This is a genomic window from Nocardioides alkalitolerans (genome assembly GCA_038184435.1).
GTDB lineage: Bacteria > Actinomycetota > Actinomycetes > Propionibacteriales > Nocardioidaceae > Nocardioides > Nocardioides alkalitolerans_A.
Map to the genome: position 1 here is coordinate 2,664,042 of CP116227.1, position 230,686 is coordinate 2,894,727.

A 230,686-nucleotide genomic window follows, 5' to 3' on the forward strand; every position below is an offset into this window, starting at 1 on the left:
CGACCAGGTGTTCGCCGCGTTCGACGCGATCCTCGACAAGACCACGCAGACGTTCCGCCGCGAGATCCTCTCCAAGATCCCGACGGGCACGTTCGTGTGGGAGGACTACGCGGAGCAGGACGGCGTCGACGACCCGCGCCTGCACACGCAGCGCATCACGCTGACGAAGGAGGAGACGGGCGGTCCCGACAACGGCCCCCGCCTCATCATCGACTTCACCGGCACGGCGCCGCAGGCCAAGGGTCCGATCAACCACTGCGGCGACTACGCCGACGGCTCGTTCCTCAAGAAGTGGATCGCGCCCATCCTCCGCAACCTCGCGGACACCCCGGAGCGGATGGCGGAGCTCGACGTCAACGAGGGCATCACGCCCCTCATCGAGATGCGCTTCCCGCCGAAGGGCACGCTCCTGACGCCCGAGTTCCCGGCGCCGACGAACGCCCGCACCTTCGTCATCCTGCGCCTGCTCGGCGTGCTCGCCGGCGTGGTCGCGAAGGCCGTCGACGGCAAGATGCCCGCCGACCAGGAGACCATCCGCTACACGGGTGTCTACGGCAACGACCTCGAGGGCAACCCCTACCTCATGCGTGAGGTGCTCGGCGGCGGCTCGGGCGGTCGCTACTACGCCGACGGCGAGGACACGATCCACGTCGTGCCCGACTCGCGGAACCTGCCGACCGAGTTCACGGAGTCGCGCTTCCCGTTCCGCGTCGAGAGCCTCGGCCTCGCGCTCGACTCGGGCGGTGCGGGCCAGTTCCGCGGCGGCCTGGGCTACGAGAAGCAGATCCGCATGCTCGCGGACGCGCACTTCATGTCCATCGCGGACCGCTCGATCCTGTCGTGCTGGGGCGTCAAGGGCGGCAAGGCCGGCCAGCCGTTCCGCGTGACGATCGACCCGGACGGCCCGAACGAGCGGGAGGTCGACGCCCTCGTCGACGCCGTCGAGGTGAAGGCCGGCGAGGTCATCCGCATCCGCACCACGGGTGGCGGCGGCTGGGGTGACCCGCTCGACCGCGACCCGGCCCACGTGGCGCGCGACGTGTGGTGGCGCAAGGTGTCCGTCGCGGCCGCCGAGGCCGACTACGGCGTCGTCTTCGCCGGCGAGGTGGACCCCGACGGCGTGGCGGCCCCCGAGGTCGACGTCGACGCGACCACCGCGCTGCGGGAGAAGCTGCGCTCGGAGCGCGACGCCGACGCGCCGTTCTTCGACCGCGGTCCCGGCTACGCCCGGTTGTCCGGCGGGGCCACGAGCTCGCCGTACGACTACGTCTGAGCCGATGACCGACCCCCGCCCCACCCTGCGCGTGGCGGTCACCGGCGCGTCCGGCAAGACCGGAGCCACCGTCGTGGCCGGCCTCCTCGAGGCCGGCCACGAGCCGGTGGCCCTGGTCCGTCGGCCCGAGGCCGCGGCGTCCCTGCGCGAGCAGGGCGCCGCGGCCCGCGTCGTCGACCTGGAGGCCGGTCCCGACGCGATCGCCGCCGCCCTCGCCGACGTCGACGCGGTGCACCACGTGCCGCCCAACATGCACCCGGCCGAGGACGCCCTCACCGCCGACGTCGTGGCCGCCACCGAGCGCGCCGGCGTCCGCCGCTTCGTCTTCCACTCGGTCCTGCAGCCCCACGTGCCGGCCATGCCGCACCACCTGCGCAAGGCGACCTCCGAGCTCACCGTGCGCTCCAGCTCCCTGGCCTGGACCGTGCTGCAGCCCGCCAGCTACGCCCAGAACGTGCTCCCCTTCTGGGACGCCGCGGTCGCCGGCGGCACCTACCGGGTCCCGTACGACGTCGCCCAGCCCTTCACGCCGGTCGACCTGGCCGACGTGGCGGGCGCCGTGGTGGCGGTCCTCGAGGACCCGGCCACCACGTACGGCACCTTCGAGCTCGCCGGCCCCGAGGTGCTGACCAGCGCCGACCTGGCCGCGGTGATCGCCGAGCTGTCCGGCCGGCCCGTGGTGGCCGAGCGGCAGCCGGTCGCCGACTGGCGCGCCGCCGTCGACCCCGACGGCACCCGCCCGGACGTCGACGACCTCGTCGCGATGTTCGACCACTACGACGCCCACGGGCTCGTCGGCAGCCCGCTCGCGCTCGGCGTCCTGCTGGGGCGCACCCCCACCACGGTCCGCGACGCGCTCCGCCGCGACCTCGGCCTGGCCTGAGGCGGTCGGGCCCGACCCGCTCGGGCCCGACCGCGCTCCGCCCGCCACCCGGACAGCAACGTCTGCCAACGACGGCGGCCCACCTCGGGCATCCCTCGCCGTACCCCCGCGCTCCCGCCGCGCCTAGATTCGACGCAGACGGCGAGAGCCAGATCACACGGATGGAGAACCACGTGCGCGCGCTCATCGCACTCGGCGGCAACGCCATGACAGCACCGGACGGCTCGGCCACGGTGGAGGCCCAGCGGGAGGCCATCAGCACGGCCGCCGCGCGGATCGCCGAGCTCGTCGCCACCGGCACCGACGTCGTGGTCACCCACGGCAACGGCCCCCAGGTCGGCAACCTGCTGGTGAAGAACGAGCTGACCGCCCACGTCGTCCCGATGGTCCCGCTCGACTGGTGCGGCGCCCAGACCCAGGGCACCCTCGGCTACACGCTGACGACCTGCCTGGATGCCGCGCTCGCCGCGGAGGGCATCGACCGCCGCGCCGCGGCCCTCGTCACCCGCACCGTCGTCGACGCCGACGACCCCGACTTCCTGCAGCCCAGCAAGCCGGTCGGCCGCTTCCTGCCCGAGGCCGAGGCGCAGCGCTTCGTCGCCGAGGGCCAGAACTGGCAGGACCGCGGCGAGAAGGGCTGGCGCCGCGTCGTGCCGTCGCCGCAGCCCCGCGAGATCGTCGACGCCCCCGCGGTGCTGGCGCTGGTGGAGTCCGGCTTCGTCGTGGTCGCCGCCGGCGGCGGCGGGATCCCGGTCGTGCGCGGCGAGGGTGGCGCGCTCACCGGCGTCGAGGCCGTCATCGACAAGGACCTCGGGGCAGCGCTGCTGGGCCGGCTCGTCCACGCCGACGTGCTCGTCATCGCCACCGACGTCGACAACGCCGTCATCGGCTGGGGCACCCCCGACGCCCGCCCGCTCGGCCGCGTGACCGTGGACGAGATGCGGACCATCGCCGCCGAGGGTCACTTCGCGTCCGGCAGCATGGGTCCCAAGGTCGAGGCCGCGCTCCGGTTCGCCGAGCAGGGCGGCTGCTCGATCATCACGTCGCTCGACCGCATCCGTGACGCCGTCGCCGCCGTCGCGGAGCACGTCCAGGGGACCGGCGGCACCGGGGACGGCGCCGACCTGGTCGGCACCGTCATCGTGCCGGAGCCGGCTCCCGCCACCGTCTGACCCGCACCGATCCCCGGCCGCGACGCGGCCGGGGCCACCGAAGAGAGAGGTAACCGTCGTGCCCGACGCCATCGAGGTCCGCAAGGTCCCCATCAAGAACGTCTCGGACGCATCCGGACTCGCCGAGCTGATCGACGCCGGCATCATCGAGGCCGACCGCGTCATCGCCGTCATCGGCAAGACCGAGGGCAACGGCGGCGTGAACGACTACACCCGCATCATCGCCGACCGCGCGTTCCGCGAGGTGCTCCTCGCGAAGGGCTCGCGCCCCGAGTCCGAGGTCAAGCAGGTCCCGATCGTGTGGTCCGGCGGCACGGACGGCGTCATCTCGCCCCACGCCACCATCTTCGCGACCGTGCCCGAGGACAAGGTCGAGAAGACCGACGACCTCCGCCTGACGGTCGGCTTCGCCATGAGTGAGGAGCTGCTGCCCGAGGACATCGGCCGCGTCACGATGGTCGACAAGGTCGCCGCCGGCGTGCGCGTCGCCATGGAGCGCGCAGGCATCACTGACCCGGCCGACGTGCACTACGTGCAGACCAAGACGCCGCTGCTCACCATCCACACCATCCGCGACGCCAAGAGCCGCGGCAAGACGGTCTGGACCGAGCACACCCACGAGTCGATGGACCTGTCCAACGGCTGCACCGCGCTCGGCATCGCCGTCGCGCTCGGCGAGATCGAGCAGCCGACCGACGCCGACGTCATGCACAACCGCGACCTGTACTCCTCGGTCGCGTCGTGCTCCTCGGGCGTCGAGCTCGACCAGGCGCAGATCGTCGTCGTGGGCAACGCCCGCGGTGTCGGCGGCCGCTACCGCATCGGCCACTCGGTCATGAACGACGCCCTCGACACCGACGGCATCTGGGCCGCCATCAAGGACGCCGGTCTCGACCTGCCGGAGCGCCCGCACACCTCCGACCTCGGCGGCCGCCTCGTCAACGTGTTCCTCAAGTGCGAGGTTTCGCAGGACGGCGAGGTCCGCGGACGCCGCAACGCCATGCTCGACGACTCCGACGTGCACTGGCACCGCCAGATCAAGAGCGCCGTCGGCGGTGTGACCGCCTCGGTCACCGGCGACCCGGCCGTGTTCGTCTCCGTGTCGGCGGCCCACCAGGGCCCCGACGGCGGCGGTCCCGTCGCGGCGATCGTGGACCTGGGCGAGAACCCCACGGGCTACCCCGCTCCCTGATCCACCGCACCACCGCGCAGCCACCCGTCGGATCCGCCCGGCGGGTGGTTGCGTCGTCTCCGGGAGGACCCACCGGGTGCAGCACGCGGCCTCCCGCCTGGGGCTTACCCGGCGGGAGGCCGCGTGATCTTGCTCGCCGGCCCGTCAGCCGCCTCTCGGCGAACGGCCGCTCGTAGCGGCAAATGGTGAGGCCCGGGGGCATGATCTCGGACCGACGCACCCTGACCAACGAGCGACGTCGCTCGACAATTCCCGTCGTACGACGTTGTTCTGGGTGCTTTCAGATGGCCATCGGGAGGTGGTGCGGTGCCCCCGGCGCGGTCCCCGACGCCCGCCCGCCGGCGGGGACGCGAACTGTGCAGCCGGGACAGGCCCCGCGCGATCCGGGCCACCCCGACCGCACATTTCCGACCCGCCCGGCACCGCGCCCGCTACTCCCCCAGCGCCGCGCTCCGCTCCAGCGCGACCGTCGTCGTCGGCCGGGGGTCCGGTCCGCCCGCGCGCGCGTCGTACGTCGCGGTGAACGTCAGCGTGAGCCCGTCGACCTCCGCGTCGGCAGGGACGGCGAAGACCACGAGGTCCTCGGGCACCGCCCGGGGCATGCGGTCCGGGGGCTGCAGCGCGGTCGTGGGGACGACGAGCGCCGGTTCGCGGTCGCCGAGCCGGTAGTCCACCGAGGTCGGGATGCCGTCGAGGTAGTAGGCGCGACCGTCGAGCTCGGCGTCGAGGTAGGTGCCCTCCGTGTCGACGACCAGGGGCAGCCAGGACGCGCCCTCGGGCGCCGGGCCGAGGGTGCCGAGCACGTCGACGAGGGGGTACGGCGCGACCGCGCACGCGTCGTACTCGTTCTCCTCCGGCGACCAGCCCTCGGGCCAGACCGCCGGTGCGCACGGCTGGGACCGGTTGCCCGGCGTCCCCGTCGGGACCGGGGGCGAGGGCTCGGGCACCTCGGGCGCGAGGTCGACGGTGGTGACCGCGCCACTGCGCTCCGCCTCGAGCACGAGACCGTCGAACGCGTCGTCGCCGGACCGGTCGAGCGCGACGGCCGTCGTCGCGACCAGGGGCGCGCCGGCACTGGTCGGCCGCGCCTCCGGCGTGAGGTCGAACCGGCGGTCGCCGTCCACGAGGGTCAGCGTCGTCGGCGGCGCGAGGACGTCGGGCGCCGCGTCTCCCCTCCGGGGGTCGGAGACGCGCACGACGAGGAACGTGCCGCCCTCGGGGGGCACCACGTCGCGGGCGTCGCCGAGGTCGTCGTTCGTCGTCAGGCGCACACCGACGCCGTGGTCGAGCACCACCTCCCGCAGGGTGTCCCCGTCCCAGGGCGGAGGGGCCGCGAGGGCGAGCGTCTCGCCCGCGGCGACCTCGCGCACCGGGTCGGGGCGCACCAGCAGCCCGACCGCCACGGCGCCGACGACCACCAGCAGGCCGGCCAGCGCGACGACCGTCCACGCGCGGCGGCTCGTGATCGGCTCGGGCGACCCTGCCGCCACCTGCTCAGCCACCCCGCACCTCCAACGTCTCGTCGACGGCCACCACCAGCGGCTCCACCGCGGCGTCGTCGTCGACGGCGGTGATCTCGCCGACCAGGCGCAGCTCCTGCGGGGTCGTGCCGGCCGGCACCGCGAAGACCGACACCTCCGAGGGGCCGCCGGGAGCCCCGACGTAGTCCAACCCGCCGGGCGCCTCCGGCCCCGCGACCGGAGCCTCGCCGTCGAGGGTCAGCACCAGCGACGAGGAGACCCGCTCGAGGAACGCCTCCTCGAACCCGGCGGCGTCGCGCAGCGTCGCGTAGGAGTCCACGAAGGCGGTGGCCCGCACGAGCGCCCACCGGTCGTCGGCGTCCTCGACCCACCCCGTCCCGGCCGTCCACGCGGTGAGCGCGATCGCGTCGACGGCGCACCAGGCGTCGAGGTCCAGACCCTCCGGGGCCGCGGCCAGCAACGTGCACCGCTCGGGCACGAAGCCGGTGCGGCTCGTGTCGTAGAGCCCCGCCGCGCGCCCTGCGTCGAGCTCGCCTGAGAGGAGGTCGACGGTCTGCGCCACCCCGTCGAAGGTGACGTCGAGCGCCAGGTCGTCCACGTCCTCGGCGACGGCCAGCACGACGCCACCGCCCGTCGGCTCGGCGAGACCCGTGACGATCCCGGGCACGGAGGTGTCACCGGTCCCGGCGAGGTCGACGTCCTCGCCGTCGCTCCGGAGGCCGATCTCGAGGGAGGGCACGTCCCCGAGGGCGGCGGCCTGGTCCAGCGGGACGGTCGGGTCGTAGCGGTAGAGGACGTCCCAGGTCACCGTCACGACCCTCGCCCCGCCGCCCGCGCGCCGACCGCCGCCGGAACCGTCGGGCGCCGTCGCCCGCACCGTCACGGTCGCGCCCGGGGTGGCGACGTCGACGGCCACGCCCGGGCCGCTCGCCGACTCGTCGTCCGCCAGCGCGGCGGTCTCCCCCACCTCGAGCTCCGGCAGCTCCGCCGCCGCTTCGCGCGCCCGCTCCTGGTCGTCGGTGAGCGCGGGGCCGGCCGACGCGAGGAGGTACGCCGGCACCGCCAGCGCCAGCACGACGAGGGCGGCCAGCCACCACCAGCGGCGTACGTCGGGGAGTCCCGTTCGCTCGGACATGCCGGGTCTGGTGCCCCGTGGCCGGCGGTCCCAACCCACCCCGGACGCGGTCGTGCCGCCGGATCAGAGCGCCCGGATGATGTCCTCCACGCGGTCCTTCGCGTCACCGAAGAGCATCTGCGTGTTGTCACGGAAGAACAGCGGGTTCTGCACGCCCGCGTAGCCCACGGCCATCGAGCGCTTGAAGACGATGACGTCCTCCGCCTCCCAGACCGTCAGCACCGGCATGCCCGCGATCGGGCTCGACGGGTCGTCGTTCGCGGCCGGGTTCACGGTGTCGTTCGCGCCGATGACGAGCACGACCGACGTCGAGGCGAAGTCGTCGTTGATCTCGTCCATCTCGAGCACGATGTCGTAGGGCACCTTCGCCTCGGCGAGCAGCACGTTCATGTGCCCGGGCAGCCGGCCGGCGACGGGGTGGATGCCGAACCGCACCTCGACGCCCCGCTCGCGCAGCCGCTTGGTGAGGTCGGCGACCGGGTACTGAGCCTGGGCCACCGCCATGCCGTAGCCCGGCGTGATGATCACGCTGGACGCGGTCTTGAGCAGCTCCGCGACGCCCGCGGCGTCGATCTCCCGGTGCTCGCCGTAGTCGGTGTCGCCCGACGACGCCGCCTCGATGCCGAAGCCGCCCGCGATGACGGAGATGAACGAGCGGTTCATCGCCTTGCACATGATGTAGCTGAGGTAGGCACCCGAGGAGCCCACGAGCGCACCGGTGACGATGAGCAGGTCGTTGGAGAGCAGGAAGCCCGCCGCGGCCGCCGCCCAGCCGGAGTAGCTGTTGAGCATCGAGACGACCACCGGCATGTCGCCGCCGCCGATGGAGGCGACGAGGTGCCAGCCGAGCGCCAGCGCGACGAGCGTGACCACGATGAGCAGCCACAGCTGGTTGTCCAGCACGTACCAGACCGTCAGTCCCGCGAAGGCCGCGAGCGCGCCGAGGTTGATGGCGTTCTTGCCGGGCAGCACGAGCGGGGCGGACTTGATCTTCGCGCTGAGCTTCAGGTACGCCACGATCGAGCCCGTGAAGGTGACCGCGCCGATGAAGACGCCGATGAAGACCTCGGCGCGGTGGATGTCCTCGAGCGCACCGACGTACGGCGGGTGCTCCAGGTGGCCGTTCCAGCCGACGAGCACCGCGGCGAGGCCGACGAACGAGTGGAGCAGCGCGATGAGCTCGGGCATGCCCGTCATCTCGACGATGCGTGCCCGCCAGAGGCCGATGCCGGCGCCGATGAGCACCGCCCCGATGAGGAGCACGACACCGAGCGTCTCGGCGCCGTCGACGGCCAGCGCGATGGTGGCGACGAGGGCGATCGCCATGCCGGCGATGCCGTAGCCCACGCCCGCCCGGGCCGTCTCGTGCTTGCTGAGACCGGCGAGGCTGAGGATGAAGAGCAGGGCCGCGACGATGTACGCCGCGACGGAGATGTCCAGGAGGTTGTCGGTCACGTTCCCTCAGTCCTTCGAGAACATCGCAAGCATGCGACGGGTCACGGCGAATCCGCCGAAGATGTTGATGCTCGCCAGGAGGATCGCGACGGCCGAGAGCACCTGGACGGCCGTGTCGTCGGACGTGATCTGCACGAGGGCGCCGACCACGATGATCCCGGAGATCGCGTTGGTCACGGACATGAGCGGCGTGTGCAGCGCGTGCGCGACCTTGCCGATCACGTAGTAGCCGATGACGATCGACAGCACGAGCACGGTGAAGTGCTGCGGGATCGGCTGGGGCGCGGTCGCGTTGACGAGGAACAGCAGCGCGATGCCCAGGCCGATGAGGCCGTACTTCCGGGCCGGCGACGGCGGCGCCTTCTCCTCAACGGGAGCGGCGGGAGCCGCCGGGGCGGCCGGCGCCGGGGCAGCCGACACCTGGACGGGCGGCGGGGGCCACGTCGTCTCGCCGGCGCGCACGACCGCCACGCCGCGCTGGACCACGTCGTCGAAGTCGAGCACCAGGGTGCCGTCCTTCTCCGGGGTCATCAGCTTGAGCAGGTTGACGAGGTTGGTGCCGAACAGCTGGGAGGCCTGCGTGGGCAGGCGGCCCGCGAGGTCGGTGTAGCCGAGGATGACGACGCCGTTGTCGGTGACCACGCGCTCGCCGGCCACCGAGCCCTCGACGTTGCCGCCCTGGGCGGCCGCCATGTCGACGACGACCGAACCGGGCTTCATCGACGCGATGTCAGCCGCCGTCAGGAGGCGGGGGGCGGCCCGGCCCGGGATCAGCGCCGTGGTGATGACGATGTCGACGTCCGCCGCCTGCTCGGAGTAGATCTCCGCGGCACGGGCGTTGTAGGCGTCGCTCGTGGCCTTGGCGTAGCCGTCGGACGAGACCTCCTTGGCCTCCTCGGGCACGACGACCTCGAGGTACTCGCCACCGATCGACTTCACCTGGTCCGCGACCTCGGGCCGCGGGTCGGTCGCGCGCACGATGGCGCCGAGCGACGACGCCGCACCGATCGCCGCGAGACCGGCCACGCCGGCGCCCGCGACGAGCACCTTCGCCGGCGGCACCTTGCCCGCCGCCGTGACCTGGCCGGTGAAGAAGCGGCCGAACTCGTGGGCGGCCTCGATGACGGCGCGGTAGCCCGCGATGTTGGCCATCGACGAGAGCACGTCCATCGACTGGGCGCGGGAGATGCGCGGCACCGCGTCCATGGCGAGCGCGGTGATGTCCTTGCCCAGCGCGTCGCGTCCGAGCTTCTCGACCAGCTCCGGGCGCAGGGCCGGGCTCAGCAGGGAGATCAGCGTGGCGCCGTCGGCGAGCCGGGCGAGCTCCGCGTCCGTGGGGGCGTTGATCTTGAGCACCACGGCGCTGCTCCACGCCTCGTCCCCGGTGACGACCTGCGCGCCGGCCGCGGCGTACGCCTCGTCCGTGAAGGAGGCGGCTTCACCGGCCCCCGACTCGACGACGACCTCGTAGCCGAGGCCGACCAGCTGCTTCACCGTCGCGGGCGTGCCCGCGACCCGTGCCTCACCGGGCGCCGACTCGGCGACGATCCCCAAGCGTGACTGACTCATGCGTGTCCTTCTCCGTCCAGCGGTGACGAGACGTGCCTGTACCTCGCTCCGGACGCGCGACGGCGCGACCTCGGGGAAGGCTAGGGCCACGGAGGTCGCCTGCAAGGTCGTCGTCCACGAAATTTCAAACTATGAGCATGAATTCGGGCCGATTGGACCGTTCACACGGGCTCTTTGAAACCGACATCACAGACCGAGCGATCGGTCGCGGGCCGGGAGCTACGGGGTGCGGTAGGTGAACAGCTCGCCCGGACCCACCGAGTAGCGACGCGTCGTGGACCCGACCTTCACCGCCACCACCTGGGTGCTCGTCGTGTGGTTGACGCCGACGACGCCCGTCGTGCCGTCGGGGTTGCGGAAGGCCGCGACGGCGGTGCCGGACGCCGACGAGGCGACCGGGAGCACCCGGGCACCCGGCTGCGCCGCACGGGTCAGGTGGGCGAGCAGGTAGAACTCCGGACCCGTGGTGACCCGCGTGCCGTCGACCGTGAGGAGCCCGCGGCAGCTGCGACAGCCGTAGCGCGACGCCGCGTCGATCGGTCCGTTCGACGGGTCGAGGGCGAGGTTCCACATGAGCAGGCCCGAGGACCCGTTCGCCACGGGGACGGCGACGAGGTTGCGCAGCTGCCAGGCGAAGCTGCTGGCCCAGCCGTCGGTGGTGCCCGTGCACTCCGTGATGATGCGGAACGGGGTCGGGCCGTTCATCTGGGACGGCGTGCCGCCGTAGCAGTGGTACGCCGACCCGTCGAACGAACCCGGGGCCGCGGCGACGATCTGGTCGTAGGCCCAGCGGTGCTCCCAGTTGTGGTCACCGGCCCACAGGGCGACGTCGCCCGGCAGCTGCGGGCGGACCTGCCGGCCCAGCGCCGCCATCTGGGAGACGTCCATCGTCATCGTCGCGTAGTCCGACGAGTGCCCGGGCTCGTTGCCCAGCGTCATCGCACGCAGCGGCACCCCGCGCCGCTGCAGCTCCTGGGCCTGGGAGACCAGGAACGCGCCGTACGCCGTCGTGCTGTCGGCGCGCAGGCCGCCGCCCCGCAGCGAGCCGCTGGTCTTCATCGACGCCGGAGCGCTCCAGCCGGCCGCCACGACGCGGAGGTCGGGGCGCAGCGGCAGGATGCCCTGGGTGATCGTGGAGATCGCCGCCGACGCCTCGGGCGCCGGGGCCGCGGCAGTGCCGTCCCACGACCAGGCCCACGAGGTGGGCGAGAAGTCGGTCGAGCTCAGCGGCAGGCGCAGGGCGTCCAGGCGGGCTCCGTCGGCGCGTGTCGGGTCGAAGAGCAGGCGCAGCGCGTCGCTGTTGCCGGCCAGCAGCCCGACCGAGGCGTCCGTCAGCGCCGCGCCCGTGCCCCACCACGCCTGCTGCGGACGCGTGGTGTCGACGGTGAAGGTGACGGTGGCTGCCTTCGTGGTCGTCGGCACGGTCGCGAGCCGGCGCGTGCTCGACGTCGGCGACGTGACGACGAACGACGGCGTCGTCACGGTCGCGGCCGTGCCGGCAGCCGCGACGACCGGGGTCGCGCCGGAGGCGTCGACGCCGACGGCGAGCAGGCTGGTGACGAGCAGGCCGGCGACGGCGGCGATCCGCCGGGCGGACGCGCGGCGGGAGGGGACGGAGCTGAGCAGGAGGGACACGTGGGGGACGATCGGCAGGACGTGCTCGGACCTGAAGCGATCCCGCGACCCGCCCCCCACGAGCCTCACGCCCGCGAGTCCGCGTCCGTGGTCTCCTCCACGTAGGGATGGGCGTCGACGAACTGGCGCGTCTCCGCGTACATCCGCTGGATGTAGGCCTCCAGCTGCTCGTCCTCCACCCGCCACTGGCCCCGGCCGCCGATCTTGATGGCCGGCAGGTCACCGCGACGGACCAGCGCGTAGACCTGCGCGCTCGAGGTGTTGAGCACCTCGGCGACGTCGGCGAGCGTGAGGAAGCGGGGCGAGGCCATGGGCCCTACTCTGCCACCGTCGGAGCGTCGCCGCCCTCCCCCACCGCCGACCTGTGGAGGAGGATCAGCCGGTCTGCTCGCCGAGCACGATCTGGACGCTGCGCTCCTCGCCGTCCCGGAGCACCGTCAGCTCGACCTCGTCGCCGGGCGCATAGCTGCGCAGCGCGACGATCAGCTCCGCGCCCCCCGTCACGACCTGGCCGTTGACGGCGGTCACGACGTCGCCCTCGACCAGTCCGGCGTCCTCCGCCGGGCTGCCCTCGTTGACCTCGTCGACGAGCGCGCCCTCGCCGGCGCCCTCGCCGCCGACCTGCACCTGGGCGCCGATGACGGGGTACGTCGCCTCGCCGTCCGCGATGATCTGGCCGGCCGTGCGGAGCACCTGCTCGGAGGGGATCGCGAAGCCGACGCCGATGCTGCCGCCGGAGCCGCTGATGCCGCCGGTCGTGGCGATCGCGGAGTTCACACCGACCACCTGACCGGCGAGGTCGACCAGCGGTCCGCCCGAGTTGCCGGGATTGATGGCCGCGTCGGTCTGGACGGCGTTGATGTAGGAGGCGCCGTCGTCGGCGTTGCCCGTGGTCACGGGACGGTTCTTCGCGCTCACGATGCCGGCGGTCACGGTCGCGGCGAGCCCCAGGGGCGAACCGATCGCGACGACGCCCTCACCGACGACCAGGTCGTCGGCCGACCCGAAGGACACCGGCGCCAGCTCCCGCGCCTCGTCGGCGCGGAGCACGGCGATGTCGTAGACCGGGCTGCGCCCGACCACCTCGACCTCGAACTTGCGGCCGTCGGTGGCCTGCACCTCGACGGTGCCGCCGTCCACCGCGGACTCGATGACGTGGTTGTTGGTGATGATGTGGCCCTCGCCGTCGAAGACGAAGCCCGAGCCGGTCGCGTCGTCGCCGTCCTCGGACAGGGCGAAGACCTGCAGCGTGCTGGGGAGCAGCTGCGAGGCGACGGCCGCCACCGACGTGTTGTCCTCGTCGAGCGGCGGGGTGGTGTCCACGTCCAGACCCTCGGTGCCGCTGACCTGCGAGCCCCGCCCGGAGCCGGCGTCGTCGTCGCGGGACGCCTGGTAGGCCATCCCGCCGAGTGCGCCGCCGCCCGCGCCGACGACCAGCGCCAGGAGGATCACGGTGGGGAGCAGCCAGCCGGGGACAGCGCTGCGGCGTGCCCGCGTCGTACCGGCCGGGGCCGCCGGCAGCAGCCCGAAGCCGCCGCCCGCGGCGTGCTTGGGGCCCCCGCTCCGGTCGGTGCCGAGCGTGGGGAAGTCCTGGGTGTCGTCGTCACGGGGGGCGTCGCCGTGGCGCGGGCTCGCGTCGGCCCCCGGGGCCGGGTACGACGCGATGGGGCGCGTCGACTCCGGCTGGTGCTCGTCGTGGTGCTCGCGCGGCTGCCCCTCGGCGTCGCGTCCCGTCACCGGCGGGCTCCGTCGCCCTCGGCCTCGACGGGCCGGGAGGCGGGGCGGTTCGCCGAGACGGGGGACCGGAACACCTCGGCGATGGCCGTGATGCTCGAGACGGCAGGCCGGTTCGCCGGCGCCGGGGAGGTCGTGCCGAGGGCGACGACACCGAGCATGGCGGCACCGACGGCACCGCCGCCCACGGCGGCGAGGGTCCACCGGTGGCGGCGCTGGTCGGCCGGGGTGGTGGGCAGGACCCAGGAGCCGGCCTCCGCGTAGGACGCGATGAGCTCGTCGTCGCACAACCGGCCCCGGAACGCCTCGGAGAGACCGCACCGCGGCTCGGGGAGCGCGGACAGCGCGTTCTTGACCCACGCCTCGGTCTCGAGGTGCTGCTGGCAGACCTCGCAGTCGTCGACGTGCGCCCAGGCGAGCTCGGCGTCGTGCTCGGGGAGACGGTCGTCGAGCAGGTCGCTGATCTTGGTGCCGCCGAGGTGACCCAGGATCGTCATCGGCTCACCTCGGCCCCGCGGGAGCCATGCGGCGGCCCACCAGGCCCTCGGCGGTGCCGGTCGTGACCCGGCGCGCGGCCTCGGCCGCCCCCTGGGCGGCGGTGCGCACCGCGGGGAGGGGGCCGGTGCGCGGACCGGCGTAGCGCGTGCGGCCCGCGGCCGGCGCACGGTGGGCCAGCGCCTGGCGCAGCTGGGCGCGGCCGCGGTGGATGCGGGAGCGCACCGTGCCGATCTTGACGCCGAGGATGTCGGCGATCTCGTCGTAGGTCATGCCCTCGACGTCGCACAGCACCACGGCGACGCGGAACTCCGGCGAGAGCTGCGCGAGGGCACCCTCGACGTCGTCGTCGAACGTGCGGTCGCCGACGGCGGCAGCGGGCCCGGGGGCGCTGGCCGCCATGGCCTCCGCGCGCTCGGTGGACAGCGCGTCGAAGCGCAGGCGCTGCTTGCGGCGCGCCTGGTCGAGGAACAGGTTCGTGGTGATGCGGTGGAGCCAGCCCTCGAAGGAGCCGGTCTCGGTCTCGGTGAAGCCGTCGAGGCTGCGGAACACCCGGACGAAGACCTCCTGCGTCAGGTCCTCGGCGTCGGGGCGGTTGCCGGTCAGGCGGTAGGCGAGCCGGAAGACCCGGTCGGAGTGCCGCGTGACCACGTCCTCCCAGGACGTGCGCGCGCCTCCCCCGCTGCCCGCGGGACTCTCACCTCGGCCACTCACAGGGCCACCCTCGCTCACCGAACCACTCCGTCTCTCGTCGCACCACTCGTCACCGGGACCGGCGGTCCCGGACCTGCGTCCGGCGGGGCTCTACCCCGCCGGCGCCCATCCCACACCAGCAGCTCGCAGGCCGGTGCGCGATGCGCAGCAATCTAGTGACGCGTACTGAGAACAACCTGTGAGTCCGCCCGATAGTTCCCGCGGAGCGGGACCGGTTGCCCGGCCCCGCCCCGGGTCAGCACCGGGTCACCACCCGGTCAGCACCTCGTCAGCACCGGACGGTCACGCTCATCTGCTGGTTGTCGGTGATCTTGACCCACCGGGGACCCCAGCTGCCGCCGACCCAGCCGTTGCGGGTGTAGGACCCCTGCTGGCACCCGGAGGGCACGTAGTAGCCGTCGGTGTCGTGCAGGACACCGCCTCCGCTGGACTGGCCCGGCCGCAGGGTGACGACCCGTCCGGTCGGGCGCCCCGAGGAGTCGCTCCAGCCCTCCCCGGCCAGGATGTTGCCGTTGCTCGACGCGTTGTTCGTGACGGTCCCGCACACCCCGGTCGTGTCGCACAACCAGCCCGCCTGGGCCGGCGGCGCCACGGCCACGACGGCCCCTCCGGCCATCACCGCACCGGCCACCGCCGCCATCGCCTGCTTCCTCACGTGCACTCCCTCCGAGAACGCGTCCTCGAGGACCCTGATGAACCCCGAGATCCACACGTCGATCCAAGCAGCGCAGACGGGCCCGCGCCCGGGCCGCACCCAGAGTTGGCGCGATGGTCGCGAACGTTCACCGGCCGGTGGCTCCGGCGCGCTCGGCGGAGCGGGGCCGCGCGCAGCAGGGGCCGGAGAGCATAGAGTTCGAGGTCAGGGCGTTCCCCGCCCGCAGCGCACCCAGGAGGCCGTCATCACCACCCCCATCACCGCCGCGAGCTGGACCTACTCCGAGGAGCTCGTCGCCGAGGACGAGGTGCTGCTCGGCGCGCGTGCCCGGGCGGAGGAGGTCGGTGTCGTTCCCGTCAGCCCCGGGGCCGGTGCCGCACTGCGCTTCCTGGCCGCCGTGCTGGACGCCCGCGCCGTCGTCGAGATCGGCACGGGCACGGGCGTCTCCGGCCTGTGGCTGCTGCGCGGCATGCGCCCCGACGGCGTGCTGACCAGCGTCGACGTCGAGGCGGAGCACCAGCGGCTCGCCAAGGAGACGTTCGCGGAGGCGGGCATCCCCTCGCAGCGGGTGCGGGCCATCCCCGGCGCCGCGCTCGACGTGCTGCCCCGGCTGACCGACGGCCACTACGACCTGGTGCTCTGCGACGGCGACAAGCTCGAGTACGCGGCGTACCTGACCGCGGCCCTGCGCCTGCTGCGCCCGGGCGGCGTCGTCGTGTTCGACAACGCCCTGTGGCACGACCGGGTCGCCGACCCGGCCAAGCGCGACGAGACGACGATCGCCATCCGCGACCTCGGCCGCGAGGTGGCCGCCTCGGAGGACCTCGTGCCGGTGCTGCTGCCCGTCGGCGACGGCCTGCTGGCCGCGAAGAAGATCGGCTGAGGACTGCCGCGCGGGCGGCGGGCGTCAGAACCCGCTGACCCGGCCGTCCCGGCCGGCCAGCCAGTCGAGCAGCAGACGCGGGCCGAACCCGGTCGGACCGGCCGTCCACTCGTCGGCGTCCTTCGCCGCGTCCCCGACCGACGCGATGTCGAGGTGCGCCCACGGCACGTCGCCCACGAAGTGGCGCAGGAAGAGCGCCGCGGTGATCGCACCCGGTCCGCCGGGCGCGTTGTCGGCGTCCGCGATCGTCGAGGCCAGCTTCTCCTCGTAGACGTCGGCCAGCGGGAGGCGCCACAGCGGCTCCCCCGCGCGGCCCCCGGAGGAGAGCAGGGCGTCGGCGAGCGGGTCCGAGGTGGCGAACAGACCGCCGGTGCTGAGGCCGAGCGCGACCTTGCCGGCGCCCGTCAGGGTCGCGACGTCGACGAGCACCGCGGGGTCGAGCCGGTCCACCGCGAAGGCCAGCGCGTCGGCCAGCACGAGGCGGCCCTCGGCGTCGGTGTTGGTGACCTCGGTGGTGCGCCCGCCGTACTGCCGCAGCACGTCGCCCGGGCGCAGCGCGTCCCCGCCGACCGCGTTCTCCGCGGCCGCGACGAGACCCGTCACGCGCACGGGGCAACCGACGGCCGCCAGCGCGGCGAGCGTCGCCATCACGACGGCGCCACCGGTCATGTCGCGCTTCATGGTGCGCATGCCCTCGGCGGGCTTGAGGGAGAGGCCCCCGGTGTCGAAGGTGATGCCCTTGCCGACGAGCACCACCCGCGGCGTGCGGCGGAGCGCCGCGCGGGAGAGGCCCGGCGGCGTGTAGTCGAGGCGGATCAGCACCGGCGGGGTCACCGAGGCGCGACCCACCGCGACGATGCCGCCGAAGCCGCGCCGCCGCAGCTCGTCGACCTCGGTCACCTCGACCTCGAGGCCGTGCCGCGCGCCGAGCGCCTCGGCCTGGTCGGCGAGCCAGCGCGGGGACTTCACGTTGGAGGGGACGGTCGCGAGGAGCCGCGACGTCCAGCCGGCGCGGCCCACCGCGACGGCACGCTCGACGACGCCCGCGACCGCGTCGTCGTCGGGCAGGCCCGCGAGCACGAGCACACCGAGCGGCGGCCGCTCGTCGTCACGCTCGGACCAGCGGAAGGAGAAGGCCCCCAGGGTGGCCCCCACGACGTACGCCGCGAGGGCGTCGTCGGTCTCGGCGACGGCCGCGACGGTGCTGGTCGCGGCGGCACGACCCGCGCAGGCGCGAGCGGTCGCCGCCCCGGCCCGACGCAGGTCCTCGACCCCGCCGGCGCCGACGCCGACGAGGAGCAGCAACCGCACCTCGTCGGGCCCGGGACCGAGCAGCGGGATGCGGGTGACCTCGCCCGCCCGGCCGGTCGCCCGGTGGGCGGCCAGCGCGGCGAGGAGGTCGAGACCCCACCGCTCGGCGACCTCGGCCCCACCGGGGCCGATGACGAGATCGGGCCCGTCGGTGCCCTCCCCCGCCTCGTCGGCGTCGCCGCCGGCGTCGTGGCCAGCGGAGGGGGGCGGCAGCACCGCGACGGCGAGCACCGCGCCGCGGTCGGGATCGTCCCCGACAGCGGCGAGGGAGTCGCGTCGCTCGACCTCCGGCGGGACGGGCTGCGGGGGCAGCCCGCTCAGCGGGAGGCCGAGCACGGCGTGGGCGGCGTCGGTCGGGGCGTCAGGCGACACGTGTCAGGAGACGACGGCCTTGAGGGCGTCACCGAGGTTGCCGGCCTCCTCGGCGTTGAGCTCCACGACGAGGCGGCCACCACCCTCGAGGGGAACGCGCATGACGATGCCGCGACCCTCCTTGGTGACCTCGAGCGGACCGTCGCCGGTCCTCGGCTTCATCGCCGCCATCCGTGCACCTCTTCTCTCGTCAAGTTCGAGCGGGGGGATGCCAGCGCACTCCCCGCGACGTGCTGCGCGCCATTATCCCCTATCGCCCCCCGTCGTCGACGCGAGACCTCAGGACGCGCCGCCCGCACGCTGGAAGAGGGCGGCGACACGACGCGGTGCGTACGTGCGCATGTAGGTCGCGTCGGGCCGCGCGCCGTACTCCACGGTCATGGCGATGCCGGGGTAGCGGGCGTTGTACCAGCCCGTCATCGTGCCGGAGCAGACGCCGCCGCAGTTGAAGTTCTTCAGCGGCAGGTTGAGGCCCTGGGCGACGTAGCGCGACCAGCTGGGGTACTTGGTGTCGATGTCCACGCCGTTGAGCGGCTGGTGGAAGCTGAGCAGCAGGTCGGGCTGCGCCTTGTCGAGCACCTTCATGAAGCTGTGCGTCTCGACCTCGGAGGCCGCCTGGTTGCCGGCGTAGTAGTTGCCGGTCAGGGGCCGCCAGTTGTGCGGGAAGTTGCGGTTGAGGTCGACGCCGCGGGAGTTCTGGCGCCGCTTGGCCACCAGCCCGTCCGGGTTGTAGGCCGGCACGATCCACAGGTCGACGGCGGTGAAGCGACCGGCGGCCGCCAGCTCGCGCAGCCCGGTCGCGATGCCGTTCACGCCCTGCTCGTTGCCGTGCATGCCGACCACGACCATCGCGGTGAACTTCGCGTCGTAGTTGCCCACCCGGTAGGCCACGAGGTCGCGGCCCTGCGCGGTGCGGCCGTAGACCCACTTCGCGGACTGCGTGTAGGGCTTCGCCACCGCGGCCGCGGCGTCGGGCGCCGGCGGCACCGCCACCACCCGGGGCTTCGCCTGGGCCACCGGCGACCCGACGAGCATCGCGACGGCGAGGAGACCGACGAGGAGGGAGAGGAACGGGACCCGAGACGAGCGCGGCGGCTTCATACCGCATCGTGGCACAGGACACAGCCCCGCGGGGCCGGTTTCGGCAGGGTCAGACGGCGCCGAAGAGGTAGCCCAACGTGAAGACGACGCCGGCGACCAGCACGCCCACGTGGCCGACGACGGCGAGCAGGAGACCGAGGAACCAGCGTCGGTCACGCGCGTCGGAGTGCCGGCCACGGCTCGGGAGCCAGCGACCGAGCAGGAGCAGGCCGAACCAGCCGGTGACCCACCAGGCGCCCAGGCCCACGGCGCCCAGGAGCGAGTGCCAGGCCTTGCCGTCGGCGGGGACGAGGATGAAGACCGTCCACACCACGGTCGCCAGCAGGCCCGCCCCCGTGTGCGCGCCGAGCAGCAGCGGCGAGACGCCGTGGCCCGTCGAGCGACCGCTCCCGAGGATCCATCGGGTGACCACGACGACCACGACGCAGAACGCGGTCAGCGCGTAGACGGCGAGGGAGCTCGGGACGGGGATCACGGCGGGTCAGTGTGCCTCACGGTCGGCCGCATCGCCATCCGGGCCGTCCCGGCCATCGGCGGGGGCGACAGGCGGGCGGTACAGGTCGATGCCCTCCTGCTGGGCGGCGAGGCGCTCGAGGAGCGCGTCGACGTCGGCCTGGCGGTAGCCGCGGAGCACCACCGGGAAGCACACGCCGCGCAGGTCGTCGGCCGTGATCCGCCCCGTCGACGGCACGCCCGCGTCGGGCCGGTCGCCGTGCTCGGGAGCCATCGGCGTGCCGTGCCCGGCGGCCACGGCCGCCACGCCGGCCATCGCCGCGACGGCGAGCACCGCGAAGATCCAGACCATCAGCCCTCCCCGATCACTCGGGGTAGGAGCCGGAGGGGCGGGCCACCCCGTCCGCCTCGAGCCGGTCGAGGACGTGGCGCACCGCGTCCGCGGGGTCGTCGGTCAGGTGCAGGTGGTCGAGGTCGGACTCGCGGATCTTCCCGTCGGCCAGCAGCACGTCGCGCATCCAGTCGATGAGCCCCTGCCAGTACGCCGTGCCGAGCAGCACCACCGGGAACCGGGTGACCTTCTGGGTCTGGACCAGGGTGAGCGCCTCGAACAGCTCGTCGAGCGTGCCGACGCCGCCGGGGAGCACGACGAAGCCGCTTGAGTACTTCACGAACATCGTCTTGCGCGCGAAGAAGTAGCGGAAGTTGATGCCCTTGTCGACCCAGGCGTTGAGGCCCGTCTCGAAGGGCAGCTCGATGCCGAGCCCGACGCTGACCCCGCCGGCCTCGGACGCGCCCTTGTTGGCGGCCTCCATCGCGCCGGGACCGCCGCCGGTGATGACGGCGAAGCCCGCCTCGGCCAGCAGCCGACCGACCTCCTCGGCCTGGGCGTACTGCGGGTGGTCCACCGCGGTCCGCGCCGAGCCGAAGACGCCGATCGCGGGGCCCAGCTCGGCCAGGGCGCCGAAGCCCTCGACGAACTCGGCCTGGATCCGCATGACGCGCCAGGGGTCCGTGTGCACCCAGTCGGCCTCGCCGGCGGAGTCGAGCAGGCGCTGGTCGGTGGTCGTCAGGTCGACCTGGCCGCGGCGCAGCAGCATGGGGCCGCGTCGCTTGATGCGCTCGCGGAGGGGCACGGACGCCTGCGGCACCCGCTCCGGCCCAGTGGGCATGGGCGACCGCTCCGCCGCCGTCGCGGAGGGGTCCGAGCCCTCCCCCAGGCCGGCCTCGCGCTGCTCGCTCATGACTGCTCCTCGTCGTACGGGGTGGCGGGTGCGCCTAGCCACGACCGCAGCTGCTGCTCGCAGCGCACGATGTCGGCGGCGGGGACGAACTCGTCCTGCTTGTGGGCGTACATGGGGTCGCCCGGCCCGAAGTTCACGGCCGGGATGCCGAGGGCGCTGAAGCGGGCGACGTCCGTCCAGCCGAACTTCGGCGCGACCCGGCCCCCCACGGCCTCGACGAACGCGGCCGCCGCGGGGACGCCGAGCCCGGGCAGGGCGCCGGGGGCGGAGTCGACGAGCTCGACGTCGTACCCCGCGAAGAACTCCCGCACGAAGGCCTCGGCCTCCGCCTCGGTGCGGTCGGGGGCGAAGCGGTGGTTGACGGTGACGACGCACGCGTCGGGCACGACGTTGCCGGCGACGCCGCCGGAGATGAAGACGGCGTTGAGGCCCTCGTGGTACTCGAGGCCGTCGATGACGGGGCGTCGGGCCTCGTACGCCGCGAGCCGGGCCAGCACGTCACCGGCGGCGTGGATCGCGTTGACGCCGCGCCAGCTGCGGGCGGAGTGCGCGCGCTCGCCGCGGGTGCGGACCTCGAGGCGCAGGGTGCCCTGGCAGCCGGCCTCGACGGCCGCGTTGGAGGGCTCCATGAGGATCGCGAAGTCGGCGGCCAGCAGGTCGGGGTCCGACAGGCCGAGCTTGCGCAGGCCGTTGTGCTCGGCCTCGATCTCCTCGGCCTCGTAGAGGATGTAGGTGACGTCGCGGTTGGGCTCGGCGAGCTCCGCGGCGAGCTTGAGGATGACGGCGTCGCCGCCCTTCATGTCGCAGGTGCCGAGGCCGTGGAGCAGCTCGCCGTCGGGCGTCTGCTCGCGGCGGTGGGGCAGGTTGTCGTTGAGCGGCACGGTGTCGAGGTGGCCGGCGATGACGACGCGCTCGGCGCGCCCGAGGTCGGTGCGGGCGACGACGGTGTGGCCCCGCCGGGTGACGGTGAGGTGCGGCAGCGGGCTGAGCGCCGCCTCGACCGCGTCGGCGATGGCCTTCTCGTCGAGGCTCACCGACGCGATGTCGACGAGCTGCGCGGTCAACGTGACGACGTCCGCGTCCAGGTCCAGGCTCGGGTGCGACATGGCTCCATCCAAGCAGGCGGGCGGGTCAGGCGTCCGCCGCCTCGGCCTTCGCGAGGTCCTGCTTCCAGACGCGGAAGCCCTCCTCGGTGCGGCCGCGGCGCCAGTACGCCGACACCGACAGGTCGGCGCGCGTCACGCCCTGCGCCTTCAGGAGCGGACGGACGTGGTGCATCACCGCGTCGCCCTCGCCGTGCACGAACACCTGCACGCGACCCGCGGGCCAGCCGTCGGCGACGAGGGCGCGCACGGCCACGACCATCGGCGCCCGCTCGCCGACCAGGTCGGTCGCAGACGACGACGCACCCCGGTGCAGCCAGCGCAGCTCGACCCCGGCCGGCACCGGGAGGGGCAGCTCGTCGCCCGGGCCCGCCACCTCGACGAGCACGTGGCCGCGCGCGTCGGCCGGCAGGGCCTCGACGGCGGCTGCGATGGCCGGCAGGGCCGACTCGTCGCCGACGAGCAGGTGGGCGTCGGCCGCGGGGTCGGGGGCGTAGGCACCGCCGGGACCGTTGACGAAGAGCACCGCCCCCGGCTCGACCGAGGCCGCCCACGGCCCGGCGACGCCCTCGTCGCCGTGCACGACGAAGTCGATGGCCAGGGTTCCGCGGGCGACGTCGAGCTGGCGCACCGTGTAGGTCCGCACCACCGGCGCCTGCCCCGGCGGCAGGGTCGCCTGGAGCCGGCGGAGGTCGGTGGTCTCGCTCAGCTCGGTGCCCTCCGGCGCGAAGATCAGCTTCACGTACCGGTCGGTGTCCGTGCTGTCGGCGAAGGCGGCCAGGTCGCCCTCGAAGGTGACGCGCACCAGGTGGTCGGTCAGGGCGGCGCGACCGGTCACGGTCAGGCGGGTGGGCATGCAGGCTCCTCGTGGATCGACTTAGGCAAGCCTAACTAACCGCCCGCGCGGTCGTGGTGCGAGGCCCGCGGACTCCGCAGGGCTCGCACCACGACCAGGTGGGGACGGAGCGGGGCTCATGCCTTCGCGAGCGCCACGCTGACCGCCTGCCCGTCGCCGACCGTCACGTCGGCGACGTGGGCGCCGGCGGGCAGCACGCCCGTCCCGACGGTGTACGACGACGCGAGCGTCTCCCCCGCCACCAGCGCCTCGTGGGTGCGGAGCGCGGCGAGCACGTCCTCGTCACCGCCGAGCACCAGCACGATGCGGTCGGAGACGTCGAGCCCGGCGTCCTTGCGGGCCTGCTGCACGGCGCGCACGACGTCGCGCGCGACGCCCTCCGCGGCCAGCTCCGGCGTCACCGTCGTGTCGAGCACGACGAAGCCGCCGCCGGGCAGCACCCCGATGGCCTCGCCCTCGCCGCCGGACGCGACCGTCTCGAGCGTGTACTCGCCCTTGACCAGCGCCAGGCCGCCCGCCGTGACGGTCCCGTCCTCGGCCACCGACCAGTCGCCCGACTTCGAGCCCTTGATCGCCCGCTGGACGTCCTTGCCGAGCCGGGGCCCGGCGGCCCGGGCGTTGACGACGAGGCGCTCGGAGACGCCGTACGCCGCGGCCTCGTCCGCGTCGGCGGCGACGAGCCGCACGCCCTTGAGGTTGAGCTCGTCGGCCACGAGGTCGCCGAAGCCGGGGAGCACGTCGGCGAGCGCGGCCGGGTCGTCGACCACGACGGTCAGCCCGGCGAGCGGGAGCCGGTTGCGCAGCTTCGCGCCCTTGCGCAGCGCCGACCCGGCGGAGCAGACCTCGCGCACGAGGTCCATGGCCGCGACGAGGGCGTCGTCGGCGGGGAGCTCGTCGAGCGTCGGCCAGTCGGTGAGGTGCACCGAACGACCACCGGTCAGCCCGCGCCACACCTCCTCCGTCGTCAGCGGCAGCAGCGGCGCCGTCACCCGGCAGACCGTCTCGAGCACGGTGAAGAGCGTGTCGAACGCAGCCCGGTCGACGTCGTCGCCGGTGGACCAGAAGCGCTCGCGGGACCGGCGGATGTACCAGTTCGTCAGCACGTCGAGGAACCCGCGCGTCGTCTCGCACGCGTCCGCGATGGCCAGCTCGTCGAGCTGGGTGGTCATCGTGGCGACGTACTGGCGCAGCTTCGCCAGCACGTAGCGGTCCAGCGGGTCCGTCGAGGTCGTGCTGGCCTGCGCCTCGTAGGACTCGGCGTTCGCGTAGAGGCTGAAGAAGTACCAGCTGTTCCAGAGCGGGATCATCACCTGGCGCACGCAGTCGCGGATGCCCTGCTCCGTGACCACCAGGTTGCCGCCCCGCAGGATCGGCGACGCCATGAGGAACCAGCGCATCGCGTCGGCGCCGTCGCGGTCGAAGACCTCGGAGACGTCGGGGTAGTTGCGCAGCGACTTGCTCATCTTGTTGCCGTCGCTGCCCAGCACGATGCCGTGGCTGATGCAGGTGGAGAACGCCGGCTTGTCGAACAGCGCCGTGGCCAGGATGTGCAGCGTGTAGAACCAGCCGCGGGTCTGGCCGATGTACTCGACGATGAAGTCCGCCGGGAAGTGGCCCTGCAGCGACGCCGCGCCGTCGAACCACTCCTTGTTCTCGAACGGGTAGTGCACCTGCGCGAAGCTCATCGAGCCCGAGTCGAACCACACGTCGAGCACGTCGGTCACGCGCCGCATGGTGCTGCGCTCGCCCTCGGGACGCGGGTCGTCCGGGTTCGGTCGCACGAGGTCGTCGACGAACGGCCGGTGCAGGTCGGGCTCGCCCGCCGCGTTGCGCGGCAGCCGCCCGAAGTCGCGCTCGATCTCCTCGAAGGAGCCGTAGACGTCGACCCGGGGGTAGGCCGGGTCGTCGCTCTTCCACACCGGCACCGGGGAGCCCCAGAAGCGGTTGCGGGTGATCGACCAGTCGCGGGCGTTCTCCAGCCACTTGCCGAACTGGCCGTCCTGGATGTGGTCGGGCACCCAGCGGATCTGCTGGTTGAGCTCGAGCATCCGGTCCTTGATCCGCGTGACCTCCACGAACCACGACGAGACGCCCTTGTAGATGAGCGGCTGCCGGCAACGCCAGCAGTGGGGGTAGGAGTGGTCGTAGGTCTCGCGCCGCAGCAGCACCGTGCCGAAGGAGACCGACCCCGTGTCCGTGGCGTCGCGGCCGGCGACGTGGTCGAGGGCGTACGTCGCGTTCTTGAGGTGCTCGATGATCGGCTGGTTCGCGTCGAAGACCTGCACCCCGGCGTACTCGGTCACCGGCGCGGTGAACCGGCCGTCCTTGCCGACGGGCATGACGGCCTCGATGCCCTCGCGGTCGGTGACGACCTTGTCGTCCTCGCCGAAGGCACCGGCGGTGTGGACGAGGCCCGTGCCGTCCGTCGTGGTGACGAACTCGGCGGGGACGACACGGAACGCGTTCTCGTGGCCCGCGTAGTAGGAGAACGGCGGCGTGTAGACGCGCCCGAGGAGCTCGGCGCCCGTGTAGCGCGCGACCACCTGGTCCTCGACGCTCTCGCTGGCGTCGTCCTTCAGCTCGCGGGCGTACGACGCGAGCCGCGCCTCCGCGAGGACGTAACGCTCCGGCGTACCGGTGAAGGAGGACTCGACCACGACGTAGTCGATGTCCTCGCCCACCATGACCGCGAGGTTGGAGGGCAGGGTCCACGGGGTCGTCGTCCAGACGAGCGCGAGCGCGCCCGCCAGCGGGTCGTCGCCGCCGTCGGGGCCGTGGCCGTGCAGGCGCACGCCGACGGTGACCGCCGGGTCCTGCCGCATCTGGTAGACGTCGTCGTCCATCCGCAGCTCGTGGTTGGACAGCGGGGTCTCGTCGTTCCAGCAGTACGGCAGCACGCGGAAGCCCTCGTAGACGAGGCCCTTCTCGTGCAGCGACTTGAACGCCCAGATGACCGACTCCATGTAGTCGGGGTTGAGGGTGCGGTAGTCGTTCTCGAAGTCGACCCACCGCGCCTGGCGCGTGACGTAGTCCTGCCACTCGCCCGTGTACTTCAGCACCGAGGCCCGGCAGGCGTCGTTGAACTTCTCGATGCCCAGCTCGAGGATCTCGTCGGTGGTCTTGATGCCGTTCAGGCGCATCGCCTCGAGCTCGGCCGGGAGGCCGTGGGTGTCCCAGCCGAAGCGGCGCTCGACGCGCTTGCCGCGCATCGTCTGGTAGCGCGGCACGATGTCCTTGACGTAGCCCGTCAGCAGGTGGCCGTAGTGGGGCAGGCCGTTGGCGAACGGCGGACCGTCGTAGAACACGAACTCGTTCTCGCCCTGCTCACCGGCGCTGCGCTGCGCGACGCTCGCCGCGAACGTGTCGTCGGACTCCCAGTAGGCCAGCACCTGCTTCTCGATCTCCGGGAAGCGGGGGGACGTCGGGACGCGGTCGGCGCCGCTGGTGGAGACCTGGGGGTAGGCCATCGCGGTGAGCTCCTGGTGGTCGGTTCGGTCGGTCGTCGTGCGTGGCTGCTGCTCGTGCCACGAGGACGACGCCGGGGCGCCGCGGTACCACCTCGCTTGCCGCCGCCCCCGTTGCCGGGACGCGACGACCGCTTCGTTCGTGGGCTGTGACGGGCCCACCCGTCCGGTTCTACTGAGGGAGCAGGCTCCCCGTTCTTCCGGAGGCTCGCCGCTGATGACGGCTCCAGCGCCTCTGCGCGGGATGGTACGCCGCCCGCTCGCCCCCCGCGAATCCGTTCCGTCGCGCTCCCTCGCCGTCGGGGTGGGCCTGTCCTAGGGTGCCCGCGTGCCTCCCGCCGTCTGGCTCGTGCCCCTCATCCCCGTCGCCGTGGGGCTCGTGCTCGTCGTCGTGGGACGCGTGCGGCTCGGGATGACGCGCGACTGGGTGCGCACGACGGGTGTGGTCACCACGCGGGACGGCGCGGTGAGCGGCTTCCCGTCGCAGTACCCGACCTTCATGTGGCAGGACGGCAACGGGACCTGGCACCGGCAGCGCTCCGGGATGCGGGGCGGCATCCTGTCCCCCGGCCGGCCCGTGCCCGTGGCCTACGACCCGGCGTCGCCGAGCCGCGCCATGATCGACACCCCGGTGCAGAACGGCCGGCTCCTCGCCACCATCGGGCTGGCGGTCGCCCTCGGCGGCGGGGCTCTCGCCCTCGGCATCCTCACGATGGTGGCGGTCGTCGCGGTCTGACGGCCCCGCGGCGTACCGGTGCCCTCCTAGAGTGGGCCCGATCCGTGGGTGCGGTCCGTGGCTGCGGTCCGTCGAGAGCACGAGGAGGTGGCCGCCGTGGCTCCGAGGCTTCCCGAACCGGGGGACGTGATCGCCGGGCGCTACGAGCTGGTCCGCGTGCTGGGCCGCGGCGGCATGGCCGTCGTGCTCGAGGGGCGGGACCTGCTGCTGGAGCGCCCCGTCGCCGTCAAGGTGCTGAGCGACACCGCCGACGACGAGAAGGCGCACGAGCGCTTCGTCGCCGAGGCGCGGCTCCTCGCGCGCCTGCACCACCCGCGTCTCGTGACCGTGCTCGACGCGGGCACCGTCGACGGCCGGCCCCACATCGTCATGGAACTCGTGGCCGGCTCCGACCTCGCGGCGGTGCTGCGGGACGGTCCCCTCCCGGCGGACCGGGTCGCCCGACTCGGCGCCGAGGTCGCGGAGGCGCTCGCCCACGCCCACGCGGCGGGGATCGTCCACCGCGACGTGAAGCCCGGCAACGTGCTCGTGGAGGACAGCGGCCACGTGCGGCTCGCCGACTTCGGCATCGCCCGCCTCGCGGAGGCGACCACCCGGCACACCCGCACCGGCACCGTGATCGGGTCCCCCGTCTACCTCGCCCCCGAGCAGGTCGCCGGGGAGACGGTGACGACGGCGACCGACCTCTACTCGCTGGGGCTCCTGCTGCTGGAGGCCCTCACCGGGGAACCGCCGTTCACCGGCACGCAGATCGAGGTGGCCATGGCCCGGCTCACGGCCGGGCCGACGCTGCCCCCGACGCTGCCGCCCGGGTGGGCGGCGCTGCTGCGCGACCTCACCGCGCGGGAGCCGGCGCAGCGTCCCGACGCGGCCGCCGCCGAGGCGCGGCTGCGTGCGTTGGCGACGGGCGACGTCGCCGGGGCCGCGGCCCCCACCGCCACGGCGGTGCTCCCGGTGGCGGACCTCCCGTCCGCTCCGCTGCCTCCCCCGCTGCCTCCCCATCCCGGTGGCCCGGCGCCGTCGAGCACCGCGGTGCTCCCGAGCCGCGACCGCGACGTACGGCGCCGGCGCGGTCCCCTCCTCGCCGCCGTCGGCGTCGTGGTGGTGCTCGGGCTCGTCGGCGGCGCGGCGATCGCCCTCGGCGCGGGCGACGGGGACGGCGGCGGCTCCGCGCCCGACGTGCCGGCGGTGCCCGCGGACGCGCCCGCCGACCTGCAGGACCCGCTGGCCGCCCTGCACGACGCGGTCGAGGAGGCGACGCGATGAGCGCCCGTCCGTCGCGGCTCGGCCGGGTGCTCGCCGGCACGGCCCTCGTGCTGCTGACCGCCTGCGGGGGCGGCTCCCAGGACAGCCGCGCCGAGCTGGTCGACGCGCTGGAGGCGATCGACGACAGCGTGACCGGCTCCGACGACGACCTCGTGCTGCAGCGCATCGACGAGCTGGTCGAGCGCACCGAGGACGCCCGCGACGCCGGGGACATCAGCGACGCCGAGGCCGAGCAGGTGCTGGCCGCGGCCGAGGCGCTGCGCGCGGCGGTGCTCGCCGGGGCGGGCGACGAGCCGACCCCGGGACCCACCACCGCACCCACCACGGAGCCGACGAGCGAGCCGACGACCCCGTCCACGACCGGCCCCGCGCCGCCCACCTCGGCGCCGACCTCGGACGAGACCGACGAGGACGACGAGGACGACCGTCCGGGTCCCGGCGGGGGTCGGGGCGGGCCTGACGACAAGGACGACAAGGACGACCGGGACGACGGCCCGCGGGGGCCGCGGGAGCCCTAGCTGATCCCCGCCCGGTCGAGGGCCTCGGCGGTGAGCCGCTGGCCGAGCTCGACCATCTCGGTCGCGCGGTGGAAGTCCAGCGTGCGGCAGGCGTCGACCGGGACGTCGACGGTGACGTCGGCCGGGAACGCCGCCTGGCGGTAGCGGTGCACGAGCCCCTGCATCGCCTCGAACGCCTGGGCGGTGACGTCGGTGAGGCGCAGGTCCTTCGGCAGCGGGTCGATCCCGCCGACCGGGGGGTCGGCCGAGGCCACGGCCTCGGGTGCGGCCGGCTCGACGGCTCCCGTGGGGTCGCCGCGGTGACCGTCCTGGTCGTCCACGTCGACGGCGTGCTCCTCGCGCCCCGTGATGCTGGAGATCGTGCGGCGCAAGCGACCCCGCCACTCCTCGCGTCGCTGCGGGGCCGCCGACTCCTGCGACGGCGCCTGGCGCCCCGGCCGCTCCCGGCGGCCGAGGAGCGACACCGCCACGGTGAGGTCCGCCGGGACGGCGGTGGTGGGATCGATGGGCACCGGGTTGAGGAGGCCGCCGTCGACGAGGAGGCGGCCGTTGATCATCACCGGGGTGAAGAGGCCCGGGATCGCGATCGAGGCCCGCACAGCCGGCAGGAGGGGTCCGCGCTGGAACCAGACCTCCCGCTGCGAGCCCAGGTCGGTGGCCACGGCGGTGAAGGGCACCGGCAGGTCCTCGATGTCGACGTCGCCGAAGAGCTCCCCGATCTCGTTGAGCAGCCGGTCCGCCGCGACCGCGCCCGGCGCGGAGAGCTTGAAGTCCATCAGCCGGAGCACGTCGCGCTGCCGCAGCCCCATCGCCCAGGCGGCGAAGTCGTCGTCCCGACCGGCGGCGGCGAGGGCGCCGACGACCGCGCCCATCGACGTACCGGCGATGGTGACCACCTCGTGCCCGCGGGCGCGCAGCTCCTGGAGGGCCCCGAGGTGGGCGTATCCCCGGGCGCCGCCGCTGCCGAGGGCGAGGGCGACGCGGGTGCGTCGCGCAGGAACGGGGCCCGTCGCGGAGGTCACAGCAGGGAGAATAGGCGGGAGTCCAGGACGGGCGTAGCGTCCTGCGCCGTGCAGATCCGCGGTCTTCTCGCCGACACCCGTCCCCTCGCCGTACCGGCGTTCCGGCGCCTGTGGATCGCGAACATCGTCACGGTGGTGGGCGCGCAGCTGACGGTCGTGGCGGTGCCGGCGCAGATCTACGCGATGACGGGGTCGTCGGCGTACGTCGGCCTCACCGGCGTCTTCGGCCTCGTCCCCCTCATCGCCTTCGGGCTCTGGGGCGGCGCGCTCGCCGACCACTTCGACCGTCGGATCCTGCTGCTCGTCACCACGACCGGCCTCATCGCGACGAGCGCCCTCTTCTGGGTGCAGGCCGCGGCAGGCTGGAACGACGTGTGGGTGCTGCTCGGGCTGTTCTCGGTGCAGCAGGCGTTCTTCGCGATCAACCAACCGACCCGGACGGCGATCCTGCCGAAGCTGGTCGACTCCTCGCTCCTGCCCGCGGCGGCGTCGCTCAACATGACCGTCATGCAGGCCGGCGCGATCGCGGGGCCGCTGGTCGCGGGCGTGCTCATCCCGTTCACGGGCTTCGCGTGGCTCTACCTCGCCGACACCGTCTGCCTCTTCGCGACGCTCGCGGCCGTGATCAGCCTGCCGTCGCTGCCGGTGGAGGGGACGACCGGTACGCCGGGGCTGAGGTCCGTCGTCGAGGGCCTCACCTACCTGGCGGGGCAGCCGGTGCTCCTCATGAGCTTCGTCGTCGACATCATCGCGATGCTGTTCGGGATGCCGCGCGCGCTGTTCCCGGAGATCGCCCACGTCTCCTTCGGGGGACCGGACGAGGGCGGGCTCGCCTTCGCCCTGCTCTTCGCCGCCATCCCCGCGGGTGCCGTCATCGGCGGCGTCTTCTCGGGGTGGGTGACCCGGATCGAGCGGCAGGGCCTCGCCGTCGTGCTGTCCATCGTGGTGTGGGGGCTCGCCATCACCGGGTTCGGTCTCGCGGCCGGCGCCGCCGACGGCTCTGCCGGGATCTGGCTGGCCATGGCCGTGCTCATGCTCGCCATCGGCGGCGCCGCCGACATGGCCTCGGCCGCCTTCCGGCAGACGATGCTGCTGGCGGCGGCGTCCGACCAGGTGCGGGGCCGGCTCCAGGGCGTGTTCATCGTCGTCGTCGCCGGCGGCCCGCGTCTCGCCGACGTCGCCCACGGTGGCGCCGCCGCCGTCGTCGGCGCCTCGGCCGCCGCGGCCGGTGGCGGCGTGCTGACCGTCATCGGCGTCGTCGTCGCCGCCCTCGCCGTGCCGGCGTTCGTCCGGTACCGCGTCGTCCGGGCGTCGTGAGGGGCTCCGGTCGGTTCCCCGGCTAGCCGGGGAACCGACCACTTTGACCATCAAATTTCATGGTCAAAGCGGCGTGTTCCCCGGCTGACCGGGGAACCGACCGCCCCGTGTCGGCCCCACCTGTGGACGCGAAGCGGGCCGGGGGTCAGCGCAGGACGGGCTCGGGGCCCTTGATGGTGTCGATCCAGAACGTCACCTGGTCCGGCGACGGCCACGACCGCACCGGCGCCAGGCCGTCGACCGCGCCGCCGTCGATCCCGGCGAGACGCACGTAGGCCAGGCGGCCCTCGTCGACCCGCAGCGCGACGACGTACGCCTCCCCGTCGGGCCCCACGAACCTCGCCCGCACGGGGAACTCGGCGTCCGCGGGTACGGCGAGCGGCACGTCCTCGGGGACCTCGAAGGTCGCGAAGTCGATCGGCTGCCGCGGGTCGTGGGGGGCGTCGGCGGTGACGGAGCGCGCGAGCTGGGCGCGGAGCGCGAGGGCGCCGTAGTCCTCCGTCTGCGACAGGATCGCGTCGGTCAGGGCCCGCACGTCCTCGTCGAGGGCGCGGGTCTCCCACGTGGGCTCGCCGGCGTCGAGGTGGAGCTCGCTGCCGGACACCCCGCCCCGGGCGCGCGCGGCCAGGTCGCCGAGGCGGTCGCGGACGGCCTCGGCGGGGACGGCGCGGCGCGCGACCTCCCACCCGGCCCAGGCGAGGCCGCCGAGGACGGAGGCGGCGGCGCCGCGGCGTACCAGTCGCAGTGCCTCGCGCCGGGCTCGCGAATCGGGATCCATGGACCCAGACGGTAGCCGGACTCTCCTCGGAGCTGTCGGCGGCGGTCCGTAGCATGGTGCGACGTGACCACCACCGACGCCGCCGCCCTGCCCGACGACGCCGCACGCCCGGCCCCGACCGCCGCCCCCACCGCCGCCTGGGGCGTCGGCCTCGCCACGGTCGCCGCCGACGGCACCGTGCTCGACGTCTGGTTCCCCGCCCCGGCGCTCGGGCCCGCCCCCCACGCCGACGCCGCCGACGAGCTGGCGGGCGTCGAGCTCGACGCGCTGGCCGGTGTCGACGAGCTGCGCGGGGTGACGCGCGAGGTCCGCCGGGTCGAGATCGACGACCTGCAGGCCGCGCCGACGTCGACGGAGGAGGTCTGGCTGCGCCTCCACCTGCTCTCGGCGCGCCTCGTGACGCCCCACAGCATCTCCCTCGACGGCCAGTTCGGCCTGCTCGCCAACGTGGTGTGGACGTCGGCCGGCCCCTGCGCGGTCGAGGGCTTCGAGCTCACCCGGGCGCGGCTGCGGGCCGCGGGCCAGCACGTCAGCGTGTACGGGGTCGACAAGTTCCCCCGGATGACGGACTACGTGCTGCCCACCGGCGTCCGCATCGCCGACGCCGACCGCGTGCGCCTCGGCGCCCACCTCGCGCCGGGCACGACGGTCATGCACGAGGGCTTCGTCAACTTCAACGCCGGCACCCTCGGCGCCTCGATGGTCGAGGGTCGCATCTCGGCGGGCGTCGTCGTCGGCGACGGCTCCGACATCGGCGGCAGCGCGTCGATCATGGGCACGCTGTCGGGCGGCGGCAAGCAGGTCATCTCCATCGGCCGCCGCTGCCTCCTGGGCGCCAACGCCGGCATCGGCATCTCGCTCGGCGACGACTGCGTCGTCGAGGCCGGCACCTACGTGACGGCCGGCGCCAAGGTGGTCGTCACCGAGCCGGGCGCCGAGCCCCGCACCGTCAAGGCGGCCGAGCTCTCGGGCGCCTCCAACGTGCTGTTCCGGCGCAACTCCGTGTCGGGTGCGCTCGAGGCCGTGCCGTGGAAGAGCGAGGGCGTCACGCTCAACGCCGCGCTCCACGCCAACGACTGACCGACGGCGTGCGCGCGAGGGGGGCCGGGCCATGAGGTCGCGCCTGCTCGTCGGCCTCGTGGTCGCGGCGCTCGTCGGTGGCGTCGTCGTGCTGGCCGGTCGGTGGGTCTACCGCAGCGTCGAGGGCTTCCTGCCGCCGCCCGAGGGCTGCGTGGCCGAGGTGGACGGCGCCCGGGTCGAGCTCAACCGGGAGCAGGCCGAGAACGCGGCGCTGATCGTGGCGACGTCCGTGCGCCGTGGGCTGCCGGCGCGCGCGGCGACGATCGCCCTCGCCACGGCGTACCAGGAGTCCCGGATCGAGAACATCGCCTACGGCGACCGCGACTCCGTCGGGCTCTTTCAGCAGCGCCCCTCGCAGGGGTGGGGCACGCGGGAGCAGATCCTCGATCCCTCGTACTCCATCGGCAAGTTCTACGACGGCCTCGTCGAGGTGCCGGGGTACGCCGAGCTGCCGGTCACCGAGGCCGCGCAGGCCGTGCAGCGCTCGGCCTTCCCCGAGGCCTACGCCGACCACGAGGCCGACGCCCGCGTGCTGGCCTCCGCCCTGACGGGGTGGTCGCAGGCGGCGTTCACCTGCACGTGGGACGCCGACGTGCGCACCGAGGCCTCCGACGAGCTGGACGAGGCGGGCCTGACCCCGCGGGCCGCGACGGTCCTCGCGGAGCTGGAGGCGGCGTACGGCGACCTGCCGGTCGGCGGCTTCGCGCCCGGCGGTGTCGACTCCGGGCACTCGGAGGGGTCGGCCCACTACGAGGGCCGCGCCGTCGACGTGTTCACCCGCCCGGTGACGGAGGAGTCGCAGCGGTTCGGCTGGTCGATGGCGCACTACCTGGTGGCGCACGCCGAGCGGCTCGACGTGGCCACGGTGATCTACGACGGGAAGATCTGGACCGCGCGGCGCTCCGCCCAGGGCTGGCGCGACTACGACATCGACACCGGCGACGTCGACGCGGAGACCGCGGCGATCCTCGAGCACCGCGACCACGTGCACGTCGACGTCTTCTAGCACCGCTGGGGACCAGACCTCCGCAAGACTGGCTCAAGTGCTGGGATCGAGCGCCCTGACCTGCGCAGACTGGTCTCACGCGGGGCCGGCTCGGACGCCCCCACCACACCGGGAGCACACACATGGTGGCCATGGCGCGCGTCGGGGCCGACGGCCTCGTCGCGCCGACCCTGCACGCCGGCATCGTCGAGGCGATGCCGGACGCCGTCGTCGTGGCCGACCCGGAGGGCCGCATCGTGCTCACCAACCCGCGCGCCGCCGAGGTGTTCGGCTGGAGCGAGGACGAGCTCGTGGGCCGCCCCATCGAGATCCTGATGCCGCCGCGCTACCGCGCCCGGCACCCGCGACTGCGCAAGGGGTACGCCGGCCTGCGGATGAACCTGCTCGAGCTGCGGGGCTACCGCAAGGACGGCACCGAGTTCCCCGCCGAGATCTCGCTCGCCACCATCGTCGAGGGCGCGAGCACGTGGGTGTGCGCGACGGTCCGCGACATCACCGAGCGCAAGCGCTCCGAGGAGCGCTTCCGCCAGCTCGTGGACGCCGCGCCCGACCCGCTCGTCATCACGGACGCCGCCGGCACGATCGTGCTGGCGAGCGAGCAGGCCCAGGCCGTGTTCGGCTACACCGGCGACGAGCTCGTCGGCGAGCCCATCGAGGTGCTGGTGCCGACCCGCTACCACGAGACCCACCGCCGGATGCGCCAGCGGTTCGCGGCCAACCCGCGGTTCCGGCCCATGGGCTCCGGCCAGGAGCTCTACGCCCGCCACCGGGACGGCTCGGAGATCCCCGTGTCCATCTCGCTGGCCCCGCTCGTCACCGAGGACGAGGTGCTGCTCTCGGCCTCCATCCGCGACCTCACCGAGCGCAACCGCGTGCAGACGCAGGTCGACCAGGTGCGCGAGGACCTCGTCGCGACGGTGTCGCACGAGATGCGCACGCCCCTGACCTCGATCATCGGCTACCTCGAGCTCGTGCTGGACAGCACCGAGCCGCTGCCCCCGGCCGCGCGGAGCATGCTCGAGGTGGTGCACCAGAACGCCTACCGCGAGCTCGGGCTCGTCAACGACCTGCTGACCGTCGCGTCCGTGGGCTCGGAGGGCCCGTCGGCGAGCACCGTGGACATGGCGGAGGTCGTCGCGGCGGCGGTCGCCCAGGCCCGGGTGCTGGCGCAGGACCGCGGTGTCGACCTGCAGGTCGACGCGGACCCGGGCGCGCGGCCGGTGAGCGGTCGGGCGCACCGCCTGCGCCAGGTCGTCGACAACCTCGTCTCCAACGCCCTGAAGTTCACGCCCGCCGGCGGGAGCGTGCGCGTGACGTGCAGCGACCTCGACGGACGCACCACGGTGACCGTCGAGGACACCGGCACCGGCATCGAGCCCGACGAGCTGCCGATGGTCTTCGAGCGGCTCTACCGCACCCGCGCGGCCGTCGACGCGTGCACCCCCGGCGTCGGCATCGGGCTCTCCCTCGTCCGCAGCATCACCCAGGGGCACGGCGGCACCGTCGAGGTGCGCAGCACGCCGGGCACCGGCACCACGGTGCGGGTGCGGCTCCCGTACGCCGCGGCCTGAGGGCCGGACCCCGGCTCGGGCCCCGGCTCAGGCGGCGGCCGTCGGCGAGCCGACGTGGCTCGCCTCGATGGCGCGCAGCGCCAGGAGCACGACACCGCCAGCGCCACCGACCAGCACGGTCGACCCCTCCCGCACGGGCGCGGCGCCCTGCACGAGCACACCGTCGACAGTCGTGCCGTTGGTGCTGCCCAGGTCGCCGATCCACCAGCCGCCGCGCGCCTTGTAGAGCACCGCGTGCTGGCGCGAGACCCGCGCGTCCGAGAGCCGCACCCGGCACCCCCGCGAGCGCCCCAGGACCGCCCCGGACGGCACGCGGAAGAGCAGGCCCGAGGTCGACACCAGGGCGATCTCGTCACCGGCGAGCACCCCCCGCGCGGATCCGGCCGCCGACGGCGTCGCGACCGGTGCCGCGCGCGGGTCCCGGCGCGGGCCGGGGACCGGCGGGGGTCCGGGACGGGGCGTCGGCCGCGCCGCGCGCAGCGCCGACGGCGCCGGGGCGGGGGTCGCGACCGGAGCGGTCACCGGGCGCACCGGCAGCGGACGCACCGAGGTCGGCATCGGCCGGGTACGACGCGGGCCGGGATCCGCGTCGACGGGGCTGTCCGTGGGGCTGACGGTGGGGCTGACCGTGGCACTGCTCGTCGGCACGACGGCAGCGGCCGACGGTCGCAGCGGGAGCGGCACCGTCGCCTCGTGGTCCGGGCGGGGCCCGGCGACGCCCTCCCGGGCCTCCTGACGACGCAGCAGGGCCACGAGCACCCCCAGCCCCGAGCAGACACCGACGGTCGCTCCCACGACCGTTGCGATCACCACGACCCACATGCTGCGCCCCCTCTGCTCCGTCTCAGGGTTCCCAGTCAGCCACGTCGGCGGCCGGAAGTCACCTGGTTCGGCGAATTCTCAGGACGTGAAGTGGCCGCTGGTCGGACGGCGCGCTACCAAAGGAGGGGTGGCGGCGAGGCCCCATCTCCTAGACTCTGGCGCGCTGGTGACCGAGGACGGGAGCGACGTGGCAGGGATCGAACGCGGCGACGACATGCTGCGCATGCGGGAGGTGCTCGCGCTGACGGCGCCGGGCACCGCGCTGCGCGACGGTCTCGAACGCATCCTCCGCGGGCGCACCGGCGCCCTCATCGTGCTCGGCCGGGACGCGCTCGTGGAGTCCATCTCCACCGGCGGCTTCGAGCTCGACGTCCCGTTCACCGCCACCGGCCTGCGCGAGCTGGCGAAGATGGACGGCGGCATCATCGTCGACAGCGGCCTGACGAAGATCCACCGCGCGGCCGTGCACCTCATGCCCGACCACACCATCCCCTCGTTCGAGACGGGCACGCGGCACCGCACCGCCGACCGGGTGGCCCGCCAGACCGGGTTCCCCGTGATCTCGGTGTCCCAGTCGATGCAGATCATCGCGGCGTACGTCGGCGAGAGCCGGCACGTGCTCGAGGACTCCGGCCAGATCCTCTCCCGCGCCAACCAGGCGATCGCGACGCTGGAGCGCTACAAGCTGCGGCTCGACGAGGTCGCGACCACGCTGTCCGCGCTCGAGATCGAGGACCTGGTGACCGTCCGCGACGTCGCGGTCGTGGCGCAGCGCATGGAGATGGTCACGCGGATCGCGCGGGAGATCGAGGACTACGTGCTCGAGCTCGGCACCGACGGCCGCCTGCTGTCGCTGCAGCTCGAGGAGCTCGTCTCCGGCGTCGACGCCGAGCGCGAGCTCGTCGTGCGCGACTACCTGCCGTCGGGCCGCCGCTCCCCCACCCCGGAGAAGCTCCTCGAGCGGCTCGAGACGCTGTCGGCGACCGAGCTGGTGGACCCGGCGTCGGTCGCCAAGGCGCTGGGCCTGGGCACGAGCGAGCACCTCGACGGCGCCGTCGCGCCCCGGGGCTACCGGCTCCTCGCCAAGGTGCCGCGGCTGCCCGGCGCGGTCGTCGACCGCCTCATCGAGCACTTCGGCACCCTGCAGAAGCTGCTGTCCGCCGGCATCGACGACCTGCAGGCCGTCGAGGGCGTCGGCGAGCTCCGCGCCCGCAACGTGCGCGAGGGCCTCTCCCGCCTCGCGGAGTCGAGCATCCTCGAGCGGTACGTCTGAGCGACGGCCGCCGGCCCGCGTCAGTCCGTCGGGGCCGACGTGGCGGCGGGCGGCGTCGTCCCCGTCGTACCGGTCGGCGGAGCCGTGGGGTCGACCGTCGGCGTGATGGTGCGCTCGATGACCTCGGGCTGGGGCGTCTCGAGCTCGAACTGCACGTCGGTGGGCTCGCCCGCGAGCGCCGCCGACTCGACGTGGTAGGCGCCCGGCAGCGACCACTGCTCCAGCTCGCAGCCCGGACCCGAGCGCCAGGCCGGCCACTCCAGCTCCGCCGCCGCCTCCGCGTCGGTCCGCAGCACGAGCTCCTGCTCGGGCAGGGCGTCCGGGCAGTGCTGGGTCGACCAGATGTCGTCGCTGCCGCTGGTGATCTTGACGACCGTGGTCGTCGGCGAGGCCGTCCAGTAGCAGGCCGGCGTCTCCTTGCTCGAGAAGAGCAGCGTGACCGCGACGGGCTGCCCGGCCACCGCCCGCTCGACCTTGGCGCGCACGGCCACGTCGTCCGCCGCGCAGCGGCCCTCGGGGCTGGCCGGCGGGGGCGGCGCCTCGGTCGTCGTGGTGGGCGACGGCGCCGGTGGGGTCGAGGGCGGCTGCTCCGTGGTGGTGCTCGCGTCGCTCGACGCCGCGCGGGCCTCGTCGTCGTCGCCGTCGGAGCCCGCGCCCAGGAGGCGACCGACGAGCACCACGAGGAGGGCGGCCACCGCCGCCAGCACGATCCGACGCCGCCAGTAGACACGGGGCGACAGAGGCCCACGGGGGCGGGACACGGCAGACACGCATCCCACGCTAGCCACCGCGCCGGGCAGCCCGTCGCAGGCGCACCGTAGTCTCCACCGACGTGCGCGCCACACCGGAGATCCCCGCCGTCGACGACGTGCCCGGGCTGCACGACGCCGTCCTCGGCTGGTACGACGAGCACGCCCGCGACCTGCCCTGGCGCGGCGTCGGGGCGAGCCCGTGGTCGGTCATGGTCTCGGAGTTCATGCTCCAGCAGACACCGGTCGCCCGGGTGCTGCCGGTGCACGCCGCGTGGATGGAGACGTGGCCGACGCCGGCCGACCTGGCCGCGGCCAGCACCGGAGAGGCCGTGCGCGCCTGGGGACGGCTCGGCTACCCGCGACGCGCCCTGCGCCTCCACGCCGCGGCGACGGCGATCGTGGCGGAGCACGGGGGCGAGGTGCCCCGCTCCTACACCGACCTCCTGGCCCTCCCCGGCGTCGGCGACTACACGGCGGCGGCCATCGCGTCGTTCGCCTACGGGCAGCGCCACGTCGTGCTCGACACGAACGTACGGCGCGTGATCGCCCGCGTCGCCGCCGGCCAGGAGCTCCCGCCGCGCTCGGTCACGACGGCCGAGCGCGCGCTGGCCGCCTCCCTGCTGCCCGACGCCCCCGCCGACGCCGCGACCTGGAACGTGGGCCTCATGGAGCTCGGCGCCCTCGTCTGTTCCGCGGCCTCCCCCGCCTGCGAGCGCTGCCCCGTGCTCGACCGGTGCGCGTGGGTGGCGGCGGGCCGCCCCGCCTACGAAGGCCCCGCGCGGGTGGCCCAGACCTACGCCGGCACCGACCGGCAGTGCCGCGGACGCCTCCTGGCCGTCGTGCGCGACGCCGAGGGGCCGGTCGCCTTGTCGACATTGGAGGCCGCGTGGGCGATCCCGGAGCAGCGCGACCGGTGCCTCGCCAGCCTCGTCGAGGACGGCCTGGTCGCGCGGGTCGGCCCCGCGTCGTACGCCCTCCCCTGACCGGCGGTCCCCTCCTCGCGGACGTCATGCGGGGCGGTGCCTCCGGCCACCGGTCCGCATGACGTCCGGCGGGTCCAGCGCTCGACCCCTCGCGGACGTCATGCGGGGCGGTGCCCCCGGCCACCGGTCCGCATGACGTCCGGCGGGTCCAGGGCCCTCGAACGACGGACGGCCCGCACGCGGGTCGCGTGCGGGCCGGCCGGTCGTTCAGGAGCGGGTCACTCCTCGGGGCGCTTCTCGATGTCCACCGGACCCTCGGTCTCCGCCGTGGGGTCGACCTTGCCCATGTCCGCCGTCTCGAACGGGGGCACGTCGGGCAGGGTGCCGACCTTCTGGCCCTGGAAGGTGAAGGTCGCGGTCGGACCCTCGCCCTCGACGTCGATCAGCACGATCTGGCCGGGGCCGACCTCGCCGAACAGCATCTTCTCGGCCAGCACGTCCTCGACCTCGCGCTGGATCGTGCGCCGCAGCGGACGCGCGCCGAGCACCGGGTCGAAGCCCCGCTTGGCGAGCAGGTCCTTCGCGGTCTGCGTGAGCTCGATCGACATGTCCCGGTCCTTCAGGCGCTTGTCGACGTTGGCGATCATGTTGTCGACCATCGCGATGATCTGCTCCTGGTTCAGGGGCGGGAACACGATGATCTCGTCGACACGGTTGAGGAACTCCGGACGGAAGTGCTGCTTGAGCTCCTCCGACACCTTCGACTTCATCCGGTCGTAGGAACCCGCGGCGTCACCGGTCTGGGCGAAACCGAGGTTGACGCCCTTCGCGATGTCCCGCGTGCCGAGGTTGGTCGTCATGATGATGACCGTGTTCTTGAAGTCGACGACCCGACCCTGGGAATCGGTGAGTCGACCCTCCTCGAGGATCTGCAGGAGCGAGTTGAAGATATCCGGGTGCGCCTTCTCGACCTCGTCGAAGAGGACGACGGAGAACGGCTTGCGACGCACCTTCTCGGTGAGCTGGCCGCCCTCTTCGTAACCCACGTATCCCGGCGGGGAACCGAAGAGACGCGACACCGTGTGCTTCTCGCCGAACTCGCTCATGTCGAGCTGGATCAGCGCGTCCTCGTCACCGAACAGGAACTCCGCGAGCGTCTTCGACAGCCACGTCTTACCAACACCGGACGGACCGGCGAAGATGAACGAACCACCGGGACGCTTCGGGTCCTTGAGACCGGCACGCGTGCGACGGATGGCCCGGGAGAGGGCCTTGACGGCCTCCTCCTGGCCGATGACACGCTTGTGGAGCTCGTCCTCCATCTTGAGCAGACGGCTGGACTCCTCCTCGCTGAGCTTCACGATCGGGATGCCCGTCGCGACCGCCAGCACCTCGGCGATCAGCTCCTCGTCGACCTCCGCGACCTCGTCCATGTCGCCCGCGCGCCACTGCTTCTCGCGGTCGGCCTTCTTCAGGATGAGCTGCTTCTCCTCGTCGCGGAGCGCAGCGGCGGCCTCGAAGTCCTGGCCGTCGATCGCGGCCTCCTTGCGGACCCGGACGTCGGCGATCTTCTCGTCGTACTCCTTCAGGTCGGCGGGCGCCGTCATGCGCTTGATGCGCAGGCGCGAGCCGGCCTCGTCGATGAGGTCGATCGCCTTGTCGGGCAGGAAGCGGTCGGAGATGTAGCGGTCGGCCAGCGTCGCCGCCGAGACCAGGGCCTCGTCGGTGATGGTGACGCGGTGGTGCGCCTCGTAGCGGTCGCGCAGGCCCTTGAGCATCTCGATCGTGTGGGCGATCGACGGCTCGGCCACCTGGATCGGCTGGAAGCGGCGCTCGAGCGCGGCGTCCTTCTCCAGGTACTTCCGGTACTCGTCCAGCGTCGTCGCGCCGATCGTCTGCAGCTCGCCACGGGCCAGCATCGGCTTGAGGATGCTCGCGGCGTCGATCGCGCCCTCGGCCGCGCCGGCACCGACGAGCGTGTGGATCTCGTCGATGAACAGCACGATGTCGCCGCGGGTGCGGATCTCCTTGAGCACCTTCTTGAGGCGCTCCTCGAAGTCACCGCGGTAGCGCGATCCGGCCACGAGCGCACCCAGGTCGAGCGTGTAGATGTGCTTGTCCTTGAGCGTCTCCGGCACGTTGCCCTTGACGATGTCCTGCGCCAGGCCCTCGACGACCGTCGTCTTGCCGACGCCGGGCTCACCGATGAGGACCGGGTTGTTCTTCGTGCGCCGCGAGAGGATCTGCATGACCCGCTCGATCTCGGTGCCGCGACCGATCACCGGGTCGAGCTTGCCCTCGCGGGCCGCCTGGGTGAGGTTGCGCCCGAACTGGTCGAGCACGAGGGAGGAGGAGGGGGCCTCGCTGCCGCTGCCGCCGGTGGCGGCCGCCGCGCCGGAGCTCTCCTTGCCCTGGAAGCCGCTGAGCAGCTGGATGACCTGCTGCCGCACGCGGTTGAGGTCGGCGCCGAGCTTCTGCAGGACCTGCGCGGCGACACCCTCGCCCTCGCGGATCAGGCCCAGCAGGATGTGCTCGGTGCCGATGTAGGAATGACCGAGCTGCAGCGCCTCGCGCAGCGACAGCTCGAGCACCTTCTTGGCTCGGGGGGTGAACGGGATGTGCCCGCTGGGCGCCTGCTGGCCCTGGCCGATGATCTCCTCGACCTGGGCCCGGACCGCCTCCAGCGAGATGTCGAGGCTCTCCAGGGCCTTCGCCGCGACACCCTCACCCTCGTGGATCAGGCCGAGCAGGATGTGCTCGGTGCCGATGTAGTTGTGGGAGAGCATGCGGGCCTCTTCCTGGGCCAGCACGACCACCCGACGGGCTCGGTCAGTGAACCGCTCGAACATGTGCGCCTCGATCCTTCTCATTTCGCGGCGCCCGGGGCGCCGCAAGGTGGGCCGGCCAACCGCTCTCCTGGTTCGCCGTACACCGCAGATCAACTGTTGACCCAGCCTACGTGTTCCCCCCGACGACTCCACGGGGGTCTGCTCAGAGCGAACAGACCCCCGTGGGCACCGTCAGGTGCGCGCGCTCAGTGCGCCGCGTCGTACGCCTCGCGGATCTCGGAGGAGACGCGACCGCGGTCGGGCACGTCCCACCCGTTCTCGCGCGCCCACTCGCGGATCTCCTTGGTGCTGGGGCCGTCCGTCGTGGCCGCCGCGGTGGAGCGCGACGACGAGCGCTGGCGGCGCTGGCCGCCGGCGCGGCGCGCGTGGCCGACGTACGGCGCGACCGCGTCCCGCAGCGCAGCGGCGTGCTCGTCGTTGAGGTCGATCTCGTAGGTGACGCCGTCGAGACCGAAGGTGACCGTCTCGGTTGCCTCGGAACCGTCGATGTCGTCGACGAGGACGATGTGGACCTTCTGTGCCATGACGCCTTCACTTTCCGCAGATCACTGCGATCGTCGGATATCGGGGAGGATATCTCCGCGCAGACTATTGCAGATCACGTCGGCGAATTGTGCGGCACCCCGCCGATTCGATTCGACGTCGATAATCGCGAGAAATGCGACCCGCCGAATATCAGCCCGCGTTGCGACGGAATACCAGCTCGAGACCGCGGAGCGTGAGCCACGGGTCGTGGCGGTCGATTCCCGTGCATTCCGCACTGATCATCGGCGCGAGATATCCGGTCGCGACCACGGTGGTGTCGTCGACCGAGCGACCGATCTCGGCCGCCACCCGCGCCACGAGGCCCTCGACCTGGGCGACCACGCCGAAGTAGAGCCCCGACTGAATGGCCTCGACCGTGTTGCGGGCGATCACCGAGCGGGGACGCGCCAGCTCGACGCGCCGCAGCTGGGCCGTGCGCCGGTCGAGCGCCTCGGCCGACACCTCGATGCCGGGCGCGATGAGCCCGCCGACGTACTGGCTCTTCTCGTTCACCACGTCCACCGTCGTGGCGGTGCCGAGGCCGACGACGACGACCGGCCGACCGGGCTCCGCGTGGTGCGTGGCCGCGGCGAGCGCGTTGACGATGCGGTCGGCCCCGACCTCGCGCGGGTTGTCGACGAGGACCGGGATGCCGGTGCGGATCCCGGGGCCGACCACCACGTGGGGGACGTCCGGCAGGTGCCGCTGGAGCATCTCGCGCCACTCGTGGAGCACACCGGGCACCGTGGAGGCGATCGCGACGCCCTCCAGCACCGCGAGGCCGCCGACGGCGCGGGTCCCCACGAGGGAGCCGAGCAGCGCGGCCCACTCGTCGGCGGTGCGGCGCTCGTCGGTCGCGACGCGCCAGTCCGTCACCGGCGTCGCCCCGTCGAAGAGGCCGAGCACCGTGCGGGTGTTGCCGATGTCGACGCAGAGTAGGCGGCTCCGCGGGGCCGGCTCCGGCGACGTGCCCACGGCTCAGCCCCGGAGGTCGAGGCCGAGGTCGAAGACCTTCACCGAGTGCGTCAGCGCGCCGACCGAGATGTAGTCGACCCCCGTCGCCGCGACCTCGCGCGCCCGCTCGATGGTGAGGCCGCCCGACGCCTCCAGCGTCGCCCGCCCCTGCGTCAGCTCCTCGTTGAGGGCGACGGCCGCGGTCATCGTCGCGGCGTCCATGTTGTCGAGCAGCACCCACGTGCAGCCGGCGACCAGCAGGGCGCGCAGCTGCTCGAGGCCGGTCACCTCGACGACGACGTGGAGGTCGGGGTACGTCGCGCGCACGGCCTCGAACGCCGGCACGACGCCGCCGGCCGCGACGACGTGGTTGTCCTTGACCATCGCCACGTCGGAGAGGCTGAACCGGTGGTTGACCCCGCCGCCGCAGCGCACCGCGTACTTCTGCAGCGCCCGCAGGCCCGGCAGCGTCTTGCGGGTGTCGAGCACCCGGGCGTCGGTGCCCTCGAGGGCCGCCACCCACGCGGCCGTCGCCGTGGCGACGCCGGAGAGGTGGCACGCGTAGTTGAGCGCCACCCGCTCCGCCGTCAGCAGGCCGCGGGTCGGGCCCGCGACGCTCATGACGGCGTCGCCGGCCTTCACCTCGGTGCCGTCCGGGACGCGACCGGTCACCTCGACGTCGTCGCCCAGGACCGCCCGGAAGGCCAGCTCGGCCAGCACGAGTCCGGCGACGGTGCCCGCCTCGCGCGCCCCGAAGTCGGCGGTGCCCCGCGCGTCCACCGGGATCGTGGCCAGGCTCGTCACGTCCCCGTCGGGCACGTCCTCGACGAGGGCGGCGGCGACCGCGGCGTACGTGGCCCGCGGGTCGAGGCCCGCCGCCTCCAGCTCCGCGACCAGCGGGGCCGGCAACGCGTCGTACGGGGTGGTGCTCAGGGAGGTGCTCACACGATCTCCGGGGTCGGTTCGGCGTCGGGGGTGGCGGTGGGCGCCAGGGCGGTGGGCGCGTCGCTCGGCGGGGCCGGGCGGAAGAGGACGGCGACGGCACCGTCGCCGTCGAGAGTGACGTCCACGTGGCCCGACCAGTGCGCGTCGTCGCGGGCCGGGTGGTCGTCGCGCCAGTGCGACCCGCGGGTCTCCTGCCGCAGTGTCGCCGCCGCGGTCAGCGCGGCCGCGACCGTCACGAGGTTGGTGGTCTCCCAGGCGGCGAGCTCGGCGGGCACGTCCTCGCGACCGGAGGCCGCCAGCTCGGCGAGGTGCGCCGCCGCCGCCGCGAGACCGTCCGCCGTGCGCAGCACGCCGACCTGCGCGGTCATCGTCTCCTGCAGGTCCCGGCGGCGGTCGGGGTCGGCGAGGCCGGAGGGTACGGCGCGGGCTCCGGCCGGCGCGACCGCCGGGAGCCGCTCGAGGTCGCCCGGCAGCACCTCGGCGATGCGCCGCGAGAAGACGAGGCCCTCGAGCAGCGAGTTGGACGCCAGCCGGTTGGCGCCGTGGACGCCGGAGCAGGCGACCTCGCCCGTGGCGTAGAGGCCCGGCACGCTGCTGCGGCCCCACAGGTCGGTGGCGATGCCGCCCGAGGCGTAGTGGCAGGCGGGCGCCACCGGCACGAGGTCGACGGCGGGGTCGACGCCGTGCCGCTCGCAGGTGGCGAGGATGGTCGGGAAGCGGCGCTCCCAGAACGCGCGCCCGAGGTGGCGGGCGTCGAGCCACACGTGGGGCCGGTCCGTCTCCTGCATCCGGCGGGTGATCGCCTTGGCGACCACGTCGCGGGGCGCGAGGTCGGCCAGCTCGTGCTCGCCGAGCATGAAGCGCTCCCCCGCGTCGTCCACGAGGAAGGCACCCTCGCCCCGCACCGCCTCCGAGATGAGGGGCTGCTGGCCGCGGGAGTCAGGGCCGAGGTACATCACCGTCGGGTGGAACTGCACGAACTCCAGGTCCCGCACGACCGCGCCGGCGCGCAGCGCCAGCGCGACGCCGTCACCCGTGGACACCGCCGGGTTCGTCGTCTGGCTGAAGACCTGGCCGAGCCCGCCCGAGGCCAGCACCACGGCCCGGGCGTGCACCGCTCCGACCCCGTCGCGCTGGCCCTCGCCCATGACGTGGAGGGTCAGGCCCGCGACCGGGCGGCGCCCCTCGGCGTCGGGCTCGCCCAGCAGCAGGTCGACCGCGTGGGCGTGGTGGACGACCTCGATCTCCGGGGCCGCCTCGATCGCCGCGACGAGCGCACGCTGGATCTCGGCCCCGGTCGCGTCGCCGCCGGCGTGGGCGATGCGGTCCCGGTGGTGCCCGCCCTCGCGGGTCAGGGACAGCTCGCCGTCGGTGCCCTGGTCGAAGACGGCGCCCAGGGCGATCAGCTCGCGCACCGCGGCCGGGCCCTCCGTGACGAGCGCGCGCACCGCCTCCGGGTCGCACGCGCCCGCGCCGGCCACGAGGGTGTCGACCTCGTGCTCGTGCGGGGTGTCGCCCGGACCGAGGGCCGCCGCGATGCCGCCCTGCGCCCACTGCGTCGAGCCCGCGCTGAGCACGTCCTTCGTCACGACGAGCACCGAGCCCACGCCGGCGGCGTGGGCGCGCAGCGCCGCGGTCAGGCCGGCGATGCCGGAGCCCACGACCACCACGTCGGCGCGTGCCGTCCACCCCGGGGCGGCCGCGCTGAGGCGGCGCGGCAGGCGCGGCTGCGGGCCGGGCTGCGGGTCGGGCTGCGGGCCGGGCTGCGGGGGGCCGGGGTCGAGCGGGCGGGACGCGGTCACCGGGACAGTGTGCGGTGCGGGCTCAGCGAGCGGCGAGGGTGTCGCCGCGGACGAGACCGGAACCGGCGATCGCCTCCGCCGGGTCGAAGCCCGTCGCGAGCACCTTGTTGTCGGCGTCGACGAAGACGACGTGCGGCTTGAGCTCCTTCGCCTCCGCCGTCGTCAGCTGGGCGTAGGCGATGAGGATGACCAGGTCTCCCGGCTGCACGAGACGGGCGGCGGCACCGTTGATGCCGATGACGCCCGAGCCCCGCTCGCCCGCGATCGTGTAGGTCTCCAGGCGCGCACCGTTGGTGATGTCGACGATGTGGACGAGCTCGCCGGGCAGCAGGTCGGCGGCGTCGAGGAGGTCCTCGTCCACCGTCACGGAGCCCACGTAGTGCAGGTCCGCCTGCGTCACGGTGGCGCGGTGGATCTTGCTCTTCATCATGGTGCGGAGCATCAGCGGCTCTCCTCGCTCAGGGGCGTCGGGTGGATCGTGATGGGCAGGTTGTCGAGGAGCCGGGTCGCGCCCAGGCGGGCCGCCACGAGGACGCGCCCCTCACGGACGTCCTCCCGGGTGCCGTCCACGGCGGCGAGGTCCGCCTCCGTGACGACGAGGTAGTCGAGGTCCACGCCCGGCGTGCCCGCGACGGTCGCGACGGCGGCCTCGCGGGCGGCCTCGGCGCCGTACGTCGCGTGCCCGCGCGCGGCGGCGAGGGCGCGCGACAGGACGACCGCCGCGCGGCGCTGCTCGGCGTCGAGGTAGCGGTTGCGGGAGCTGAGCGCGAGGCCGTCGGGCTCGCGCACCGTCTCCGCGCCGACGACCTCGACCGGCAGGCACAGGTCGGCGACCATGCGGCGCACCAGCGTCAGCTGCTGGTAGTCCTTCTGGCCGAAGACGGCGACGTCGGGCTGCACGAGACCGAACAGCTTGGCGACCACCGTCAGCACGCCGCGGAAGTGGCCGGGACGGCTGGCCCCCTCGAGGAGGGTCGCGAGCGGTCCGGGCTCGACGGTGACCTGGGGGTCGCCGCCGGGGTAGACCTCCTCGACCGCCGGGGCGAACACCACGTCGACGCCCTCGCCGGAGCAGACCGCGAGGTCGGCGTCGAGGGTGCGCGGGTAGCGGTCGAGGTCCTCGCCCTGCCCGAACTGGAGCGGGTTGACGAAGACGGAGGCCACGACGACGCCGTCGGGACCGACGTGGTCGCGGGCCTCGCGCATGAGGGCCGCGTGGCCGACGTGCAGCGCGCCCATCGTGGGGACGAGCGCCACGCGGCCCGCGCCGCCGTGCTCGGACCGCACCGCGGCGATCCGGTCGCGCAGGGCCGACCGCGTCGGCGCGAGCGCCGGGCTGGTGAGGGTGCTCAACGGACGGCCTCCGGGCCCGGACGGGCGGCGTCCCCGGTGACGGGGGCGTCGTGCTCGGCGGCGTCGATCTCCTGGAGCAGGCGGGCCGCGCGGATCGGCAGCAGGCGGCCGTCGGTGGCCGCCCGGCCGACCGTGGCGCGCGCCAGTGTGCGGTAGGACGCCAGGGCCTGCGGGGCCTCCCGGCCGATCTCGTCGAGGTGCGTCGCGACCGTGCCGACGTCGCCGCGCACGACGGGACCGGTCAGGGCCGCGTCGCCCGAGCGCAGCGCGTTGTCGAGGGCCGCCTCGAGCAGCGGGCGCAGCACGTCGGCGGGGTCGGCGACGCCGTCCGCGCTGGCGGCGAGGATCTCGCGCGCCTCGGCGACGAGCGTGACGAGGTGGTTGGCGCCGTGGGCGAGCGCGGCGTGGTAGAGCGCGCGCCGCTCCTCGGGCACCCACACCACGCGGCCACCGAGGTCGGCCACGAGCCGCTCGACGACCGGGCGGTCGTCGGGGACCGCGGTCGCGCCGTACGCGCACGCCGCGACGCGGGGCAGGTCCGTCGCGGTGCCGGTGAAGGTCATCGCCGGGTGGAGCGCGACGACGCGCGCGCCCGCGAGGCGCGCAGGCTCGAGCGCCGCCAGGCCGTGGCGACCGGACGTGTGGAGGACGACCTGGCCGGGCCGGATCGCGCCGCTCGCGGCGAGCACCTCCACCACGTTGCCGAGCATGTCGTCGGGCACGGTGAGGAGCAGCAGGTCCGCGGCACGGGCGACGGCCGAGGGCTTGAGGAGGGGGACGCCGGGGAGCAGCTCCGCAGCGCGGTCCCGGGACGCGTCGGACTCGCCGGAGGCAGCGACGACCTCGTGGCCGGCGGCGGCCAGGGCCGCCGCGACGACGGCGCCGACACGGCCGGCGCCGATGACGCCCACGCGACGTGGGCAGGGCATGCCAGACGACATGGTCCGAACCTTTCGTTCCCGTCCCTCCGACCACCCCTCGCGGGGCCGGTGTGGGTACCGGACGTTGTCTCGAACTCCCGTGGCCGCGGAGGCGGTCACGGTGGTGCAACGGGAACGTTACGCCCGTGATTCCGGGCAGGAGAATCGAATGCCCGCGTGACCTGCCTCACCCGGTGCGTCGAGTTGGGGTCTTCGGCGCGGCGGGGGCGTCGAGTTGGGTCGTACGGCGCGGACCTGCCCCAGCTGCACAGCGCGCGCTGTCGGCGAGGACGGACGCCGCCGGCCTCGGCGGTGCCGGCCAGGATCCGGGTACGCCGCCGGCGAGCCCGCGCCGTACAGCGAACGTCATGCGGTCCGGCGCCCCCGGCCGCCGCCGCGCATGACGCCGGGCCGATGCGGCCGAGACAGGCACCGGAACTGTGCGCTTGGTACGACTCAGGCCGCGGCGGACCTGCCCCAGCCGCACATCTCGCGGGATTGGTGCCGTACGACCCAACTCGACGCGTCTGCCGCGCCGAACAACCCAACTCGACGCGTCTGCCGCGCCGAACAACCCAGCTCGACGCGCTCAGGCCACGTGGACCACGCGGGTCGGTCCGTCGTCGTCGACGAGGACGGACCCGGTGGCGTCGGCGACGGCGTCGAGGGCGACGTCGGCCACGATGTCGCGGGACCCGTCGGGCACGATCACGGCCGCCTCCGTCCCCACCGGGCCCAGCGACCGCAGGCTGCCCCGGTCGGGCCGCGTCGACCGGACGTGGCCGGGCTCGAGGGCGATGGCCCGGCCGCCCGGCCCCAGGTTGCGGACGACGTCGCGCCAGGCGGCGTCCCGCGCCGTACCGACCTCGGCCCTCGCCCCGGTGCCGCGGTCGGCGACCGGCCACCACTCCTGGAGCCAGCGACCCACCTGCTGGGGCACCCCCGTCTCGGCGAGCCGGGCGCCGAGCCGCTCCCGGCCGCTCAAGGGGTCGACGTGGACCATGCGGGGGTAGCCGTCGCCGTCGACCTGCACGACGTGGGTCGGCACGTGGGCGAGCCAGTCGCCCGCCAGCACCGTGCCGGTGTAGCCGGCCCGCAGGTCGAAGCGGATCTCCGCCCGCGGCAGCGCGCGGGCGATCGCGGGTGTCAGTGCGCCGACCGAGCCGAGGAGGACGAGCTCGGCCGGGTCCTCGGTGACCAGCAGGTCGAGCACGTCCTCCGGCACCTGCAGCAGGGTCGGCGGGTGGGAGCGGAGGTAGCCGCGCGCCGAACCGTAGAGCGCCGCGTCCCACGCCTGCTTCCACGTCGGCTCGCTCGGGGGCGGCAGGGCCGGCATGCCGAGGCTGGTGGGGGTCATGGCGGGTGGGGGCGGCACGACCGTCAGGCGCCGGCGCCCGGCGCCTCCACCGGGACGTCCTTGTGCCAGGACTGCGTCATGTACGACGTGGTCCACCCCATCGACGTGTACAGCCCGTCCGCTCCGGTGGGCGAGTCGGCGTCCACCTCGAGCCCGACCCGGTCGCGGCCCCGGGTCGCGGCGTCGGCGATGACCGTGTGGAGGAGGCCCTTCGCGACGCCCCGGCCGCGGGCGTTGGAGAGCACGCCGAGGTAGTCGACGTAGGACCCGTTGGGCCCGTCGTCGGAGATGCTCTCGGTCGCGACCAGGGCGCCGGCCGCGACGGGGGCGCCGGCGTCGACGATCTCGGCCAGCCACCAGTGGTCCCACCGGTGTCCCGGGTCCTGCCGCAGCCGGTGGACGAACTCGGCGAAGGTCTCCTCGCGCGAGTTGAAGTGGTCGGTGAAGGCACCCTCGAGCACCTCGTGGACGGCGCGGAGGTCGGCCTCGTCGGGCATCCCGTCGTCGGCGCTGCCGACGGCCCGGAACAGCACGCCGTTCTTCTCCCAACGCTCCGGGTCGGGCACGAGCCCGGCCTCCGCGGGGGTGACGGGCCGGCTCATCTGCCACCACGACCGCACCCGGTCGAAGCCCGCCCCGGCCAGCCACGCGTGCTGGCGGGGGTCGTCGGCGAACGCGCCGGTGTCGATCTGCTGGACGGCGAGCCCGCGGGCGGCGCCGACCTCGCGCGCCTGGCCCTCGGCCCAGGCGAACAGCACGCGGGAGCAGGCCCCGGCGACCCGGTGGTCGAGGTCGCGGGCGACGACGTGCACGTAGAGCATCCGGCCGGCCGCGCGGTCGTGGACGCTCCCCCACGCCTGGATCACGCCGTCGGTGTCGCGCACGACCACGTTCTCGCGGGTGCGCGTGCCGAGGTCGGAGATCTCGACGAGCACGCCGTCGCGGTCGGCGCCGGCCCAGCCGCGCCCCGCGGTCTCGTGGCCGCGGAGCAGCTCGACGAGGCGGTCGACGTCGGCGTCCACGGCGGGGTCGACCGTGTCGACCAGCCAGCCGTCGGGCAGCGGTGGGTCACCGGGCAGGAGCTCGTCGGGGTCCGACTCGAATCGACTGTCGTCCGGGATCACCCGTGCGATTGTGCCGCACGGCCACCGCGTGTCCGGCGGCCGCCCTCAGGAGCGTCTCAGGCGTGCTTGCGCAGGTCGACGTGGGAGCCCTCCCACGCCAGCAGCTCGGCGCGCACGACGTCGAGCTCCTGCTCCAGCTCCGCGAGGCGCACGATGGCCTCCGCGGCGCGGTCCTCGGCGGCCTGCAGCTTGCGGCGCAGCTCGTCGCGCTCCGCCACCGCGGCGTCGGCGCGCTTCGCCTCCGCGTCGGCCCGACGGGTCAGCTCCACCACCTTGGCCTGGGCGAGCTCGACGGCCTGCTCGAGGTCGCTGATCGCCTTCTCGCGCGCGGAGATCGCGTCGTCACGGTCGGCGATGCGACCCTCGACCGAGGCGATGAACTCGGCGTTCTCCTCGGAGCGCTGGGCGGCGAGCTCGGCGTACTCCTTCGCCTGAGACGCGCGGTCCGTCGCGGCGTCGCGCCGCGACGCCATCAGCTCGGAGTGGGCGATGCGCAGCGCGGCCGCCCCCAGGAGGACGGCGACCGCACCCGCGACGGCGACGGCGACGAAGGAGCCGGTGGGCACGACGGCGGCCAGCAGCACGCCGGAGGCAACGATGAGGGCGACGGCCACGACGAGACGCGTGCTGCGCTGCCGGCGACGAGCGTTGGGGGAAGCCATGCTCGCCACCCTAGGGAGCAGGGGGCTCCGCAGGGACGCGACACGCCCGTTCGAGCAGCAACGACGCGGCCAGCACGGCCCCGGCGGCCACCGCGGCCACGAGGCTGCGGGTGAGGCGCTCCTCCGCGACGTACGACGCGGAGCCGAGCCAGCTGACCGCGTGCCCGACGTACCCGCCCACCAGGAGGGCCCCCACCAGCGCGCACGCGCGCGCCAGCACCAACCGGTTCACGGCTTGGTGGGCGAGCAGGTCGGCGCGGGCGCGCTCGATCGTGCGCCGGGTGAACCAGGCGGTGCCCGCCAGGATCGCGGCGACCAGCACGAGGAGCAGCACCTGCGTCCAGCTCACGGGCGGCACCACGACGCCGAGCGCCCGGCCGAGCCGGTGGAGCAGCCAGCCGCCGACGAGACCGACGACGACGAAGGCCGTCAGCGCCGCCGGCGAGACGGGGCCGAGCCGCGGGCCGTCGGGCTCCCCGTCCCCGACGTCCCCGGGGCCGTCGCGTCCGTCAGGCGGGGTTGGCGAGGACGAGGTCGTCACGCCGCTGGAGCCCCTGGTCGCCGGTCGCGCCGAGCAGGTCCGCGACGCGGCCGTGGTCGGGGATCTCGGCGTCGGGCTCGAGGTCGTACCACGGCTGCAGGACGAACGCCCGCTCCGCGGCACGCGGGTGGGGCAGCTGCAGCCACGGCTCGTTGCTGCGGCGGTCGCCGACGACGATGAGGTCGACGTCGAGCGTGCGGGGCGCGTTGACGATGCCGTCCCGCTCGCGGCCGAAGGCGTCCTCGATGGCCTGCATGCGGTCGATGAGCCGCGCGGCCGACAGCGTCGTGTCGAACAGCACCACGGCGTTGAGGAAGGTGTCGGAGCCCGCGGGCGCGCCGAGGGGCTCCGACTCGTAGACCGCGGAGACGTTCGTGATCCACACCTCGGGGGTGTCCGCCAGCGCGTCCACCGCGCCCTGCAGGTTCGCGAACCGGTCGCCGAGGTTGGACCCCAACGAGACCACCGTGCGGCGGATGGGTCGCATCTCCCCGGTCAGGGTGTCCGCGTCGATGATGTGGGGGTTCGGAGTCTCGGTCACCTTGGGCCTCGTTTCCGTTCGATCGTCAGCGCCACGTCGGTGAACGTCGTGGGGATGGGTGCGTCAGGCTTGTGGAGGGTCACCCGGACCCATTCAACACGACCTTCCAACAGCACCACGTCAGCGATGCGCTGGACGACCGTCTCGACGAGATCGACGGGATCGGACTCCACGGCGGCCTTCACCGCCATGGTGAGACTTCCGTAGTCGACGGTGTCGTGCAAGTCGTCGGACGCCGCCGCGGGGGCCGTGTCGAGGCCCAGCACGAGGTCCACGACGAACCGCTGTCCCTCTCGCCGTTCGTCGGGGAACACGCCGTGGTGCGCCCAGCACTCGATGCCGCGCACGGCCAGCTCGTCGGTCACGCCTGCTCCTCCCCCGTCACGCCCTGCCGGGCCGTCTGCCAGGCCTCCCGCACGGCCAGCACGTCGTGGCTCGCCCGCACGTCGTGCACGCGCACGCACCACACGCCGGCCGCCGCCAGCATGACGGTCAGCGCGGCCGTCGCGTGGTCCCGTCCGTCCACCGGACGCGGTCCCTCGGGCCCGGCCAGCAGCCGGCCGAGGAACGTCTTCCGGCTGGCGCCGACCAGCAGGCGGTGCCCCAGGGCGTCGAGGCGCTCGAGCCCCGCGAGCAGCTCCCAGTTGTGGTGCGCGCCCTTCGCGAAACCCAGGCCGGGGTCGAGCACGAGCCGCTCGGGCGCGATGCCGGCGGCGAGGGCGGCGTCGCGACGTACCGCCAGCTCCTCCGCCACCTCCGTCACCACCCCCCGCGGGTAGTCCGCGAAGTCGGTCATCCGGTCGGCGTGGGCGCGCCAGTGCATGGCCACGTACGTCGCACCCGCCTCCGCGGCCACGGCGAGCACGCGGGGGTCGGCCAGGCCGCCCGAGACGTCGTTGACCACGGTGGCACCGGCGACCAGGGCCGCCTCGGCGACCTCCGCCCGCATGGTGTCCACCGAGACGGTGACACCCGCGGCCGCGAGCTCGCGGATGACGGGCACGACGCGGTCGAGCTCCTCGGCCAGCAGGGGCCGAGTCGCTCCCGGCCGCGTCGACTCACCCCCGATGTCGAGGAGGTCGGCCCCGTCGGCGACGAGGGCGAGCCCGTGCGCGACGGCGCGCTCGGGGTCGGCCCACCGGCCCCCGTCGGAGAAGGAGTCGGGCGTGACGTTGACGACGCCCATGAGGAGCGGACGCACGGACCGGCTCCTCAGCGACGCGGGCTGTGGATCAGCGCCATGGCCTCCGACCGCGTGGTCGGGTCGTGCATCTGGCCCCGGACCGCCGAGGTCAGCGTGCGCGCGCCCGCCTTGCGGACCCCGCGCATCGTCATGCACAGGTGCTCGGCCTCGATCACGACGATGCAGCCGCGCGGCTCGAGGATCCGCATGAGGGCGTCGGCCACCTGGGTCGTGAGCCGCTCCTGGACCTGGGGGCGCTTGGCGTAGACGTCCACCAGGCGGGCCAGCTTGGAGAGGCCGGTGATCTTGCCGCTCGCCGACGGGATGTAGCCGACGTGGGCAACGCCGGTGAACGGCACGAGGTGGTGCTCGCACATGCTCCACAGCTCGATGTCGCGCACGAGGACCATCTCGTCGTGGCCGATGTCGAACGTCGTGGTGAGCACGTCCTCCGGCTGTTGGCGCAGCCCGGCGGTGAGCTCCGCGTAGGCCCGCGCCACGCGGGCGGGCGTCTCCTGCAGGCCCTCCCGGTCGGGGTCCTCGCCGATCGCGAACAGGAGCTCGCGGATCGCCGCCTCGGCCCGGTCGTGGTCGTAGTCCGGACGCGCGGCCGGGTCGGGGTTGGACACCGGGCTGATCACGGCGCACCCGGGGCGGGCGGGCCGGGCGGCGTGCCGGGCGTGCCCGGACCACCGTGGACGTCGCCGTCCGGGCCGGGGGGCGTGATGATCGCGCCGCCCTCGCCCTTCTCCAGTGGCACGGCACCCTCGGCCGCGCGCTGCCGCACGGCCGCGGGGATCTCGACCGGCGGGATCGCGGAGGGGTTGCGCGTCGGGGAGCCCGTCCACGCCGGTCGCACGGGGCGCCGGCGGAGCGGCTCGAAGACGGCCGCGATCTCCGCCTTGTCGAGCGTCTCCCGCTCGAGCAGCGCGAGCACCAGCGCGTCGAGGACGTCGCGGTTCTCCTCGAGGATGTCGAACGCCTCCTGGTGCGCCGCGGCGAGGAACTTCTTGGTCTCCTCGTCGACGATCGCGGCGACGTCCTCCGAGTAGTTGCGCTGGTGGCCCATGTCGCGCCCCAGGAACGGCTCGCCGCCCGAGTCGCCCAGCTTGATGGCGCCGAGACGCTCGGTCATGCCGTACTGCGTCACCATCGCGCGAGCGAGGCTCGTCGCCTTCTCGATGTCGTTGCCGGCACCCGTCGTCGGGTCGTGGAAGATCAGCTCCTCCGCCGCCCGGCCACCGAGCATGTAGGCCAGCTTGTCGAGCATCTCGGAGCGGGTCTGGGAGTACTTGTCCTCGTCGGGCAGCACCATCGTGTAGCCCAGCGCACGACCGCGCGGCAGGATCGTCACCTTGTGCACCGGGTCGGTGCCGGGGAGGGCCGCCGCCACGAGCGCGTGGCCGCCCTCGTGGTAGGCCGTCACCAGCTTCTCGTGCTCGTTCATCAGGCGCGTACGACGCTGGGGGCCGGCGATCACGCGGTCGATGGCCTCGTCGAGGGCGTGGTTGGTGATCAGCTTGTCGTTGGAGCGGGCCGTGAGGAGCGCGGCCTCGTTGAGGACGTTGGCGAGGTCGGCGCCGCTGAAGCCCGGGGTGCGGCGGGCCACCGACATGAGGTCGATGCCCTCGGCCAGCGGCTTGCCGCGCGAGTGGACCTGCAGGATCTTGTGCCGACCCGCCAGGTCGGGGGCGTCCACCTGGATCTGGCGGTCGAAGCGACCCGGGCGCAGCAGCGCCGGGTCGAGCACGTCGGGGCGGTTCGTCGCGGCGATGAGGATGACCCCGCCGCGCACGTCGAAACCGTCCATCTCGACGAGGAGCTGGTTGAGGGTCTGCTCCCGCTCGTCGTGGCCGCCGCCCATGCCGGCGCCGCGGTGCCGACCCACGGCGTCGATCTCGTCGATGAACACGATGGCCGGGGCGTTCTCCTTGGCCTGCTCGAACAGGTCGCGGACACGGCTGGCGCCGACACCGACGAACATCTCGACGAAGTCGGAGCCGGAGATCGAGTAGAACGGCACGCCGGCCTCGCCGGCCACCGCGCGGGCGAGCAGCGTCTTGCCGGTGCCGGGCGGGCCGTAGAGCAGGACGCCCTTGGGGATCTTCGCGCCGACGGCCTGGAACTTCGCGGGCTCGGCGAGGAACTCCTTGATCTCGCCGAGCTCCTCGATCGCCTCGTCGCACCCGGCGACGTCGGCGAACGTCGTCTTCGGCATGTCCTTGGTGATGAGCTTGGCCTTGGACTTGCCGAACTGCATGACGCCGCGGCCGCCACCGCCCTGCACCTGGTTCATCAGGAAGATGAAGAGCGCCAGGATGATGATGAACGGCAGGAGGCTGACGAGCAGCGAGCTCAGCAGGCCGGGCTGCGGGTTCTCCGAGTTCGACTTCTCGATCGTGCCGGCCTGCACCTGCTCGTCGACCGCCGCGAGGATCGTGTCCTGCTGGCCCTGCACGTAGTAGGCGACGACGTCCCGGCCGCCCTCGCGCTTCACGTCGTCGTCGAGGGTGGCCTCGATGCGCTGGTCGCCGTCGATGAACGTGATGTCCTTGACCTGGCCGTCGGCGATGTACTTCTCGAGCCGCGACGTGTCGATCTCATCGGCGCCGTCACCGGACACCAGGAACTGCAGCGACAGGAGCACCGCCACCACGGCGAGGACGATCCAGAGCCAAGGCCCCTTGAACAAACGCTTCACAGGCTTCTTCCACGACGTGATGACGGGCGGCCGTCGCGACCGGCCCAGGACTCAGGGGACGAAACTACCGCGCCCGCGCGGTCTGTCCGCCCTGCCGCCCGATTCTGGCAGCAGTTCCCAAGGACCGGCTGAGCGTGGGATCAGGAGTAGACGTGCGGAGCCAGGGTCCCGATGCACCGGAGGTTGCGGTAGCGCTCCTGGTAGTCGAGCCCGTAGCCGACGACGAACTCGTTGGGGATGTCCCACCCGACGTACTTCGGCGTCACGGGCATCGCCAGCGCCTCCGGCTTGCGGAGCAGGGTCGCGATCTCGACGCTCGCCGGGCTCCGGCTCGACAGGTTGGAGATCAGCCAGCTGAGCGTGAGCCCCGTGTCGATGATCTCGTCGACGACGAGCACGTGCTTGCCGGAGATGTCGGTGTCGAGGTCCTTGAGGATCCGCACGACCCCGCTCGACTTCGTGCCGGAGCCGTAGGACGACACGGCCATCCAGTCGGTCTCCACGTGGCGGTCGAGCGCGCGGGAGAGGTCGGCCATCACCATGATCGCGCCGCGGAGCACGCCGACGACGAGGAGCTCCTTGCCCTCGTAGTCGGCCTCGATGCGGCGGGCCATCTCCTCGAGCTTCGCGAGGATCTCCTCCTCGGTGAAGAGGATGTTGACCAGGTCGTTCTCGACGGAGGAGGCGTCCACGGGAGGTCAGCCTGCCACAGGTCGCCGGGGGGCGGGGCGGCGGCCCGCGCCCGCCTCAGGCGGTCGGCCGGAACCGCACCGTCGGCCCCCGGCGCTCCGCGGTGACGTGTCCGGGGAGCTGCACCGCCGCTCCCCCCGGAGCGTCGGCGAGCTGCGCGAGGGCATCGACGTGCACCGCGAACAGCTCGGCGTCCCGGGCTCCTGCGGCGAGCGCCGCCCGCCGCAGGACGCGGGTCCCGATGGCCCGCGGGAGGCTCGCCAGACCCGCGAGGTCGACCTCCGTGGCGAGGTCGCGCCCGTTCACGACGTCCCCGTACGCCGCGTCCGCGACCTCCTCGAGCGCCGCCAGGTCGTCCTGGAGGAGGTCGGCGGTGCGCGCGAGGTTGTGGCGCACCCGGCGGTTGAGCACGTCCTCGAGCACCGGCAGGACCTCCGCGCGCACGCGGGCGCGCAGGAAACGCGGGTCGCTGTTGTGGGGGTCGGTCCACCAGGCGATGCCCTCGGCGGCGCAGGCCGCCTCGGTCTCGGCCCGCGTCACGTCGAGCAGGGGCCGGCGGAACACGTCGAACCCGCGGCGCATCCCGGCGATGGAGCGCCCGCCGGACCCGCGGGCGAGACCGAGCAGCACCGTCTCCGCCTGGTCGTCGAGCGTGTGCCCGAGCAGGACCACGGGAGCCTCGACCGTGGCGGCGACCTGGCCGAGCACGGCGTACCGCGCCTCCCGTGCCGCCGCCTCCACGCCCCGACCGGCGGAGCCGACGCTCACCGTCGCCGAGAACGTCTCGTCGGCCCCCAGCGCCGCCATCTGCTCGACGACGCGCCGCGTGTGGTCGGCCGAACCCTCCTGGAGACCGTGGTCGACGACCGTGCCGACGACGTGGGTCCCGGTCGCGTCGCGGGCGGCGCGGGCGACGAACACCGTGGCGGCCAACAGCGCCAGGGAGTCGGCGCCCCCGCTGCACGCCACGACCACCGTCGGCGGCCGCTCGGCCTCGAGCACGCGGCGTACGGCGGAGCGCACCGCCGCGACCGCCGGCGGGAGCGTCACCCGTGCACGCGCGCGACCCAGGCGGCGGGGTCGGCGATCTCGGCCTTGGACGGCAGGTGGTCGGGCGTCGCCCAGACGGCGTTGAACTCCTCCATGCCGACGCGGTCGACGACGTGGCGGACGAAGGCGGCGCCGTCGCGGTACTGCGCCATCTTCGCGTCGAGCCCGATCATGCGGCGCACGAGCCGGTCGAGGAAGCCGAGCCCGTCCCGGCGCTGCTCGAAGGCCTTGCGGATGCGTCGGACGGTGGGGATGACGGCGGGGCCGACGCCGTCCATGACGACGTCCGCGTGCCCCTCGAGCAGCGACATGACACCGGTGACGCGGTCGACGATCTCGCGCTGCTCCGGCGAGCCCAGCATGTCGACCAGCGAGCCGCGGGCGCCGTTGCGCACGGCGTCGACGACGCGGGACAGCCCGTCCTCCAGCACCGACGAGGGATCGAGCGTGCCCGCGAGCGCGTCGACCTGCTCGCGCAGGTGCTCGCGCAGCCACGGCACCGCGGTGAACTGCACCCGGTGCGTCTCCTCGTGGAGGCAGACCCACAGGCGGAAGTCGGTGTGGCGCGCGCCGATGTCCTCCGCGACCTGCCAGACGTTGGGCGCGACGAGCAGCAGACGGCCGTCGGGCGCGACGTCCGCGGGCGCGAACGGGTCGAACTGCCCGAGGACCTTGCCCGAGAGGAACCCGAGGAGCACCCCCAGCTCCGCGCCCGTCACCCGGGAACCGACGGCGGTCGTGGCGCGGCGGACGACGGCGGGCGGCTGGATCCCGCCCTCCGCGCTCCGCTCGGCCAGCCGGGCGAGGAACGGCTCCATCATCACGGCGAAGCTCTGCGTGTTGGCCTCGATCCAGCGGGGTCGGTCCACCACGAGCACGGGCGCCGCGTGCGGGGGCGCGACCAGTCCGGTGAAGTCGGCCACGAGGTCCGTCGAGCGCGCCGCGTCGGACCGCAGCGCCGTCACCGTCTCCGCGACCTGGGCCGCGGGGACGTCGGGGGCCGGCGGGGCGAGACGGGAGCCGAGCCGCGCAGCGAGGTCCCAGTCGATGGCCGCGCCCGGGGAGGAGGTCATGCCGGCGACAGTACGTCGCGGCCGGTCGCCGCAGCGGCGCCATCGCTCGCGGTCGGGCCGTCGGTCGCCCCGTCGGTCGCCCCGTCGGTGGGGCCGTCGGTCGGCCCGTCGGTCGGCCCGTCGGTGGGCTCCTCGGGCGCCGCGCCCGTCGTGCAGACGCAGGCCGCGAGCGCCGCCGCGGTGCGGTCGATCGCCTCACGGGCGTCGAGCGCGGCCGCCGGGTCCACCCCGTCGGCCACGACGACGAACAACAGGGGCTGGCCCGTGGCGTCCTGGACGATCCCGGCGAGGCCCTGCACGCCCGTCAGGGTGCCGGTCTTCGCCCGCACCGAGCCGAGCCCTGCGGGGTCGGCCGTCGTGAAGCGGTTGGCGAGCGAGCCGGAGAAGCCCGCGACCGGCAGCCCGCTGAGCACGTGGCGCAGCTCGGGGCGGTCGGGCGACGAGGCGACGGCGAGCACCTCGACGAGCGTGGTCGGCGCCAGCAGGTTCTGCCGCGACAGGCCGCTGCCGTCGGTGAGCACGTCGGCCCCCAGGTCGACGCCGAGGCCGGCGAGCACGCGCCGTACCCCCGCGGCGCCGCCCTCGAAGGACCCTGCCCCCTCGACCTCGAGGCCGACGTGGTGGGCCAGCACCTCGGTGGTCTCGTTGTCGCTCACGGCGAGCAGGTGCTCGACGATCTCGCCGAGCGGTGCGCTGTCCACCGCGGCGAGGCGCGGGCTGTTGCCTGCGAGACCCGTCGACGGCTCGCCGACGACGGTGATGCCCGCCTCGGCCAGGGCGCCTGCGAACCAGGCGGCCGTCGCGGCGGCGGGGTCGGCGAGCGGGTCGCCCTCGTCGTCGTACCCCCGGTCGGAGGTCAGCGCCGCGATCGGCGCGACGACGTCGTCGGGCACGTAGGACGCCGGCCAGACGGGGTTGATGCCGGGGCCCGTGAAGAGGCTGGCGTCGTAGGACAGCTGCACCTGCGTCCGTCCCGCCTCGGTCAGCGCCGCGGCGGTGGCCGTGGCGAGCTGCCGCAACGACGGACCGAAGCCGTAGCGCGAGGGCCGCTCCGTCGGCACCGGCTCGCGGGTGAGCAGCGGGTCGCCGCCACCCACGAGCACGATGCGGTGCACCGCGCCGGCAGCGTCCGCGGCGCCGTCCGTGACGGCGTCCGTGGCGCCGTCGGTCGGCTCGGCGGGGCCGGCGTCGACGACCTCCGTGGTGAAGGTGTGGTCGGGGCCGAGGGTCTCCAGCGCCGCCACGGAGGTGAGGACCTTCGTGGTCGAGGCCGGGACGACCTGCGGCACCCCCGCCGTCCAGGGGTCGGCGCCGCTCAGCGGCGCCACCGCCACCCCCACGCGGGAGCCCAGGTCCTCGTCGGCGAGCTGCGGCGTCAGCGCGGCCTGGAGCGCCGCCGGATCGAGCGCCCCGGCGGTGGCGTCGACCGCGGCGAGGAGCGGGTCGGGCTCCTCGACGGGCGGGAGCTCGAGGCCCTCCGGGGCCGCGACCGCCGCGGGGTCACCCGTCCGGTCGTCGGGGTCGCCGAGCCACCGGTCGGCCAGGCCGAGCCTCCACGCCCCGGCCCCGGCGCCTCCCAGGAGGACCAGGACCAGCACGACGAGGAGGGGGACCTTGACGCCCCGCCTGCGACGCGTGCCCTTCGCCACCTAGGATCACCTCAGTTTCGATCGGTTCGGCGTCATTCTGCGCGAGGGCACCGACAGACCTGACCGTGGCCTCCGGTCGCGGCACCAACACGATCGACCGCGCCGGCGCGGTCGCGATGCGGAAGGCAGCAGCGTGCTCGAGTTCGACGTACTCGTGGAGATCCCCAAGGGCGAGCGGAACAAGTACGAGGTGGACCACCACAGTGGTCGCCTCCGTCTCGACCGCACGCTGTTCACCGCGACGCAGTACCCGACGGACTACGGCTACATCGAGGACACCCTCGGCCAGGACGGCGACCCGCTCGACGCGATGGTCATCCTCCTCCAGCCGACCTTCCCCGGTTGCCTCATCAAGGCCCGCGCGATCGGCATGTTCCGCATGACCGACGAGGCCGGCGGCGACGACAAGGTGCTGTGCGTGCCCGCGGGCGACCCGCGCTACAGCCACTACACGGACCTCGGCGACGTGTCGAACTTCGACCTCCTCGAGATCAAGCACTTCTTCGAGGTCTACAAGGCGCTCGAGCCCAACAAGTCCGTCGAGGGCGCCGACTGGGTCGGCGCCGAAGCCGCGCAGGCCGAGGTGGCCGCGTCGTTCCAGCGGTTCAAGGACAACGGCAGCAAGTACTGAGCTTCTCTGCTCAGCAGCGCCGGCTCCGGCCGGTACGGCGAGGGCGGGACACCCACCGGGTGTCCCGCCCTCGTGCTGTTCCGACTCCTCGGCGTGTAACGCGGTGTCCGGGCGTCCGTGGAGGTGGTCGACCACCGCACACGTAGCACCAGCACCGCACCAGTTGATCCAGCCGGCCGGTCGGGGCCCCGCCGGCCGGACCGTAGGTCGCGATGGCGACCCGGCCGGCGGCGTACGACATCCCCCGTTGTAACGCGGTGTAGGTGCGTCCGAGCGCGCTGCACAACACGTCCATGGACACGCGGACACCGCGTTACAACCGGTGGTGGTGGCGCCCTGCAACCCAGCCCCGCGCCCGGGGACCGTCAGGCAGCGACGCCCGCGCGCACGCCGCGGAAGTACGCCAGCGCGCCGGACGGGCGCACGGAGAAGCCCTCGAGCCCCGCGTCGGCGGCCCAGCGGCGCAGGTCGTCGGACGAGCACATGGGTCCGATGAGCCCGCTGGCACGACCCACCCGGCGCATCGGCTCCCACCGCCGCCCGGTGTCGGTGAGCACGGCCGAGCCGAGCAGCGTCCCGCCGGGGCGGAGCACCCGCGTCATCTCGACGAACGCCGCGTGGGGGTCGGGGAAGCAGTGCAGCCCCGTCAGGCTGAGGACCCGGTCGACGTGCTCGTCGGGGAACGGCAGCGCCGTCACGTCGGCCTCGAGCAGCGTCACCTGGTCGGCCACGCCGAGCCGCTCCGCGGTGCGCCGGGTGCGCGCGAGCATGGCCGGGGCCAGGTCGGCCGCGACGTACTCGATCCCCTGCCCGGGCCGCACCCCCCGGAGCGCGACGCCCGAGCCGCACGGCACGTCGAGCACCCGCGAGCCGGCGGGCAGCGTGCCGGTCTCGTCGGCCGCGGCGAGCAGGAGCCGCAGGTCGGAGCCGACGGCCAGGCGCCAGCCGGGGACGCCGAGGCGCGGGTGGTCGACGGAGTAGCTGTAGACGTGCGCCCACGCGGGGTCGTCGGCCCATCCCCCGGCGAGCCCCCGCAGGCGACCCACCGCGTCGCGCAGGCTCACGCCGGCTCCGCGACCTGCTCCGCGACCCGCTCGGCCGTGTCGCCCTGCGTGTGGTGGCCGGGCTCGTCGCCGGCGGCGGCCGGCTCGCCGGCGACCACGACGGGACCGAGGAGGTCCGGCGCCCCGAGCACCTCCTCGGGCACCCCGAAGGCGTCGACCAGCTGGCGGGCGATGGGGCGCACCCGCCGGCACAGCGCGTCGACCTCGCGTCGGACGGCCTTGGACCGGGCCGCGGACATCCGCCCGCTCTCCATGAACCACGCCCGGTCGGCCTCGATCATGCGCAGCGCGTTGAGGTCGACGAGCAGGCCCAGCGCCCGCTTCTCCGGCCCGTCGGGGAGCCCGGCCACGCGGGCGACGAAGGCCTCCTGCACGACGCGGTCCATGTGGGCCCGCGCGGCGGCGATGACGTGCGGCTGCACCTGCGAGAAGACCGCCCCGGGGTTCATGCCGCTGTCGACGCCCCGCTTGAGGCGACGGGCGGCCGAGGAGATGACCTGCTCCTCGCGGTAGCGCAGCATCGCCAGCTGGTAGTCGGTGTCGAGCAGACCGGCCTCGTCCTCGTCGTCGGTCCCGCTCGGCAGGAGGTCGCGGACGCGGTCGAGGAGCTGGTGGGCGCGGGTGCGCTTGACGATCTCGTCGAGCGCGATGCCCGCGACGAGCTTGACCATCTCGAACTGGTCGGCGTCCTGGAAGTCGCCGGCGTAGTCGGTGAGCAGGCCCTTGGCCACGAGCTGCAGCAGCACGTGGTTGTCGCCCTCGAAGGTCGTGAAGACGTCGGTGTCGGCCTTGAGCGCGGCGAACCGGCTGGCGGACAGGTAGCCCGCCCCGCCGCACGCCTCGCGGCACTCCTGGATCGTGCGGGTGGCGTGCCACGTGCCCACCGCCTTGAGGCCCGCGGCGTGCGACTCGAGCGCCCGGCGGGACCGCTCGTCGGTCTTCTCGCCGGAGAACACCGCGTGCAGCTCGGCTGCCAGGTCCTCCTGCGCCACGTGGAGCGCGTAGGTCGACGCGAGCAGCGGCAGCAGGCGCCGCTGGTGCTGCCCGTAGTCGAGCAGCAGCTCCTCCTGCTCGCCCGTCGCCTCGAACTGGCGTCGCCGCTCGGCGTACCGCACCGCCAGCACCATCGCGACCTTCGCCGCGTTGATGCCGGCGCCGCCGACGCTGACGCGGCCCTGCACAAGGGTGCCGATCGTCGTGAAGAAGCGCCGTCCGGGGCTCTCGATCTCCGAGGAGTAGACGCCCGAGGGCGACACCGTCGCGAACCGGTCGAGCAGGTTCTCCCGCGGGATCCGCACGCCGTCGAACCACAGCCGCCCGTTGTCGACGCCCTGCAGGCCCATCTTGTGGCCGCAGTCCTGGATGCGCACGCCGGGCGCCGGCACGAGCTCCCCCGCCTCGTCGCGCACGCGGATCGGCACGATGAACGCGTGCACGCCCTGGCTCTCCCCACCGATGTGGAGCTGCGCGAACACGACGGCGAGCTCGCCGTGACGGGCGGCGTTGCCGATGTAGTCCTTGCGGGCCGCGTCGTGGGGCGTCTCGATGACGAACTCGTCGGTGCCGACGTCGTACGTCGCCGTGGTCGCCAGCGCCTGCACGTTGGAGCCGTGGCCCGACTCCGTCATCGCGAACGACCCGAGGATCGTGCCGTCGATGATCCCGGGCAGGTACGCCGCGTGGTGCCGCTGGGTGCCGAGCTGCAGCACCGCGCCGCCGAAGAGCCCGAACTGCACGCCCACCTTGACGAGGACCGACAGGTCGCCGAACGCGAGCGTCTCGAAGGCGGCGATGGACGCGCCGATGTCGCCGCCGCCGCCGTGCTCCTCGGGGAACCCGAAGCCGGTCTGACCGGTCGAGGCGACCTGCTGCACGATCTCCAGGACGCGGTCGCGATAGGCCTCGCGGTCGAGGTCGTCGACCTCGCCGAGGAGGTCGGCGTGCTCGACCAGGTTGCGGCGCACGAGGTCGCGGACCTCGGCGTACTTCCCGTCCAGGATCCGCTGCAGCGCGGCCGGGTCGGGGGCGACGGTGTGCTCGGGAGCGGCGTCACGGGCGACGCCCAGGTCGGTGGCCATGCCGCCAAACTACCGGCGGGTCACCAACCCCGGGAGGGACTCAGTCGCCGGTGCGGGCCGCGGGCCGGTCGTCGCGACGGTGGAGCCGGCGCCACAGCCGCGACAGGTTGAGCCGCGAGGCGCTCGGCGAGCGCTCCTCGTCGGTCTCGACGCGCACGTCCGCGTCCCGGCCGTCGGGTCCCAGCGGCACCCGCGACGTGGTCGTCGTCGGATGGCTGGAGAACCCGCGTCTCTCGAACTTCTGCCCGCTCGCGACGCCTCCCACGTAGAACGCGACCACCGCGATCATGGCGCCGGCGACGTCGTCGGCCACGTAGTGCCAGCCGAAGTAGAGCGTCGCGATGATGGTGAGGCCGAAGTTGGCCCAGAAGACCCAGTGCACGATCCGGCTGCGGATCGTGTACTGCACCATCAGCGCCCACAGCAGCGTGATCGCGGTGTGCAGGCTGGCGAAGGCGGCGGTCGACTGCAGCCCGTCGCCGTCCCCCCAGAGCACGTTGGTGCGGCTGTAGAACAACGAGTCGGCGAGCTGGCTTGCCCCGGTGTCGAGGTCCGCGTAGAGCCACGGGAAGGCGAACTTCGGGCCGAGCGCGGGCAGCATGTAGTAGGTCGCCGTGCCCAGCGTCCAGGCGATGACCTGCGAGGTCACGAACCAGTAGCCGAACGAGATGTTGCGCGACCAGATGGTCCACACGGCGACGAGCACCGGCACGAGCGGCAGGTACCAGAGGTAGATCGTCGAGATGAACTGCTCGAACCAGGCGAACCCGAAGACCGTGTGGAGCACGGCGGAGGGGTCGTTGCCGAGGAACAGGATCTTGTCGAGCGCGTGCAGCTCGGTGTCGTACTTCTTCTCGCCCAGCACGAACGGCAGGAACGACTTGAGGTTCCGGTAGCAGGCGTAGGTCACGTAGAAGCAGCCGATGCCGAGCGCCACCAGGGTGAACCGCTCGCGCGTCCAGTGCTCGCGCCAGCGCGCCTTCACCAGGTCGGGCACCTGGGACAACCGCATCCGGGAGTGCCACAGCGCACGCGGCACGAGGTCGGCCAGGAGCGCCAGTCCGACGAGGAGCGGGAAGCGCAGCCAGCCCGGGCCCAGGAAGCCCTCGGGGTCCACGACGCTGCGTCCGAGCGACAGCGCGGTGACGACCGTGAGGATCGCCATCGTCGCTGCAACCCCGATGAGGAGGACGTAGGCGCGGCGATACACGCCGGTCAGTGTAGACGTGCGTCCGCCGCCTCCCCTCCCCGCCGGTGCCCGGCGGTCCCGCCGAGCGGCGCCGTCCCCGCGGGGTCGACGCGCACCTCGACCCGCGCGCCGGGCTCGGGCTCGGGGGCGGCGGGCAGCGGCACGACGTCGACCGGACCGACCCCGTCGAGGTCGACCAGGAGCCGCCGTCCGGCGCTCGTGGCGCGGGCGTGCAGCACCGTGCCCGGCCGCGTCCCCGCCGTCCCGCCCGCCGTCCCGCCCGCCGTCCCGCCCGCCGCCGCGACCGCGAACGCCGTACGGCGCACCGCCCGGTCCCCGACGACGTGGGGGTAGCCCAGGAGGCGGGCCACGGCCGCGTCCCGAGGGGCGGCGTCGACGTCCGCGACGGTGCCCTCCTGCACGATCCGTCCCTCGCGGACGAGCGCGACGCGGTCGGCGACGGCGTACGCCTCGTCGACGTCGTGCGTGACGAGGAGCGCCGTCGTGCCGGCGGCCCGCAGGATGCCGGCCAGGTCCCCCGCCAGCCGCTCGCGCAGGGCGCGGTCGAGCGCGGAGAGCGGCTCGTCGAGGAGCAGCAGGCGGGGCGCGCAGGCGAGCGCACGAGCGAGGGCGACCCGCTGCCGCTCGCCGCCCGACAGCGTCCCGGGGGCGCGGTCCGCGTACCCCTCCAACCCCACCAGCGCCAGCAGCTCCGCGACCCGTGCCTGCCTCGCCGCCCGGGGGGTGCGCCGCAGCCGCAGCGGGTAGGCCACGTTGCGGCCGACGCTGAGGTGGCCGAAGAGCTGGCCGTCCTGGAACATCAGCGCGAAACCGCGGCGGTGCGGGGGGACGCCGGCCAGGTCGGCACCGTCGAACGCGACCGAGCCCGCGACGAGCGGTTCGAGCCCGGCGACCGCCCGGAGCAACGTCGACTTGCCGCTGCCGGAGGGGCCCAGCACGGCCAGCACCTCGCCCGCGGGCAGGTGGAGGCTGGCGTCGGCGAGGGCGGGCACGTCGTCGTACGCCACCGTCACCCCGCGCAGCCGCAGGCCGCCCTCCGGATCCTTCTCGTCCACCATCACACCGCTCCCACGCTCGGCACCCGCAGGCGCTCCACCGTCAGCACCACCACCGTCACCGTCGCCGCCAGCACGACCGCCGCCGCCATCGCCATCCCCGGGTTGGACTGCGCCCCCGTCGTGCCCGGCGACCCCAGGAGCCGGCCGATCACCACCGGCAGCGTCGGGTGGTCGGGGCGGGACAGGAACGACGTCGCGCCGAACTCCCCCAGCGACGTCGCGAAGGCGAACCCGGCGGCGGCCAGCAGCGGACGCCACACCACGGGCAGGTCGACGACGAGCAGGGCGCGGGCCGGCGAGGCGCCGAGGGAGGCCGCCGCCTGCCGCTGCCGGTCGTCGACGCTGGCGAGCACCGGCACGAGGGTGCGCACGACGAGGGGCAGCGCCACGAGCGCCTGCACGAGGGGCACGAGCAGCGGCTCGTCGCGCAGGGCCAGGGGCGGGCGCGCGACCGTGACCAGCAGCCCGAAGCCGAGCACCACGGCCGACACCCCGAGCGGCAGCATGAAGAACCCGTCGAGCAGGCCGCGCACGACCCGCTCGGGCCGGGAGCGGGTCCGGCGCGTCACCACGAGCGCGACGAGCAGCCCGAGCAGCAGCGCCATCCAGGTCGCGTCGACCGCCACCTGGAGGGAGTTCCGCAGCGCGGTGAGCACGGGTACGTCGAGGGCCGTGGTGATCCCGGGCTCGTCGAGCGCCCGGTAGTTCGCCAGCGTCCACGCCCCCCGCACCCGGAGCGAGGCGACGGCGAGACCCACGATCGGGAGGGCGGTCGCGAGCACGACGAGACCGGTCACGACGATCGCCGGCCCGTCGCCGCGGCGGGGCCGCCGGGGTCGCGGCGGCACCCGGTCGACGGGCACGGCCCCGTGGGCCCGGCCCCGCAGCCGGCCCAGGAGCGCGAGCAGCACCACGACGGTCGCCACCTGCACGAGCGAGAGGCAGGCCGCGGCGGGCAGGTCGAAGGCCCGGGTCAACAGGTAGATCTCGGTCTCGACGGTCGCGTAGCGGAGCCCGCCGAGCGTCAGCACGACCCCGAACGCCGTGGAGCAGAAGAGGAACACCACCGCCGCCGCCGAGGCCAGCGCGGAGCGCAGCGCCGGCAGCGTCACCGTCAGGAGCACCGTCACCGGGCGCGCGCCCAGCGCGGCGGCGGCCTCCTCGGCCCGCGGGTCGAGGCCGGCCCAGGCACCGCCCACGACCCGCACGACGACGGACACGTTGAAGAACACGAGCGCGGCGACGATCGCGGCGGGCGTGCCGTCCCAGCCGAGGAAGGCCAGCAGCCCGCCCTCGCCGAGCAGCGCCCGGAAGGCGGCGCCGACGACGACGGTGGGGAGCACGAACGGCACCAGCGTGAGCGCCCGCAGCACCCGGGCGCCGGGCACGGCGAGGCGGAAGAGCACGTAGGCGACCGGCAGGCCCAGCAGGAGCGAGACCAGCGTGCCGAGCCCGGCCGACCACAGCGTGAACCACAGGACCCGCCCCGTGCGGTCACGGCCGAGCACCTCGACGAGCCCGCCGAGGTCGAGCTGCCCGTCGGGCGCGAGCCCGCGCACGAGCATCGCGCCCACGGGGAGCACGAAGAACACCCCCACGACCCCCAGCGGCAGCGCCGCGAGGGCCAGGAGGCGCAGCGCGCGGGTCAGCGCTGCGTCTCCTCGCGCCACTCGCCGATCCAGGTCTCGCGGTTCGCGGCGATCTCGGCGGGCTCCATCGCGTACGGCGCATCCGGCCGCGGGGCGAACTCGGCCCACGCCGTGGGGAGCTCGACGTCGTCGCGCACCGGGTAGACGTACATGTTGTCCGGCAGGGCCGCCTGCACGTCCTCCGACAGGAGCCAGGACACGAGCTCCTCGGCGCCCTCGGGGTTGTCGGCGCCCCGGAGCACGCCGGCGTACTCCACCTGCGTGAAGCACGTGTCGAGCAGCGCGCGGGTCGTCGTCGCCGACCCGTCCTCGGTCGTCGTGAACGCGGGCGAGGAGTCGTAGGACAGCACGATCGGCCGCTGGCCGTCCTCGCCGCCGGCGGTGAACGACGTGTAGTAGGCGTCGCTCCACCCGGCGACCAGCTCGGCGCCGTTGCCGACGAGCTCCCGCCAGTAGTCGCGCCACCCGTCCTCGCCGTACGCCGCGATCGTCGTCAGCAGGAACGCGAGCCCCGGGCTGGAGTCGACGGGGCCGGGGGTGACGAAGAGGTCGGCGTAGGTGGGGTCGACCAGGTCGTCGAGCGACTCCGGCTCGGGAATCCCGCGCTCGGCGAACCACGCCGTGTCGACGTTGACGCAGACGTTGCCCGAGTCGACGGGCACGAGGCGGTCCTCGCCGGCCAGCGCGTAGGCGTCCGCACCGGGCGGCAGCTCGCCCTCGAACGGCTCGAGGGCGCCGACGTCGAGCAGGCGGCTCGCGAACGTGTTGTCGACGCCGAAGACCACGTCGGCACCGGCGTCGTCGGGGTTGAGCGCGATCTCGGTGACGACCGCGCCGGCGTCACCGGGCTGGCGGACCTCGAGGTCGACGTCGTGCTCGGCCTCGAATTCCTCGACGAGCTCGTCGGGGAGGCTGAAGGACTCGTGGGCGACGAGCACCAGCTTCTCGGTGCCGCCGCTCGCGCTCTCCTCCTCCCCGAACGTCGAGCAGGCCGCGAGGGCGGGCAGGACCAGGGCGCCCGTCACGAGGGTGGGCAGGATGCGACGCATGGCGTGACTCCCTTCGCCGGTGCTAACCGGAGCAGGTTCGAGGGTCTGCGGCGGATCCGCACTCTCAGCGCCCCGGCCTCTCGGCACTCGGCGCTCCCCTGTCGTTGTGGGAGCGACCCTACGCTGCGCGCGTCGACGCCCGTGAGACGGTCGGCCCATGGACGTGCGCACCCTTGCCTTCGACGAGCTGCCCCCGCGGCTGGCCTACCGGGTCTGGCAGCTCCGGCAGGAGGTCTTCGTGGTGGAGCAGGAGTGCCCCTACCCCGACCTCGACGGCCGCGACGACGAGCCCGCGACGCGGCACGTGCTGCTGCTCGACGGCGACGACCTGCTCGGCTACCTGCGGGTGCTGGCGGACGGCCCCGACGGGGAGGTGGCACGCGTGGGCCGGGTCGTGCTCGCGCCGGCCGCCCGGGGGCGCGGGCTCGGCACGCCGCTGATGCGCGCGGCCCTCGACGTCGTGGGCGACCGGGTGTCGGTGCTGAGCGCGCAGGCGCCGCTCGCGGGCTGGTACGGCGCGCACGGCTACGTCGTCAGCGGCGAGGGGTACGACGAGGACGGCATCCCGCACCTGCCCATGACGCGGCCCGCGGGGGGCTGAGACAGGCGCCGCCCGGAGCCGGCGCGGGCCCGGCCGAGGCCGAGGCCGAGGCCGAGGCCGAGAAGTGTGCAGCTGGGACACCTCCGGCTCGCTCCGGGCCGCACCAGCGGCACAGTTCCGCGCCCGACCGATCGCCCACCGGCGAGCCGGACCCCGGCCCAGCCCGGACCCGACTCAGGCCCGGCGGTACCGCGCCGGCACGCCGCTCACGGGATCGCTGCCCGGGAGGGCGTCGGCGGCGGCACCGATCGCGTCGGCGAACCCCTGGTCGCGCTCGACGACCGCTTGGCCGCGCGCGACGAGGACCTCCAGGTGGGCCCGCGTCTCCATGACGGCGAGGGCCGCGTTGAACCGGTCGAGCGACGACCAGGCCCGCTCGTGGCGGGTCCAGGTGAGGTGGCTGGCGACGTCCTCGGCCGTGACTCCCGCGCCGCCGTTCTCGAGGGGCGCCAGGCTCTGCTCGAGACGAGCCTCGTGGTGGGCCAGGAGCTCGTCCACGCGGGCGTGGGCCGATCCCGTGACCGGGCCGTGGGCGGGGAGCAGCCGGAGGTCGGGCAGCGCCCGCACCTTCGCCAGCGAGCCCATGAAGTCGGCGAGCGCCCCGAGGCGGGTGTCGGGCTCGAAGCCGATGGAGGGCGTGATGGTGGGCAGCACGTGGTCGCCCGCGAACAGGAGCCCGGCGGCGGCGTCCGCGAAGACGTAGTGCCCGGCCGTGTGGCCCGGGGTGTGCACCGCGTCGAAGCGGCGCTCCCCGACGGTGATCGGGACGTCGCCCTCGATCCACGTGTCGGGCAGCCCCCAGGTCTCCGCCTCGTCGTCCGCCGGAGCGGCCAGCCACGCCTCGGCCGTGCGCACCGAGCCCGCGTCGGCGAGGTGGGCGGCCATCACGCGGCGTACGGCGCTGCCCTCGGCCGCCAGCCGCAGCGAGGTCTCCTCGCCGCGGCCCAGTGCGACCTCCGCTCCGTTGACGTGGCGGAGCGCGACGGCCTGGGAGTAGTGGTCGCGGTGCACGTGGGTGACGAGGAAGCGGCGGATGTCCCCGACACCGGCGTCGATGCTGGCCAGCGCCTTCTCCAGCGCCTCGCGCGACTCCTCGATCGCCCAGCCGCCGTCGACGAGCGTGAGCGACCGACCCCGGTCGTCGGTGGTCTCGACCGCGTAGACGTTGACCGCGCGGAGCCCGTCGTTCGGCAGCGGGAGCGGGATGCGGTGCACGCCCGGAGCCACCGGCCACGCCCCGGGCGTGGCCCAGGGGCGGTCCGAGTCGGGCGAGATGGCGTCGGCGGTGCTCACCCCGGCAGGCTAACGGCTGGCCGAACGGCCGCTCGGGCGGGTGGGGTCGCGGTCAGGGACGCGCGTTCCGGCGGCGCCGCCGGAACGCCAGCACCTGCGTCGCGAGCGCCAGCACGCTGAGCACGCCGATGACGATCGCGCCCCACCACGCCCAGGTCGGGACCGTGTCGCGGCCCAGGAGCAGGACCACGGCAGCGATGACGACGCCGGCCACGTTCGAGACCGCCTCGACGACGGGGAAGCGGGACGCGGCGGTCGCGTCCAGCATGGCCTCCGTCGTCGCGCGCCCGACGGTCGTCGCCTCGTGGGCCGTCACCGGCAGGTCGGAGGTCCCCGCGAGCACGTCCAGCGTCTCGGGCGGCAGCCCGAGGGCGGCGACCACCTCGGGCAGGTCGACCGGGTGGCCGCGGAAGGCGGACCGGCGCCGTACGGGGTCGGCGCCCCACGACGTGAAGTCCTCGTCGGCGTGCTGGGGCACGAGGTCCGCGAGCACGTCGGCCACGAGGACGCGCGCGGGCTCGACGTCCTCGAGCCCGTCGGGGTGCACGGCGGGCCAGAGGTCCGCCGGCCAGTGCCGACCGCCGACCACCTCGCCCTTCGCGACGTCGAGCACCGTCGCGTGCCCGGCGTCGAGCAGGACCAGGACGCCCGTGGCGGAGCGACCGGTCGCGGTGGTGGAGACCAGGTGGGCGATCACGTCCTCCTCGGCGGGGACCACCCCGGGGGCGGGCACCCAGGTCACGAGGTGCCACCCGCGCACCTCGCGCACCTCGGTGCGCGAGCCAGCAGCGTCCTTGCCGACCGGGCGGTACTCGCGGTCGCCCGCCGGGAGCACCAGGACGGCGTGCCACCCGTCGGCCAGCCGGGTGTCGACCTCGTCCTCGAAGCGTCGGAAGACGACGCTGCTCGCCGGGGCCCCGAGGTGATCGGCGAGCTCGGGCACCGCGAGGTCGAAGCCGTAACCCTCGCGCCCCACCCTCAGGAACCGCCAGCGGGCGCGCGCATCCTCGGCGCTGTAGCGCCCGTGGGTCTCGCCGACGGTGAGGAGGGCGGCGCGGCCCCGTTCGTCGAGGCCGACCCGGCCGACGCCGCCGGTCGTGCGGACCGCCGCCGCGAGGGCGTCGACCTCGACGCCGGGGAACGCCACCTGCATGAGCTCGACCTGGTCGCGGGAGCGGAACATCTCGCCTCGTGAGCCGCGCTCACCGAGGACGCCGGCCCGGCCTACGTGCAGCGGGGCACAGCGGAAATGGGAGAACCGCGGTGGCGTCTCGGGTCACCACCGCGGTTCGAGAAGAAGTATGCCTCGCGTTCACCGGACTCGTCTCAGTTTTCCTGCGAAACCCCCGCAACGTCTCCGCAAGGCCCCCGACGCCCCAGGGTCCCGGCGCGTCTGCCCAGGTCAGGCGGCCTGCGCGACGCCCCCGTGGACGTCCACCACGCCCGTCGTCGAGCGCTCCTGACGGCGGCGATCGCGGGCCGCGCCCCGCCGTACGGCGCCGGGCCAGGCGTGCAGCCGCACGTGCGGCGCGCCGGTGAGCGCGCGCTGCCACCACGGCGCGGTGGCGACACCCAGCGTCACGAGGGCGCGGCCGCGGCATTCGACCCGCACGACCACACCGCGCTCGGCCATCCGCGCCGCCGCCTCGCGCACCTCGCGGCTCGCGCGCACCCGGCCGAAGCCGGCGACCTCGTCGACGCGGAGGACCAGTCCGTCACGGTCGCGCACCAGCACCGCCGGGACGGCGCCGTCGCGGCCCGCCAGCTCGAGGAAGAGGCCGCCCACGTGGCCGACGCACCGGTGATCGCTCATGGAGAACAGCGTCCACTACCGCCCCCAAAATCTCAACACGAAACCTAAACGGATTGTTGAGGTATAGGATCAGGGTCATGGCTCACGACCGTTCCTCCGACGCCGGTTCGACGTCCGTCGGCGACCTCGCGATCGGTGAGCTCGCGGAGGCCACGGGCGTCAGCGTCCCCACCCTCCGCATGTGGGAGCAGCGCCACGGCTTCCCCGTCGCCCGCCGACTGCCGAGCGGCCACCGCCGCTACGAGGCCGCCGACATCGAGCTCGTGCGCCAGGTGCTCGCCCACCGAAGGGCGGGGCTGCGGCTCGACCAGTCGATCTCCCGCGTGCAGCTCGCCGCCAGCCCGCCCACCGCCTCCGTCTTCGCCGAGCTGCGCGGCGTCAACGTCGGTCTCCCCGTCCACCGGCTCAGCAAGGGCACGCTCGTCGCCGTGTCGTGGGCGATCGAGGACGAGTTCATGGCCCGGGCCCAGCGCCCCCACCTGTACGGCGCGTTCCAGCGCGTCCCGTTCTGGGAGCGAGCCGAGCCGCGGTGGACCGACCTGGCGCGGCGCGCGGCGACGACCATCGTCTTCGCCGACTTCGACGACTCCGACCCGCCGGCCCAGGCCGGCACGGTGCGCCGGGTGGGCCTGCCGGAGGACTCGCCGCTGCGGAGCGAGTGGGCCGTCGTGTGCGACTCCGACGACCTCTGCATCGCCCTCTCCGCCTGGGAGATCCCCGGGCAGGCGGACGTGCCCGACCACCGCCGCGAGTTCGAGGCCGTGTGGTCCCTGCGACCGGCCGACGTCGCGACCGCCGCGCTCGTCTGCGCCACCGCCGCCGGGGAGTCCGCGACCGTCGCCAGCGAGGGGGCGCTGCTCCGCGCCGTGCGCCCCGGTCCGCGGGTCGACGCCGAGTGGGCAGCGGCCGAGGCGCTCTTCGCCCGGATGGTCGCCTACGTGGACCGCCGGCAGCGCTGATCGCACCTCATCGGCCGCCGAACTCTGCCCGTCCGGGCGGCGATCCGGCGGCGGAGCGCTGCTACGTTCACTTCTCATGCGCAGCGCCAAGGACTTCTTCGCCCCGCTCGCCGTCGGGGCTCCCGCCCCGGTCCGCGAGGTGCCCGCCCGGCCGAGCCGGGCCATCCACTTCTTCGACCCGAGCAACCCCAAGATGGCCGCCAAGGTCCCCGACATGGTCGGCACCGTGGACGTGCTGCTGGGCAACCTCGAGGACGCGGTCAAGGCCGACAAGAAGGTGGAGGCGCGCGAGGGCCTCGTGCGGATCGGGCAGGAGGTCGACTTCGGCCCCACCCAGCTCTGGACCCGCATCAACTCGCTCGACAGCCCGTGGGCGCTCGACGACCTGACCACCCTGGTGCCGGCCATCGGCCACAAGCTCGACGTCGTCATGGTCCCGAAGGTGCAGGGCGCGGAGGACATCCACTACGTCGACCGCCTGCTCGCCCAGCTCGAGGCCAAGGCCGGGCTCGAGCGGCCGATCCTCGTCCACGCCATCCTCGAGACCGCCCGCGGCGTCGCGAACGTCGAGGAGATCTGCGGCGCCTCGCCGCGCATGCAGGGCCTCTCCCTCGGACCCGCCGACCTGGCTGCCGACCGTCGGATGAAGACCACCCGCGTGGGCGGCGGCCACCCCGGCTACCTGGTGCGCCAGGACCCCCCGAAGGGCGAGGACGGCACCGCGCAGATCGAGGCTCAGCGCGCGACGTACCAGCAGGACCTGTGGCACTACACCGTCGCCCGCATGGTCGACGCGTGCGCGGCCCACGGCATCTACCCCTACTACGGGCCGTTCGGCGACATCACCGACGTCGTCGCGTGCGAGGACCAGTTCCGCAACGCGTTCCTGCTCGGCTGCGTCGGCACGTGGTCGCTGCACCCGAAGCAGATCGCCATCGCCAACCGGGTCTTCTCCCCCAGCGTCGAGGACATCCGGCACGCGCGCCGCGTCGTCGCCGCGATGGGCGACGGCACCGGCGCCGTCATGCTCGACGGCAAGATGGAGGATGACGCCTCCCTCAAGCAGTGCCTCGTGATGGTCGACCTCGCCGAGCAGCTGGCGGCGGTCGACCCCGAGCTCAAGAAGCAGTACGACGCGATCGACGCCGAGCCGCAGGGAGCCTGACATGACCGAGCCCGCCTTCACCCCGCTCCGCTCCGTCCTCTACATGCCCTCGTCCAACGCGAAGGCGCTGGAGAAGGCGAAGACGCTGCCGATCGACGGCGTCATCTTCGACCTCGAGGACGCCGTGGCCCCCGACGCCAAGCCGGCCGCGCGCGAGGCGGCCGCGGCGGCCGTGGGGTCCGGCGAGTACGGCCGGCGCACCCTCACGATCCGCGTCAACGGCCTCGGCACCGCGTGGCACGACGACGACATCGTGGCCGCCGCCCAGGCCGGACCGGCGGGCATCGTCGTGCCCAAGGTCAACAGCGCCGAGGAGGTCAAGCAGCTCGTCGGTGCGATGGAGAAGGCGGGCGCGCCCGACCACACCCGGCTCTGGGCGATGGTCGAGACGCCCGAGGCCATCTTCGGGGTGCGCGAGCTGGCCGCCGCCGACGAGCGGCTCGCCGTGCTCGTGATGGGCACGAACGACCTGGTCAAGGAGCTCTACGCCGAGCATGTCCCCGGCCGTGCCCCGCTGCTGACGTCGCTGTCCTGGTCGGTGCTCGCCGCGCGCGCCGCCGGCGTCGCGATCCTCGACGGCGTCTACAACGACGTGAAGAATACCGAGGGGTTCCTCGCCGAGTGCACCCAGGGCGCCCAGATGGGCTTCGACGGCAAGACGCTCATCCACCCCGGCCAGGTCGCCGGCGCCAACGAGACGTTCGCGCCCAGCGCCCAGGCCGTCGAGGACGCCCGCGGCATCCTCGCCGCCTGGGAGGAGGGCAAGGGCTCCGGCGTCGTCACCTACAACGGGAAGATGGTGGAGAACCTCCACGTCGAGTCGGCGCAGCGCGCCCTCGCGATCCACGAGGCCATCACCGCCCTGGAGGCCGACGCCTGAGCGAGGCCGTTCCGTGGCCGCGGCCCGGTGGGACCCCCGTGGTCCCACCGGGCCGTCGCCGTCACCGGGTCCGACGTAACGCTGTGGCCCTCCGCACGTTCTGACCAGTGAGGCCGGCGCCTCCCTCTCCAGCCGGCCCGGAGACAGAGGCATGCCGACCGACCCGCCCGACGACAGCTCGTCGCAGCCCGGCCACGACCTCCAGCGTGCCCTCTTCGACCTGTTCCGCGACGCCGAGCGGACCGACGAGGACGCAGCGGCGGAGCCGGCGGCGGAGGCGGAGCCGGAAAGGGGCACGGACGACACCCCGCAGGGCGGTCCGGCTGTCGTTCGTGACCCTTCCTCGGAGGCGTCGGACCGGCCCGCCCGGCCCCGGACCTTGGCCGAGCGCCTCGCCGCGCGGCAGGCGGCGCTGGGCGCGGCTGCTGCGGCCCCCCGGTCGGGTGCCCAGCCAGATCCCGAGCCGGATCCCCAGCCAGATCCCGAGCCGATCCCCGAGCCGACCGTCGCCACGCCGGTCGTCGCCACGTCGGCCGACCTCTACCCGGAGGCTGAGCCCGAGGCTGAGCTCGCACCGCTGACGGCGCTCCTGCGCCCCGCCGATGAACCACCCCCCGAGGTGACGGCGCCGGCGTCCCGTGATCGGACCCCGCACGACGACGAGACCCGCCGCCCGTGGCTGCTGCCCCTGGTGGGGGTGGCCGTGATCTGCCTCGTCGTCGCGATCGGCGGCGTGCTGGCCCTGGGCGGCGAGGACGACGCGCCGCCGCAGTCCGCGCGCACCGAGGGGCCCAGCGCGACCCCGACCGCCACCGATGTCGAGGCGCTGCTGGCGACCAGCCGGGCGTTGTACGACGAGGTCTCGGACGCCGTCACCGCGACGGCCGACCTGGGCGGCCTCCCCGAGGCGGTCGCGATCGCCGAGGACGCCCGGGGCGAGGCCGAGACCCTCGTCGCGCAGGCCGGCACGCTCGACCCGGCGCCCACACAGCCCGAGCTCGACGTCGTCACGCGGCAGCGCGACCTGATCGCGGCCGTGGCCGCCTTCGCCACGCTCGACACCGCCACGCTCGCCACGTTCGGCGAGCTCGCCACCGCGCTGCGGGGTGCCGCCGACCTGCTCGCCCAGGCCGAGGCCGGCCTCGAGCTGGCCGGACGCGACGAGGACCAGGCAGCCGCGGGCGCCCGGGCCGGCACGGCGCCGGACGAGCTGGTGCTCGCAGCGGCGCGGGCGCGCGCCGTACCGGCTCCGCCGACGTCCACCGCCCAGCACCTCGTCGGTCTCGTGGGCACCGCAGCGGTCCGCGCCACCACCGAGGACCTGACGGAGATCGCCGGCCGGCTCGAGCTGTCGACGCGGACCGCGGAGATCCGCGCGGCGGCGGAGGACGCGGCGGCGTTGGCGACCTACGCGCAGGCGGCGCGGGCCGGGTTCGACGACGACTCGGAAACCGCGGTCGCGCTCGACCGGCTGCTGGCCCTGCTCGGCCCCGTCGGGCGGCTCGTGGAGCTCGACGGCGAGAACCTCGACCTCTGGACCGAGGTCAGCGCCCAGCTCGCCGACGCCACCGGCGGCGACGACCAGCTCGGTGCCGCGTCGCGCGCGGCCTACGCCCACGTCGACGCCCTCGTGGCCGCCGCTCGCACCACCATCGCCGCGTGGGAGGCGGAGGTCGCCGCGCAGGAGGGGTCGACGGAGGACGCGGCGGAGGTCGCGGCCTACGCCTCGGCGATGAGCGGTGTCTTCAGCACCTACGACGCGCTCGCCGCCCAGACCCCGCGCCTCGCGTCGGGCGACGCCCCGAGCTCGTCGGTGGGGTCGGCGCTGTTCCGCCTGCGGGGCCCGTACGCGTCCCTCGACCAACGGGTGCGGGGCATCACCGCGCCCGGCTCGCTGCGGTCGGCCCACGCCTCGGTGGTCGCGCTCGTGGCCGCGGCCGAGCTGGCCGTCAACCGCGGCGAGGCCGTGTCGCGCGAGGGCGAGCAGTGCATCTCCCGCGGCGGGTCGCCGACCGGCTGCCGGCTCGGGGCCCAGCCGACGTGGTCGAGCTACAGCACGAGCCTCGCGACGGTGCAGAGCGGCGGCGCCGTGCGCAGCAGCTGGTCGGCGGCGCTGGCGGACGCCCAGCAGGGCGCTCCGAGCGGTACGCCACCGCCGCGGCCCGACGTCTGAGCGGACGTCAGAGCGGTTCCCACCCGCGGAGGAAGGCGAGCACCCGCTCGGCCGGCATCTCGCACGGCCGGAAGGCCTCGCCCGCGGCCGCCAGGTAGACGTTGGCGCTCACGAACGCCGTACCGCCGAGCTGCTCCGCCCACACCTTCAGGCTGCGCCCGCCCGCGTGCTCGCTGACGGTCACCGCCCAGCGGTCGCCCGCGTAGCGCACCGTCGAGCTGCCCCGCGGCAGCCGCGCGACCAGATCGGCGACGGGGGTCGGGGTGTCCACCACCCCATCGTCGCCCACCGGCCATCATGGACGGGTGCGTGCCGTCGTCCAGCGAACCCTGTCCGCCTCCGTCCGCGTCGCCGACGAGGTCGTCGGTCGCACCGACGAGCCGGGGCTGCTGGTCTACCTCGGCGTCACCCACGACGACGGACCCGCCGACGTCGCCTGGATCGCGCGCAAGGTCTGGGAGCTGCGGCTCCTGCGCGACGAGCGCTCCGCCTCCGACGTGGGCGCGCCGGTGCTGGTGGTCAGCCAGTTCACGTTGTACGGCGACGCCCGCAAGGGCCGGCGCCCCTCGTGGTCGGCGGCCGCGCCGGGCCCGGTCAGCGAGCCGTTGTACGACGCGGTCTGCGCCGAGCTGGAACGACTCGGCGCCCGGGTCGCGCGCGGCGTGTTCGGCGCCGACATGCAGGTGGCGTCGGTCAACGACGGCCCCATCACGCTCGTGCTCGACTCGCCGCGGGCCTGAGGGCGAGCCGCGCCCGGGCCGGGAGGAAAACGCGGACGGCGTCGGCCCGGGCCCAGTCCCGGGACAGTCCCGGCCGACGCCTCAGTCGCGCCGTACCGGCTCCATCGGCACCCGCACGCCGCGCTCGGCCGCGACGTCGGCGGCGCGGGAGTAGCCCGCGTCGACGTGGCGCACGACGCCCATGCCGGGGTCGTTCGTGAGCACGCGCTCGATCTTCTCGGCGGCCAGCTCGGTGCCGTCGGCCACGATCACCTGGCCGGCGTGGATCGACCGGCCGATGCCGACCCCGCCGCCGTGGTGGATCGACACCCAGGTGGCGCCCGAGGCCGTGTTGACGAGCGCGTTGAGCAGCGCCCAGTCGGCGATCGCGTCGGAGCCGTCGAGCATGCCCTCGGTCTCGCGGTAGGGCGAGGCGACCGAGCCGCAGTCGAGGTGGTCGCGACCGATCACGACGGGGGCGGACAGCTCGCCCGAGGCGACCATCTCGTTGAAGCGGCGTCCGGCGCGGGCGCGCTCGCCGTACCCCAGCCAGCAGATCCGGGCGGGCAGCCCCTGGAAGTGGACGCGCTCGCCGGCCATCTCGATCCAGCGGTGGAGGCGCTCGTACTCCGGCTTCTCGTGACGCGGGAAGAGCTCGAGGATCGCGCGGTCGGTCGCCGCGATGTCCGCCGGGTCGCCCGACAGCGCCGCCCACCGGAAGGGGCCCATGCCCTCGCAGAACAGGGGCCGGATGTAGGCCGGCACGAACCCCGGGAACGCGAACGCCCGCTCGAAGCCGCCCTTGCGGGCCTCGTCACGGATGGAGTTGCCGTAGTCGAAGACCTCGGCGCCCGCCTCCTGCAGCGCCACCATGGCACGCACGTGCTCCGCCATCGAGGCCCGCGCCTGCGCGACGAAACCCTCCGGGTCGGAGGTGCGGCGCTGCTCCCACTCGCCGAACGGCACGCCTGCCGGCAGGTAGGCCAGCGGGTCGTGCGCCGAGGTCTGGTCGGTCACCACGTCGACGTCCACGCCGCGGCGCACGATCTCCGGCAGCACCTCGGCGGCGTTGCCGAGGAGCCCGATCGACAGCGGTCGACGCTCGTCGCGCGCCGCCGTCGCCAGGGCCAGCGCGTGGTCGAGGTCGTCGGCGCGGACGTCGAGGTAGCGGTGCTCGATGCGCCGGGCGATGCGCGCCTCGTCGACCTCGAGGCAGATGACGACGCCGTCGTTCATCGTGACCGCGAGCGGCTGCGCCCCGCCCATCCCGCCGAGGCCGGCGGTCACCGTGAGCGTTCCGGCGAGCGTGCCGCCGAACCGCCGGTCCGCGACCGCGGCGAAGGTCAGGTGGGTGCCCTGGAGGATGCCCTGGGTGCCGATGTAGATCCACGACCCGGCGGTCATCTGGCCGTACATGGTGAGCCCCAGGTCCTCCAGGCGCCGGAACTCCTCCCAGTTGGCCCAGTCGCCCACGAGGTTGGAGTTGACGATGAGCACCCGCGGCGACCACGTGTGGGTGCGCATGACCGCCACCGGCTTGCCGGACTGCACGAGCAACGTCTCGTCGTCGGCGAGGTCGGTGAGGCAGGCGACGATCGCGTCGTACGCCTCCCACGACCGCGCCGCCCGTCCCGTGCCGCCGTAGACGACGAGGTCGTCGGGTCGCTCGGCGTTCTCCGGGTCGAGGTTGTTCATCAGCATCCGCAGCGGCGCCTCGGTCTGCCACGAGCGCGCCGTGAGCGTGGAGCCGCGCGGTGCGCGGACGGGGCGAGCCCCGTGCGCCGGACGGGACGTGGTCGTGCTCATGCCAGTTCTCCGATCTCCTGCTGGACGGCGGTGAGGAGCGCACCCGAGGCGACGAGCCCGACGGCCGCCTCGATCTCGGGGGCGAGGTGACGGTCGGGGCCCGCGCCGGCGACACCGGCCGCGCGCAGGGCGGCGACGGCCGCGCCCGTGCCGCGGGCGGGGCCGACGCCCAGCTCGGCGGTCCGCAGGTCGAGCGCGCGGGCACCGGTCATCGCCTCGACGGCCACGACCCGGGCCAGCGCGTCGACCACGCGCCGCAGCTTCCGGGCGGCCGACCAGCCCATCGACACGTGGTCCTCCTGCATCGCCGAGGACGGGATCGAGTCGACGGAGGCCGGCACCGCGAGCCGCTTGAGCTCGGAGACGAGGGCCGCCTGCGTGTACTGCGCGATCATCAGCCCCGAGTCCACCCCCGGGTCGTGGGCGAGGAACGGGGGCAGCCCGTGGTTGCGGGCCCGGTCGAGGAACCGGTCCGTACGGCGCTCGCTGATCCCCGCGACGTCCGCGGCCGCGATCGCGAGGAAGTCCAGCACGTAGGCGACCGGCGCCCCGTGGAAGTTGCCGTTGGACTCGACGCGGCCGCCGGCGGGGTCGTCCGGGTCGACGAGGACCACCGGGTTGTCGATGGCCGACGCCAGCTCCCGGCCCGCCACGAGCGCCGCGTGGTCCACCGTGTCGCGCGCCGCGCCGTGGACCTGGGGCGAGCAGCGCAGGGAGTAGGCGTCCTGCACGCGGTTGCAGTCGGGCCCGCGGTGGGACGCCACCACCGGCGAGTCCGCCAGCAGCCGGCGCAGGTTGGCCGCCGAGGCGCCCTGGCCCGGGTGGGGGCGCAGCGCCTGCAGGTCGGCGGCGAACACCCGGTCGGTGCCCAGCTGCGCCTCGACGCTCATCGCCGCGGCGACGTCGGCCGTCGCGAGGAGCATCCGCAGGTCGGCGATCGCCAGGACGAGCATCCCCAGCATCCCGTCGGTGCCGTTGATGAGGGCGAGACCCTCCTTCTCGGCCAGCTCGACGGGCACGAGGCCGGCCGCGGCGAGCGCGTCGGCCGCCGGGCGCAGCACGCCGTCCGCGTCCCGCACGTCGCCCTCGCCCATGAGCGCCAGCGCGCAGTGCGACAGGGGCGTGAGGTCGCCGGAGCACCCCAGCGACCCGAACTCGTGCACCACCGGCGTGATCCCCGCGTCCAGCACCGCCGCCAGCAGGGCGGCGGTCCCGCGGCGTACGCCGGTGCGCCCGGTCGCCAGCGTCGAGAGCCGCAGCAGCATGAGCGCGCGCGTCACCTCCCGCTCGACCTCCGGACCGGTCCCGGCCGCGTGGGAGCGCACCAGCGAGCGCTGCAGGTCACGGCGACGGCTCGCCGGGATGTGGCGCGTGGCGAGGGCACCGAAGCCGGTGGACACGCCGTACGACGGCGTGGGCGCCGCCGCCAGGCCCTCGACGACGCCGCGGGCCCGGTCGATCGCGGCGAGCGCGTCGTCGCCCAGCCGCACCCCGGCGCCGTGGCGCGCGACCGCGACGACCTCCTCGGGGCTCAGGGGTCCGGTGCCGACGACGACCTGCGGGAAGCTCATGGGTCCATCGAACGGCGGCGGCGACCGCGCCACCAGAGGACGCCGGCGGCCCCTGTCTCGGATGCGAGACAGGGGCCGTCGGTGGGGCCTGCGTCAGGACTTCTCGGCCGCGGCCTTCTTCGTCGTCGCGGCGGTCTTCTTGGCCGCCGTCTTCTTCGCCGTCGCCTTCTTCGCCGTGGCCTTCTTGGCCGTGGCCTTCTTGGCCGTGGCCTTCTTCGCGGGTGCCTTCTTCGCGCCCTTCTTGGCCGCCTTCTTCGCGGGGCCCTTGGCACGACGCTCCGCGAGGAGCTCGGCCGCGCGCTCGAGGGTGACGGCCTCGACGGAGTCGTCCTTGCGGAGGGTGGCGTTGTACTCGCCGTCCGTCACGTACTCCCCGAAGCGCCCCGCCTTGACCACGATGGGCTGCCCGGAGACCGGGTCGTTGCCCAGCTCCTTGAGCGGCGGCGCGGCGGCGGCACGGCCCCGCTGCTTCGGCTGGGCATAGATCGCCAGCGCCTCGTCGAGCGTGATGTCGAAGATCTGGTCCTCGCTCGTCAGGGACCGCGAGTCGGTGCCCTTCTTGAGGTAGGGCCCGTACCGGCCGTTCTGCGCGGTGATCTCGACGCCCTCCGCGTCGGTGCCGACCACCCGCGGCAGGCTGAGCAGCTTGACCGCGTCGTCGAGGCCGATCGTGTCGAGCGCCATCGAGCTGAGCAGCGAACCGGTGCGCGGCTTGGCGCTCTTCGGCGCGTCCTCGGGCAGCAGCTCCGTGACGAACGGCCCGTAGCGACCGTTCTTCGCGACGACGACCAGGCCCGTCTCCGGGTGACGGCCCAGCTCCCGCTCCTCGCCCGCGGGGTTGGCCAGCAGCTCCTGCGCCTTCTCCAGCGTCAGCTCGTCGGGGGGCAGGTCGTCGGGCACGTTGGCGCGCTTCGCCAGCGGCGTGCCGTCGTCGCCCGGACCCTCGAGGTACGGCCCGTACTTGCCCACCCGCAGCTGGATGCCCGAGTCCTCGCCGTCGTCCGTGCCACCGAACGGCACCGGGAACGTCGCGAGCTCCTTCGCGTCGATGTCGCCCAGCTCGTTGACCAGCGTCTTGAGGCCGTCCACGTCGCCGGCCCCGAAGTAGAACTCCGCCAGCTCGGTGTTGCGGTCGGAGCGACCCGCCGCGATCTCGTCGAGCACGTCCTCCATCTGGGCCGTGAACTCGTAGTCGATCTGGCGCGGGAAGTGCTCGGTCAGCAGCCGCACGACGGAGAACGCCAGCCAGGCCGGCACCAGCGCCGTGCCCTTCTTGTAGACGTAGCCCCGGTTGAGGATGGTGCCGATGATCGACGCGTACGTCGACGGGCGACCGATCTCCCGGTCCTCCAGCTCCTTGATGAGCGTGGCCTCGGTGTAGCGGGCCGGGGGCTTCGTCTCGTGACCCGCCGCCGCGAGGCTGGCCGCGGAGACCGCGTCACCCTCCGCCAGCTGGGGCAGGCGCGTCTCCGCGTCGTCCGACGCGGCGCCGTGGTCGGTGCCCTCGACGTACGCCTTGAGGAAGCCGTGGAACGTGATGACGCGACCGGAGGCGCCGAAGACGACGTCCTCGCCCGTCGCGGCCGCGCCGCCGACGCGGATCGACACGGTCTGGCCGACGGCGTCCCGCATCTGGGAGGCGACGGTGCGCATCCAGATGAGCTCGTAGAGCCGGAACTGCTCACCGGTGAGACCCGTCTGCGCCGGGGTGCGGAACGACTCGCCCGCTGGGCGGATCGCCTCGTGCGCCTCCTGCGCGTTCTTGACCTTGCTCGCGTAGACGCGGGGGGCGTCGGGCACGTACTCCGCGCCGTACAGCTCCCGCACCTGGGCGCGCGCGGCCTGCACCGCGCTGTCCGACAGCGTGGTCGAGTCGGTGCGCATGTAGGTGATGAAGCCGTTCTCGTAGAGCCGCTGCGCCACCGACATCGTGACGCTCGCGCTCATGCCGAGCTTGCGCGACGCCTCCTGCTGGAGCGTCGTCGTGCGGAACGGTGCGTAGGGCGAGCGCTTGTAGGGCTTCGACTCCACCGAGCGCACGTCGAACGTCGTCTCCCCGAGCGCGCTCACGAGCGCCTCGGCCCGGGCCCGGTCGAGGTGGACGACCTTGCCGGCCGCCGCCTGCTTCAGCTGGCCGTCGGGGCCGAAGTCGGAGCCGCGCGCGACGCGCGCCCCGTCGACGGAGTGCACCTTGGCCGGGAACATGCGCTGCTCGTGCTTCGAGCCGGCGTCGAAGGTGCCCTCGAGGTCCCAGTACGACGCCACGCGGAAGCGCATGCGCTCGGACTCGCGGTCGACCACCAGGCGGGTGGCGACCGACTGCACGCGGCCCGCGGAAAGGCCGCTCATCACCTTGCGCCACAGCACGGGCGAGACCTCGTAGCCGTAGAGACGGTCGAGGATGCGCCGCGTCTCCTGCGCCTCGACGAGGTCCATCGCCAGCTCACGCGGGTTCTCCGCGGCCTCACGGATCGCCTGCTCGGTGATCTCGTGGAACACCATGCGCTTGACGGGGATGTTCTTCGGCTTCAGCTCGTCGAGCAGGTGCCACGCGATGGCCTCACCCTCGCGGTCGCCGTCGGTGGCGAGGAAGAGCTCGTCGGCGTCCTTCACCAGGCTCTTGAGCTTGCTGATGTGGGCCTTCTTGTCGCGCGGCACCACGTAGTAGGGCTGGAAGCCGTTGTCGACGTCCACCGCGAGGCGGCCCCACGGCTTGTCCTTGATCTTGGCCGGGGTGTCGGCGGCGTTGTTGGGGAGGTCGCGGATGTGGCCGATCGACGACTCCACCACGAAGTCCTTGCCCAGGTAGCCCGCGATCTTCCGAGCCTTCGTCGGCGACTCAACGATCACCAGCTTGTGTGCCACTCTTCCCAACTCCCAGCTCGATCGGTGACGGACGGGACCGGCTCCCGTGCCCCCACGGCGGGTCACAGTAGCGCGATCCACCGACGGCCGGACCGGGTGGAGCCACGGGCCCTGTGGACAGACGTTCGACAACACCCCGCGTCGCGGGCAGCGTGGGACCCCCGGGAGAGTCCCGGACCGACGACACCCACGGGAGCCACCTTGTCCCACCACTGGCCTGAGGACCCCTTCCGCGAGCCCTTCGGGGACCACCTCTTCGCCGACGTCCGTCCGGGCGAGCGCGTCACGCACCTCGTGCTGCTCGACGGCCGGCTCGTCGACGCCTGGTCGTCGGACGTCGCCGGCACCCGGTGGGAGCCGATCGCGCGCGCCCTCGACCGCGAGCGCCGCCCGCCCGCCCCGCCGGCCGTCGGGGTCGTGGCGGCCCCACCTCCGCCCCCGCACGAGCTGGTCCTGGCGTGGCTCGACACCGTGGTGGGCGGGCGCGAGGCCCTCCTGGCCCTCGACGGGCGCGCCAGTGCCGTCGACCCCGGAACCGCCGTCCGGCCTCGCGCCCGCCGTCGCCGAGCGGCGCGCCGTCGTGCGCGACCTGGTCGGGGCGGTGGCCGAGGAGGTGTTCGACGACGACGTCGCGGCGACGCTGCAGCAGGTCGTGGACCTGCTCGCCGTCGAGGAGCCCGACCTGCTGACGGGAGCGCTCTCCGCGCTGCAGGTGGCCGGAGGCGTGTGCTGGCTCGTCGGCCGGGCCAACGCCCTGTTCGGCGGTGGGGTCACGCAGAGCACGGTCCGGGACCTGCTCGGGCTGGCGACCCCGCTGACGGGCGGTGGCCAGGCCGTCCGCGGCGCCCTGGGCGTCGCGTGGCCGGAGGCCTCACCGCCGCCGTCGTGGACCGGGGGGCGCCTGCTCGCCACCGGGCGACCGGAGGTGCTCACCCGCCGCGTGCGGCGCCAGCTGGTGCGCAGCCGTGACCGCGCGCTGGCCGAGCTCGACCGCGTACGGCGCGAGCAGGCGTCCGCCGATGCGACGCCCGACGCGGCGCCGGACGCCGCCTAGGGGACCGGACCCGCGAGGACGTGCGGCGACTCAGACCTCGAGGAAGCCGTCGGCCACGAGGCCGCGGACGACCGGCACGTAGGTGCGCCGCAGCTCGGCCGCGTCCTCGTCGAGGAGCTGCCCGAGGGCGTCGAGGATCTGCCCCACCGTGAGGTCCCCGTCGCTCGCCCCGACGAGGCCGGCCGTCACGGTGTCGGCCGCGTGGCCCCGGCGGAAGCCTCGCTGCTGACGGAGCACGATCGCCTCCGGGTCGGCCGCGCCGGGCTCACCGAACGATTCCTGCCGCACGTCCGAGCGCACCCGCAGGCGGGCGTCGAGGAGGGCCGCGTCGTCGAGGGCGGCAAGGTCGTCGACCGCGTCCCCCCAGGCGCCGATCGCACCGGCGATGGGCTGCTCGACCTCGTAGGGCCACTCCTCCAGGCGCAGCGTGGCGTCGCCCGCGGCGCCGTCCGGACGGCGGCGCAGGTTGATCCAGCCGAAGCCGACGCCCTCGATGCCCTGGTCGGCAAACCACGAGAGCCAGGTGTCGTACCGCCGGAGGTACTCCGGCGTGCCCGTCGCGCCCTCGTCGGCGAGCCAGAGCTCGACGTACGCCGCGGGGTCGAGCACCTCGCGCTGCACGACGAACGCGTCGCTGACGATGCCCTCGTCGGTCGGGCCGAGCCATCGGGCCAGCCGCTCGTCCCAGGGGGTGCCCGTCGTGATCACCCAGTTCGCGAGCACCTGGCACCACCCGCCCGGCGTGAGGTGGCGGGGCGCGGTGCGCACGATGTCCTCGACGACGCGGTCGCCGGGCAGGCCCGAGTCGCGGTAGACGAGGCGCTCGCCCGTGCCGGGCGAGATGACGAACGGCGGGTTGGTGGCGATGAGGTCGAACTGCTCGTCCCGCACCGGCTCGAAGTAGGAGCCGTCGCGCACCTCGATGCCGGTGAGGTCGTTGAGCGCGGCGTTGAAGCGGGCCAGGCGGAGCGCACGCGCGTTGACGTCCGTCGCCACCACGCGCGCGGCGTGGGTGGCGAGGTGCAGGGCCTGCACGCCGCAGCCCGTGCCCAGGTCGAGCGCGCTGACGACGTCGTCGCGCAGGGTGAGCTGCGCCAGGGACGTCGAGGCGGAGCTGATGCCCAGCACGTGGTCGGCGCTCACGCGGTTGGGCAGCCCGTCGAGCCCCGGCGTGAGGTCGCTGGCCACCCAGAGGTCGTGGTCGCCCGCGGCGTCGGGCGCCGCGTAGGGACGACAGTCGAGGCGGGCCCGCACCTCACCGACCGAGGTCTCGAGGAAGCCCTCCACCGCCAGCCGGTCAACGAGGTCGGGCAGGGCGGCCTCGGCGTCGCCGCGGGTGACGGCGGTCTGCAGGAGGAAGAGGCGCGTCAGCGTCGCCAGCGGAGAGCCGTCGGACGTGCGGGCGAGCCCGGGAGCGGTCTGGTTGCGCGCGAGCGCCGCGTGCGCCGTGGTCCCGAGGAGGTCGGCGACGGCGTCGTACGTGAACCCCGCCCCCAGCAGGGCGTCGCGGAGACGGTGGGGCAGCGTCGACGAGTCGGTCACGAACGCCGAGCCTAGCGTTGCCGGGGCGGCGACACTTTCCCCGGTCAGCCGGGGAAAGTGCCGCTTTGACCATCAAATTTGATGGTCAAAGCGGTCGGTTCCCCGGTCAGCCGGGGAACTGACCGCCCCCGGCTCGGGCCCAACAACGAGGAAAGGCCCCTCCCGCCGGAGCGGGAGGGGCCTTCCTGAGGAGGTGACCCGAAGGTCACTCCGCCGCGATCAGACGGGGCGGACGTTCTCCGCCTGCGGGCCCTTGGGGCCCTGCGTGACGTCGAACTCGACCTTCTGGTTCTCGTCGAGGGACTTGTAGCCCTGCGTCTGGATGGCCGAGTAGTGCACGAAGACGTCGTCGCCGCCGTCCTCCTGCGCGATGAAGCCGAAGCCCTTCTCAGCGTTGAACCACTTCACGGTGCCCAGAGTCATGGTGACTCACTTCTCCTTGTGTCGGGGCGAGAGCCGTCACTTCGACGGCCCACACCAGATGCGGTGACACGTCGCTCCGACTCACGTGAGTGGTCTTCCCACGAGAAAAAAGCGCCGTTGGATCACAAACTCCGCCGGCTGTACCTGCTGGAACCTTGCACCTGTTGCGAGCGTGAGCGTACCAAGTCCTGCCCAAGGAGTGTCACCCGTCCACAGCCCCAATCTCAGGAAACCGGTGAAGTCTCTGCAACGCGGCGGTGACGGCGACGCAACGACGCAGGCCACGCGGCCCGGGGCGGCACCCCCAGGTCATCCCGAGGTTGGCACAGCGGTCTCAAATGAGACATAGTTGTCTCACCGCGCTCACCCGTTCGAAGGAATCCCCATGAACTCCCGCGACGACATCGTCACGGCGGCTCTGCGTCACCTCAACGTCCGCCCCACCGCGTCGACCACCGAGATCGCCCAGGCCGCCGGCATCAGCCGCGCCACGCTCCACCGCCACTTCGCGAGCCGCGACGACCTGCTGCGCGAGATCGGCCTGCGCTCGCTCGAGCACTGGGCCGGGGTGCAGGAGTCGACCTCGATGGTCGCCGTGACGGCCTCGGGCGACCCGGCCCGCCTGCGCGCCTGCGCCGAGGAGATGCTCCGGAAGCTGGTGGTCAGTGCCGACGACTACGCCTTCGCCCTCGTCGACGAGTACCTCTACGCCCTGCCGGAGATCGGCGCCCGCACCGAGGAGCTCTTCGAGCTCGAGGTCGCCTTCTGGGCGGCCGCGCTCGACGCCGGCGTCCTGCGCTCCGGGCTCACGCCGCGCTGGATCGCGCACGCGTCGTACGGCGTGCTCGTCGCCTGCCGCGAGGCCCTGCGCCACGGCGACGTCGCCCGTCGCGACGTCCCCGACCTCGTCCTCTCGACCTTCCTCCACGGAGTATCCGCATGACCACCCCGATCCCGACCCCTGTCACCCCGGCCACCCGCGACCCCCGCCGGTGGGCGGGCCTGGCGGTGCTCTCGGCGAGCCTGCTGGTCGTCGTGATGGACATGACGATCCTCAACGTCGCCCTGCCCTCGCTGGCGGCCGACCTCCGCCCCACGTCGGTGGAGCTGCTGTGGATCGTGGACGCCTACGCGCTGGTGCTCGCCGGCCTCCTCGTGCCGGCGAGCGCGCTCGCGGACCGGTTCGGTCGCCGGCGTGCCCTCGTCACCGGGTTCACGCTGTTCGCCGTCGCCTCGCTCGGTGCGCTCGTCGCGACGACCCCGGCGCACGTCATCGGCGTGCGCGTGCTGCTGGGCATCGGCGGCGCCCTCATCATGCCGTCGACGCTCTCCATGATCCGCGCCCTCTTCTCCGACCCGCGTGAGCGGGCGACCGCGCTCGGCGTCTGGGGCGCCATGGCGGCGCTGGGCGGTGCCCTGGGCCCCGTGGTGGGCGGTGTGCTGCTCGAGCACTTCTCGTGGCACGCGGCCTTCCTCGTCAACGTCCCCGTCATGGCCGTCGCGATCGTGGCCGCGCTCGCCCTGCTGCCCGAGAGCCGGTCCGCCCGACCGCCGCGGATCGACCTCTCGGGCGTGCTGCTCTCCATCGTCGGCATGGCCGGGCTCGTCTTCGCGATCAAGCACCTCGCCAAGCACGGCCCGGACCTCCCCGGCGGGCTCACCGCCGCCGTGGCCGTCGTCGCCCTCACCCTCTTCGTGCGGCGCTGCCTGCGCTCGCCGGAACCCATGCTCGAGGTGCGCCTGTTCCGGGGTCACGCCTTCAGCGCCGGCGTGCTGACCGCCCTCACCACGAGCGTCGCGATGTCCGCGCTCCTGCTGCTCGGCGCGCAGTGGCTGCAGCTCGTCGAGGGCTTCTCGCCGCTGCAGGCCGGCCTCGCGCTGCTGCCGCTCGCGGTCGGCGGGCTCATCGGCTCGCCGTTCGCGCCGGCCGTGGCCGCCCGCATCGGGGCGCGCACCGTGCTGGCCGGCGGGCTCGCGGTGGCCGGCGCCGGGTTCCTCGTGCTCGGGCTCGCCCCGGGCGAGCTGCACTACCCGGCGCTCGCCGTCGCCCTCCTCCTCGTCGGCGTCGGGATGGCCTCGCTCGCCGTGGCCTCCGCGGTGATCATGGCGGGCGCGCCGACCGACAAGGCCGGCAGCGCCGCGGCGATCGAGGAGAGCAGCTACGAGATCGGGGCCGTGCTCGGCATCGCCGTGCTGGGCTCGATGGCCAGCGCGATCTACCGGTTCGGCCTCGGTGAGGGCGCGCTCGCGTCGTACGGTCTCGACAGCGTGAGCGGCGACGTCGCCCGCGAGTCCCTGGCGGGGGCGCTCGAGGTCGCCGAGCGCGTCGGAGGCGCCGCGCTCGCCGCGGACGCGTCGGCGGCGTTCACCGAGGCGCTCACCTGGACGGGCCTCGCCGGCGGCGTGCTGCTCCTGCTCGCCGCGGTCGTCGTGCACCGGCTCACGCCGCGCGACCTCGACCTCGCGGACGCCGCGCACTGATCGAGGCGGTCACCACGGTCACCAGGAAGGTGACCGTGGCGCCCAGGATGACGAGCAGGGGCGCGGTCCACGACCCGGTCGCGTCGTGGAGCGCGCCCAGCAGCGTGGGCCCGACCGCGGCGAACGCGTAGCCGACGCTCTGCACGAGGGTCGCCATCCCCGCGCTCTCCCGGTCGGAGCGGGCCCGGCGGGCGACGATCGTGAAGATCGTGGCGAAGCCGCCGCCCTGGGCGATGCCGCCCAGGACGCTGCCGAGGAGGTATGCCGACGGCTCGACGAGCAGCTGGATCGGCATCGCGATCCAGAGGAGCCCGACGATGCCCACGGCGACGGGCTCCGGCAGTCGCAGGGCGAGCAGCGGGGTGCCGAGCGCGCCGACGACGGCGGCGATCTGGAAGACGGACGCCAGTCCGCCGGCGGCGCTGCCCGCCCCCGCCTCGTCGACCAGGATGGAGGGCAGCCAGGCGGTCAGGGAGTAGTACGCCGTCGCCTGGCCCGCGAAGCCCACCACGAGCAGCACCGCGACGGGGTCCCGCCAGACGGGACCTGCAGGAGCCACGGACGCCCCGTCCGGCGCGCCCGCCGCCTGGCGCCGCGACGCACCGACCACGCGCCACCAGACCAACGCCGCGACCACGCAGAGCACCGCCGGCGCGAGGAGCGCCGCCCGCCACCCGGACGCGGAGGCGACCGGGCCGCTGCCGACGAGCACGATCATCGAGCCCACGTTCATCGTGGCCGTGTAGACGCCCGTGACCGTGCCGACCCGCTGCGGCGCCACGCGGCTCCGGATCAGCACCGGCACCACCACGTTGCCGATGGTGATGCCGAGCCCGATGACGACCGTGCCGAGCACCGCCACCGCGAACGACCCGCTCGACCGCACGACGGACCCCGCCAGCACCAGGCCGAGGCAGCAGAGGACGGCCGACTCCGCGCCGTACCGGCGGACGACGGCGAGCGCGACCGGCGCGGCCAGGGCGAAGCACAGCACCGGCAGGCTCGTGAGCAGGCCGACCGCGCCGTTCCCGATGTCGAGGCCCGACCGGAGGTCGTCCGTCACGGCCGAGACGCCGACGAACGGCGCCCGCAGGTTGAGCGCCAGGAGCACCAGCGCCACGAGGAAGGCCCAGGGCCACCGACCGACGACGCGCTCTGAGCTCACCGGGGCCACGGTAGGCGTCGGCGAGGGGCTGGCCGCGGGCAGGTTGGGTACCACCGTCCTTGAGAACGGCCTGAGGAACGGGCAGGCTGTCAAGTCCCTGTTTCATCACCCGAGAGAAGGTGCGTCATGGGATACGGATTCGGAGGGTTCCTGGTCGTCGTCGGCCTGGTGCTCGCCCTCGCAGTGCGCGACAACATCAACGAGGTCGACCTCGTCACGGTCGGCTGGATCATGACCGCGGTCGGCGTCGTCGTGCTGCTGCTGACGGCGATCACCCTCAACCGTGGCGGACGGGCGCGCTCGCGCACCACCGTCACCGACCCGAACGGCGTCCAGCAGGTCCGCGAGACCCGCACCGACATCTGACCGGTACGCCAGCACCACCCGCAGGAACCAGCAGCACCAGCACGATTCCCCTCATCACCCCCATCAGGAGGAACCCCATGAACACTCGCACCATCGCCATCGCCGCGCTCGTGATCGCCGTGATCCTGCTGCTGATCTTCCTTCTCTGATCGTCGCCGGCCCCGGCTGCACGGCAGCCGGGGCCACGACGGAACGCCGACGGGGCGGACGCGACCAGCGTCCGCCCCGTCGTGCGTCTCCGTGGACCCTCAGACGACCCGCGGATCTCCCGGCACGACGTCGACGAACGTGATGAGGACGTCGGCGGCGCCGAAGGCGGGGTCGGACCCGAGCAGCTCCCGCAGCTCCCGCAGCACGACGGCGCGCGCGACGTCGGCCAGCGGTCGCAGCTCCACCCCGTACGCCGCCACGAGGTCCAGCTCGACACCGCGGAGCCGGCCCTCCTCCACCACCAGGCGCAGCGCCGACGGCGCGAAGCCGGGGTCGTCCAGGGCCCGGCGCAGGGCGGTCTTGACGACGCGGTCGGTGACCCAGGTGCGTGATCCCTGGTCGTCGTGCTCGAGGAGGCCCCGGGCGTCGTGGACGAGGATCGGCACCGCGGGGTCGAGCACGGACCTCAGCCGCCCGCGCACGGTGGCCGCCACCTCGCTCCACCCCTCGGGGGGACCCTCGGCCGCCTCCTGCCGCGCGGCGTCGACAGCGAGGCCGAGCGCGTCCTCGTGCCCGAGATGATCTAGCGCCACCGCTCCATCCTCTCCGCCAGCGTGCGACGGCCGCGGTGCAGATGACCGCGTACCGCTCCGACCGTGGTGTCCAGCGCCGCCGCGATCTCGTCGTACGACATGCCCTCGATCTCCCGGAGCAGCCATGCGGCGCGCTGGTGCCACGGTAGTTCGTCCAGCGCATCCTGCAACGCCCGGAGCAGCTCGACGCGCTCGACGTGGCGCAGCGGGTTGTCCTCGGACGGCCGCGCCATGGCCGAGAGCAGGTCGTCGTCGATGGGCGTCGGACGGCGGTGCCGGTTGAGGTCGGCGGCCCGGCGGTGCACCAGGCGGAACAGCCACGTGCGGAAGCTGGAGCGACCGGCGAAGGTGTCGAGGCCCTTCCACGCAGAGATCAGCGCCTCCTGCGTGACCTCCTTGGCGTCGGCGTCGCTGCCGCTCACCAGGCGCAGGGCGTAGCGGTACATCCCGGGGCCGTGCCGGTCGACGAGCACGCCGAACGCCTCCTCGTCCCCCAGGCGCGCAGCACGGAGCAGCGCGTCGTCCGAAGCCCCGCCTCTTTGCGGGCCGTGTGTGCTCACCCAGGCAGCGTGACGGGACCACCCAAAGCGGACTGCCGGTACCCGTTTCCACATCGCGCAGCAGTTGTCAATAGGGGTGACTCAGGTCACACCAATCCGGCGTGACGAACCACCGGTACGACGCGACCAACCCATGTCCGACCTTGAACGAGAGGAACTCACCATGACCGAGAAGCAGGCCCCCAAGGCCCCCAGCACCACCGCCCTCGAGCAGCGCGGTAGCGGCACCCTCGCCTCCGAGGACGGCCGCACGTCGATCGCCGACACCGTCGTCTCGAAGATCGCCGGCATCGCGACCCGCGAGATCAGCGGGGTCCACGACCTCGGCGGCGGCGCCGCCCGCGTCGTCGGCGCCCTCCGCGAGCGCATCCCCGGCTCGCGCACCAACCTGTCGCAGGGTGTCGCCGTGGAGGTGGGCGAGCGCCAGGCCGCCGTGGACATCGACATCGTCGCCGAGTACGGCGTCGCGATCGCCGACCTCGCCGCCGCGGTCCGCCGCAACGTGATCGCGTCCGTCGAGCGCATGACGGGCCTCGAGGTCACCGAGGTCAACATCACGGTGCACGACGTCTACATCGAGGGTGCGGACGAGGACTCCGAGCCCAGCGCCCCGCGCGTCGAGTGAGCGCGGCGTGACCCACGAACCGCCGGAGACCGCGGGAGAGCCCGAGGTCGACGTCGCCGACCAGGTCGCCGCGGCCGTGCTCGCGGTGCCGGGCGTCCACGCCCTGCACCCGGGCGCGTTCGGGGAGATCGCGACCTACCTCCCCGGCCGCCGTGTCGCCGGGGTCCGGGTCGCCGACGAGCGGTGCGAGGTCCACGTGGTGCTGCGGTGGCCGGCGCCCCTGGCGGCCACCACCGACGCCGTGCGTGCCGCGGTCCGCTCGGTCGTCCCGGGTCCCGTCGACGTGACCGTCGGTGACGTCGTCGACCCGGGGGCGGCCTGAGCGGCCTGTGGTGACCTCGTGGTGACCTCGCCTCCCTCCCCCGACCGACCGGATCCCGACCGGCTGCGCTCGCTGCGGCGCGCGGCGGCCCTCCGTCACCACCCCGACCGGGGCGGCGATCCGGAGGTGTTCGCCCGCGTCATGGCCGAGCTCGACCCGCGGCGCTCCGGCGCCACAGGGCCGGACGGTCCCGGTCGCGCGGAGGCCGGGCGGGCGGACCGCGCCTCGGTCCGCCCGCCCGCGGTCACCGTCGTCCCGAGCACGTGGGCCCGCACCACGCGGCCCCTGCGGCGACGCGGACGCACCGTCATCGCCCTCGTGCGGCAGCGACTGCCGCGATCCGTCCCCGGCGCCCGGCGCTACGGGCGGCTCTGACCACCCGTCCCTTCCATTCCCCCAGGAGATCCCACCATGACCACCTCGAGCCTCGGCCTCGTCGCCGGCCTGCTGCTGACCCTCGCTGTCACCACCGGCGGCTTCCTCGGCCTGCTCCTCGCCATCGTCCTCGGCGGCGGCGGCTACCTGATCGGCGGCCACGTCGACGGGCAGTTCGACCTCGGCGCCATCCTGCGAGGACGTCGTGACTGACGCCGCGACCGTCGACGCCGCCGACCGGGGCACCCTCGAGGTCCGCACCAAGGCCATCCGCACGCTCGTGGAGCAGGCGGCCCTGGAGACCCCGGGCACCGTGGCCCACCGTGCCGGTCTGGCCCGGCTCACCGGGCAGGGCCGCACCACCGTCGAGATGCACGGCCGGAGCGCCCGGGTCACCACCGACGTGGCCTGCGTCTGGCCCTGCGCCGTCACGCAGATCGCCGTCGAGGTGCGTGACCGCATCCGGGACCTGGCGGCCCGCTACTCCGGTGTCCACATCAGCTCGGTCGACGTGACCGTGCACGTCGTCTCCCCCGGCGACACCGACCAACCGCGAAGGAGGGTGGAATGAGCACGACAGGAAACCTGCCGACCCCTGTGAAGGCGGCACCGCGCTCGCTGCCCGCGTCCAGCATCGTGGCCGTCCTGGTCGCGCTGGCACTGGTGGCCCTGGCCGTCGTCGCCGGCCACGATCTCGCGGCGCGCCAGGGTTGGATCTCCGGCCAGGACAGCTGGCTGACCCCGGCCGTGGAGGCGCTGGACGGGTTGACGGCGAGCGTCGCCGTGCTCGTCGGAGCCGCCGCGCTCGGTGTGCTCGGCCTGGTGCTGGCCCTGCTGGCCTTCGCCCCGGCGCGCACCTCCCACGTGCGGAGCGCGGCCCGTGTCGACGGTGCCGCCCTCGACCTCTGGGTCTCCCCCGCGGCCGTTGCCGCGGTGGCCCGCAACGCCGCCGACCGCGCCCCGGGCGTGGTCGCCGCCGAGACGGTGCGCGTGTCCCGCCGCCGCATCCGGATCGCCGTCACGACCCAGCGCGACGCCGGCCCCGTCCGCGAGGCGGCGAGCAACGCCGCCCGCCAGGCCGTGGGTTCCCTGTCCACCGCACGCATCGACGTCGTCACGAAGGAGCTGCCGCGATGACCTCCCGTCTCCGCCTCCTCGACCGCACCGTCTGCCTGGTGCTCGGCCTGGCCCTCGTCGCGCTCGCCCTGCTGGCCTTCGACTGGCGCTACGGCGTCGTCGGTTCCTACGCCGACGCGCTGAGCACCAGCGCCGCCGTCGACGTCGTCGAGAGCGGCTGGTGGCCGTGGGCCTTCGCCGCCGGCGCGCTCGTGCTGGCGCTGCTCGCGCTCGCCTGGCTGCTGGCGCACCTGCGTCGCCCCGGCCCCGGCAGCGAGCGTCTCGACGCCAGCGACCCCACGGGCCGCCTCGAGGTCGACCTGCGCTCGGCCGCCTCGGCCGTCGCCGACCGCTTCGCCGAGCTGGCCCCCGTCGTCCACGTCCGTGGCACGACCGAGCAGCGCGGCCGGCACGTGCTCCTCGTGGTCCACGGCCACGTCGACCCCGCCGCCGACGCCGACGCCCTCGCTCACGCGACAGCGACCTGCACCCGCGAGGTGGCGGCCGCCTTCCCCGACGACGACGTGCTGTTCCGCGTCGTCCTCGAGTCCCCGCGACGCCGCCGTCTCGGCGGAGGCGACGACCGGGTCCGGGTCCGCTGACGGACCCCCGCACACGTCCGCGCGACCGCGCGGCACGACCACCACCACGCACCACCTGAGAGGAGCACCATCATGGGTATCGCTGACAAGGCCAAGAACGCCGCCGAGGACCTCAAGGGCAAGGCCAAGGAGGCCGTCGGTGACGTCACCGGCAACGACGAGCTGAAGGCCGAGGGCAAGGCCGACCAGACCAAGTCGTCCGCCAAGAAGGCCGGCGAGAACGTCAAGGACGCCTTCAAGGGCTGATCCCTGCATCTCCCCGACGAGCGGGTCGGGCGGCCTCGGGGCCGCCCGGCCCGCTCCGTCTCTCCCCGCACCCGACGAGAGGACCGCACCATGGCACGGCTGGTCGAACGCATCGACGCCTTCCAGCGCCGCCGCCGGGCCGTCGGCCTGCCCCTCGGTGTCGTCTACAAGTTCGTCGACGACACCGGCCCCCACCTCGCGGCCCTCATCACCTACTACGGGTTCATCTCCCTCTTCCCGCTCCTGCTGCTCGGGTCGACCGTCCTGGGCATCGTGCTCGACGGGAACCCCGAGCTGCAGGCCCGGATCATCGAGTCCGCGATGGCCCAGGTGCCGGGCCTCCAACAGGACCTCGCCCAGCCCGAGGGCCTCGGCGGCGGCGTCGCCGGCGTCGTCATCGGCGCCCTCGGCGCCCTGTACGGCGCGTCCGGCGTCGGCCAGGCCGTGCAGAACGCGTCCAACACCGCGTGGGCCGTGCCCCGGCACCAGCGGCCGAACCCCGTCACGTCCCGGGTCCGCAGCGCCGGGCTCGCCGCCCTCATCGGGCTCAACGTCGTCGGCACCACCGGGGTGGCCGGCCTCATCGGCTCCGCCGCCTTCCTCGGCCCGCTCGGGAGCGTGCTCGTGCTGGTGGCCACCCTCGCCGTCCACGTCGCGACGTTCGCGAGCGTGTTCCGGCTGTCCGCGGCGCGGTCCCTCGACTGGCGCACCGTGCTGCCCGGCTCCGTCCTCGCGGGCGTGGCGTGGCTCGGGCTGCAGTACGTCGGCGTCGCCTACGTCGGCCGGTACGTCGCGTCGGGCTCGGTGACGAACGGCGTCTTCGCCGTGGTCCTGGGCCTCCTCGCCTTCCTCTACCTCGCGGCCGTGCTCGTGGTCGTCGCCATCGAGCTCAACGTGGTGCTCGCGGAGCGGCTCTACCCACGCTCCCTCCTCACGCCGTTCACCGACGACGTGGAGCTGACGGAGGCCGACGAGCAGACCTACGAGGAGATGGCGAAGGCCCAGGCGCTCAAGGGGTTCCAGCGCATCGAGGTGGAGTTCGACCCGCACGAGCGCGACCGTGCGGAGGATGGCGGATGATGGGGGCGTGATGCCTCCAGACGCGCTGCGTCGTGCCGTCGCCGACGCCGCCCAGGACATGCAGGCGGGCCGTGGGCGCGCCGAGACCGTCCAGGTCGCCGCCGATGCGGTGCGCCACCTCGTCGCGGGCTGCGACATCGCGGCGATCTCGGTGCTGACCCGCGACGGTCTCGACAACGTGGTCTGCTCGCCGGAGTCGGCGGGAGCCCCCGGTCACCCGGAGCCCGGCGACGGCCAGGACGCGCGCAGCGGGGTCCAGCTCGTCGACGACCTGCAGTACGACATCCGCCAGGGCCCGTGCCACGAGGCGATGACGCTGCTGGAGACCGTGCACAGCCCGGACATGGCGCAGGAGGCCCGGTGGTCGGGCTGGGCGCCGACCGCCGTGCGCGAGCTCGGGATGCACAGCGTGGTCAGCCACCCGCTGCGCTCCGGCGGCAAGGTGCTCGGCGTGCTCAAGGTGTACGGCGCGCGCACCGCCGCCTTCACCACCGACGACATCGAGCTGGTCGCCACGTTCGCGGCCCACGTGAGCGTGGCCATCGCGGCGGCGACCGAGGTCGAGCAGCTGGGCGACGCGCTCGACTCCCGCACGCTCATCGGGCAGGCGACCGGGCTGCTGATGGCGACCTACGACCTGCCGCCCGACGCCGCGTTCGCGGCCCTGGCGCGCTCGTCGCAGACGACGAACACCAAGCTGCGGGACCTCGCCGCCGAGGTGGTGCGCACGCGCCGGCTGCCGTCGTCGTGACCGCGCCGCGCGGGACCGACCACGAGGTCGTCGTCGTGGGCGGCGGCAACGCGGGCATCTCGCTGGCCGCGCGGCTGCTGCGCCGCGGGGTCCGCGACGTCGCCCTCGTCGAGCCGCGGCCGGTGCACCACTACCGACCGCTCCTCAACTACGTCGGAGCCGGTCTCGCCGGCATGGCGGCGCTGGAGCGGCCGACCCGCAGCCTCGTGCCGGAGGGCTGCACCCTCCTCCCCGACCGCGTCACCGCGGTCGACCCCGGGGAGGCCGACGGCCCCGCCACGGTGCGGACGGCCGGCGGGCGGGTGCTGCGCGCCCGGACGCTCGTGCTCTGCCCCGGCCTCGGGGAGGACTGGGAGGCCACGCCAGGGTTGGCCGCGGCGTACGCCGAGGGGTGGGCCGCCTCCACCTTCGTGGGCGAGGAGGCACCCCGCGTCTGGCCGGCGCTGCGCGACCTCACGGCCGGTCGTGTCCTCTTCTCGGTGCCGCCCGAGCCCGCGCCCTGCGGCCCGACCGCGCTCAAGCCGCTGCTGATGGCGTGCGACCACTGGCGGCGCCGCGGCGTCCTGCACCGGCTCGACGTGACCCTCGTGCTGCCGTATGACGCGGCGCTCGGCGTGGCCGGCCCCGACCGCCACATCGAGGACGCGTTCGCGTCGTACGGGGTGCGGGTGCTGCGCGGCGCGCAGGTGCGGCGTCTCGCCGACCGGTCGGTCACGGTCTCGACCCCCGGCGGCGAGCGGACGGCCGAGGACCTGGCGTTCGCCCACGTGGTGCCGCACTACCGAGCGCCGCGATGGGTCGCCGAGGCCGGGCTGGCCGGGGACACGGCGGCCGGTCTCGTCGACGTGGACCCGGAGACGATGCGTCACCGGCGCCACCCCGCGGTGTGGGCGCTCGGCGACGTGGCCGACCTGCGCACCCGCCCGTCGGGCGGCGCGCTGCGCCGCCAGGTGGACGTGCTGGCGGACCGGCTGACGTCGGCCCCGGGCGCCGACGGTCCCCGGTACGACGGCTACACCGTCATGCCGATCACCGTCGACCGGCGACGGCTCATGCTCGTGGAGGTCGACCGGGACGGCCGGCCCGCACCCACGGTGCCCTTCCCGGACCTGACGCGCCCGCGGCGCTCGACGTGGCTCGTCGACCGCTACGGGCTGCCCCAGGTCTACTTCCGGCGCATCCTGCGCGGCCGGGTCTGACGCTCACGCCGGCTTCAGGAGCCCCTGGTCGTCCACGACGCCCGTGGCCAGGGTCTTGTAGCCGGTCTCCTCGAACAGCACCGTCAGCTGCCGCTCGTCGGCGTCGACGACGACCCCGGTGCCGAACGTGCCGTGCACGACCCGCTCGCCCCGGCGCTCGTCGTCGACCTCCGGGGCGTCCCCGGCGCGACCGGACGCGCAGTTGTCGCAGCGCTCGCAGGCGTCCGCGGCCTGGCCGTAGTAGCCGAGCAGCCAGGCCGCGCGGCAGCGCCCCGTGCCGGCGTACTCCAGCATCATCTCGACGCGCGACTGCTCGAGCCGCTTCCGCTCGCGGGCGACCTCGCGCACGGCCTCGACGTCGGCGTCGACCCCGGCCAGCTCGACGAGGTTCAGCACGCGCGTCGCCGCCGCCGTTCCGACGTCCGCCGCACGGGCGACCTCGCGCGGCTCCTCGGCGCCGACCCGGCGCACCGCGGCGAGCACGGCGCGCACCGTCGACCGGCGGGGCACCCCGGCCGCGAAGAAGCGGCCCAGGGCGCGGTCCTCGGGGCGGTGCACGAGCACGACGTCCGCCGGTTCCCCGTCACGGCCGGCCCGGCCGATCTCCTGGAAGTAGTCGTCGACCGAGGCCGGGGCACCCGCGTGGACCACGCGCCGCACGTCGGGCTTGTCGATCCCCATGCCGAAGGCGGAGGTCGCCACCAGCACGTCGAGCTCGTCGGCGTCGAAGCGGCGGTGCACCTCCTCGCGGTCGGCGCGCTTCATCCCGGCGTGGTACGCCGCGGAGCGACGCCCGTCGGACCCGAGCGCGGCCGCGAGCTCCTCGGCGTGGGTGCGGGTGCGGACGTAGACCAGGGTGACGCCGCCCCGGTCCTCCCGGGCCAGCTCGAGGACCCGGGCGTCGAGGCGGTCGCCGTCGGCCGCCTGCTCGACGACGAGGGCGAGGTTGGGCCGGTCGAGGTCGGCGGTGACGACCGTCGGGTCGGCGAGCCGGAGCCGCGTGGTGAGCGACTCCAGCACGGGGGCCGCGGCGGTCGCCGTCGTCGCCACCCGCACCGCCCGGGCCTCGGTGTCGTCGAGCCGGTCGAGCAGGGCGCCGAGCCGCAGGTAGTCGGGCCGGAAGTCGTGGCCCCACTCGGAGACGCAGTGGGCCTCGTCGACGGCGACGAGCCCGGGCGGGCAGGCGGCGAGCGCCTCGGCCACCGCGGGGTTCGCGAGCTGCTCCGGCGCCAGGAACAGCAGGTCGACCTCGCACCGGCCGACCGCGTCCAGCAGCTCCGCGCGACGGCGCTTGCCGAGCGTCGAGTCGAGGGCCTCGACGCGGGTGTCCGCGCCGTCGAGGTGCGCGACCTGGTCGCGCTGCAGGGCGATGAGGGGCGAGACCACCAGGGTCCACCCCGGGGTGAGCCGCGCGGCGGCGAGGTAGACGAGCGACTTGCCGGAGCCGGTGGGGGCCAGGACGACGGTGTCGTGCCCCTCCACGACCGCGGTGATGGCCTCCCGCTGCCAGGGAGTCGGCTCCTCCACACCGAACGCTGCAGCTGCCTCGTCGACCCTCGCCCCGGTGCGTTCGTCACTCATGCACGGAGCCTAGGAGGGGCCCCGGTAACGGACCGCCCGGGCGGGTGAGGGCGGAGGGTCGGCGCCCGGCCGTCGTCAGCGGAACCGCCGGCGCTGGCCCCCGTCCCAGGTGGTGCCGGTGATGCCCCGCTCGCGCAGCTCGGCCTTGCGCACCTTCTGCGTCGACGTCTTGGGCAGCGCGTCGACGATGTCGACGTACCGCGGGACGGCGAAGTAGGCGAGCCGGTCGGCGACCTCCGCGACGAGCCTCGCGGGGTCCAGGTCGTGGCCCTCCTCCGGGACCACGCTGGCCATCACCGCATCCTCGCCGAGCTCGCCCGGCACCGCGAAGACGGCCGCCTCGGCCACCGCCGGATGCCCCGTGAGCACGTGCTCGACCTCGAAGGCGCTCACGTTCTCCCCCGAGACCCGCAGAGCGTCCTTGAGTCGGTCGCGGAAGGAGAACGAGCCGTCCTCGTGGCGCACCACCTGGTCACCGGTGTGGAACCAGGCGTTGCGGTGCGCCTCCCACGTCTTGTCGGGCTGGCGCCAGTAACCGAGCTGACCGACGAACGGTCGCGTCGGACGCGTCAGCAGCTCCCCGGGCGTGCCGTCGGGGACCGGACGGTCGTGCTCGTCGGCCACCACCACCTCCCACCCGGGCGCCGGCACCCCGCACCGCCCGGGACGGCGCTCCCCGTGCGGCACCCCGAGGGGGATGCCCGAGTCGGTGGAGCCGTAGAGCTCGGTCAGGTCCGTGCCGAAGCGGGCCGCGAACTCCGCGTCGTGCCCGACGGGGAACGGCACCACCATCGCGAGCCGCAACCGGTGCGCACGCTCGTCGGGCTGCTCGGGCTGCTTCCACAGCAGCGCCCCGATCGCGCCCAGCATGTTGGTGACGGTCGCGCCCGACGCGGCGATCTCGCTCCAGTAGCGGCTGGCGCTGAAGCGGGGGGACACCACGACCGGCGCCCGGTTGCGCACCCCCGGGAGGAACGCGGTGTACATCGCGTTGATGTGGAACAGCGGCAGGCAGGTGTAGATGACGTCGTCGGCCGTGTAGCCCATCACCCACTCGGTGTTCTCCGCGAACGCCAGCGCCGTGCGGTGCGACCACATCACCCCCTTCGAGGGTCCCGTCGTGCCCGAGGTGAAGAGGATGGCGAGCAGGTCGGAGTCGACGGCCGGGTGCGGGTCGTGGACCGGCGGTGCACCACCGTCGCGGAGGGCGGGGAAGGACTCGGCCCACGGGGGCAGCCCCGGGGACCGGTACGGCGCGGCGTCCGCCCCTGCGGCGGGCAGCGCCCAGGTGCGGGTGAGCGCGCCGGAGCGCTCGAGGGCGCCGGCCACCTCGACCAGCACGTCCCCGTCGGCGACGAGCCGGCACGGTCCCACGAGGTCCAGCATCGCGGTGAGGGGATCGCCCCGCAGGGCGGTGTTGAGCGGCACCGACACCGCTCCGAGCCAGGCCGTCGCGAGGGCCACCGTCAGGAACTCGACCCGGTTGCCGACCATGAGGGCGACGCGGTCGCCCGGGCGCACCCCGTCGGCCGCGAGGGCGCCCGCGACGGCACGCACCTCGCTCAGCAGCGCGGCGTAGGTGAGGGACGGGCCGTCGACGAACCGGACGCACGGGGCGTCCGGGTGCGTGGTGGCGGCCTCGAGCAGCGTCCTCGGGACCGTGGCGGTCCGGTCGTCGCCCGCGGTCGGGCTCGTCGTGTCGTGCTGGGGCACGGGGTCCTCCTCCGGCAGGAGCCGGGTGGGCGGGCTAGTAGGGCTGGTAGACGCCGACGCGGTCGAGGACCGTGCCCCACCGCGCCTCGAGGGCGGCGGGCACGTCGCCCTGCGTCGCCGTCACGGCGAACTCGTCGAGGAGCTCGTCGGTCACCAGGGCCGTCATGTCGTCCCACCGACCCTCGCGCGACATCTGCCGCAGGCGGTCGGCGCGCTCGCCCTCGTCGTACAGGTCCAGGACCCAGCGGTACGCCGGGGTCGAGGCGTAGAACGCGATCTGCTTGCGCACGGCGCGGCGCGCGGCGTCGACCTCCTCGTCCGTCGTGCCCGTCGCGACCAGGACCGGGCACGTGAGCTCGAAGCCGCCGGACCGGCGGCGGTCGTCGACGGCGGGGGCCACGCGCTCCTCGTAGGTGCGCGGCGAGGTGAGCGGGTGCAGCACGAGCCCGTCGGCGACCTCCGTCGCCATGGCGACCATCGCCGGCCCGACCGCCGCGAGGTGGACCGGTGGAGCGCCGACGCCCGACGGACCGGGGTCGAACATGGGGGTCATCAGGGTGTGCTGGTAGTGGCTGCCGACGTGCTCCAGCGGGACCCGCTCGTTCCAGCACGTCCAGATCGCGCGCAGGGCGGCGACGTAGTCGGCCATCCGTTGCACGGGCTCCGACCACGTCTCGCTGAAGCGCCGCTCGATGTGGGCGCGCACCTGGGTGCCGAGCCCCAGCACGAAGTCCCCGCCCGTGACCCGGGCGAGCTCGTGGGCCAGTCCCGCGGTCACCATCGGGTTGCGCGCGAAGGCGACCGCCACGGAGGTGCGGAGCTGCAGGCCCGGAGCGGCCAGGGCCGCCACCGCGAGCGGTGAGAACGGCTCGCGCGGCGCCTCGAGCGCCCACAGCCCGTCGTAACCCTGCTCCGCGGCGGTCCGCGCGACCGTGGCAGCAGTGCCCAGCTCCAGGCCGAAGCCCGGGTAGAGGTCGATCTTCACCGGGGGTCTCCTCCATCGTCGGGTGTCGTCCGTCGGGGCAGCCCGACGCGCGCGGTGCCGCGGACGACGTCGCGCCCGTCCTCGGCGCACAGCCAGACGGAGCAGGTCGCGAGGCGCTCGCCGTCGGCGTCCGCCACGTCCTCGATCACGCCGCCCGCCACGAGCACCTCGCCGGCGAAGGCGTTGCTGGTGAACCGCACGTCGAGGCTGCGCACGAGCCCGGCGTCCCCGGTCCAGCGCGCCAGCATCTCCCACAGGTAGCCGACGTTGAGCGGACCCTGGTTGATGACGCGGTCGCCGAGGCCGAGGCCCCGGACCACCGCGGGATCGAGGTGGATCGGGTTCGGGTCGCGCAGCAGGAGCGCCGTCGGCTTCATCGCCTCGGCCCGGACGGTCACGGCCAGGTCGGGGAGGTCGTCGCCCACCGCCTCGGCGGTGACGGCAGGGGCGGCGGGGGGCCTCACGCCGCCGCCTCCGGCCGCGGGACGATCATCGAGGCGTGGCACCGCACCGCGACGGCCTCGGTCGCCGTCCCGTCAGGCCCCGCGGACTGCTCGACGATCTCGGTGACGTACTCGACCACGTCGAACACCGGCACCCGTCGCCCCGTGCGCCGGGTGGCGCCGAGCACCTCGCACCGCACCACGTACTCCCGCTCGTGCTCCAGCGGCCGGACCTGCTCGATGCGGCACTCGCCGAACATGACGCCGTCGTCGGTGCCGGCACCCAGCATCCGGAAGAGGCCGTCCAGGCCCTCCCCCATGCCCCGGAAGGACCCGACGACGGTCCACGCACCGTGCGGTCGCTCGCCCGACGTCGGTGCGCCGAGCGCGTCGCGCAGCAGCCAGTCCTCGAACGCCTGGATCCGCAACGCCCCGTCCCGCATCCGGGCCGGGACGACGGAGCCCGCGGGGCTCACGCGCGCCCCGTGGGCGCCGCGGTCGCGGGGAGGCGTGCAGCCCCGGAGAACTGCCCGGGCTCCCGGCCGGCTCCCGGCGGGCCGGCGAACGCCTGGGCCAGCGTCATCCACTCCGCAGCGACGTCACCCTGGGTCACGAGCGCGGTGTCGACCACGTGGCGCCGCTGGGTCACGACGAGGCAGAAGTCCTCGGCCGGTCCGCGCACGACCTGCACCGCCGTGGGCTCGCCCCAGGTCCACCGGGTGCCGTCCGGCGCCTCGAGCTCGACGCGCACCGGCACGTCGGGGACGACGAGTCCTCGCGTGCGGTAGCTGTTGGGGAACGCCAGCACACCGATGCGGGCGACGTGCCGCAGTCGGTCGGTGGGCTCACGACGGGCCCCCAGGGCGTCGACCACGTCCTGACCGTGCGCCCAGGTCTCCATGATGCGGGCGGTCAGCTTGGACGCCAGTCTCATGGACGGGCCGAACCACGGGACCCGGGTGCTCGGGTCCGCGGCCGCCGCCGCGACGAGCAGCCCCTCGGACTCGCGCTCCCACCAGTCGAGCACCTCGGTGCCCGACAGGTGGGCGTGCCGCGGGCCCACTCCGTCGACGTACGTCTGCAGGTCGCCCATCTCCTCGTCGCGGAAGCGGACGAACGCCGCGGCATCCGCGATGCACGTGCGGGTGACGCCGTCGAAGAACGCGAGGTGGGCCATCTCGTCGTGCACCGACCACCCCGCCGCGGGCGTCGGCAGGGACCACACGTGCGCGGGCTGCTCGCGCAGCAGGGCGAGCAGGGCGTCGCGCTCGGCGCGGAGGTCCTCGACCAGGCCGGCGACGACCGCCGCCGGCGTGCTCATCGGCCCTGCCAGCGGGGACGGCGCTTCTCCGCGAAGGCGCGCGGCCCCTCCTGCGCGTCCTCGCTCAGGTAGACGGGCGCCCAGATCTCCTCGGCCACCTCGAACGCGGGCGTCCGCCCGTGCTCCGCGACCGCGTAGACCATGCGCTTCGCTGCCCGCACCGACAGCGGTGCGTTCGCGACGATCGTGGCCACGAGCGCGCTGGTGGCCGCGCGCAGCTCCGCCGCGGGGACCACGCGGTTGACGAGGCCCATCTCGTGGGCGCGCCGGGCGTCCACCCGGTCGCCGGTGAGGAGGATCTCCATCGCGGCGCGCGGCGGCACCAGCCAGGGCAGCGGCGCCGCCCACGGCGATCCCCGCCCCACCTTCGCCTCCGAGACCGCGAACGTCGCGGTGTCCGCCGCGACGACCAGGTCGGCCGACTGCGCGAGGAGGAAGCCGCCGCCGAACGCGCCCCCGTTCACAGCGGCGATGACCGGCTTGGTGACCTCCACGGTGCGACCCGGCTGCGGCACGAAGTCCGGCGGCGGGATCGTGAGACCCGTGCTCGCCATCTCCTTGAGGTCCCCGCCCGCGCAGAACGCCTTCTCGCCGGCTCCCGTGAGGACGACCACCTGCACGGCGTCGTCGGCTTCCGCCCGCAGCAGCAGCTCCTTCAGGCCCGTCCGGACCGCGAGGTTGAGCGCGTTGCGCGCCTCGGGGCGGTTGATGGTGATCCAGGCGGCACCGTCGACGACCTCGTAGAGGACCGCCTCCGTGGCGGTGTCGGTTTCCGTGCTGGTGGCGCTCATGCCTCGTCCTCCTCGGTCTCCTCCAGCACGACGAGGACGGTGCCCGTGTCGACGGCGCCCCCCGTGCTGACCGGCACGCTCGCGACGACCGCGTCGGCGGCCGCCTTGATCGCGTGCTCCATCTTCATGGCCTCGAGCACCAGCACGGTCTCGCCCGCGACGACCCGGTCGCCGGGCGCGACGTTGACCCGCACGACGGTCCCGGGCATGGGGGCCAGGAGCGAACCGGCCTCGAGAGCGCCCGCCTTGTCGACGAACCGCGGGACGACCGTCAGGTCGAGCGTGCCGTCCGCCCAGGACACGTACGCCGCGCCCCCGGCCCGCACGACGTCGAACCGGCGTCGTACACCGTCGACCACGAGGTCGACACCGTCGGGCTCCACCCGGTGCAGCACCACGTCGAGCGCCGTCCCGTCGACCTCGAAGCGGGGACGCCGCCCGAGGTCGTAGCCGACCTCGAACCGGCGGTCGCCGACGGCGTACGCGCGGTGCTGGAGCTGCGAGCGGACGTTGCGGAAGCCGGACGCGACGTGCCGTACGACGCCGCTGCCGCCCCGCTCGAGGGCCTGGTCCGCGAGGGCGACGGCGAGGACCGCCGCGCCCTCCACCGCCGGCGTCAGGGTGGGCGCCAGGTCGCGCGGGTCGAGCCGGTCGAGGAAGTGCGTGTCGATGCGGCCGGCCACGAACTCCTCGTGCTCGAGGATCCCGACGAGCAGGGTGCGGTTGGTCGTGACGCCCAGGACCCGGGCCCCGCGGAGGGCACGGACGAGCCGGGCCGACGCCTCCTCGCGGGTGCGCCCGTAGCCGATCACCTTCGCGAGCATCGGGTCGTAGTTGGTGCTCACCACGTCGCCCGACTCGACGCCGCCGTCCACCCGCAGACCCGGCACCTCGGGGATCTCGAAGCGGTGGAGCGTGCCCGCCGCCGGCAGGAAGCCGTTGAGCGCGTCCTCAGCGTAGAGGCGCGCCTCGATGGCGTGCCCGGTGATCGTGGGGGCGAACGCCTCCGCGGGCAGCGGGAGACCGGCGGCCACGTCGAGCTGCAGCCGCACGAGGTCGAGGCCCGTGACGAGCTCGGTCACCGGGTGCTCGACCTGCAGGCGCGTGTTGACCTCCAGGAAGTAGAAGTCCCCGCCCGGTGCCAGCAGGAACTCGACGGTCCCTGCTCCGACGTACCCCAGCGCACGACCGGCCTCGACGGCCGCCGCGCCCATGCGCTCGCGCAGCTCCGGCGTGACGACCGGCGAGGGCGACTCCTCGATGATCTTCTGGTGGCGTCGCTGGATCGAGCACTCCCGCTCGTTGAGGTGCACGATCGCTCCGTGCGTGTCGCCGAAGATCTGGATCTCGACGTGGCGCGGCTCGTCGACGTAGTGCTCGAGGAACACGGTGTCGTTGCCGAACGCGGACCCCGCCTCGCGCCGGGCCGAGGCGATGGCCTCCAGGAGCTCGGACTCGGCGCGCACGACCCGCATGCCGCGGCCGCCGCCGCCGAACGACGCCTTGACCAGGACCGGCCAGCCGATCGCCTCGGCGACCGCGAGCACCTCGTCGTCCGGCACGCCGGTCAGGTCGCGCCCCGGCAGCACGGGCACGCCCGCCGCCTCCATCATGTCGCGGGCGGTCAGCTTCGAGCCCATCGCCTCGATGGCCTCGACGCCCGGGCCGATGAACGTGATCCCCGCCTTCTCGCAGCGGCGCGCGAAGTCGGCGTTCTCCGAGAGGAAGCCGTAGCCGGGGTGCACGGCGTCGGCGCCCACCCGCTCCGCCGCCTCGAGGACGGCGTCGGCGCGGAGGTAGGACTCGGCGGGGGTGGCGCCCCCCAGGGGCACCGCCTCGTCGGCCTCCAGCACGAACGGCGCCTGAGCGTCCGCGTCGGAGTAGACGGCGACCGTCGCGATGCCCATCTCGCGGCAGGTGCGGAAGACGCGTCGTGCGATCTCCCCGCGGTTGGCGACCAGGACCTTGGTGATCATCTCTTCCTCACATCCGGAAGACCGCGAACCCACGGGTCCCGGTCACCTCGTTGTTGTGGCACATCGACAGGGCCATCCCGAGCACGTCACGGGTGTCCCGGGGGTCGATGACGCCGTCGTCGTAGCACTGGCCGCTCATGTAGAGGGCGAGCGACTCGGCCTCGATGCGCTCCTCGAGCGCCGCGCGACGCTCCGCGTCGGCCTCCTCGTCGAAGGGCCGTCCGGCGTTCTCCGCGGCCTGACGGGCGACGATCGACATGACGCCGGCGAGCTGCTCGGGCCCCATGATCGCCGTCTTCGAGCTCGGCCAGGTGAAGAGCAGGCGGGGGTCGTAGGAGCGGCCCGACATGCCGTAGTTGCCCGCGCCGTACGAGGCCGCCAGGTTGATCGTGATGTGCGGGACCTTCGAGTTGGTGACGGCGTTGATCATCTTCGAGCCGTCCTTGATCATGCCGTTCTGCTCGTACTGCGTGCCGACCATGAAGCCGGTCGTGTTCTGCAGGAAGATCAGCGGGGTGTCCGTCTGGTTGCAGAGCAGGATGAACTCCGCGCCCTTCTTGGCCTCCTCGTTGAACAGCACGCCGCGCGCGTTGGCGAGGATGCCCACCGGGTAGCCGTGGACCGTGGCCCAGCCGGTGACGAGGGCCGTGCCGTAGAGCGGCTTGTACTCCTCGAAGCGCGAGCCGTCGACGACCCGGGCGATCACCTCGCGCGGGTCGAAGGGCACCTTCAGGTCGACCGAGGCGATGGCGAGCAGGTCCTCGGGGTCGTGCACGGGTGCGTCGACCTCCGCGGCGGCGGGCGTGCCGTGCTTGCGCCAGTTGAGGTGCTCGACGATGTCGCGGCCGATCGCGATGCACTCCTCCTCGTCGGCGGCCAGGTAGTCCGCCAGGCCGGAGGTGCGTGCGTGCATGTCGCCGCCGCCGAGGCTCTCGTCGTCGGCGTCCTCGCCGGTCGCCATCTTGACCAGCGGCGGACCGCCGAGGAACACCTTCGCCTGGTTCTGCACCATCACGGCGTAGTCGCACATGCCCGGCACGTAGGCGCCGCCCGCCGTCGAGTTGCCGAACACGAGCGCGATGGTCGGAACCCCGGCCGCCGAGAGCGCGGTCAGCTCGTGGAAGAGCCGGCCCGCGGGCACGAACAGCTCGGCCTGCCGCTGCAGGTCACCGCCGCCGGACTCGACGAGGCTGATGGTGGGGAGCCGGTTCTCGCGGGCGACCTGCATGGCCCGGAGCACCTTCTTCCACGTGTAGGGGTTCGAGGCGCCGCCCCGCACGGTCGGGTCGTGGGCGACGATCATGCACTCGACGCCGCTCACGACGCCGATGCCCGTCACGCAGCTCGCCCCGACGGGGAACTCGGTCCCCCAGGCGGCGACGTTGCCGAGCTCGAGGAACGGTGCGTCACGGTCGACGAGCAGCTCGATGCGCTCGCGGGCGAGCAGCCGACCACGCTCGCGGTGGCGGGCGACGTACCGCTCCCCGCCTCCCGCGATGGCGAGGTCGAGCTGCCGGTCGAGCTCCGCGATCCGCTCCAGGTTGCCCTCGCGGTTCGCGACGGCGACGTCCGAGCCGAGGTCGAAGGTGGAGGTGAGGACCTTCATCGTTCTCTTCCTTTCCGGGCGGGCTCAGCCCGCCATCGGGTCCGATGCCCGGTGGGCGCTCTCGGCGCGGGCGAGCAGGTCGACGGTGGCGACGATGTCGTCGGTGGAGCAGCCGCGGGAGAGGTCGACCCACGGGCGGTCCAGCCCCAGCACGAACGACCCGAGGGCGGTGGCGCCCCCGACCCGTTCGGCCACCTTGTAGGCGATGTTGGCGGCCTCGAGCGACGGGAAGACCAGCACGTTCGCGGCCCCGGCGACCTCGGACCCGGGCGCCTTGCGGGCGGCCACCCGCGGGTCCACGGCGACGTCGAACTGCACCTCGCCCTCGACGAGCAGGTCGGGTCGCTCCTCCCGCACCCGGCGCGTGGCCTCCTGCACGAGCCGCACCCGCGGGTGGGCCGCACTGCCGGCCGTCGAGAACGAGAGCATGGCGACGCGGGCGCGCTCCGCGAACGTGCGTTCGTGGTGCTCGGCCGCCGTCACGGCGATCTCGGCCAGCTGCGCGGCGTCGGGGTCGGGGACGACGACGCAGTCGGCGTACGTCGTCCAACGGCCCTCGGGGCCCCCGATAGCGAAGCAGGCCGAGACGAGGCGACCGCGCCGCAACCGGCGGATGCCGGCGCGGACCATCTCGGCGCTGGAGGTGAGGCTGCCGCCCACACCGGCGGCAACGATGCCCTCGGCCACCAGCCGGGCGAGGTGGTCGACCGGGTTGGTGCCCGCCGGCGCCGTGACCCGCTCGGCACCGGGCGGTGCGTCGTCGCCGGCGGTCCCGACGAGGACCGGCACGACCCGACCGGCGGCCACGAGGCGGGCCGCTGCCTCCTGGACGCGGGCGTCCTGCGCGTCGGCGAGCCCGATCCGGACGGTCATCCCAGCAGCTCGGTGGGCACCTCGACGGTCATCTGCAGCAGGCCGAGCGACAGCGTCTTCCCCTGCGCGTCGGTGCGGAGCGACGCCGCGCCCCCGCCGTCGAGGGCGTCGTGGAGCAGGAAGTTCAGCGCCTTCAGGTTGGGCAGCTCGTGGCGCTCGACCCCGCCGCGGCAGAGCGCGCGGAAGTGCGCCTCCACCCGCTCGGGGGTCACCTGCTCCCGCAGCACCTCGAAGACGCGCTCGTCGTCGGTCCAGAGCCCGATGTTGGCGTCGGCGCCCTTGTCTCCCGAGCGGGCCGAGGCCACCCGGCCGAGCGGAACGGTCGTCGTGCTCATGCCACGACCTCCTTCACCTGCACGCGGGCCTCGACGGCCGACTTCTCGATCAGGGCCGGCCAGAAGCCGACGATCTCGCTCGCCTTGGGGCGTCCTCCGGCGAAGCCCGTGAGACCCGGGGGGCCGGAGGTGAGCAGCGAGGCCAGCTCGGCGCCGAGCCTGTTGACGGCCGCCTTGTCGGTCGAGCGCACGGAGACGCGCAGCACGACCTCGGAGGGGGCGGTCGCCGGCTCGGGGAGCATGTCCGCGTAGAGCACGTTGGTGCCGACGACCTCGACGAGGCAGTCCTCGGCCGGGAAGACGACGCCCTCCTCGGCGAGGCGGGCGAGCAGGATCTCGGCGGTGAGGCGGGCCTTGGCCGCGGCATCCGGTCCGCCGACCGTCAGCTGCGCCGTCGTGCGCCACCCGTCGAGGGTGCTGATCGACACCTTGTAGGTGTCGGTGGGCGCGCTGCCGCGCACCCCGTGCACCCGCACCCGGTCGGGGCCGTCCTGCTCGAGGCGGATGGAGGTGAAGTCGGCGACGACGTCGGGGGTCAGGTAGCGCTCGGGCTCCCCCAGCTCGTAGAGCAGCTGGGCGGTGACCGTGCCGACGTCGACGAGCCCGCCGGTGCCGGCCTTCTTGGTCACGACGAACGTCCCGTCCGCGGCGACCTCCACGAGGGGGTAGCCGATGCCGGCCAGGTCGGGCACCGACTCCCAGCGGTCGTAGTTGCCGCCCGTGCACTGCGTGCCGCACTCGAGGACGTGTCCGGCGACCGTGCCCGCCGCGAGGAGGTCGTGGTCGTCCTCGGTCCAGCCGAACTCGTGGATGAGCGGCGCCAGCGTGAGCGACGGGTCCGTGACCCGCCCGGTGATGACGACGTCGGCACCGGCGGCGAGCGCCTCGGCGATCGGGAACGCCCCGAGGTAGACGTTCGCGCTCTGGACCCGGTCGAGCTCGTCCGCGAGCGGGGCCCCGGTCGTCATGTTGGTCAGTCCGTGACCGCTGTCGAGGAGGCGCGGCAGGTCCGCCATCACGTCGTCCCCGCCGACGGTGGCGACGACGACGTCGAGCCCCAGCCGGCGCACCACGTCGTCGACGGCCGCCGCGCACGCCTCCGGGTTGACCCCGCCGGCGTTGGCGATGACCTTGATCCCGTGCTCCTTGCAGTGCGGCAGGATCCGCTCGAGCTGGGCGACGAAGTCGGTCGCGTAGCCCGCCTGCGGGTTCCGCGAGCGGAGCTTCTGCATGATGCTCATCGTCACCTCGGCGAGGAAGTCCATCGTCAGGTAGTCGATGCCCCCGCCCTGCACCAGCTGCAGCGGACCCCGGGCGGAGTCGCCCCAGAAACCTTGGCCGTTGCCGACCCTCACCACGTTGCGTGTCATCGTCGTTCCTTCTTTAGTGAAAGTGAATTCACTATTACTTGGCGGACGGGTCCTGTCAAGGTCCCGTCGTGGCTTTCGTACGGCGCGGGGCTCAGCCCTCGGCGAGCGCGGACTCCCCCAGGAAGGCGCGCAGCACCGACGCGTCGGCGCGCACCTCGGCGCTGGTGCCGCGGAAGGCGACCTGCCCGCGGTTCACCACCGTCACGTCGGACGCGATGCCGAGACCGGCCTCCGCGTTCTGCTCGACCATCAGCACGCCGATCCCGCTCTCGGCCATGAGCCCGACCTTCTCGACGACGACGTCGACCATGGCGGGGGCGAGACCCATCGACGGCTCGTCGAGCAGCACGAACGCCGGGTCGGACATCAGCGCACGCCCGAAGGCCAGCATCTGCTGCTCCCCGCCGCTCAGCAGCCCGGCTGCCCCCCGGCGCCGCTCGTGGAGCACGGGGAACATCTCCCAGATCCGCTCGAGCACCTCGCGCGCCCGGCCCGGCGCCGTCGTGTGGCCCCCCAGGCGGAGGTTCTCCTCGACCGTCATCGGCGCGAAGACGCGACGGCCCTCGGGGACGAGGGCGACCCCGGCTCCCACGACCCGGTGGGCCGGGAGGCCCGTCGTGTCGAGGTCGCCGACCCGGACCGATCCCCGGGCCGGTCGCACGACCCCGGCGACGGCGTTGAGCGTGGTGCTCTTGCCCGCGCCGTTGGGCCCGAGGACGAGCGAGACCTGGCCGGGCCGGACCTCGAGGTCGATCCCGGCGACGGCCTCCACGTGTCCGTAGCTCACGTGCAGGTCACTGATCTGCAGCATCGGCCTTCCACCCCTTCCCGAGGTATGCCTCCTGGACCCGTGGGTCGGCGACCACGTCGGCCGGCCGCCCCTCGGTCAGCAGGCGACCCTGCGCCATCGCGAACAAGTGGTCGCAGGTGTCGAGCATCATCTGGACGTCGTGCTCGATGAGCAGCTGCAAGAGTCCCTCCGAGCGCAGCTGCCGCATCAGTGCGGAGATCTCGACGCGCTCGGCGGCGTTCATGCCCGCCGTCGGTTCGTCGAGGAGGAGCAGCCGCGGGTCCATCACGATCGCGCGGGCGATCTCCACCCGGCGCTGCGTGCCGTAGGACAGCTCGGACGGTCGGGCCCGGGCGACGTCGGTCAGGCCGGTGCGCTCGAGCGCCTCGGCCACCGGGCCGGGGAGGCCCCGCAGCGGCGCGCGCCGCTCGGCGCGCGACCGTGCGTCGTACCCCAGCTGGACGTTGGCGGCGACCGACAGGTCGCCCAGGAGCCGCACCGTCTGGAACGTGCGCGCGATACCCAGCCCCGGGACCCGCCCCGGGCGGACCCGCTCGTAGCGGGTGCCCCCGACCATGAGCTCGCCGCGGGTGAGGCGGGTCAACCGCGTCAGCGCCGCCACCAACGTGCTCTTGCCGGACCCGTTCGGACCGATGATGCCGGAGATCCCGCCCTCGGCGAGCGTCATCGTGATGCCGTCGACGGCCTTGACCCCGCCGTAGTGGACCGCGAGGTCCCGGATCTCGAGGACCGCTCCCCCGGTGCCCGCGGTGCGCTCCGCACCCGTGGTGGTCGTGCTGCTCATCGGGCTGCCACCTCCTGCTCCGCAGCCGCGGCCGCGCTCGGTGCCTCGGGTCGTGGCTCGGACCCCGGGCGTGGACGCGGGCGTGGACGCATCCGGTCGACCAGCCAGCGACGAACCGAGCACCACAGGCCATAGAGACCGGTCGGCAGGAAGATCGCGGCGAGCACGACGATGAGTCCGTAGACGAACTCCTGCCACTCGCCGACGACCTCGAGCACGCTCGGCAGCCAGGTGAAGAGCACGGCGCCGATCACCGCACCGCGCCACGAGAGGGCGCCGCCGACGATGATCGTGGTGAGCGCGACCACCACGAGGTGGAAGCTGACGTCCTGCAGCCCCACGGCCGACCGGGTCAGGGTGTTGAGGCAGCCGGCGAGGCCGCCGAGGAAGCCGCTCACGACGAAGGCCGTCAGCCGGTAGGCACGGACGTTGACGCCCATGGAGGCAGCCAGCTCGGGGTCCTCCCGCACGGTCGTGATGCGCCGGGACAGGCGACCGACCTCCGTGAGGTGCACGAGCACCAGCACGAGCACGACGGTGCCGAACAGCAGCCCCATCGTGAGGTTCGTGAAGACACCGAAGAGGCCGACCGGCCCGCCCGTCCAGTCCCCGCCGTTCAGCGCCACCACGCCGACCGTGAGGTCGAAGGCGATGGTCGCCATCGCGAGGTAGAGACCCGCGAGCCGGTAGATGATCACGCCGAGCAGGAGGCCGACGGCCGCGGCGACGAGGCCGGAGACGAGCATCGTGGGCAGGGCGCCCATCTCCTCGCGCAGCACGAGGTTGGCCGAGACGTAGGCCCCGATGCCGTACGAGCCCACGCCGGCCAGCGAGAACACCCCGAGCCGGAGCGGCACCTGGATGCTGAGCGCCAGCAGGATCGCGACGAGGGTGGCCTGGACGAGCACCAGGTTGGAGGCGTAGAAGGCACTCATACCCGCCGCACCTCCTGGCGGCCGAAGATGCCCTGGGGGCGGAGCAGGAGGACGGCGAAGATGATGCCGAACGAGACCGCCTCGACCCACATGCCACTGGTCTGCGTCAGCACCCAGACCTCGGAGGCGGCGAGGGTGAAGCAGCCGACGACGACGCCGACCGTGCTGCCGACGCCGCCGAGCACGACGCAGGCGAAGGCCTTGATGAGGAGGGCGTCGCCGCTCTCGGCGGAGATCGCCCCGAGGTTCAGGGTGAGCAGCACCCCGGCGAGACCGGCGAGGCCCCCGGCGACGGCCATGGTGGCCCACGCGTAGCGCCGGCGGTCGATGCCCATCAGGGCCGCCACCTGGTCGTCGACACCGAGCGAGCGGAGCGCGAGACCCGCCCGCGTGCGACGCAAGTACCACGCCAGCGCGGCGGCCGCACCCGCGGCGCAGACCACGGTGGCGACCTGGATCGAGCTGACACGCACGCCGCCTACGGTCCAGATGCTGGCCTCGAACCCGGAGGCCGACAACCCGAAGGCCAGGTTCTTGGTCTGGTGGGAGGCGAGCGCGATCGGCAGCATGGCCACGCCGATGCCCCCGATGAGGATGCGGGTCTCGGCGGCCCGCTCACTGGTGGCGCGACGCCGTACCTGGTCGAAGACGAGGACCTGCATCAGCAGCGACATCGTCGCGCCGATGAGGATGGCCACGACCGCGAGCACGGGCACCGGCAGCTGCCGCACCTCGAGGAGCTCGTAGCAGCCGTAGGCCGCCGAGACGAAGATCGCCCCGTGGGCGAAGTTGAGGATGCCGATGGTGCCCCACGCGGTGCTCAGGCCGAGCGCGAAGAGCAGGTAGACGGAGCCGAGGCTCGCGATGGCGACGAGTTCCTGCACAGCAGGCGTCCCCTCTCTGGTGACGGGTGGTGCGGTCCGCCGGGACCGTGGTCGAGGGCGGGGTCGGCGACCGGACGTACCGGCCGCCGACCCCGCCGGCGCTCCGCGGCCACGGGGGCCGCGGACGCGGTCAGCGCTCGGCGCTGTAGAGGACGTTCTCCTGCGAGCCGTCCCACTCGATCGCGACGCCGCCGACGACGAGGTTGTTGTCCTCGAACTCGCGATCGGTGCCGAGCGCACCGGTCCACGGCTGCGCGGCGATGGTCGCCATGGCGTCCTTGACCTCTTCACGCCCGGCGCTGTCGGCCTCCTTCAGCGCACGGGCGACGAACCAGACGGCGTCGTACGCCTCCGCGGCGTAGGGGTAGGGGTCCTCACCGTCGTTGGCCTCGCGGTAGAGCTCGACGAACTCCTGCGATGCCGGGTCGTCCGCGCCCGGCGCGAAGTCGACGGGCCAGACCATGCCAGCGCCGGCCGCGCCCGCCGGGGCGAGCGTGCCGGCCCCCGCCGAGGAGTTCCCGAGCACGGGCCCGTCGTAGCCGGCCTGCCGCAGCTGCTGCATCGCCGTGGCGTTGGCCGGCCCGGCCTGGATGATGGAGACCACGTCCGGGTCGGTGGCGAGAACCTGCTCGATCGGCGCCGTGAAGTCCTGGGTCGTCTGCTGCGTCGCGACGGAGGCGGTGACCTCCATGCCGAGCTCCTCGGCCATGGCCGGCAGCGCGACCTCGCCGACATCCTTCAACGTGGGGATCCACGGGGCGTAGACGACACCCACCGAGTCCCAGCCCTGCTCCTCGACGTACTGCGAGAGGACGTCGTAGTACGCGCTCATCGGCGTCGGGAACCGGTAGGTGTAGTCCCCCAGGACCACACCGGGGGAGCCAGCCTGGATGTAGACCGTCGGCATCTTCTGGTTCTCGGCGATCGGCGACTGCGCCACGGCCTCGCCGCTGCTCAGCGAACCGAGCACCGCCGACACCTCGGGGTCCGAGACCGCCGCCGTGAAGTCGCTCGCGGCCTTCTGGACCGACGCCTGCGTGTCCTTGACGTCGATCTCGAGGGTCACTCCCTCACCGAGGAAACCAGTCTCGTTGATCTCCTCGACGGCCAGCTCGTAGCCCTTCTCGGCCTCGGTGCCCGCGAAGGCCGCGGGCCCGGTGAGCGGGACGCTCACCATCAGCCGCACCGTGTCGGGCAGACCGTCGCCGCCCTGCGGGCCCGACGCTGCCGGGCCCGCCGAGCCGCACCCGGCCAGGACCACGACCGACATCGCCGCGATCCCACCGACCCAGCCCCGACGCGCCCTCTCGACGCGTCCACCAACCCACCGCTCCATGCCGTTCCTCCATCTGTGTGACGTGGCGCACAGACTGGCATGAGTGAACCCGGATTCACAAGGATCTGGTGATTTCTCGTTCACTACGACCCGGTGGGCTAGCGCACTTGCGCACTACAACTACTGCAGCGCTGGCGGCGTGGGTCGAGCGACAGGGCCCCGGTGGTTAACGAACATTCACTAGAGGGGGCGTTGCGGCGAGGGAGATCGGCCCCGGAAGGCGTGCCCCGGTCCGCGCGTCCTCAGGCGAGCGTGAGGATGGCGTGCGCCGACTTGGTCAGCATCGCGGTGAGCTCGTCGTCGGGCAAGACGACCTGGTGGAACAGCACGGCCTGGATCGCGCCGATGGCGACGTTGACGCGCGTGCGCGTGACCGGCTCGCTCGTCTTCTCGAGCTCGGCGAGGACGTGCACCCACTCCTCGAGGTAGAGGCGCTGCTTGCGCCGCAGGCGCACCTGGTCCTCGCGCGGGAGGTTAGAGATCTCGTTGTGGTAGATCTGCGCCAGGTGCCGCTTGTGCACCACGAACCCGACCTGGCCCCGCACGAGCGCGTCCAGGGCTGCCGCGAGGTCGGTGGTGCCCTCGACGGCGGCTTGCCCCTGCTCCAGCAGGTCGTCGATGACGCGCTCGAAGAGCTCGACGAGGATCGCGGCCTTGGAGCCGAAGTGGCGGTAGATGCCCGAGCCGACGATGCCGGCGCGCTCGCCGATCTCGGCCATGGACACGGCGTGGTAGCCCTTGTCGGCGAGGAGGCCGGCAGCTGCCTCCAGGATCTTCTCCCGACGGTCCGGGTCGCGGGTGCGTTGCGCCATCAGAACCCACCCCCTCGCTCCGCGGTGCCGACCACTTCCGGACCCGGACCCTAGCAACGCCGTACGGCGCTGCTGGTGCGGACCCGCGACCTCAGGTCCCGTGGTGTCGCACCACGGTGGCAGCGCTGCAGAGCCGGCCGTCGCCGTCCCGCGCCTCGACGCCGACGACGGCGAGGGTGCGGCCGGCGTGCAACACGCGGGGGACGAGCTCGAGGTCGGCACCGGTCGGCACGCCGCGGACGAGCTGCACCCGCACCGAGGCCGTCGACGGCAGCGCCGGGGCGGCCAGCGCCGCCGCGCGCTCGTGGAAGCAGACGTGCATCCCCCCGTGCAGGTTGCCCAGGGGATTGGCGAACCGCGACGACGCCCGCACCGCGAGGCCGCGGGCCCGGTGTGCGACCCCGCCGCCCAGCACGGTGTCGAGGTCGGTGCGGTCGACCGGGCCGACGTCGACGGTGCGACCCGCGGCGAGCACGGCGGGATCGGGCTCGTGGTCACGGAACCGGCCTCGCAGCACCGCCCGCGCCACGACGTCCCCGCGCACGGTCACCACGCCCTCGGTGACGGCTCCCGTCGCGTCCACGTGCACGATCCGTGCCCGGCACTCCGCCCACCCGTCGGCTGGCAGCGGGGCGAGCAGGTCCATCGACACCTCCGTGCTCACGGACCAGCCCGCGGCGAGGGTGTTGACCGCGTAGCCGAGCACGTCGTCGACGAGCACCCCGAGCGCCGCGGCCTGGGGGCGGCCGCCCACGCGCGTGCCCGGACCGAGCGGCATGGTCGCGACGAGCTCGGCCCCCTCCTGCGCCACGGGCGAGACGCCGAACAGCTGCTCCGGGCCGCTCGTCACGACCGTCAGCGGCCGGGGCACGACGTCCACGTCAGTAGGACCGGGGCAGGCCGAGGGTGTGGGTCGCCACGAAGTTCAGGACCATCTCCCGGCTGACCGGGGCGACCTTGAGGAGCCGCGCCGTGCCCCAGAGGTGGGCGAGGCCGTACTCGGTCGCCAGCCCGTTGCCGCCGTGGGCCTGCATCGCCGCGTCGAGCGCCTTCAACGCGGCGTCGGCTGCGGCGTACTTCGCCATGTTCGACGACTCGCCCGCCGGCCGACCGTTGTCGTGCAGCCACGCCGCGCGCGAGGTCATCAGACGCGCCAGCTCGACGTCGATCGCCGCCGCCGCGAGCGGGTGGGCCACCCCCTGGTGGGCGCCGATGGGCGTGCCACCCCAGACGGTGCGCTCGCGCGCGTACGTCGCGGCCTTCGCGAGCGCGTACCTCGCGATGCCCGTCTCGATGGCCGCGCCCGTGATCCGCTCCGGGTTGAGGCCGCGGAAGACGATGTCCATGCCCCGGCCGACCTCTCCGATCCGTCGGTCGTCACCGACGCGGACCCCGTCGAAGGTGAGCGTGTACTGCTTCTCGGGCGCACGCACCTCGACGGGGATGAGGGCGCGGTGCAACCGCTCGTCGTCCGTCGGGACGACGAACAGCGTCATCTCGCCCCGACCGCTGGCGCTCTCGCCGGTGCGCGCCACGACGAGGAGGTTGGAGGCCTCGTCGACGCCGGAGATGTAGTACTTCGTGCCGGACAGCACCCACTCGTCGCCGTCCCGCACCGCCTTGGTGCTGATCTGGTGCGTGTTCGAGCCGGCGTCCGGCTCGGTGATCGCGAAGACCATCTTGTCGGAGCCGTCAGCCATCGCGGGAAGCCAGCGCGCCTTCTGCTCGTCGGTGCCGAAGTCCTTCAGCACCTCCCCGGAGATCGCGGCCGAGACGAGGAGCAGCAGCAACGGGTTGCCGGCGGCCGCCGCCTCCTCCACGACGATGGCGAGCTCGGCGATGCCGGCCCCACCCCCGCCGTACTCCTCCGGGAGGTTGACCCCGAGCAGGCCGGCTTCGCCGAGCGCGGACCACAGCTCGTGCGTGCGTCCGTCCTCGGCGAGGACCCGTCGGAGGTAGTCGTCACCGAAGCCCGCGCAGACCTGCGCGACGGTCTTGCGGAGGCTGGCGTGCTCGAAGCTCTCGTCGAAGTTCATGGTGTCCTCGGGGACGGCGGCGGGGTACGCCGCGGATGGGTGGGAAGAGGGGAACGCACTCAGGGCTGCAGGGCCTGGCGCAGCTTGTACTTCATGACCTTGCCGCCCACGGTCTCGGGGAGAGCGGCCTGGAAGACGACCCGCTTCGGGGTCTCGAAACCCGCCAGGCGCCCACGGGCGAACGCGATGATCTCCGCCTCGGTGCTCGCCGACGGCTCGACGCCCTCCGCCGGCACGACCACCGCGGTGACGGCCTCGCCCCACCGCTCGTCGAGCAGACCCACGACGGCGACCTTGGCGACGGCCGGGTGGAGCGCGACGACGGCCTCGACGCGGATCGTCGAGACGTTCTCGCCGCCCGACTTCACGAGGTCCTTGTAGCGGTCGACCATCACACGCAGGCCCTGGTCGTCGTAGAGACAGCTGTCGCCCGAGTGGAACCAGCCGCCGCGGAACGCCTCGCGCGTGGCCGCCTCGTCCTTGTAGTAGCCCGCCGCGATCACCGGCGAGCGGTAGACCGCCTCGCCGGCCACGCCCGGGAGCCCGTCGAGCGCTTGCCCCTCCACGTCGACGACGCGCGACGCCAGCAGCGGGCTGGGCAGACCGACGTAGTTCAGCTGCGGCGCCGTGGCCTCGTAGACGTCCGGGAACATGTCGGGCCAGAAGCGGTGGCAGGAGATCGACTCGGTCTGACCGAAGATCTCGAGCACCTGGACGTCGGGCGCGTGGTGCCGGAGACCCTTGAGCACGGTGGGAGGCAGTGCCGCCCACCCGTAGACCGCGATGGTCAGGCTCGACAGGTCGCGGGGCCGCTCGTCCACCTCGGCGACGAGGGCCTTCACCATGGCGGGGGACCCTCCCCAGAGCGCGGTGACCCGCTCTCGCTCCACCGCGGCGGCGATGCTCGCCGGGTCCGGGCGTCGACCGAGGACGACGGAGCCGCCGGCGACCATCGCGGCGAGGGCGAAGACGTAGTGCCCGACGTGGTACATCATCGGGAGGAAGGTGGCGACCTTGAGGTCGGACTCGAACTTCAGGCCCCGCGTGAGGCTCAGCGCGAAGCCGTGCGCCGCGAGGGTCACCGTCGTGTGCGACTCCATGACGCCCTTGGGCATCGCCGTCGTCCCCGAGGTGAAGAGGATCTCCCAGATGTCGTCACCGTGGATGCGAGCGACCGGCTCGTCGGTCGGCTGTCCGGCCACGAACTCGCTGAAGGTGCGGCTGTCACCGATGCGTCCGCCGCCGACCTCGATCGTCACGTCGGGCACACGGTCCGCGGCGAAGGCCGGGGCCACCCGGGGCCACAGCTCGGCGTCCGCGACCAGCAGGCGGGGCTCGAGGCGCTCGACGAGGTGCCCGACCACGTCGGGGGCGAGGTTCGGGTTCAGGGGCGCGACGACCACGCCCACCTTGGCCGCGCCGAGCTTGAACGCGTAGCCCTCGATGCTGTTCTCGCAGACCATGAGCACCCGGTCGCCGCGTTCGAGCCCGGCGGCCCGCAGGGCGTGGCCGACGCGGTTCATGAGGGCGTCGAGCGCCCGGAAGGTCAGCCGGGCGAAGGCGGGATCGCCGTAGGCGCCCTCGGCACCCACCAGCGCCTCCTTGTCCGGAGTGCTCCACGTCAGGCGTTCCACGATGTCGGCGACGCTCACGCGGTTCCAGCGCTGGTCGGCACGGCGGTCGAACAGGGAGTCGACGTCGAACTCGGGGGCGAGCTGGTCCATGGTTCCTCCTCGGGGTGACGGGCGCCACACTAAGCGAATCCCGATTCACTCCGCTAGGCGTTCGGGCGAATTCATTGCCGAACGCGGCGTCGTGAACGATGCTAGTGAATCATGGATCACATCCAAGTCGTTGTCGAGAACGGGATCGGCGTCCTCGAGCTGGCCCGCCCCGCGGTGGGCAACGCCATCGATCTCACGAGCGCCCGCGAGCTGTCGTCGGCTGCGCGCTCCCTCGTGGCCGATCCCGACGTGCGCGTCGTGCTCGTCGAGGCCGCGGGCGACCACTTCTGCGTGGGCGGCGACGTGGGGGCGATGGCGGCCGGTCCCGCGTCCTGGTGCACCGAGGTGGCCACGGCCGTGCACGAGGCCGTCGCGGCCCTCCACGAGGCGGATCGGGTGGTCGTGGCCGCCGTCCAGGGCGCGGCCGCCGGCGCCGGGCTCTCCCTCGCCCTGCTCGCCGACCTCGTGGTGGCGACGCCGACGACCACGTTCGTCCCGGCATGGGGTCGGATCGGTCTCACTCCGGACGGCGGGGCCAGCTGGTTGCTCCCGCGCGCGATCGGGAGCCAGCGCGCCGCGGCGATGCTCGTCGGAGGCAGGACCGTCGGCGGGGACGAGGCCCTGGCGTGGGGCTTGGTCAGTGAGCTCGTCGAGGGCGACCCGCGTCCCCGGGCCCGCACCCTCGCCGCCTCGATCGCGGAGGGCAGTTGGCGGGCGGCCGGCACCACCCGCCGGATGGCCCGTGCGGCCTGGGACGTGGGCCTCGCCGACCGGCTCGTCGAGGAGGCCGCCGCGGTCGGGGCGGCCCGGACCCAGAACGGGCCGTCGCTCGACGCGTGGCTGTCCCGCCGCCGGCAGCGCACCCGCGACGAGACCGCAGCGGGGCCGGGCACACCGCTCCGCGCGCCGTTCGCCGGCACGGTGTCCGTGCACGTCGCCGTCGGCGCCGACGTGGCCGCGGGCGACACGCTCGCGACGGTCGAGGCGATGAAGCTCGACGCTCCCCTGGCGGCTCCGCGCGGCGGGAGGGTCGAGACCGTCGTCGTCGCCGACGGCCAGCGGGTGGAGGGCGGCGAGGTGCTGCTCGTGCTGCGGTGAGGCCCGACGCCCCCGTCAGACCTCCGCGACGACGGGCACGTAAGTCACGCCCAACGCGTCGAGGGCGGCGCGCGCCTCGGCGGTCGGCTCGCCCGCGACCGTGAAGTCCTCCAGGGACACCCCGAGGTCGCCCAGCTCGCCCAGCAGTGCCCCCACGTTCTGCACGTGGGCCCACTGCGACGCGGCGTCGGCGTAAACCTCCTGCACCTCGTACGACCCCGGGCGCCCGGGGTCCGGGAAGAACCCGACCGACACCGTTCCCGGGTCGGAGGACCGCACGGTGCCGACCAGCTCCTCGACGACGCGGCGGAACTCGGCGTCCTTCCCCTCGGGGACGGCGAGCGTTCCCCCGACGTAGATCCTCGACATCGAAGCTCCTCGCCCCTCGGCGCCGGTCACTTCAGCGCCGCGCCCGCGTCGACCGGCAGCGCGACCCCGGTGACGTACCGCGCCTCGTCGGACGCGAGGAACAGCAGCGCGTTGGACACGTCGACCGGCTCGACCCACGGGACGGGCAGCGTGTTGGCCTGCTGCGACGCCGGCGCGAAGTCCTCGCGGGTGGGGGCGTCGAGCTCCGGCGAGAAGAGGCGGTAGGTCGCCTCGTTCATGATCATGTCGGTGTCGGTCTGCGTGGGGTGGATGGTGTTGACCCGGATCATCTCCGGCGCGAGCTCGAGGGCGAGCGTCCGCATGAGCCCGACCACGCCGTGCTTCGCGGAGATGTAGTGGGCGATGTGCGGGAAGCCCTTCAGCCCGCCCTCGGAGCTCGTGATCGCGATCGATCCTCCTCGCCCGCCCGCCCGGAGGTGCGGGATCGTCGCCTTCGCGGTGAGCCAGGCGCCCGTGAGGTTCGTGTCGATCATGTTCCGCCACATGTCCTCGTCGAGCTCCTCCGCCGGCGCGATCTGGGCGAAGATGCCCGCGTTCGCAGCGACGATGTCCAGACGTCCGAAGCGGTCGACGCCGGCGTCGACCGCGGCCTGCAGCGACGCCAGGTCCCGCACGTCCGCCTTCGACGCCACGATCTGCCCACCGACCGCCTCGACCGCGGCGACCGTCGCGGCGAGGTCGTCCTCCGTCGCCCGCCCGTACGGCGCTCCCGGCACCTCCTCCAGGAGGTCGATGCCGATGACGGCCGCGCCCTCCTCCGCCAGGCGGACCGCGTGGCTCCGCCCCTGACCCCGCGCCACGCCGGTGATGAACGCGACCTTGCCGTCGACACGTCCCATGGTCCTGCTCCTCTGCTCCTCGACCGATCTCGTGGTCACTGCTTCGCCCTCCCCGTCAGCCGGCTGTGCCGCGGCACGACGCCCTACTTGTGCATCCCGGCGCCGCCGAACCGCGCCCAGTCGCCCTCGTCGTGCATCACCCAGATCTCGGCGTCGTGAGCGGCGGCGAGCTGCTTCATGCGCTGGATGGACTGGATGCTGTCGGCTGCGTTCATGTCGACGGGGCACGGCGACAGCTGCTCCAGCTGCGACCGCACGTGCACGGAGTCGGCCGTGAGCAGGAACGTCGACGACGGCAGCTTCACGAGCATGGAGAGCTCGCCCGCGGTGTGTCCCGGCGTGCGCAGGATCTGGATGCTGCCGTCGCCGAAGAGGTCGAGGTCCCAGCTGAGCGGGTTCCAGCTGAACGACCGGGTCCGCTCGAGGTCGGTGCCGTTGCGGAAGAAGCCGGCGTAGAGCGGGTCGGGCCAGAACGAGTAGCGGATGTCCTCGATCGACATGTAGAACTCCGCGTCCGGGAAGAGGTGCATCCCGCCCGTGTGGTCCCAGTGACCGTGGGAGACCACCACGTGGGTGACGTCGGCCGGCGTGTACCCGAACTGGGCCAGCTGCCGGTCGAGCCGGTTCTCCGGGGGCAGGTCGAGCTTGCAGATGTCGAGCAGCTCCTGCCCGTAGACCGCCACCGGGTCGTCCCACGCCTCGGGGTCGACACCGGTGTCGAAGAGCACGAGGCCGCGCGGGTGCTCGATGAGGAACACCGGGCAGGGGGCCGTGATCGTCGTGGGCGCTCCGAAGGTGAGCCAGCGCGAGTCGAGGGTGATGGTGGCGCCGGCGAGCGCGAACATCCGTTCCGCAGTCGTCATCGATCGCCTTTCGGTCGAGGTCGGGTCGGGGTCGGGTCGAGATCGGATCCGACTCCGTGCGGCCTGAGGTGGCCGCCGTCACACTCTGGTCCTCCTCTGCCGGGCCGGTCCAATGCCGGTCTCCGAAGAGCCGATAGCCCACCGCGAACAATGCGCGGGTCAGCCGAGCAGGACGGTCACGACGACCGTGGCGGGCAGGCTGAGGAGGGTGCCGACGAAGATCGCGTCGCGCGCCAGGAGGCCGCCGCGGTCGTAGCGGGCTGCGAGGACGTAGGCGTTCTGGGCGGTCGGCAGGGACGCCATCACGGTCACGGCGAGCACCGCCGTCGCGTCCAGGCCCAGGAGGAACCGCGCCGCCCCGTAGGCGACGACCGGCTGCAGCACCAGCTTCAGCGCGAGCACGCCGCCGAGCGCGGCGGGCCGCACGCCGCGACCCGGCAACGGGCCCGTCCCGAGGGCGGCTCCGTACGCCAGCAGCATGAGCGGCACGGCCATGCCGCCGAGGAGGGCCACGGGGTCCGCGACCGGGGGCGGCAGACGCACCTGGACCACGGACAGGCCGAGGCCGATGCCGGACGCCACCGTGATCGGGTTCGTCAGCGGACGCAGGACGAGGCCGCGCGCCGACAGCGCGCCCTCCTCCCCGTCCAGGTCGAGCAGTGTCGTGATCACCGGGAGGAGCACCAGCATCTGCAGCAACAGCAACGGCGCGGCGAGTGCCGCGTCGCCGAGCACGTACGCCGCGATCGGGAGCCCCAGGTTCCCGGCGTTGCCGTACGCCGCACACATGGCCGTGACGACCGTGGCGCCCAGCCCCTGACCGCGCCAGGCCGCGGCGGCCACCGCGATCGTCGCCGTCACGGCGACGGCCACGACGACGGCGACCAGGCTCCCCGACCAGAGCGACGCGACGTCGCTGTCCTGCAGCACGGTGACGAGCAGCGCCGGGCTCGCGACGGTGATGGCGAGCCTCGCCATCACCGCCTCGGCCTCGGGAGTCACGACCCCGCGGCGCGCGAGGAGCACGCCGAGGACGATGAGCGCGACGATCGCCGCGTAGCCGGAGAGCACATCGCCCACGGCCAGGCACCTTCCTCGGTGGTGGAGTCGGACGCGGGGCCGGAGGTCGGCGGAGCCGCGCGGCGACCCCGCCGACCTCGGACCGGTTCAGCCCGCGTGCTGCGCGAAGGCGGGGAGCACGTGCTCCTCGTACACCGTCGCCGCCTCGGCCGGGTCGGCGAAGGCGACGCCGTCGGGCAGCTCGAGGGCGCCCTCGACGTCGAGACCGGGGCGGGCCATGGCCTCGTCGGCGCAGAGGATCTCTGCCGCCTCCTCACTCATCAGCCAGTTGGCGAGCAGCTTCCCCGCCGAGGGGTGGGGGCCGTCGGCGGTGACCGAGACGGCGCTCGACACCGCGGGCACCGGCTCGAAGTAGTGCATGGCGATCGGTGCGCCGCTGGCCTTGAGGGGAGCGACGCCCCGGGACGGAATGGGCCAGAACGCCGCCTTCTCGCCGGAGGAGACCTGCGTCAGCGCCACGCCGAAGTCGGTGGTCATGTCGGCGTCGAGCTCGTCGAACAAGTCCGCCACGAACGCGTCGTACCCCTGCTCGCCGAGCTGGTCGAAGAGCACGTCGTGCACGTTGACGCTGGACCCGCCGATCTCCGGGTCGAGCACGACGGTCCGCCCGCGGAGATCGTCCGAGGCGAGGAACTCCTCGGGGGTGTCCGGCAGGTCGTCCTCGTCGAGGACGGTCGGGTTGTAGGCCATGCCCGCCAGGTCGAGCACCGGCGCGACGTAGTAGGTGCTGCGGAACTCCTCGTCGAGCGAGTCGATGTCGGGGAGGTCGGTGACGTCGACGAGGCCGCCCGACGCGCCCATCTCCTCCGCCCAGGCGACGTCCAGCGTGTTGAGGAAGACGTCGCCCTGCACGTTGCCGGCGTCGATCTCCTGCTCGAGCTTCTGCTGGCCGGCCGCCTGGCTCGCGACCGGGCTCACGACCAGGCGGATCCCGTAGGTGTCCTGGAACGCGGCGGCCAGCTTGTCCGTCGTCGTCGAGGTCAGGCTGGTGTAGAGGACGACCTGTCCCTCGTCCTGGGCCGCCTCCGCGAGCGCCTTCAGCTCGTCACTCCCCTCGATCGGGCGACCACCACCCCCTTCCCCGCCACAGGCCGACAGGAGGGACAGGGCGACCAGGAGGCTGCCGGCGACAGCGGCGGCTCGGGGTCGGGAAGAGGGTCGCGTCATCGCGGGGCTCCTTGCTGGGTCGGCCGGGGGGCCGTGGGGGACAGACCAGGCTTCCTGGTCTGCTTCGGACTGCCCGAGAGCTGCACCCGGTCGCTCGCCCACATCGCGACGACGACGCCCACGAGGGACACGGCGGCGATCAGCACGGCGATCGTGGCCGAGACCGTGACGGTCCCCTGGGTGTAGGAGTCGAGGAGCCGCAGGGCGATGACCTCGGTGCCCGGCGCCGACACGAACGCGGAGATCGTGAGGTCGCCGAAGATCATGAGGAAGAGGAGGAACGCGCTCGCGGCGATGGCGGGCGTGACGAGCGGCAGCGTCACCCGGGCGACCGATCCCGTCCAGGTGGAGCCGCTGACGAGGGCCGCCTCCTCGAGCTCCTTGCCCACCTGCTGCACGACCGGCCCCATGTTGCGGATGCCGAGCGGCAGGAAGGCCACGAGGTAGGCCAGGACGAGGAGCGTCATCGTGCCGTAGAGGGAGAAGGGCGGGCCGATGAACGCCACCAGGAAGCCCAGGGCCAGCACGACCTGCGGGATCCCGAGCGGGAGGTTCGCGACGACGTACAGGAGACGCCCGAGGGCACCCTTCGTCCGCTCGGCGAACACCACGACGAGCAGGCCGATGACGACGGCGCCGCCGCCGCACAGCAGCCCCAGGGTCGCGCTCGTGCGCAACCCGGCCTGCGTGCCCGGCAGGGCGAGGACGTTGCGGAAGTTGTCCAGGCCCACCTGCGACCACTCGAACCCCGAGGTCCAGTAAGGCAGCAGCGACACCATGACGATCGCCGCCACGGGCAGCAGCGCGGTCAGCCCCAGGTAGCCGACGGCCAGCGACTTCAGGACCGCGTCGGCGCGACGGCCGAGCGAGACGGTCTGCCCTGCCTTTCCCTTGCCGGTCATCGTCGCGTAGCGCGCGGCAGCGGAGGCGAGGAACAGCTGGCCGGCCGTCAGCACGCCGGCCATGAGGATCAGCGGGAGGGAGGCGACGGCGGCGACGTCGGGCCGGGACAGGTCGTTGACCTGGCGGTAGATCATCGTCGTCAGCACGTCGACCCGCAGCAGGAGCGGCACCGAGAAGAACGAGATCGTCTGCACCAGCGCGATCGTCCCGGCGGCGAGCAGGGCGGGGCGCAGGATCCCCGTCGCGGTCCGCACCAGCATCATCGTCGGGCCGGAGCCGGAGACCCGCATGGCCTCGAGGACCTCGGAGTTCAACCGGCGCATCGAGGCGTCCAGGATCGTGAAGACGAACGGGACGATGTAGAGCGTCACCACGAAGATCGCGCCGGGCATCGAGAAGATGTCGAGCGGGCCCTCCTCGGCGTCGGAGCCGGTGACGGCGCGGATCGCCTGGTTGAGCCAGCCCGTGCGGGGCGAGGCCAGGAAGATCCAGCCGAGCGCGCCGACGAGCGCGGGCACGCACAGGGGCGTCAACGGGATGAACCGCAGCAGCGTCCGCATGCGCCGCCCGGCCGGCAGCATGGAGGCGGCCACCGCGAGCATGAAGCCGATGCCGACGGAGAGCACGGTCGAGCAGACGGTGAGCACGACCGTGTTCCGCACGATGACGGACCAGAAGCCGGGCTGGCCGACCAGGTCCCCCAGCGCGGTACCCACGCCCGACTCCGCACCGAAGGCCTCCCCGACGATGGCGACGACGGGCAGCACGATCGCGATGGCGAGGACCACGAGGAGCGCGACCATCAGCGTCCTGACGTGCGCGGGGGCCGCGCGCATCGGACCGGTCGCGCTCATGCGGCGTCCCGCTTCGTGACCAGGAGGGAGCGCTCGGCGCTCAGCCGAACGCGGTCACCGACCGCAGGGGCGGCCGACGGCGTCGTCCGCACGGTGATCTCCCGCTCCTCGGCGTCGACGAGCAGCACCTCGGCGTACCACCCGTGGTAGGCCACCCCGAGCACGGTGAACGCCCCCGCCGGCTCGCCGTCCGGGGTCCCGAGGACAGGGACGACGAGGATGTCGTCGCGCGACACGGCGGTGTCGACCGCGTCGCCGACGGCGAGCCGGGATCCCGGGCGCAGCTCGCCGCGCAGGTCGCCGAGGACGGTGCGCACGGTGCAGCCCGCGTCGTCCACCCGCGCCACCTCGCCAGCCACCGTGTTGTGGTCCCCCACGAACTCGGCGACGTACGACGAGGCGGGGTGCTCGTGCAGCTCGTGGGGGCGGCCCTGCTGCTCGACGCGACCTGCGCGGAAGACCACGACGGTGTCGGACATCGAGAGCGCCTCCGCACGGTCGTGCGTGACGTAGACCGCCGTGAAACCGACCTCCTGCTGGATCTCGCGCAGGTCGTAGCGCAGGCGGGCGCGGAGGCGGGCGTCGAGGTTGCTGAGCGGCTCGTCCATGAGCACGACGCTCGGCTCGCCGACGATGGAGCGGGCGACGGCGATCCGCTGCTGCTGACCGCCGCTCAGCTCACCGGGGTAGCGGGCGAGCAGGTGGCCGCAGTCGACGACGTCCAGGGCGTGCCTCGCCCGCTCGACGATCTCGGCGCGCTCGCCGCGCGACGGCCGGAGGCCCCGGACGGCGCGCTTGAGCGGGAACGCGACGTTCTCCAGGACGGAGAGGTGAGGCCACAGGGCGTAGCTCTGGAAGACCATGCCCAGGCCGCGCTGGTGGGGCGGCACGTCCACGCCGTCACCCACGACCGTGCGACCCGCGATCGCGATCCGGCCGCTCGTGGGCGACTCCAGGCCGGCGATCATGCGGAGCAACGTGGTCTTGCCGCAGCCGCTGGGCCCCACGAGCGTGACGAACCGACCGCGACCGATCTCGAGGCTCACGTCGTCGACGGCCCGGAACGACCCGAACTCCTTGGTGACCCCGGACAGCCGGATGGCGGGCTCCGGGGCCGGTGCGGCACCCGTCGCCGGGTCGCCAGCCTTCCGGTCGCCGAGCGGCGACAGGCGCTCGTCCGTCTCCGGCAGGACGTCGTGCTTGGTGCGGGTCTTCATCACGGGAATTGCTCCTGGCGAGATCGTCGAGCATGTGTCGAGCGTCATACTGCGCAGACCCGGGAGCGACATTCCAATAGGAACTCGCTCCGGATCGATCACCCCGGAGAACCAATCTGAAAAGGCCCCGCAAATGCACGAACCGGAGCCGGCACCGGGTATTCCGGTGCCGACTCCGGCGGCTTTCTGGCCCTGTATCGCGGCGCCCCGCGGGCGCCGGTGACTCAGCCCTCCTCGAGGACCTGCTGGATCTCCACCACGTTCCCGGCCGGGTCGTAGAGGAAGATCTGGTCCCAGCCCTTGACGACCCACTCCCCGTAGTCGGAGTACTCGATGCCCGCCTCGTTCAGGGACTTGCGCACGGCGTCGAGGTCGTCGGTGCGGAAGGCGAAGTGCCCCGTCAGGACGGGGTTGACGACGTGCCCGAGCCGCGCGCTGAGGTAGGGCTGCCGCAGGCCGATGTGGATCTGCAGCTCGTCCTTCCCGCTCACGTCGAAGAACGCCGCGTTGGTGGTGTCGAACATCGAGGCGTTCTGTCGCCGCTGCCGGTCGCCCTCGTCCTCGTCCGGTGCCGGCGCCTGCTCCTTGACGTCCTCGATGATCATGGGGATCTTCTCGAGCCCCAGCACGTCCCGGTAAAAACCGTTCAGCTCGTCCATGTCGTCGGAGACGACGTTGACGTGGTGCAGACGCATTTTCATGAGAGCTGTCCTTTCGGGCCGAGAGAACATCGCGGCACCGTGCTCGACTGGATGTGAATTGATGGTCGACGACCCGTCGACCGCGGTCCAACAGGAATTCCCGAACGAGCGGGAGAAAAGAGCGAACAATCCGTTCCGCGCGCGGCGTCACCGCTCCAACGGGACGTCGGCCGGTCGCCAGGCCCCCTTCGTGTACGCCGGCGGGTAGGGCGCCTCGTGGCGGTGGACGCCGAGCTCGTGGGCGGCACGCAGCGGCCACGCCGGTTCCCGCAGCGCAGCGCGGCCGACGGACACGACGTCGGCCCGACCCGACGCCACGATCGCCTCGGCCTCGAGCGGGTCGGTCACAAAGCCGACCCCGCCCGTCATCAGTCCCGTCTCCGCGCGGATCCGCTCGGCGAAGCCGATCTGGTAGCCGGGCCCGACCGGGATGACCTGGCGCTCGTCCAGCCCGCCCGAGCTGGCGTCGACGACGTCGACCCCGTGCTCGCGCAGGCGGGCGGCCAGCTCGACGCAGTCCTCGGGGGTCAGGCCGCCCTCGATCCAGTCGGTCGCCGACAGCCGCACCACGAGCGGCATCGTGTCGGGGATCGCGGCGCGGACCGCGTCGACCACCTCCAGGAGGAAGCGCGACCGGTTGTCCGTGCTGCCGCCGTAGTCGTCGTCGCGGCGGTTGGAGAGCGGCGAGAGGAACGAGTGCAGGAGGTAGCCGTGGGCCCCGTGGATCTCGACGAGGTCGAACCCCGCGGTGACGGCCCGCCGAGCCGCGTCGGCGAAGGCGGCGACCACGTCGGCGATGTCGTGACGGCTCATCTCCCGCGGCGCGGGGAAGCCGTTCCACGACAGGGGTGACGGGCCGATCGTCTCCCAGTCCGCCGTCCCCGCCTGCGGGTCGAACCACGGTGAGCCGCTGCCCGACCCCGCCTTGCGACCCGCTTGGGCGAGCTGGATCCCCGCGCTCGCACCCTGCGCGTGGACGAAGTCGACGATGCCGGCCCAGGCGTGCAGCTGCTCGTCGTTCCACAGGCCGGTGTCCCACGCACTGATCCGGCCCTGCGCGGTGACGCCGACCGCCTCCGTCATGACGAGCCCGAAGCCGCCGGCCGCGCGAGCCCCCAGGTGCACGAGGTGCCAGCGGTGGGGCACCCCGTCGTGCGCCTCGACGGCGTACTGGCACATCGGGGCGAGCCAGATCCGGTTGCGGATCGTGAGCCCCCGCACGGTGACGGGGGTGAACAGCACGGACATGCGAGGTCTCCTCGGTGCGTCTCGCCCTCAGGCGAGGTAGGTCTGGATGATGCGGCTGTCGTCGGCCTCGAGCAGGTCCAGCTCGGCGGCCCGCGCGTACTGCCGGCCGGCCGCCTGGAGCAGCGGCACGTGGGCCCCGTGCGCCTCCGCCTCGGCGGCGACGAGGCGGTTGTCCTTGGCCAGGATCGCGAGCCGGGTCAGCACCTCGGGGTGGTCCTCGGGCGCTGCCATGCGGTGGCTGCGATCGTCGAAGAGCTGCGACGCCCCGGAGCCGCCCCGGAGCGCGGCGGCGGTCAGGCTGGGATCGAGGCCCAACCGCGTCGCCAGGGCGATCGCCTCGGCCGCCGCGGCGAGGTGGATGGAGCTGCAGAGCTGGTTGACGATCTTGGTCGCCTGGCCGTCGCCCGGCTGCGGTCCCACCGGGGCGACGGCGCCGAGGACACCGAGGACGTCGGCGACCTCGGCGAGGACGCCGCCGTCGCCCCCGACGAGGAACCGGAGGCTCCCGCTGTCGGCACCGTGGACCCCGCCCAGGACGGGTGCGTCCAGCACCCGAGCCCCGGCCTCCTCGAGGACCGCGGCGGCCGCGCGCGCCGCCTGCGGTCCGACCGTCGCGCACAGCACCCAGACCTCACCCGCCACGTCCCGGGCGCCGATCGCGGACGCGACGCAGTCGAGCAGCTGGGTCCCGTTCTCCACGAGCACCAGCACCAGGTCGCACCGCGGCGCGGCGGCGACGTCGGCGAAGCCCTGGATGCCCAGCCCGGCCGCCCGGGAGCGGGCCTCGGGGCTCGGGTCCACCGCGACGACCGCGTGGCCGTGGCTGCTGAGCCGGCCCGCCATGGGCGTGCCCATCGCCCCGAACCCGATGACCGCGACCGAGCGCGGCTGACGGCTGAGCATCGCTGACCTCCTCCGGGCGGCGGATCCCTGTGCCCACCACCCGAGGACGAGTCAATGACCGCTACGGATCAATGTCCAAGACCCAGATCCGATGCGGTGATGCCGAACGGCGATAGCTCTGTCGTGGGCAGCACCGACTCGCTCGTGGCCAGCACGCGACCGAGCGCCGGGGCGTCGTCGTCGGCGCGCCAGGCGAGGGCCGTGAACATGTGGCGCGGCTCGACGTCGTCGATCGCCTTGTAGACGATGCCCGTGCTCTGCACCGACCGCATCGAGCTGAGCGTGATGGTCACGCCCGCCCCTCCGGCGACCAGCGCCATGACGGTGCCAGGGTCGGGCGCCGTCTGGGCGAAGCGGGGGGCGAAGCCCGCCGCGAGGCACATGCTGGTGACCGTGGCCCGCATGACCGACCGGGCGAACGGCATGCCGACGAAGCTCTCGTGCTGCAGGTCCCGCATCCGGAGGGACTCCCGGGTGGCGAGACGGTGGTCCTGGGGCAGGGCGCAGAGGACCTGCTCGGCCTCGACCACGCGGAAGGCCAGGCCGGGCCCGGTGACCGGGGCTCGGACGAAGGCGAGGTCGAGGTCGCCGGCGCGCAGCAGGTCGAGCGCGGTGTCGACGTAGACCTGCGACTGGAGCCGCAGCTCGATCCCCGGGTGCTCCCGCCGGACGGCGTTGGTGAGCAGGGACAGCGCCTGCTGGCTCGCGGCGCCGAGGAAGCCGAGCCGCACGTACCCTTCCTCGCCCGCGACGATCGAGGCCGCGGTGTCCTTGAGGTCGGCGGCCTGCCGCAGCACCTGCCGCGCGTGGACGACCAGCCGGCGTCCGGCGTCGGTCAGGGTCACGCTCCGCGTGCTGCGGTCGAACAGCTGGAGCCCCAGCTCCCGCTCCAGCTGTCCGATCCGACTGCTCAGGGAGGGCTGCGCCACGAACAGGCGCGCGGCGGCCCGCCCGAAGTGCAGCTCGTCGGCGACGGCGTCGAACGCCTCGAGGTCGCGCAGCTCCACGTCGCCACCACCTCGACTACCGGTCGGTCCAGACCGGGGGACGCTTCTCGTTGAAGGCGCGGATCCCCTCCGCACCGTCCGGGGACGATAGCGCAGGCTCCGCCACGGCGAGCTGCGCATCGAAGGCCTGGTGCTCCGGCACGCTGTCGTAGCTCGCGCGGATGATCTCCTTCGTCGCCCGCACCGCACTGGGGCCGTTGGCCGCCAGCACCTCGCCGAGCGCGATCGCGGCGGCCCGCGCCTCACCCGTGGGTACGACGCGGCTGACGATCCCCCAGCGGGCCAGCTCCTCGGCGGTGCGGTGCTCGCCGGTCAGCGCCATCTCCATCGCCACGTGGTAGGGCATCCGCCGGGGCAGCCGCACGAGGCCTCCCCCGATGGCGACGAGGTTCCGTGCAACCTCGGGCAACCCGAAGCGTGCCCCCTCGCCGGCGACGATGAGGTCGCACGACAGGGCCAGCTCGAAGCCGCCGGCCAGCACCCACCCCTCGACCGCCGCGATGACCGGCTTGCCGATCGTCGCGCGGTTGAAGGCGGCGAGTGCCGCGGGTCGGTTCGGGTACATCGGCTCGCCGGCGGCGGCCGCCTTGAGGTCGCGTCCGGCGCAGAACGTGCCCCCCGCACCGGTGAGCACGACGGCGAGCACGGCCGGATCGGCGTCGTGGGCGTCGAGCGCCGCACGCATCGCCGTACGGGTCTCGATGTTGAGCGCGTTGCGCACCTCGGGCCGGTTCAGCGTGACGACGCCGACCTCGCCGACCTTCTCGGTGATGACCACGGGCATGGGTTCGTCCTCCCTCTCCGACGCGCTCAGAGCGCGAACGAGTAGCCGCCGTTGACCGGCACGGTCTGCCCCGTCACCCAGGACGCCGCGTCCGAGGCGAGGAAGAGGACCATGTTGGCCGCGTCCTCGGGTTGGCCCGTCCGGCGGATCGCGTAGTGCGAGAGCAGCTTCTTGGCGGCCGCTTCGTCACCCAGCTGCTTCTCCGTGCGCGGCGTGACGGTGGCCGCCAACGAGACGCAGTTGGCGGTGATGGCCCACCGGCCCAGGCTCGTGGCGAGCGACCGGGTGAACCCGGCCACCCCGGCCTTGGCGGCGGAGTACGACTCGCGGTTGGGCTCGCCGTACCGCCCGGCGTCGGAGATCATGTTGACGATCCGGCCGTACCCGTTCTCGATCATCGCGGGCACGACGTACCGCGTCGTGTTCAGCACGCCGTAGAGGTTCGTGCCGAGGTAGCCGTTCCACTCCTCGGGGCCCTGCTCCCAGAACCGCCGCGTCATCGCGTCCGTCGGGTTGGGTCCGGCGTTGCCGGCGTTGTTGACGAGGACGTCGATCCGGCCGAGCTCGCCGAGGACCCCCTCGATCTGTTCCTTCACGGCGTCGTGGTCCGAGACGTCGCCCGAGACCGCGAGCCCGCGGGCGCCCCGCTCCTCGACCTCGGCCACCACGGCCTCGGCGCGCTCCCGGCGGAAGTCGTTGACCACCACGGTGCCCGCCCCGTGCTCGGCGAGGTGGAGCGCGACGCGTCGCCCCACACCCTGTCCCGCACCGGTGATGTAGGCCGTCCGGCCCTGGATGTCCAGCAGATCCGACATGGTTCCCCTTTTCCTTGCTAACCGTTCAGGAAGTAAGTTAGCGTCACGACTCCACCCCGACAAGAGGACGGCCTGATGGACCACCAGCTGACGACCGAGCAGACCGAGCTGCGCGCCGCGATCCGGCGCTACCTGGCGAAGGAGGTCGCGCCCCTCGTGGAGGAGCACGAGCGCGCGCAGACGTTCCCCTACGAGGTGCTGGAGGGGCTCGCACCGTTCGGCTACCTCGGCGGCTACCTGCCGGAGGAGCACGGCGGCCTGGGCATCAGCCGGGTGACCTGGGCGATGATGATGGAGGAGCTCGCCTACTGCTGGCCGTCGCTGCGCACCATCGTGAGCATCACCAACGGCCCGATCGAGCGGCTGGCGCAGGTCGGCACGCCCGAGCAGAAGGAGACCTACCTCGCTCCCCTGCTCGAGGGCCGGGCGAAGGTCTTCAACGGCATCTCCGAGCCGGGCGCCGGCTCGGACGTCTCGTCCGTGGCCACGCGGGCCGAGCTCGTCGGGGACGAGTGGGTGCTGACCGGCCAGAAGCTCTGGATCACCGGCGGCCTCTTCGGCGACTGGGGCACCGTGCTGGCCCGCACCTACAGCCCGACCTGCGACGGCGCGCTGTCCACCTTCCTCGTCGACCGGCGGGCGACCCCGTTCGCGGTGTCGAAGGTCGAGACGATGGTGCTCCGCTCGACCGGCACGTCGGAGATGGCGTTCGACGGCTTGCACATCCCCCGGGAGAACCTCCTCGGCGAGGAGGGCACCGCCCTCAAGGGCACGCTCGCCTTCATCGGGGCCGCCCGCATCAACGTGGCGATGGGCGCGGTCGGCGCGGCGCAGCGCGCCTACGAGCTCGCGGTGGACTACGCGAAGACGCGCCACCAGTTCGGCAAGCCCATCGGCTCGTTCCAGCTGATCCAGCAGAAGATCGTCGAGATGCGGATGAAGGTCGACGCCGCCCGGGCGCTCTGCTACTCCGCGGCCGCGGCCCTCGACCGCGGCGAGCTGGCGAAGGTCGAGACGTCGATCGCCAAGCTGTACGCGACGCAGGCCGCCCACGAGGTGGCGGACGCGGCGCTCGCCGTCCACGGCGGTATCGGCTACGCGACGGAGTACCCCATCGAGCGGCTGTTCCGCGACACCCGCGGCGGCAGCATCCCCGAGGGCACCCCGGAGATCCAGACCCTCATCGTCGGCCGCGAGCTGCTCGGCATCTCGGCGCTGCGCTGACCGCCGACGGCCCCTCAGGAGGAAGAAGCATGACCACCACCGATCTCACCCGCCTGTTCACCCCGCGCTCGGTCGCCGTCGTCGGCGCCTCGGAGCGCCCCGGCAGCATCGCGCGTCGCGTCGTGGAGAACCTCGCCGACCACTCGTCGCTCGACGGCGACCTCCACCTGGTCAACCCGAGCCGCACGGAGGTGCTCGGCCGCCCCTGCGTGCCGAACGCCGCCGCCCTCCCGTCCGGCGTGGACGTCGCCGTCGTCGTGATCCCGGCCGCGGGCGTCGTGACCGCGGTGCAGGAGTGCGCCGACGCCGGCATCCCGTTCGCGGTCATCCTCACGTCCGGCTTCGGCGAGGAGGGCGAGGAGGGCGCAGCCCAGCAGCGCGCGCTCACCCGCATCGCGGCCGAGACCGGCATCCGGATCGTCGGACCGAACTGCCCCGGCCTCACCAACGTCCGCGACCGGATCGGCATGACGTTCTCCCCGTCGTACCCGGTGGACCTCACCGCGGGGCCCGTCGGTCTCGCGACGCAGGGCGGCGGCCTGGGCCGCACCGTCCTGCAGGCGGCCGAGCGCGGGCTGGGGACCGGCCTGTGGGCGTCGCTGGGCAACGCGGCCGACCTCGACGTCCCCGACGTCGTCGCCCACTTCGCCGACGACCCCGCCATCTCGACCATCGCCGTGCTCCTCGAGGGCATCCCCGACGGCCCGGCGTTCCTCGCCGCGGTCCGGCGGGCGGCGGAGCACGACAAGCCGGTCGTGGCGCTCAAGATCGGCCGCTCCGACTACGGCGTCCGCGCGATCGCCTCGCACACGGCGTCCATGGCCGGCGAGGCGGTCGTGAACTCGGCGGTGTTCGCCCAGACGGGCGTCGTCGAGGTCGACGACATCGACGAGCTGGCCGACGTCACGTCGCTCCTGACCCGACGCCGCCCCCCGGCGGACGCCGGGGTGGCGATCTGGGGCATGTCGGGTGGGGCGGTGTCCCTCTGCGCCGACGCGATCGGCCAGGCGGGACTGACGCTCGCGACGCTCCACGACGACACCCGCGACCGCCTCACCGACCTGCTCCCGAGCTTCGCCGCCGTCGACAACCCCGTCGACGTCACCGCCGCCGGTCTCGCCGACGAGGCGCTGGTCTCCGGCAGCCTGCGGGTGCTGGCGGACGATCCCGCGGTCGACGTCGTGCTGGTGCCGATCCCCGTCGACTACGGCACGACGTCCGTGCTGCTCGCCACGGCCATCGCGGAGATGCAGGCCGGCTCCCCCACGCCGGTCGTGCCCGTCTGGATGAGCGACCGGCACGGCCCGGCGTACGCCGTGCTCACGGCGGCGGGGGTGACCCCGATCCACAGCGTGTCCAAGGCGGTCGCGGCCGTCGCCCGCTGGGCGGCGCACGGAGCGTGGCACGCCGCTGAGGCCAGCCATCCGGCACCGCTCCCCCTCGCGCTCCGGCCCCGCGCCGCGGCGGCACCCGCGGTCGACGTGACGACGGAGGTCGCGGCCAAGGCCTGGCTGCAGGAGCACGGCGTGCCGGTGCCCCGCGGCTCGCTGGTGCGCTCGGCCGGGGAGGCCGCCGAGGTCGCGGGCGGACTGGCGGGGCCGGCCGTCCTCAAGGTCGTGAGCCCGGGCCTGGCGCACAAGTCCGACATCGGCGGCGTGCGCGTGGGCGTGCGGGGCGAGGACGCGGTCCGCGCGGCGCACGACGGCATCGTCACCGCCGTGACGGCCGCCGCCCCCGGTCTCCGGGTCGACGGGATCCTCGTGGAGGAGATGGTCGACGACGTGGAGCTGGAGCTCATCGTGGGGGTCCACGTCGACCCCGTCTTCGGGCACGTGCTGACCGTCGGCGCCGGGGGCGTGCTCGTCGAGCTGCTCGACGACGTGCAGCGCCGTCTGCTCCCGGTCGACGAGCGGACCGCCCGCGCCATGGTCGACGAGCTCCGGGTCAGCGCCCTGCTGCACGGCCACCGCGGGACCCCGCCGCTCGACGTCGACGCCCTGGTCGACCTGCTGCTCCGGGTCTCCGACCTGGTCACCGCCGATCCCGACGTGCAACAGCTGGAGCTCAACCCGGTCGTGCTCCGCCCCGCCGGGAGCGACGGCCCGACCGTCGTCGCCGTCGACGCGGTGGTCGAGCGGGGGCAGCGATGAGGGGCACCCTCGACGGCGTGCGGGTCCTCGACCTCTCCGAGCTGTTGCCGGGCCCGTTCCTGACGTCGGTGCTCGCCGACCTGGGCGCCGAGGTCGTGCGTCTCGAGCGTCCCAGCGGCGATCCGGCGCGCCACACCGCACCGGGCCTCTTCCGCCTGCTGAGCCGGGGCAAGGAGACGACGACCCTCGACCTCAAGACGGCAGGGGGGCGGGCGCGTCTCGACGACGAGCTCGCCTCGGCGGACGTGCTGGTCGACGGCTTCCGGCCCGGCGTCATGGCCCGCCTGGGATTCGCGCCCGAGGACACGTGCCGCAGCCACCCGCACCTCGTCTACGTCTCCATCTCCGGGTTCGGCCAGACCGGGCCGCTCAGCCACCTGCCCGGCCACGACATCACGTACGCCGCGGCCAACGGCGCACTGTCCCTCGCCGGCGAGGGGGAGTCGCCCTCGTGGAACCCCGGCCTGCCCGTGGCCGACCTGGCGTCGTCGCTCTACGCGGCGGTCGCCGTGCTCGCCGCGCTCCGGCAGCGCGACCGTGGCGGGCCGGACGGACAACCGGGACGCGGCGGCCACCTCGACGTCGGCATCACCGCCTGCCTCGCGCACTGGCTCAACCCGCGCATCGGCGACTTCGACGCCTACGGCCTCACCGAGCGGGCCGAGCAGCGTGCGCACCTGCAGCAGCGGGCCGCCTACGGCGCCTTCGCCACCCGCGACGGCGCCCAGGTCGCCGTCGCGGCGATGGAGGACCACTTCTGGACGGGCCTCGTGGACGCGCTGGCGCTCGACGCGTGGCGCGGCGACCCCTGGCTCACCCCGCAGGGCCGCCGCGCCGACGCGGCCGCCATCAACGCCGCCATCGCCGAGGCCATCGGGGCGCTCGGCGTGGAGGACTGCGTCGAGCGGCTCGACCGTCACGGCGTGCCGGCCCACCGGGTCCTCGACGTCGCCGAGGCGCTCGAGGCGACCGCGGCCACCCAGCCCGAACGCGTCGACACCTCGGCGACCCCACCGCGTTACGCGTTCCCCGTCCAGTACCGATGACCTCCGACCAGGGAGATGCCATGCCCTCCACGTTGTTGCCGCTCCGCGGCGTCCGTTGCCGTCGCTGCGACCTCGTCGCGACGCCCGTGCAGTCCTTCGGCTGCGAGGCCTGCGGGGCCCACGGCCCCGACCTCGAGGAGACCGACCTGACCGGCGACGGCGTGGTGCTCAACGCCGTCGACGTGCACCGGCGCGACGCCGCGACCGTCCACATCGGCTCCGTCCACCTCGCCGAGGGGCCGATGCTGCGGGCGCTGCTCGACGGCGCGATCCCGGCGGGGACGCCGGTTGCCGCGACCGACGTCGACGGCGTGCTCGTGTTCGCGGCCGGCGGCGGGAGCGGCCGATGACGCTCACGCTGTCCGACCTGCGTCCCGTGTACGTCGTCGGGATCGGTCTCCACCGGTTCCAGCGCCCGACCGACACGAGCTTCGTCGAGCTCGGCCTCACCGCCGTGCGCGCCGCCCTCGCGGACGCGGGGGTGCCGTGGGAGTCGGTCGAGGCGGCGTACACCGGGTCCACCCGGCTCGGCATGGCCGTCTCGCGACCCATGCTCCGCCACCTCGGCGTCACCGGGATCCCGATGACCCAGGTGGAGAACGCCTCCGCCTCGAGCTCGTCGGCCTTCCGGCTGGCGGTGCGCGACGTGGCGGCCGGGTTCGCGGACGTGACGCTCGCGATGGGCGTCGACAAGGCGGCGACCGGCCTCCGCGCCGAGACGCTCACCGGGATCGCCCCGCACGACGAGGGCCTCACGACCCCGGCGGTGCACTTCGCGCTGCTGGCCGAGGAGTACCTCCGCTCGCGCGGGGCCGGCGCCGAGGACCTCGCCCGCGTCGCGGTGAAGAACCACAACAACGCGGCCGACAACCCCTTCGCGCACCGCCAGCAGCGTCGTACGGTCGAGGAGGTCCTGGCCGACCGCCCGATCGCCGGCATCCTCACGCGTCTGCAGTGCTGCCCCATCGGAGAGGGCGGGTCCGCCGTCGTGGTCGCGAGCGAGGAGGGCATCCGCCGCCTCGGCATCGATCCCGCCCGGGCCGTCCGGGTGCTGTCGAGCGCGCAGCAGTCGGAGCAGCTCTACGGCACGCGCAGCTACGACGCGGAGCTCACCGGCGCGACGACCCAGCAGGCACTGGACGAGGCGGGGGTCGCGGCGCGGGACATCGACGTGATCGAGCTCCACGACGCCTTCGCGATCGAGGAGCTGCAATACCTGGAGACGATGGGGATCGTGCCCGAGGGCGGGGCGCCGTCGGCGCTGCGGGACGGCGAGCTCGCGATCGGTGGCCGGGTCGCCGTGAGTCCCTCGGGAGGCCTGCTGGCCATGGGCCACCCGATCGGCCCGACGGGGGTCGCCCAGATCGTCGAGGTCACACAGCAGCTCCGGGGCGAGGCCGGCGTGCGCCAGCAGCCCGGAGCCCGGCACGGGCTGGCTCACCTCGTGGGCGTCGGAGCCGTGTGCGTGGTGCACGTGCTCGCCGCACCTGCCTGACGGACCTGCCGGCTCCGTCGACCGCCCGGGCGGTCGACGGGGTCAGCCCCCTGCCGGGCCGGCCAGCGCGTCGACGGTCTGGTACGCCGCAGCGGTGACCGCGTCGAGGTCGACCCGTGTCGGGTCCACGAGGTACTGCAGCACGATGCCGCGCAGGAAGGCCTCGATGACGATCGCGTGGGCGCCGGGGTCGATCCCGGCGCGGATGCTGCCGTCGGCCAGCCCCCGCTCGAGGAAGCGCGCCAGGTCGTCCCGGAACGACTGGTAGGTCTCGCGCACCGCGTCCGTCACCGGCCCGGGCTCCCCGATGGAGTCGGTACCGAGGACCAGCATGACCTTGGCGGGCCGCGGGTCGGCCCGGAAGCGGTCGAGGTAGGTCCGCACCATCCCGCGCACCTCGTCGTACCCGGTGCGGGACGGGTCGTGCTGCGCCTGGTCGTGGTACTGCTCGCGGATCACCGCGATGACCCCCTCGACGAGCGCCACCTTGGTGCCGAAGTGGTACGCGACCAGGCCGCGGCTGAGCCCGGCGACCTCCTGGATGCGGGTGAACGTCAGCCGGCGGTAGCCCTCCTCCGCCAGGATGTCGATCGCCGCAGCGATCAGCGTGCGCCGCGCGGCCTGGCTGCGCTCCTCCTGCGTCGCCGTCTCGCCCGCCACGATCCCCCCGCTCCGCCGACAGCCGGCGCACCACTTCCAGTACGAGCGTTCAGGATATCGCAGGCAGCATCCTCGTCCGCCGCTCGGCTCAGACCGCTCGCGGGCCCTCCGGATCGGTGTCGGCCAGGTCGGTCTCGATGACCACCCGCTCCTTGCGCACGGGCACGGTGCGGGTCTCGTACTCCGTCGTGATGAAGCGCCGCAGCCGCGACCGGCCCACCTGCTCTGTCCGTCCGACCTGGACAGGTGCCCCCGAACCGTACGGCGCGGTCGCCGGGTCGCCGCTGAGCACGGGACGCTCGGCGGTGTCGCCCTGGCGCGGCTCGTCGTGGTGGTCGTCATGGTGGTCGCCGTGGTGGTCGTCGTGGTGGTCGCCGCGGCCCGTGCCGTGATCGCGCTCGTCGTCGCGGCGGTAGTGCTGCCACAGCCGCGCCTCCTCGGCCTCGTCGAGGTGCCCCTCGTCGAGGTCGATGGAGGGGGCGCCCTTGACCTGGTCCTTCGTGAACGGGACGGTGAGCCGCCCGTCCTCCAGGGTGGCGTCGGCGATGGGCACGAAGGACTCCCTCCTGCCGAACAGACCGGTGTGCACGGTGACGAAGGCCGGGCGGTCGGTGCGGTCGTCGAGGAACACCTGGCCCACCTTCCCCAGCTTCTCGCCGTCGTGGGTGTAGGCGGTGGTGCCGAGCGCTTCACGCGCCTGCGTCTCGTCGAGCATGTGGACCTCCTCGTCGCATCTCCCCGTCGCTCCCCCGGGTACCCGGGCGGGCCCGCCGTACCGGGTCGTGGCCGGAAGCGGCAACCGCGGAACGCCCGGCGGTGAACATCCCCGCGGCGGGTACCGGCGCCCCCGTCCCCATCCTCGAGGAGGCCGTCGTGGCACGTGAGCACAGCAACCACCGTCAGCACGCTGCGTCGGCCGGCGGAGCCAGCAGCCTCGACGCGGTCGAGGAGCGCCGGCGCCGCAGCGTCGACGACACGACCGCTCGCGAGCGGTTCGCCGGGCTCAACCCCGGCGCCTGCTTCTTCGGCTGGATCGTCGCGATCGGCGTCGCCGTCCTGCTCACCAGCATCGCCGGTGCCGTGGTCGCGGCGGTCGGTTCGACGACCGGTGTCACGCAGAGCGAGGCCGAGCGCGAGAGCGGCACGATCGGGGTCGCCGCCGCCGTCGTCCTCCTGGTGGTCCTGCTGATCGGCTACTACGCCGGCGGATACGTCGCGGGACGCATGTCCCGCTTCGACGGCGGCCGCCAGGGACTCGGTGTGTGGGTGATCGGGCTCGTCGTCACGATCATCGCCGTGGCAGCCGGCGCCGTGTTCGGCGCGCAGTACAACATCCTGGACCGCGTCCAGCTCCCGCGCGTCCCGGTCGCGACCGAGGACATCAGCCTCGGAGCGGTCGTGACCGCGCTCGCGGTCGTCGTCGGCACGCTCCTCGCCGCGTTCCTCGGCGGCAAGGTCGGGCACCGCTACCACGACCGCGTCGACCGCGCCGTGGTCCGCGGCTGAGTGACGCCTCCCCCTCCGCCGGTCCCCGGACGGCGGACCCGGGCCGGCGTGTGTTGATGGATCCGCTCCCCTCCGAGTCCGCTCGCCTGGCCGCCACCGAGCGCTGGTTCGCGACGCACGGCCTGCCGTACTTCGTCGCGTCGGGGCGGGCCCGGGCGCGCAGGGCACTGCGGCTCACCCGCGTCGTACCACGCCTGGCGCTCGTCGTCGCCGCCGCCGCCCTGGTGGGCGTCGCGCTGGCGTGGCTCGGCTCCGACAACGCCCTCGCACCGGCGACCGTGCTCACCGCCGCGGGGGCGGCCGCCGCGACGTACGCCGTGGTCGCCCTCGGGGCGCGACCCGTGGTGACCTGGGCCGTGGGGCGGACGTTCGGGAGCCTGCGTCAACTGCTGCCGACCGTGACCCGCGCCCTGCCGCTGCTGCTCGTGTTCGTCACGTTCCTCTTCATCAACGCCGAGGTGTGGCAGATGGCGGCGAGCCTGCCCACCGGCTTCCTGTGGCTGACGGTGCTGCTCTTCGGGGCGATGGCGGTCGCGTTCCTGCTCGTCCGCCTGCCCGAGGAGGTCGACCGCGTCGACGACCACGTCGACGAGGCACTGCTCCTGCAGGCGTGCCGGGGCACGCCGCTCGAGGGCGACGCGCAGCGGCTCGTGGAGGACGACGGGCCGCCGCCGACGCGTCACACGGAGCTGACGCGGTTCGAGCGCTGGAACCTGCTGCTCGTGCTCCTGGTCGTCCAGGGCGTGCAGGTGCTCGTCGTCGCCGCCACCGTCTTCGCCTTCTTCGTGCTGTTCGGCGTGCTGACCATGCGCCCGGAGGTGGCCGAGGCGTGGACGGCCGACCCGGTGACCTCCGTGCCCGGCCTGCCCGGGCTGAGCGCGGAGCTGCTCGCCGTCTCGGTGTTCCTCGCCGCGTTCTCCGGGCTCTACTTCACCGTCGTCGCCGTCACCGACGACACCTTCCGCGGCCAGTTCTTCTCCGGGGTGCTCGGCGAGCTCGAGCAGGCCATCGGCGTGCGGGCGGTCTACGTCGAGCTGCTCGAGCGGCGGGAGGCCGAGCGGGCGGGCGCACCCGACCCCGGCCTCGACGGCCAGGCGTAGACGAGGCGGCGCCCGCGGTTCACCCGAGGTCGATCCCCATCTCGGTCAGGGTCCTCTGCGCGATGCGGAACGCGGTGTTGGCATCCGGTACGCCGCAGTAGATCGCCGTCTGCAGGAAGAGCTCCTCCAGCTCGTCCACGGTGACGCCGTTGCCGATCGCGGCGCGCACGTGCATCGCCAGCTCCTCGTGGTGGCCGCGGGCGACGAGCGCGGTCAGGGTGATGAGCGACCGGGCGTGCCGGGCGAGGCCGGGACGGGTCCAGATCCCGCCCCACGCGTACTGCGTGATGAAGTCCTGGAACCCCTCCGTGAACCCCGTCGCCGCGGCGGAGGCCCGGTCGACGTGCGCCTCCCCGAGCACGGCCCGCCGCACCGTCATCCCGGCGGCGCGCTGCTCCTCGACCGTCGCCGACGACGGCACCCCCCGCCGGTCCGTCGGAGTGCCGGTCGTGCCGTGGTGCGCCCGGAGGAACGGAACCAGGGCGGCGGCCACCCGAGCGGGGGCCTCGGCCGGCGCCAGGTGGGCGACGTCGTCGAGGACCAAGAGCCGCCCGTCGGGGACCCCGTCGGCGATCGTCGCGAGGTCGGCGGGCGGGGTGACCTGGTCGGCGGCCCCGGCGATCGCCAGGACCGGCGGGGAGATCTCGGCGAGGCGGTCGCGCACGTCGAAGGCGGCGAGAGCGGTGCAGGTCTGCGCGTAGCCGACCGCGCCGGTCGCCGCGAGCGCGTCGAGCAGCAGCCCGGCCCGTGCGGGGTCCCGGTCGACGAACCCCGGGGCGAACCAGCGCTGCCGCGACCCGTCGACGACGCCCGTCGTGCCGGACGCCCGCACGAGGGCGGCCCGCTCGTGCCAGCCCGTGCCGTCGCCGATCCGCGCGCCGCTGCAGAGCAGGGCGGCAGCGGCGACTCGCTCGGGCGCGTCGAGCAGGAGCCGGAGGCCGACGGCGCCCCCGACGGACACGCCCGCGTAGAGCACGCGCTCACCGCTCCGCCCCTCGGGGGCGAGCGCCGCGTCGAGCGCCGTCAGCACACCCGCTGCCAGCTCGCCCAGGTCGAACGGCTCCGACGGCTCGGGGCTGGCGCCGTGGCCCGGCAGGTCCCAGGCGAGGACGCGGTGGTCGATCGTGAGGCCCACGGCCGTCGTCTCCCACAAGGCGGTCGCCGTCGTCCCCAGCGAGGGGCCGAGCAGCAGCACGGGTCCGCGGCCGCCGAGGTCGACGGTGCGGATGTCGGGAACGCTCACGGGTGTCTCCTGGTCTCGGTGCGGAGGCGGTCGACCCGCTCGACGACGCGCCGGACGATCCCGTCCGCCGCACCGAGGTACGTCGACGGATCAGGCTCCTCGGTCGCGGCGGCGCCGGCGACCGCGCGCACGGCGTCGCGCTCGGCCAGGAGACCCCCGGTGGCCGCGGCGTGCGCCGCCCGCTCCCCCATCACGTCGGCGTGCACCCGGAGCCCGGCCACGAGCTCGGCGGTCTGGTCGACGGCGACGACGCTGCGGCGCCCGAGGTCACGCAGGGTGGCCCACTCGGCGTGCCAGGACCCGGTCGGCCGCTCGTCGTCGGCGAGCGCCGCGGCGGCGTGCAGGGTCGCGACGAGCCCGGGCGTGGTGATCGCGGCACGGCGCACGAGCACCGACAGCACCGGGTTCTGCTTCTGGGGCATCGTCGAGGAGCCGCCGCGGTCGTCGTCGACCGGTTCGCCGAGCTCCGCGATCTCCGGCCGCGTCAGGGTGAGCACGTCGGCGGCGATCCGACCGCAGGCCTGGGTCGCGAGGCCCAGTGCATCCCCGGCACGGGTTATCGGGGTGCGGTCGGTGTGCCAGGGGACGGCGCGGGCGAGCCCGAGGGCATCGGCCAGGGCGTCCGTGATCGCGAGCGGGTCGACCGCCGTGCCCGAGCTCCCGGCCGCGAGGGACGTCAGCTCGGCGAGGGCCGACAACGTGCCCGCGGCGCCGCCGGCCTGCACGGGCAGGAGGGCGCGGGCGCGATGCACCTCCTCGGCGGCGCCGAGGATGCCCTGGAGCCACCCGGCCGCCTTCAGGCCGAACGTCGTGGGCACCGCGTGCTGGGTGAGCGTGCGCCCGACCATCACCGTCGCGGCATGCGCGCGCACCAGCTCGGCGAGCGCGTCGACGGAGCGACGGAGATCGGCCCCGACGCGGTCGAGCGCTTCCACCAGCACCAGGACCAGGGCGGTGTCGACCACGTCCTGGCTGGTCAGCCCGCGGTGCAGCCAGGTCGCCGCGTCGACCGCGCCGGCGGCGCGCAGACGCTCGCGCAGCAACCGGACCAGCCCGATCACCGGGTTGCCGCCCCCCTCGGCGCCGAGCGCCAGGTCGACCGCGTCGGCGGCGGCCGCCGCGGGGAGCTCCGCCGCCGCCGAGGCCGGCGCCACCCCGGCCGTCACGAGGCCGTCCAGCCAGGCCTGCTCGACCCGCACCATCGACCCGAGCAGCCGGGTGTCGCTCAGGAGGTCGCCGGCGCGCTCGTCGCCGGGCCAGAACAGGTCGGGCACCCGGTCAGTCCCTCCCGGCCGACCGACGACGGCCGTCGAAGGCGAGGAAGACGGTCTCGTCGTCGCCCTGCAGGCGCACGTCGAAGACGTACCCCTGCTCGTCGGCCGTCGCGACCAGCGTCGCCCGCCGCTCGGCGGGCAGCGAGGCCAGGAGGCGGTCGGTGTCCAGCGCCGTTGCGTCGACGCCGGGCGAGCCGGCGGGGAGGTACGCCCGGGTGAAGAGCCGGTCGAGCTGTCCGCGCGCGAAGACCGTCACGGCGAAGAACGGCGCCGCCCCCGGCCGGGTCGGCCCCGGGGCGAGGGTCGAGAAGGAGTAGACGCCGCGGCGGTCCGTCGAGGCACGACCGAAGCCGGTGAAGGTGAAGCCGTCGCGGTGCAGGCTGCCCTCGGCCCGCGGGACCGCACCGCTCGGGTCGGCCTGCCAGATCTCCAGCAGCGCGTCCGGCACCGGCGTACCGGCGCCGTCGGTCACGCGGCCGTGCAGGCGGATCGCGCCCGGAGCCCCCGGGGGCACGAGGTCGCGGTCACCGGCATACGGCAGCGCGTAGTGGAAGAAGGGTCCGACGGTCTGGCCGGGCGTCGGTGCTGCGGGGTGCGTGGGGTGTGCGGCGGAGGTCATCGGTCGTCCTCTCTCAGAGGTGCTCGACGTCGGACTCGCGCACGGTGCGGTGGGAGCCGGTGAGCACGATGTCCCACCGGTAGCCCGTCGCCCACTCGTGCGTGGTCACGCTGTGGTCGTAGGTCGCGACGAGCCGGTCGCGCGCCGCGGGATCGACGATGGACTGGTAGATCGGGTCGAGGTCGAACAGCGGATCGCCCGGGAAGTACATCTGCGTGACGAGGCGCTGGGTGAACTCCGTGCCGAACAGGCTGAAGTGGACGTGCGCGGGCCGCCAGGCGTTGCGGTGGTTCCGCCACGGGTAGGGGCCGGGCTTGATCGTGGTGAAGCGGTACCAGCCGTCCCCGTCGGTGAGGCACCGGCCCACCCCGGTGAAGTTCGGGTCGACGGGCGCGGGGTGCTGGTCGCGCTTGTGCACGTAGCGGCCGGCCGCGTTGGCCTGCCACACCTCGACCAGCTGGTGGCGCACGGGGCGGCCGTCGCCGTCGAGCACGCGACCGGTGACGACCATCCGCTCCCCCACGGGCTCACCGCCGTGCTGGATCGTCAGGTCGGCCTCGAGCGGGTCGACGTCGGTCGGGCCGAACGCCGGCGCCCCCAGCTCGACCTCCTCGGGATCGGCGTGGTGCAGCGACTTCGTGGGGTGCCGCAGGAGGCTGCTGCGGTAGGGCGGGTAGTCGAGCCGGGGGCCGGTCTCGACGGGCTCGCCGGCGGCCACGGACGCGGCGTAGTCGTCCGCGATCGTCGCCATCTCGGCGGAGAGGTCCGCCTGGGTCTCGATGCTCACGCCGCCGACGCTACGGCGGAAGGCGTACGCTCAGCGCCCCGGAGATTTCACTCAGCGGAAGGCGCTCGGAGATGGCGGGCAACGCGCGGGAACCCGGCAGCACGGTGACGCGACGCATCGGTCCGGCACCCGCGGGTTGGCGTTCGGCGTCGCCCGCTTGCCCTGGGAGCTCGCCCAGCTGGGATGCCCTGGGCCACGCCGACGCCGGCGTCACCGCCTCGTGTCGTGGCCCCCGCGTCGCTCCCAGCCGGGCCGCCGAGATCCTCTGACCGGGCACGCGATCCACGACGCCGGACGAGCGCGGGACCGATCGGGCCACCCGCACAACGACCATGGGCGTCACCGCAGGTCAGACCCCGTACGGTGGGCCACCAGGGACTCGAACCCTGAACCAGCGGAGTGGTTTCCGCAAGACTCACCGGAGACCATCATCGGGTCACGCACGGTCACTCCAGCGCATGTATCTGCAGGTCAGCGGCCTGCTCACTGCTCATCACGCCTCATCACGCGTCACCCAAGGTCATCCTGAAAACGTCGGGAAAACGTTGGATGGCTGACCCAAAACGTTGGATAGACGTTGGACCAGGTTCGCGACGCCGAACCAACGAACGCGTCTACTACCCCTTGAGGTCAGCACTCGCGCCGAGCCCAGTTGAGCCGCACCGAGCACGTGGCGCCGGTTGCGGTCCGCGATCAGCGGAGACCCCGCTGGCTTGCGAATGTCGGGGCACGCCGCCCGCCCGGCTATCGCCCACGACCGATGCCCTCGTCGCCCAGGAACACTGCGCTGCTCGCCGGGCTCGTGAACTGCGGCAATGACCTCCTCGCAGGCCAGCACGTCGGGTGGACGCGCCCGCACCCTAACGGCCCCTGCTGAGTCGGGAGAGGGGATGAGCGTGCACGGATTCGGGACTGGCATTGCCCTCTAGCGGCCCAGACGAGCGGAGCCGGACGCATCAACGCCGTGGCGCTTGCACTCCGCAACTTTCATTGACGCGCCGTGACGCGCATCACTAGGGTCGAGGCCGTTCGTCTATTAAATCGTTTCAATAGGAGCAGCCGTGCCCCCTTCGTCACGTCAGCGCGTCCGCGTGCGCAGCCTGCTGGCCCGGGCGGTGAGCGCCGGCCTCGTGGTGGGCGTCGTCGCCGCAGGGGCCGCGACCACTGCCGGCGCCTCCGGCGCGACACCCGTCGCCGCGCCGGTGACCGCCACGGAGCCGCTTGCGACCGCACCGTTGTCGTTGTCCGTCAACGGGTTGCCCGCGCCGGTCGACGTCGAGGGCACTCCTGCGTTCGGTTGGCACGTGCCGTCAGCGCGTCAGACGGCGTACGAGCTCGTGGTCGCGACGAGCGCCGCCGCGGCTGCGGCAGGTCAGGGTGACGTGTGGAGCAGCGGGCGGGTGACCTCGGACCAGCAGACGGGCATCGCCTACGGCGGTCCCGCCCTGGCCGCCGAGCAGCGCTACTTCTGGGCCGTGCGGACCGTCGACGCAGCCGGTGCGGCCTCGACCTGGTCCGCACCGGCGTCCTTCGGCACCGGCCCCACCTGGGACGGCTCGGCGCCGATCTGGGCGGCGTCGCCCGCGGACTCGTGGCGCGACTACACGATCGCCGCGCGAGTGCGCGTCGACGAGGTCGCCACGGGCGTCACGTTCCGTGCCGTCGACCCGAGCAACTCGTTGATGTGGCAGTTCCGCGCGGACACCAACCGACTCGTCCCGCACACGCAGGTGCGAGGCACCTACACGGCGCTGCCGGCCGTCGACCTGCCGGCCGGGGCGGTGCGCGTCGGGGAGTTCTTCGACCTGCGCATCGAGGTCGTCGGGGCGCAGGTGCGCACCTACGTCGGCGACGCTCTGGTCCACCAGTACTCCGTGACCGCCTCACCCCAGGACGCCCGCGGCGTGGTCGGCGTGCGCAACGGACGGTCGGAGTCCGCGACGTACGACTCCCTCCGGGTCACCGCGGCCGACGGGACGGTGCTCGCCGCCACCGGCTTCGACACCGGCGACCGCACCTTCGGCTGCGCGACGGCAGCCGGCGGGAGCCTGACGGTGCCGCGAGGAGCGGTGTGCCTGCTGAACGGCGTGTCGGCCGACTGGGCGATGCTGCGCGGCGCCGTCGACCTGCCGGGCAAGGAGGTCGCGTGGGCGACCCTGTCGGCGACCGCGAGCGACCCGCGGCCCGCGAAGCAGTACGTCCACAAGCTCTACCTCAACGGTGAGTTCGTCGGCCTGGGACCCACCCAGCCCGTCGGTGGCGAGACCCGGTACGACGGCTTCGACGTGACGGACCTCGTCGTGCCGGGCCAGGAGAACGTCGTGGGCGCGGTGGCCTACGCGACCTCCGGCCAGCAGTTCCAGGCGGAGCTCGTCGTCGCCTACACCGACGGCACGCGGACCAGCTTCGGCACGAGCCCGGAGACGTGGGAGGCCCGGACGGCCTCCGACGTGTGGCCGGCGGCGGGCAGCATCGGGACCAGCTACTTCACGGCACCCAAGGAGAACCTCGACCTGCGGGCCTACCCGGAGGGCTGGGACGAGCCCGGGTACGACGCCTCGGCGTGGCCGGCGGCCACGGAGCGCCCGGCGCTCACGAACCTCGCCGCGACCCCCACCGACAAGGTGAAGGAGCAGCTCCGTGCGCCCGTGCGCATCGTGGAGAAGGCCCCCGGTCACTACTTCGTCGACTTCGGGCGCGCCTGGATCGGCGGTGTGCGCTACGACGTGGCCGGCGGCACCGACGGCGCCAGGGTCGACCTGCGGTTCGGCGAGATCACCTCGAGCACCGACACCGTCCGCTACCAGCTCAACACCGGCAACACCTATCAGGACGTCGTGACCCTGCGCGACGGCCAGCAGACCGTGGAGACGTGGGGTGCCCGTGTCTTCCGCTACGTCGAGATCATCGGGGCGCCGGAACCGGTGACGACCGAGAACCTGAGCGCCCTCGCCCTGGTCTACCCGTTCGACGCCGACGCGTCCCGCTTCGCGTCGTCCGACGACAACCTGAACCAGGTCTACGCGCTGTCGAAGAACACCATCGAGGCGACCAACCTCAACTTCTACACCGACTCGTGGACGCGGGAGCGCACCAACTACGAGGCCGACGCCTACCTGCAGCAGATGTCGACCCTCTACCTGATGGACGACCTGTCGCTGGGCCGCTACTCGATGGACTACTTCCGCGGCAACCGCACGTGGCCCACGGAGTGGCCGATCTACGTCGCGCTCGCCGTGCACGACGCATGGCGCCAGACGGGCGACCTGACCCAGCCCGCGGCGTACTACGACAACCTGAAGGAGAAGATGCCGGACGAGTGGATCGACCCCTCGACCGGTCTCATCGGCAAGGACTTCCGGGCCAACGGCTGCAACAGCCAGACCGACTGCGACATCGTCGACTGGCCCGCCAGCGAGCGTGACGGCTACCAGTTCCGGCACTACAACACGGTCCTCAACGCGCTGACCTACCGCGCGTGGACGGACATGGCCGCGATGGCCACTGCCCTGGGACGTGCAGAGGACGCGGCCACCTACGGCCAGCGGGCCGCTCGCCTGCGGGCCTCGATGAACGAGCTCCTGCTCGACGAGGCGACGGGGCGGTACGACGACGGGATGGACGCGTCGTACCAGCTCTCGGGCCACCAGGCCCTGCACGCCTCGGCGTTCGCGCTGGCGTTCGGCGTCCCCGAGGACGACCAGCGGGACCGTGTCGCCGCGGCCGTGGCCGAGCGCGGGATGGCGTGCAGCGTCTACTGCGCCGGCTTCCTCGTGCCGGGTCTCTTCGACGGCGGCGAGGACCAGGCGGCGATCGACCTGCTCACCGGCGAGGGCACGCGCAGCTGGATGAACATGATCCGCCTGGGTGCGGGCGCCACGGCCGAGGCCTGGGACCCCTCGCTGAAGCCCAACCTGACCTACTCCCACCCGTGGGCGGCGTCCCCGGCGTTCAGCGTCCCGGCCGGGCTCTTCGGCATCGAGCCGCTCACCCCCGGCTACGCGACGTTCGCCGTGCGGCCGCGGCCGGGCGACCTCGCCTGGGGCACGATCGCGACCCCGACCGTCCGCGGCAGCGTGGGTGTCGGCTTCGACCGCGACACCGACGACGCGTCGCTGCGGCTCGCCGTGTCGGTGCCGGGCAACACGTCGGCGACGGTCAGCCTGCCGACGGAGGCGACGACGCCGCAGACGGTGTACGTCGACGGCTCGCCGCGCACGGTCGCTCCGGTCGACGGCGCGCTGCCGGTCACGAGGCTCGGCCGGGGCTGCCACGTGCTGTCCACGGAGGCCGAGGCGCTGGGCACGGAGAACGACGCTCGGTTGCTCGGCGTGTGCGAGGAAGCGCCGGCCGAGGGCCTGGCCATCGAGGCCGTCGTCGAGCCCGTCGGGATCGACGGCTGGCTCGGCGCCGACGCGACCGTGACCCTGGCGACCACGGGCGACCCGGGCGTCGGCGGGACCGTGGTCGAGCACGCCCTCGGTGACGCCGGATGGACCACCTACACGGAGCCGTTCACCCTGCCCGAGGGTGCAACCACGCTGCGCTACCGGTGGCGCGACGGCGACGTGGTGCTCGCACAGGGGTCGCGCGACGTCGTGGTCGACCGGGGTGCGCCGACCGTGACACCCAGCCTCGGCGCGGGCCGCACCCTGCAGGTGGAGTCCGCGGACCCGCTGTCCGGCGTCGCGACGGTCGAGTACCGCCGCGGCGACGGGGAATGGCAGCCCTGGACCGGTCCGGTGGCGCTGGGCGATGCCGCCGTCTCCGTCACGGTGCGGGCCACCGACAAGGCGGGCAACGCGGCCACCCAGGTGCTCGACGTGCCGCGGTACGTCCCCCCGCCCGGCCGGTACGGCGTGGGGTCGCGCATCACGCCCCAGCCCCTGGCCGCCTTCGCCAAGCTGGGGACGGCCAAGCCGATCACCGTCTACTACAAGGGCGAGGACGGCGCGGACGTGGGCGGCACGGTCTACGTGACGATCCGTCGCTCGGGCACCTCGCAGCTCGTCGCCACCGCGCACACCTACCGTGCCGGCACGACGCAGGTCGCCACGCCGCGCCTCCCGAACGTCAAGGGCCGCTACGAGGTCACGATCACCTTCGTGCCGAGCAACGAGGCCTACCGGGCGACGACGCGCCGGTTCTCGGTCTGGGCCACCCCCAGCGGCCGGCCGTAGTCTCGCGCGGCCGACAGGCCGGGGCCGGTGCGGGCGTCAGCTCGCATCGGCCCCGTGCTCGCCGTGGCAGTACGGGCGGCCCTCTCGACCCGCAGTGGAGGGGCCGATACCCGCAGGGGGACTCTCACCGCCCTACAGATCGCCTATCGCCTCACCGCAAGGCGGGTGGGACATCGAACACCACGCCTAGGTGTACCCGGTCAGGACGTTGGTAGCGGCGAGCCTGGCTGAACGAAGGAGGGGGTCTGCTGCACTGATCGGTGACATCTGATCTGCGTCGATGTGTGTCGGCGCTGGAAGGATGTACACCATGCCGAAGGCGTTCCCCAAGGAGTTCCGCGAGGACGTGATCCGGGTCTTCAAGGACTCGGACTCATCCATTGCCCAGGCCGCGAAGGACTTCGGGATCTCGCCGTCGTGCCTCAAGCGGTGGCTCATGATCGATGATCGGAACTCGACGAGCCCGTCGCCGGCCGCTCAGGCTGCGAACGAGTCCGATGCGCTGCGTGAGGCGAACAGGCGGATCAAGCTGCTGGAGCAGGAGAACGAGGTCCTGCGCCGTGCGGCCGCCTACCTGTCGCAGGCCAACCTGCCGGGAAAATGATGTACCCGCTCGTCCGCGAGCTGGCTGCCGACGGGATCCCCGTCGCGGTGACGTGCCGGGTGCTGAAGCTCGCCCGCCAGCCCTACTACCGCTGGCTCCGGTGCCCGGTCACCGATGCCGAGCTCACTGCCGCCTATCGGGCCAACGCGCTGTTCGACGCACACCGCGACGACCCGGAGTTCGGCTACCGGTTCCTCCTCGACGAAGCCAGGGACGCAGGACAGCCGATGGCCGAACGGACCGCGTGGAGGATCTGCTCCGACCTCGGCTGGTGGTCCGCGTTCGGGAAGAAGCGCGGGCGCCACGGCAAGAAGCCCGGGCCGCCGGTCCACGATGACCTCTGCGCCGTCCTCGACGAACACGGCGTGACCCGCCACGAATTCACCGCCAACGGCCCGAACCAGCTGTGGCTCTCCAACATCACCGAGCACTGGACGCGCGAAGGCAAGCTCTACCTCTGCGCGATCAAGGACGTCTACTCGAACCGGATCATGGGCTACTCCATCGACTCACGGATGAAGTCCCGCATCGCTGTCGCTGCGCTCGACAACGCCGTTGCCCACCGCAACGCCGAAGGCGCGGATGTGGCCGGTTGTGTCCTGCATACCGATCGCGGGTCGCAGTTCCGCAGCCGAAAGCTGGTCCACGCGCTCAACCGTCACGACATGGTCGGATCGATGGGCCGCGTCGGCGCGGCCGGCGACAACGCGGCCATGGAGAGCTTTTTCGCGCTACTGCAGAAGAACGTCCTGGACCGCCGCACGTGGGCCAGGCAGGAAGAGCTGCGGATCGCGATCGTGACCTGGATCGAGAAGACCTACCACCGCCGCCGAAGGCAGGCTGCTCTCGGCCGATTGACCCCGGTCGAATACGAGCTGATCATGCTTCCAACCGCCACCCAGGCGGCCTAACCCAACTGTCACCGGACGGTGCAGCAGACCCTGACGTCGATCTCGACGACCCGCAGGGACCTCGCGTCCACGTCCGCGGCACCAAGACCGACAACGCCGACCGAGTGCTACCGCTGCCTCCGTGGCTCGCTGACCGCCTGCGTTGCCGCGGCCACCGGTTCGGCACCCGCGGGCTGGTCTTCGGCGTCACCCGCTACCCCTCGAAGCTCGGCCAGCCGCGCGACAAGCGCAACGTCACCCGCACCATCACCACCCGCATGAAGACCGCAGGGATGCCCTGGGCAACGTCCCACACCTTCCGACGGACCGTCGCCACCTGGATGGACGAGGCCGGAGCACCCTTGGCCGAGATCGCCAACCAGCTGGGCCACGCCAATGTGAGCGTTACCGCCTCGTACCTTGGCCGACGTGCAGCGCCGAGCCGAGCCGCCGACATCCTCTGAGCGCACCTCGCGGCCCAAACCGTTGGATAAACGTTGGATCCGCTCCAACCACCAGAGTGCTCGATTGCGTCCCCGCAGGTCAGACGTGGTTCCCGTAGGCCACCAGGGACTCGAACCCTGAACCAGCGGATTAAAAGTCCGATGCTCTGCCCATTGAGCTAGTGGCCCTCGACGGCCGCCACCACGAGGCGCCCGTCGCCCGCCATCCTCTCAAGACGCGACGCGCGCCGCGACGCTCGGGTCCACCGCCTCGAGCACCCGCCGGGTCGCCACGACGAGCGCCGACGCGGCGAAGGTGTCCGCGCCCGCGCGCTGCCGCTCGCGCACGGCCTCGGCGAAGCGCGCGACGGTGGCGTCGGCCGCGCCGTACGCGGGTTCGCGGTCCTCCCCCACCGCGCGCAGCACCGCGGCGACGGCGACGAACGCGTCGGCCGCCGCAGGGCGGAGCAGCGGACCGAGGGCGACCTCGTCGCGCTCGGCGTGCTCGTCGCGGGCGAGGGTCCGCAGGATCTCCTCCACCTCGTAGGACAGCCACCCGAGCGCCCGTCCCTGCGTGACCGTCGACCGCGCGGAGTCCTGCCAGCGCCGAGCGCGCCAGTTCGCCCGCTGTGCCTCGGCGGCACGGGCCACCAGGCTCTCGAGCGAGCGGGTGGGGGTGGCGAGGTCCCGCGCCCGGGCCTCCCACTCGGAGGGCCGCGGCAGCGACTCCTGGCGCAGCCCGTCGGCGAGGTCGTCGAGCTGGTCCGCCAGCAGCGCCCGCAGCTCGGCCTGCGCCGCGTCGGCCGTGGCGAGCGGCAGGGAGGGCAGCAGCACGTTGACCAGCACGCCGACCGCGGCGCCGACGGCGGTGAGGCCGAGGTACCCCAGGACGTAGCCCCCGGGGTCGCCACCACCGATGAGCAGCACGAACAGCGCCGACACCGGCACCCACGAGGCCATCGCCCCGAGCCGTCCCCACCACGAGAGCAGGCTGCCGAGCGCCACCACCGCGGCGATCCCGGCGAGCGTCGGCACGGAGGTCATCGTCACCGCTACGGCGAGCGCCGCACCCAGCCCGATCGCGACCGCCGACTGCACGGCAGTACGGACCGAGTGCACCGTCGTCGTCGACACGGTGACGACCGCGCCGAGCGGCGCGTAGTAGGCGTAGTGCGACGCCACCCCACCCCACGGGACGACGGCGAGGTAGGCGAGCACGGCGGCGACCGCTGCCTTCGCCGCGACGGCGGGCGCGGGGTGCAGCGCGAGGTCGGCGAGCGGGCGTGGCAGGGGCACGGGTGCGCCAGTACCCACCGACGACGAGGACCCGCGCCGACGGGGGAGGCGACGCGGGTCCGGAATCGAGGGGTGGTGGCCGAGTCTCGGGTCTCGGCCACCACCCGCGGTCCAGTGTGGCACCGGGGTGGTGAGCCGTCCCGCGAATCCCGACAACGCGTCGCTCGGGGATTCGATCGCGCGGCAACCCGCTGACCACGTAGTTTCTGCCCATGAGCAATCCACAGGACGGCGGGGACCGGCCCACCGACCTCCGGAGCCGGTGGCTCGAGATGCGGGAGCGGCGCGCGGCCAGCCGCAGTGGAGCGCCCGAGCAGCCGGTCGCCCCCGCCGCCGTGGAGAGCACCGAGGCGCCTGCGCCCACCCCGGCGTACGACGCCGCCGACGCGCCCGTCGACCCCGAGGCCGCAGCGGTCGAGCCCGTCGAACCGAAGCCCGAGGCCGTCGAGCCCGAGCCCGTCGAGCCCGAGCCCGAGCCGGCGCCGCAGCACGCCGCGGCCGCCTCGGTGCTCGCGGCGTTCCGCGCCACCGACGACGCACGCAGCACCCCGACCGAACCGACGGACGAGGAGCACCACGAGCACGACCAGGACGTGCTGACCGCGAGCGGCCCCCTGCCGTCGCTGCCGCCGTCACCGTCCCCCGACCCGGTCGAGCCGCGCGAGCAGCAGGACGACGACCCGTCCGACGAGCCGTACCGCTGGGATCCCCTCGACCCCCTCACCGGCCCGATCGAGCTCGTCGGTCTCGACGACGACAGTCCCCTCGGACGGGACGACCCGGAGCCGGAGCCCGAACCGGAGCCCGAGCCCGAGCCCGAACCGGAGCCCGACCACGAACCGCAGGCGGACCCTCAGCCTCTCGCTCGTCCCGTCGCCGCGCCCGCGCCGGTCGTCACCCAGAACTCCGCCGCCGCGTCGGTGCTCGCGGCGCTGCGGCCGGAGCCGGAGCCCGAACCGGAACCGGAACCGGAACCGGAACCGGAACCGGAACCGGAACCGGAACCGCAGCCTGCGCCCGCCACAGTCGACCTCTACCCCGGCCGGGCCGCGGACCCCGACAACCCGCCGCTCCCGCCGGAGGACACGGCGGGCCGCCACGTCAGCACGGCCCCGCCGCCCAGCACCTCCCACGACATCGCCCAGTCGGTCGTCGCGGCGTTCCGGCGTCCCGAGCCGGAGACCGAGCCCGAGCCGGCACCCGAGGCGGAGCCGGAGGAAGCCAGCTCGACAGCGGCCGCGTCACCCCTCGTGGCGGCGGCGCGACGCGTCGAGGAGGAGCGCGCCGCGGCAGCCGCGCGTGAGGAGGCCGCGCGCGCCGAGGCCGCAGCGGCAGCGGAACCGGTGGGGCGGCGTACCCGCGACGAGGCCTCCCGGCCCGCCGAGGAGCGCACCCCGCTCCGGGTCGAGTTCGCGTCGCCGCGGACGGGCCAGGTCACGGCGACCCTGCTGATCGTGGCCGGACTGCTCGTGACGGCGGGGATGGCGTGGGTCGCCTACGACACCCGCGACGTCGCCGACGCCGCGCTCGCGGGCGTCGCCGGCGTGCTGACCCTCGTGGTGTGGGCGGTGCGCGCCGGCTCCGCGCCGACCACCGTGGTCATCGACCGCGGCGTCCTCCACATCACCCGCGCCACGAGCACGTCGTCGTTCGACCTCACCAACGTGCAGCTCGACGTGGAGGAGCACGGCACCCCCGGTCAGCGGAACTGGCGCCTGCAGATCCACCGCCGCAGCCTCGGGCCGGTCACCATCGACCGCTCGATGGTGGACCCGGTGGCGTTCATGCAGGCGGTACGTCGCTACCGGCGCGACCTCTGAGCGCACGCTTCCCGGCGGCGGGCGGGGCTCCCGGTGGGGCCACCGTCGCCGCGGCGATCGCCGTCGTGATGGGGACGCTCGCCACCAGTCCGATGGCCGAGGCCAGGGTGCGCACGACCTCCTCGCTCAGCATGTCGGAGGAGAGCACGTCGGCGATCGGGCGGTCGTAGAGCGAGAGCAGCAGCAGCACGCCCAGCGCCGTGCCCGCGTAGGCGAACACGATCGTGTAGATCGTCGAGGCGATGTGGTCGCGCCCGATCCGCATGCCGCGCGAGAAGATCTCGCGGCGGGTCATGTCGGGGGCGGCCGACCGCAGCTCCCAGACCGCGGAGGCCTGGGTGATGGTGACGTCGTTGAGCACGCCCAGACCGGCGATGATGATGCCGGCCGACAGCAGCGCCTTGAAGTTGAGCTGGTCGGCGTAGAGCTGGAGGAACTCGCCGTTCTCGTCGCTCATGCCGGACAGCCGCGCCGCGCCGACCGCCCAGACGCCGAGCAGCGCGGTGACGCTGATGCCCAGGAGCGTCCCCGCGAGGGCCGCGCTGGTGCGCAGCGAGGGTCCGTGCGCCAGGTAGAGGACGACGTACATGATGACGATCGAGCCGACCACCGCGACCCCGATGCCGCTCTCCCCCGCCAGCAGCCCGGGGATCATGAACCCCCAGAGCACGACGGCGGCGAAGCCGAGGCCGATGAGCGCCAGGATGCCGCGCACGCGGGCGATGACCGCGACGACCACCACGAAGAGGATCGTCATGGCCAGGAGGGGCGCGTCGCGGTGGGGGTGGGAGAAGCCGTAGACCGTCTCCGGCTGGCCCTCGACCGGCGGGACGCGCATGAGCACGACCTCGTCGCCGGCCCGCAGACCGGAGCGCACGACGGACGCCTCCGTCTGCACGCGGGTCTCGTCACCCTCCTCCGGGCCCTCGCTCAGCCGCGCGACGAGGGTGTTGCAGTTCTCGGGGAAGGCCTGGTCGGAGCCGCCCTCGGGCTCGGGCAGACCCGGGCCGACCGCGATGACCGGGCACGCGTCCTCGACTCGCACGACCTCGGCGTCGACGAAGGTGACGCCCTCCGCGGCGTACTGGACGTCGTCGACGGCGTCGGCGTCCGACGGCCAGAGGGCGACGAGGCCCGACAGGGTGCCGACGAGCACCACGGCGAGGAACCCCAGGAGCAGCACCACGGCCCGCCGGTCGGTGCGCACCGCGCCGACCGACGGGCCGTGCCCGTGCCCGTGTCCGTGGCTCACCCGACGGCGACGCCGCGCTCGCCCGCGTCGGTGAGACGGGACTCCTCCGCGGCCTGCTTCTCCAGCTCGGTACGACGCGCCTCGAGCGCCTCCTCGGCCTTCGAGTCGTCGCGGGTCACCAGGTCGCGGGCGCCGCCCTCGAGCCGCGCGAGCGCCCGACGGGCGAAGACCTGCTGCTCGGTCATGGTGCGCTCCGAGCGGTCGCGACCGACGAAGGAGACGAACCAGCGCAGCAGCGCGGTGACGCGGTTCTTGAACCCGGTGAGGTACATCAGGTGCACGGCGAGCCAGGACAGCCAGGCGATGATGCCGCTGATGCGGATCTTGTTGCCCACCATCATGACCGCGCGGAAGCGGCCGATGACGGCCATCGAGCCCTTGTCGAAGTACTTGAACGGCTTCTGGGGGGCCTTGCCCTGCAGCCGGCCCTGGATCTCCTTGGCCGCGTACTTCGCACCCTGGATCGCCACCTGGGCGACGCCCGGCAGGTTGTTGAGGCTGATCATGTCGCCGACGACGAAGACCTCCGGGTAGCCCGGGAGGGTGAGGTCGGGGTTGACGCCGATCCGGCCGGCGCGGTCGAGCGGGGCGCCGCTCTGCTCCGCCAGCGTCTTGCCGAGCGAGTTCGCCTGCACACCGGCGGCCCAGATCATCGCCGTGGAGTTGATGCGCTCCGTCGAGCCGTCCTTGTACTTGACGTCGAGCCCGTCCTGGTCGACGGACGTGACCATCGCGCCCAGCTTGACCTCGACGCCCAGCTTCTCCAGCGACGCCTTGGCCGAGGCGCCCAGCTTCTCGCCGAACGGCGGCAGCACCTGCGGGGCGGCGTCGACCAGCACGACGCGGGCCTTCTCGGTGTTGATGTGGCGGAAGTCGGTGCGCAGCGTGCGGTGGGCGAGCTCGGCGATCTGCCCGGCCATCTCGACGCCCGTCGGGCCGGCGCCGACCACGACGAAGGTGAGCAGGTCCTGCACCTTCTCGCCGCGCGCGGCGGCGATCTCGGCCAGCTCGAACGCGCCGAAGATGCGGCCGCGCAGCTCGAGGGCGTCGTCGATGCTCTTCATGCCCGGCGCGAACTCGGCGAAGTGGTCGTTGCCGAAGTAGCTCTGGCCCGCGCCCGCCGCCACGATGAGCGAGTCGTAGGGCGTGAGGGTCTCGAGGCCCAGCACGTGGGACGTCACGATCCGGTTCTCGAGGTCGATGTCGGTGACCTCGCCCAGCAGGACGGTGGCGTTCTTCTGCTTCGCCAGCACCTCGCGGGTCGGGGGCGCGATCTCGCCCTGCGACAGGATGCCGGTCGCCACCTGGTAGAGCAGCGGCTGGAACAGGTGGTGGGTCGTCTTGGCCACCATCGTGACGTCGACCGGCGCCTTGCGCAGGGCCTTCGTGCCGAAGAGCCCTCCGAAGCCGGAACCGATCACCACGACCTTGTGTCGATCCGAGCTGCTCTGCTGGTTCATGAACCCACCCTTCCTCGCCGATGTGTGGGGCCGGTGACCATTCTTCTCCTACCTACGACACAAAGCACATCGAGCGCGGTGGTTTCGACCACATCGCCCCGGGGAAGCAGGCGCGAGATGACCGAACCCCCGCGTCCTGCTCGGGCTGACGCGCGCTTGTGACGACGAAGGTTGGCGTGATGCCGCAGAGCCGAGAGGCCGTCCGACTCGAGCCCGGCCCGACCTGCGTCCAGCAGGCTCGGCGCTGGGCCGCGGCGGTGTGCCACGACATGGGCCGCGAGGACCTGCTCGACGCCGCCGAGCTGGGTGTCTCCGAGCTCGTCACCAACGCGCTCCTCCACGCCACCGAGCCCATCACCGTGCGCGTGCGGGGCACCCGGGCCCACCCGCGCTTCGAGGTGGCGGACGGTTCGCGCGTGCCGCCGAGCCTCACCGCACCGGCGTCGGACCCGGGGGACGAGGACGACGAGTTCGGCTTCCTGCTGACGGTCGGGCGCGGGCTGGGGCTCGTGGCGATGAACTCCGCCGCCTGGGGCGCCGACATCGTCCCCGAGGGCAAGGTCGTCTGGTTCGAGCCGGTGCCGGAACCGCGGCTCGACGCCGACCTCGAGGGCGAGGTCTTCGACATCACCCTCACCACCGGCGACATCGAGCGGGTGCCGACCGTGTTCGTGCGGCTGCGCGGGATGCCGCTGCTGCCCTACCGCGACTTCCGCCGGCACTACGGCGACCTGCGGCGCGAGGTGCGCCTGCTCTCGCTGGCCCACCAGGACGACTACCCGCTCGCCCACGAGCTCTCCCGGGTCTTCGACCTGTTCGAGAACCACATCGACCACGCGGGGATCGCCGGCAGCGTCGAGGCGGGCCTCGCCGCGGGCCGCGTCACCGGCGACTTCCTGCTGACGGTGGGCCAGCCCGCCGCCGATCTGTCCCACCAGATGCGGGACCTCCTCGACCTCGCCGACGCCTTCTGCCGCACGCAGCGGCTCCTGTCCCTCGCGCGGTCCGAGCCGCAGCGGGAGTTCCAACGGTGGCTCCTCGGCGAGATCTCGGCCCAGTCCGCCGGGGCGGCGCCCACACCCTGGGTCGAGGCGCGCGACCAGTCCTCGCACGCGAGCTGACCCGGCTCGCCCGCGGGGCTCAGCCCCAGCCGAGGTCGTGCAGCGCGGCGTCGTCGATCCCGAAGTGGTGGGCGATCTCGTGGACGACGGTGATCCGCACCTCGTCCTCGAGCTCCTCCAGGTCCTCGCACATCGCGAGCAGCGGCTTGCGGAAGACGAAGATCCGGTCGGGCAGCACCCCGCCGTAGTCGAACCCGCGCTCGGTGAGGGCCACCCCGTCGTACAGGCCCAGCAGGTCGGCGGGCTCCCCCTCCGGTGGCTCCTCCTCGACGAGCACGACGAGGTTGTCCACGAGCGCGGCGAGCTCGTCGGGGATGCCGTCGAGCGCGCGGTCGACGAGCTGCTCGAAGGCGGGACGGTCGAGGTCGACGGGCATGGGCCCATCCTCGCGGGTGACCGGGAACGGGCCGGAAATGACCACCGCCCCGGATCTCGATGAGATCCGGGGCGGTGGGTCGGCGACCCCGACGGGACTCGAACCCGCGGCCTCCGCCGTGACAGGGCGGCGCGCTAACCAACTGCGCTACGGGGCCTTGCTCAACCCCTGCGGTGCAGGAGCCGGTGAACCATAACGCACAGTCGCTCCCGATTCACAATCGAGCTCCACCGGCCTGGTTCGTCGCACCCCCAACCGGATTCGAACCGGCGCTACCGCCGTGAAAGGGCGGGGTCCTAGGCCGCTAGACGATGGGGGCCGGACGCGCGCACCAGCATAGGGCGGGGCTCGGAGCGCCGCCAACGAACCCCTCGGGCACGCGCCCGACGTCCACCGACGACGAGATCCGATTCGTGAGGTGCCGCGGGCTGCGGTATGGTCTACCCCGCTCGGGCAGGTAGCTCAGTTGGTACGAGCGATCGCCTGAAAAGTGATAGGTCGGCGGTTCGACCCCGCCCCTGCCCACGAGCACGAAGGCCCCGCGAGATCCTCGCGGGGCCTTCGCCTTTGCGGGGGTCGGCTCCCCCGCCGTACGCCGCGGGGTCAGTCCGCCGGGAGCTCGACGCCCGCGAGGCGCAGCGACTCGGTCCACGCCCGGGCGGCGTCGGTCTCCGAGCGCAGCGGCCCGTAGAGCGGCCGCTCCGCCGGTGCGCCGGTGAGGCCGCCGAGACGACGTGGCCCGTAGAAGCGCCCGCCCGCGTCACCGGGGGCGGTGGCCGCGAGCAGGGCCGGCAGCGCGGCGGACTCGGGGGTGCCGACGATGCCGACCCTCGACAGCCTCCGGATCAACCGGACCTCCCGGGTCTCGTCGTCGCGGCCCATCTCGGGGCGTGCGGCGAGGAGGCTCGTCGGGGCCACCCCGGGGTGGGCCAGGTTGCTCGTGATGCCCCACCCGTGGGCGCGACTGCGCCGGTCGAGCTCGAGCGCGAACAGGCCCTGGATCACCTTGGACGAGCCGTAGGCCGCCATCGCGTCGTAGGACCGCTCCCAGTCGAGGTCCTCCCAGTGCACGCTCCCGCGCCGCGCGACGATGCTGGTCTGCGACGTCACCCGCGCCCGACCCGCCCGCAGCAGCGGCAGCAGGTGGGCGACGAGGGCGACGTGACCGAGGTGGTTCGTGCCGAGCTGCAGCTCGTGGCCGTCGGCGGTGGTGCGGCGCTCGGGCGGCGTCATCACCCCCGCGTTGTTGAGCAGCACGTGCACGGGCCGCCCGTCGTCCCTGAGCGTCGTCGCGAACGCCTCGACCGATGCGAGCGAGGCGAGGTCGAGCGACCCGAGCGTCACCGCGGCACCGGGGTGCTCCGACCTGATCGCGGCGACCGCCGTCTCGCCCTTGGCGGGGTTGCGCACGCCCAGCACCAGGTCGGCGCCCGCACCGGCGAGGCGCCGGGCGAGGACGAGCCCGATCCCGTCGCTGCCGCCGGTCAGGACCACCCGACGGCCGGTGAGGTCGGGGACGGTCAGGTGGGGGGTCGAGCGGGTCATGGCGCCTCCTGGCGATCGGTGTCGCGCTCCACCCTGCTCCCCCGCGTCGACCGGCGGCAGGGCCCGCCGATCCCCCCCTTCGGCCCCTCCCGCGCCGTACGGGGGGATCGATGGTCCGTGGCACCGGGGCACCCGGGCGCGGTAGGAAGGGCGCGGAGAGGAGGCCACCGTGGTCGATCGAGCCGGACTGGCCGACTTCCTGCGCCGGCGCAGGGAGTCGCTGCAGCCCGAGGACGTGGGGCTGCCGCGCGGGCCGCGGCGGCGCGCCTCCGGCCTGCGGCGCGAGGAGGTCGCGGCGCTCTGCCACATGTCGACGGACTACTACACGCGCCTCGAGCAGCAGCGCGGCCCGCGGCCGTCCGAGCAGATGGCCGCCGCGCTCGCCCAGGGGCTGCACCTCACCCTCGCCGAGCGCGACCACCTGTTCCGCCTGCTCGGCCACCGCCCGCCGCCACGCGGGGCGAGCAGCGAGCACCTGTCGCCCGGCCTGCTCCGCATCTTCGACCGCCTCGCGGACACCCCGGCGGAGATCGTCACCGAGCTCGGGGACACGCTGCGGCAGACCCCGCTGTCCGTCGCCCTCACCGGACCGACCGCCCACCTGACGGGTCCGGAGCGCAGCCGCGGCTACCGGTGGTTCGTCGACCCGGCGAGCCGCGACCGCCACGCGCCCGAGGAGCACGCGTTCCTCTCCCGGCTCTACGCGTCGGGCCTGCGCGCCGTCGTCGGCCTCCGCGGTCCGGGCTCGCGCGCCGCAGCGCTCACGGACCTCCTGCTCGAGCGCAGCGCCGAGTTCCGCGAGCTGTGGGACGCCCACGAGGTCGGCCTCGAGCCGCACGAGCTCAAGTGCTACCAGCACCCGACCGTCGGCCGGATCGAGGTGCACTGCCAGACGCTGCTCGATCCCGACCAGTCGCACCGGCTCATGGTCTACACCGCCGAGCCCGGGTCGGAGAGCCACGAGAAGCTCGAGCTGCTCGCGGTGCTGGGCGCCGCCGCGGACGCCTGAGCTCCCCCGCCGTACGACGGCGGGTCACCCGCCGTCGACGGGCGGGTCCTGCACCTCTCGGACGTCCCGGACCTCCCGGGCGGCGCGCTCGATGCCGGCCAGCCCCACCCGCAGGGCGGCGAGCTCGGCGTCCTCGAGCCGCACGAGCAGCTCGCGGCGGTGCTGCATCTGGAGCCGGGCGACCTGGTCGAGCGCGGCCTCGCCGGCGTCGGTGGCCCGCAGGTGACGCACCCGGCGGTCGTCGGGAGCCGGCTCCTGCCGGAGCAGCCCGTGGTCGACCAGCCGACCGACGAGACCGGAGACCGTCGCCGCGCTCACCCCCAGCGCGGTCGCGACGTCGTGGGCCGACAGCGGCGCGCGGTAGACGGCCAGCATCAGCACCTTGAGCTGCTGCAGGGTGAGCTCGCTGGCGACGAGGGCGTCGACGCGCACGTCGGTGAAGAGGTCCTGGATCCGCACGAGGGTCGCCTCGACGGCGTCGACATCTCGTTCGCGCTCGTTCACCGGACCAGCCTATGGTTAGCGCAAGGCTAACTGTCTCGTCGCGCCCCCTCCGCGGCTCTCCCGTTCCGACACCCCAGGAGCAGAACCCCGTGGGCCGACTCGCGTCCTTCTCCCTGCGCAACCGCGCACTCGTCGCCCTGACGACCCTCTTCGTGGCGGTCTTCGGCGTCATCTCGATGGGCTCGCTCAAGCAGGAGCTCATCCCCAACCTCCAGTTCCCCGCCGTCGGCGTGGTGCTGCCCTACGCCGGCGCCTCCCCCGAGGCGGTCGAGCAGGAGGTCACCATCCCCGTCGAGGCGGCGCTCTCCGGCGTCGACGGCCTCGAGGAGCTCGACTCCACCTCGTCGAGCGGCTCGTCGCTGGTGCTGGTGCTCCTCGAGTACGGCACCGACCTCGACCGCGCCCAGCAGCAGGTCGAGAGCGCCGTGTCGAGCCTCGACACCCTGCCCGACACGGTCGACCCCGTGGTCTTCGCCGGCGACTTCGACCAGTTCCCGGTGGTGCAGCTCGCCGTCACCTCCGACGCCGACCCGGCCGTGCTCGCCGAGCGCCTCGAGCGCATCGCGCAGCCCGAGCTGGAGGACGTCGAGGGCGTGCGCCAGGTGCAGGTCACCGGCGCCCCGACCGACCGGGTCGAGATCACGCCGACCCCCGCGGCGACCGCCGAGGGGGTCACCGGCGCCGAGATCGCCACCGCGCTCCAGACCAACGCCGCGCTCGTGCCCGCCGGCTCCGTCGACGAGGGCGACACCAGCCTGTCCGTGCAGGTGGGGCGCACCCCGGCGACCCTCGAGGAGCTGCAGGCCGTCCCGGTCACGCTCCCCGCGGGCGGCACCGCCCCGCTGGGGACGCTCGCCGAGGTGACGGTCGCGCAGACGGAGGCCACGGCGTACGCGCGCACGAACGGCGAGCCGAGCCTCGCCCTCGCGATCACCAAGACCCCCGACGGCAACACCGTCGACATCTCCCACGCGGTGGCCGACCTGCTCCCGGAGCTCGAGGAGGAGCTGGGCGACGACGCGGAGTTCACCGTCTCGTTCGACCAGGCGCCGTTCATCGAGAAGTCCGTGGAGGACCTCGCCACGGAGGGCGGTCTCGGCCTGCTCTTCGCAGTGGTCGTGATCCTGGTGTTCCTCTTCTCGGTGCGCTCGACGCTGGTCACGGCGATCTCGATCCCGTTGTCGCTGCTCGTCACGCTCATCGGCCTGCGGCTCGGCGACTACACGCTCAACATCCTCACGCTCGGTGCGCTCACGGTCGCGATCGGCCGCGTGGTCGACGACTCGATCGTCGTGATCGAGAACATCAAGCGCCACCTCTCGTACGGCGAGGAGAAGGTCACCGCGATCGTCACCGCCGTGCGGGAGGTCGGCGGCGCGATCACCTCCTCGACCATCGCGACGGCCGCCGTGTTCCTGCCCATCGGCGTGGTCGGCGGCCAGGTCGGCGAGCTGTTCCGGCCGTTCGCCGTGACCGTGGCACTCGCCCTGCTGGCCTCGCTCGTGGTCGCGCTGACGATCATCCCGGTGCTGGCGTTCTGGTTCCTCCGCGCGCCCGCCGGCAGCGTCGACGCCGCAGCGGTGCAGGCGGCCGCCGAGGAGAAGGAGGAGCGTGCCTGGCTGCGCCGCGCCTACGACCCGGCCGTCCGCTGGGTCGTGCGTCGCCCGTGGGCCACGGTGCTCGCGGCCGTGGTGGTGCTGGTCGCCACGCTGGGGCTGTCGCCGTTCATCGGGACGAACTTCCTCGGCAGCAGCGGCCAGAACACCCTGACCATCACCCAGGACCTCGAGCCCGGCGCCTCCCTCGCCCGTCGTGACGAGGCCGCCCGGCAGGCGGAGGACGTGCTGGTCGGGGCCGACGCCGTCGAGACCGTGCAGACCGCGGTCGGCTCGACCGACCCGGCGGCCGCGGCCTTCGGCGGGGGCGCAGGCGGCAACACGTTCGCCGTCACCCTCGACGAGGACGCCGACGCCGACGCCGTCGCGGACCGGCTCACCCGCGACCTCGAGGACGTCGACGGCGACGTCACCGTCACGGCCGGGGACGCCGGCTTCGGCTCCGCGCTCGAGGTCGTCGTCACCGCGACGGACCAGTCCCGGCTCGAGGAGGCGGCCGAGCTCGTCACCGCCGAGCTGCAGGACGTCGACGGCATCGGCCAGGTCACCTCCGACGCCGCCCCGGCCCAGCCGGTGCTGTCGGTGCAGCCGCGCCCCGAGGCGGAGGCCGCCGGCCTCACCGCCGCAGCGCTCGGCCAGGTGCTCGCCCAGGCCCTGGTGCAGCCGCCGATCGGTCAGGTGAGCATCGACGGCCAGCAGCTCGACGTCGCCCTCGTGGCCGGCGTGAAGCCGACCTCGATCGCGCAGCTCGAGCAGCTGCCCGTCGCGCCCGGCACCACCCTGGGCCAGGTCGCGGAGATCACCGAGGAGCAGGTGGCGACGGCCATCACGCGCGCCGACGGCGAGCGGACGATCACCATCACGGGCGAGCCCGACGCCGACGACCTCGGCTCCGTGACCGCTGCCGTGCAGCAGGTGATCGACGACCTCGACCTGCCCGAGGGCACCGAGGTGTCGCTCGGCGGCGTCTCCGAGGACCAGGCGGAGGCGTTCGCACAGCTCGGCCTCGCGCTGCTCATCGCGATCGCGATCGTCTACGTCGTCATGGTCGGCACGTTCCGCTCGCTCGTGCAGCCGCTCATCCTGCTGGTGTCGGTGCCGTTCGCCGCCACCGGCGCGATGCTGCTCCTGGCCGTGACGGGGATCCCCCTCGGCGTACCGTCGCTGATCGGCGCGCTCATGCTCATCGGCGTCGTCGTCACCAACGCCATCGTCCTCATCGACCTCGTCAACCAGCGCCGCGAGGCGGGGGCGAGCATCACCGAGGCGCTGGCGGAGGGCGGCGGCAAGCGGGTGCGGCCGATCGTGATGACGGCACTCGCGACGATCCTCGCCCTGACGCCCATGGCGTTCGGCGTGACCGGTGGCAGCGCCTTCATCTCGCAGCCCCTGGCCATCGTGGTGATCGGCGGCCTCCTGTCGTCGACCTTCCTGACGCTGCTGCTCGTGCCGGCGCTCTACCTGCTGGTCGAGCGGCGCAAGGAGCGGAGGGCCGCGAAGCGCGCGCAGAAGCGGGAGGCGCGGGCGCACGCGGCGCCGACCGCCTGACGCCCCTGCACCGGCTCGCGTCGCGGGCTCGTGTCGCGGCGACCGCTTGATCGCCGCGACACGATGGTCGGCGGGGCCCGGGACGCGGGTCCCTGAGACCAGGAGGTGCACGTGCGAGCAGCGGTCTACGACGAGTACGGCGACGCGGGCGTCATCCGGGTGCGCGAGGTCGACGACCCGCCCCTGGGGCCGGACGTCGTGCTGGTGCGCGCCCGCGCGACGAGCGTGAACCCGGTCGACTGGAAGGTCCGCGAGGGCTACCTGCAGGGCGCCTTCCCCCACCACCTGCCGATCGTGCCGGGCTGGGACGTCGCGGGGGTCGTCGCGGCGGTCGGCCCCGCGGTCCGGTCGGGCCTGCGCCCGGGCGACGAGGTCTGGGGCTACGTGCGGCGCGACGACGTCGCCCTCGGCACCGCGGCCCAGCTCGTCGCGGCCCCGGAGCGCACGCTGGCGCGCAAGCCGGAGGGGCTGACCTTCGAGCAGGCCGCCGCCGTGCCCCTGGCCGGTCTCACCGCCTGGCAGCTCGTGGTGGAGGCGCTCGAGGTGGGCGCCGGTGACCGGGTGCTGGTGCACGCCGCCGCCGGTGGCGTCGGCCAGTTCGCCGTGCAGGTCGCGGTCGCTCGCGGCGCGACCGTCATCGGCACCGCGCGGCCCGACAACCACGCCCACCTGCGGGACCTCGGCGTCAGCGAGGTCGTCGACCACACGCAGGGACCGATCAGCGCCCAGCTGTCGGAGCCCGTCGACGCGGTCGTCGACCTCGTCGGGGGCGACGCGCTGGCCGACGCTCCGCAGCAGGTGCGCGACACGGCCCGGGTCGCCTCCGTCGTGGAGGCCGACGCGGTCCTGGAGATGGGTGGGCGCTACGTCTTCGTACGTCCCGAGGCGGCGCACCTCGACGAGCTCCGTGCCCTGGTCGACGCGGGCCGGCTGCGGGTGGACCTCGCCGCGACGTACACGCTCGACGAGCTCGCCGACGCCCACCGCGCCTCGGAGTCGGGCCGCACCCGCGGCAAGATCGCCGTCACGATCCCGCAGGAGGCCTGAGATGACGCCCGCCCAGCTGCTCGAGGACGCCTACGGGCGCGTGCTCGAGAACGCGCTCGCCGCCGTCGACGGGCTCACCGAGGAGCAGCTCGCGACCCGCCCCGGCCCCGACGCGAACTCCATCGCGTGGCTCGTGTGGCACCTCACCCGCGTGCAGGACGACCACGTCGCCGACGTCGCGGGCACGCCCCAGGTGTGGACGACGCAGGGGTACGCCGCGCGCCTCGCCCTCCCCCTGGACGAGTCCGACACGGGCTACGGCCACACGTCCGACGAGGTCGCGGCCGTCCGCGCGAGCGCCGAGGACCTGGCCGCCTACCTGCGGGCGACCCACGAGGCGAGCGTGGTCTACCTGCGCACGGTCACCGCCGACGACCTCGACCGCGTCGTCGACGAGCGCTGGGACCCGCCCGTCACCCTCGGGGTGCGGCTCGTCAGCGTCGCGGACGACGGCGCGCAGCACGCCGGGCAGGCGGGCTACGTCCGCGGGCTCCTGGGTCTCTGAGCAGTGCCGGAGCTGCCCGAGGTCGAGTCCGCGCGCGCCGTGATCGAGCGCGCCGCGCTGGGACGCACCATCGCCGACGTCGACGACACCGACACGTGGGAGTGCCGCCCCCACGCGCCCGGCGAGATCCGCGACGCCCTGCTCGGCCGCTCGCTCGCCGCCGCCCACCGCCGGGGGAAGTCGATGTGGCTCACCACGTCGGGGCGGGACGGGGAGGGCGACAGCGGGCGGGACGAGGGTCCCCACCTCGGCCTGCACCTCGGCATGAGCGGGCGGATCCTCGTGACGGCGCCCGCCGACGACGGCGAGGAGTCCGTGGGCGGCGACTACGCCGGGCGCAACGCGGACCGGCGCAAGGAGGAGTGGTTCCGCTTCACCCTGCGCTTCGAGGACGGCGGGTCGCTGCGGCTGCTCGACCCGCGGCGGCTCGGTCGGGTCCGCCTCGACCCGGACCTGTCGGGGGTCGGCCCCGACGCGGGCGAGATCGGACGGGACGAGTTCCGCACGCGCATCGGCCGCGGCACGGCGCCGCTCAAGGCCCGTCTGCTCGACCAGTCCGCGATCGCCGGCGTCGGCAACCTGCTGGCCGACGAGACGCTGTGGCAGGCGGGGCTCAGCCCCCAGCACCGGGTGGACGACCTCGACGAGCCGCAGCTCGACGAGCTCCGCCGCGTGCTTCGCCGCTGCATCCGCGCCGCGATCCGCCAGGGCGGCGTGCACACCGGCGAGGTGATCCCCCACCGGCGCGCCGACGGCCACTGCCCCCGCTGCGGCGCCGCGATGGTGCGGGGCGAGGTCGGGGGCCGGACCACGTGGTGGTGCCCGGTGGACCAGGTCTGAGTCACCGGGGGTCACCAGGGGTCACCGGGGGTCACCGGGGGTCACCGGCGGGCCAGGCGCAGCACGTGCCACGCCCCGGCCGCCAGCAGCAGCGCGGCGACGAGCGCCACGAGCCCGTGCACGACGCCGTCGAACGCGACGGCGTGCAGCCCCTGCGGCACCCGGAGGACCGCCGTCACCAGGGCGACCAGCGCCGCCGCGCCGACCGCGAGCTCCAGGAGGGGCACCCCGGTGACCCGCGGGGGTACGGCGCGGGTCGGCCGCGACCGCAGCCACAGCACCGCCGCGCCGGCCACGACGGCCATCCCGACGACGCCCGAGCCGTACTGCAGCCACTTGCCCCCCGGCAGCGGCCCCTGCTGCGCCGCCAGCCACGGGATCGCCTCCCAGCCCCAGCGGCCGGGGTGGGTGAACGAGTCCCAGGCCACGTGGGTCAGGGCGCCGACCGCCCCGGCGACCGGCACCCACGCCCACGCGCGCGGGGCCAGCGCGACGTGGGGGGCGAGGCGGCGGCGTACCGGGGTCGGGGCGAGACCGACGAGGGCGTCGCGCACGACCGTGGACCAGACGAGCACCACGACGGTCGTCGCGAGCGGCGCGTAGAGGGCGATGCCCAGCGGGGAGTGCGTCACCCCGTACGCCGCGTGCTCGCCCGCGAAGAGCGGCACGTCGGGCACCATCGTGCCGACGACGAGCGGCGTCAGCGGCAGTCCCCGGCGGGCGGTGAGCCGCGCCAGCGGCAGCACGAGCGCCGGGTGGGCGACGGTGATCGGCACGGGCGCGAGCCTACGATCCGGGTATGCCGATCGTCGTCGCCCTCCACGTCGCGCCGGCCCACCGAGCGCCGATGGTGCCGGTCGACCAGGTCGAGGCCGTGGCCGGACGCGGGCTCGTCGGCGACCGCTTCTTCGGCGCCCGGCACCGGCACGTGACCGTGCAGACCGCGGACGACCTGGCGAGCGCCGCACGGCGGCTCGGCCGCGACGTACCGGCTCCGCGCACGCGGCGGAACGTCACCCTCGACCACGGCCCGCTCCCGACGGCGCCCGGATCGCGCCTGCGGCTCGCCGGCCTCGACCTGGAGGTGGTGCGGGTGGCGGCACCCTGCCGGATCATGGACGACGAGCTCGGGCCGGGCGGCAAGATCGCGCTCATCCGCCGCGGCGGGGTCGTGTGCCGGCTGCTCGACTCGGGCGTGGTGCGGCTCGGCGACCCGTGCGACCTCGAGCCGCCGAACGAGGACCGGCTGTTCTGAGGGCCGGCGGGCTCAGCCCAGCCCCAGCACCTCGACCATCAGCGGGAGGAGCAGCACGATGAGCACCGCACCCAGGACGTCGAAGGAGATGCCGGTGCGGATCATGCGGGTGATCGGCACGGTCCCCGAGCCGTAGACGATGGCGTTCTGCGGCGTCGAGACCGGCAGCATGAAGCCGAAGGACGCGCCGAAGGTCGCCGCCAGCGCGGGCACGAACGGATTCACGTCCGCCGCCATCGCGATGGGGATGAGGATCGGCACGACCACCGCTGCGGCCGCTGTGTTGCTCGTGGTCTCCGACACCACGATCGCCAGCGTCACGGAGAACACCGTGATGAGGAACGTGCTCGTGAGACCCAACCGGTCCGACGCCCCGTTGCCGAGCGTCTCGGCGAGTCCGGACGACTCCAGCAGGCTGCCGAAGATGATGCCGGTGCCGAAGAGCACGACCGTGCCCCAGTCGATGCCGGCGGCGTCGCTCCACCGCAGGGTGAACTCGCGGTCGGCCCAGCGCGTGGGGAGCAGGAAGAGGAGGGCCGCACCCAGGATGGCGACGACGCCCTCGTCGAGGCGGTCGCTCACCGTCGTGTAGGTGCTCGAGTCCGTGCCGGCGACGACCGCCACGATGCCCGGCAGGATCCACAGCGTCACGGTCACCGCGAACGCGACCAGCGTGTTCCGCTCGGCGACCGAGAGCTTCCCCAGCTGCGCGCGCTCCGCCCGCACGTACTCCTCGACGCCCTCCAGGTCGCGCGTCTCGGGACGGTTCAGCAGCAGGATGACGACGGCCAGCGCCACGAACATGAGCGAGCAGATCGGCGCCGCCATGACCATCCAGTCGAGGAACGAGATGCGCTCGCCCGTCGCCTCCTCGATGAGGCCGCGGCCGATGAGGTTGGGGGGCGAGCCCACGGGGGTCAGCAACCCGCCGACGCTCGCGCCGTAGGCCAGCATCAGCATGAGGGCGGCCCCCACCCGGAGCCGGAGCGGGTCGAAGTCGGCCGCCACGGTGCCCCGGTCCTGCAGCAGCTTGGCGATGACCGTGAGGATCCCGATCGCCGTCGGCATGAGCATCGCGACGGTCGCCGTGTTGGAGACGAAGGCCGAGAGCAGGGCGGTGATGGCCCCGAAGGCCAGGATCACGCGGAAGGTCGAGCGACCGACGCCGGGCAGGCTGAGCACGAAGATCGCGAAGCGGCGCGCGACGCCGTGCTTGAGCATGGCCTGGGCCAGGATGAACGCGCCGATGAAGGTGAAGACGGTCGAGGACCCGAAGGGCGCCAACGCCTCGTCGGCCGTGGCGACGCCGAGCACGACGATCGCGCCGATGCCGATGAAGCCGCCGATGGGGATCGGGACCGGTTCGGTCACCCACAGCACGATGACGCCCAGGAGCACCGCCGCGAGCAGGTGCTGGTCACCCTCCAGCCCGGTCGGGAGCAGCCAGAAGACGACCGCGACCAGCGGCGCCAGCACGAGACCCGCCGTGCGACGCCCCTTCTCGAACCGCTCCTCGCGCGGCGACAGCTTCTGCTCTCCGAGGCTGCGGTACGTCGCAGTGTCGAGGAAGGCCGCGTCGACATCGGTCCTGCCGCCCGAGGGGCGGTCCTGCGTGGAGGTCATGGCGCTCCCGGGGTCAGGTGCGCGGCACCCGGCTGCGCACCGCGCCTGTGTCCTGGATCACAGTACCCGTGCGCGGGCGGCTCACGCCTCCGAGCGGTGCGGGTCGGCAGGGTAGACGCCGAGGATCTTGACCTCGTGGGTGAAGAAGCGCAGCTCCTCGAGCGCGCGGGCGAGACCGACGTCGTCGGGGTGGCCATCGACCTCGGCGAGGAACTGCGTCGCCGTGAAGTGGCCGCCGACCATGTAGGACTCGAGCTTCGTCATGTTGACGCCGTTGGTGGCGAACCCGCCGAGCGCCTTGTAGAGCGCCGCCGGCAGGTTGCGGACGTGGAAGACGAAGCTGGTGACGACCGGGCCGTTGCCGGCCGCCGCCCGCTGCGGCTCCGGGGAGAGCACGACGAAGCGCGTCGTGTTGTGGTCCTCGTCCTCGACGTCGGCGGCGAGCACCTCGAGACCGTAGATCTCGGCGGCCAGCGGCGGGGCGATGGCGGCCTGCGTCGGGTCGCCCGACTCGGCCACCTCCCGCGCGGCTCCGGCGGTGTCGCCGGAGATGACCGGCCGCCAGCCGTTGCCGGTGATGATGCGGCGGCACTGCCCCAACGCGTGCACGTGGCTGTGCACCGTGCGGATGGTCTCCGTCGTCGCCCCCGGCACGGCCATGAGGTGGAACTGGATGCGGAGGAAGTGCTCCGCCACGATGTGCAGGTTGGTGGTCGGCAGGAAGTGGTGGATGTCGGCCACCCGACCGGCCAGCGTGTTGTCGATCGGGATCATCGCCAGGTCGGCGTCGCCGCGCTCGACGGTCGCGAACACCTCCTCGAACGAGGCGCACGGCACGGCCTCGAGCTCGGGGTAGTGGCGCCGGCTGACGATGTGGGAGTTCGCGCCGGGCTCACCCTGGTACGCGATCCGTCGAGTTGTCACGATCGCTGATCCTCGCACCGCCGGTCGCCCGGCGTCGCGGCAGTATCAGCGCACGATCAGCGGAGGACGTCCCAGCGCCCCAGCAGCGTGCTGTCCTCCTCGAGCAGCAGCTGCAGGTCGAGCGCCGCGTCGACGGGCGGGCCGGCGGTGATGCGCGGCCGGTCGCCGGCGACGATCCGGGGGACGTACGTCGCGCACAGCTCGTCCGCGACGTGGCTGGCCAGCAGGTCCCGCAGCAGGTGGGGACCGCCCTCGGCGAGGAGGCGCACGAAGCCCTGCTCGACGAGCCGCTGACGCAGCTCGGACAGGTCGACGCTGTGGGAGCCGAGCACCAGCACGTTGTCGTCGCCGAGCACCCGCCGCGCCTCGCTCAGGCCGTCGGCGGTGGCGCAGGTCGCCAGCAGCACCGCGCCGGGCTCGGCGTCCCGCAGCTGCTCCGGCACCTGGCCGCGGCGGCTCACGAGCACGAGCGGCAGCTCCCCCGCCTGGTAGGTCTCCGCGGCCGCCGTGCCCGCACCGACGACCACGACGTCCGCCAGCGAGCGGATCGCGCCGAAGACCCGGTTGTCGGCGGGCGTGTGGATCGAGTCGGAACGCTCGGAGTCGCCGGTCGCCGCCCCGTCGACGGTGCTCACCATGTTGACCCGCAGCCAGTCCCGTCCGGCCGGCGGCGCGTAGAGCGTCGCCAGCTGGTCGTCCGACACCTCGGTCGCGCCGTCGTGGGCCGGGTTGCGTCGGTCGAGCAGCACGCGCACGGGGGATCTCCTCGGGGGTCGGATCGGGGTGGGGTCGGGCCGGGGAGCGCCCACCCTACGACCGCCGCCCGCGGAGTCGAGTACCCGTACTCACCCCACCTGAGTCGCCCGGTCGTCGTGCCGCGCGTGCGTCTGCGGCTGGATGGGGGGCATGCTCTTCGCCGACCGCACCTGCTGCCCCGACTGCCGTTCCGCGCTCGTCGCCGGGCGTGACGAGTGCCCCCGCTGCGCGATCCGTCTCACCGGCGACGTCGCGTGGCAGCTGTTCGCCACGCTCGAGCGGGCCGACCAGCTGGTCCTGCGCCTGCGCGCCGAGGCCCGCTCCCGCACGTCAGCTCCCGTCGCTGCTCCCGTCGCTGCTCCCGTCGGCCCGGCCGCCGCTCCGCGCGCGGGCGCGACGTCGATGACGGCCGGGCTCGCGGCGTACCCGCGCCCGGCGGCCCGGACCGCCGCCCCGACCGCCGCGCCCGACGCTCCCGCCGCTCCCGCCGCCCCGCAGCAGCGGGGCATGCTCGAGTCGGGCGTCCCGAAGCTCCTGCTGGGTCTCGGCGCCGCCTGCCTCCTCGTGGGGGCGCTGGTGTTCCTGGCGGTCGCGTGGGTGCTCATGGGCGTCGAGGGCCGCACGGCGGTGCTCCTGGGGACGACCGTGGGCGCCGGCGCGCTCACCGTCGTGCTGGCCCGTCGCGGCCTGCCCGCGGCCAGCGAGGCGCTCGCCGCGGTCACCTCCGGGCTCACCCTCCTCGCCTGCGTCGGCGCGGACGCGGCCGGCTGGCTCGGCAACCCGCCCGACGGCGTGCTGCCGGCCCAGGTCGGCGCGGTCCTCGGAGCGCTGGGGGCGGGGCTGGCGCTCGGCGCGCGGCGTACGCCGCTGGGTCGCCTCCTCACCGGCGAGGTGGTCGTGGCGCTGGGTGCGGTGCTCGTGACGATCGGTACGACGATCGCCGCGCCCGCGGCGGAGCTCGGCCTCGTCGTGGGGACGCTCCTGCTCGGCGCGATCGCGCTGCTCGCCCGGCTCGGCGGGCTGCGTCTCCTGCCGGCGTTGGCCGCCGGCAGCGCCGGCCTCACCTGGCTGCTGCTCGCCGGGGCCGGTCTCGGGCGCGCGCTCACCGACGTCTCCGTGGCCGCGCTCTGGGGTCGGGCCGAGGTGTGGCCGCTGCTCGCGGCCACCGTGCTCGCGCTCGCCGCGCCGGTCGTCCCGATCCTCCCCCGCGGCCTGCGGGTGACGGCGCTCGGTGCCGCCGGCACCGCCCTGGCCCCCGCCCTCCTGCTGCCGCTGCACGACGTCTCGTTCGACGCCGGCGTCGTCGGCTGGTCGCTCCTGCTGCTGCTCGTCGCGGCGGCCGCGCGGCTGGTCCCCACCGGCTGGCGAGCGGCGCTCGTCGGGCCGGGCGGAGCCGCCGTGCTCGTCCCCCTCGTCGCCCTCGTCGACGTGCTCGGTCGCGCCACCGACGCCCTGCTGACGCCGACGGGCGACCTGCGCCTCCTCGGCGCGACGACCCTCCTGACCCACCCGTGGCTGGCCCTCGTGGTCGCCGCGGCCCTGGCTGCCGCCGTCGTGGCGGTGCTCGACCAGCACGTCCCCGCGTCGCGCGGGGACCGCGGGGGCGTGCTGCCCCCGGCGCCCGTCCTCGCGTCGGTCGCCGGGTTCCTCGCGGCGACCGGGGTGGCGGTGACGGCGACCTACGCCGTGCCGCTCGCCCTGGTCGTCGCCCAGCTCCTCGTCGTCGCCGTGAGCGCGGAGGCGCTCGCCACGCCGCCCGCGCTGCGTCGCCGGCGCCGGGCCGCGACCGCCGGCGCCGGGGCCGCCCTCGTGGCCGCGCTCGCCGCGGTCCTCGTCGCGACGCCCGGCGCCGCGCTCCAGGCCCTCGCCCTCGTCGTGCTCGTCGGGGTCGCCGCGGGTGCCGCCGTCCTGCTCCGCACCGGTCTCGGCACCCTCGCCCTCGCGCTCGTCGCCCCCGCGTCCGCCCTCCTCGTCGTCGACCTCGGCCGGGTCGCCGGGCTGCGCCCGGAGCCCGTGCTGGCCGTCGCCGTCGCCGTGGTCGGCCTGCTGCTCGTGGCCGTGGCCCGACCGGTGAACGAGGTGGCCGTCGCCCTGACCGCCACGGTGCTGACCGCCGCGGTGACGGTGGGCGAGGACCCGCTGACGTGGTGGGCCGTGCACCTCACGATCGCGGGCGCGGCCGCGGCCCTCGCGGCCGTCGTGCGCCCGGCGCGCCGCCCTCTCGCCTGGGTCGGCGGAGCACTGCTGGTGCTCGCCTCCTGGGTGCGGCTCGCCGACACGGGCGTCACCGTCCCCGAGGCGTACACGCTGCCCGCCGCTCTCGTCCTCCTGACGGTCGGCGTCGTGGCCCTCGTGCGCGACCCGCGCCGGCGGAGCACGCCGATGCTCCTCAGCGGGCTGGTCCTCGCGCTCGGCCCGAGCACGCTGCTGGCCCTCGACGAGCCGGCCACGCTCCGCGGCCTCCTGGTCGCGCTCGCGAGCCTGGTCCTGGTCCTGGGCGGCGCGTCGCTCCGCTGGAGCGCTCCCCTCGTGGCCGGGTCCGTGGCCGGCGCCCTGCTCCTGCTGCGCGCGCTCGCGCCGTACGCCGCGGAGCTGCCGCCGTACGTCGTCATGATCGCCGCCGGCGCGCTGCTCGTGACGGTCGGCGTGACGTGGGAGAGCCGGCTGGCCTCGCTGCGGCGCGGACGCCGGTACGTCGCGCGCCTCCGGTGACGCCCGCGGCTCCCTCCTCGGGGCTCGCCCCGGGTCCGTGGCGTCATAGGCTGGGTGTCGCCCGCGCCACACCCCCGGCGCCGGCGGCCCCGCGTCGCCCACCCCCGCGACGCCCGACGACAGGAGCGCCATGAGCACCACCCCCTCCGCGAGCCCCGCGACCGACGTGTTCGAGCTGGCCGCCGGCCACGAGCAGGTCGTGTTCGCCAACGACCCCGCGACCGGGCTCCGCGCCATCATCGCGGTGCACTCGACGGCCCTCGGCCCCGGGCTCGGCGGCACCCGCTTCCACCCCTACGCCTCGACCGCGGACGCGCTGCGCGACGTGCTCGACCTGTCGCGCGGGATGTCCTACAAGGCGGCGCTCGCCGGGCTCGACCTCGGCGGCGGCAAGGCCGTCATCATCGGCGACCCCCGCCGCGACAAGTCGGAGGCGCTGCTCCGCGCCTACGGGCGCTTCGTGCAGTCGCTCGGCGGGCGCTACCTCACGGCCTGCGACGTCGGGACCTACTCGGTCGACATGGACCACGTCGCCCGCGAGTGCGACTACGTGACGGGCCGCACCGTCGCCCACGGCGGCGCCGGGGACAGCTCGGTGCTGACGGCGTACGGCGTGTTCCAGGGCATGCGGGCCGCCGCGCAGCGACTCTGGGGCGAGCCCACCCTGGCCGGCCGCACGGTCGGCGTGGCCGGCGTCGGCAAGGTGGGGCGCCACCTCGTCGGCCTGCTCGTCGAGGACGGCGCGGACGTCGTCGTCACGGACGTCTACGCGCCGGCCGTCGAGGCCGTGCTCGCGGACCACCCCCGCGGCGTGCGGGCGGTCGGCTCCACCGATGAGCTGGTGCGCGAGGACATCGACGTCTACGCACCGTGCGCGCTGGGGGGCGCGCTCGACGACGACACCATGGGCGTGCTCAAGGCGAAGGTCGTGTGCGGCGCCGCCAACAACCAGCTGCCCCGGCCCGACTCGGCCGACCGCGTCGCCGACGCCGGGATCCTCTACGCCCCCGACTACTGCGTGAACGCGGGCGGCCTCATCCAGGTCGCCGACGAGCGCGAGGGCTTCTCGTTCGACCGCGCGAAGCAGCGCGCCTCGGGGATCTTCGACACCACGGCGGCCGTCTTCGAGCTGGCCGAGAAGGAGCAGGTCACCCCGGCCGTCGCCGCCGACCGGCTCGCGGAGCAGCGGATGCGCGACGTGGGGCGCCTGCGGGGCATCTGGCTGGGCGCCTGACCCCACGCAAGAGACGACACCCCCAGGCTCGTCGAGCCTGGGGGTGTCGTCTCACACGTCAATCACGAGGTGGGCGGTAGTCGGCCCAGTCGCCGAAGTCATCCGGCTCGGTCGTGTCGTCGTCGTCGCTACCGCCATGCAGCTCCCGCGCGAGAGCACCGAGATCGGTGTCGTGCGTGCGGTACTTCAGGTCGCGTGCGACCTTCGCCTGCTTGGCCTTTGCTCGGCCGCGCCCCATAGGGTCGACCCCCTCGCGCTTGGCCGGGGCTCGGAGGCACCCGGACTAGTTGTCTGTGTCGTGGGGGCAACGCTACCTGTTCGGTGGTCGTTCCCGCACACTCGCCGGCACTTTGGACGTACGCCCTCGGCGAAACCGGCCCCCGGGTGCCGCGCGGCGGTCCCCGTCAGCCCAGCTGACGACGCACCTCGGCCGCGACGGCGCCACCGTCGGCACGGCCCTTGACCTGCGGCTGGACCACTCCCATGACCTTGCCCATGGCCCGCATGCCCTCCCCCGCGGCACCCGTCTGCTCGATCGCGGCAGTGACGATCGCCTCGATCTCGGCGTCGCTCAGCCCCTCGGGGAGGTAGGCCGCGATGACCTCCGCCTCGGCCCGCTCCTTCTCCGCGCTCTCGGCCCGTCCGCCCTCGGCGAAGGCGGTCGCCGCCTCGCGCCGCTTCTTCGCCTCCTTCTCGAGGATCCCGAGCACGTCGGCGTCGTCGAGCTCCCGCTGCTCCTTGCCGGAGACCTCGGCGTTGGTGACGGCCGTCAGCACCATCCGCAGCGTCGAGGCACGCAGCTGCTCGCGGGCCTTCATGGCGGTGGTGAGGTCGGCGCGGAGACGGTCCTTCAGGGTGCTCATGACGACGATTGTGGCAGCCTGTCGGGGTGTCGCCCACCGCATTCCCCGTCCGTCCGTCCCACCGCCCCGGCTCGGGGCGGCTCGCGCGACGGGTCGGCCGCGACGCCGCACGGCTCGTCGCCGGCGGAGCGGTGGCCGGCGCGGCGACCCTGGCGTACGCCGCGTGGGAGGCCCGCCGCTACACGCTGCGCGAGGTGGACCTGCCGATCCTGCCGCCGGGCACGGCGCCGCTGCGCGCGCTGCACCTCTCCGACATCCACCTCGTCCCGACGCAGGCCCGGAAGATCGCCTGGCTGCGCGACCTGGCCGGCCTGCGGCCCGACCTCGTCATCGACACCGGCGACAACCTGGCCCACCCCGACGCCGTACCCGTCCTCCTCGACGCGCTCGGCGACCTCCTCGACGTCCCGGGCGTGCACGTGCTGGGGTCGAACGACTACTTCGCGCCGTCGCGACGCAACCCCCTGCGCTACCTCGCACCCGACGACGGCCAGCGCAACACCCACACCCCCGAGCTGCCCTGGCGCAGCCTCAAGGCGGAGCTCGCGCGCGCCGGGTGGCGCGACCTCACCAACCGGCGGGACGTCCTCGACGTGCGCGGCGTGCGCCTCGTGCTGGGGGGTCTCGACGACCCGCACCTCGGGTACGACGACCTCGGCGCCATCGCCGGCCCCGCGCGCACCGGCCTCGGCGCCGACGCCGACGTCGCGCTGGGGGTCGTGCACGCGCCGTACCTCCGGGTGCTCGACCAGATGGCCCGGGACGGGTACGACGCGGTCATCGCCGGCCACACCCACGGGGGCCAGGTGTGCCTGCCGTTCGTCGGCGCGCTCACCACCAACTGCGACCTCGAGCCCGCGCGGGCCAAGGGGCTGCACCGGCACCCGGCCGACTCAGCGCCGGGCGACCCGGGGTCGAGCTGGCTGCACGTCTCGGCGGGCCTCGGCACGGCGCCGTCCATGCGGGTGCGCACCTTCTGCCGGCCCGAGGCGACCCTCCTGACGCTGACGCCGAGGACCGCCTGACACCCGATTGGGAGGACCGTCCGGGGCTCGGCTATGCTCACGACCGCTCGTGTGCCGGAAGGCCACGATCGGGCTGTGGCGCAGCTTGGTAGCGCGCCTCGTTCGGGACGAGGAGGCCGCAGGTTCAAATCCTGTCAGCCCGACAGACGGACGGCCGGACCCACGGGTCCGGCCGTCCTGCATTTCCGGCCGGGGATCCCCGATCGGGAGCCGCCCTGCGTGACAGACTCCCGCCATGGCCCAGAAGGACGACCGCTCGCAGGAGGAGCTCGACGCGATCGAGCAGGCCCTCCAGCTCCCCTCCTTCGGACGACGACGCCGACGCAAGGCGGCGCCGGCGGAGCCGGTGGCCCCCGCGAAGCCCGCGGCGGCGGAGCCGGTCGTGGAGCCGGAGCCGGTCGTGGAGCCGGAGCCGGTCGTGGAGCCGGAGCCGGTCGTCGAGGAGCCGGTCGTCGAGAAGCCCGCCGTCGAGTCGGCGCCCGCGCCCGTGGTCGCCCCGGCGCCCGTCGAGCCACCGCCGGTCGAGCCACCGCCGGCCGAGCCACCGCCGGTCAGTCCCGTGTCACCCGCGGCGGAACGCGCTGCTCAGGCGAAGGCGAAGCTCTCCGGCGTCCGCGAGCGTGCCGGGACCGTCGGCGGCACGCTGAGCGAACGACTCGCCGCACGGCGCCGCGGGTCGCGTCCGCCCGAGCCCGTCGCGACCGCCCAGCCGGGGCCGGAGCAGCCGGAGGCGGAGGAGGCGCCGACCGCGGTGCTGCCCGTCGCCACGCCCACGCCGGAGCCCGAGGTCGTTCCTGAACCGGAGCCCGACGTGGCTCCCGAACCGGAGCCGAAGCCCGAGCCGGAGCCCGAGCCGGAGCCCGAGCCGGAGGACGCGACGCCACCCGCCGCCGTACCGGCGGAGCCCACCGCCCAGCGCCCCTCGCGGGCTTCCGCGCTGCTCGGCCGGCTGCGCGACCTGGACCTGCCGCCCCTGCCCGAGACCGCCGCGGTCGTCGTGGCGGGCATGGCCGCCGGCGTCGTGATGACGCTGCTCGGTGGTCTCAGCCTGCAGCTCTGCTCGGTCGTGCAGGGCTCGGGCTCGTGCGGCGCGGCGGTCATCCCCATGCTCGGCGCGGCGCTGTTCGTCGCCGGGCTCGTGAGCACGAGGCTCCTGCGGGCCTGGGAGGTCGCCGACCCCGGGAGCACGACCTTCCTCGGCATCGGGCTCGTGGCGGTGGTCGTGCTGCTGTTCCTCAACGGCTCGCTGTTCTCGTGGGCGATGGCCGTCGTCGTACCCCTGCTGGCGGTCGCGATGTTCCTGCTGTCGCACTTCCTCACGACGAAGCTGTCCGAGGGCGCCGAGGACGTGCATCCACCCGGTCGCTAGCCGACCCCAGCCCGGGTCGTGGTGCCAGCCCTGCGAGAGCTGCATGCCTCGCACCACGACCGCGAGGGCTGGTGACCCGCCAGCACACGACGACGCGGCGCCCACCGGCCGGAGCCGGGGACGCCGCGTCGCGGTGCAGCGGGGTGACGAGAGGGCTCAGGCGCCCAGCGTCGTGCCCGCGGAGCTGAGGTGCTGGCACGCCTCGACGACGCGCTCGGCCATGCCGGCCTCGGCCGCCTTGCCCCACGCACGCGGGTCGTAGGCCTTCTTGTTGCCGACCTCGCCGTCGACCTTGAGCACGCCGGCGTAGTTGCTGAACATGTGGTCGACGACCGGGCGGGTGAACGCGTACTGCGTGTCGGTGTCGATGTTCATCTTGATCACGCCGTAGGACACCGCGTCGGCGATCTCCTGGGCCGTCGAGCCCGAACCGCCGTGGAAGACGAGGTCGAACGGCTTCGAGCCGGCCTCGAGGCCCAGCTTCTCGACCACGGCCTCCTGCGCCGACTTGAGGATCTCGGGGCGGAGCTTCACGTTGCCGGGCTTGTAGACGCCGTGGACGTTGCCGAAGGTCAGCGCGGTCAGGTAGCGCCCCTTCTCGCCGGTGCCGAGCGCCGCGACGGTGGCGAGCGCGTCCTCGGGGGTGGTGTAGAGGTGGTCGCCCAGACCGCCCTCGACGCCGTCCTCCTCGCCGCCGACGATGCCGATCTCGACCTCGAGCACGACCTTCGCCTCGGCGGAGAGGGCCAGGAGCTCCTCGGCGATGACGAGGTTCTCGTCGAGCGGCACGGCCGAGCCGTCCCACATGTGCGACTGGAAGAGGGGGGCCTCGCCGCGGGCGACGCGCTCCTTCGAGATCGCGAGCAGGGGCCGCACGAAGCCGTCCAGCTTGTCCTTGGGGCAGTGGTCGGTGTGCAGCGCGATGTTGACGGGGTAGCTCTTGGCCACCTCGGCCGCGTAGGCGGCGAACGCGACGGAGCCGGTCACCATGTTCTTGATCGACGGGCCGGAGAGGTACTCCGCGCCGCCCGTCGAGATCTGGATGATGCCGTCGGAGCCCGCGTCCGCGAAGCCCTTGAGGGCGGCGTTGAGGGTCTGGGACGACGAGACGTTGATGGCCGGGTAGGCGAACGACCCGGCCTTGGCCGCGTCGAGCATCTCGGCGTACTTCTCCGGGGTGGCGATGGGCATCGTGCGCTCCTCGAGGGATCGGGTGGGATCGCGGTCACCCTAGCGCCGCCGAGGCACCCCCGTACGACGCGGGCTGGACCACACCCCGGCTCAGAGCCAGCCGCGGCGGCGGAACACCAGGAACAGCGCCAGCGCGACGAGCAGCATCATGCCGAGCGCCATCGGGTAGCCGTAGCGCCAGTCGAGCTCGGGCATCTCCGCGAAGTTCATGCCGTAGACCCCGCCGACGAGCGTCGGCGCGAACAGGATGGCCGCCCAGGAGGAGATCCGCTTGACCTCCTCGCTCTGGTCGATGCCGTGCTCGGAGAGCGCCTTCATCTCCTCGTTCTGCTGCTGCGCGACCAGGGTCGCGTTGACGGTGAGGATGTCGCGGAGCAGCTGCCGGAACTCGTCGACCTGCTCGACGACGACGGTGAGGTGGTCGTCGACGTCGCGGAGGTAGCGCCGCAGCTCCTCGTCGACGCCGTACTTGCCGAAGCCGGCGGCCAGCCCCTTCACGACGGCGACGAGGGGCCGGGTGGCGCGCTGGAACTCGACCACCTCGCGGGTGAGCTCGTAGATGCGCCGCGACACGGTCGGGTCGCCGCGGAAGACCTCGTCCTCGATCTCGTCGATGTCGTTCTCGAGTCCCGCGACGACCGGCGCGTAGCCGTCGACGACGCGGTCGAGGATCGCGTAGAGCACCGCCTCCGGGCCGAGCCGGAGCAGGTCGGGGTCGCTCTCGAGCCGGTGCCGCACGGCCGCCAGGTCGGGCGCCTCGCTGTGGCGGACGCTGATGACGAAGTCGGGCCCGACGAAGAGGTGCACCTCGCCGAACTCGACCTCCTCGCGCTCGTCGACGTAGCGCGCGGGGCGCAGCACGACGAAGAGCGTGTCGTCGTAGCGCTCCAGCTTCGGCCGCTGGTGCGCGACCACCGCGTCCTCGACGGCCAGCTCGTGCAGGTCGAACTCGGCGGCGAGCGAGTCGAGCTCGTGGAGCTCGGGTCGGTAGAGCCCGATCCAGGCGGTGCCCTCGGGGTGCTCCCGCAGGCTCCGGTACGTCGCGGCGAGGCCCCCGGGGGACGCGACGCGCCGACCCTCGACGTACACGGCGCTGTCGATCACGCTGCGGCGCGGGTCCGCGGACGGTGTCGCCGCACCGGGCTCGGCGGGCTCGAACGGGCGTCGGTTCACGGTGCACCTCCTCGGGACGGACACGCCACGGTACGACGCGTGGACGGCCTCCGAGGGACGGGAGGGTGGACGGGACGCGACGGGGCGCCCCCGCCGGTGACGGCGGAGGCGCCCCTCGATCGTCGGATCGATCCGCGGCCGCGGGCTCAGGCCTCGATCGCGCGCTCGACCGGGTCACCGGCCTGGGCGACGGCGATCTTGCGGGGCTTGGCCCGTTCGGCGATCGGGACGACGAGCCGGAGCACGCCGTCGGCGTACCCCGCCTCGATGCGGTCGAGGTCGAGGTTGTCGCCGAGCACGAGCTGGCGCGTGAAGGTGCCGCGCGTGCGCTCGTTGGCGAGCATCTCCCAGTCGCCGTTGCGGGCGACCCGCTCGGCCTTGACGGTGAGGACGTTGCGCTCGACGTCGAGGTCGATGCTGTCGGCGCTGACGCCCGGCAGGTCGAACTCGATGACGAAGCGGTCACCCTCGCGCCAGGCGTCCATGGGCATCACCGCGGGCCGGTTGGTCGTGCCGGCCGGGCCGGTCAGCTGGGCCGCGAGACGGTCGAACTCGCGGAAGGGATCGATGGTTCGGAGCAGCATCACGGATTCCTCCTTCGGATCGACGATCACCGGGGCGGTGATCGTGGTGCTTTCACACCACTTAATCTGACACCACCGTTATATATTCCATGTCGCGCCGACAATCAAGTGTGCGACGATGCGTCCGTGGGACGACGACGGACGACCGGGGTGTTCGCGATCTCCGTGGCCGCGGACATGGTGGCGATGCAGGTGCAGAACCTCCGGGTCTACGAGCGCCGCGGGCTCCTGACGCCCGACCGCACGGCCGGCGGCACGCGGCTCTACAGCGAGGCCGACATCGAGCGCCTCGAGCGCATCCGCGACCTGCTGGCCGACGGCCTCAACATCGCGGGCGTCGCGCGCGTGCTGGCCCTGGAGGACGAGGTGGCGCGCCTGCGGGCCGAGAACGCGCGCCTCCACGACTCCCCCGGTCCGTGACCGCCGGCGGACCCTCGACAATTGTCGGAAGTGCGGGGCGAGGTCTTCCGCATCGGTCCGTGTCGGGCACCACACGCGATCCCTAGCGTGACGGCTGTCATAGCGCGGCGCTCCTGTTCGCCCGCACCTCTCGAAGGGAACGCCCCGTGGACAACGTCCTCCGCACGCTCGGCCGGCTGCCGGGTGCCCTGCTCATCATTCCGCTCTTCCTCGCGGCGCTGATCAACACCTTCGTGCCCGAGGTGCTCGAGATCGGCAGCTTCACCACGGCCCTGTTCCGCGACGGCGCCGTCCCGCTCATCGCGATGTTCTTCTTCGTGATGGGCTCCCAGATCCAGGTGAAGTCGCTGGGCGCCTCGGTGGAGAAGGGCATCGTGATGCTGCTCGGCAAGTACGCCGCGGCGATCGCCGTCGGCCTGGGAGTCGCCTACCTGACGCCGGAAGGCACCCTGTTCGGCCTCGTGCCGCTGGCGATCATCGCCGCGATGGGCAACTCCAACGGCGCCCTCTACATCGCGCTCACCGGCCAGTTCGGCAACAAGTCCGACAAGGGCGCCGTCGCCATGCTGTCCATCAACGACGGCCCGCTGCTCACGTTGATCGCCCTGGGCGCCGCGGGCCTGGCCGACTTCTCGCCGATGGCGCTGCTCGCGGTGTTCCTGCCGATCCTCATCGGGTTCGTGCTGGGCAACCTCAGCTCGATCGTCCGCGAGTTCCTCGCGCCCGGCGAGAAGATCATCCTGCCGTTCGCCCTGTTCGCGATCGGCGCCGGCATCGACCTCGGCGTCTTCGTCACCGCCGGTGCCGTCGGCATCCTGCTCGGCATCATGACGATCGTGCTCTCCGGCGGCATGGCGATGCTGGCCCTCCAGGCCTGGCACGTCGTGCGACGGCACCCCAAGCCGGCCCGCAACCTCATCGGCGGCGCCTGCGAGGCGACCACCGCCGGCAACGCGATCGCGACCCCGGCCGCGGTGGCCCTCGCCGACCCCAGCTACGCCGGCGTCCAGGCGGTGGCCACCACGCAGGTCGCCTCCGCCGTCGTGGTGACGGCCGTGCTGATCCCGTTCGTGGTGGTCGCGATCAGCCGGTGGCAGGAACGCCGGGGCGTCTCGCCCGAGCAGGAGGAGCACTACCTGCTGCACAAGACGCTGCTGCCGACCGACGAGCCCGGCGCCCGCAGCGAGCAACCAGCCTGAGCGCCCCCGGGCCCCGTCCCCGCGTGCCGCCGGCGCCGACCGCACCCGCGGTCAGCGACCGGCGGCTCGTGCGTCGAGAAGTCGGCGCACGAGCATGCCGACGTGCAGGCGCACCCGCACCTCGCCGTCGTCGAGGTCGAGCCCGGTGATCTCGCGGATGCGGTCGAGGCGGTAGTACAGGGTCGTGCGGTGCACGCTCAGGGCGTCCGAGGTGCTGCCGCCGGAACCGCCGTGGGCGAGGAAGGCGGCGAGCGTCTCGAGCAGGCGGCCCTGGGGGTCCGCTGCGACCAGCCGCTCGAGCTCGTCGGGCACCACGGTGGGGTCGAGCTCGTCGGCCGGGATCCGCAGCAGGGTGTCGAGCGGTCCGAGCCGCTCCCAGAGCACCGTCCGGGCACCGCCGAGCACCGGCACCGCGCGGCAGGCGAGCCGGGCACGACGTGCGGAGACCCAGGCGGTCTCGACGTCGTCGACGCCGGGCCCGATGCCGACCCGCACCTCGAACGAGCCGCCGGAGAACGCGTCCAGCTCGGCCAGCAGGCGCTCCGCGAACGTGCCCGCCGCCTCGTCCGAGAGCGTCGTCGGCGACGCGAGCACGCAGGTCGCCCGACGGTCGACGACAGCGGTGCGGCGCGTCGTGCGCGGCGGCGCGGCCGCGGCGTCGAGCGCGTGACGCAACGCCAGGTCGACCTGGTCCTGCTCCACCCCGGGGAGCGCCGCGACCTGGATCGCGAGCACCCGCAGGTGTCGGTCGACAGGCAGCGCACCGAGCTCGCGCAGACCCCCGACCGCCTCGGCGCGCGCCTCCGGATCGGTGGAGGACCAGCCCAGCACCAGCTGCTCGAGGCGCTGCGCGCGCTCGTCGGAGGCGTGCCGCTCGGCGACCACGAGGGCCCCGACGTCCCGGGCCAGCCCCTCGACCAGCACGACCTCGTCGGGGCTGAGCGAGCGGTCGTCGATGACGACGACGAACCCGAGCAGCTCGCCCTCGTGGCGCACGGGCGCGACCAGGCGGCCGAGCAGGTCGTGCTCGACGGAGGGCGGCACCCAGCCGGCGCGGGACCACCGGGCGATGCCGTGGCTGAGGAGGTAGCCGATCGGTGCGCTGCCGGCGTCGCGGTGCAGGACCGCCCGCACCCGCACCTGGTCCTCGTCGCCGAAGTGCTTGCTGGCGACGAGCAGGCGGATGTCGGGGTCGTTGAGCACGACCGAACGGCCCAGGCGGGTGCTGAGCTCGTCGATCCGTTGCTGCACGAGTGGCGTCACCGTCGCAGGCTAGACCCCGGCTGGCTCCCGGGCGCCCGAGGCCGTCGTCGTCGCACCCGCGAGCGCCTCGGCGGTGGTGACGGCCCGATCGGCGTCGGGCAGGGAGGGCAGCAGCAGCACCTTGCCCGCGTCGCCGCGCATCAGGTCGAGCGCATCGGGCAGACCGCTGAGCGGCAGCCGGTGGGTGACCAGGCGGTCGAGGTCGACGTGTCCGGCGACGACGAGCGACGACAGCTCCTCCCAGGTGCGCCAGATCGAGCGGCCCCAGCTGCCGCGCAGGGTGAGCCCGCGGGTGATGAAGGTGCGGGTGACCGGCACCGGCAGCTCGCCGGGCGCCAGGCCCACGATCATCACGGTGCCCTCGTTGCGCACGTGGTCGACGACCGCCGTCAGGGCGGGCAGCACGCCGGAGCACTCGAAGGCGACGTCGAAACCGCCGCGGTGCCGGGTGCGAGCATCGGCGACCTCGACCGGGTCGGCGTCGACGTCGACGGCGACCGCGCCCCGCTCGGCGGCGAGCCGGCGTCGCAGCGGGTTGGGCTCGCTCACGACGACGCAGCGCGCGCCCAGCGCGACGGCGATCTCAGCCTGCACCAGCCCCACGGGGCCCGCACCCGAGACGAGCACGCTGGCGCCGGCGAGCGGTCGGGCGCAGCGCAGCACGGCGTGCATGGCGCTGCCGGCCGGCTCGAGGAGCGCGGCGCTCGCGAAGGTCATCTCGTCGGGGATCTCGAAGCACATCGCGGCCGGCACGACGACCCGCTCGGCGAACGCCCCGTCGACGTCCACGCCGAGCAGCGACAGGGCGACGCAGTTGTGACCCGCACCGTCCCGGCAGGCCCAGCAACGCCCGCAGGCGAGGTGGGTCTCGACCCCGACCCGGGTGCCCACGGCCGGCCCGTCGGTGTGCGGCCCGACCTCGACCACCGTGCCGGCGACCTCGTGCCCCATCGTCACCGGCAGACGGAGACCCAGGGCCCGGGCGGCGGGCCCGTGGGCGTGGATGCTCGCGTCGGTGCCGCAGACGGAGGTCGCGGCGACCTCGATCCGCACCTCGCCGGGGCTCAGCTCCGCTTCCGGCCGGTCGTTGACCAGGGCGCAGCCCGGTCCGTCGACGGCCTTGATGACTGCACGCATGGGGCTCCTCGGGGTGCTCCGACCGATGTCGGACGCGGCGGATGTGCTGCCCGCCACGCTGCCCGGCGCGGGCGGCGCGAGGTACCGACGACGCGCGGGATCGGGCGTCGCCTTCTCCTGCGGATGTCGGAATCCGGGCCGACTCGACATCTGTCGGAAGACGGATCGGCCGCCCTCGGCAGGCGCTGGTTGTGAGGCAGCCCACGAGCGCGGACCGTGGTCCCCGTCCGTCGCCCGTCCGAGCGGCGGCGCCGGAGCGACGAAGGAGCGACATGACGTCGGCATCGATCATCGGCTGGAGCCACAGCCGGTTCGGGCGCCTGGAGGCGCCCGACACCACCACCCTGATGAGCGAGGTCGTGCCCGACGCCCTGCGGCACGCGCAGGTCGAGACCGCCGACGTCGACGCCCTGTTCGTCGGCGTCTACAACAACGGCTTCTCGACCCAGGACTTCCAGGGGGCGCTCGTCGGCGTCGGCGTGCCGGACCTGGCCTCCACCCCGGCGACCCGGCTCGAGAACGCCTGCGCCACCGGCTCCGCGGCCCTCTACGCCGCGCTCGACCACGTCGAGTCGGGGCGCGGCCGGGTCGCGGTCGTCGTGGGGGCCGAGAAGATGACCGGCGTGCCGACGTCCCGGGCGGGCGAGATCCTGCTCTCGGGCTGCTATGGCCCCGAGGAGTCCGACGTCGACGGCGGTTTCGCCGGGGTCTTCGCGCAGATCGCCAGCGCGTACGCGGAGCGCCACGGCGACCCGTCCGACGCGATGGCACGCATCGCGGCCAAGAACCACCGCAACGGCGTCACCAATCCCTACGCGCAGATCCGCAAGGACCTGGGGCTCGAGCTCTGCTCGACGGTCTCGGAACGCAACCCGCTGGTCGCGCCGCCGCTGCGCCGTACCGACTGCTCGCTGATCTCGGACGGCGCCGCCGCGCTCGTCGTCGTCGCCGACGACGCCGCGGCCTCCGCACCGCGCCGCGTGCGCTTCCGGGCGCGCGCCCACGCCAACGACGCGCTGCCGCTCTCGCGTCGCGACCCGCTGGAGTTCGCCGGCGTACGCCGCGCGTGGAGCGCCGCGACGTCGGCCGCCGGCATCGAGACCCGTGACCTCGACCTGATCGAGACCCACGACTGCTTCACCATCGCGGAGCTGCTGCAGTACGAGGCGTTCGGGCTCGCCGACCGCGGCCAGGGGGCCCGGGTGCTCGCGGAGGGCCTCACCGAGGCCGACGGAGCGCTGCCGGTGAACCGGTCGGGCGGGCTCAAGGCGAAGGGGCACCCGATCGGGGCGACCGGTGTCTCGATGCACGCCATCGCCGCCATGCAGGTCAGCGGAGAGGCGGGCGACATGCAGCTGCCCCGCGCCGACCTGGCCGGCGTCTTCAACATGGGCGGCGCTGCCGTCGCCAACTACGCGAGCATCCTGGAGGCCTGGTGAGCACCCTGACCCGTCCCACCCCGACCCGAGGTCGCCGGGCGCTGCCCTCCCTGCCGCAGCGCACCAGCAACCTCGCCCACCTGTTGCGCAGCACGGCGGCGCGGCTGCCGGAGGGCACCGCGCTCGTGCGGGACGACGTCCGCTGGACCTGGCGCGAGCTCGACGTGCGCGTCGACGCCCTCGCCGCGGCCCTGCGCGAGCAGGGCATCGGTCCCGGCGACGTGGTCATGCTCCACTCGGCGAACGCCCGCGACTACCTCACCGTCCTCGTCGCCACCTGGCGCGTGGGCGCGGTGATCACCCCGACGAACTGCAAGCTCACCGCAGCCGAGGTCGTACGGCTGGCCGAGGTGGTCGAGCCCGACCTGCTCGTCGTGGAGCCGGGTGCGGAGGCGCACGTCGCCGCCCTGGCGTCGGTGCCGGCCTGGGTGCTCGCCGACTCCCTCCCTCCCGCGTCCGTCCTCGCCGGCCTGCCGCAGGTGGACGACCTCGTCGAGGCCCACCGCGGCGAGCGGGTGGCCGACGTCGTCGTGTCGCGTGGCGAGCCGGCGTGGTTCTTCTTCACCTCCGGCAGCTCGGGACGGCCCAAGGCGGCCGTCCTGACGCACGACCAGATGGGCTTCGTGGTCAACAACCACATCGCCGACCTGATGCCGGGCCTGGGTGAGGACGACGCGACCCTCGTGCTCGCACCGCTCTCGCACGGCGCCGGCGTGCACGTGCTGGCGCACGTGGCCCGCGGCGCGGCGACCGTGCTGCTGCCCGGGGACTCGCTCGACGTGGCCCAGGCGTGGGAGCTCGTCGCGCGTCACCGCGTCTCGACGCTGTTCACGGTGCCCACCATCCTCAACCGTCTGGTGGCCGGTGTCGACGAGGGCGTCGACACCTCGTCGCTGCGCCACGTGGTCTACGCCGGCGCCCCGATCACGCGTCGCGACCAGGCCCGGGCCTTCGAGGTCCTCGGCCCGGTCGTCGTGCAGTACTACGGACTCTGCGAGGTCACCGGCGCGATCACCGTGCTGCCCCCCGAGGCGCACGCCGACGTCCCCACCCTCGACGGGATCGTGACGGCGGGCCACGCCCGCACCGCCATGACCATCTCGATCCAGGACCCCGACGGCAACGAGCTGCCGCCGGGCGAGCGCGGTGAGATCTGCGTGGTGGGCCCCGCGGTCTTCACCGGTTACCTGTCCAACGACGAGGCCAACGCCCGCTCGTTCCGCGACGGCTGGTTCCGCACGGGCGACCTCGGCGTGCTCGACGAGCGCGGCATGCTCTTCATCACGGGCCGCGCCTCCGACATGTACATCTCGGGGGGCTCGAACATCGACCCGCGCGAGGTCGAGGAGAAGATCCTCACCCACCCGCAGGTGCAGGCCGTGGGGGTCGTCGGCGCCCCCGACGCCGACTGGGGCGAGGTCGGCTACGCCGTCGCGGTCGTCGACGACGGCCTCTCCGCCGAGCAGCTGCTGGCGTGGTGCCGCGAGAACATGGCCCGCTACAAGGCGCCGAAGGTGGTGCACCTGGTCGACAGGCTGCCGACGACGGCCTACGGCAAGGTGACCACGCCGGTGCTGCGGCAGCTGCTCGCGGACGCCGGTCGGTGGCCCGCAGGAGCCGTGCGGTGACGCCCCTCGACGCCGCCCCGGTGCTCGAGCACCCGGGCGAGGCGGCGGACGAGCGCCTGGTGGTCGTCCCGGCCCGGCTCCGCAGCCACGAGGTCGAGCTGCCCGCCGGGGCCCGCCTGCTGGAGGCGCTGGGAGCGCTGCTCGACGAGATCGGCGCGTCCTCGGCCGTCGGTGAGCTCCACGGCGGCGAGCTCGCCGCCTTCTCCTACTTCGTGCCCGACGTGGGCGCTCCCGGAGGACCGGTGGCCGACTTCAGCGCCCCCCGCACGTGTCGGGGTCCGGCACGCCTGGTCCGCGGCGGCCTCACGCTCGGGCTCCGTGACGGCGCCGTGTTCTCGCACAGCCACGCGCGCTTCGTCGACGCCGAGGGCGTCGAGGCGGCCGGGCACCTGGTCCCCGACTCCGTCGTGCTCGGCCCGGGCGTCACCGCGCGGGTGTGGGCCGACCCCGAGGTCGTCATCGAGGTGCAGGCCGATCCGGAGACCACGATGAACCTGTTCGTGCCGCGGCGCACGTCCGTCCGCGAGGCGCCCGACGGCGTACCCACCGGTCCCACCGGTCCCACCGGTGGGGCCGCAGGGGCGCGGTCGGCCGTGGTGTGCCGCGTGCGTCCCAACGTCGACCTGGTGGGAGCGGTCGAGCGGATCGTCGACGAGCAGGGGTGGGCGTCGGCCGAGGTCGTCGGCCAGATCGGCTCGCTGGTGGGCGGGCGGCTGCGAGGACCCGACGGCACCACGATCGAGGTCGACGGTCCGGCGACCGAGGTGATGACGATCGAGGGCACCGTCGAGCGCGAGGCGGGCCGCACGACCGCACGGCTCGTGGCCACGCTCGTCGACCGGCACGGCCGCGTGCACACCGGCGGCCTGCTCCCGGGGCTCAACCCGGTGGCGATGACCTTCGAGCTCGCCCTCGTGGCCGGTGGGCGGACGGCGTGAGTGCCACGCAGGTCACCACGTCCGGGGTCCGCGACGTCCGCCGCGTGCTCGAGGAGCGCGGCGTGCCGGCCGAGGCCGTCCGCGACCGTCCGCTCGACCTGGCGGTCGCGGCCAGCGACGCGTCGCACTACCTGCTCGAGCCCGCCGCGCACGTGGTCGCCGGCGGTGAGCGCGACGTGGCCCGGGTGCTGGCTGCCTGCACCGCGGCGGGCCTCCCGGTCACCTTCCGCGCCGGCGGCACGAGCCTGTCGGGCCAGGCCGGCACGCGCGGCGTGCTCGTGGACGTGCGTCGGGGGTTCACCGGTGTCGAGGTGCTCGACGACGGCGCACGCGTGCGCACGGCACCGGGCACGACCGTGCGCGCCGTCAACGCCGTCCTGCGGCGCCACGGTCGCGCGCTCGGCCCCGACCCCGCGAGCGAGGCGGCCTGCACGATCGGCGGCGTCGTCGCCGACAACTCCAGCGGCATGAGCTGCGGCATCGCGGGCAGCAGCTACCACACGCTCGACTCGCTGCGCGTGGTGCTGCCCAGCGGCACGGTCGTCGACACCGCGGAGCCCGACGCCGATGCGCGGCTGCGGCACGACGAGCCCGCGCTCCACGCCGGCCTCGCACGGCTGCGCGACCTGGTGCGCGCGGACCCGGCGATGCGCGCCGAGATCGAGCGCCAGTTCTCCGTCAAGAACACGATGGGCTACGGGGTCAACGCCCTGCTCGACCACGACGAACCGGCGCAGATCCTCACCCACCTGGTGGTCGGGTCGGAGGGGACGCTCGCGTTCATCGCGTCGGCGACCTTCCGCACCGTGCCGCTGCGGCCCCACGCAGCCACCGGCCTGCTGGTGCTCGACGACGTCTCCCGGGCGACCGACGTGCTGCCCGACCTGGTCGCCTCGGGGGCCGCCGCGATCGAGCTGCTCGACACCCGCTCGCTGCTCGTCGCCGCTCGCGACGCCCGGGCGACCCCGGGGCTGCGGGACCTGCGGCTCGAGCGTCACGCCGCGCTGCTCGTGGAGTACCAGGCACAGGACGCCGACGAGCTGGCCGCCCTCGTGCGCGCCGGGGCTCCCGTGCTCGGCGCCGGCGTCGGCGGAGACCCGCTCACCGGGGATCCCGCCCGTCGCGCCGACCTCTGGCACGTGCGCAAGGGTCTGTACGCCGCCGTCGCGGGCGCCCGCCGGGCAGGCACCACGGCGCTGCTGGAGGACGTCGCCGTCCCGGTGCGCGACCTGACGGCGACCTGCCACGACCTCGGCGAGGTCTTCGCACGCCACGGCTACGACGACGCCGTCGTGTTCGGTCACGCGAAGGACGGCAACATCCACTTCATGGTGACGGAGGACTTCGGCACCGAGGACGGCCGACTGCGCTACGAGCGGTTCACCGACGACATGGTCGACGTGGTGCTGGCCCGTGGTGGCACCTTGAAGGCGGAGCACGGCACCGGCCGGGTGATGGCCGCCTACGTCCGCCGCCAGTACGGCGACGCGCTCTACGACGTCATGCGCCAGGTCAAGGCGCTGTGCGACCCCACCGGCGTGCTCAACCCGGGCGTCATCATGAGCGACGACCCCCGCGCCCACCTGCGCGACCTGAAGACCGCACCACGCGTCGAGGCCGAGGTCGATCGCTGCGTCGAGTGCGGCTTCTGCGAGCCCGTCTGCCCGAGCCGCGACCTCACCCTCACGCCGCGGCAGCGCATCGTCGCGCGCCGGGCCGAGGCGGCGCTGCGCGCCGAGGGCACACCGGAGGCGACCGCTCGTGCCGACGCGCTCGCCGAGGACTACGAGTACGCCGGCGTGCAGACGTGTGCGGTCGACTCGATGTGCCAGACGGCCTGCCCGGTCGACATCGACACCGGCCAGCTGGTGCGCCGGCTGCGGGCCGAGGGCCAGGGCCCGCTCGCGCGCGGGGCTGGTCGGACCGCCGCGCGGCACTGGGCCGGGGCGACCCGTGCGGCCTCGGTCGGTCTCTCCGCGGCCCGCCGCGCGCCGGGGCTGACCGAGGCCGCCGCGCGCGGGGCGCGGCGGCTGCTCGACCCCGACGTGGTGCCCCAGTACGCGCGCGACCTGCCCGGCGGCGGCGAGCGACGACGTCCGGTGCCGACCGCCCGTGCCGACGCACCCACGGAGGGTACGGCCGAGGTGGTGCTGCTCCCGAGCTGCACCGGCGCGATGTTCGGCAGCGACGGCGTCGCCGCCCACCAGGCGTTCCTGGCGCTGTGCGAGCGGGCCGGCGTGCGGGTGGTCGTGCCCGAGGCCGCCGACGCGCTGTGCTGCGGCATGCCGTGGAGCTCCAAGGGCCTCGTCGACGGCAACGCCGTGATGGCCGACCGCCTCGAGGGCGCGCTGCGCGGGCTGGCCGGCGACGACGTGCCGATCGTCACCGACTCGGCCTCGTGCACCGAGGGGCTGGCGAAGACGCTCGCGGGCCGCGGCCTGCTCGTCGAGGACGCCGTCCCCTTCGCCGCCCGGGTGCTGCTGCCGCGCCTCGCGCCGGTGCCGATCGCCGACCGGCTGGCACTGCACCCCACCTGCGCCTCCACACGGGCCGGCTCCGACGCCGACCTGCGCGCCCTCGCGGCGGCGGTGGCGCGGGAGGTGTTCGTCCCGCCCTCGTGGGGCTGCTGCGCGTTCGCCGGGGACCGCGGACTCCTCCACCCCGAGCTGACCGCGAGCGCCACCGCCCGCCAGGCCGGGGAGGTGGTGGCGTACGGCGCCGAGCTGCACGCCTCCTGCAACCGCACCTGCGAGATCGGCATGTCCCGCGCCACCGGGCGCGACTACGCCAACGTCCTCGTCCTGCTGGAGCGGGCGACCCGAGGAGGAGCACGATGAGCCGTCCGACCGTCGATCCGTCGGCCTGGATCGCTCCCGGGGCGGTCGTGGTGGGCGACGTGAGCGTGGGTCCCGAGGCTTCGGTCTGGTACGCAGCGGTCCTGCGCGGCGACGGGGACAGCATCACGGTGGGTGCGCGCTCGAACGTGCAGGACGGCTGCGTGCTGCACGCCGATCCGGGCTTCCCGCTCCGTGTCGGGGCAGGCGTCTCGGTGGGTCACCGCGCCGTGCTGCACGGCTGCACCGTCGACGACGACGTGCTCGTCGGCATGGGCGCGATCGTGATGAACGGTGCCCGGATCGGCAGCGGCACGATCATCGGCGCCGGGGCGGTCGTCGCGGCCGGCGTGGAGGTGCCGCCGCGGTCGCTCGTGCTCGGGCTGCCCGCCAAGGTGCGCCGCGAGGTCACCGACGACGAGCTCGCCGAGGTGCTGGCCAACGCGGCGACCTACGTCGAGCGTCGGGGGTCCGGGCCGCCCGCGCCCTGATGCCCGGACGCGGCGCGCGCGTCTAGCCGCGCCAGACCGGGTCGGCGCCGAGGTCGGCGTGGGTACGCACCCACGCGTGCATCGCGATGGCGGCCGCCGAGCTCGCGTTGATCGAGCGGGTCGAGCCGAACTGGGCGATCGAGAAGGTGCCGTCGCACACCGCGCGGGCCTGCTCGGAGAGGCCCGGGCCCTCCTGCCCGAAGAGGAAGCAGACGTCGTGGGGCACGGCCATCGTCTCGAGGTGGGCCGAGCCCGGCAGGTTGTCGATGCCGAGCAGCCGCACGGGCGCCGGCCGGGCGTGCAGGTAGTCCGCCAGCTCGGGCACCGAGGCGTGGTGGCGGACGTGCTGGTAGCGGTCCGTCACCATCGCCCCCCGCCGGTTCCAGCGACGGTTGCCGACGATGTGCACCTCGGCCGCGAGGAAGGCGTTCGCCGTGCGCACGATCGTGCCGATGTTGAAGTCGTGCTGCCAGTTCTCGATGGCGACGTGGAAGCCGTGCCGCCGCGTGTCGAGGTCCGCGACGATCGCCTCGAGCCGCCAGTAGCGGTACCGGTCCACCACGTTGCGCCGGTCCCCCGCCGCGAGGAGCTCCGGGTCGTACTGCTCCCCCGCGGGCCACGGCCCCTCCCACGGCCCCACCCCGACCTCGGCCGGGCCGTGGGGCATGGGGTCGTACGGCGCGCGCCCGCCCGCGTCGTACCCCTCCGTCACGACGGGCTCACGCCTCCTCGACCGCGTCGGGGTCGTGGGGGTTGCGGTGGTGGCGCGAGCGACGGATCTGCCGCACGCGGAACAGGACGAACCAGGCGACGAAGAGCACGACCGCGGCGATGACGACCTTCTGGACGACGCCCATGTAGGGCTCGATGCGGTACCACTGGTCGCCGGCGAGGTAGCCGGCCATGACCCAGATGGTGTTCCAGATCAGGCTGCCCAGCGTGGTGAGCACGACGAAGATCCCGACGGGCATCCGCTCGATGCCCGCCGGCACGGAGATGAGGCTCCGGAAGATCGGCAGCATCCGCCCGAAGAACACCGCCTTGCGGCCGTGCTTGGCGAACCACGCCTCGGTGCGCTCGAGGTCCTCGGTCTTGACGAGGGGCATGCGCTCCCAGATCCAGTACATGCGCTCACGGCCGAAGACGACGCCCAGGTAGTAGAGGACGATCGCCCCGACCACCGACCCAACCGTCGTCCACAGGATCGCCTCCACGACCGTGAACTCGCCCTGCGCCGCCGTGAAGCCGGCGAGGGGCAGGATGACCTCGCTGGGCAGCGGCGGGAAGAGGTTCTCGAGCGCGATCGCGATGCCGGCGCCGATCGGGCCGATCTTCTCCATGAGGTCGACGGCCCACCCGGCGAAGCCGGTCAGGTCGTTCGGGTCGTGGGGATCGCTCGCGGCGAGCACGGTCAGGCCAGGCAGGATGCTGGTCGGGATCACCCGGTGAGGATAGCCAGCGGGCCCGTCGTCCCCGGCAGCCGCCGCCGCGCCCGGGCCCGGGCCGGCTCAGATGTCGAGCTCGGCCTTGCCGACGGCGTACCGGTAGGGCACGCCCTGCTCCTCGACCCGCTCCGCCGCCCCGGTGTCACGGTCGACGATGACGGCGACGCCGACGACCTCCGCACCCTCGGCGCGCAGGGCGGCGACGGCCTCGAGCACGGAGCCGCCCGTCGTGGAGGTGTCGTCGACCGCCAGCACGCGACGGCCCTTCACGGGCGGGCCCTCGACCAGCTTCTGCAGGCCGTGCACCTTCTGCGCCTTGCGCACGACGAAGGCGTCGAGCACGCGACCGTCCGCCGCCGCCTGGTGCAGCATCGCGGTCGCCACGGGGTCGGCGCCGAGCGTGAGGCCGCCGACCGCGTCGTACTCCCAGTCCGCCGTCAGCTCCAGCATGGTCCGGCCGATCGCCGGGGCCGCTGCCGCGTCGAGGGTGACGCGCCGCATGTCGACGTAGTAGTCCGCCGTCGCCCCGGAGCTCAGCGTCACCTCGCCGCGCACGATGGCCTTCTCGTTGACCTGGGCGAGGACGGTCCGCTTCGCGGGGGAGTCAGGAGCGCTCATGGGCGCTCAGACTAGTGGCCTCCGAGGGCGACGGTCGCGAGCACCTCGTGCCGGGGACGCCGACCCGCACCCTCGCCGAGGTGGGAGGCGACGACCGCGACCTCGTCCACCGTCCACGACGCGCCTGCGTAGGCGTCGAGCAGCTTCACCCAGTCGCTCAGCTGCACGGGTCGCCCCGACCTGGCCACGGTGACGTGGGGACGGAAGCGGGCGCCATCGACCGGCACGCCCGCGGTCGCGTACGCCGCCCGCGCGCCCCGCGCCAGCGCCTCCAGCTCGTCGTCGGCCGACGCCGGGGCGCCGACCCACAGCACCTTCCCGGCGTCGGGGTGGGGGAACGCTCCCCCGCCGGCGAGGCGGAGGTCGAAGGGCGTACGGCGCGCCGCGGCCTCCGCGGTCCGCTCGAGCACCTCGTCGAGGCGCCACTCCTCGACCTCCGCAGCGAAGGCGAGCGTGAGGTGGAACGCGTCGGCGCGAGCCCACCGGAGATCGGCGGCCGCGCGCCGTACGTCGAGGAACGCGTCGAGGTGGTCCGCCACGTCGTCGGGCGGGAGGACGGCGGTGAAGAGGCGCATCACCGGCGAGCGTAGGACCGGTGGTCACGCGGCGCACGTGGGTTTCGGCCGACACCACCCCAGTCGGTGTCGACGGCCCGCTCGACGCCGATCAGGTGGTGGTGCAGAGCACCAGGGTCGAGGTGACGCTGCCGGCGGGCTTGCCGCCGGTGCCCACGTAGCCGGTGGGGAGGGTCACGGTGGCGTTCAGGGTGAAGGCGACCGTGATCGACAGCGTGGTGCGGAAGGCCATGGTGGCCGCCGGCGGCAGTGCGCTGGTCAGGGTGATCAGGCGGCTCGTGCCGCTGAGGACGGCGACGCTGGCGGTGCCACCGCTGACGGACCAGACACCGATGTTGGCCACACCGGTGCCGTTGACGAGCACCGTGGTGCCGGCCGGCACCGCAGCCGGCCCGGCGGTCAGCGTGAAGCCCGGCCCCAGGACGCCGAGCGTCCCGCACGAGCCGTTGAGCGTGAAGGCACCGATGTCGGTCGTGCCCGACGCGGCGAAGGCCGGAGCCGCCGCCACGACGGCGACGGCGGGCACCGACCACGCGGCGGCGCGCGTGACGGAGCGACGGGAGATGGTGCGGGGCGACTCGTTCACGGCTGACCGTCCTCGTGCATGGATGCTCCCCAGAGCATGCGTCGATGTTGGGGAGAACCTAGGCACAGCCGACGACGTACGGCGCGACTTCCTGAAGTCTTTGCAAATGCTGACTTCTTTGGGGTGAGGCCAGGGGCTCAGAAGCCCAGCTCGCGCCCGATCAGCTCCTTCATGATCTCGTTCGACCCGGCCCAGATCTTCGAGACGCGGGCGTCGCGCCAGGCCCGCGCCACGCGGTACTCGTTCATGAAGCCGTAGCCGCCGTGGAGCTGCACGCAGTGGTCGAGCACGTCGTTCTGGATCTCGCTCGTCCACCACTTCGCCTTGGCGGCGTCGACCGGGGTGAGCTCCCCCTTCGCGTGGGCGACGACGCACTGGTCGAGGAACGCCTCGCTGACCTCGATCTTGGTCACGAGCTCCGCCAGCAGGAACTTCGAGTGCTGGAACTGGCCGATCGACTGGCCGAACGCCTTGCGGTCCTTCGCGTACTGGATCGTCTCCAGCAGGATCTGCTTCGCGTGCGCGATGTTGGAGACGGCGCAGCCGAGGCGCTCCTGCGGCAGCTTCTGCATCATGTGGATGAAGCCGCCGTCGAGCTCGCCGACGATGTGGTCGTCGCCGAGGCGGACGTTCTCGAAGAACAGCTCGGCCGTGTCCGACTCGTCCTGCCCGACCTTGTCGAGCTTGCGGCCGCGACTGAAGCCCTCCGCCGTCGCCGGGATCGCGAAGAGGGTGATGCCCTTGGCCTTCTTCTCCGGGCTGGTGCGCACGGCGGTCAGCACGATGTCGGCGGAGTAGCCGTTGGTGATGAAGGTCTTGGAACCGTTGATGACCCACTCGTCGCCGTCGCGCACGGCGGTCGTCTTGAGCGCGGCCAGGTCCGAGCCGCCGGACGGCTCGGTCATGCCGATCGCGAGGAGGATCTCGCCCGCGGCGACACCCGGCAGCCAGCGCTGCTTCTGCTCCTCGGTGCCCAGCGCGACGATGTAGGGCGCCGTGATGTCGGCATGGATGCCCCAGCACGAGCCGAGCGCGGCGTTGACCTTGCTCAGCTCCTCGCCCATGACGGCATTGAAGCGGTAGTCGCCGGCGCCCGCGCCGCCGTACTCCTCCGGGATCTCCAGGCCGAGGAACCCCTGCTTGCCGGCCTCGAGCCAGAACTCGCGCGGGATGCCCTTCTTCTCCGCGTACGCCTCCACCTCGGGGATGACCGAACGCTCCAGGAACTCCCGCACCGAACTGCGGAACGCCTCGTGGTCCTCGTCGTAGATCTCGCGCTTCACGAGGCGTGAGGCTACCTATCGGTAACTCGGCTGTCATCAGCGGCGTGGATGAGGCGCTGGTCACACGACGCGACCTACCGACCGGCCTCCTCGACCGCCGCGAGCGTGCCGGCGAGCAGGCCGAACACCTCGTCCACGCCCGCGGCCACCCGGGTCGCGACCCGACCGTCGACCCCGACGAGCACCGCGGCGGGCGTGCCCGGCACGTCGAGCGCCGCGGCCACCCCGGCCGCGCCGAGCGCCAGCATCGGCTCCAGGTCCGGGAAGTCGCGCAGCACGGCGTCACGGTCCGCCGAGGTGACGACGAGGATCCGTGCCCCGCATCCGAGGCCCTCCTGCCACGCGGGCAGCTCGGCCAGCACCTCGCGGCACGTCTCGCACGTCGGACTGGCGAGCACGAGCAGCAGGCCGCCGTCCCCGGTCAGGTGCCGCAGGCTCCGCACCTGCCCGCCCGCGAGCACGACCTCGACGTCGGGGACGGGGGCGCCGGTCCGGTCGGGGATCCCGTTCTCGTCGACGGGGTACGCCGCGTCGGCAGCCCCGCTCGGGACCGTCGTGGCCGGCGCACCGGATGCCCGCGCGCGGGCGACGCCGAGCGCCGTGGTCAGCACGAGGACGAGGCCGAGGAGCGCGGCGCCGACCAGACCGGTGACGACGTCGGGTGTGGCGTCGCGGGCCACGGCCCGGACGAGCCCGCCCTCCCCCACCACGAGCGTGACGACGGCCAGCACCGCGAGCCCGGCGGTGCGGGCGACGGCCAACCCGGTCACGGGCTCGGTCGACCACGCTCCGAAGCACCCGCAGGAGGCGCCGTCGTCCCGTCGCACGGCGCGGGCGAGCGCCACCGTGAAGACGATGAACAACACCACCGCACCGGCGGCGGCCACCTTGGCGAGCACACCGGGCAGCAGGAGCCCGACGGCGAGGACCAGCTCCAGTCCGGCCAGGGCGTACGGCGCGGCCCGCCACTCCCGCCACACCGCCGGCGCGAGGGAGCGCCACCCGGCGCGCGCAGCGTCGGGGTCGCGCAGCTTCGCGCACGCAGCGACCGCCAGCACCCCCCAGAGGGTGCTGGCGGTCGCGACGTGCAGTGCGGTGCTCAGAAGATGCCGGCTCCGGCCGGGACCGTGATGGCAGAGGTCGCGGTGCGGGTGACGCTCGCGAAGACGACGCTCACGGTGACCGGGAAGGTGGCGGCGACGTCGATGGACAGCCCCGCCCGGCTCCCTGCCAACCCCCACACGATCGGCACGTCCACGCTGCCGTTGGACGGCAGCGCGACCGGCAGGGTCGTCGTGAACTGGGTGGCGGGGAAACCCAGGTTGTTGACGTAGGTCGCCGTGCGCTGACCCGCGCTCGTCGCCACCCCGTTGAACTGGTCGACACCGAAGCCGTGGGCACGTCCGACCGTGATGTTCACCCCGGCGGGCCGCCCCACGACGACGGTCACGGTGGCGGTCTCGTTGAGGGCACCCGGACCGTTCGTGATGGTCAGCGCCGTCGGCACCGTCACGGGAGCCCTCGCCGTCAGGACGGTCTGCGAGCTGAGCACCCGCAGCGCCAGGAGGCTGGTGACGTTGCCGGTCAGGGCGACGCTCGACGTGCTGACCGACGCCGACGCCGGCGGCGCGGCGGCCACGACGGCGACGGCGGGCACCGACCACGCAGCGGTGCGGGCGATGGTGCGGCGGCTGACAAGCCCCGAGCGCGGCTCGGACTCACGGATGTCGGTCATGTGCTCCCCTGAAGTCGTTGCCTGCCGGAACCCCTCCGCGGGACCTTGCCCGGCACCCTAGGAAGAAACGGACCGGACGGGTTCACGATGGAGCAACAACACCCAAGAAGGTGAGGATCTGACGAATCTTTACCTTCACCTGGGCCGCAGGGGGCAGGCCGACATCCCGCGGGCGGTCAGGTCGCCGAGCAGAGGACCAGCGTGCTGGTCACGCCGGCACTGGTCTTGGCCCCGGTCGCCGTGTAACCGGTGGGCAGGGCGGTCGTGGCGCTCAGGGTGAACGCGACCGTGATCGACAGGGTCGTCCGCAGCTCCAAGGTCGCGTTGGCCGGGAGCGGCGCGGTCAGCGTGCCGCGCCGCGTCGTCGGGTTCACCACGTCGATCGCGATCGGCGACGTCGAGGAGAAGACCCCGATGTTGGCGACGCCCGTGCCGACGATCTCGATCATGCTGCCGACGGGCAGCGGCTCGGGGCCGGCCGTGATGATGAAGCCGGGGCCGATCACGCCGAGCGTGCCGCAGGACCCGTTCACGGAGTAGGCACCGACGTCGGTCGGCCCGGACGCGGCGAACGCCGGCGCCGCGGACACGACGGCGACGGCCGGGACGGACCAGGCGGCGGTGCGGGTGACGGCGCGGCGGCTGACGAGGCGCCGTCCGTCGTTCTGGATCTCGGTCATGTCGTGCTCCCCTGACGGTCGGATCGGCAGGCCGGGGAACCCATCCCAGCCTGTCGGGATCATAAGCACGAATGCGGGTCGCGTCTCTAGGGTTCCGCAATTTCAAGGGTTGGATCTTCAAGATTTGGCCAAGGTGCACCCGTGAAAGGGTGAGCGCCACGCCGCGTGGGCACCGCGTTTCGGAGCCCTGCCTCTAATGGGGACGACACCGACGATCAGGGAGGGCACCTCGTGGAGGTCTGGCCAGGCACGGCGTACCCGTTGGGCGCGACGTTCGACGGAAGCGGCACCAACTTCGCACTGTTCAGCGAGGTGGCGGAGCGCGTGGAGCTCTGCCTCCTCGACCCCGATCCGGACGGGGGCTTCACCGAGAACCGCATCGAGCTCACCGAGGTGGACGCGTTCGTGTGGCACGCCTACCTGCCGACGGTGCAGCCGGGGCAGCACTACGGCTACCGCGTGCACGGCCCGTGGGACCCGGCGAACGGACTGCGGTGCAACCCCGCCAAGCTGCTCCTCGACCCGTACGCGAAGGCGACGAGCCGCGACATCGACTGGGACCCGGCGCTGTTCTCCTACGTCTTCGGCGAGGAGGACACGCGCAACGACGACGACTCCGGGCCGCACATGATGCACAGCGTCGTCATCAACCCCTTCTTCGACTGGGAGGGCGACCGGCGTCCGCGCACGCCGTACGAAGAGAGCGTGATCTACGAGGCGCACGTCAAGGGCCTCACGCAGCTGCACCCCGACGTGCCCGAGGACATCCGGGGCACCTACGCGGCGCTCGCGCACCCGGCGGTCACGGAGCACCTCACCAAGCTGGGCATCACGGCGATCGAGCTCATGCCGGTGCACCAGTTCGTGCAGGACAACACCCTGCTCGAGAAGGGCCTGCGCAACTACTGGGGCTACAACACCATCGGGTTCTTCGCGCCCCACGCCTCCTACGCCGCCAACGGCGAGGGACAGCAGGTGCAGGAGTTCAAGTCGATGGTGAAGGCGATGCACGAGGCGGGGATCGAGGTCATCCTCGACGTGGTCTACAACCACACCGCCGAGGGCAACCACCTCGGGCCGACGCTCAGCTTCAAGGGCATCGACAACCCGGCGTACTACCGCCTGGTCGAGGACGACCAGCACTACTACATGGACTACACCGGCACGGGCAACAGCCTCAACGTGCGGCACCCCCACTCGCTGCAGCTCATCATGGACTCGCTGCGCTACTGGGTCACCGAGATGCACGTCGACGGGTTCCGCTTCGACCTCGCCTCGACGCTGGCCCGCGAGTTCTACGACGTGGACCGGCTCGCGACGTTCTTCGAGCTCGTGCAGCAGGACCCGGTGGTGAGCCAGGTGAAGCTCATCGCCGAGCCGTGGGACGTCGGTCCCGGCGGCTACCAGGTCGGCGGGTTCCCCCCGCAGTGGACGGAGTGGAACGGCAAGTACCGCGACACGGTGCGCGACTTCTGGCGCGGGGAGCACATCCTGGGCGACTTCGCGTCGCGGCTCGCGGGCTCCAGCGACCTCTACGAGAACTCGGGGCGGCGCCCGTTCGCGAGCATCAACTTCATCACCGCCCACGACGGCTTCACGATGCGGGACCTCGTCTCCTACAACGAGAAGCACAACGAGGCCAACGGCGAGGACGGCAACGACGGCGAGAGCCACAACCGCTCGTGGAACCACGGCGTGGAGGGCGAGACCGACGACCCGGACGTGCTCGCCCTGCGGGCGCGCGACCAGCGCAACCTCATCGCCACGCTGCTGCTCAGCCAGGGCGTGCCGATGCTGCTGCACGGCGACGAGCTGGGGCGCACCCAGGGCGGCAACAACAACACCTACGCCCAGGACTCCGAGATCGCCTGGGTGCACTGGGACGCCGCCGACCGGCCCCTCGTGGAGTTCACCGCCGCCGTCGCACGGTTGCGGCGGGCGCACCCGACGTTCCGCCGCAAGCGGTTCTTCACCGGCAACACGGTGCGCACCCCGCTCCCCGGGGAGGAGGGCGACCGTCTCAACGACATCGTGTGGCTGCACCTCGACGGCCGTCCGATGGAGGACGGCGACTGGACGGACGGCGAGGGCGCCGCGGCCCAGGCGCTCGGCATGTACCTCAACGGCCGCGGCATCGCCGGCAAGGACCAGCGCGGCCAGACCATCGTCGACGACCACTTCCTGCTCTACTTCAACGCTGACGGCGACTGCACCGTGACGCTGCCGCCGGCGGAGTACGCCGAGGGCTGGGACGTCGTCATCGACACGGCGGGCAAGCTGGCCGACGACTCGACCCACGCCCCGGGCGCCGAGCTGCCGCTCGCCTCCCGCAGCGTCATCGTGCTGCGCGAGCAGCAGGCCACGGACGAGACCGAGGTCGACCACTCGGTGGCCGCCAGCATCGCGGCGCTCGCCGACGACTGAGACGACGCCGACCCGCGGACGCACGACGGCCCGGCACCCCTCGGGGTGCCGGGCCGTCGTCGCGTGGGGGGACTCAGCCCATGAGGGAGTTCAGGTCGACCACGTCGGCGTCGGCCGGGGCCTCGAACGAGACCTCCTCGTCGAAGTCGGTGAGGTCGAACGAGCCCTCGTCGCCACCGTCGACGCGTACCGCGTAGTGCGGCTCGTCGACCGCGACCCACAGGGTCGCCGGCGTCCCGTCGCTCTCGTGGTCGATGGCGATGGCCTCGACGCCGTCGATGTCCTCGACGTCGCCCTTGGTGGCCTCGCTGTTGTCGTCGTCGTCATCGGCGTCGTCGGCGTCGTCGAAGAACGACTCGATGGTGCAGAAGTCGTCGAAGCTGCCCTCTTCGTCGGTGATCCACTTGCCCTCGACCTGGCTGAGCAGCTGGTCCAGGGTGGCGTCGTCCATGCCGGCGCCGCCGAGCTGGGCGCGCCAGAAGTCGGCGGTGGGGCGGTACCACCCCTCGTCGCCGATCTTCAGCACCTCGACGTCGCTGCCGTCGATGCCGACCGTGCCCTCGCACCCGTCCGTGGCGAGCACGAGGTCGAGCGACGCCTCGGAGCCGTCGGACTGCATCTCGCCGACGATGCGGAACGACGAGGCGTTCTTCGTCGCCTGCTCGGCGGCGTCCATGATCGCCTGCGCGTCCTGGTCGACGAAGGACGAGGAGTCGCCGGAGTCCCCCGAGTCCCCGGAGTCGTCGGAGTCGCTGCCGCACCCGGCCAGCACGGTCGTCGCCATCACCGCGGTGCCCAGCAGCGCCACGCCGCGGCGCGCTCCTCGTCGCGTCGTGCCTCGCATCGTCAGTCGCATCGGTCGGTTCTCCCCACGTGGTCGTCGTCTCGGGTGGCCGCCGTTGGGTACAGGCCCCGGCTGCCACCCCCACCCTAGGCTGAGGGAACCAGCCCGCCCGGTCACCCCACCCCACGGAGCTCCCTTGACCGCCACGCCGCCCGCTCGCGTCCCCACGAGCACCTACCGGCTCCAGATCACCTCCTCCTTCGACCTGTACGCCGCGGCGCGCGCGCTGCCCTACCTCCACGCCCTCGGCGTCGACTGGGTCTACCTGTCCCCCGTGCTCGCGGCGGAGCCGGGCAGCGACCACGGGTACGACGTGGTGGGCCACCACGGCATCGACGCCTCCCGGGGCGGCGCCGCGGGCCTCACCGCCTTGTCCGCCCGGGCGCGCTCCCTCGGCATGGGTGTGCTCGTCGACGTCGTGCCCAACCACGTCGGCGTGGCGACGCCCGCGCAGAACGCCTGGTGGTGGTCGGTCCTCACGGCGGGCGAGGCGTCGCCGTACGCGAGCGCCTTCGACGTCGACTGGGCCGCCGGCGGCGGCCGGCTGCGCCTCCCGGTGGTCGGCGACGACGACCTGCTGCCCGACGGCGGCATCGACCACTTGCGGGTGGTCGACGGGGAGCTGCGCTACCACGACCACCGGTTCCCCGTCGCTCCCGGCACGCTCGTCGAGCGGGACGGTGGTCCGGACGCGCAGGCGACCCACGCGGCGCAGCACTACGAGCTGGTCGGCTGGCGCACGGCCGACGACCGCCTCAACTACCGGCGCTTCTTCGCGGTCAACACGCTCGCCGCGGTGCGGGTGGAGGACCGCCGCTGGTTCGACGCCACCCACGCCGAGATCGGGCGCTGGTTCGCCGAGGGCCTCGTCGACGGCCTCCGGGTCGACCACCCCGACGGGCTCCGCGACCCGGTGGGCTACCTCGAGGACCTGGCCGCACTGACCGACGACGCCTACGTGCTCGTCGAGAAGATCCTCGAGCACGGCGAGCGGCTGCCCGACGGCTGGCGGACCGCCGGCACGACGGGGTACGACGCGATGGCGCTCGTCGACCGGGTGCTCGTCGACCCGGCCGGCCAGGAGCCGCTCGACGCGCTCGAGACCTCCCTGCGCGGCACACCAGTCGACTGGGAGCAGCTCGTGCACGACCGCAAGCGCGACGTCGCCGACGGGATCCTGGGCTCCGAGGTCCGCCGCATCTCCCGCGAGGTGGTCGACGGACCCGAGGCGCCCGCGGAGGTGGTGGACGCCGTCGCCGAGCTGGTGACCACGATGCCCGTCTACCGGTCCTACCTGCCCGTCGGTCGCGAGCACCTCGACCAGGCGTTCGCCGCCGCCCGCGCGTCACGGCCCGACCTGGCCGCGACGCTCGACGCCCTCGCGCCGGTGCTGGGCGACCCGGAGCACCCGGCGGCGGTGCGGTTCCAGCAGACCTCCGGCATGGTGATGGCCAAGGGGGTCGAGGACTGCGCGTTCTACCGCTCCTCCCGCCTCACCAGCCTCAACGAGGTCGGCGGCGACCCGTCCGTCTTCGCGACCACCCCGGACGAGTTCCACGCGGCGATGCTCGAGCGCCAGGCCACCCGGCCGCACGCCATGAGCGCGGGCTCCACCCACGACACCAAGCGCGGTGAGGACGTCCGCGCCCGGATCAGCGTGCTGGCCGAGGTCCCCGACCTCTGGGCGGGCGCCCTGTCCGAGCTGCTCGAGGCCGTGCCCGTGCCGGACGCCGGGTTCGCCGCGCTGCTGTGGCAGGCGATCGTGGGCGCATGGCCCGCCTCCCCGGGGACCGACTACCGCAAGCGCCTCCACGGGTACGCCGAGAAGGCCATGCGCGAGGCCGGCGACGGCACGACGTGGACGGCCCCGGACGCGGCGTACGAGGACGCGATGCACCGCTGCGTCGACGCCGCCTTCGACGACGCCCGCGTGCGCCGCGTGCTCGCCACCCTGCTCGACACCGTCGTCGACCCCGGCTGGTCCAACGCGCTGGCAGCCAAGCTGCTGACGCTGACGATGCCGGGCGTGCCGGACGTCTACCAGGGCAGCGACCTGTGGGAGCAGTCCCTGGTCGACCCCGACAACCGGCGTCCGGTGGACCTCGACCTGCGCGCCGAGGTGCTGCCCGCCCTGCTCGGCGGCGTCACGCCCCCGCTCGTCGGCGGACTGTCCGACTCGGGCGCGGTCAAGCTGCGGCTCGTGGCCACCGCCCTGCGGCTGCGCCGCGACGAGGCCCGCCGCTTCACGGGCTACGCCCCGGTCGGCGCGACCGGCCCGGCCGCCGACCACGTGCTCGCCTTCGACCGCGGCGGCGTCGTCGCCGTGGCCACCCGGCTCCCCGTCGGCCTGGAGCGCCGTGGCGGATGGGGCGACACCGAGCTCGACCTGCCGCCCGGTCGCTGGTTCGACCGGATGGCCGACCGCCCGGTGACCGGCACCCGTGTCGCCGACCTGCTCGCGACGTACCCCGTCGCCCTGCTCACCCGGGAGGACTCGTGACCGACCGCCTCTTCTCCGTCTGGGCGCCGCGCCCGCGCGCCGTGCGGCTCGTCATCGGCACCGGCGACCACGACGAGGTCGTCGACCTCGCCCGGGGGGCCGACGGCTGGTGGACGCCGCCCGCCGGCACCCTCGACCGCTTCGACCTCACGGCGTTCCCCGAGGGCGTCGACTACGGCTTCCTCCTCGACGACGACCCCGACCCGCGCCCCGACCCCCGGTCGCGGCGCCAGCCCGCGGGCGTGCACGGCCTGTCGCGCACCTTCGACCCGGGCGCCTTCACCTGGACCGACGCCGGGTGGACCGGCCGCCAGCTGCCCGGCGCCGTGGTCTACGAGCTCCACGTCGGCACCTTCACGCCCGAGGGCACCCTCGACGCAGCCGCCGGCCGCCTCGACCACCTGCTCTCGATCGGCGTCGACCTCGTCGAGCTCCTGCCCGTCAATGCCTTCAACGGCACCCACAACTGGGGGTACGACGGCGTGGGCTGGTTCGCGGTCACGGAGGCGTACGGCGGGCCAGCCGCCTACCAGCGCTTCGTCGACGCCTGCCACGCCGCGGGCCTCGGCGTGGTGCAGGACGTCGTCTACAACCACCTCGGTCCGTCCGGGAACTACCTGCCGCTCTACGGTCCCTACCTGTCCAGCGGCCGCAACACGTGGGGCGACTACGTCAACCTGGACGGCGAGGACTCCGACGAGGTGCGGCGCTACGTGCTCGACAACGTCAGCTCCTGGTTCCGCGACTTCCACGTGGACGGCCTGCGGCTCGACGCCGTGCACGCGCTGAAGGACTCCTCCGACCGGCACGTCCTCGAGGAGATGGCGGTGGAGACCGCGGCGTACTCGGCGCAGGTCGGTCGACCGCTGACCCTCATCGCGGAGAGCGACCTCAACGACCCCGTCATGTTCACGCCGCGCGAGGCCGGCGGCCACGGGCTCACCGCCCAGTGGAGCGACGACTTCCACCACGCCGTGCACGTGGCGCTCACGGGCGAGACGAGCGGGTACTACGCGGACTTCGAGCCGCTCACGGCCCTGCAGAAGGTGCTCACCCACGGGTTCTTCCACGACGGCACCTACAGCTCGTTCCGCGAGCGCGACCACGGTGTGCCGATTGACCGCGGCACCACCCCGACGTGGCGGCTCGTCGTCTGCTCCCAGAACCACGACCAGATCGGCAACCGCGCCCGCGGCGACCGGCTCACCGAGCACCTCGACGACGACCAGCTGGCGACCGCGGCGCTCCTGACCCTGTGCACGGGCTTCACCCCGATGCTGTTCCAGGGCGAGGAGTGGGCGGCTTCCAGCCCGTTCCAGTTCTTCACCTCCCACCCGGAGCCGGAGCTGGGCAAGGCGACCGCCGAGGGGCGCATCGAGGAGTTCGCCAAGATGGGCTGGGACCCCGCCGTGGTGCCCGACCCGCAGGACCCGGACACGTTCACCCGCTCGAAGCTCGACTGGTCGGAGCTGACGGAGGGCCGCCACGCGGTGCTGCTCAAGGTCTACCGGTCGCTCGCCCGACTGCGCCGCAGCCAGCCCGACCTGCTCGACCCCGACTTCACCTCCACCAGCTGCGAGGTCGACGAGGCGTCACGCGTCGTGCGGGTGCGGCGCCGCAGCGTCGAGCTGGTGCTCGCGCTCGGCACCGAGCCCGTCACCGTCGACGTGCCCGCGGGGCGCGCCGTGGTCTGGGCGACCCCGGGCGGGTACGACGAGCGTGGCGCCTCCGTCGTCGTACCGCCGCACGGTGCGGTGGTCGTCGCGGACGCCTGACGGGACGAGCGGTCAGCGCTGCTCGGCGAAGAACGCGTCGAGCAGCCTGGCCGACTCCCCCGCCATCACGCCGCTGACGACCTCCGGGCGGTGGTTGAGCCGGCGGTCGCGCACGACGTCCCACAAGGACCCGACGGCGCCGCCCTTCTCGTCCCACGCGGCGAAGACGATCCGGTCGACGCGGGCAAGGACGGCCGCGCCCGCGCACATCGTGCAGGGCTCGAGCGTGACGACGAGCGTGCAGCCCGTCAGGCGCCACTCCCCGACCTCCCGCGCCGCCGCGCGCAGCGCGACGACCTCCGCGTGGCCCGTGGGGTCGCCGTCGGCCTCGCGGACGTTGCGCCCCCGGGCCAGGATGCGGCGGTCGGGGCCGAGCACGACGGCACCGATCGGCACGTCGCCCGTGGCGCGCGCCGCGGCCGCCTCGGTGAGCGCCGCACGCATGGGCACGTGCCAGCGACCGCCCTGGGGGTGGATCACGACGTCACGCGGAGGTGAGCCCCACCGCGTCGTCGAAGAGCCGGCCGAAGCCCAGCTTGCGGGCGATCTCCGAGACCATCTCGTCGGGGTAGAGGTCGAAGTCGTCGAGCAGCAGGCCGAGGTCCATGGCGTTCATGCCGAGGTCGGCGAGCAGCCCGAGGTCGCCGGCCGGCTCCTGGTCGTCCTCGTCGTCGGGCAGGGGCAGGTCCAGCGCCTCGAGCGCGGAGCGGGCGATCTCCCACTCGTCGGCCGCCGTGACGTCGGAGAGCAGCACCCGCGTGCGGGCACCCGCGACGCGGAGCAGCACGAAGAAGTCCTCGTCGACCGCGACCACGCCGATCGCTCCGCCGTCGCCCGGGAAGCGGCGCAGCGCGGCCGCGAACTCGTCCACCGAGTCGAGCACGTCGTCGACGATCTCGTGCAGCTGCCAGACGCCCTCCTCGCGGTAGGCCACGAAGGCGAAGTCGATGTTCTCGTTGTCCACGCCGATCCCTCCTCGTGCCGTGTCCCGACCGTCCGGGTCCCAGCGTGACAGACCCGGCCACGACACGCCATGGGGATACGCGCCGCTCACCGTAGGGTTCAGCCCATGGACACCCTCGTCGTCGACCACCCGCTCGTCGCCCACAAGCTGACCGCACTCCGCGACGAGCGGACCGACTCCCCCACGTTCCGCCGCCTCGCGGACGAGCTCGTCACCCTGCTGGCCTACGAGGCCACCCGCGACGTCCGCGTCGAGCCGTCCGACATCACCACGCCGGTCTCGCCCACCACGGGCGTGCGGCTCTCGAGCCCCAAGCCCCTCGTCGTACCGATCCTGCGCGCCGGCCTCGGCATGCTCGACGGGATGGTGCGGCTGCTGCCCACGGCGGAGGTCGGGTTCCTCGGCATGGTGCGCAACGAGGAGACGCTGCAGGCGTCGACCTACGCCGAGCGGCTGCCGGACGACCTGTCGGGCCGGCAGTGCTACGTGCTCGACCCGATGCTCGCGACGGGCGGCACCCTGGCTGCCGCGATCCGCTTCCTCGTCGACCGCGGCGCCGACCACATCACGGCCGTGACGCTGCTGTGCGCACCCGAGGGCACGGCCCGGCTCGAGCAGGAGCTGGCCGACCTCGCCATCCCGGTGACCGTCGTGACGGCGGCGATGGACGAGCGGCTCAACGAGCAGGGCTACATCGTGCCCGGGCTCGGCGACGCCGGCGACCGGCTGTACGGGGTCGCCGACTGAGGTGGGGCCTGAGGGGCGGTCGGTTCCCCGGCTGACCGGGGAACCGACCACTTAGACCATCAATGTTGATGGTCTAAGTGGTCGGTTCGGTGCGCGGCCGCGCACGCAAGCGCTCGCTGGTCGGTGGTGGACGGGCCGCGTGGTCGACCGACCTGAGGACGACGGTCGGGCCGAGCCGCGCCGTACCGACGATGGTTGAAGCACCAACACGCCACTTAGACCATCAACGCTGATGGTCTAAGTGGCGTGTTCCCCGGCTGACCGGGGAACCGACCGGGCTTCCCGATCACGCGTAGGAGTGCATGCTCGACGTCGAGAAGAAGTTGATCCCGATGAAGTTGAACCACAGCGTCGCCAGGCCGATGAGCGCGAGGATCGCCGCGTTGCGGCCCTTGAAGCCGGCGGTGGCCCGGGCGTGCAGGTACGCCGCGTAGACGACCCACGTGATGAACGCCCAGACCTCCTTGGGGTCCCAGTTCCAGTAGCGGCTCCACGCCTCGTGCGCCCAGATCGGGCCCGTGATGAGCACCGCGAACGTCCACACGGGGAACGCGAAGGCGTGCAAGCGGTAGGTCAGCCGGTCGAGGCCGACGAGGTCGGGCACGCGGGCGAGGTAGCCCCGCACGACGGGAGCCTCGGCCTCCGGACCGTCGACCGGGTCGACGTCGCCCGCGGGCACCGCGGCCTTCGCCTTGCGCTCCGCGCGCTCCTTCAGCAGGAACAGCATCGACGTGAAGCCGCCGAGCGTGAACGCCGCCGTGGCGATGACGGCCGAGACCACGTGGATGACGAGCCAGTAGGAGTTCAGCGCCTCGGTCAGCGGCGCCACCGGCTGGTAGAGCCAGATGACGTCGACCATCAGCACCGTCACGACGAAGCCGGTGACGATCGGGCCGAGCCAGCCGAGCCGGAACTTCTTCAGCAGCACCAGGTAGGTCAGCGTCACGAAGAACGAGCCGGAGAGCGTGAACTCGTACATGTTGCCCCACGGCACCCGCGCCGGCTCCGCCGCGAGACCGCGGCCGAGGAGGGCGACGAAGTGCGCCGCGGCGGCGGCGACGGTGAGCAGGATCCCCAGCCGCTCGCCCATGGCGACGCGGCGGCGGGTCTCCTCCCCCGCCGCGTCGGCGACCTCGGCCTCGGTCCACGCGTCCGCCGTACGCCGCGGGGAACGCCCCACGCCGGCGCCGACGGTCTCGCGCGCCGCGGCCGCGACGGGCACCTTCCGCAGCGACGCCCACTGCCACAGGTGCGCGACCAGCGCCAGGAAGTAGAGGATCCCGCAGAATCCCACGGCCTGGTTGCTCAGCGTCTCCCACGCCTCGTTGCTCACGGGCGGTCCTCCTCCAGCGCGGGCCGGGCCCGCTCGTCACCGGCGGCGCCGTCCGGCGCACGCACGTCCTCCAGGATGCCCTCGAGGGCCTCCTCGCCGCCACCGGCTCCGGTGGAGCGATCGAGCACACCGACGGTGACCAGGGCACCGTCGCCGTCGTCCTTCACGCGCACCCACACCCGGCGGGGGCGGATGAACAGCGAGCCGAGCAGCCCCAGCAGCGCGGCCACGACACCGCCGAGCGCCACGAGCTTGCCGGGCGTCTCGCTGATCTGCACGCGGTTCCACTGCTGGATGCCGTCGAAGCTCACCGTGCCGAGCCCGTCGGGCAGGTCGGCGCTCTCGCCGGGCGCGAGGTCCAGGCGGAACTGCGCCCCGCCCGTGCCCTCGACCGGCGTCAGCCCGTCGAGGTCGAGCGCGTAGACCGACTGCGGCGTCCCGTCGTCCATCCCCAGGTCGCCGGTGAAGACGACCATGGAGAGGAAGGGGTTCTGCGCCTCGCCGATCACCGAGTACGGGCCGGTCTCCATGTCGAAGCCGTAGGTCGGGTAGAACTCGCCCTGCAGCCCGACCTGCTCGTCCAGCCCGTCCGGCACCTTGACGACGCCGAAGCTGGCGAAGGTCAGGTCCGTGGGCAGGAAGATCGTGGGTCCGGAGTAGACGACCTCGCCGTCGGGGTCGCGCACCGTGATCACGGGTGCGTAGCCGTGGCCGATGAGGAAGATGTCCGTGCCACCGATGCTCAGCGGGTGGTTGACCTTCAGCTCGTAGGACTTCTCGTCCGCGTCCGGGTCGGTCGCGTCCTCGACGTACGTGATGTCCGAGGCGAAGCCGCGCGCCTGGCCGAAGGCCTCGCCCGACCGGTACCAGTCGATGGAGAAGTCGTCGACCGTGAACGCGAACGGCTGCAGGTCGTCGGCGGACCAGAGGCTGCCGGGGTCGAGGTCGTCGTACTGCGTCAGGTTGTTGGAGAACCCGCCGCCCTTGAGCACGATCACGCCGCCCTGGAAGCCGAGCAGGCTGCCCATCGCGAACCCGGCGAGCACGACGAGCACCGACAGGTGGAAGACGAGGTTGCCGGCCTCGCGCAGGTAGCCCCGCTCCGCCGCGACGACGACGTCGCCGTCGGGGTCCACGTCGGTGTCGACGACGCGGTACCGCCGCTTGCGCAGCGCCGCGGCGTACCGCTTGCCGATCTCGTCGGCGCTCGCGGGGTCCCGGTACGTCGCGTGGTCGGGCAGGCGGGTGAGGTTGCGCGGCGCGCGCGGCGGGCGCGCGCGCAGGCCCTTCGCGTAGACCTTGATGCGCGGCAGGATGCAGCCGACCAGGGACACCATGAGCAGCAGGTAGATGGCCGCGAACCACGGCGAGTCGTAGACCGAGAACAGGCCGAGCGCCTCGTAGACGGGCGTCAGCTTCGGGTGCCGGTCCTGCCACTGCGACACCTCGAAGGCGTCGACCGCCTGCTGCGGCACCACGGAGCCGGGGATCGCGGCGAGCGCGACGAGCAGCAGCAGCACGAGCGCCGTGCGCATCGACGTGAGCTGGCGCCAGCCCCAGCGGAGCAGCTCGACGGCGTTGAGCTCGCCGCTGCGCCGGCCGGGGTTGCCCGAGCCCGGCCCCTCGACGGGGGCGGCGCCGGGTTCCATCCCTGCGCCCTCGGAGGTCTCGCGGGCGCTCACACGCCCACCTCGTACCCGGTGATGAGCGAGCGCTGCAGGTCCTGCACCACGACGTCCCACCAGCCCGTCACGAGGAGCACACCGACGGCGACGAGCATGAGGCCGCCGACCCGCATGACCAGGACCTGCCGCTTCCGCAGCCAGCCCACGGCCCGCATCGACCAGCCGAAGCCGAGCGCGATGAGCACGAAGGGGATGCCGAGGCCGAGGGCGTAGACCCCCGACAGCAGGGCGCCGCGCCCCGCGGTGCCCTCGTTGTAGGCCAGCGAGGTGATCGCCACCAGGGTCGGGCCGACGCACGGCGTCCAGCCCAGGCCGAAGAGGAAGCCGAGACCCGGGGCCGCGAGCAGGCCGACGGAGGGGATCTTGTGCACCCGGACGTCGCGGTCGAGACCGGGGATCCGCAGGAAGCCGGCGAACGCCAGGCCCAGCACGATCGTGAGCGCGCCCAGCACGATCGTCAGCGTGCGGCGCCACTCGAAGAACCAGACGGCGATGCTGGCGGAGGCCACCCCGAGGAGCACGAACACCGTGGCGAAGCCCGCGACGAACAGCAGGGACCCGGCGAGCAGGCGGCCGCGGCGCACGCGGACCCGCTCGGCCGTGAGCGTGCCGCCGCCCGTGGGGCGGCCGCCCGTCGCGTCGACGACCTCGGCCGCGGACATGCCCGTCGCGTAGGACAGGTAGCCCGGCACCAGCGGCAGCACGCACGGGGAGAAGAAGGAGACGAGGCCGGCGATCAGCGCGACGGGCACCGCGAGGAGGAGCGAGCCGCTCGCGGCGGTCTCCGCGAAGGCGTCACCCATCGCCGCCACCGGCCCCGGCCGCGCCCTCCTCGTCGAGGACCGACTCGACGAGGGTGGTCACCGTCGTCGCGGACGGGACGCGACCGACGATCGTCGCGGCGACGCGGCCCTCGCTGTCGAGGACGGTGGTCGACGGGATCGCCCGCGGCGAGAGGGAGCCCGCGAACGCGAGGAGCGCGCGCCCGTCGGGCGAGTAGAAGGACGGGTACTCCACGCCGTACTCCCGCTCGAAGCTCTGCGCCTGCGCGGTCGAGGAGTCGCGGTTGTTGATGCCGACGAAGGCCGCGGAGTCGCCCAGCTGCCGGGCGGCCTCGACGAGGTCGGGTGCCTCGGCGCGGCACGGCGGGCACCAGGAGCCCCAGACGTTGACGACCACGGGGGTGCCGCGGAAGTCCTCGAGCGACAGCGGCTGGCCCTCGAGGTCCTCGCCGTCGAGGACGATGGGGTCGCCGCGCTCGGCGGGGGCGTACTCGGTGAGCTGGCCGTCGGCCGACACGTAGCCCGCGTCGCCCGTCGCCTCCACGTCGCTGCAGCCCGCCAGCAGGGCGAGGCCCAGCAGCAGGGCCGCCCCGGTCGGGGCGGTGCGCCGTCGCTTCCGCATCAGGGTCGGTGCTCCTCCGCCGCGCCGCCGGCCGAGAAGGGCGCTGCCTTGTCACGGGTGGGGATGAGGTCGCCCGCCGGCTCCGAGTAGGTCAGGTGGGTGAGCAGCTCGCCGCGGAAGTGCAGCGAGGTCAGCGAGCAGAGGGTGCACTGGCGCTTGCGCGGGTCGTGCAGGAACGACCGGTTCTCGACGACCAGCCGGGTCGTCCAGATCGGCAGCTGGTGGGAGACGACCACGGCCTCGTTGGGCTGGCCGGCGGCCGCCTCGGGCGCCGCTGCCGCCGCGTCCCGCGCGTCGTGCACGGCCGCCAGCATGCGGGCCGCGACCTCCTTGTAGGGCTCGCCCCACGACGGCTTGAACGGGTTCCAGAGGTGGCGCCACGTCGCCGGGTTGCGGAGCGCGTTGTCGCCGCCCCCGAAGCGCAGCCCCTCGAACTTGTTGGTGGACTCGATGACCCGCGCGTCGGTGACGACGTCGAGACCGCGCGCGGCGGCCAGCGGCGCCGCGGTCTCCTGGGCCCGCTCGAGCGGCGACACCCGCAGGTGGACGATGGGCCGGTCGCCGATCCGCTCGGCGACGCGCTCGGCCATGGCCCGGCCGTTCGCGGACAGGTGGAACCCGTCGCGGCGGCCGTAGAGCACGCCCTCGGGGTTGTGCACCTCGCCGTGGCGCAGCAGGTGGACGACGGTCTGCTCGGTCATCGGTTCCTCTCGGTGGTCCGTCCGCCTCAGGCGGACGTTCCGTACGTCGCGGCCGCGGCCCGGGCTGCTGCGGGGAGCGCGTCCAGCACGTGCTGGACGGCGCGCTCGTCGTGGGCGGCGGAGCAGAACCACACCTCGTACGCCGACGGGGGCAGGTGCACCCCGGCGTCGAGCATGGCATGGAAGAAGGCCGCGTAGGCGGGCAGGTGCTGGCGCCCCGCCTCGTCGAAGTCCCGCACGGCCGTGAGCGTCGAGCCCGGCTCCAGCAGGAAGATCGAGAACATGGTGCCGGCGCGCTGCACGAGGTGGGGCACCCCGGCCTCGCCGAGCGCCGCGGAGGCGGCCTCGCTGATCGTCGTCGCCACGGCGTCGACGTGGGCGTAGACCTCGTCGGTGGCGAGCCGCAGCGTGGTGAGGCCCGCGGTCGTCGCGACCGGGTTCCCCGACAGCGTGCCGGCCTGGTAGACGGGCCCCTCGGGCGACAGCATGCCCATGAGGTCGGCGCGCCCCCCGAACGCCGCGGCGGGGAGCCCGCCGCCCATCACCTTCCCGAACGTCATGAGGTCGGGCACCCAGCCCTCGACCGCACCGTCCAGCCCCCACCCGCCCTGCTTGGTGGCGCGGAACCCCGTCATCACCTCGTCGGAGACGAACAGGGCGCCGTGCGCGGCGCAGGTGGCCGCGAGGAAGGCGTTGAACCCGGGCTCCGGGTTGACGACGCCCATGTTGCCCGGCGTCGCCTCCGTGATGACGCAGGCGATGCGGTCGCCGTGCTCGGCGAAGACCCGCTCGACCGCGGCGCGGTCGTTGTAGGGCAGCACCATCGTCAGGTCGGTCGCGCTCTGCGGCACCCCGGGGGTGCCGGGCACCGCGAAGGTGGCCAGGCCCGAGCCGGCGCTGGCGAGCAGCGCGTCGACGTGGCCGTGGTAGCAACCGGCGAACTTCACGACGACGTCGCGCCCCGTCGCACCGCGCGCGAGCCGGATGGCCGACATCGTCGCCTCCGTGCCCGACGAGGTGAAGCGCACCCGCTCGACCGGTGTGCGCGCGACGATCTCCTCCGCCAGGAGGACCTCGGGCTCGGTCGGCGTCCCGTAGGACGTGCCCCGTGCGACCGCGGCCTGGACCGCCTCGAGCACCTCGGGGTGGGCGTGGCCGAGCAGCATCGGGCCCCAGGAGCCCACGAGGTCGACGTACTCGTTGCCGTCCACGTCGGTGAGCCAGGCGCCCTGCGCGGAGGCGATGAACCGGGGCGTCCCGCCGACGGCACCGAAGGCGCGGACGGGCGAGTTGACGCCGCCCGGGGTCACCGCCGACGCCCGCGCGAAGAGGTCGGCGGAGCGTGCTGTCGGACGGGAGGTCGGGGCAGTCACCGGCCCATTCTCGCCCAGACCGGCAAGGTGGGGCACATCGGGCTACGACACAGCGTCGTTGACGGGGCGGAGAAGGGCCCTCCCACCGCATCAGAACGGTGACACGCAACGATTCCTCAAGGTATCCTCAAGAACTGCGGCGCTTGGTGACCCCTCGTAACCTCCGGGGAACACCGGCGTTAGTCACGTCACACGGCTTGAGGGAGCCACGGATCCGAGCGTGAGCCACGAGGCGCACGGGCGATGGGGAGAACAGATGAGCAACAGCAAGTTCGCGCGCTGGCAGAAGGCGACGGCGCTCGCGCCGATGGCAGCGCTGTCCGCTGCCGCCACGGTCGTCGTCGCCGGCTCGGGCGGACCCGTCGGCACCCTCACGGCCGCCGACGACACGGTGACCGAGGGCGCCATCGCGGTCCCCACCGACGCGGTCGAGACCCCGGCGAGCGTCTCGGTCCCCGACGCGGTGACGCCGACCACCGACCCGCAGATCGTCAGCGCGTCCAGCACCAGCGGCATCCCGGCCGTCGCGCTCGGCGCCTACCAGCGGGCCCAGACGATCATCAACGGCGCCGACACCTCGTGCCGCATCTCGTGGCAGCTCATCGCCGCGATCGGTCGCGTCGAGTCCGACCACGGGCGCTTCGGCGGCGGGCAGCTCTCCGACGAGGGCATCGCCACCCCGGGCATCTTCGGCATCCCTCTCGACGGCTCCAACGGCACGTCGCGCATCCTCGACACCGACGCCGGCGAGCTGGACAACGACGCGACCTACGACCGTGCGGTCGGCCCCATGCAGTTCATCCCCTCCACGTGGCGCGTCATCGCGGTGGACGCCAACGGCGACGGCGTGCGCGACCCCCAGAACATCCACGACGCGGCGCTGGGCACGGCGGTCTACCTCTGCTCCGGCACCGAGGACCTCTCCACCGAGGCCGGCAAGCGTGCGGCCGTGCTGCGCTACAACCGCAGCGAGGAGTACGTGAACCTCGTCCTCGCGATCGAGCAGGCCTACCTCGACGGCGAGTACACGTCGGTGCCCAACGCGGTCGCGTCGGCCAACTACTTCGTGCCCGACCCGGTGCGCCCGCAGAGCGGCGGATCCGTGGACTCGGCCGACCCCGGCACCGTCGGCGGTGGCAACGGCACCGGCTCGACGCCCGGCGCGGGTGGCACCGGCGGCTCGGGCAGCACCGGCGGCTCGGGCAGCAACGGCGGCAGCACGGGCGGCTCCGGCGGCACCGGCGGCTCGGACGGCGGCAGCACGGGCGGCTCCGGCGGCACCGGTGGCGGCTCCACCGGCGGCGGCACGGTGCCCGTCCCGACGCCCACCCCGACGCCCACCCCGAGCGAGCCGAAGGACGGCGGCCTCGCCGACCTCCCGACCGACCCGGTGGGCACCGTCGGCGGCGTCGTCACCGACCCGATCGGCACCGTCGGCAACACGCTCACCTGGCTGCAGGCCAGCGTCTCGTGCAACGCCCAGGGCAAGTTCGACAACCCCTTCAAGACGAACGACCCGTGGGACCTGTGCATGAAGGCGCTCGGCTACTGACGCTCCCCCTGACGACGACAGCGGCCCCGGACCACCTGGTCCGGGGCCGCTGTCGTTCGCGTGCGGCGTGCCGCGTGCAGGGCGTGGAACGCGCGTCCGCTCAGCGCAGCAGTCGAGCGGCCTCGGCCGCCCAGTAGGTCAGCACCACGTCGGCGCCGGCCCGGCGGATCGAGACCAGCGTCTCGAGGATCGCGGCCTCGCGGTCGATCCAGCCGTTGGCCGCGGCGGCCTCGACCATCGCGTACTCCCCCGAGATGTTGTAGGCCGCCACCGGCACGTCGACGGCGTCCCGCACGCGGCGCACGACGTCGAGGTAGGCCAGCGCGGGCTTCACCATCACCAGGTCCGCGCCCTCGGCGACGTCCAGCTGGGCCTCGCGCACGCCCTCGAGCGCGTTGCGGGCGTCCTGCTGGTACGTGCGTCGGTCGCCCACCAGGGACGAGTCGACGGCCTCGCGGAAGGGGCCGTAGAACGCGGAGGCGTACTTCGCCGAGTACGCCATGATCGCCACGTCGGTGGCACCCACCCCGTCGAGCGCGTCGCGGATGACGGCGACCTGGCCGTCCATCATCCCGCTGGGCCCGAGCACCGCGGCGCCGGCGGCGGCCTGCGCGCGCGCCATCTCGGCGTACACCTCGAGCGTCGCGTCGTTGTCGACACGGCCGGCCGCGTCGAGCACGCCGCAGTGGCCGTGGTCGGTGAACTCGTCGAGGCAGAGGTCGGCCATCACGGGCAGGGCGTCGCCGACCTCGGCCGCGACGTCCGCGATGGCGGCGTTGAGCACGCCGTCGGGGTCGACGGCACCGGAGCCCACCGCGTCCTTCGACGTGGGCACGCCGAAGAGCATGATGCCGCCCAGCCCGAGCTCCGCCGCCTCGACGGCGGCCGCGCGCAGCGAGTCGCGCGTGTGCTGCACGACGCCCGGCATGGAGCTGATCGGCACCGGCGTCTCCGCACCCTCCCGCACGAACACGGGGAGCACGAGCTGCCCCGCCCGGAGCGTGGTCTCGGCGACCAGCTCCCGGAGCGCGGGCGTGCGGCGCAGGCGGCGCGGACGCAGGTACGGCGACTCCACGGGCGGGCGCACCAGGCCCGCCCGCGTGCCGTCCTGCACGGGCCCGGTCAGTTCGAGACCTTGCGGCGCGAGGTGGTCTTGCGGTCCGACGGCTTGGTCACCGGCTGGCCCGACTCGACCAGCGCCAGGCGGCGGGCCGCACCGAAGTCGGCCAGCGCGTCGGCCAGCACCTCGGCGGAGGGCGACGGAGCCATCACGTCGACCCGCAGGCCGTGCTCCTCCGCCGTCTTCGCCGTCGCCGGACCGATGACGGCGATGACCGTCGACGGGTGCGGCTTGCCGGCGATGCCGACCAGGTTGCGGACCGTCGAGGACGACGTGAAGACCACGGCGTCGAACTTGCCGGTCTTGATGGCGTCACGGACGGGCGCGGCCGGCGGCGCGGCGCGCACCGTGCGGTAGGCCGTCACGTCGTCGCACTCCCAGCCCAGGTCGATGAGACCGGCGACCAGGTTCTCGGTCGCGATGTCCGCCCGCGGGAGGAAGACCCGGTTGATGGGGTCGAGCACCTCGTCGTACTCCGGCCACACCTCGAGCAGGCCGGCGGCCGACTGCTCGCCCGTGGGCACCAGGTCGGCGCGCAGGCCCCAGGCGCCGATCGCCTCGGCGGTCTTGTCGCCCACCGCCGCGATCTTCAGGCCCGAGAAGGCACGGGCGTCGAGGCCGTACTCCTCGAACTTCTCGCGGACGGCGCGCACCGCGTTGGCCGAGGTGAAGGCGATCCACTCGTAGCGGCCCTCGACGAGGCCACGGACGGCCTTGTCCATCTGCTGCGGGTTGCGGGGCGGCTCGACCGAGATGGTCGGCACCTCCTCCGGCACGCCGCCGTAGCCGCGCAGCCGGGCCGACAGCGGACCCGCCTGGTCCTTGGTGCGCGGCACCAGCACGCGCCAGCCGAACAGCGGCTTGGTCTCGAACCACGACAGCGTCTCGCGCAGGTCGACGACCTCGCCGACGACCGTGACGGCCGGCGGCTGGATCTTCGCGGCGCGGGCGTCGGCCGCGATGTTCTCCAGCGTCGAGGTCACCGTGACCTGCTCGGTGGTCGTGCCGACGCGCGTCATCGCGACCGGCGTCGACGCCGGGCGACCGGCGGCGACGAGCGCGGAGGCGACGTCGGCGATCGGACCGACCGAGCTGAGGAGCACGAGGGTGCGACCGTCGGCGTACTGGCTCCAGTCGACCTTGTCGGTGCACGACACCACGGTCACCTCGCGGTGGCTGCGGGTGGTGAGCGGGATCCCGGCGTACGCCGGCACCGCGGTCGCCGCGGAGACGCCGGGGACGATCTCGAACCCGATGCCCGCCTTGACGCACGCCTGCGCCTCCTCGGGACCCGATGCGTAGAGGAACGGGTCGCCCGTCATGAGCCGCACGACGTGCTTGCCGGCCTTGGCGGGCTTGAGCAGCACCTTCGCGCGGGCGGCGTGGGTCAGCGGCTGGCCGTCGTCGCCGAAGCCGCCGTCGAGGAAGACCGGGCCCTCGTCGACGACGGTCTCGTTGCCGTCCGCGTCGGTGACGACGGTCGGCGTCGGGATGCCCAGCACCGAGCGCACGAGGACCTCGTGGTCGGGGGCCTCCGTGACCACCACGTCGGCGGCCCGGAGGAGGTCCAGCGCGCGGACGGTCAGCAGGCCCGGGTCACCGGGGCCGCTGCCGACGAACGACACCCAGCCCCCGTCGGGCGTGCCGGTCGCGCCGGCCGGCGAGCCGCCCGGCGCGGCGGTGGTGCGGTCTTTGCTCCCTGCGGTACGTCGCGTCATGCGTGCTGCTCTCCCACTCGGTCGGGACCCCCTGGCTGAGGGCCTTCCATCAGATCGGCGGCACCGTCGGCCAGCATCTCCTGGCCGAGGCGGCTCCCGACGCCGAAGGCGTCGCCGGGGGAGCCGGTGGCGGACATCCGGATGCTGAGGGCGCCGTCCAGGGACAGCACCACCGCACGCACCCAGAGCTCCTCGTCGTCGTCGCCCTCGACGACCTCGCCCAGCGCGCCGACGGGCGCGGAGCAGCCGGCCTCGAGCGTGGCCAGCACGGCACGCTCGGCGGTGACGGCCGCCCGGGTGGCGGGGTCGTCGAGCACCGACAGCGCCTCGACGAGCGAGACGTCGTCGGAGCGGCACTCGACGGCGAGCGCTCCCTGGCCCGGGGCCGGGAGCATCTGGAACGGGTCGATCACCTCGGTGACCTCGTCGACGCGGCCGAGCCGCGCGAGGCCGGCGCGGGCCAGCAGCACCGCGTCCACCTCGCCGGCGGCGATCTTGCCGATGCGGGTGTCGACGTTGCCGCGGATCGGCACGATCTCGAGACCGAGGCCCAGCGCGGCCAGCTGGGCCGCGCGGCGCGGCGAGCCCGTGCCGACGCGGCTGCCGACGGGCAGCTCGCCGAGGGTGAGGCCGTCGCGGGCGATCACGACGTCGCGCGAGTCCTCCCGGGGCGGGACCGCGGCCAGCGCGATGCCGTCGGCCGGGGTCGTGGGCAGGTCCTTGAGCGAGTGCACGGCGAGGTCGACCTCGCCCGCGAGGAGCGCGTCGCGCAGGGCGCTCACGAACACGCCCGTGCCGCCGATCTGCGCGAGCGGGGCGCGGGACACGTCGCCGTGGGTGGTGACCTCGACGAGCTCGACCTCACGACCGAGCCGCTCGCGCAGCGCGTCGGCGACGTGGCCGGACTGGGTCATCGCGAGCGCCGAGGCGCGGGTGCCCAGGCGGAGGGGGCGCAGCGGGGCGGTCACGGGCGACCCCCCGGGCGGGTGACGGCGTCGACGGCCTCGGGGTCGAGGGCGAAGAGCTCGGCCAGCGCCGCGGCGTAGGACACCGCACCCTGCTCGTTGGCGAGCTGCTTGACGCGGACGGTCGGCTGGTGGAGCAGCTTGTCGGCGACGCGGCGCACGGTGTGGAGCACCTCGGCGCGGGCGACGGGGTCGAGGTCGGGCAGGCGGCCGTCGAGGCGCGCCATCTCGTTGTCGACCACCGTCGTCGCCATCGTGCGCAGGGCGACCACGGTGGGCGTCACGCTGGCCTGGCGGCGCGCGGTCGTGAAGGCGGCGATCTCCTGCGTGACGATCTCGCGGACGGCGTCGATGCCCGGCGCCACCTCGGCGACCCGCAGCTCCTCGGCGAGGCGGGACAGCCCCAGGAGCTGCACGCCCGGCAGGTGCTCGACCGCGGGCTCCACGTCGTGGGGCAGGGCGAGGTCGACGACGGACAGCGGGCTCGTGGGGTCCGCCTGGCCGCTGCGCGCCCGGGCGAGGAGCTCGCGCGTGACGACCGTGCCGGTCGCCCCGGTGCAGGAGACGACCACCTCGGCGCCGATCAGCTCGCGCTCGAGGTCGGTGAGGAGGGCGGCGCGCGCGCCGTACTCCCCCGCCAGCCGCTGCGCGGCGGCCCCGCTGCGGTTGACGACCACGATCTCGCCGGCCCCGGCACGGGCGAGGGTCGCGACGGCCAGCGAGGCCATCGAGCCGGCGCCCACGACGACCGCCTTCGCGCCGGTCAGCCCCCGCACGTGGGGCGCGGCGAGCTCGAGCGAGGCGGCGACGAGCGACGGCGCCGCGCGGTCGATCTCGGTCTCCGCGTGGGCGCGCTTGCCGACCCGGAGGGCCTGCTGGAAGAGCACGTTGAGGGCGGGGCCGACGGTACCGAGCTCCTGGCCGAGGCGCAGGGCCTCCCGGGCCTGGCCGAGGATCTGGCCCTCGCCGACGACCATGGAGTCGAGACCGGCGGTGACCCGGAACAGGTGGGAGACGGCGGCGTCGTCGTAGTGCACGTAGAGGTGCGGGAGCATCGCCTCGGTGCTCGCGCCGCCGCGCTCGATGAGCAGCCGCGAGATCGTCTCGATGCTGCCGTGGAAGCGCTCGACCTCCGTGTAGACCTCGAGGCGGTTGCACGTCGAGATCACCGTGGCCTCGGTGACGTGCTCGGCGCCCGCCACATCGGCGACGAGCTTCTGCGCTCCCTCGGCGTCGAGCGCGAGCCGCTCGAGCACCGTCACCGGAGCGGAGTGGTGGGACACCCCCACGACCAGGACGCTCATCGGACCTCCTCCCGGCCACCGACACCGGTGGCCACCGGCTCCCCGTCCGCGAGGTAGGACGGCGAGCGACGCTGCTCGTGGAAGGCGAGGATCTGCAGCTCGGTCGACAGGTCGACCTTGCGCACCTCCACGCCCTCGGGGACCGACAGCACGGTCGGTGCGAAGTTGAGGATGGCGGTGACCCCGGCCGCGACGAGGCGGTCGGCCACCTCCTGCGCGGCCGTCGCCGGCAGGGCGAGCACGCCGATGGCGACGTCGAGGTCGGCCACGACCTCCTCGAGGTCGTGCACCGGGCGCACGGCGACACCGCCGACGACGGTGCCGTGCAGCCGCTCGTCGGCGTCGAGGAGCGCCACGACCCGGAAGCCGCGGGTGCGGAACCCGGCGTAGTTCGCGAGGGCCTGGCCCAGGTTGCCGATCCCGACGACCACCACGTTGCGGTCGGTGGTGAGGCCGATCTCGCGCGCGATCTGGTAGCGCAGGTGCTCCACGTCGTAGCCGACGCCGCGCGTGCCGTAGGACCCCAGGTGGGACAGGTCCTTGCGCAGCATCGCGGAGTTGACCCCCGCCGCCACCGCGAGCGCCTCGCTCGAGCAGGTGGAGGTGCCCTCGTCGGAGAGCAGGGTCAGCGCACGGAGGTAGAGGGGCAGCCGCGCGACGGTCGCCTCCGGGATGCCCCGGGGGCTCTCGGCCTGGGTCCGTGCAGTCAACGTGTCTCGTCTCCAGCCGCGCGCGAGCACCTACTCGGACTTTCGGGCGCCTCGGGGGTTGGCGAGCGGCCCGCTCACTGTAGGTAGTCCGGGGCGGGAGAACAAAACGGGACGGCAGGCCTCAGCGGCCGCCCTGCGGCCATACCACGAATCGGTAGGCGGCGAAATTGACGACGAGGCTGCAACCTATCGCAACGATCTTGGCGACCAGCAGGGGGTCGACCACGAGCAGCGCGGCGTGGATGAAGAGCGGCTGCAGCACCCACATCGTCGTGCCCGTCGTGGCGAGGAACAGACCGGCCTGGCGCCACGTCAGCCGCCGCGCCGAGAACGTGAAGAGCCCGTTGACGACGAAGCTGAACGCCATGCCCGCGCTCGTCGAGACCAGGTTGGCGAGCACGATCCCCAGCGACGCGTGCAGCAGCAGGAACACCCCGACGTCGATGGCCGTGTTGAGCACCCCGACGCCCGCGAAACGGACCGCGGGAGGCAGGGCCGCGCCGCGGCGTACGGCGGGGGTCGTCATCCCCGCGGGTCGGGGGTGCCGGGCGTGCCCGGGGCGCCGCGGCGGCCGCGCGCGGCGAGGGCGAGCGAGTAGAGCGGACGGTCCTGGGTCTCGACGTAGACGCGGCCGAGGTAGGAGCCGATCACGCCCATCATGATCAGCTGCAGGCCCGACAGCAGGAACATGCCGACGCCGAGGAACGCCCAGCCCGGCACCGCCTGCTCCGGCGTGAAGACGCGCACGGAGAAGACGTAGACCGCCAGCAGGACGCTGATGGCGGAGATGACGAAGCCGAGCTTGCTGATCATCCGCAGCGGCGCGGTGGAGAAGCCGAGCAGGCCGTGGGAGGCGAAGGAGAGCATGGTGCGCAGGTCGTAGCCCGACGCGCCCGCGTGACGCTCGTCGCGGTCGAACAGCACGGCCTCCTGCCGGAAGCCGACGTGGGCCACGATGCCGCGCAGGAAGCGGCCGTGCTCGCGGTAGCGCCCGACCTCGGCGACCACCCGGGCGTCCATGAGGCGGAAGTCGCCCACCTCGCGGGGGATCTCGACGTCGGCGAGGCGCGCCAGGAGCCGGTAGAAGAGGCTGGCGGTGGTGCGCTTGAACCACGTGTCCTGCCGGGTGCGCCGCTGGGCGTAGGCGACGTCCACCCCGCTCTCCCACAGCGCGATCAGCTCGAGGCTGACGCGGGGCGGGTCCTGCAGGTCGGTGTCCATGACGACGACGGCGTCCGCGTCGCCGGCGGCGTCGAGCCCGGCGGTCAGCGCCACCTGGTGCCCGAAGTTGCGCGACAGCGCCAGCACCGCCACCCGGTCGTCGGCGGCCCGCAGCGCCAGCAGCTGCTCGAGGGAGTCGTCGCGGCTGCCGTCGTCGACGTAGAGGAACTCGTAGTCCAGGTCGGGCCGCTGCGCCGTGGCCGCCAGCAGCGCGGCGTGGAAGGCGGGGAGGTTGCGCCCCTCGTCGTACACCGGCAGCACGTAGGCGACACGGCGACGCACCTGCCCGTCGGCGGGTACGGCGCTGGTCGCGGCGGGCTCGGACACGATCGGGGAGTCTACGGAGCGCGCCCGGGCGCGGCCTGTGGAGCGGCTGGGTGGGGGCTGTCCGTTCAGGAGAGCGCTGCGCGCAGCCGGTCCGGGTCGACGCGCCAGAAGTCGTGCTGGCGCCCGTCGACGAAGGTCACCGGGATCTCGTCGAGGTCGACGTGGGCGGCGGCCTCGTCGTCCTCGTCCTCGTCGACGTCGACCTCGACGAACGTCTCCCCCAGCTCGGCGCAGACCGCGGCGACCACGGCGCGGGCGGCCTCGCAGAGGTGGCAGCCGTCGCGCCCGAACAGCACG

The 230,686-nt window shown here is 73.7% G+C and carries 216 protein-coding genes, 5 tRNA genes and 1 riboswitch (2 of these 222 only partly in view); of the genes, 73 read left to right on the forward strand and 148 right to left on the reverse strand.

The features are described 5' to 3' along the window. The 4 genes from PIR53_12685 to PIR53_12700 all read left to right on the forward strand — a co-directional run. Positions 1-1,273, forward strand: partial view of a hydantoinase B/oxoprolinase family protein gene (locus PIR53_12685; GenBank protein ID WZH50878.1) — the 3' portion only. 713 nt of this gene lie to the left of the window's left edge; 1,273 of the gene's 1,986 nt are visible here — the last part of the coding sequence; the start codon falls outside the window, past its left edge; its stop codon occupies positions 1,271-1,273. A gap of 4 nt (positions 1,274-1,277) precedes the next feature. Continuing rightward, a complete protein-coding gene (locus PIR53_12690; GenBank protein WZH50879.1) occupies positions 1,278-2,156 on the forward strand; it encodes an NmrA family NAD(P)-binding protein in 879 nt (292 codons plus the stop codon). A 173-nt stretch (positions 2,157-2,329) separates the two neighbouring features. Then, the gene (locus tag PIR53_12695) at positions 2,330-3,328 is read left to right on the forward strand and encodes a carbamate kinase (GenBank protein ID WZH50880.1); all 999 of its coding nucleotides are present in this window, start codon (positions 2,330-2,332) and stop codon (positions 3,326-3,328) included. Positions 3,329-3,386: 58 nt separating this feature from the next. Further along, positions 3,387-4,520 carry a ring-opening amidohydrolase gene (locus tag PIR53_12700; GenBank protein WZH50881.1) on the forward strand — a complete coding sequence of 378 codons (1,134 nt, stop codon included), beginning with the start codon at positions 3,387-3,389 and terminating at the stop codon, positions 4,518-4,520. A gap of 431 nt (positions 4,521-4,951) precedes the next feature. Here the strand turns inward: PIR53_12700 and PIR53_12705 are convergent, their stop codons facing one another. The 10 genes from PIR53_12705 to PIR53_12750 all read right to left on the reverse strand — a co-directional run bounded on the left by PIR53_12705 (position 4,952) and on the right by PIR53_12750 (position 15,393). After that, on the reverse strand, positions 4,952-6,022 hold the full coding sequence (locus PIR53_12705) for a hypothetical protein (protein WZH50882.1): 1,071 nt from the start codon (positions 6,020-6,022) through the stop codon (positions 4,952-4,954). Further along, a complete protein-coding gene (locus PIR53_12710; GenBank protein WZH50883.1) occupies positions 6,015-7,136 on the reverse strand; it encodes a hypothetical protein in 1,122 nt (373 codons plus the stop codon). The genes PIR53_12705 and PIR53_12710 overlap by 8 nt, the downstream gene beginning before the upstream one ends. Positions 7,137-7,199: 63 nt before the next feature. Next, entirely contained in the window at positions 7,200-8,591 is a 1,392-nt protein-coding gene (pntB, locus tag PIR53_12715) for a Re/Si-specific NAD(P)(+) transhydrogenase subunit beta (protein WZH50884.1), read from the reverse strand. Between the two features lie 6 nt (positions 8,592-8,597). Then, positions 8,598-10,160 (reverse strand): Re/Si-specific NAD(P)(+) transhydrogenase subunit alpha, encoded by a 1,563-nt coding sequence (locus PIR53_12720; GenBank protein ID WZH50885.1) that lies wholly within the window; start codon positions 10,158-10,160, stop codon positions 8,598-8,600. 219 nt (positions 10,161-10,379) lie between these two features. Beyond that, positions 10,380-11,795: a glycoside hydrolase family 30 beta sandwich domain-containing protein gene (locus PIR53_12725; GenBank protein WZH50886.1), complete on the reverse strand. Its 1,416-nt coding sequence runs from the start codon at positions 11,793-11,795 to the stop codon at positions 10,380-10,382. 65 nt (positions 11,796-11,860) lie between these two features. Next, positions 11,861-12,106 (reverse strand): helix-turn-helix domain-containing protein, encoded by a 246-nt coding sequence (locus tag PIR53_12730; protein WZH50887.1) that lies wholly within the window; start codon positions 12,104-12,106, stop codon positions 11,861-11,863. A 64-nt stretch (positions 12,107-12,170) separates the two neighbouring features. Next, entirely contained in the window at positions 12,171-13,532 is a 1,362-nt protein-coding gene (locus PIR53_12735) for a trypsin-like peptidase domain-containing protein (protein WZH50888.1), read from the reverse strand. Next, on the reverse strand, positions 13,529-14,026 hold the full coding sequence (locus PIR53_12740; protein WZH50889.1) for a hypothetical protein: 498 nt from the start codon (positions 14,024-14,026) through the stop codon (positions 13,529-13,531). Before PIR53_12740 ends, PIR53_12735 begins: the two co-directional genes overlap by 4 nt. Before the next feature lie 4 nt (positions 14,027-14,030). Then, on the reverse strand, positions 14,031-14,738 hold the full coding sequence (gene sigE / locus PIR53_12745) for an RNA polymerase sigma factor SigE (protein WZH50890.1): 708 nt from the start codon (positions 14,736-14,738) through the stop codon (positions 14,031-14,033). A 268-nt stretch (positions 14,739-15,006) separates the two neighbouring features. Beyond that, positions 15,007-15,393 carry a hypothetical protein gene (locus tag PIR53_12750; protein WZH50891.1) on the reverse strand — a complete coding sequence of 129 codons (387 nt, stop codon included), beginning with the start codon at positions 15,391-15,393 and terminating at the stop codon, positions 15,007-15,009. Positions 15,394-15,637: 244 nt separating this feature from the next. Here PIR53_12750 and PIR53_12755 point away from each other — a divergent pair, with 244 nt between their 5' ends. After that, complete coding sequence (locus tag PIR53_12755; GenBank protein WZH54449.1) at positions 15,638-16,276, forward strand: O-methyltransferase; 639 nt, start codon at positions 15,638-15,640, stop codon at positions 16,274-16,276. A 24-nt stretch (positions 16,277-16,300) separates the two neighbouring features. On the opposite strand, the gene PIR53_12760 is transcribed toward PIR53_12755, so the two are convergent. The 9 genes from PIR53_12760 to ileS all read right to left on the reverse strand — a co-directional run bounded on the left by PIR53_12760 (position 16,301) and on the right by ileS (position 26,183). Next, positions 16,301-17,959 carry a leucyl aminopeptidase family protein gene (locus PIR53_12760; protein ID WZH50892.1) on the reverse strand — a complete coding sequence of 553 codons (1,659 nt, stop codon included), beginning with the start codon at positions 17,957-17,959 and terminating at the stop codon, positions 16,301-16,303. Positions 17,960-17,962: 3 nt separating this feature from the next. Continuing rightward, positions 17,963-18,130, reverse strand: coding sequence for a DUF3117 domain-containing protein (locus PIR53_12765; GenBank protein WZH50893.1), 168 nt, complete (start codon positions 18,128-18,130; stop codon positions 17,963-17,965). Positions 18,131-18,238: 108 nt separating this feature from the next. Next, on the reverse strand, positions 18,239-19,060 hold the full coding sequence (locus PIR53_12770; GenBank protein ID WZH50894.1) for a DUF2817 domain-containing protein: 822 nt from the start codon (positions 19,058-19,060) through the stop codon (positions 18,239-18,241). A 49-nt stretch (positions 19,061-19,109) separates the two neighbouring features. Beyond that, positions 19,110-19,535 carry a hypothetical protein gene (locus PIR53_12775; GenBank protein WZH50895.1) on the reverse strand — a complete coding sequence of 142 codons (426 nt, stop codon included), beginning with the start codon at positions 19,533-19,535 and terminating at the stop codon, positions 19,110-19,112. Between the two features lie 6 nt (positions 19,536-19,541). Further along, on the reverse strand, positions 19,542-19,865 hold the full coding sequence (locus tag PIR53_12780) for a DivIVA domain-containing protein (protein ID WZH50896.1): 324 nt from the start codon (positions 19,863-19,865) through the stop codon (positions 19,542-19,544). A gap of 13 nt (positions 19,866-19,878) precedes the next feature. Further along, entirely contained in the window at positions 19,879-20,613 is a 735-nt protein-coding gene (locus tag PIR53_12785) for a TIGR00730 family Rossman fold protein (protein ID WZH54450.1), read from the reverse strand. Positions 20,614-20,753: 140 nt separating this feature from the next. Continuing rightward, positions 20,754-21,863 (reverse strand): succinyl-diaminopimelate desuccinylase, encoded by a 1,110-nt coding sequence (gene dapE / locus PIR53_12790; protein ID WZH50897.1) that lies wholly within the window; start codon positions 21,861-21,863, stop codon positions 20,754-20,756. A 25-nt stretch (positions 21,864-21,888) separates the two neighbouring features. Further along, on the reverse strand, positions 21,889-22,716 hold the full coding sequence (locus tag PIR53_12795; GenBank protein WZH50898.1) for a siderophore-interacting protein: 828 nt from the start codon (positions 22,714-22,716) through the stop codon (positions 21,889-21,891). A gap of 116 nt (positions 22,717-22,832) precedes the next feature. Beyond that, positions 22,833-26,183 carry an isoleucine--tRNA ligase gene (gene ileS / locus PIR53_12800; GenBank protein WZH50899.1) on the reverse strand — a complete coding sequence of 1,117 codons (3,351 nt, stop codon included), beginning with the start codon at positions 26,181-26,183 and terminating at the stop codon, positions 22,833-22,835. A 325-nt stretch (positions 26,184-26,508) separates the two neighbouring features. Between ileS and PIR53_12805 the strand changes: the two genes are divergently transcribed. The 3 genes from PIR53_12805 (at position 26,509) to PIR53_12815 (ending at position 28,700) form a co-directional block, all read left to right on the forward strand. Beyond that, positions 26,509-26,916, forward strand: a complete 408-nt coding sequence (locus tag PIR53_12805) for a DUF3592 domain-containing protein (GenBank protein ID WZH50900.1) — start codon at positions 26,509-26,511, stop codon at positions 26,914-26,916. Positions 26,917-27,012: 96 nt separating this feature from the next. Next, positions 27,013-28,182 (forward strand): serine/threonine-protein kinase, encoded by a 1,170-nt coding sequence (locus PIR53_12810; protein ID WZH50901.1) that lies wholly within the window; start codon positions 27,013-27,015, stop codon positions 28,180-28,182. Next, complete coding sequence (locus PIR53_12815) at positions 28,179-28,700, forward strand: hypothetical protein (GenBank protein ID WZH50902.1); 522 nt, start codon at positions 28,179-28,181, stop codon at positions 28,698-28,700. The genes PIR53_12810 and PIR53_12815 overlap by 4 nt, the downstream gene beginning before the upstream one ends. Here PIR53_12815 and PIR53_12820 read toward each other — a convergent pair. Then, the gene (locus PIR53_12820; GenBank protein ID WZH50903.1) at positions 28,697-29,722 is read right to left on the reverse strand and encodes a patatin-like phospholipase family protein; all 1,026 of its coding nucleotides are present in this window, start codon (positions 29,720-29,722) and stop codon (positions 28,697-28,699) included. The genes PIR53_12815 and PIR53_12820 overlap by 4 nt on opposite strands. Before the next feature lie 48 nt (positions 29,723-29,770). Here PIR53_12820 and PIR53_12825 point away from each other — a divergent pair, with 48 nt between their 5' ends. Next, positions 29,771-31,039, forward strand: coding sequence for an MFS transporter (locus PIR53_12825; protein WZH50904.1), 1,269 nt, complete (start codon positions 29,771-29,773; stop codon positions 31,037-31,039). A 145-nt stretch (positions 31,040-31,184) separates the two neighbouring features. Here PIR53_12825 and PIR53_12830 read toward each other — a convergent pair whose 3' ends face one another. Beyond that, the gene (locus PIR53_12830; protein WZH50905.1) at positions 31,185-31,817 is read right to left on the reverse strand and encodes a hypothetical protein; all 633 of its coding nucleotides are present in this window, start codon (positions 31,815-31,817) and stop codon (positions 31,185-31,187) included. An 87-nt stretch (positions 31,818-31,904) separates the two neighbouring features. On the opposite strand from PIR53_12830, the gene dapD reads away from it, so the two are divergent. From dapD to PIR53_12845, 3 genes are all read left to right on the forward strand, one after another. Further along, positions 31,905-32,897 (forward strand): 2,3,4,5-tetrahydropyridine-2,6-dicarboxylate N-succinyltransferase, encoded by a 993-nt coding sequence (gene dapD / locus PIR53_12835; protein WZH54451.1) that lies wholly within the window; start codon positions 31,905-31,907, stop codon positions 32,895-32,897. Positions 32,898-32,928: 31 nt separating this feature from the next. After that, the gene (locus PIR53_12840) at positions 32,929-33,903 is read left to right on the forward strand and encodes a hypothetical protein (GenBank protein WZH50906.1); all 975 of its coding nucleotides are present in this window, start codon (positions 32,929-32,931) and stop codon (positions 33,901-33,903) included. 122 nt (positions 33,904-34,025) lie between these two features. Beyond that, positions 34,026-35,474: a PAS domain S-box protein gene (locus PIR53_12845; GenBank protein ID WZH50907.1), complete on the forward strand. Its 1,449-nt coding sequence runs from the start codon at positions 34,026-34,028 to the stop codon at positions 35,472-35,474. A 27-nt stretch (positions 35,475-35,501) separates the two neighbouring features. Here the strand turns inward: PIR53_12845 and PIR53_12850 are convergent, their stop codons facing one another. Then, positions 35,502-36,287, reverse strand: coding sequence for an FHA domain-containing protein (locus PIR53_12850; protein WZH50908.1), 786 nt, complete (start codon positions 36,285-36,287; stop codon positions 35,502-35,504). Between the two features lie 223 nt (positions 36,288-36,510). Here PIR53_12850 and disA point away from each other — a divergent pair, with 223 nt between their 5' ends. Beyond that, a complete protein-coding gene (gene disA / locus PIR53_12855) occupies positions 36,511-37,569 on the forward strand; it encodes a DNA integrity scanning diadenylate cyclase DisA (protein ID WZH54452.1) in 1,059 nt (352 codons plus the stop codon). 20 nt (positions 37,570-37,589) lie between these two features. On the opposite strand, the gene PIR53_12860 is transcribed toward disA, so the two are convergent. After that, positions 37,590-38,339 (reverse strand): hypothetical protein, encoded by a 750-nt coding sequence (locus PIR53_12860; protein WZH50909.1) that lies wholly within the window; start codon positions 38,337-38,339, stop codon positions 37,590-37,592. 62 nt (positions 38,340-38,401) lie between these two features. On the opposite strand from PIR53_12860, the gene PIR53_12865 reads away from it, so the two are divergent. After that, a complete protein-coding gene (locus tag PIR53_12865) occupies positions 38,402-39,304 on the forward strand; it encodes an A/G-specific adenine glycosylase (GenBank protein WZH50910.1) in 903 nt (300 codons plus the stop codon). A gap of 218 nt (positions 39,305-39,522) precedes the next feature. Here PIR53_12865 and PIR53_12870 read toward each other — a convergent pair whose 3' ends face one another. The 21 genes from PIR53_12870 to dacB all read right to left on the reverse strand — a co-directional run bounded on the left by PIR53_12870 (position 39,523) and on the right by dacB (position 61,163). Then, complete coding sequence (locus tag PIR53_12870) at positions 39,523-42,093, reverse strand: ATP-dependent Clp protease ATP-binding subunit (GenBank protein WZH50911.1); 2,571 nt, start codon at positions 42,091-42,093, stop codon at positions 39,523-39,525. Between the two features lie 185 nt (positions 42,094-42,278). After that, positions 42,279-42,617 (reverse strand): Lsr2 family protein, encoded by a 339-nt coding sequence (locus PIR53_12875; GenBank protein WZH50912.1) that lies wholly within the window; start codon positions 42,615-42,617, stop codon positions 42,279-42,281. A gap of 151 nt (positions 42,618-42,768) precedes the next feature. Continuing rightward, entirely contained in the window at positions 42,769-43,593 is an 825-nt protein-coding gene (locus PIR53_12880) for a type III pantothenate kinase (GenBank protein ID WZH50913.1), read from the reverse strand. A gap of 3 nt (positions 43,594-43,596) precedes the next feature. Continuing rightward, entirely contained in the window at positions 43,597-44,517 is a 921-nt protein-coding gene (gene nadC / locus PIR53_12885) for a carboxylating nicotinate-nucleotide diphosphorylase (GenBank protein WZH50914.1), read from the reverse strand. Beyond that, on the reverse strand, positions 44,514-46,319 hold the full coding sequence (locus tag PIR53_12890) for an L-aspartate oxidase (protein WZH50915.1): 1,806 nt from the start codon (positions 46,317-46,319) through the stop codon (positions 44,514-44,516). Before PIR53_12890 ends, nadC begins: the two co-directional genes overlap by 4 nt. Before the next feature lie 22 nt (positions 46,320-46,341). Beyond that, the gene (locus tag PIR53_12895; protein WZH50916.1) at positions 46,342-46,761 is read right to left on the reverse strand and encodes an aspartate 1-decarboxylase; all 420 of its coding nucleotides are present in this window, start codon (positions 46,759-46,761) and stop codon (positions 46,342-46,344) included. After that, entirely contained in the window at positions 46,761-47,672 is a 912-nt protein-coding gene (panC, locus tag PIR53_12900) for a pantoate--beta-alanine ligase (protein ID WZH50917.1), read from the reverse strand. The genes PIR53_12895 and panC overlap by 1 nt, the downstream gene beginning before the upstream one ends. Beyond that, complete coding sequence (locus PIR53_12905; protein WZH50918.1) at positions 47,669-48,601, reverse strand: DUF2520 domain-containing protein; 933 nt, start codon at positions 48,599-48,601, stop codon at positions 47,669-47,671. Before PIR53_12905 ends, panC begins: the two co-directional genes overlap by 4 nt. A gap of 580 nt (positions 48,602-49,181) precedes the next feature. Next, positions 49,182-49,949, reverse strand: coding sequence for a hypothetical protein (locus PIR53_12910; protein WZH50919.1), 768 nt, complete (start codon positions 49,947-49,949; stop codon positions 49,182-49,184). Positions 49,950-49,972: 23 nt separating this feature from the next. Next, positions 49,973-51,073: a GNAT family N-acetyltransferase gene (locus PIR53_12915; GenBank protein WZH50920.1), complete on the reverse strand. Its 1,101-nt coding sequence runs from the start codon at positions 51,071-51,073 to the stop codon at positions 49,973-49,975. Positions 51,074-51,129: 56 nt separating this feature from the next. Continuing rightward, positions 51,130-51,735 carry a hypothetical protein gene (locus tag PIR53_12920; GenBank protein WZH50921.1) on the reverse strand — a complete coding sequence of 202 codons (606 nt, stop codon included), beginning with the start codon at positions 51,733-51,735 and terminating at the stop codon, positions 51,130-51,132. A gap of 10 nt (positions 51,736-51,745) precedes the next feature. Beyond that, positions 51,746-52,276, reverse strand: coding sequence for a DUF3180 domain-containing protein (locus PIR53_12925; protein ID WZH50922.1), 531 nt, complete (start codon positions 52,274-52,276; stop codon positions 51,746-51,748). Continuing rightward, the gene (gene folK / locus PIR53_12930) at positions 52,245-52,817 is read right to left on the reverse strand and encodes a 2-amino-4-hydroxy-6-hydroxymethyldihydropteridine diphosphokinase (GenBank protein WZH50923.1); all 573 of its coding nucleotides are present in this window, start codon (positions 52,815-52,817) and stop codon (positions 52,245-52,247) included. Before folK ends, PIR53_12925 begins: the two co-directional genes overlap by 32 nt. Further along, positions 52,814-53,182, reverse strand: coding sequence for a dihydroneopterin aldolase (gene folB / locus PIR53_12935; protein WZH50924.1), 369 nt, complete (start codon positions 53,180-53,182; stop codon positions 52,814-52,816). The genes folK and folB overlap by 4 nt, the downstream gene beginning before the upstream one ends. Then, positions 53,179-54,003, reverse strand: coding sequence for a dihydropteroate synthase (gene folP / locus PIR53_12940; GenBank protein ID WZH54453.1), 825 nt, complete (start codon positions 54,001-54,003; stop codon positions 53,179-53,181). Before folP ends, folB begins: the two co-directional genes overlap by 4 nt. A gap of 26 nt (positions 54,004-54,029) precedes the next feature. Further along, positions 54,030-54,638: a GTP cyclohydrolase I FolE gene (folE, locus tag PIR53_12945; GenBank protein ID WZH54454.1), complete on the reverse strand. Its 609-nt coding sequence runs from the start codon at positions 54,636-54,638 to the stop codon at positions 54,030-54,032. Continuing rightward, a complete protein-coding gene (gene ftsH, locus PIR53_12950) occupies positions 54,638-56,701 on the reverse strand; it encodes an ATP-dependent zinc metalloprotease FtsH (protein ID WZH50925.1) in 2,064 nt (687 codons plus the stop codon). The genes folE and ftsH overlap by 1 nt, the downstream gene beginning before the upstream one ends. A gap of 140 nt (positions 56,702-56,841) precedes the next feature. Next, the gene (hpt, locus tag PIR53_12955) at positions 56,842-57,393 is read right to left on the reverse strand and encodes a hypoxanthine phosphoribosyltransferase (protein ID WZH50926.1); all 552 of its coding nucleotides are present in this window, start codon (positions 57,391-57,393) and stop codon (positions 56,842-56,844) included. A gap of 55 nt (positions 57,394-57,448) precedes the next feature. Next, entirely contained in the window at positions 57,449-58,441 is a 993-nt protein-coding gene (gene tilS / locus PIR53_12960) for a tRNA lysidine(34) synthetase TilS (protein WZH50927.1), read from the reverse strand. Further along, positions 58,438-59,514 carry a zinc-dependent metalloprotease gene (locus PIR53_12965; GenBank protein ID WZH50928.1) on the reverse strand — a complete coding sequence of 359 codons (1,077 nt, stop codon included), beginning with the start codon at positions 59,512-59,514 and terminating at the stop codon, positions 58,438-58,440. The genes tilS and PIR53_12965 overlap by 4 nt, the downstream gene beginning before the upstream one ends. After that, a complete protein-coding gene (gene dacB, locus PIR53_12970) occupies positions 59,511-61,163 on the reverse strand; it encodes a D-alanyl-D-alanine carboxypeptidase/D-alanyl-D-alanine-endopeptidase (GenBank protein WZH50929.1) in 1,653 nt (550 codons plus the stop codon). Before dacB ends, PIR53_12965 begins: the two co-directional genes overlap by 4 nt. 133 nt (positions 61,164-61,296) lie before the next feature. Here dacB and PIR53_12975 point away from each other — a divergent pair, with 133 nt between their 5' ends. Continuing rightward, positions 61,297-61,794, forward strand: coding sequence for an inorganic diphosphatase (locus PIR53_12975; GenBank protein ID WZH50930.1), 498 nt, complete (start codon positions 61,297-61,299; stop codon positions 61,792-61,794). Between the two features lie 365 nt (positions 61,795-62,159). On the opposite strand, the gene PIR53_12980 is transcribed toward PIR53_12975, so the two are convergent. The 6 genes from PIR53_12980 to PIR53_13005 all read right to left on the reverse strand — a co-directional run bounded on the left by PIR53_12980 (position 62,160) and on the right by PIR53_13005 (position 69,902). Further along, complete coding sequence (locus PIR53_12980) at positions 62,160-62,858, reverse strand: methyltransferase domain-containing protein (protein WZH50931.1); 699 nt, start codon at positions 62,856-62,858, stop codon at positions 62,160-62,162. Then, complete coding sequence (locus tag PIR53_12985; GenBank protein ID WZH50932.1) at positions 62,855-64,936, reverse strand: acyl-CoA dehydrogenase; 2,082 nt, start codon at positions 64,934-64,936, stop codon at positions 62,855-62,857. Before PIR53_12985 ends, PIR53_12980 begins: the two co-directional genes overlap by 4 nt. A 40-nt stretch (positions 64,937-64,976) precedes the next feature. Then, entirely contained in the window at positions 64,977-66,146 is a 1,170-nt protein-coding gene (locus PIR53_12990) for a phosphatase PAP2 family protein (protein WZH50933.1), read from the reverse strand. A gap of 5 nt (positions 66,147-66,151) precedes the next feature. Beyond that, entirely contained in the window at positions 66,152-67,204 is a 1,053-nt protein-coding gene (locus PIR53_12995; GenBank protein WZH50934.1) for an ABC transporter ATP-binding protein, read from the reverse strand. Beyond that, complete coding sequence (locus tag PIR53_13000; protein WZH50935.1) at positions 67,204-68,874, reverse strand: ABC transporter permease subunit; 1,671 nt, start codon at positions 68,872-68,874, stop codon at positions 67,204-67,206. The genes PIR53_12995 and PIR53_13000 overlap by 1 nt, the downstream gene beginning before the upstream one ends. Further along, a complete protein-coding gene (locus PIR53_13005) occupies positions 68,850-69,902 on the reverse strand; it encodes a thiamine ABC transporter substrate-binding protein (protein ID WZH50936.1) in 1,053 nt (350 codons plus the stop codon). The genes PIR53_13000 and PIR53_13005 overlap by 25 nt, the downstream gene beginning before the upstream one ends. Continuing rightward, a riboswitch (TPP riboswitch) is annotated at positions 69,894-70,012 on the reverse strand. Its footprint overlaps the gene before it by 9 nt. 47 nt (positions 70,013-70,059) lie before the next feature. Here PIR53_13005 and PIR53_13010 point away from each other — a divergent pair. Further along, the gene (locus PIR53_13010) at positions 70,060-70,503 is read left to right on the forward strand and encodes a GNAT family N-acetyltransferase (protein WZH50937.1); all 444 of its coding nucleotides are present in this window, start codon (positions 70,060-70,062) and stop codon (positions 70,501-70,503) included. Positions 70,504-70,677: 174 nt separating this feature from the next. On the opposite strand, the gene PIR53_13015 is transcribed toward PIR53_13010, so the two are convergent. From PIR53_13015 to PIR53_13025, 3 genes are all read right to left on the reverse strand, one after another. Next, entirely contained in the window at positions 70,678-71,796 is a 1,119-nt protein-coding gene (locus PIR53_13015) for an MBL fold metallo-hydrolase (protein ID WZH50938.1), read from the reverse strand. Between the two features lie 52 nt (positions 71,797-71,848). Beyond that, complete coding sequence (locus tag PIR53_13020; protein WZH50939.1) at positions 71,849-72,979, reverse strand: hypothetical protein; 1,131 nt, start codon at positions 72,977-72,979, stop codon at positions 71,849-71,851. Positions 72,980-73,198: 219 nt separating this feature from the next. Continuing rightward, positions 73,199-73,609 carry a hypothetical protein gene (locus PIR53_13025; GenBank protein ID WZH50940.1) on the reverse strand — a complete coding sequence of 137 codons (411 nt, stop codon included), beginning with the start codon at positions 73,607-73,609 and terminating at the stop codon, positions 73,199-73,201. A gap of 77 nt (positions 73,610-73,686) precedes the next feature. On the opposite strand from PIR53_13025, the gene PIR53_13030 reads away from it, so the two are divergent. The 4 genes from PIR53_13030 (at position 73,687) to PIR53_13045 (ending at position 78,786) form a co-directional block, all read left to right on the forward strand. Further along, positions 73,687-74,568, forward strand: a complete 882-nt coding sequence (locus tag PIR53_13030; GenBank protein WZH50941.1) for a DICT sensory domain-containing protein — start codon at positions 73,687-73,689, stop codon at positions 74,566-74,568. A 76-nt stretch (positions 74,569-74,644) separates the two neighbouring features. Then, positions 74,645-75,733, forward strand: coding sequence for a CoA ester lyase (locus tag PIR53_13035; GenBank protein ID WZH50942.1), 1,089 nt, complete (start codon positions 74,645-74,647; stop codon positions 75,731-75,733). Between the two features lies 1 nt (position 75,734). Further along, positions 75,735-76,613, forward strand: a complete 879-nt coding sequence (locus tag PIR53_13040; protein ID WZH50943.1) for a CoA ester lyase — start codon at positions 75,735-75,737, stop codon at positions 76,611-76,613. 151 nt (positions 76,614-76,764) lie between these two features. Next, positions 76,765-78,786, forward strand: a complete 2,022-nt coding sequence (locus PIR53_13045) for a hypothetical protein (GenBank protein ID WZH50944.1) — start codon at positions 76,765-76,767, stop codon at positions 78,784-78,786. 7 nt (positions 78,787-78,793) lie between these two features. Here the strand turns inward: PIR53_13045 and PIR53_13050 are convergent, their stop codons facing one another. Then, positions 78,794-79,057, reverse strand: coding sequence for a peptide methionine sulfoxide reductase (locus tag PIR53_13050; protein ID WZH50945.1), 264 nt, complete (start codon positions 79,055-79,057; stop codon positions 78,794-78,796). Positions 79,058-79,091: 34 nt separating this feature from the next. On the opposite strand from PIR53_13050, the gene dtd reads away from it, so the two are divergent. After that, complete coding sequence (gene dtd, locus PIR53_13055) at positions 79,092-79,526, forward strand: D-aminoacyl-tRNA deacylase (GenBank protein WZH50946.1); 435 nt, start codon at positions 79,092-79,094, stop codon at positions 79,524-79,526. Between the two features lie 81 nt (positions 79,527-79,607). Here dtd and PIR53_13060 read toward each other — a convergent pair whose 3' ends face one another. From PIR53_13060 to topA, 3 genes are all read right to left on the reverse strand, one after another. Continuing rightward, positions 79,608-81,311, reverse strand: coding sequence for a urocanate hydratase (locus PIR53_13060; protein ID WZH50947.1), 1,704 nt, complete (start codon positions 81,309-81,311; stop codon positions 79,608-79,610). Next, the gene (hutH, locus tag PIR53_13065) at positions 81,308-82,882 is read right to left on the reverse strand and encodes a histidine ammonia-lyase (GenBank protein WZH50948.1); all 1,575 of its coding nucleotides are present in this window, start codon (positions 82,880-82,882) and stop codon (positions 81,308-81,310) included. The genes PIR53_13060 and hutH overlap by 4 nt, the downstream gene beginning before the upstream one ends. 93 nt (positions 82,883-82,975) lie before the next feature. Beyond that, positions 82,976-85,747 (reverse strand): type I DNA topoisomerase, encoded by a 2,772-nt coding sequence (gene topA, locus PIR53_13070; GenBank protein WZH50949.1) that lies wholly within the window; start codon positions 85,745-85,747, stop codon positions 82,976-82,978. A 517-nt stretch (positions 85,748-86,264) separates the two neighbouring features. Between topA and PIR53_13075 the strand changes: the two genes are divergently transcribed. Then, the gene (locus PIR53_13075) at positions 86,265-86,801 is read left to right on the forward strand and encodes a hypothetical protein (GenBank protein ID WZH50950.1); all 537 of its coding nucleotides are present in this window, start codon (positions 86,265-86,267) and stop codon (positions 86,799-86,801) included. Between the two features lie 30 nt (positions 86,802-86,831). Here PIR53_13075 and PIR53_13080 read toward each other — a convergent pair whose 3' ends face one another. Next, a complete protein-coding gene (locus tag PIR53_13080; GenBank protein WZH50951.1) occupies positions 86,832-88,343 on the reverse strand; it encodes a methyltransferase in 1,512 nt (503 codons plus the stop codon). 219 nt (positions 88,344-88,562) lie between these two features. Further along, entirely contained in the window at positions 88,563-88,766 is a 204-nt protein-coding gene (locus tag PIR53_13085) for a cold-shock protein (protein WZH50952.1), read from the reverse strand. 385 nt (positions 88,767-89,151) lie between these two features. Between PIR53_13085 and PIR53_13090 the strand changes: the two genes are divergently transcribed. Continuing rightward, positions 89,152-89,709, forward strand: coding sequence for a TetR/AcrR family transcriptional regulator (locus tag PIR53_13090; protein WZH50953.1), 558 nt, complete (start codon positions 89,152-89,154; stop codon positions 89,707-89,709). Then, positions 89,706-91,247 (forward strand): MFS transporter, encoded by a 1,542-nt coding sequence (locus tag PIR53_13095; GenBank protein WZH50954.1) that lies wholly within the window; start codon positions 89,706-89,708, stop codon positions 91,245-91,247. The genes PIR53_13090 and PIR53_13095 overlap by 4 nt, the downstream gene beginning before the upstream one ends. Here the strand turns inward: PIR53_13095 and PIR53_13100 are convergent. Beyond that, positions 91,207-92,412, reverse strand: a complete 1,206-nt coding sequence (locus PIR53_13100) for an MFS transporter (GenBank protein WZH50955.1) — start codon at positions 92,410-92,412, stop codon at positions 91,207-91,209. The genes PIR53_13095 and PIR53_13100 overlap by 41 nt on opposite strands. A gap of 126 nt (positions 92,413-92,538) precedes the next feature. Here PIR53_13100 and PIR53_13105 point away from each other — a divergent pair, with 126 nt between their 5' ends. After that, complete coding sequence (locus tag PIR53_13105; protein ID WZH50956.1) at positions 92,539-92,778, forward strand: DUF6458 family protein; 240 nt, start codon at positions 92,539-92,541, stop codon at positions 92,776-92,778. A 248-nt stretch (positions 92,779-93,026) separates the two neighbouring features. Here PIR53_13105 and PIR53_13110 read toward each other — a convergent pair whose 3' ends face one another. Both PIR53_13110 and PIR53_13115 read right to left on the reverse strand, forming a co-directional pair. Then, complete coding sequence (locus PIR53_13110; protein WZH50957.1) at positions 93,027-93,521, reverse strand: hypothetical protein; 495 nt, start codon at positions 93,519-93,521, stop codon at positions 93,027-93,029. Then, positions 93,512-94,081 carry an RNA polymerase sigma factor gene (locus PIR53_13115; GenBank protein WZH50958.1) on the reverse strand — a complete coding sequence of 190 codons (570 nt, stop codon included), beginning with the start codon at positions 94,079-94,081 and terminating at the stop codon, positions 93,512-93,514. Before PIR53_13115 ends, PIR53_13110 begins: the two co-directional genes overlap by 10 nt. A gap of 163 nt (positions 94,082-94,244) precedes the next feature. On the opposite strand from PIR53_13115, the gene PIR53_13120 reads away from it, so the two are divergent. From PIR53_13120 to PIR53_13170, 11 genes are all read left to right on the forward strand, one after another. Next, entirely contained in the window at positions 94,245-94,706 is a 462-nt protein-coding gene (locus PIR53_13120; GenBank protein ID WZH50959.1) for an Asp23/Gls24 family envelope stress response protein, read from the forward strand. Between the two features lie 7 nt (positions 94,707-94,713). Next, entirely contained in the window at positions 94,714-95,028 is a 315-nt protein-coding gene (locus tag PIR53_13125; GenBank protein ID WZH50960.1) for a hypothetical protein, read from the forward strand. Between the two features lie 21 nt (positions 95,029-95,049). After that, complete coding sequence (locus PIR53_13130; protein ID WZH50961.1) at positions 95,050-95,403, forward strand: hypothetical protein; 354 nt, start codon at positions 95,050-95,052, stop codon at positions 95,401-95,403. Between the two features lie 36 nt (positions 95,404-95,439). Then, the gene (locus PIR53_13135) at positions 95,440-95,616 is read left to right on the forward strand and encodes a DUF2273 domain-containing protein (protein WZH50962.1); all 177 of its coding nucleotides are present in this window, start codon (positions 95,440-95,442) and stop codon (positions 95,614-95,616) included. Continuing rightward, complete coding sequence (locus PIR53_13140; GenBank protein WZH50963.1) at positions 95,609-95,974, forward strand: hypothetical protein; 366 nt, start codon at positions 95,609-95,611, stop codon at positions 95,972-95,974. The genes PIR53_13135 and PIR53_13140 overlap by 8 nt, the downstream gene beginning before the upstream one ends. After that, positions 95,971-96,540 (forward strand): DUF6286 domain-containing protein, encoded by a 570-nt coding sequence (locus PIR53_13145; protein WZH50964.1) that lies wholly within the window; start codon positions 95,971-95,973, stop codon positions 96,538-96,540. The genes PIR53_13140 and PIR53_13145 overlap by 4 nt, the downstream gene beginning before the upstream one ends. Beyond that, positions 96,537-97,121, forward strand: coding sequence for a hypothetical protein (locus tag PIR53_13150; protein WZH50965.1), 585 nt, complete (start codon positions 96,537-96,539; stop codon positions 97,119-97,121). The genes PIR53_13145 and PIR53_13150 overlap by 4 nt, the downstream gene beginning before the upstream one ends. Before the next feature lie 72 nt (positions 97,122-97,193). Beyond that, entirely contained in the window at positions 97,194-97,367 is a 174-nt protein-coding gene (locus tag PIR53_13155) for a CsbD family protein (protein WZH50966.1), read from the forward strand. Positions 97,368-97,457: 90 nt separating this feature from the next. Continuing rightward, the gene (locus PIR53_13160; protein ID WZH50967.1) at positions 97,458-98,447 is read left to right on the forward strand and encodes a YihY/virulence factor BrkB family protein; all 990 of its coding nucleotides are present in this window, start codon (positions 97,458-97,460) and stop codon (positions 98,445-98,447) included. Positions 98,448-98,457: 10 nt separating this feature from the next. Then, positions 98,458-99,198, forward strand: coding sequence for a GAF and ANTAR domain-containing protein (locus tag PIR53_13165; protein ID WZH54455.1), 741 nt, complete (start codon positions 98,458-98,460; stop codon positions 99,196-99,198). Then, entirely contained in the window at positions 99,195-100,397 is a 1,203-nt protein-coding gene (locus PIR53_13170) for an FAD/NAD(P)-binding oxidoreductase (GenBank protein WZH50968.1), read from the forward strand. The genes PIR53_13165 and PIR53_13170 overlap by 4 nt, the downstream gene beginning before the upstream one ends. A gap of 3 nt (positions 100,398-100,400) precedes the next feature. On the opposite strand, the gene PIR53_13175 is transcribed toward PIR53_13170, so the two are convergent. The 21 genes from PIR53_13175 to PIR53_13275 form a co-directional block, all read right to left on the reverse strand. Then, positions 100,401-101,978, reverse strand: coding sequence for a RecQ family ATP-dependent DNA helicase (locus tag PIR53_13175; protein ID WZH50969.1), 1,578 nt, complete (start codon positions 101,976-101,978; stop codon positions 100,401-100,403). Positions 101,979-102,053: 75 nt separating this feature from the next. After that, complete coding sequence (locus tag PIR53_13180; protein ID WZH50970.1) at positions 102,054-103,691, reverse strand: AMP-binding protein; 1,638 nt, start codon at positions 103,689-103,691, stop codon at positions 102,054-102,056. A gap of 34 nt (positions 103,692-103,725) precedes the next feature. Further along, on the reverse strand, positions 103,726-104,676 hold the full coding sequence (locus tag PIR53_13185; protein WZH50971.1) for a TIGR03617 family F420-dependent LLM class oxidoreductase: 951 nt from the start codon (positions 104,674-104,676) through the stop codon (positions 103,726-103,728). Further along, complete coding sequence (locus tag PIR53_13190) at positions 104,673-105,140, reverse strand: MaoC/PaaZ C-terminal domain-containing protein (protein ID WZH50972.1); 468 nt, start codon at positions 105,138-105,140, stop codon at positions 104,673-104,675. The genes PIR53_13185 and PIR53_13190 overlap by 4 nt, the downstream gene beginning before the upstream one ends. After that, entirely contained in the window at positions 105,137-105,595 is a 459-nt protein-coding gene (locus PIR53_13195) for a hypothetical protein (GenBank protein ID WZH50973.1), read from the reverse strand. The genes PIR53_13190 and PIR53_13195 overlap by 4 nt, the downstream gene beginning before the upstream one ends. Further along, the gene (locus PIR53_13200) at positions 105,592-106,440 is read right to left on the reverse strand and encodes a TIGR03084 family metal-binding protein (protein WZH50974.1); all 849 of its coding nucleotides are present in this window, start codon (positions 106,438-106,440) and stop codon (positions 105,592-105,594) included. Before PIR53_13200 ends, PIR53_13195 begins: the two co-directional genes overlap by 4 nt. Further along, positions 106,437-107,231 (reverse strand): enoyl-CoA hydratase-related protein, encoded by a 795-nt coding sequence (locus PIR53_13205; GenBank protein WZH50975.1) that lies wholly within the window; start codon positions 107,229-107,231, stop codon positions 106,437-106,439. Before PIR53_13205 ends, PIR53_13200 begins: the two co-directional genes overlap by 4 nt. Next, the gene (locus PIR53_13210) at positions 107,228-109,207 is read right to left on the reverse strand and encodes a biotin carboxylase N-terminal domain-containing protein (protein ID WZH50976.1); all 1,980 of its coding nucleotides are present in this window, start codon (positions 109,205-109,207) and stop codon (positions 107,228-107,230) included. Before PIR53_13210 ends, PIR53_13205 begins: the two co-directional genes overlap by 4 nt. Positions 109,208-109,214: 7 nt before the next feature. Continuing rightward, positions 109,215-110,813 (reverse strand): carboxyl transferase domain-containing protein, encoded by a 1,599-nt coding sequence (locus PIR53_13215; protein WZH50977.1) that lies wholly within the window; start codon positions 110,811-110,813, stop codon positions 109,215-109,217. Between the two features lie 24 nt (positions 110,814-110,837). Continuing rightward, entirely contained in the window at positions 110,838-111,686 is an 849-nt protein-coding gene (locus PIR53_13220) for a phosphate acyltransferase (protein ID WZH50978.1), read from the reverse strand. Then, entirely contained in the window at positions 111,683-112,021 is a 339-nt protein-coding gene (locus PIR53_13225) for a hypothetical protein (GenBank protein WZH50979.1), read from the reverse strand. Before PIR53_13225 ends, PIR53_13220 begins: the two co-directional genes overlap by 4 nt. After that, positions 112,018-113,391 carry a DUF1446 domain-containing protein gene (locus PIR53_13230; protein WZH50980.1) on the reverse strand — a complete coding sequence of 458 codons (1,374 nt, stop codon included), beginning with the start codon at positions 113,389-113,391 and terminating at the stop codon, positions 112,018-112,020. The genes PIR53_13225 and PIR53_13230 overlap by 4 nt, the downstream gene beginning before the upstream one ends. Before the next feature lie 91 nt (positions 113,392-113,482). Beyond that, the gene (locus tag PIR53_13235; protein WZH50981.1) at positions 113,483-114,202 is read right to left on the reverse strand and encodes an ABC transporter ATP-binding protein; all 720 of its coding nucleotides are present in this window, start codon (positions 114,200-114,202) and stop codon (positions 113,483-113,485) included. Beyond that, entirely contained in the window at positions 114,186-114,986 is an 801-nt protein-coding gene (locus PIR53_13240; GenBank protein ID WZH50982.1) for an ATP-binding cassette domain-containing protein, read from the reverse strand. The genes PIR53_13235 and PIR53_13240 overlap by 17 nt, the downstream gene beginning before the upstream one ends. Beyond that, positions 114,983-115,921, reverse strand: a complete 939-nt coding sequence (locus tag PIR53_13245; protein WZH50983.1) for a branched-chain amino acid ABC transporter permease — start codon at positions 115,919-115,921, stop codon at positions 114,983-114,985. The genes PIR53_13240 and PIR53_13245 overlap by 4 nt, the downstream gene beginning before the upstream one ends. Further along, positions 115,918-116,805, reverse strand: a complete 888-nt coding sequence (locus PIR53_13250) for a branched-chain amino acid ABC transporter permease (GenBank protein WZH50984.1) — start codon at positions 116,803-116,805, stop codon at positions 115,918-115,920. The genes PIR53_13245 and PIR53_13250 overlap by 4 nt, the downstream gene beginning before the upstream one ends. Positions 116,806-116,935: 130 nt before the next feature. Beyond that, entirely contained in the window at positions 116,936-118,075 is a 1,140-nt protein-coding gene (locus PIR53_13255; GenBank protein WZH50985.1) for an ABC transporter substrate-binding protein, read from the reverse strand. A gap of 308 nt (positions 118,076-118,383) precedes the next feature. Further along, positions 118,384-118,953 (reverse strand): helix-turn-helix domain containing protein, encoded by a 570-nt coding sequence (locus tag PIR53_13260; protein WZH50986.1) that lies wholly within the window; start codon positions 118,951-118,953, stop codon positions 118,384-118,386. Positions 118,954-119,044: 91 nt separating this feature from the next. Next, positions 119,045-119,833: a hotdog domain-containing protein gene (locus PIR53_13265; protein ID WZH50987.1), complete on the reverse strand. Its 789-nt coding sequence runs from the start codon at positions 119,831-119,833 to the stop codon at positions 119,045-119,047. Position 119,834: 1 nt separating this feature from the next. Next, the gene (locus tag PIR53_13270) at positions 119,835-120,989 is read right to left on the reverse strand and encodes an acyl-CoA/acyl-ACP dehydrogenase (GenBank protein ID WZH50988.1); all 1,155 of its coding nucleotides are present in this window, start codon (positions 120,987-120,989) and stop codon (positions 119,835-119,837) included. A gap of 59 nt (positions 120,990-121,048) precedes the next feature. Continuing rightward, on the reverse strand, positions 121,049-122,713 hold the full coding sequence (locus PIR53_13275) for an AMP-binding protein (protein ID WZH50989.1): 1,665 nt from the start codon (positions 122,711-122,713) through the stop codon (positions 121,049-121,051). A gap of 111 nt (positions 122,714-122,824) precedes the next feature. Here PIR53_13275 and PIR53_13280 point away from each other — a divergent pair, with 111 nt between their 5' ends. Further along, entirely contained in the window at positions 122,825-123,811 is a 987-nt protein-coding gene (locus PIR53_13280) for an enoyl-CoA hydratase-related protein (protein ID WZH50990.1), read from the forward strand. A gap of 15 nt (positions 123,812-123,826) precedes the next feature. Here the strand turns inward: PIR53_13280 and PIR53_13285 are convergent, their stop codons facing one another. The 13 genes from PIR53_13285 to PIR53_13345 all read right to left on the reverse strand — a co-directional run bounded on the left by PIR53_13285 (position 123,827) and on the right by PIR53_13345 (position 136,582). Beyond that, the gene (locus tag PIR53_13285; protein ID WZH50991.1) at positions 123,827-124,180 is read right to left on the reverse strand and encodes an antibiotic biosynthesis monooxygenase; all 354 of its coding nucleotides are present in this window, start codon (positions 124,178-124,180) and stop codon (positions 123,827-123,829) included. Between the two features lie 26 nt (positions 124,181-124,206). Further along, positions 124,207-125,040, reverse strand: a complete 834-nt coding sequence (locus PIR53_13290) for a mycofactocin-coupled SDR family oxidoreductase (protein WZH50992.1) — start codon at positions 125,038-125,040, stop codon at positions 124,207-124,209. Between the two features lie 83 nt (positions 125,041-125,123). Continuing rightward, positions 125,124-125,903 (reverse strand): N-acyl homoserine lactonase family protein, encoded by a 780-nt coding sequence (locus PIR53_13295; protein ID WZH50993.1) that lies wholly within the window; start codon positions 125,901-125,903, stop codon positions 125,124-125,126. 159 nt (positions 125,904-126,062) lie between these two features. Further along, on the reverse strand, positions 126,063-126,983 hold the full coding sequence (locus tag PIR53_13300; GenBank protein WZH50994.1) for an AEC family transporter: 921 nt from the start codon (positions 126,981-126,983) through the stop codon (positions 126,063-126,065). A gap of 87 nt (positions 126,984-127,070) precedes the next feature. Continuing rightward, positions 127,071-128,150, reverse strand: coding sequence for an extracellular solute-binding protein (locus PIR53_13305; GenBank protein ID WZH50995.1), 1,080 nt, complete (start codon positions 128,148-128,150; stop codon positions 127,071-127,073). After that, positions 128,147-129,907: an iron ABC transporter permease gene (locus PIR53_13310; GenBank protein WZH50996.1), complete on the reverse strand. Its 1,761-nt coding sequence runs from the start codon at positions 129,905-129,907 to the stop codon at positions 128,147-128,149. The genes PIR53_13305 and PIR53_13310 overlap by 4 nt, the downstream gene beginning before the upstream one ends. Continuing rightward, a complete protein-coding gene (locus tag PIR53_13315; GenBank protein ID WZH50997.1) occupies positions 129,904-131,124 on the reverse strand; it encodes an ABC transporter ATP-binding protein in 1,221 nt (406 codons plus the stop codon). Before PIR53_13315 ends, PIR53_13310 begins: the two co-directional genes overlap by 4 nt. A gap of 224 nt (positions 131,125-131,348) precedes the next feature. After that, the gene (locus PIR53_13320) at positions 131,349-131,819 is read right to left on the reverse strand and encodes a VOC family protein (GenBank protein WZH50998.1); all 471 of its coding nucleotides are present in this window, start codon (positions 131,817-131,819) and stop codon (positions 131,349-131,351) included. A gap of 153 nt (positions 131,820-131,972) precedes the next feature. Continuing rightward, the gene (locus PIR53_13325) at positions 131,973-133,073 is read right to left on the reverse strand and encodes an NADH:flavin oxidoreductase/NADH oxidase (protein ID WZH50999.1); all 1,101 of its coding nucleotides are present in this window, start codon (positions 133,071-133,073) and stop codon (positions 131,973-131,975) included. Between the two features lie 27 nt (positions 133,074-133,100). After that, positions 133,101-133,976, reverse strand: a complete 876-nt coding sequence (locus tag PIR53_13330) for an NAD(P)-binding domain-containing protein (protein ID WZH51000.1) — start codon at positions 133,974-133,976, stop codon at positions 133,101-133,103. Positions 133,977-134,044: 68 nt separating this feature from the next. Further along, positions 134,045-134,983, reverse strand: coding sequence for a LysR substrate-binding domain-containing protein (locus tag PIR53_13335; GenBank protein ID WZH51001.1), 939 nt, complete (start codon positions 134,981-134,983; stop codon positions 134,045-134,047). A 16-nt stretch (positions 134,984-134,999) separates the two neighbouring features. After that, a complete protein-coding gene (locus PIR53_13340; GenBank protein ID WZH51002.1) occupies positions 135,000-135,767 on the reverse strand; it encodes a crotonase/enoyl-CoA hydratase family protein in 768 nt (255 codons plus the stop codon). Positions 135,768-135,793: 26 nt separating this feature from the next. Continuing rightward, complete coding sequence (locus PIR53_13345; GenBank protein WZH51003.1) at positions 135,794-136,582, reverse strand: SDR family NAD(P)-dependent oxidoreductase; 789 nt, start codon at positions 136,580-136,582, stop codon at positions 135,794-135,796. Between the two features lie 75 nt (positions 136,583-136,657). On the opposite strand from PIR53_13345, the gene PIR53_13350 reads away from it, so the two are divergent. From PIR53_13350 to PIR53_13370, 5 genes are read left to right on the forward strand one after another with little or no spacing between them, the layout of a single operon-like run. Continuing rightward, positions 136,658-137,806 carry an acyl-CoA dehydrogenase family protein gene (locus tag PIR53_13350; protein WZH51004.1) on the forward strand — a complete coding sequence of 383 codons (1,149 nt, stop codon included), beginning with the start codon at positions 136,658-136,660 and terminating at the stop codon, positions 137,804-137,806. A gap of 29 nt (positions 137,807-137,835) precedes the next feature. After that, entirely contained in the window at positions 137,836-139,956 is a 2,121-nt protein-coding gene (locus PIR53_13355) for an acetate--CoA ligase family protein (protein ID WZH51005.1), read from the forward strand. Next, on the forward strand, positions 139,953-141,002 hold the full coding sequence (locus tag PIR53_13360; protein WZH51006.1) for a CaiB/BaiF CoA-transferase family protein: 1,050 nt from the start codon (positions 139,953-139,955) through the stop codon (positions 141,000-141,002). Before PIR53_13355 ends, PIR53_13360 begins: the two co-directional genes overlap by 4 nt. 20 nt (positions 141,003-141,022) lie before the next feature. Further along, positions 141,023-141,352 (forward strand): hypothetical protein, encoded by a 330-nt coding sequence (locus PIR53_13365; GenBank protein ID WZH51007.1) that lies wholly within the window; start codon positions 141,023-141,025, stop codon positions 141,350-141,352. Beyond that, positions 141,349-142,497 carry a thiolase family protein gene (locus tag PIR53_13370; protein ID WZH51008.1) on the forward strand — a complete coding sequence of 383 codons (1,149 nt, stop codon included), beginning with the start codon at positions 141,349-141,351 and terminating at the stop codon, positions 142,495-142,497. The genes PIR53_13365 and PIR53_13370 overlap by 4 nt, the downstream gene beginning before the upstream one ends. A gap of 42 nt (positions 142,498-142,539) precedes the next feature. On the opposite strand, the gene PIR53_13375 is transcribed toward PIR53_13370, so the two are convergent. Then, the gene (locus PIR53_13375; protein WZH51009.1) at positions 142,540-143,157 is read right to left on the reverse strand and encodes a TetR family transcriptional regulator C-terminal domain-containing protein; all 618 of its coding nucleotides are present in this window, start codon (positions 143,155-143,157) and stop codon (positions 142,540-142,542) included. An 88-nt stretch (positions 143,158-143,245) separates the two neighbouring features. Continuing rightward, positions 143,246-143,872 carry a PRC-barrel domain-containing protein gene (locus PIR53_13380; GenBank protein ID WZH51010.1) on the reverse strand — a complete coding sequence of 209 codons (627 nt, stop codon included), beginning with the start codon at positions 143,870-143,872 and terminating at the stop codon, positions 143,246-143,248. 158 nt (positions 143,873-144,030) lie between these two features. Here PIR53_13380 and PIR53_13385 point away from each other — a divergent pair, with 158 nt between their 5' ends. Together PIR53_13385 and PIR53_13390 are read left to right on the forward strand one after the other, a co-directional pair. Next, entirely contained in the window at positions 144,031-144,663 is a 633-nt protein-coding gene (locus PIR53_13385) for a hypothetical protein (protein WZH51011.1), read from the forward strand. Between the two features lie 56 nt (positions 144,664-144,719). Next, positions 144,720-145,763, forward strand: a complete 1,044-nt coding sequence (locus PIR53_13390; GenBank protein WZH51012.1) for a hypothetical protein — start codon at positions 144,720-144,722, stop codon at positions 145,761-145,763. A 19-nt stretch (positions 145,764-145,782) separates the two neighbouring features. Here PIR53_13390 and pcaC read toward each other — a convergent pair whose 3' ends face one another. Genes pcaC through pcaH form a run of 4 tightly spaced genes read right to left on the reverse strand, consistent with a single transcriptional unit; the run spans position 145,783 to position 149,686 of the window. Next, on the reverse strand, positions 145,783-147,006 hold the full coding sequence (gene pcaC / locus PIR53_13395) for a 4-carboxymuconolactone decarboxylase (GenBank protein ID WZH51013.1): 1,224 nt from the start codon (positions 147,004-147,006) through the stop codon (positions 145,783-145,785). Continuing rightward, the gene (locus PIR53_13400) at positions 147,003-148,280 is read right to left on the reverse strand and encodes a lyase family protein (protein ID WZH51014.1); all 1,278 of its coding nucleotides are present in this window, start codon (positions 148,278-148,280) and stop codon (positions 147,003-147,005) included. The genes pcaC and PIR53_13400 overlap by 4 nt, the downstream gene beginning before the upstream one ends. A gap of 4 nt (positions 148,281-148,284) precedes the next feature. Then, a complete protein-coding gene (pcaG, locus tag PIR53_13405) occupies positions 148,285-148,899 on the reverse strand; it encodes a protocatechuate 3,4-dioxygenase subunit alpha (GenBank protein ID WZH51015.1) in 615 nt (204 codons plus the stop codon). A 13-nt stretch (positions 148,900-148,912) separates the two neighbouring features. After that, positions 148,913-149,686, reverse strand: coding sequence for a protocatechuate 3,4-dioxygenase subunit beta (pcaH, locus tag PIR53_13410; protein ID WZH51016.1), 774 nt, complete (start codon positions 149,684-149,686; stop codon positions 148,913-148,915). 1,061 nt (positions 149,687-150,747) lie between these two features. On the opposite strand from pcaH, the gene PIR53_13415 reads away from it, so the two are divergent. The 3 genes from PIR53_13415 (at position 150,748) to PIR53_13425 (ending at position 156,824) form a co-directional block, all read left to right on the forward strand. Next, positions 150,748-154,866 (forward strand): family 78 glycoside hydrolase catalytic domain, encoded by a 4,119-nt coding sequence (locus PIR53_13415; GenBank protein ID WZH51017.1) that lies wholly within the window; start codon positions 150,748-150,750, stop codon positions 154,864-154,866. Positions 154,867-155,176: 310 nt separating this feature from the next. Then, positions 155,177-156,381, forward strand: a protein-coding gene (locus PIR53_13420; GenBank protein ID WZH51018.1) for an IS3 family transposase whose coding sequence is annotated in 2 segments (ribosomal slippage) — positions 155,177-155,461 and positions 155,464-156,381 — 1,203 coding nt in all. Because the reading frame shifts where the segments join, the coding sequence is not laid out codon by codon here. Between the two features lie 104 nt (positions 156,382-156,485). Further along, on the forward strand, positions 156,486-156,824 hold the full coding sequence (locus tag PIR53_13425; protein WZH51019.1) for a site-specific integrase: 339 nt from the start codon (positions 156,486-156,488) through the stop codon (positions 156,822-156,824). A gap of 95 nt (positions 156,825-156,919) precedes the next feature. On the opposite strand, the gene PIR53_13430 is transcribed toward PIR53_13425, so the two are convergent. Continuing rightward, a tRNA-Lys gene (locus PIR53_13430) sits at positions 156,920-156,992 on the reverse strand. A gap of 42 nt (positions 156,993-157,034) precedes the next feature. Continuing rightward, positions 157,035-158,099: a hypothetical protein gene (locus PIR53_13435; GenBank protein WZH51020.1), complete on the reverse strand. Its 1,065-nt coding sequence runs from the start codon at positions 158,097-158,099 to the stop codon at positions 157,035-157,037. A 212-nt stretch (positions 158,100-158,311) separates the two neighbouring features. Between PIR53_13435 and PIR53_13440 the strand changes: the two genes are divergently transcribed. After that, the gene (locus tag PIR53_13440; protein ID WZH51021.1) at positions 158,312-159,919 is read left to right on the forward strand and encodes a hypothetical protein; all 1,608 of its coding nucleotides are present in this window, start codon (positions 158,312-158,314) and stop codon (positions 159,917-159,919) included. Here the strand turns inward: PIR53_13440 and PIR53_13445 are convergent. After that, positions 159,882-161,171 carry a YibE/F family protein gene (locus PIR53_13445; protein WZH51022.1) on the reverse strand — a complete coding sequence of 430 codons (1,290 nt, stop codon included), beginning with the start codon at positions 161,169-161,171 and terminating at the stop codon, positions 159,882-159,884. The genes PIR53_13440 and PIR53_13445 overlap by 38 nt on opposite strands. Then, positions 161,168-162,631: an FAD-dependent oxidoreductase gene (locus PIR53_13450; GenBank protein WZH51023.1), complete on the reverse strand. Its 1,464-nt coding sequence runs from the start codon at positions 162,629-162,631 to the stop codon at positions 161,168-161,170. The genes PIR53_13445 and PIR53_13450 overlap by 4 nt, the downstream gene beginning before the upstream one ends. 179 nt (positions 162,632-162,810) lie before the next feature. Here PIR53_13450 and PIR53_13455 point away from each other — a divergent pair, with 179 nt between their 5' ends. Beyond that, positions 162,811-163,752 carry an ATP-binding protein gene (locus PIR53_13455; GenBank protein WZH51024.1) on the forward strand — a complete coding sequence of 314 codons (942 nt, stop codon included), beginning with the start codon at positions 162,811-162,813 and terminating at the stop codon, positions 163,750-163,752. Positions 163,753-163,771: 19 nt separating this feature from the next. On the opposite strand, the gene PIR53_13460 is transcribed toward PIR53_13455, so the two are convergent. The 3 genes from PIR53_13460 to PIR53_13470 all read right to left on the reverse strand — a co-directional run bounded on the left by PIR53_13460 (position 163,772) and on the right by PIR53_13470 (position 164,447). Next, positions 163,772-164,128 (reverse strand): metallopeptidase family protein, encoded by a 357-nt coding sequence (locus tag PIR53_13460; GenBank protein WZH51025.1) that lies wholly within the window; start codon positions 164,126-164,128, stop codon positions 163,772-163,774. Positions 164,129-164,211: 83 nt separating this feature from the next. After that, positions 164,212-164,285, reverse strand: a tRNA-Asp gene (locus tag PIR53_13465). 89 nt (positions 164,286-164,374) lie between these two features. Then, a tRNA-Glu gene (locus tag PIR53_13470) sits at positions 164,375-164,447 on the reverse strand. Positions 164,448-164,579: 132 nt separating this feature from the next. On the opposite strand from PIR53_13470, the gene PIR53_13475 reads away from it, so the two are divergent. Further along, positions 164,580-164,653, forward strand: a tRNA-Phe gene (locus PIR53_13475). A gap of 78 nt (positions 164,654-164,731) precedes the next feature. On the opposite strand, the gene PIR53_13480 is transcribed toward PIR53_13475, so the two are convergent. Next, positions 164,732-165,673 (reverse strand): SDR family oxidoreductase, encoded by a 942-nt coding sequence (locus PIR53_13480; GenBank protein WZH51026.1) that lies wholly within the window; start codon positions 165,671-165,673, stop codon positions 164,732-164,734. Between the two features lie 169 nt (positions 165,674-165,842). Here PIR53_13480 and PIR53_13485 point away from each other — a divergent pair, with 169 nt between their 5' ends. Next, a complete protein-coding gene (locus PIR53_13485; protein WZH51027.1) occupies positions 165,843-166,682 on the forward strand; it encodes a helix-turn-helix transcriptional regulator in 840 nt (279 codons plus the stop codon). 24 nt (positions 166,683-166,706) lie between these two features. On the opposite strand, the gene PIR53_13490 is transcribed toward PIR53_13485, so the two are convergent. Next, the gene (locus PIR53_13490; GenBank protein WZH51028.1) at positions 166,707-167,186 is read right to left on the reverse strand and encodes a MarR family transcriptional regulator; all 480 of its coding nucleotides are present in this window, start codon (positions 167,184-167,186) and stop codon (positions 166,707-166,709) included. A gap of 89 nt (positions 167,187-167,275) precedes the next feature. Between PIR53_13490 and PIR53_13495 the strand changes: the two genes are divergently transcribed. The 4 genes from PIR53_13495 (at position 167,276) to PIR53_13510 (ending at position 172,742) form a co-directional block, all read left to right on the forward strand. After that, positions 167,276-170,350: an efflux RND transporter permease subunit gene (locus tag PIR53_13495; protein WZH51029.1), complete on the forward strand. Its 3,075-nt coding sequence runs from the start codon at positions 167,276-167,278 to the stop codon at positions 170,348-170,350. Between the two features lie 111 nt (positions 170,351-170,461). Beyond that, a complete protein-coding gene (locus tag PIR53_13500) occupies positions 170,462-171,397 on the forward strand; it encodes an NADP-dependent oxidoreductase (GenBank protein WZH51030.1) in 936 nt (311 codons plus the stop codon). Position 171,398: 1 nt separating this feature from the next. Then, the gene (locus tag PIR53_13505; GenBank protein WZH51031.1) at positions 171,399-171,902 is read left to right on the forward strand and encodes a DUF664 domain-containing protein; all 504 of its coding nucleotides are present in this window, start codon (positions 171,399-171,401) and stop codon (positions 171,900-171,902) included. A 3-nt stretch (positions 171,903-171,905) separates the two neighbouring features. Beyond that, on the forward strand, positions 171,906-172,742 hold the full coding sequence (locus PIR53_13510) for a hypothetical protein (GenBank protein ID WZH51032.1): 837 nt from the start codon (positions 171,906-171,908) through the stop codon (positions 172,740-172,742). Between the two features lie 41 nt (positions 172,743-172,783). Here the strand turns inward: PIR53_13510 and PIR53_13515 are convergent, their stop codons facing one another. Further along, positions 172,784-173,518, reverse strand: a complete 735-nt coding sequence (locus PIR53_13515) for a DUF4184 family protein (GenBank protein WZH51033.1) — start codon at positions 173,516-173,518, stop codon at positions 172,784-172,786. Positions 173,519-173,541: 23 nt separating this feature from the next. Here PIR53_13515 and PIR53_13520 point away from each other — a divergent pair, with 23 nt between their 5' ends. Further along, complete coding sequence (locus tag PIR53_13520; protein ID WZH51034.1) at positions 173,542-173,997, forward strand: hypothetical protein; 456 nt, start codon at positions 173,542-173,544, stop codon at positions 173,995-173,997. Positions 173,998-174,009: 12 nt separating this feature from the next. On the opposite strand, the gene PIR53_13525 is transcribed toward PIR53_13520, so the two are convergent. The 3 genes from PIR53_13525 to PIR53_13535 all read right to left on the reverse strand — a co-directional run bounded on the left by PIR53_13525 (position 174,010) and on the right by PIR53_13535 (position 177,299). Next, positions 174,010-175,620 carry a DASS family sodium-coupled anion symporter gene (locus PIR53_13525; protein WZH51035.1) on the reverse strand — a complete coding sequence of 537 codons (1,611 nt, stop codon included), beginning with the start codon at positions 175,618-175,620 and terminating at the stop codon, positions 174,010-174,012. An 81-nt stretch (positions 175,621-175,701) separates the two neighbouring features. Further along, positions 175,702-176,544, reverse strand: coding sequence for a prephenate dehydratase (locus PIR53_13530; protein ID WZH51036.1), 843 nt, complete (start codon positions 176,542-176,544; stop codon positions 175,702-175,704). 56 nt (positions 176,545-176,600) lie between these two features. After that, the gene (locus tag PIR53_13535; protein ID WZH51037.1) at positions 176,601-177,299 is read right to left on the reverse strand and encodes a dihydrofolate reductase family protein; all 699 of its coding nucleotides are present in this window, start codon (positions 177,297-177,299) and stop codon (positions 176,601-176,603) included. Positions 177,300-177,450: 151 nt separating this feature from the next. Between PIR53_13535 and PIR53_13540 the strand changes: the two genes are divergently transcribed. After that, positions 177,451-180,012, forward strand: a complete 2,562-nt coding sequence (locus PIR53_13540; GenBank protein ID WZH51038.1) for a hypothetical protein — start codon at positions 177,451-177,453, stop codon at positions 180,010-180,012. Positions 180,013-180,142: 130 nt separating this feature from the next. After that, positions 180,143-181,246 (forward strand): Glu/Leu/Phe/Val dehydrogenase dimerization domain-containing protein, encoded by a 1,104-nt coding sequence (locus PIR53_13545; protein ID WZH51039.1) that lies wholly within the window; start codon positions 180,143-180,145, stop codon positions 181,244-181,246. Positions 181,247-181,304: 58 nt separating this feature from the next. Here the strand turns inward: PIR53_13545 and PIR53_13550 are convergent, their stop codons facing one another. Then, positions 181,305-181,484, reverse strand: a complete 180-nt coding sequence (locus PIR53_13550) for a DUF3073 domain-containing protein (GenBank protein WZH51040.1) — start codon at positions 181,482-181,484, stop codon at positions 181,305-181,307. A gap of 166 nt (positions 181,485-181,650) precedes the next feature. Beyond that, positions 181,651-182,109 carry a GatB/YqeY domain-containing protein gene (locus tag PIR53_13555; GenBank protein ID WZH51041.1) on the reverse strand — a complete coding sequence of 153 codons (459 nt, stop codon included), beginning with the start codon at positions 182,107-182,109 and terminating at the stop codon, positions 181,651-181,653. Between the two features lie 131 nt (positions 182,110-182,240). On the opposite strand from PIR53_13555, the gene PIR53_13560 reads away from it, so the two are divergent. The 3 genes from PIR53_13560 (at position 182,241) to PIR53_13570 (ending at position 184,503) form a co-directional block, all read left to right on the forward strand. Continuing rightward, positions 182,241-183,134 (forward strand): metallophosphoesterase, encoded by an 894-nt coding sequence (locus PIR53_13560; protein WZH54456.1) that lies wholly within the window; start codon positions 182,241-182,243, stop codon positions 183,132-183,134. Positions 183,135-183,203: 69 nt separating this feature from the next. Continuing rightward, positions 183,204-183,277, forward strand: a tRNA-Pro gene (locus PIR53_13565). Between the two features lie 92 nt (positions 183,278-183,369). Continuing rightward, positions 183,370-184,503: a hypothetical protein gene (locus PIR53_13570; GenBank protein ID WZH51042.1), complete on the forward strand. Its 1,134-nt coding sequence runs from the start codon at positions 183,370-183,372 to the stop codon at positions 184,501-184,503. 156 nt (positions 184,504-184,659) lie between these two features. Here the strand turns inward: PIR53_13570 and fbaA are convergent, their stop codons facing one another. From fbaA to PIR53_13585, 3 genes are all read right to left on the reverse strand, one after another. Continuing rightward, the gene (fbaA, locus tag PIR53_13575) at positions 184,660-185,694 is read right to left on the reverse strand and encodes a class II fructose-bisphosphate aldolase (protein WZH51043.1); all 1,035 of its coding nucleotides are present in this window, start codon (positions 185,692-185,694) and stop codon (positions 184,660-184,662) included. A gap of 90 nt (positions 185,695-185,784) precedes the next feature. After that, positions 185,785-186,867, reverse strand: a complete 1,083-nt coding sequence (corA, locus tag PIR53_13580) for a magnesium/cobalt transporter CorA (protein WZH51044.1) — start codon at positions 186,865-186,867, stop codon at positions 185,785-185,787. A gap of 146 nt (positions 186,868-187,013) precedes the next feature. Then, positions 187,014-187,451 carry an Hsp20 family protein gene (locus PIR53_13585; GenBank protein ID WZH54457.1) on the reverse strand — a complete coding sequence of 146 codons (438 nt, stop codon included), beginning with the start codon at positions 187,449-187,451 and terminating at the stop codon, positions 187,014-187,016. Positions 187,452-187,577: 126 nt separating this feature from the next. On the opposite strand from PIR53_13585, the gene PIR53_13590 reads away from it, so the two are divergent. Together PIR53_13590 and PIR53_13595 are read left to right on the forward strand one after the other, a co-directional pair. Beyond that, positions 187,578-187,871, forward strand: coding sequence for a MerR family transcriptional regulator (locus PIR53_13590; GenBank protein WZH51045.1), 294 nt, complete (start codon positions 187,578-187,580; stop codon positions 187,869-187,871). Between the two features lie 146 nt (positions 187,872-188,017). Then, on the forward strand, positions 188,018-189,070 hold the full coding sequence (locus tag PIR53_13595; GenBank protein WZH51046.1) for a 2-keto-3-deoxygluconate permease: 1,053 nt from the start codon (positions 188,018-188,020) through the stop codon (positions 189,068-189,070). 51 nt (positions 189,071-189,121) lie between these two features. Here PIR53_13595 and PIR53_13600 read toward each other — a convergent pair whose 3' ends face one another. Beyond that, the gene (locus PIR53_13600; protein ID WZH51047.1) at positions 189,122-190,333 is read right to left on the reverse strand and encodes a helix-turn-helix domain-containing protein; all 1,212 of its coding nucleotides are present in this window, start codon (positions 190,331-190,333) and stop codon (positions 189,122-189,124) included. A gap of 9 nt (positions 190,334-190,342) precedes the next feature. Next, complete coding sequence (locus tag PIR53_13605) at positions 190,343-191,470, reverse strand: alcohol dehydrogenase catalytic domain-containing protein (protein ID WZH51048.1); 1,128 nt, start codon at positions 191,468-191,470, stop codon at positions 190,343-190,345. Positions 191,471-191,742: 272 nt separating this feature from the next. Here PIR53_13605 and PIR53_13610 point away from each other — a divergent pair, with 272 nt between their 5' ends. Genes PIR53_13610 through PIR53_13630 form a run of 5 tightly spaced genes read left to right on the forward strand, consistent with a single transcriptional unit; the run spans position 191,743 to position 198,800 of the window. Continuing rightward, complete coding sequence (locus PIR53_13610; protein WZH51049.1) at positions 191,743-192,909, forward strand: acetyl-CoA acetyltransferase; 1,167 nt, start codon at positions 191,743-191,745, stop codon at positions 192,907-192,909. Then, positions 192,906-194,537 carry an AMP-binding protein gene (locus PIR53_13615; GenBank protein WZH51050.1) on the forward strand — a complete coding sequence of 544 codons (1,632 nt, stop codon included), beginning with the start codon at positions 192,906-192,908 and terminating at the stop codon, positions 194,535-194,537. Before PIR53_13610 ends, PIR53_13615 begins: the two co-directional genes overlap by 4 nt. After that, a complete protein-coding gene (locus PIR53_13620) occupies positions 194,534-195,475 on the forward strand; it encodes a DUF296 domain-containing protein (protein WZH51051.1) in 942 nt (313 codons plus the stop codon). Before PIR53_13615 ends, PIR53_13620 begins: the two co-directional genes overlap by 4 nt. Further along, positions 195,472-198,312: an FAD-binding and (Fe-S)-binding domain-containing protein gene (locus PIR53_13625; protein WZH51052.1), complete on the forward strand. Its 2,841-nt coding sequence runs from the start codon at positions 195,472-195,474 to the stop codon at positions 198,310-198,312. Before PIR53_13620 ends, PIR53_13625 begins: the two co-directional genes overlap by 4 nt. Further along, the gene (locus tag PIR53_13630) at positions 198,309-198,800 is read left to right on the forward strand and encodes a gamma carbonic anhydrase family protein (protein WZH51053.1); all 492 of its coding nucleotides are present in this window, start codon (positions 198,309-198,311) and stop codon (positions 198,798-198,800) included. Before PIR53_13625 ends, PIR53_13630 begins: the two co-directional genes overlap by 4 nt. A gap of 22 nt (positions 198,801-198,822) precedes the next feature. Here PIR53_13630 and PIR53_13635 read toward each other — a convergent pair whose 3' ends face one another. From PIR53_13635 to PIR53_13675, 9 genes are all read right to left on the reverse strand, one after another. Beyond that, entirely contained in the window at positions 198,823-199,467 is a 645-nt protein-coding gene (locus tag PIR53_13635) for a TrmH family RNA methyltransferase (GenBank protein ID WZH54458.1), read from the reverse strand. 52 nt (positions 199,468-199,519) lie between these two features. Further along, positions 199,520-200,242 carry a DedA family protein gene (locus PIR53_13640; GenBank protein WZH51054.1) on the reverse strand — a complete coding sequence of 241 codons (723 nt, stop codon included), beginning with the start codon at positions 200,240-200,242 and terminating at the stop codon, positions 199,520-199,522. A 66-nt stretch (positions 200,243-200,308) separates the two neighbouring features. Next, entirely contained in the window at positions 200,309-200,863 is a 555-nt protein-coding gene (gene pyrE, locus PIR53_13645) for an orotate phosphoribosyltransferase (GenBank protein WZH51055.1), read from the reverse strand. Positions 200,864-200,874: 11 nt separating this feature from the next. Beyond that, positions 200,875-201,438, reverse strand: coding sequence for an RNA 2',3'-cyclic phosphodiesterase (gene thpR, locus PIR53_13650; GenBank protein ID WZH51056.1), 564 nt, complete (start codon positions 201,436-201,438; stop codon positions 200,875-200,877). A 91-nt stretch (positions 201,439-201,529) separates the two neighbouring features. Further along, positions 201,530-202,024: a hypothetical protein gene (locus PIR53_13655; protein ID WZH51057.1), complete on the reverse strand. Its 495-nt coding sequence runs from the start codon at positions 202,022-202,024 to the stop codon at positions 201,530-201,532. Positions 202,025-202,161: 137 nt separating this feature from the next. Continuing rightward, on the reverse strand, positions 202,162-203,307 hold the full coding sequence (locus PIR53_13660) for an acyl-CoA dehydrogenase family protein (GenBank protein ID WZH51058.1): 1,146 nt from the start codon (positions 203,305-203,307) through the stop codon (positions 202,162-202,164). Between the two features lie 74 nt (positions 203,308-203,381). Further along, on the reverse strand, positions 203,382-204,365 hold the full coding sequence (locus tag PIR53_13665; GenBank protein WZH51059.1) for a hypothetical protein: 984 nt from the start codon (positions 204,363-204,365) through the stop codon (positions 203,382-203,384). A 41-nt stretch (positions 204,366-204,406) separates the two neighbouring features. Further along, positions 204,407-205,042 (reverse strand): hypothetical protein, encoded by a 636-nt coding sequence (locus PIR53_13670; GenBank protein ID WZH51060.1) that lies wholly within the window; start codon positions 205,040-205,042, stop codon positions 204,407-204,409. A gap of 176 nt (positions 205,043-205,218) precedes the next feature. Further along, positions 205,219-205,722, reverse strand: coding sequence for a hypothetical protein (locus PIR53_13675; protein WZH51061.1), 504 nt, complete (start codon positions 205,720-205,722; stop codon positions 205,219-205,221). Between the two features lie 231 nt (positions 205,723-205,953). Here PIR53_13675 and glgX point away from each other — a divergent pair, with 231 nt between their 5' ends. Continuing rightward, positions 205,954-208,146: a glycogen debranching protein GlgX gene (gene glgX, locus PIR53_13680; GenBank protein ID WZH51062.1), complete on the forward strand. Its 2,193-nt coding sequence runs from the start codon at positions 205,954-205,956 to the stop codon at positions 208,144-208,146. Between the two features lie 73 nt (positions 208,147-208,219). Here the strand turns inward: glgX and PIR53_13685 are convergent, their stop codons facing one another. After that, positions 208,220-208,954: a hypothetical protein gene (locus PIR53_13685; GenBank protein ID WZH51063.1), complete on the reverse strand. Its 735-nt coding sequence runs from the start codon at positions 208,952-208,954 to the stop codon at positions 208,220-208,222. Positions 208,955-209,126: 172 nt separating this feature from the next. Between PIR53_13685 and treY the strand changes: the two genes are divergently transcribed. Together treY and treZ are read left to right on the forward strand one after the other, a co-directional pair. Further along, positions 209,127-211,490 (forward strand): malto-oligosyltrehalose synthase, encoded by a 2,364-nt coding sequence (gene treY, locus PIR53_13690; protein WZH51064.1) that lies wholly within the window; start codon positions 209,127-209,129, stop codon positions 211,488-211,490. Continuing rightward, positions 211,487-213,265 carry a malto-oligosyltrehalose trehalohydrolase gene (gene treZ / locus PIR53_13695; GenBank protein ID WZH51065.1) on the forward strand — a complete coding sequence of 593 codons (1,779 nt, stop codon included), beginning with the start codon at positions 211,487-211,489 and terminating at the stop codon, positions 213,263-213,265. The genes treY and treZ overlap by 4 nt, the downstream gene beginning before the upstream one ends. Before the next feature lie 12 nt (positions 213,266-213,277). Here the strand turns inward: treZ and PIR53_13700 are convergent, their stop codons facing one another. Together PIR53_13700 and PIR53_13705 are read right to left on the reverse strand one after the other, a co-directional pair. Then, positions 213,278-213,709, reverse strand: a complete 432-nt coding sequence (locus tag PIR53_13700) for a nucleoside deaminase (GenBank protein WZH54459.1) — start codon at positions 213,707-213,709, stop codon at positions 213,278-213,280. A gap of 40 nt (positions 213,710-213,749) precedes the next feature. After that, positions 213,750-214,235: a tRNA adenosine deaminase-associated protein gene (locus PIR53_13705; GenBank protein WZH54460.1), complete on the reverse strand. Its 486-nt coding sequence runs from the start codon at positions 214,233-214,235 to the stop codon at positions 213,750-213,752. Between the two features lie 99 nt (positions 214,236-214,334). On the opposite strand from PIR53_13705, the gene upp reads away from it, so the two are divergent. Beyond that, on the forward strand, positions 214,335-214,976 hold the full coding sequence (gene upp, locus PIR53_13710) for a uracil phosphoribosyltransferase (protein ID WZH51066.1): 642 nt from the start codon (positions 214,335-214,337) through the stop codon (positions 214,974-214,976). A 286-nt stretch (positions 214,977-215,262) separates the two neighbouring features. Here the strand turns inward: upp and ccsB are convergent, their stop codons facing one another. Genes ccsB through hemL form a run of 6 tightly spaced genes read right to left on the reverse strand, consistent with a single transcriptional unit; the run spans position 215,263 to position 221,472 of the window. Next, entirely contained in the window at positions 215,263-216,309 is a 1,047-nt protein-coding gene (gene ccsB, locus PIR53_13715; protein ID WZH51067.1) for a c-type cytochrome biogenesis protein CcsB, read from the reverse strand. After that, positions 216,306-217,991, reverse strand: coding sequence for a cytochrome c biogenesis protein ResB (locus PIR53_13720; GenBank protein ID WZH51068.1), 1,686 nt, complete (start codon positions 217,989-217,991; stop codon positions 216,306-216,308). The genes ccsB and PIR53_13720 overlap by 4 nt, the downstream gene beginning before the upstream one ends. Then, positions 217,988-218,797: a cytochrome c biogenesis protein CcdA gene (locus PIR53_13725; GenBank protein WZH51069.1), complete on the reverse strand. Its 810-nt coding sequence runs from the start codon at positions 218,795-218,797 to the stop codon at positions 217,988-217,990. Before PIR53_13725 ends, PIR53_13720 begins: the two co-directional genes overlap by 4 nt. After that, positions 218,790-219,398, reverse strand: a complete 609-nt coding sequence (locus tag PIR53_13730) for a TlpA disulfide reductase family protein (GenBank protein ID WZH51070.1) — start codon at positions 219,396-219,398, stop codon at positions 218,790-218,792. Before PIR53_13730 ends, PIR53_13725 begins: the two co-directional genes overlap by 8 nt. Next, on the reverse strand, positions 219,398-220,099 hold the full coding sequence (locus PIR53_13735; GenBank protein ID WZH51071.1) for a histidine phosphatase family protein: 702 nt from the start codon (positions 220,097-220,099) through the stop codon (positions 219,398-219,400). Before PIR53_13735 ends, PIR53_13730 begins: the two co-directional genes overlap by 1 nt. A gap of 26 nt (positions 220,100-220,125) precedes the next feature. After that, a complete protein-coding gene (gene hemL, locus PIR53_13740; GenBank protein WZH51072.1) occupies positions 220,126-221,472 on the reverse strand; it encodes a glutamate-1-semialdehyde 2,1-aminomutase in 1,347 nt (448 codons plus the stop codon). 256 nt (positions 221,473-221,728) lie between these two features. On the opposite strand from hemL, the gene PIR53_13745 reads away from it, so the two are divergent. Next, complete coding sequence (locus PIR53_13745; protein WZH51073.1) at positions 221,729-223,024, forward strand: lytic transglycosylase domain-containing protein; 1,296 nt, start codon at positions 221,729-221,731, stop codon at positions 223,022-223,024. Positions 223,025-223,124: 100 nt separating this feature from the next. On the opposite strand, the gene hemB is transcribed toward PIR53_13745, so the two are convergent. The 8 genes from hemB to PIR53_13785 all read right to left on the reverse strand — a co-directional run. Beyond that, complete coding sequence (gene hemB, locus PIR53_13750) at positions 223,125-224,138, reverse strand: porphobilinogen synthase (GenBank protein WZH51074.1); 1,014 nt, start codon at positions 224,136-224,138, stop codon at positions 223,125-223,127. An 8-nt stretch (positions 224,139-224,146) separates the two neighbouring features. Beyond that, positions 224,147-225,862, reverse strand: coding sequence for a uroporphyrinogen-III synthase (locus PIR53_13755; GenBank protein ID WZH51075.1), 1,716 nt, complete (start codon positions 225,860-225,862; stop codon positions 224,147-224,149). Then, positions 225,859-226,830, reverse strand: coding sequence for a hydroxymethylbilane synthase (hemC, locus tag PIR53_13760; protein WZH51076.1), 972 nt, complete (start codon positions 226,828-226,830; stop codon positions 225,859-225,861). The genes PIR53_13755 and hemC overlap by 4 nt, the downstream gene beginning before the upstream one ends. Beyond that, entirely contained in the window at positions 226,827-228,131 is a 1,305-nt protein-coding gene (locus tag PIR53_13765; protein ID WZH51077.1) for a glutamyl-tRNA reductase, read from the reverse strand. The genes hemC and PIR53_13765 overlap by 4 nt, the downstream gene beginning before the upstream one ends. Beyond that, positions 228,128-228,841 carry a redox-sensing transcriptional repressor Rex gene (locus PIR53_13770; GenBank protein ID WZH51078.1) on the reverse strand — a complete coding sequence of 238 codons (714 nt, stop codon included), beginning with the start codon at positions 228,839-228,841 and terminating at the stop codon, positions 228,128-228,130. Before PIR53_13770 ends, PIR53_13765 begins: the two co-directional genes overlap by 4 nt. A gap of 121 nt (positions 228,842-228,962) precedes the next feature. After that, positions 228,963-229,367 (reverse strand): GtrA family protein, encoded by a 405-nt coding sequence (locus PIR53_13775; protein WZH51079.1) that lies wholly within the window; start codon positions 229,365-229,367, stop codon positions 228,963-228,965. Then, on the reverse strand, positions 229,364-230,389 hold the full coding sequence (locus PIR53_13780; GenBank protein WZH51080.1) for a glycosyltransferase family 2 protein: 1,026 nt from the start codon (positions 230,387-230,389) through the stop codon (positions 229,364-229,366). Before PIR53_13780 ends, PIR53_13775 begins: the two co-directional genes overlap by 4 nt. Before the next feature lie 65 nt (positions 230,390-230,454). Then, positions 230,455-230,686 carry the 3' portion of a glutaredoxin family protein gene (locus PIR53_13785; protein ID WZH51081.1) on the reverse strand. 38 nt of this gene lie beyond the right edge of the window, so the window shows 232 of its 270 coding nt (coding positions 39-270); its start codon lies off the right edge, out of view; it ends in the stop codon at positions 230,455-230,457.

Excerpts from the sequence above, each read along its gene's own strand:
- PIR53_13085 (WZH50952.1), bottom strand. The coding sequence starts at position 88,766 with ATGACTCTGGGCACCGTGAAGTGGTTCAACGCTGAGAAGGGCTTCGGC.
- PIR53_13370 (WZH51008.1), top strand. The coding sequence starts at position 141,349 with ATGACGCTCACGCTGTCCGACCTGCGTCCCGTGTACGTCGTCGGGATC.
- PIR53_13455 (WZH51024.1), top strand. The coding sequence starts at position 162,811 with ATGCCGCAGAGCCGAGAGGCCGTCCGACTCGAGCCCGGCCCGACCTGC.
- PIR53_13525 (WZH51035.1), bottom strand. The coding sequence starts at position 175,620 with ATGACCTCCACGCAGGACCGCCCCTCGGGCGGCAGGACCGATGTCGAC.
- fbaA (WZH51043.1), bottom strand. The coding sequence starts at position 185,694 with ATGCCCATCGCCACCCCGGAGAAGTACGCCGAGATGCTCGACGCGGCC.
- PIR53_13325 (WZH50999.1), bottom strand. The coding sequence starts at position 133,073 with ATGTCCGTGCTGTTCACCCCCGTCACCGTGCGGGGGCTCACGATCCGC.
- PIR53_13255 (WZH50985.1), bottom strand. The coding sequence starts at position 118,075 with ATGTCGGTCGTGGTCCTGGCCGGGTGCGGCTCGGCGGGCCCGGCAGCG.
- PIR53_13380 (WZH51010.1), bottom strand. The coding sequence starts at position 143,872 with ATGCTCGACGAGACGCAGGCGCGTGAAGCGCTCGGCACCACCGCCTAC.
- PIR53_13765 (WZH51077.1), bottom strand. The coding sequence starts at position 228,131 with ATGAGCGTCCTGGTCGTGGGGGTGTCCCACCACTCCGCTCCGGTGACG.
- PIR53_12875 (WZH50912.1), bottom strand. The coding sequence starts at position 42,617 with ATGGCACAGAAGGTCCACATCGTCCTCGTCGACGACATCGACGGTTCC.
- disA (WZH54452.1), top strand. The coding sequence starts at position 36,511 with ATGCTGCGCATGCGGGAGGTGCTCGCGCTGACGGCGCCGGGCACCGCG.
- PIR53_13025 (WZH50940.1), bottom strand. The coding sequence starts at position 73,609 with ATGAGCGATCACCGGTGCGTCGGCCACGTGGGCGGCCTCTTCCTCGAG.
- PIR53_13700 (WZH54459.1), bottom strand. The coding sequence starts at position 213,709 with ATGCGTGCGGCGCTCACCGAGGCGGCCGCGGCGCGCGCCACGGGCGAC.
- PIR53_13290 (WZH50992.1), bottom strand. The coding sequence starts at position 125,040 with ATGGGACGTGTCGACGGCAAGGTCGCGTTCATCACCGGCGTGGCGCGG.
- PIR53_13155 (WZH50966.1), top strand. The coding sequence starts at position 97,194 with ATGGGTATCGCTGACAAGGCCAAGAACGCCGCCGAGGACCTCAAGGGC.
- PIR53_13105 (WZH50956.1), top strand. The coding sequence starts at position 92,539 with ATGGGATACGGATTCGGAGGGTTCCTGGTCGTCGTCGGCCTGGTGCTC.
- PIR53_13505 (WZH51031.1), top strand. The coding sequence starts at position 171,399 with ATGACGCCCGCCCAGCTGCTCGAGGACGCCTACGGGCGCGTGCTCGAG.
- PIR53_13010 (WZH50937.1), top strand. The coding sequence starts at position 70,060 with ATGGACGTGCGCACCCTTGCCTTCGACGAGCTGCCCCCGCGGCTGGCC.
- PIR53_13775 (WZH51079.1), bottom strand. The coding sequence starts at position 229,367 with ATGACGACCCCCGCCGTACGCCGCGGCGCGGCCCTGCCTCCCGCGGTC.
- PIR53_12770 (WZH50894.1), bottom strand. The coding sequence starts at position 19,060 with ATGAAGCCGCCGCGCTCGTCTCGGGTCCCGTTCCTCTCCCTCCTCGTC.
- PIR53_12995 (WZH50934.1), bottom strand. The coding sequence starts at position 67,204 with ATGGTGGACGAGAAGGATCCGGAGGGCGGCCTGCGGCTGCGCGGGGTG.
- PIR53_13635 (WZH54458.1), bottom strand. The coding sequence starts at position 199,467 with ATGCCCCACGGCCCGGCCGAGGTCGGGGTGGGGCCGTGGGAGGGGCCG.
- PIR53_13220 (WZH50978.1), bottom strand. The coding sequence starts at position 111,686 with ATGACCGTCCGGATCGGGCTCGCCGACGCGCAGGACGCCCGCGTCCAG.
- PIR53_12830 (WZH50905.1), bottom strand. The coding sequence starts at position 31,817 with ATGGATCCCGATTCGCGAGCCCGGCGCGAGGCACTGCGACTGGTACGC.
- PIR53_13320 (WZH50998.1), bottom strand. The coding sequence starts at position 131,819 with ATGCGTCTGCACCACGTCAACGTCGTCTCCGACGACATGGACGAGCTG.
- PIR53_13630 (WZH51053.1), top strand. The coding sequence starts at position 198,309 with ATGAGCCGTCCGACCGTCGATCCGTCGGCCTGGATCGCTCCCGGGGCG.
- PIR53_13260 (WZH50986.1), bottom strand. The coding sequence starts at position 118,953 with ATGGCGCAACGCACCCGCGACCCGGACCGTCGGGAGAAGATCCTGGAG.
- PIR53_13310 (WZH50996.1), bottom strand. The coding sequence starts at position 129,907 with ATGAGCGCGACCGGTCCGATGCGCGCGGCCCCCGCGCACGTCAGGACG.
- PIR53_13090 (WZH50953.1), top strand. The coding sequence starts at position 89,152 with ATGAACTCCCGCGACGACATCGTCACGGCGGCTCTGCGTCACCTCAAC.
- PIR53_12720 (WZH50885.1), bottom strand. The coding sequence starts at position 10,160 with ATGAGTCAGTCACGCTTGGGGATCGTCGCCGAGTCGGCGCCCGGTGAG.
- PIR53_13210 (WZH50976.1), bottom strand. The coding sequence starts at position 109,207 with ATGATCACCAAGGTCCTGGTCGCCAACCGCGGGGAGATCGCACGACGC.
- PIR53_13240 (WZH50982.1), bottom strand. The coding sequence starts at position 114,986 with ATGAGCAGCACGACCACCACGGGTGCGGAGCGCACCGCGGGCACCGGG.
- PIR53_13285 (WZH50991.1), bottom strand. The coding sequence starts at position 124,180 with ATGTCGAGGATCTACGTCGGGGGAACGCTCGCCGTCCCCGAGGGGAAG.
- ileS (WZH50899.1), bottom strand. The coding sequence starts at position 26,183 with ATGGCCTACCCCCAGGTCTCCACCAGCGGCGCCGACCGCGTCCCGACG.
- PIR53_12730 (WZH50887.1), bottom strand. The coding sequence starts at position 12,106 with ATGGCCTCGCCCCGCTTCCTCACGCTCGCCGACGTCGCCGAGGTGCTC.
- PIR53_13670 (WZH51060.1), bottom strand. The coding sequence starts at position 205,042 with ATGACCGACATCCGTGAGTCCGAGCCGCGCTCGGGGCTTGTCAGCCGC.
- PIR53_13585 (WZH54457.1), bottom strand. The coding sequence starts at position 187,451 with ATGCTGCTCCGAACCATCGATCCCTTCCGCGAGTTCGACCGTCTCGCG.
- PIR53_13390 (WZH51012.1), top strand. The coding sequence starts at position 144,720 with ATGGATCCGCTCCCCTCCGAGTCCGCTCGCCTGGCCGCCACCGAGCGC.
- PIR53_13175 (WZH50969.1), bottom strand. The coding sequence starts at position 101,978 with ATGAGTGACGAACGCACCGGGGCGAGGGTCGACGAGGCAGCTGCAGCG.
- PIR53_13245 (WZH50983.1), bottom strand. The coding sequence starts at position 115,921 with ATGAGTGCCTTCTACGCCTCCAACCTGGTGCTCGTCCAGGCCACCCTC.
- PIR53_13275 (WZH50989.1), bottom strand. The coding sequence starts at position 122,713 with ATGGACCAGCTCGCCCCCGAGTTCGACGTCGACTCCCTGTTCGACCGC.
- PIR53_13045 (WZH50944.1), top strand. The coding sequence starts at position 76,765 with ATGCCGACCGACCCGCCCGACGACAGCTCGTCGCAGCCCGGCCACGAC.
- PIR53_13675 (WZH51061.1), bottom strand. The coding sequence starts at position 205,722 with ATGACCGAGATCCAGAACGACGGACGGCGCCTCGTCAGCCGCCGCGCC.
- PIR53_13095 (WZH50954.1), top strand. The coding sequence starts at position 89,706 with ATGACCACCCCGATCCCGACCCCTGTCACCCCGGCCACCCGCGACCCC.
- PIR53_13315 (WZH50997.1), bottom strand. The coding sequence starts at position 131,124 with ATGAAGACCCGCACCAAGCACGACGTCCTGCCGGAGACGGACGAGCGC.
- PIR53_13520 (WZH51034.1), top strand. The coding sequence starts at position 173,542 with ATGCCGATCGTCGTCGCCCTCCACGTCGCGCCGGCCCACCGAGCGCCG.
- PIR53_13545 (WZH51039.1), top strand. The coding sequence starts at position 180,143 with ATGAGCACCACCCCCTCCGCGAGCCCCGCGACCGACGTGTTCGAGCTG.
- PIR53_13570 (WZH51042.1), top strand. The coding sequence starts at position 183,370 with ATGGCCCAGAAGGACGACCGCTCGCAGGAGGAGCTCGACGCGATCGAG.
- PIR53_13345 (WZH51003.1), bottom strand. The coding sequence starts at position 136,582 with ATGTCGGATCTGCTGGACATCCAGGGCCGGACGGCCTACATCACCGGT.
- PIR53_12870 (WZH50911.1), bottom strand. The coding sequence starts at position 42,093 with ATGTTCGAGCGGTTCACTGACCGAGCCCGTCGGGTGGTCGTGCTGGCC.
- PIR53_13480 (WZH51026.1), bottom strand. The coding sequence starts at position 165,673 with ATGACCCGCTCGACCCCCCACCTGACCGTCCCCGACCTCACCGGCCGT.
- PIR53_13340 (WZH51002.1), bottom strand. The coding sequence starts at position 135,767 with ATGCCCGTGGTCATCACCGAGAAGGTCGGCGAGGTCGGCGTCGTCACG.
- PIR53_13270 (WZH50988.1), bottom strand. The coding sequence starts at position 120,989 with ATGAACTTCGACGAGAGCTTCGAGCACGCCAGCCTCCGCAAGACCGTC.
- PIR53_13020 (WZH50939.1), bottom strand. The coding sequence starts at position 72,979 with ATGTTCCGCTCCCGCGACCAGGTCGAGCTCATGCAGGTGGCGTTCCCC.
- PIR53_13200 (WZH50974.1), bottom strand. The coding sequence starts at position 106,440 with ATGAGCACGCCGGCGGCGGTCGTCGCCGGCCTGGTCGAGGACCTCCGC.
- PIR53_13150 (WZH50965.1), top strand. The coding sequence starts at position 96,537 with ATGACCTCCCGTCTCCGCCTCCTCGACCGCACCGTCTGCCTGGTGCTC.
- PIR53_13540 (WZH51038.1), top strand. The coding sequence starts at position 177,451 with ATGCTCTTCGCCGACCGCACCTGCTGCCCCGACTGCCGTTCCGCGCTC.
- PIR53_13280 (WZH50990.1), top strand. The coding sequence starts at position 122,825 with ATGGATCACATCCAAGTCGTTGTCGAGAACGGGATCGGCGTCCTCGAG.
- PIR53_13735 (WZH51071.1), bottom strand. The coding sequence starts at position 220,099 with ATGACCGAGCAGACCGTCGTCCACCTGCTGCGCCACGGCGAGGTGCAC.
- PIR53_13555 (WZH51041.1), bottom strand. The coding sequence starts at position 182,109 with ATGAGCACCCTGAAGGACCGTCTCCGCGCCGACCTCACCACCGCCATG.
- PIR53_13120 (WZH50959.1), top strand. The coding sequence starts at position 94,245 with ATGACCGAGAAGCAGGCCCCCAAGGCCCCCAGCACCACCGCCCTCGAG.
- PIR53_12780 (WZH50896.1), bottom strand. The coding sequence starts at position 19,865 with ATGGTCTGGATCTTCGCGGTGCTCGCCGTCGCGGCGATGGCCGGCGTG.
- PIR53_13225 (WZH50979.1), bottom strand. The coding sequence starts at position 112,021 with ATGAGCACGACGACCGTTCCGCTCGGCCGGGTGGCCTCGGCCCGCTCG.
- PIR53_13035 (WZH50942.1), top strand. The coding sequence starts at position 74,645 with ATGCGCAGCGCCAAGGACTTCTTCGCCCCGCTCGCCGTCGGGGCTCCC.
- PIR53_12765 (WZH50893.1), bottom strand. The coding sequence starts at position 18,130 with ATGGCGGCGATGAAGCCGAGGACCGGCGACGGTCCGCTCGAGGTCACC.
- pcaG (WZH51015.1), bottom strand. The coding sequence starts at position 148,899 with ATGACCTCCGCCGCACACCCCACGCACCCCGCAGCACCGACGCCCGGC.
- PIR53_13605 (WZH51048.1), bottom strand. The coding sequence starts at position 191,470 with ATGCGTGCAGTCATCAAGGCCGTCGACGGACCGGGCTGCGCCCTGGTC.
- PIR53_12910 (WZH50919.1), bottom strand. The coding sequence starts at position 49,949 with ATGACCCCCACCAGCCTCGGCATGCCGGCCCTGCCGCCCCCGAGCGAG.
- PIR53_12690 (WZH50879.1), top strand. The coding sequence starts at position 1,278 with ATGACCGACCCCCGCCCCACCCTGCGCGTGGCGGTCACCGGCGCGTCC.
- PIR53_13725 (WZH51069.1), bottom strand. The coding sequence starts at position 218,797 with ATGGGTGACGCCTTCGCGGAGACCGCCGCGAGCGGCTCGCTCCTCCTC.
- thpR (WZH51056.1), bottom strand. The coding sequence starts at position 201,438 with ATGCGCCTCTTCACCGCCGTCCTCCCGCCCGACGACGTGGCGGACCAC.
- PIR53_12985 (WZH50932.1), bottom strand. The coding sequence starts at position 64,936 with ATGGCCACCGACCTGGGCGTCGCCCGTGACGCCGCTCCCGAGCACACC.
- PIR53_13360 (WZH51006.1), top strand. The coding sequence starts at position 139,953 with ATGAGGGGCACCCTCGACGGCGTGCGGGTCCTCGACCTCTCCGAGCTG.
- PIR53_13040 (WZH50943.1), top strand. The coding sequence starts at position 75,735 with ATGACCGAGCCCGCCTTCACCCCGCTCCGCTCCGTCCTCTACATGCCC.
- PIR53_13165 (WZH54455.1), top strand. The coding sequence starts at position 98,458 with ATGCCTCCAGACGCGCTGCGTCGTGCCGTCGCCGACGCCGCCCAGGAC.
- PIR53_13610 (WZH51049.1), top strand. The coding sequence starts at position 191,743 with ATGACGTCGGCATCGATCATCGGCTGGAGCCACAGCCGGTTCGGGCGC.
- PIR53_12965 (WZH50928.1), bottom strand. The coding sequence starts at position 59,514 with ATGACCTCCTCCCCGGGCGCGGCCATCGACTGGGACCTCGCTGCGCGG.
- PIR53_12815 (WZH50902.1), top strand. The coding sequence starts at position 28,179 with ATGAGCGCCCGTCCGTCGCGGCTCGGCCGGGTGCTCGCCGGCACGGCC.
- PIR53_13305 (WZH50995.1), bottom strand. The coding sequence starts at position 128,150 with ATGACGCGACCCTCTTCCCGACCCCGAGCCGCCGCTGTCGCCGGCAGC.
- PIR53_12895 (WZH50916.1), bottom strand. The coding sequence starts at position 46,761 with ATGCTCCGCACCATGATGAAGAGCAAGATCCACCGCGCCACCGTGACG.
- PIR53_12795 (WZH50898.1), bottom strand. The coding sequence starts at position 22,716 with ATGCCCACCCGCCTGACCGTGACCGGTCGCGCCGCCCTGACCGACCAC.
- PIR53_13030 (WZH50941.1), top strand. The coding sequence starts at position 73,687 with ATGGCTCACGACCGTTCCTCCGACGCCGGTTCGACGTCCGTCGGCGAC.
- PIR53_13005 (WZH50936.1), bottom strand. The coding sequence starts at position 69,902 with ATGCGTCGCATCCTGCCCACCCTCGTGACGGGCGCCCTGGTCCTGCCC.
- PIR53_12845 (WZH50907.1), top strand. The coding sequence starts at position 34,026 with ATGGTGGCCATGGCGCGCGTCGGGGCCGACGGCCTCGTCGCGCCGACC.
- PIR53_13205 (WZH50975.1), bottom strand. The coding sequence starts at position 107,231 with ATGAGCGCCACCAGCACGGAAACCGACACCGCCACGGAGGCGGTCCTC.
- PIR53_13550 (WZH51040.1), bottom strand. The coding sequence starts at position 181,484 with ATGGGGCGCGGCCGAGCAAAGGCCAAGCAGGCGAAGGTCGCACGCGAC.
- upp (WZH51066.1), top strand. The coding sequence starts at position 214,335 with ATGGACACCCTCGTCGTCGACCACCCGCTCGTCGCCCACAAGCTGACC.
- PIR53_13365 (WZH51007.1), top strand. The coding sequence starts at position 141,023 with ATGCCCTCCACGTTGTTGCCGCTCCGCGGCGTCCGTTGCCGTCGCTGC.
- PIR53_13235 (WZH50981.1), bottom strand. The coding sequence starts at position 114,202 with ATGCTGCAGATCAGTGACCTGCACGTGAGCTACGGACACGTGGAGGCC.
- PIR53_12905 (WZH50918.1), bottom strand. The coding sequence starts at position 48,601 with ATGCCCTGCCCACGTCGCGTGGGCGTCATCGGCGCCGGCCGTGTCGGC.
- PIR53_13215 (WZH50977.1), bottom strand. The coding sequence starts at position 110,813 with ATGAAGGTCCTCACCTCCACCTTCGACCTCGGCTCGGACGTCGCCGTC.
- dapE (WZH50897.1), bottom strand. The coding sequence starts at position 21,863 with ATGTCGCACCCGAGCCTGGACCTGGACGCGGACGTCGTCACGTTGACC.
- PIR53_12710 (WZH50883.1), bottom strand. The coding sequence starts at position 7,136 with ATGTCCGAGCGAACGGGACTCCCCGACGTACGCCGCTGGTGGTGGCTG.
- PIR53_12740 (WZH50889.1), bottom strand. The coding sequence starts at position 14,026 with ATGACGATCCTGGGTCACCTCGGCGGCACCAAGATCAGCGACCTGCTC.
- PIR53_13355 (WZH51005.1), top strand. The coding sequence starts at position 137,836 with ATGACCACCACCGATCTCACCCGCCTGTTCACCCCGCGCTCGGTCGCC.
- PIR53_13160 (WZH50967.1), top strand. The coding sequence starts at position 97,458 with ATGGCACGGCTGGTCGAACGCATCGACGCCTTCCAGCGCCGCCGCCGG.
- PIR53_13145 (WZH50964.1), top strand. The coding sequence starts at position 95,971 with ATGAGCACGACAGGAAACCTGCCGACCCCTGTGAAGGCGGCACCGCGC.
- PIR53_13350 (WZH51004.1), top strand. The coding sequence starts at position 136,658 with ATGGACCACCAGCTGACGACCGAGCAGACCGAGCTGCGCGCCGCGATC.
- PIR53_13730 (WZH51070.1), bottom strand. The coding sequence starts at position 219,398 with ATGCGGAAGCGACGGCGCACCGCCCCGACCGGGGCGGCCCTGCTGCTG.
- PIR53_12840 (WZH50906.1), top strand. The coding sequence starts at position 32,929 with ATGAGGTCGCGCCTGCTCGTCGGCCTCGTGGTCGCGGCGCTCGTCGGT.
- PIR53_13440 (WZH51021.1), top strand. The coding sequence starts at position 158,312 with ATGAGCAATCCACAGGACGGCGGGGACCGGCCCACCGACCTCCGGAGC.
- PIR53_12785 (WZH54450.1), bottom strand. The coding sequence starts at position 20,613 with ATGCTGCTGCGCCGCGGCCAGGTCGACCTGACGACCACCGACCAGCGC.
- PIR53_13295 (WZH50993.1), bottom strand. The coding sequence starts at position 125,903 with ATGACGACTGCGGAACGGATGTTCGCGCTCGCCGGCGCCACCATCACC.
- hutH (WZH50948.1), bottom strand. The coding sequence starts at position 82,882 with ATGAGCTTCCCGCAGGTCGTCGTCGGCACCGGACCCCTGAGCCCCGAG.
- PIR53_12920 (WZH50921.1), bottom strand. The coding sequence starts at position 51,735 with ATGGCTTCCCCCAACGCTCGTCGCCGGCAGCGCAGCACGCGTCTCGTC.
- PIR53_13135 (WZH50962.1), top strand. The coding sequence starts at position 95,440 with ATGACCACCTCGAGCCTCGGCCTCGTCGCCGGCCTGCTGCTGACCCTC.
- PIR53_13745 (WZH51073.1), top strand. The coding sequence starts at position 221,729 with ATGAGCAACAGCAAGTTCGCGCGCTGGCAGAAGGCGACGGCGCTCGCG.
- PIR53_13460 (WZH51025.1), bottom strand. The coding sequence starts at position 164,128 with ATGCCCGTCGACCTCGACCGTCCCGCCTTCGAGCAGCTCGTCGACCGC.
- PIR53_13755 (WZH51075.1), bottom strand. The coding sequence starts at position 225,862 with ATGACGCGACGTACCGCAGGGAGCAAAGACCGCACCACCGCCGCGCCG.
- folP (WZH54453.1), bottom strand. The coding sequence starts at position 54,003 with ATGGGCGTCGTCAACGTCACGCCCGACTCCTTCTCCGACGGGGGCCGG.
- pyrE (WZH51055.1), bottom strand. The coding sequence starts at position 200,863 with ATGAGCGCTCCTGACTCCCCCGCGAAGCGGACCGTCCTCGCCCAGGTC.
- PIR53_13230 (WZH50980.1), bottom strand. The coding sequence starts at position 113,391 with ATGACACGCAACGTGGTGAGGGTCGGCAACGGCCAAGGTTTCTGGGGC.
- PIR53_13060 (WZH50947.1), bottom strand. The coding sequence starts at position 81,311 with ATGAGCACGACCACGTCCCGTCCGGCGCACGGGGCTCGCCCCGTCCGC.
- PIR53_13450 (WZH51023.1), bottom strand. The coding sequence starts at position 162,631 with ATGAACCAGCAGAGCAGCTCGGATCGACACAAGGTCGTGGTGATCGGT.
- PIR53_13330 (WZH51000.1), bottom strand. The coding sequence starts at position 133,976 with ATGCTCAGCCGTCAGCCGCGCTCGGTCGCGGTCATCGGGTTCGGGGCG.